Raw genomic sequence first — 230686 nt, 5'->3', positions numbered from 1 at the left:
CTGGTGGACCTGCCATCGGCCGGTGGCAGCAGTCGGCTTACGGTAGGTACCACTGGCGATCACTGCAGTGCGTCGGGGTGGTTCCGGGTGCCCCAGATGAACCCAGGCCGCCGACTCCCCACAGATTACCCCGCGGGCACGCAGGGTCTGGTTCAGCAGGGCAGTGGCGGCCAGGGCACGGTGGGCCGCTGTATCTCTCAGCCCCGCCTCGGCGTAGACATCTGCCAACATATGCCGCAGCAGACCTTCATTGGTCATGACCTGCAGCTCCTCGGCGGTGAAGGGGTAGCCGGCGCGGTAGATGCCGGCAGGGGCCGGCACACTGAGACGGGCTGGACTATGGGCTGCCATAGAGGACAGCATCTCCCCAGCCGCGGTATCCGGCAACCGGGGTCGGCACAACCTGTTGAAAACCCTAACTGCTGGGGAAAACCGGCTGGCCCGGTTCAGTGCCCAGTGCGGCCCGGGTCTCCAGGGCATGATTGAGGATCTCCACGGCAGCGGCCTGATCAATGGCCTCCCGCTGGTCTTTCGCCTTGCGACCTGATGCACGCATCTTCTCTGAGGCGCTGACAGTGGTCAGCCGCTCGTCCACGAGCCGAATCTCCGCCTCAAGCTCAGCCTCAGCCAGGGCCCTGACCAGATCTTCAGCGTATTCCCGGGCCGCCTGGGTCGAGGCGGTCTCAGCACCCGACAGGGAGAGCGGAAGACCCACATAGATGACTTTGGCGGCGCGGTCAACGGCGATTTTGATCAACATCCGCTGATCTGATCCCGAGGCGGAGCGCCGCAGAGTCATCACCGGGGTGGCAACCAGGGCATCGGGGTCCGTGGCAGCCAGCCCAACTCGGGCTTCACCGACATCAACGGCCAGACGCACCCCGGCACGAGCGCTCATCTCAGCGGCTCCGTACTGCGGTCACCACAGCCTCAAGGGCCTCATCGATCTTGCTGGCATCCTGACCGCCGCCCTGGGCGAGATCTGGCTTGCCGCCGCCACCACCACCGAGGACACCGGTGGCGACCTTGACGAGGTCACCGGCCTTCAGGCCTTCAGTACGGGCTTCCTCAGTGGTGCCGATGACGATTACCGGGCGGCCCTTGGCCTCGCCGGCCACGGCGACCACAGCGGCCCGGGAGCCGAAGCGGCCGCGGAGGTCCATAACCAGCTGACGCAGATCGTCACCACCGGCGGATCCAGCGTTATGAGCCAGTACGGAGACCCCATCGGCGTCGACTGCGGAGTCCAGCAGCTGTCCGGCCTGGGCGCGGAGCTGCTCAGCTTTCAGCCGCTCCAATTCGCGTTCGGTCTCCTTGAGTTTGGCCAGGGTGGATTCAATCCGGTTGGGCACCTGGTCAGCAGGGACCTTCAGCATTTCGGTGAGCTGATTGACCAGGGTGCGCTCAGCGGCGAAGTGCTTGAAGGCATCAAGGCCCACCAGGGCCTCCACACGCCGATTGCCCGAGCCCACCGAGGCCTCGGAGAGCAGGGCCAGCGTGCCGATCTCAGCGGTGGACTCCACATGGGTTCCGCCGCAGAGCTCACGGGACCAGGGGCCGTTCATCTCCACGACCCGGACGGTATCGCTGTACTTCTCTCCGAAGAGCATCATCGCGCCCAGGGCCTTGGCCTCTTCCAGGGGCATGGTCTGGGTCTGCACCTGGTGGTTATCCCGAATCGCGAGATTGGAGCGCTCTTCGAGTTCCTGCCGGGCGTTGGGGGAGAGGGCGTCGTCGTGGGTGAAGTCGAAGCGCAGGTAGCCCTCCTTATTGAAGGAGCCGGCCTGTACCGCATCGGGCCCCAGCACATCATGCAGTGCGGCGTGGATGATGTGGGTTGCCGAATGCGCCTTCTGTGCATCGAGGCGACGGCGCACATCAATGGTGCCCAGGGCGGCTGCGCCCAGGCTGACCTCACCCTCCAGCACCCGGGCCTGGTGCACGGAGAGACCGCCGATGGGGGACTGGACATCGTTGACCTGCAGGATGAAGCCGTCTCCGGTGATCTGTCCGATATCTGCTGCCTGGCCACCGGCTTCGGCGTAGAAGGGAGTGGCATCCAGCACGATCTCCACGTTCTCGCCAGCTGAGGCGCTGTTGCGGTATTCGCCGTTGACCAGAATGCCCCGGATAGTGGATTCGGTGCTGTGCTCGGTGTAGCCGGTGAAGTGGGTGGGGGTGTCACCGAGCAGCTTGCGGTAGACCTCGGTATCGGCATGCCCGGACTTCTTGGCGCGGGCATCGGCCTGGGCGCGTTCGCGCTGCTCAGCCATAAGGGTTCGGAAGGTGCCCTCATCAACGCTGACACCGGCTTCCTCAGCCATCTCCAGGGTGAGGTCGATGGGGAAGCCGTAGGTGTCATGCAGGGCGAAGGCTTCATCTCCGGCCAGCGGGGCACCGGAGGATTTCGCGGTGGCCACGGCACTCTCCAGGCGGGCGGTGCCGGCGGTGATGGTGCGCAGGAAGGCCTGTTCCTCCTTCACTGCCACAGATTTGATGGTCTCGAAGCGCTGTTCCACCTCGGGGTAGACGCCCTTCATGGCGTCTTTGGAGACGGTGATGAGTTCACCGAAGGCGGGCTTCTCCAAGCCCAGCAGGCGCATCCCCAGGATGACTCGGCGGATGAGCCGGCGCAGAATATAGCCGCCGCCCTCATTGGAGGGGCGAACCCCATCGGCGATGAGCATCAGGGCGCTGCGGGTGTGATCGCCGATCATCCGCAGCCGGACATCGGTGGCGTGATTGGGATCGGCGGGATCCTCAGTGGAGGTGTACTTCACCCCGGCCAGCTCTGCGGCCCGGTCGAGCACCGGGCGCACCTGGTCGGTTTCGTACATATTCTCAACGCCCTGCAGGATCATGGCGAGGCGTTCGAGACCCAGGCCGGTGTCGATGTTCTTATTCTGCAGGGGGCCTGCGATATCGAAGTCTGTCTTGGAGCGGACCGCTGAGAGCCGGTCCTGCATGAAGACTAGGTTCCAGATCTCCACATAGCGGTCCTCATCGACTGCGGGGCCGCCCTCTTTGCCGTAGGCGGGGCCACGGTCGTAGTAGATCTCTGAGCAGGGGCCGCCGGGGCCGGGCTGACCGGTGGACCAGTAGTTATCCGATTTGCCGGTGCCTACCACGCGTTCGGAGGGGATCCCGACGACGTTCTCCCAGATCTCGCGGGCCTCGTCATCGCGCTCATCACCGTCCTGGTAGACGGTGATCCAGAGCCGTTCGGGGTCGAGGCCGAAGCCGCGAACACCGGTTTCGGGGTCACCGTCCACCGGTGCGGTGAGCAGTTCCCAGGCCATGGGGATGGCCTTCTCCTTGAAGTAATCGCCGAAGGAGAAATTGCCGCACATTTGGAAGAAGGTGCCGTGTCGGGCAGTTTTGCCGACCTCTTCGATGTCCTCGGTGCGGATGCATTTCTGCACGGAGACCGCCCGGGGGTAGGGCGGGGTCTCGACACCGGTGAAGTAGGGGATGAAGGGCACCATTCCCGCGACTGTGAACAGCAGTGAGGGCTCCGGGGAGACCAACGACGCCGATGGCACTTTGGTGTGGCCCTTGGCCTCGAAGTAGTCGTACCAGGTGCGGGTGATGTCCTGAGACTTCAAGCTCTTCTCCTGCGGTTCAGTTCAGCCGGTAGATGGTGTTCCCCACTGCGGGGAGCACCCGGTCAAGTCTATGCGAAAGCACAGTGCCCGCCGGACCCCAGATGGGATTCGGCGGGCACTGTGAAGGATCTGCTGTGGATCAGCGAGCGTAGTACTCAACCACGAGCTGCTCTTCGCAGGTCACGGGGACCTCGGAGCGCTCGGGGCGACGGGTCAGAGTAGCCTGCAGCTTGTCCAGCTCCACGTTGAGGTAACCGGGAACATCCGGCAGGACCTCCTGGTGGGCGCCGGCTGCGGCGATCTGGAAGGGCTCGAACTTCTCGCTGCGCTCGTGCACGTGGATCATCTGGCCCGGCTTCACGCGGAAGGAGGGACGGTCCACTCGCTTGCCGTTGACCAGGATGTGGCGGTGCACCACGAACTGGCGGGCCTGGGCGATGGTGCGGGCGAAGCCAGCACGCAGGACCAGGGCGTCCAGACGGGATTCCAGCAGCTCGATGAGGTTCTCACCGGTCAGACCGGTGCTCATCCGCTTGGCTTCCTCGTAGTAGCGCAGCATCTGGGACTCGCGGATGCCGTACTGTGCGCGCAGCTTCTGCTTCTCGCGCAGCCGGACGGCGTAGTCGGAGTCGGTGCGGCGCCGGGTGCGGCCGTGCTGGCCGGGGCCGTAGGGGCGGCGGTCCAGGTACTTCTGGGCCTTGGGAGTCAGCGCGACGCCGAGGGCACGTGAGGCCTTCACGGTGCGGCGTGCACGCAATGGAGTCTTAGGCATTCTCTTCTCTTTCTGCTTGCGGCATGATGTTTATCCGCTGCCCATGGCAGTGACATGGGCAGCACCTGGCCTCCGTGTGTTTCTCAATAGGGAGAGCTCGAGCTGCCGTTTGCTCGGTGACTACGGCAGAAGGCGCACTTCTGCCTGCCAGACAGCTATCCAGTCTATCAGAACCAAGGGAGTTCTGTGCGTGATGAGCTGCAAGGGACGGGAGGGAAGCGGTACGAACCGCTAGGTACCGCGACCGAGCGGAGCGAAGCGGATCGCTCGCAGAGGGCTCCCTTAGCCGCGCAGAGCCTTGCGGTCGGGCCTAGCCCGCCAGGGGTCAACACCCTTGGGGATCGGCGGCTTGCCGATGGGCAGGGTGGAGAGTCGGCGTTCGACTTCCTGGATTTCGTGCTTATTGAGCGACTTATCCAGCTTCTTGATGTGCTTGGTCAGCTTGGGCAGGGGCACCTGGCCCTCACCGCGTCCGGACTGGACGATGTGGATGGGAACCTCATTGCGCAGCACAGGGCGCAGCTGCTTCTGTGTTTTGCCGACCAGCTTCTTGACTCGGCCCTTGGGGCCCTCAGTGACGAGGACGACACCGGGTTTGCCGGTGACGCGGAAGACTGCGTCCTGGGTCTTGGGGTCCATGGCCACCGGTTCCTCAGTGACGGCCCAACCACGGCGAAGGGTGCCCAGGGCCGCGGCAGCTGCACCGGGTCGGCCTTCGATGCGTGCGAAGGCCGCTTTTTCGGCGCGCCGGTTCATAGTGATCATCGCACCCAGCAGCGCGAAGGGCAGGGCGAGGATCAGTGCGACGATCCAGTGGATGATGAAGTTGAGCAGGACGAAGATAACCGTGAAGACGAGGACCGCGACCAGAAGCATCCACCAGAGGATCTTGGGGTCATATGAGCGGGTCATATTGAAGACCTGCTTGATCCGGGAGAAGACGCCTTCGCCTGAGGCCTTCTTGGCCTTGCGGGCGGCCTTGGCCTGCTGTTTCTGGGCCTTCTGCTGTTCGCGGAGCTTCTTCAGCTCAGCTTTGGCCTGTGCTTTGCTGCGAGTGGAGGACTGTGATGCCATGATGAGGCTCAGTCTAGCTCAGAACCCTGCAGCTACGAGAGTGGCGGCTTCCTGCTTGGTCTGTCCGCTGGGCTCGATATGTGCCAGTTCTGCCGGGATCTCCCGGCCCTTCTGCTGCATGGCTTTGGCCCAGAGGGATCCAGCTCGGTAGCTGGAGCGCACCAGGGGTCCAGACATCACGCCCAGGAAGCCGATCTCCTCGGCCTCCTGCTGGATCTCGAGGAACTCCTGGGGTTTGACCCAACGGTCCACCGGCAGATGCCGGGGAGTCGGGCGCAGGTACTGGGTGATGGTCAGCAGATCGCAGCCGGCGTCGTGAAGGTCGTGAAGAGCCTCGGAGATCTCCTCGCGGGTCTCACCCATACCCAGGATGAGGTTCGATTTGGTGATCATTCCGTGGTCGCGACCCTGGGTGAGCACATCCAGGGAACGCTCATAGCGGAAGGCGGGCCGAATGCGGCGGAAGATGCGGGGAACAGTTTCGACGTTATGGGCGAAGACCTCTGGTTTGGCCTCGCAGATGCCGGCGATGTTCTCCGGCTTGCCGGAGAAGTCAGGGATCAGGATCTCGACCCCGGTTCCGGGGTTGAGCTCGTGGATCTTGCGGATGGTCTCGGCGTAGAGCCAGACACCTTCATCGGGGAGATCGTCACGGGCCACACCGGTGACGGTGGCGTAGCGCAGCTGCATCTCGGCCACCGACTGGGCGACCTGCAGGGGCTCGGCCTCATCCAGAGCGGCGGGCCGGCCGGTGTCGATCTCGCAGAAGTCACAGCGCCGAGTGCAGGCTGAACCGCCGATCAGGAAGGTGGCCTCGCGGTCCTCCCAGCATTCGAAGATATTAGGGCAGCCAGCCTCCTCGCAGACAGTGTGGAGGCCCTTGGAACCCACTCGCTTCTTCATCTCGGCGAATTCGGAGCCCATTTTGACCTTGGTGCGCATCCACTCGGGTTTACGCTCCACGGGCACCGCCGCGTTCTTGGCCTCGACCCGGAGCATCCGGCGTCCCTCTGGCGCGATCGTTCCGGTTCCTGCAGCCGCGGGGGCGCATCCACTCATCAAACAGCCTCTTTCATCTGCGGTGACACTGTGCTCTGGATGTAACGTGGCAGTACAGCCTGCAATTCCTCATCCAGACGGGGGGCAAGTTCTTCGGGGGTGACAGTTCTGCCGAGCTCGGCAGAGATGCTGGTGGTATCGGCATCGGAGATCCCACAGGGGATGATGCTGCCGAAGGGGGAGAGATCATTGGAGCAGTTCAGGGCGAAACCGTGCATGGTCACCGAGTGGTGGACACGGATGCCGATGGCTGCGATTTTGCGGTCTGCCCGACCGGCCTCGAGCAGCCAGACTCCGGAGCGTCCATCGACGCGCTGACCGTGGATACCGAAGTCCTCAGCCAGCACTTTGATGATCGCTGACTCCAGGGCGCAGACGTAGTCCTTGACCAGAGATCGGTCACGCAGGTGCAGCAGGGGATAGCCCACCAGCTGACCCCTGCCGTGCCAGGTGATCTTCCCACCGCGGTCCACATTGACCACAGGGGTGCCGTCCTGGGGAAGGTCCTGCTCCTCAGTGCGTTTCCCAGCGGTATAGACATCCGTATGCTCCAGCAGCAGCAGGGTGGATTCAGCGGTGCCCTCAACGATCTGCTGATGCAGATGGCGCTGGAGATCCCAGGCTTCGGTGTAGTCGACCAGATCGGGGTCGAAGCCGAGGTAGCGAGTGTGCAAAACCATGGGGACCAGCCTACTCCTGATCGGCACCCGATGAGTGAATTCTGCCTGTGGATAACCTCAGCGGGTTTTCGGAATCGACGGCATCCTTGGGAGGTATGGACCTTCGAAGCCTCTCACTGCCGAGCTCACCGGTGAAGATCCCCGGGCTGACGCCCCTGCGACCGCTGGGGGTAGGCGGCCGCTGTGCGGTGTGGCTGGCCCGTCGCACCTGCGGGGCAGACTCCGCTGTCGACTGGATATTACCGAGTAAGAAGCTGCCGGAGACGGTGGCACTGAAGATTCCTCTGCAGTCCGCCCGCGGGAGTGTCCCCACCCGGACACTTCGGGCCGAACTGGAGGCCATGGTGCCGCTGCTGCATGAGCATCTGGTCAAACCCCTGGGCATCGCCTCCACTGCTGGGGCTCCGGTATTGATCCTCCAGGCCTATACCGGCGGTTCTCTGGCCCGATTCCTGCGGACCAGCCGGATGCTGACCCCTGGTCAGGCGGTGACCGTCTTCTCCCCGGTGGCCCAGGCCCTGGCGCATCTACATGACTGCGGGGCCGCCCATGGTGATGTCTCGGCTGCCAATATTCTGCTGACCCCTGAAGGTAGGCCCGGGCTGGCTGATCTCGGGGACTCCACGCTGCTGGGCATGGAGCACACAGCGGGAACGGCTGCTGGGGATATCCGGCAGCTGGCGATTGCCACCTGGTATGCCTTGACCGGTCAGCTGCCTGATGGGGATCAGCGCAGGGCGCCCTTGGCAGCATTGCTGCCGCGGGCCCGCCGCGAGCTGGGGGTACTGCTGGAGGATGCTCTGGAGGCAGATCCCGGAAGTCGTCCCAGTGCCTGGGAGTTCGCCTCGGAGATCTACCGCTGTGCCGAGCCTGAGGCCCTGGATATGACCGCCCATGCCGATGACGCCACCCTGCAGGAGCTGCCCACAGTCCTTCCGGCAACGCAGAAACCCGGCCCCCACCGAAGGGGAACCGGGTTTCTGCGATTCTGGGGTCTTGTGCCCCGAATGAGGCGGTGGATCAGACCTGGAAGTTCCCGTCCTCAAGACGCTGCTTGAGGGTCTGGAGGAAACGACCGGCGTCTGCGCCGTCGACGATGCGGTGATCGTAGGTCAGCGAGAGGTACATCATATGGCGGATGCCGATGCTCTCATTGCCGTCCTCATCGGTGACGACCATAGGCCGCTTGACGATGGCACCCGGACCGAGGATGGCCACCTGGGGCTGGTTGATGATCGGAGTGTCGAACAGAGCCCCGAAGGAACCGAGGTTGGTGATGGTGAAGGTTCCACCGGAGAGCTCCTCGGGACTGATCTTATTGGAGCGGGTCCGTTCGGCGACATCGGCGATCTTCTTGGCCATACCGGCCAGGGAGAGGTCCCCGGCATCCGAGATCACCGGGACCATGAGGCCCTTCTCGGTGTCCACAGCGAAGCTGAGGTGCTCGGCATCGTGGTAGGTGATCTGCTGGGAGTCCTGATCGTACTGGGCGTTGAGCACCGGGTGCTGCTTCAGCGCCTCAGTGGTGGCCACTGCGATGAAGGCGAGGTAGGTGAGGTTGGCGCCATTCTGCTCCTTGAACGCGTTCTTCGCCTTGGCCCGCAGGTTCACGATCCGGGTCATATCGATCTCGTGGACCTGGGTCAGCTGGGCGGAGATGTCCAGGGACTCGTTCATCCGCTGGGCGATGACCTGGCGGATCCGCGGAGCCTTCTCCGTGGTGCCGCGCTTGGTGGTGTCCACCTCAACCTTGGGGGCAGCCTTGGTCTCGCCACCGGAGGCGGGAGCGGAGTCAGCTGCAGGCTTCTTGGACTCTGCGGCCTCAAGAACATCCTGCTTGCGGATCCGACCGCCAACTCCGGTGCCCTTGATGCTGGAGAGATCCACGCCCTCCTGCTTGGCCAGTTTCCGGACCAGAGGAGTGACATAGCCCTCGGCAGAGGTGTCGGAGGACTCGGAGCCGCTGGACTTGGGCTCAGCCTCCTTCTCCTGCTTCAGCTCAGGCTTTGGCTCATCCTTCGCCGGTTCCGGCTGGGGCTCCTCAGCCTTGGGCTCCTCTGCAGGTGCCGACTCAGCAGCCTCATCGGTGGGCTCCTGGGACTTCGCAGCCGGTGCGCCGGAACCGATCAGGGCCAGCACAGCGCCGACCTCGACCGTCTCATCCTCACCGACCTTGAGCTCCTGGACCTTACCGGCCACAGGGGAGGGCACCTCAGTGTCGACCTTATCGGTGGAGACCTCGAGGATCGGCTGGTCGACCTCGACATCATCGCCGACCTCTACCAGCCAGCGGGTGACAGTGCCTTCGGTGACCGACTCACCGAGAGCGGGGAGGGTGACCTCCTGGACATCGCCGCCGGTGTCCTCGGCGGGGCTGTCCTCCTCGGGGGTGGCCTCACCGCCGCCGGACTCACCGGCAGCCGGGGTGGGGGCCTCCTCTTCAGCGGCCTCCTGGGTCTCTTCGGGGGACTCAGCTTCGGCGGCGGCCTCCTCCTGCTCCTGGGCGGAGCCGGCGTCGTCGCCGCTGTCAGATCCACCGGAGCCCTCGCCGATCTTCACCAGCGGGGCACCGACCTCAACAGTTTCGTCCTCACCGGCCAGCAGCTCCTGGACGGTACCGGCAACAGGGGAGGGCACCTCAGTGTCGACCTTATCCGTGGAGACCTCCACGATGGGCTGGTCGACCTCGACCTCCTCTCCGACCTCAACGAGCCAGCGGGTGACAGTGCCTTCGGTGACAGATTCACCGAGTGCGGGAAGGGTGACAGTCTCAGACATTTGGTCCGGCTCCTACTCGTGAATTCTCTTGGGTGCTTCTCAGCCGTGGAGGGGGTGGCCGAAGAGAGCCATGGCGGCTTCTCCAAGCGCTTCGTTCTGGGTGGGGTGGGCGTGGACGAGGGTGGCGACATCCTCCGGGTACGCCTCCCAGTTGACGATCAGCTGGGCCTCACCGATCTGCTCACCGATGCGGGAGCCGATGCCGTGGACGCCGACAATGGGACCGCCCTTGACGCCGACCATCTTGATGATGCCGCCGGTGCCGAGGATCGAGGACTTGCCGTTGCCGGCGAGGTTGTACTCGGTGACCTCGATCTGATCCTTGCCGAACTGCTCCTCAGCCTTGGGCTGGGTGTAGCCCACGGACATAATCTCGGGCTCGGTGAAGGTCACCTTGGGGATGTTGATGTCCTCGACGATGACCGGGTTGTTGCCGGCGATCTCCTCAGCGACGAAGATTCCCTGCTGGTAACCGCGGTGGGCCAGCTGCAGGCCGGGAACAATATCCCCGACGGCGTAGATATTGCCCACGCCAGTGTGCAGGCGCTCATCGGTGATCACGAAGCCGCGGTCCAGGGTGACGCCCTGGTCCTCGAAGCCCAGACCCTCGGTGACCGGGCCGCGTCCGACGGCGACCAGGCAGATCTCGGCCTCAAAGGACTTGCCGTCCTCCAGGGTGACCTTCACGCCATCGGAGGTCTCCTCGACCTCCTTGAAGAAGGTGCCGGTGTTGAACTTGATGCCACGCTTCTTGAAGGAGCGCTCCAGCTGCTTGATGATCGCGGGATCCTCATTGGGCACCAGGTTGGGCAGGCCCTCGATGATAGTGACGTCGACACCGTAGGAGTTCCAGGCGGAGGCGAACTCGGAGCCGATCACACCGCCGCCGAGCACAATGGCGGACTTCGGGGTGTAGTCCAGTTCCAGTGCCTCGGTGGAGGTGATGATCTTATTGCTCAGCGGCAAGCCGAAGGTCTTGGAGGTGGAACCGGTTGCCAGAACTATGTTCTTAGCCTTGTAAGTGGTTCCAGCGACCTCGACCTCGTTTTGCGAGACCAGCTTGCCCTCGCCCTCGATGACCTGGACCTTGCGCATCTTCAGCAGGCCGGAAAGACCCTTGTGCTTTCCGGCGACGATGCCGTCCTTGTACTCCTTGACCTTGGCCATATCGATGCCCTTGAAGTCGACGTTGACGCCGTACTTCTCGGACTCCCTGGCCTCATCAGCCAGTTCTGCAGCGTGCAGATATGCCTTAGTGGGGATGCATCCGGTGTGCAGGCAGGTGCCGCCGAGTTTGGACTTCTCCACCAGAGCGACGGAAAAGCCGTGCTGGACACTGCGCAGTGCCGCAGCATAACCGGCGGATCCGCCACCAAGGACCAGTACGTCGAATTCTTCGGCCACGAGTCAGGCTCCTTCGAGGGGGTGAGACGTTTTCACTTATTATTCTTGCCGGTCAGACTATCAGCGGGTCAGGCCCTCGAGATAGGTGATCAGCGTGCGGACGGTGACCCCTGTTCCGCCCTTGGGGACATAGCCGTAGGCACCCTTGTCGTTGAAGGAGGGACCGGCAATGTCCAGGTGGGCCCAGGGGATGCGTGTGCTCTCCGGGTCCAGGGCCTTGGTATCGCTGCCGGGCTTCTGGGGGACGAACTCCCGCAGGAACGCCGCGGCGTTGAGCATACCGCCTTCGCGGGCTCCGAGGTTGGAGAGATCGGCGACGGCGGATTCGAATCCGGCCAGGGCCTCCTCCGGGATGGGCATGCCCCAGTGGGATTCCCCGGCGTCGTCGGAGGCTTCGACCAGATCCTCCCGCAGATCCGGGTTGCCCATGACACCGACAGTGCGGGTGCCCAGGGCGATCATCTGAGCACCGGTGAGGGTGGCGACGTCGATGATGGCATCGGGGTTCTCCTCACCGGCGGCGACGATGCCGTCGGCCAGGACCAGCCGGCCCTCGGCGTCGGTGTTGAGCACCTCAACGGTCTTACCGCCGTAGATGGTGATGACATCCTCGGGCCGCTGAGCAGTTGCCGAGGGCATGTTCTCAGCCAGGCACAGCCAGCCGGTGACCTTCACGGGCAGGTCCAGATCGGCAGCGGCCTTGACCACTGCTGCCACCGTGGCGGCACCGGCCATATCCAGCTTCATGGTGGTCATCGCATTGGCTGGCTTCAGCGACAGTCCGCCGGAGTCGAAGGTGATGCCCTTACCGACCAGTGCGACATGTCCGGCTGCCCGCGAGGGGGAGTGCTCCAGGCGAACCAGGCGCGGTCCGCGGGAGGAGCCGCCGCCGACACCCAGAAGACCACCGAAGCCTTCCTTCTCGAGGTCCTTCTCATCCCAGACCTTGACCTTGAGCTTGGAGCCCTTGGTCTGGTCCTTGACCACCTCGGCGAAGCTCTCGGGGTAGAGGTGGCTGGGGGGAGTGTTGACCAGATCGCGGACTGCGCGCACGGCAGCGCCCACGGCCTCGGCCCGGGCAACAGCCGGCTTAGTGTGCTTATCCTTCAGCTCGGTCAGCACGGCGATCTCTGCCACCGGGGTCTTGGACTTAGCCTCCTCAGACCCCTTGAAATGCGGGAAGTTATACGCACCCAGGGCAGCACCCTCAGCGACAGCGGAGACCTGCTCCACAGTGGCTGCCGGCAGCGCCAGGGCCACCGACTTCGCCGAGGGCAGCTGGCGGATGGCCGAACCGGCGGCACGGCGCAGGGCCTCGGTGGAGACGCCGCCGTCGGGCTCGCCGGTGAGCTTGCCGACACCGATCAGCACCAGGGTCTCGGATTTGAATCCGTCCACCCCGGGCAGACGCAGCAGCTGATCAGCTGCCCCGGAGGCGCCCAGGGCGCTCAGCGAATCGGCCACCCCCTTGGCGGCCTTCTCGGCCAGCGGATTGGGCAGCAGCACCGGGCCGTCAGGGCCCTTGGCCACACCGAGAACCAGGGCGTCGGCGTCGACCTTGTGCACAGCAGAGGAAACAGCGGTCACTTTGGGCGAAAATTCATTGATCACGGTTCTGATCCTATCCACATTCGGGCTTCGAAGGGTGTCATGGGTCTCGGGAATGTGAAGCTGGGGCAAACTGTTGTTGATACGACAGTCTTTCCACGAGAGGAGCGTGCCCGGTGTCAGACCGCCAACCGTTCGACCTGCTCCATATCCACGCTGATGACTCGCAGTCCTCCGACTGGAGCGTGCAGTCACCGAATGCCGAGCTGGTCCTACACGGTGAACCTCTGACCGGTCCGCCGATGCCTATGGTCATCTCCGTTGCCGGGCATACCGATGCCGGAACTCTCAGCGAGCAGCTGAGCACTGCCCTGCTGGGCGCGCTGCCGCATAAGACGGTGGCTAGCTTCGATGTTGATGCCCTCTTCGACTACCGGTCCCGGCGCCCGCATGTGACCTTCACCGAGAACCGGTTCTCCAACTATGACGGTCCCCGCCTGGAGCTCTTCGAAGTCCGCGACGCCGCCGACCGCCCCTTCCTGCTGCTGACCGGGGATGAGCCCGACTTCCGTTGGGAGCGGGTGGCCGATACGGTGCTGGATCTCATCGAACGTCTCGATGTCAGCCTCGTGGTCACAGTCGACTCCCTGGGGCTGCCGACCCCGCATACCCGCCCGATCGGGGTCACCGCCCATGGCAACCGGCAGGACCTCATCGAGGGGATCTCCACCTGGTCGCCCAACGCCCAGATTGAGGCGGGACTGAGCCAGATGCTGGAACTGCGTATCGATGCCGCAGGCCGGGATGTGGTCGGCTACACCCTGCATGTGCCGCATTATCTGGCCGGCGGCCGTTACCCCCAGGTGGCTGTCGCCGCCCTGGAGTACACCGGTGCCGCCTGTGAACTGATGCTGCCCACTGATGAGCTGCGCGAGGCCGCAAGAATGGTGGATGCCGATATCTCCCGGCAGGTCAGCCAGGCCCCGGAGGTTGCCCAGCTGGTTCAGCAGCTGGAGTCGAACTTCGACCAGTACGCCACCACCAATCAGCGCTCTCTGCTGGTCAAACAGGACGACGTCGTCCCCGACGCCGAGGAATTGGGTGCCGCAGTGGAAGAGTTCCTGCGTTCCCAGCCCGGTGATGTCATCTTCGGCAGCACTGAGGATGAGGACTCCACCGATGAGGAGGACACCGGTACCGCAGAGGACGAGGACCGGGACTAGAGGTTTCCCCAGCGGGAGAAGTCCCGGGCGAGCCACGCCGCAGCCTCCACAGAATGTGGGGTGACCCCTTCGGTCTGGTCGGGGTGAACCGATGCTGGGGATATGACGACATCCCCAGAAACCACTCCCGATACTGCCCGAACTCTCAACAGTGATGCCCCACTGAATCTGGACAACCCCGGTGACGTGCTGGCTGTGGTCCAACATGTCTTTGGCAGACTGCCCGATAACTCCCTGGTGATCATCGGGCTGCGCGATGGCAGCACTGGCGGTCACCTCCGCGTGGACCTGGACCCCGCCTACTCTCAGCCGGTTGAGATGGCCCGGAAATGCACTGAGTGGATCGCCGGTTATCAGGCCGAACCGAGCCCGGAGGCCGCCATCGCGCTGATTTTCGCCGACCAGAACACAGAGGAGCACCTTCCGGCCATCGGAAGCCTGGTCGAGGAGTTGGCCGAGGGAATCAATGTGGCCACCGATCTGGGTCTGCTGGGCATGTGGTGGGTCCAAGCCGGTGGGATCCGAGTCTTCGGAGAATCCGAGGCAGCAGCCCAGGGGACCGAAGAGCTGATCGAGGAAACCCTGAGACGGGTCCCGCAGCTGCGACCGGTGCGGGCGATGAGCCCCCAGGAGCTCACGGCAGCATTCTGCGCACCCAGCCCCCTGATTGACGAGCAGCTGGTCAGCCAGATGCGCAGTTACCGGCCTTGGCAGGCGCCATCGCCGCAGGAGGCCATGGAATATTGGCTGAATCTCTGGATGGAGGTCATCGAACACTGTCAGGAATCGGCCAGCGCAGAGTTCCTGCACCAGCACCGAGAGGCAACTGCCGGTCTGCTGGCCTCCCTGGAGGACCTCAATACGCTCTCGGCCCTGCTGGTCGCAGCAGCCCAGGATCCCGTGACCGGTGATCTTCCCCACTGGGCGGGTATCGAAGCCCTGGATGCGGTCATCTACGAGCTTTACCCCTATACCCAGGCAGTGGCCAGAGAAAACCTCCTGGGGCTCAAAGCCTGGGTGGAATGGACCAAGGGCAATGGCTCGGCATCCGGGGCCTTCTGCGAGGCCGCAGCGGCCATCTGTACTGACATCTGTGCGGAGGAGGAGGAAGACGAAGAGCCCCAGAGCATCGCAGCGATTGTCGAACATCTGCAGTCAGCCCTCGGGGTCTGCCCATGGGCCAAGGTCAAGCGGTTGAGCTACGGGTGGTGGAAGAGTCAGAAAATTCACTGAAAAAATCTCCGCGGTTCGGGAATGGACCGAGAAGCAGTGGTGTTAGCATCCCGTAAGACCCTGCGCAGCCCGGGAAGAATTCTGTTCAGAACCGGGACTTGACAGGGTCATAGGCGTGTTGAGCGCCTGCACCTCAAGTAAACGAGACGGAAGGTCATCGTGCCCACTACTGCGTCGAAGTCCGCTGAAGAGACTGCCGCCGCTGAGGAGGCCGAGAAACCCGCAGCGAAGGCCAAGCGCGGGAGCTCGAAATCCTCAACAGCCAAGAAGAGCAGCTCGACGGCGGCTAAGAAGTCCGCCCCTGCCAAAAAGAGCACCGCCAAGAAGACCGGAGGCCGCAAGAAGGCCGCCGATCCGGTTGACGAAATCCTGGCAGAGGAAGAGGAGACCTCGCCCACCGAGGCCCTGGAGTCCGCCGTGGCTAAGGCCGAGGACGAAGGAGAAGATGCCGAGGAGCTCATGGGCGGGGCGAAGTCCGGCGATAACGAAGAGGACGAGTCCGGCACCGGCCGCGGCTTCGTCATCTCCAACGCCGATGACGATGACGCCCCTGCCGTTCAGGTCGTCTCCGCCGGTGCCACAGCCGACCCCGTCAAGGACTACCTCAAACAGATCGGTAAGGTCGCGCTGCTCAACGCCGAGCAGGAGGTGGACCTCGCACTGCGTATCGAGGCCGGTCTCTACGCCGAGCACAAGCTGAAGAACGAGGAGATCAAGGACAAGCGTCAAAGGCGCGACCTTGAACTCGTCATCGCCGACGGCAAGAAGGCCAAGAACCACCTCCTGGAGGCCAACCTCCGCCTGGTGGTCTCCCTGGCCAAGCGCTACACCGGCCGCGGAATGCTGTTCCTAGACCTCATCCAGGAGGGCAACCTCGGTCTGATCCGCGCGGTGGAGAAGTTCGACTACACCAAGGGCTTCAAGTTCTCCACCTACGCCACTTGGTGGATCCGTCAGGCCATCACCCGTGCGATGGCTGATCAAGCCCGCACCATTCGTATCCCGGTGCATATGGTCGAGGTCATCAATAAGCTGGCTCGCGTCCAGCGCCAGATGCTGCAGGACCTCGGCCGTGAACCGGCACCGGAGGAACTGGCAGCAGAGCTGGATATGACCCCCGAGAAGGTCGTCGAGGTCCAGAAATACGGCCGCGAGCCCATCTCCCTGCACACCCCCCTGGGTGAGGACGGTGACTCCGAATTCGGTGACCTCATCGAGGACTCCGAAGCAGTTGTGCCCTCCGATGCAGTCAGCTTCACCCTGCTGCAGGAACAGCTGCACTCAGTCCTGGACACCCTCGCAGAGCGCGAGGCAGGGGTTGTGGCCATGCGCTTCGGCCTCACCGACGGCCAGCCGAAGACTTTAGACGAAATCGGCAAAGTCTATGGGGTGACTCGTGAGCGGATAAGGCAGATCGAGTCTAAGACCATGTCCAAGCTGCGGCACCCGTCCCGCAGCCAGGTCCTGCGCGACTACCTGGACTGAGGCACGCCCCATGGTCGTGGTGAGCATGTCGGCTGGCAACTGACAACTCTCACCGGCTTAGTAGGCCCGTATAACTGAATAGACATAAGAAATGCCCCGGAGAACCTCCGGGGCATTTCTTATGTGGTCTTTTAGGTGGACCTAGCTAATCCGGTCCGACTCATCCACCCACTCGGCGGTCTTCGGACGCAGGGTCGGCTCAACTTCCCGGCCGTGGTGGTTGCAGAACAACAGTGCACCACCTGAGGCGAGTACGGCCCGAATGTAGGCCTGAGCCCCACAGCGGTCGCAGCGGTCCAGGGCAGTCAGCGTGGCAGTGGCTTCAATGGTCCCGGTCGTAGCTGTCATGCTCTCGCCTCCTAGCGTTGCGTTTGATGTCCCCCATACAACCACGGACTGGCCGCTTTCATTCGCGAATTCGGCCCCACAGGCGCGCCTTTCGCCACCGGCGAAGCGCTGGCGATAGTCTCTTCAGCATGGCAAAGCGTGACGAGTACAGCGCCCGACACCTCTCCGTCCTCGAAGGACTCGAGGCGGTCCGGAAACGACCGGGTATGTACATCGGCTCCACAGACTCCCGGGGGCTGATGCACTGCCTCTGGGAAATCATCGACAACTCCGTTGACGAGGCCCTGGCCGGCTACGCCTCCCGGATCGACATCACCCTGCATCCCGATGACTCCGTGGAGGTCTCCGACGACGGGCGAGGCATCCCCGTGGACGTAGAGCCCCGCACCGGGCTCTCCGGCCTCGAGGTGGTCTTCACCAAACTGCATGCCGGCGGCAAATTCGGCGGCGGCTCCTATAACGCAGTCGGTGGTCTGCACGGTGTGGGCGCCTCCGTGGTCAACGCGCTCTCCTCCCGCCTGGACGCCAAAGTGACCCGCGGCGGCAAAGTCCACCAGCTCTCCTTCCGCCGAGGCGAGCCCGGAACCTTCTCCGGAACCAAACCCGATGCCAGCTTCACCCCCGCCGAGGCAGGATCCCCCCTGCAGGTGGCTGGAAAAGCCAAACGCGGGGTCACCGGAACCACCATCCGGTACTGGGCAGACCGAGAGATCTTCACCCCCGATGCCACCTTCCTCGAGGAGGAGCTGGTCAACCGGGCCCGGCAGACCGCCTTCCTGGTGCCCGGACTGCGGATCACCATCCGGGATGAGCGCGGCGCCGACCCGGCAGAAGAGGTCTTCCAATACGATGGCGGCATCTCAGAATTCGTCGAACACCTCTCACCCGATAACTCGGTGACCGATATCTGGCGGATTCAGGGCCACGGAAACTTCACCGAGCGTATCCCCGTCGACGGGAAGATGACCGATGTCGAACGCGACTGCGAGGTCGATATCGCCATGCGCTGGGGGACCGGTTATGACACCACAGTGAAGTCCTTCGTCAACATCATCGCCACCCCCAAGGGCGGCAGCCACCTCACCGGTTTCGAACAGGCGCTGACCAAGATCTTCCGCAAGGTCGTCGAGGCCAATGCCCGCCGGCTCAAAGCCGGCAACGACAAGCTCGAGAAGGACGATATCCTCGCCGGACTCACCGCCGTGGTCACCGTCCGTATCGCCGAACCCCAGTTCGAAGGCCAGACCAAAGAGGTGCTGGGCACACCGGCGGCCAAACAGATCGTCAACCGAGTGGTCAGCAAACAGCTGGAGGACCGGCTGACCTCCACCAAACGTGCTGAGAAACAGGAAGCGACCTCCGTGATGGAGAAGGTCGTCTCCGAGATGAAGGCCCGTATCGCGGCCCGCCAGCAGAAGGAGACCCAGCGGCGTAAGAACGCCCTGGAGAACTCCACAATGCCGGCCAAACTGGTCGAATGTCGCAATAAGGATGTCGAATCCAGTGAGCTGTTCATCGTCGAGGGTGACTCCGCACTGGGTACCGCCAAACTGGCCCGCTCCTCGGATTTCCAGGCCCTGCTGCCCATCCGCGGCAAGATCCTCAACGTCCAGAAGGCCTCAGTGGCCGATATGCTCTCCAATGCCGAATGCGCCGCCCTGCTTCAGGTCATCGGTGCAGGTTCTGGGCGCAGCTTCGATCTGGAAGCCGCCCGCTACGGCAAGGTCGTGCTGATGACCGACGCCGACGTCGACGGCGCCCATATCCGAACCCTGCTGCTGACCCTCTTCTTCCGGTATATGCGCCCGATGATCGAGGCCGGACGGGTCTTCGCGGCGGTGCCCCCGCTGCACCGGGTGGAGATCATCCATTCCGGGAAGAAGGCCAATGAGGTCCGCTATACATACTCCGAGGCTGAGCTGGTGACCCTGCTGGCCGAACTGGAGAAACAGGGCCTGCGCTATAAAGAGCCCATCCAGCGATATAAGGGCCTGGGCGAAATGGACGCCGATCAGCTCTCCGAGACCACTATGGACCCCGAGCACCGCTCGCTGCGCCGAATCCGCGTCGAAGATGCCGAGGCGGCAGAGCGGGTCTTCGACCTCCTAATGGGCTCCGTGGTGGCTCCGCGTAAAGAGTTCATCATCGAAGGTGCTGCCGCACTGGATAAGGACAAGATCGATGCCTGACACGGTCACGTCACAGAACTTCTACCGGCTGTAGAAGTTAGCCGTGGGCAGGTACACTGATCTGGTGACCGATCTGAGCACTCGCACCTCCCCGGACTCCGCCGCAACGGAGGCTCGTCGGATCAGCTTTAAGCGGAAAATGGCCGCCTATGTCTCGCTGACCAAGCCGCGGGTCATGGAGCTGCTGATCGTCACCGCATTCCCCACGATGTTCTTCGCGCAGGGTGGCCTGCCCAATGTCTGGGTCGCCCTGGCCACTGTCATCGGCGGTGCCGCCGCTGCAGGCTCGGCCAGCGCCTTCAACTGCTATATCGACCGCGATATGGACAAGTTGATGAACCGGACCAAGAAGCGGCCCCTGGTCACCGGTGAGCTCAGCCCCCGCGAAGCACTGATCTTCGCCTGGGCATTGGGTGTGGTTTCGATGTTGGTGCTCTGGTTCGGTACCAACCCCTTGGCTACAGCCTTGGGCGCGGCGGCCATCTTCTTCTATGTGGTGGTCTACACCCTCATCCTGAAGCGGCGTACTGAGCAGAACATCATCTGGGGCGGCATTGCCGGATGTTTCCCCGTGCTTATCGCCTGGGCTGCAGTCCGCGAGGCAGTGGAATGGCCAGCCCTTGTGCTGTTCTTCATCATATTCCTCTGGACACCGCCGCACTACTGGCCGCTGTCGATGAAATACCGTACCGACTACCAGGCCGCTGATGTGCCCATGCTCGGTGCGGTGGCAACTGCCAAGACCGTCTCCGTGCAGGTGGTCCTTTACGCATGGGCCACTGTGGTCTGCTCCCTGCTGCTGATCCCGCTGGGCTGGGCTGGTATCACCTACACCGCCTTCGCCGTGGTGGCCGGTGCCTGGTTCGTCTACGAATCCCATGTGCTCTACCGCCGGGCCCAGAATGAGACCCTGACGGATAAGCGGGCGATGAAGGTCTTCCACCTCTCGATCCTCTACCTCACACTGCTGTTCATCGGGCTCTGGATTGACCCGTTCATCGGCAGCCCCCTGATGAGCTGATCCGACAGCCGTGCCCTTGAGTCTGCACTGCCAGGACCTCACGGTCACCATCGGTGAGACGACCCTTCTGACAGAGACCAGTTTCGAGGTCACCGACCCAGGGATCATCGCCCTGACCGGAGCCAATGGTGCGGGCAAGACAACCCTTCTGAAGACCCTCGCCGGTCGGCAGCTGCCCAGCGGGGGAGAGGTGCTGATCAATGATCGGACACCCTATGAGTTCGATCCCACCTTCCGCGCCGAGGTGGCCTCGCTTATCGACACCCCGCCGATGGCCCGGGATATGACCCTGCTCGAACAGCTTGCCCTGGTGCGGGCCTCCTGGGGACAGTCCCCGCAGGCAAGCTTCCAGTCCGCGGAGCAGACCCTTCAACGTCTGACCATCCGCGGACTCGCAGAACGGTTCCCCTATGAGCTCTCGGCAGGTCAGCTGCAGCTCTTCGCCATCGGCCTGACCATCTCACGGCCCTATCGGATCCTCCTGCTGGATGAACCCGAGCGGCACCTGGACACCGAGCGGGTCCAGACCCTGCTGCAGATCCTTCGGGCAGAGGCCCAGGCAGGATCGATTATTCTCACCGCCACCCACCGGCAGGAGATCGTCGAAGGGGCCGGAGACCAGATCCATCTCAGTGCAGCCTGATGGATATGACCGAAGTCAGCCGACTCCACGCCGCAAGGGCCATCTACCTCAATCGTGAGGGGGCTCCGACCGCCGGCGATCGCTGGTTCTCGCTCTATCTGATTGCCTTCGTCACCGCCTTCTACATCACCCCGGTGGCCTATCTCATCGGCGACTTCCTGGACCCCACACTCGCCGAAGGGATCACCAGCAGTGAGGCTGTGGGCGCCACCAGCAGCACCCTCACCACGCTGGGCCTGGCAGCACTGCTGAGCGGTAGGTGGGTTCAGGGCCCGGCATTCCTTACGCCCTTCCTGGCTCACACCCTCTTAGGATCTGATCTCAGCCGGCACCAGGTCCTCCGCCGGCCCACTCTGAGCAGCCTGCTGGCAATCGCGACAGCAGTAACCGCAGTGGCTGCCATCGGTGTCTTCGCCCTGACCCATGCCGGAGCCTGGCCCTGGCAGCATTACGGCTGGCTGCTGGCAGCAGCATTTCTGCTTGGCATCCTTTGGGGGCTGCTGAGCTTCCTGGGGCAGCGGCTGAGCGATCGCGGTCTCCTATTCACCGCGGGCATACTCCTGCTCCTGGCAGTTCTCGGCGTGCTGCTACCGGGAACTGTGAAGGCCAGTCCCTTCGGCTGGGCCGCAATGATCTGGGCCGGTGAGGCCTCCTGGGGGCCCGTGTCTGGACTTGCGGCAGTTGCGATGGCGGGAGCGGTCCTGGTCTTCGCCAACCCCTCAGCCCTGGAAAAGCTGCCGGCCGCACGGATTCTGGCCCAGAGCCGGCGTCTCAGTGACGCCAGACTCTTCACCTCCACCGGAAATATCAACGACGCCGTAGAACTTTTCCGGGCCAAGCCCCGGCGCCGGCTCTCCCGGATGACACTGGGCTCTGGGCTGCGCCAGGATGCTGTCACCGCGCTGCGGGCGCCCCTGTCACTGCTCACCGCAGCCTTGTTCATCCCCACAGGAGCAGCACTTCTGGGTCTTACCGTCTCGTCAGTCGGCGTGCATTTCGAGGAGTCCCGGCTAGTAGTCACAGTGCCCCTGGGAGTGCTCGGTGCTCTCTTGATCTTCTTCGGCACCGGAAGCCTCACCGAAGGCTGGCGTCAGGTGAAGAACGAATTCGATGCCGCAGCCCTATTCGGCTGGTCAGCGCGGCGGGCCATCGGACGCCGCATGCTCTGGCCGCTGATGACCACCACGGCGCTGACAGGTATCGGGGTGGGTCTGATCCTTGCCCTGGACCTGCAGGGTCCACATATGCCAGCGGTCCAGGTAGTCGCCTGGACCCTAGGCATGACGGCGCTAGCCCTGGCCGCCCGCTTCTTCCAGTCCATGCGTGACCGGGATATCCCGGTGGAGTTCCTTGCCCCGACGGTGATCCCCGGCGGCATCGACCTCTCAGCGGTCAAGATTCTGGTCTGGCTCGGCGATGGCATCATCCTCACCGTGACCGGGGTATTGGCGATGATCATACTGCCCTGGGAAACTCCGACACTGGCTGTGACCCTCGGGGTTCTGGTGCTGATTGGATTCGCCTGGGGATGGGCCCGAACCGGTGGGAATCTCTTGACCCGGGCACCGAAGAAGTCAACAGTCGGCAGCCTGGGGGCGTAAACTGGACCGGAACAGGAAAGGAATCACCTTATGAACATCTCCGGCTGGCAGTGGCTTATTCTGCTGCTGATCATTCTGCTGCTCTTTGGTGCCACCAAACTGCCGCGGCTTGCCCGCTCCCTGGGGGAGTCTGCCCGTATCTTCAAATCCGAAGTCAAGACCATGCGGGATGAGGACTCCGAGAAGCCCGAGGAGGAAGAGGGCGAGGATACCCGTGCCGTAGAGGGTAAGGTAATCGACCCCACTGCGGATGTGCACCGGGGTAAAAACCGCAAGGACCAGCCCTGATTCAGCTGAACTGACCTGTGAAGAGGAAAAAGAACCGTGACCCCGAGGGGCGGATGTCGCTTCGGGAGCACCTCAGGGAGCTGCGCCGTCGACTGCTGATCGCTGCTGCCGGTATCGTCCTGGGCTCCGTGGCGGGATTCTTCCTCTATGACTGGCTCTTCGCCACACTTTCGGAACCCATCCTCGAATACGGCAGTGGTGGCGAGGACGATCGCCTGACTGCCGTGGCCTTCAATGCCGTGGGCCAGCCCCTGGACCTGCTGATCAGGCTCTCCCTGTTCGTGGGCTTCGTGATCTCCTCACCTATCTGGCTCTACCAGATCTGGGCGTTCATCATGCCCGGGCTGAAGAAGAAGGAGAAACGCTACGCCCTGGCCTTCATCGCCGCCAGCGTCCCCCTGTTCCTGGCGGGTATCGGCATGGCCTACACCCTGCTGCCCCGGGCAGTGCAGTTCTTCTTCGGTCTGAACCCCGAGGGCACATCGAATGTGATCGCCCCGGATATCTACTTCACCTTCGTGCTGCACCTCTTCTTAGCCTGCGGCATCGCCATGGTCATCCCCGTGGTCCTGGTGGGGGTGAACATGATGGGCATCGTCACCGGCAAACAGATCCTGAAATCCTGGCGCGGTGTGGTGATGCTCATCGCCGTGATGTCTGCCCTGGCCGCACCAGGAGGCGAGGCGATCACCATGTTCTTCATCATGATCCCGCTGACCCTGCTCTTCGGGTTGGCGATCGGCCTCTGCCTCCTGAACGACAAGCGTCGGCTCAAACGTGAGCGGCAGCTTGTGCCCGCAGGCTCCTGAGCAGCCCGTCCTGGGCCTCCAGCAGCTCCCGGCGAAGACCGGCCGGGGCATCACTGTTCTGCTCTAACCACTCAGCAGTCGCCGCAGCAACTGGATGTTCCTCGGGCTGCTGCCCCGGGGAGAGATGCTGAACGGCTGGGAAGAGCCCTCCGACAATCCGACCAGCCTGGCCCAGTGTCATCGAGGACCAGACCGAACGCAGGGACTCAAAGTAGCGCTGCTCATAACCGGCAGTCAGATTCGACGGATCGGCACTGAAGCCATCAATCGTGGCGGTGAGCAGATCATTGGAGAGCACACTGCCCTCAGCATCGGTGGCGTTGAGCGACTCATCCAGGGCCTGGTCCTTCACAGACTTCTCCGGCCGGGCAGCCAGAGCCAAACGATGAGCGATCCGCCCGCGGGCAGTACTGCGCGCAGCAAGCTCGGAATCGATCTGCTCACGATCAGCCCTGCCATGGGCAGTCAGAGCCTGCAGGAAAGCCCATCGCAGCTCCTCATCGACTTCAAGTCCTTCGATGCCGAGTTCGGTGGCCTTGCCGTCCAGCAGATCAGCCAGCAGATCCAGCTGTCCCGGGTGACGCAGGCTCAGCGCTGCCAGGGTTCGGGCAGCCGCCCGCTGAGCATCCTGGATGTTCTGCTCCCCGGCGGTGGAGATCTCAGCCGCATTGGCCAGGAATTCTACCAGTCCCGAACCCAAGCGGGCAGTGAGCTCTTCGGCCAGTTCCGCCGGCGCATAGCGCTCCGCTGCGGTATTGGCCTGCCGCAGCAGAACAGTGACCATTGCTGCCTCCGGGATCTTCAGCCCCAGGCGCAGAACTGCATCGACATACCGCTGGGCGGAGAGCTCACCATCGCGGACCATGGACCACAGTGCGGCCCATACAGTCGCCCGAGCCAGGGGATCCTCAATGGGGTAGCTCAGAGCCGCTGAGACCGACTCCGGATCCAGGCTCAGCTTGGCATAGGTGAGATCCCGCTCATTGGGCAGAACCAGGCGCGGAGTTTCGTCATCGGGCAGCTGCAGCCGTACCGGGGTGACCCCACCAGGTGCATCGGCTGCGAGATCGGCCGGGATCACCTGGCCGAGCTTCAGCTCCCCGTCACGGAGGGTATGCAGCCCGACGTCGACCACATGGGGCCTGGCGATCGGGGCACCGCTGACCGGATCGGTCCCTGATTGGCGGACTAGGACAGTGTCCTCATCCTCAGGATTCGGCTCCACCGAGAGAACCGGGATACCAGCAGTCTGCAGCCAAGCCTCGGCCCAGGCATGCATATCCTTACCGGTGGCCTCCTCCAAGACACTCAGGAAATCACTGAGGGTTGTGTTGGAGAAGGCATGCCGGTGGAAATAGGTGCCGGCAGCCTTGGCGAAGGCTTCACGGCCGGCATAGGCCGCCAGCTGCTTGAGCACACTGGCACCCTTGGCGTAGGTGATCCCATCGAAGTTCTGATGAGCCGCCTCCAGATCTGGAATATCGGCAACAATGGGGTGAGTCGTCGGCAGCTGATCCTGCACATAGGCCCAGGCCTTACGGCCATTGGCGAAAGCCACCCAGGCCGTTTCGAAATCAGTGGCCTCATCGACGGCGAAGGAACCCATGTAATCGGCGAAGGACTCCTTCAGCCAGAGGTCATCCCACCACTTCATGGTGACCAGATCGCCGAACCACATATGGGCCATCTCATGCATAACCACATTGGCCCGCAGCTCATGCTGGGCCTCAGTGGCGGCGGTATCGAAGATCAGCTTCTCGGTGAAGACGACCAGACCGGGGTTCTCCATCGCACCGGCGTTGTACTCGGGTACGAAGACCTGGTCGTATTTGCCCCAGGGGTAGTCGTAGCCGAACTCGCTGTGGAAGAAGTCCAGACCCTGTTTGGTGATGGTGAACAGTTCCTCGGCATCGAGGTGCTCGGCCATGGCCTTACGCACCAGCAGCGAGAGCGGAACCTCCAGATCGCCCTGTCCGGACCAGCTGTCGGTGACCTCGTAGTAAGGCCCGGCTAGCAGGGCGATGAGATAACTGGACATCAGCGGGGTATCAGCGAAACTGACCGTCACCAGAGCCTGGCCCTGCTGGTTCTCTCCGGCGGCCACACGGGAGACCTCGGCCCCATTTGAGCGCAGCTGCCAGTTCTCCGGCCCAGTGACCTCGAAGCGCCAACGTGCCTTGAGATCAGGCTGGTCGAAGACCGGCACGATCCGGCGGGCATCAGCTGACTCGCACTGGCTGTAGAGGTAGACACTGCCATCGGGATCCACGAACCGGTGCAGACCCTCACCAGAACGCGAGTAGCGGGATACCGATTCAATCTCGACAACGTTCTCACCGGCGACCAGGCCCGGCAGGGGCAGGCGAGCTGCGCCGTCGTCGTACTCCACTGCAGCCTGCTGTCCGTTGATCTTTAGTGACTCAACGGTAATACCGATGTAATCGAGGAATGGGACAGTATCCTCACCGGCCGCCGGGGTGAAGGATAACTCCACCCGGGTGGTAACCGGAAAGGTGGTGGCACCTTCCTCGGCGGCCGCTGAGAGATCGACGTGGACGTCATAGGAGGAAACGCTGAGCAGCGAGGAGCGCCAGGCGGCCTCATCACGAGTGAGATTTTCAGTATCAGACATAGTTGTATTCAAACACGGCTAGCGTTTCCGGCTGCGCTCTTGCAGAACCTTCTCATCCACCGGTGCCGCCGATGACGCCCGAAGTGTCCGGTAGTACTCGATAGCCTCCTGCTGGCGGCGTTCCTCAGCCCCGGATGCCACCTCCATGCGCACATGTTCAGGCGCGTATCCGAAGGAGTCGACAATCTCCTGGGCATGCGGGCGGACCCGGGCCAGCAGCCGGTTAATATAGGGGCTCAGGGTCCGTGCCCGCTGGCTGGAGATCCGGCCGTTGCCGAGGTACCAGTCCAGGGTCTCCTCGATCGTGGTTAGCGCGTAGATGTCCCGCAGCCAGGTCAGCACCTGTTTGGTACCGGAGTGCTCCACCTTCTCCAGAGCATCGGTGAAAGATTCCCAGAGCAGAAGATCGGCATGGGCCTTGGCTGCGTTGATGATCTCGTACTGGTGCTCATTGAAGACCTTGGCCTGCTTCTCCGGGGGAAGTTTGGCGACACTGCGCAGCTCACCGGCGACGTCGACCACCATCTGACGAACCCGACCGGCCAGCAGGTTCCGCTGGACTTCGGTCTGCTTGAACCAGTTGGCGCTGCGGCGTTCATCACCGGTATCCCGAACCTCCTGCAGGGCCCGGCGCAGTCCGAAGCGGTGCATGACCCGGTCACCAGCCTGGTTGGCCACATAGCTGGCCAGGGCGCCGGCATCGGCGTTCTTGAACTCGGCGGCGTAGTCAGCCAGCAGGCGCTTGGCCACCAGCTGCAGGAGGACGTTGTTATCCCCTTCAAAGGTGACATAGACGTCGAGATCGGCCCGCAGCGAGGTGAATCGGTTCTCTGAGATGAAGCCGGCACCGCCACAGGCCTCCCGGGCTTCCTGGAGAGTGTCGAGACCATGCCAGGTGGCAATCGGTTTGATCGCCGCGGCCAGAGTTTCCAGTTCCTGGCGGTTCTCATCGGAGCCGTCACGGCCGGAGAAGACATCATCGAGTTTGGCCAGCAGCTTCTCATGGGCGAATCCGGCTGCCACAGTCTTGGCCAGACGGGGGATAAGGCGGCGCTGGTGCAGCTGGTAGTCCAGCAGCACCTCTTCCTCAGTGGTGGAGGCCGCATGGAACTGACGCCGCTGATTGCCGTAGGTGATCGCACCGATCAGGGCCAGTTTGCTGGCCGCCAGGGCGGAACCGGTCAGCGAGACCCGGCCCTGGACGAGAGTTCCCAGCATGGTGAAGAACCGACGGCCGGGGGACTCAATGGAGGAGGTGTAGCTGCCATCGGCTGCGACATCGCCGTAGCGGTTGAGCAGATAGGTCCGGGGGACACGGACACTCTCGAAGCGGATCTGGCCGTTGTCCACACCGTTGAGACCGCCCTTATGGCCGTCGTCGGCGATGTGGATCCCGGGCAGGACCTCACCGTTGTCGTCACGCAGATGCATGTAGAAGCAGTGCACCCCATGGTTGACCCCATTGGTGATCAGCTGAGCGAAGACCACCGCATCCTTAGCGTGCAGGGCAGCGTTGCCGAGGAACCGCTTAGTGGCAGCCTCGAAGGGTGTGTGGATGACGAACTCTTCGGTCTGCGGATCATAGGTCGCAGTGGTGCCCAAGGCAGCGACATCGGAGCCGTGTCCGATCTCAGTCATCGCATAGGCACCGGGGATGGAGAGGTCCATAATTCCGGGCAGCCACTTCCTATGGTGCTCGGCCGAGCCCAGATGCAGCACGGCGGCACCGAAGAGTCCCCACTGAACACCAGCCTTGATCTGCATGGAGGGGTCCCCGGTGACGAGCTCCTCGAAGGCGGCGATATTGGCCCCATGGTCATCCTCGCCGCCGAACTCCTCGGGAAAGGCACGGTGGACCGCACCTTCGGCCACCAGCTGGTGCAGCTGCTTCAGAGCCTGCTCGCGGTGATCCTCCTTGGTCAGACCCTCGGTCTTGTGGAACCGGGAATCCTTCAGCAGCTCCCGGGCCACCCGTCGGGTGGGGGCCCAATCGCCCAGGAAGAGCTCTTCAAGTACCTCTGTGTTGACAGTGGCAGTGTCCACCGGACCGGTGGCGGTGTCGTTGGTGCCCATAAGGACCTCCAGTGAAATCGTAGGGAGTGGGACTCAGTGTGCTAGTGATGCCCAACACCGGTAGTCTAAGATACTGACGAGTAATAAAGGCAAGTCCTAAGGAGCGTGCCATGCCAGCAGATTCCATCCGCGACGCCGTCATCATCGGCGGAAACCGCATCCCCTTCGCCCGTGCCCACGGTGCCTACGCAGGTGCCTCCAATCAGGACATGGTGACCTCCGCCCTCAATGGGCTCATCGCCCGCTTCGGCCTGCAGGGTCAGCAGTTGGGTGCAGTAGCCGGTGGTGCGGTGCTGAAGCACTCCAAGAACTTCAACCTCATGCGCGAATCAGTGCTGGGCACTCCGCTGGACCCCAACACCCCGGCATATGACGTGCAGATGGCCTGCGCAACAGGTATGGAGGCCATCGGTTCGCTGGCCAATAAGATCAAGCTTGGTCAGATCGACTCCGCCATCGGTGGGGGAGTGGACACCGTCTCCGATGCTCCGATCGTGGTTACCGATGAGCTGCGCGGGATCCTCATGGAGGCCAATCGCGCCAAGACTATGGGCCAGCGGCTGAAGGCCTTGGCGAAGATCCGGCCCGGCCACCTCGCCCCGCAGGCACCTGGCACCAATGAGCCCCGTACCGGACTGTCGATGGGTGAGCATATGGCCATCACGGCGGATAAATGGGGCATCACCCGCCAGGAGCAGGATGAACTGGCCCTGGCCTCGCATAAGAACCTCGCCGCTGCCTACGACCGGGGCTTCTTCGACGATCTGGTCACCCCCTTCAAGGGCGTGAGCCGAGATAACAACCTCCGCGGAGACTCCACCATCGAGAAGCTGGGCAAGCTCTCCCCGGTCTTTGGCAAGGAACTTGAGAACCCCACGATGACGGCTGCGAACTCCACGGCCCTGACCGATGGTGCCGCAACTGTGCTGCTGGGTTCCGAGGAGTGGGCCGATGCCCACGATCTGCCCAAACTGGCCAATTTCATCGACTACGAAGAGGGCGCGGTGGACTTCGTCGACGGCGAGGAGGGGCTGCTGATGGCTCCCGCCTATGCCGCGGCCCGGATGCTCAAGCGCAATAACCTCAGCTTCGAGGACTTCGAGTTCTTCGAGATCCACGAGGCCTTCGCCTCGACGGTGCTGGCCCAGATCAAAGCCTGGGAATCTGAGGAGTTCTGCCGGGAGAAGCTCGGACTGGAGGCCCCCCTGGGCTCCATCGACCGCAGCAAGCTCAACACCACAGGCTCCTCCCTGGCAGCGGGCCATCCCTTCGCCGCCACAGGTGGACGGATTGTGGCCACCCTGGCCAAGCTTCTGCACGGCAAGCCCGGAAAGCTCGGCTTCATCTCCGTCTGCGCCGCCGGCGGTCAGGGCATCACAGCGATTATCGAAGGACGGTGAGGACCAGCTCCATGGTCAAAGACACGTACACCGAATTCGCCAACTCCTCGCTGGGCGAGAAGATCACCAAGACTCTGGGTCTGCCCCAACCTGCCAAACTCCGGCGGTATCGCCCCGAGGCTCCGCTGATCGAGGGGCCCACTGTGGTGCTGGGCAGCTCAGAGGCCTCGGATATCCTGGCAGACCAGCTGGTCAGCTGGGATCTTGACGTCCGGCGCCATGTGGGCCGGAGAGAGAAGGTCGCGGCCGTCGTCGCCGTTTTCGACACCGCACAGACCCCAGCTGATCTCAGTGAGACTGTCCTGGCACTGGGCGGACTGCTCAAACAGCTCAAGTCCTCGGCCCGGGTGATCACGGTCTTCCGGGACCCACAGGGCAATGAGGATCCCGCGGTGACCGCAGCACGTAAGGGTGTGGAGGGACTGACTCGCTCCCTGGCCCATGAGATGCGCGCCGGGGGAACAGCCAATGGGCTCATCCTCTCCGAGGAGCTCGACGCCGCAGCCCCCAGTGTCTCCGGAGCCCTGCGGTTCCTGCTCTCCGGGCGTTCGGCCTTTGTCTCGGGTCAGTTCATCACCGTGCAGAACACTAATGGCGTGCTGCCGGATGAGTGGACTCAGCCGCTGGCTGGACAGGTGGCAGTGGTCACCGGCGCTGCCCGCGGCATCGGTGCTGCGATCGCGAAGATCCTGCGCCGTGACGGGGCGGAGATCATCGCCGTGGACATCCCCGCAGCCGGTGAATCCCTGGCTGGGGTGGCTAATGAGGTCTCCGGTACTGCACTGCAGCTGGATATCACTGCCGAGGATGCAGGAGACCGCATTCTGGCTCATGCCGAACAGCACTACGGCCGGCTGGACATCGTGGTGCACAATGCCGGAATCACCCGGGATAAACTCCTGGCGAATATGGACCCCTCGCGGTGGGACTCGGTGATCGCGGTGAATATCGAATCCCAGCTGCGGATGAACCGGACCTTCCTGGAGTCGGAGCTGTTCAACCGGCCTGAGGCCGGGGTGGGCCCGAGGATCGTCTCCCTGGCCTCAACCTCCGGTATTGCCGGCAACCGCGGCCAGACCAACTATGCAGCATCGAAGTCAGGTGTGATCGGCATGGTCTCGGCAACCTCCGCTCAGTTGGAGGCTCGCCATGGGACCATCAACGCTGTGGCCCCCGGATTCATCGAGACTGAGATGACCGCCAAGATGCCCTTCGCCACTCGTGAGGTCGCCCGCCGGCTGAACTCCCTGAACCAGGGCGGTCTTCCGGAGGATGTCGCTGAGACCATCGCCTATCTGGTCTCTCCGGCAGCAGGCGGAACCAGCGGTCTCACGCTGAGGGTCTGCGGACAGAACCTGGTAGGAGCGTGATTGCCCATGGCACAGAAGATTGAACTGCCAACCCTCGGCTCGGTCTATCGCCAGGCGGCAGCTGACGCTGTGAAATCCAAGCTCAGCTCCAATGGCAGTCTCAAAGCTCTGCCGAAGGAGGCTGTGGTCACCGAACACCCCGGGATCTCTGCGGAGCAGGTTGAGCAGTACCGCGAGCTCTTCGGCGGGGAGGCCTTCGACGGCGTCCACCGTCAGTCCCTGCCTTCAGTTCTGGTACACATCGCCGCCTTCCCGGTACAGATGGCGCTGATGAGCCGAAAGGACTTCCCGCTGCCGCTGCTGGGCATGGTGCATCTGACCAATTCGGTGGAACACCACAAGCCGGTCTACGCCGAGCAGCCCCTGGAGATTCTTGCTCGGGCCGAGAATCTGCGGCCGCATCGCAAGGGCACACAGGCCGACATCATTGTTGAGATCAGTGCAGAGGGTCAGCTTCTGTGGTCGAGTGTCTCGACTTACCTGGGTCGGGGCGCGTATATGTTCAGCCGCTCCGAGCATGAAGAGGTGGCATCCGGTTCTCGCGAGTTCAGCGCACCGTCAAAGACGGCGCTGTGGACCCTCGGTGCTGATACTGGCCGGAAGTACGCGGCTGTCTCGGGTGACTACAACCCCATCCATGTCTCAGGGCTCAGCGCGAAGCTGCTCGGGCAGCCCCGGGCAATTGTGCACGGGATGTATTCGGCAGCCCGAATGCTGGAGGGGCGCGAACCTGAGTCGGCCGGGCATTCCTGGAGCATCAGTTTTGAAGCCCCGGTGGCCCTGCCGGGACGGGTGGCCTTCGCCGCAGAGGAGAAGGACGAGCGGACGCTGGCCTTCACCGGCTGGCATCCGAAGAAACAGCGCCGGCACTTCACCGGCGAGCTCAAACTGCCGCAGTCCTGAGATCTACTCGGTCTCCCAGACGGCGATCCGCACCCAGTAGGGGTGCCGACCGTCCTCATCGGGGTTGTAGCCCTCATTCTCACCGACCTCCAGGACCATGGCCTCAAGCCCGCCTGCTTGAGCTGTGGTCCCTGGAGGTCCGGTGACGCTATCGCGCTCATCGGCGTCGGTGTCGATGATGTTGATCTCTCCCTCGCCGTCGCTGGACCCACCGCCGGTAAGACAGAAGTTCTGCCGGCAGTCCTGATAAGGGCCAGAGAGCACGGAGATCTCCGCGTCCTCCGGGTAGTCGAGGTCGACCTCCTCGGCCGTGGGCTCATTCCCGGGATCATCCGCGGACCCCGAGCAGGCACTGAGCCCACCGATACTGAAAGCCAGTGCTGCAGTTGCTGTTATCTTCCCCAGTGCATCCGTTCCCATGCAGCAATACATTAATCGGCGCTGCCGCAATGTTCCACGGGCAATTGATGGACTATTCCTGTGAGTTGGCGGAATTCCTCTGCGGTGGTTTCCAGATGAGCAGAAGGACCGCTCCGATGAGGAGAACGCCAGCGGCGATGGCAGCAGCGACCGCCCATTCCTCACCGGCCAGATCATCGAGGAATCCTCGAATCTGGGACTCCTGATCGATCAGGGCGACGATGACGAATGAGATCACCACTACACCAGCTATGACCGGACCCAGGTATCTGATCCACGGTGACATCGTGGTGCTCTCAGTCGATGCCCGCATGGCGGATGACTCCTGTGGGGCCGAGCGCACCTCGGATTCTGAGGATTACTGGGAGGGACTGCGGATCTTCGACGTTTCTGACCCAGCCAATCCGGAGTATGTCTCCGCTGTGGAGACCAAATGCGGTTCGCATACCCACTCCCTGGCCCCCAGTGCTGATGGCGAGGACCTCTACGTCTACGTATCCTCCTATTTCCCCAGTGATGATATCCGCAACTGCCAGCCCCCACATGATCTGATCTCAGTGGTTCATGTTCCAGTCGATGACCCCTCCGGAGCGGAGGTCGTCTCGACACCGGTGCTGTTCCCCGATGGCGGTTATGAAGGTGATGACCGCGGCTCCTATACCGAAACCTCGGGTTGCCATGACATCACCACCTATGTTGAGCATGATCTGGCTGCCGGAGCATGTATGGGTGACGGAATCCTGATGGATATCTCCGACCGTGAGAATCCTGAAGTGATCTCCAATGTCCGCGATGTTGAGAACTTCGCGTTCTGGCACTCCGCAACCTTCAACAATGACGCCACCAAGGTCGTCTTCACTGACGAGCTCGGCGGTGGCGGCATGGCCACCTGCACCAATGAATTCCCCGACACCTTCGGTGCCAATGCCATCTACGACATTGTCGACGGCGAGCTGGTGCATGCCTCCTACTACAAGATCCCTCGCATCAACTCCGAAGAGGAGAACTGCGTGGCCCATAACGGTTCGCTGATCCCGGTGGAAGGCCGCGATCTGATGGTGCAGTCGTGGTACCAGGGCGGCACATCGGTCTTCGACTTCACCGATTCTGAGAACCCCGAGGAGATCGCTTGGTTCGACCGCGGTGAAGGTATCTCCGGTGGTGGCACCTGGTCCTCCTACTGGTACAACGGCTACGTCTACTCCTCAGACCTCTCCATCGGTTTCGACACCTTCAAGCTGGACGACAGCATTGATGGTGACGCGATGATGCTTGAGGATCTCAACCCCCAGGGACAGACACCGTTCCCGGTTGGTGACGAGGAGCCGCGGGTTCCCCCGAGATGGGCAGCATCCACTGTATACGACACTGGAGATCTGGTCGCCCTTGAGGACGCCATCTTCGAGGCCCTGTGGTGGACTCGTAACCAGGAACCGGGTGACCCCAATGGTCCCTGGTCGGAGATCGGTGAACCCACCGTCTGTGGTGAGGAGGAGTACCCGGCCTGGGCAGCTTCGACTCGCTTCGACGGCGGGGAGAGCGTTGTCCATGAGGATGTGCTCTATGAGGCCCAGTGGTATTCCCGAAACCAGGAGCCTGGGGATCCAAACGGTCCCTGGACTGAAGTTTCCAGCTGCTAGACCGGGCTAACCAAAGGGCTGGTGGGTGATCCCAAATTCTGGGTCTCATCCACCAGCCCTTTGTCTATGGTGCGTCGAGAGGGACTCGAACCCCCGACACCTGCGGTGTAAACGCAGTGCTCTAACCAACTGAGCTATCGACGCCTGTGTGCCTTTGGCACGAGAAGACACTATACCAAAACCACGAAGCGCCGAGACGAAAAGCCCCAAAGGGCCTCGTCTCGGCGCAGTGTTTACGCCCCGATGTCAGCGGTTGAAGCCGGGGTACATGCCGAAGTTCGGCTGGGAAGCGGTGATTCGCATAATGTCTGCATTTGCAGTGCGGTCCGCGGCCTCCAGTGCAGCCAGGACCCGGTTGCTCTTCTTGGTCTTATTCTTCTTGAAGATTCGCTCCTTGAGGGTGCGCATGTTTTCACGTCCTTTCATCTTGTGTTCTAGAGCTGAACGCAAGATGCTCCAAGAAACATTCCTGTAACCTGGCGTTAACGTGCTATTTGTGACCAAGCTCTCTCAGGAGGACTGGGAATCGGCCAATCTCGCCTGCTCCGCGGCGAATAGGGCAGCACCGGAGATACCTGCATTATTGACCAGCTGTGCGATGACGACCTCTGCTCGAAGTCCGGTCACATAGGGCATAAACAGTTCCGGATTCTGCGAAATCCCGCCACCGATGATGAAGCGGTTAACCGGCTGAATCCGCTCCAGATAGACCAGGTAGCGGCGCAGCACCTCGCCGTATTCGGGCCAGTCCATTCCCAGACGCTCGCGGCTGGCTGCTGAGACCTTATTCTCCGCTTTGACCTCACCTTCGAACTGGGCGTGACCGAGTTCGTTATTGGGGATCAGCACACCATCGTGAATAAGCGCGGTGCCCACACCGGTTCCCAGGGTCACCGTCATCATCGTTCCGGCCAAATTATTGCCGGCTCCGTAGCGGGCCTCGGCCAGACCGGCGGCGTCGGCGTCGTTGAGGGTGAAGGTCCGTCCCGGAAGGTCGCTGAGCAGCTGGCTGGTATCGCAGTTGATCCAGGCGGGGTCAATATTGGAGGCGGTCAGAACCACGTTATCGATCACAATGGCGGGGAAGGTCACCCCCACGCTGAGGTCCTCGGCTGCCGGTGCCTCAGGGCGGGCCAGCAGCTCCTGGAGGATCTGGCCGATCACCTCGGCAACTGCATCTGGGGTGGCAGGTTTGGGGGTGGGGATGCGGAAACGCTCTCCGCGCAGTTCACCACTGGCGAGGTCAACGATTCCGCCCTTGATGCCGGTGCCCCCGACATCAATGCCGATCGCGGATTCAGGCAGTTTGGGCAGACTCTGGCTGGCCGGGCCAAGCGCCTGGGCGGCGGGGACTGTGGCTTCCGGAGAGGTCATCAGGCTCCTTCTTTACCGGAGGGCAGGGTCAGGATCTCGGCCCCGTCATCGGTGACCAGAATGGTGTGCTCGAACTGCGCAGTGCGCTTCTTATCCCGGGTGACGGCCGTCCAGCCGTCCTCCCAGAGGTGCCAGTTCCTGGTGCCGAGGGTGATCATCGGCTCCACGGTGAATACCATGCCCGGTTCCATGGGCTGGGAGTATTCGGGGGCGGCGTCGTAATGGGGGATGACCAGGCCGGTGTGGAAGGCCGGCCCCACCCCATGGCCGATGAACTCATGGACCGTGCCGTAGCCGAATCGGCGGGCATAGACCTCGATCGCGCGGCCGATCACATTGATCGGACGGCCGGGTTTGACCGCTTTGATCCCGCGCATCATCGCCTCATGGGCGCGTTCGACCAGCTGTTTGGACTCATCATCGACCTCGCCGACGTAGAAGGTGACATTGTGGTCACCGTGGGCGCCGTCGAGATAGGCGGTGATGTCCAGGTTCACAATGTCGCCGTCCTGCAAGACCGTGGAGTCCGGAATCCCGTGGCAGACGACCTCATTGATGGAGGTGCAGATGGATTTCGGGAAGCCCCGGTAGCTCAGGCAGGAGGGGTAGGCACCCCGATCGATGAGGTACTGATGGGCGAAGGCATCGAGTTCATCTGTAGTCACACCGGGTTTGATGAGTTTGCCGGTGGCCACCATGGCATCTGCGGCCAGCTGACCGGCTCGCCGAATGCGCGCAATCATCTCGGCGTCGAAGACATCCGGACCGTTGTACTTCGGCGGCTCCGAAAGCCCCACATAGGGTGGCTTTTCAATACTGTCCGGAACCGGACGTTGCGGGGATACCGTGCCGGGAACCAAAGTGCCCAGCGGTGCCGTGGATAGTGCAGAAGCCATGGGAGCATCCTATTCCACTGTGGCCGCCTTCGGCGTAGGGTACTGGTTGTGAGTGACTACTGGTTCAACGTTAATACCAAGCAGGTCGAACAGGGCGCGCAGTCCTCCTGGAAGCACCTGCTGGGCCCCTATAAGACCTATGAAGAGGCGGCTCGGGCCTTGGAGAAGGTCCAGCAGCGTAATGAGGATTGGGAGAACGACGACGACGCCTGAGCGCTCAGCCCACCGCTGAGGGCAGCACCCAGGCGTGATCGTTCTCTCAGAATGTATGCTCCTCAGCAGGGAAAATGCCCTGGGCGACATCCTCGCGATAGTTCCGCACAGCCTCGGTGATGATCCCGCGGAGGTCGGCGTATTTCTTCACGAACCGGGGGAGCCGTCCGTTGTTCAGGCCCAGCATGTCCTGCCAGACCAGCACCTGACCCGTTGAGCCAGTTCCGGCTCCGATACCGATAGTCGGCACCTGTACTGCAGCCTCGACCTCCTCCATGAGTGTGGCCGGAATCATCTCCACCAGAATGCAAAAGGCGCCGGCCTCCTCCAGAGCGCGGGCGTCGTCGATGACTTTGCGGGCCTGTTCGCCGCGGCCCTGAACTCGGAAGCCGCCAAGTTGATGCTCAGCCTGCGGGGTGAAGCCGGCATGGGCCATCACCGGGATTCCGGCATCGACTACGGCGCGGACATGATGGGCGTTGCCGGCATGGGCCTCCATCTTCACCGCATGCACCCCGGCCTCCTTCATATAGCGCACTGCAGTATGGACAGCCTGCTCGGGGGAGGCCTGGTAACTGCCGAAGGGGAGATCCGCCACCACCAGGGCCCGCTTGGCTCCGGCGACAACCGATTTCGCGTAGACCAGATGCTCATCCACGGTGATCGAAAGGGTCGAATCACTGCCCTGCATCACATTGGCTGCGGAGTCTCCGCAGAGCAGCAGTTCCACACCCGCCTCGTCCAGAACATTGGCGATCATCGCGTCATAGGCGGTGATCATGGTGAATTTGCGGCCTTCACCTTTGAAGCGCTGCAGATGGTGAGTACGGATTCGCTTGGGCTCTGTTGAGCCGCTGCCGGTTGCCGCGGAACTGTATGGCGCAGACTGTTCGTCCTGGGCAGAGGGTTCATCATTGGACATGGTTCCAAGCGTACTCCGGTGTGGGGTACAGGTTGGGTAGAGTAGTCGAGGCTGGACCAGGACCTATGTCAGGAGGCGGAAGAGCAGCTATGGACCGTCAGCAGGAATTTGTACTGCGCACTATCGAAGAGCGCGATGTCCGCTTTGTCCGTCTGTGGTTTTCCGATGTGGTCGGCGCCCTGAAGTCGGTGGCACTCGCCCCGGCCGAGGTTGAGGGCGCCTTCGCTGAGGGCCTGGGCTTCGACGGTTCCTCCATTGAGGGACTCTCCCGAGTCTTCGAATCGGACATGCTGCTGAAGCCGGATCCCTCCAGCTTCCAGATTCTGCCCTGGCGAGGTGAGGAGGAACCCACCGCCCGGATGTTCTGCGACATCCTCACCCCGGATCAGGAACCGGCAGCCGGTGACCCGCGGTTCGTTCTGCGTCGCCAGCTCGATGCCGCCGCATCCATGGGCTTCACCTGCTACACCCACCCAGAGATCGAGTTCTATCTGCTGAACTCCGAGGAGCTCGACGACGAAGGCTCACCAATCCCCGCCGACCGGGCCGGCTACTTCGACCACAGCACCGGCTCGGTGGCTCAGGATCTGCGCCGACACACCGTCAATATGCTCGAAGCAGTGGGCATCTCAGTGGAGTTCAGCCATAACGAGGTCGGCCCCGGTCAGAACGAGATCGACCTGCGCTATGCCGATGCGCTGACCACTGCGGATAACATCATCACCTTCCGCACTATCGTCAAAGAGGTGGCCCTGAGCCACGGCAAATACGCCACCTTCATGCCGAAGCCCTTCAGCGAGCACCCCGGCTCCGGTATGCACACCCACTTCAGCCTCTTCGAAGGCGATACCAACGCTTTCTACGCGCCGAATGCGGAGTTCAACCTCTCCACCACTGCCCGGCAGTTCATCGCCGGTGTGCTCACCCACGCCCCGGAGTTCAGCGCGATCACCAACCAGTTCGTCAACTCCTATAAGCGCCTATGGGGCGGGGGAGAGGCCCCCAGCCATCTCTCCTGGGGCCATAACAACCGCTCCGCGCTCATACGGGTGCCGCTGTATAAGCCCACCAAGGGCGGCTCTGCCCGGGTCGAATTCCGCGGTATCGACTCCGCGGCCAACCCCTATCTGGCATACGCCATGGTTATCGGTGCCGGATTGAAGGGCATTCAGGAAGGCTACGAGCTGCAGGAGCATGTCACCGAGGACGTCTGGGGTCTGACCACTGCCGAGCGGAAGGCCCTGGGCCTGAAGCCCCTGCCAGGCACCCTGCATGATGCCATCCGCCAGATGGAGGACTCCGAACTGGTCGCCGAGGTCCTCGGTGAGCAGGTCTACGAGAACTTCCTGCGCAATAAGCGGCAGGAATGGGATGAGTACCGCGTCAATGTCTCGCCCTTCGAGATCAATAAGTACCTGGGGATGATCTAGCGAGTGTGCCTACCCGCAAGCTGATTGCCGCCGGTTTCCAGGAGCTGGACCGGGCTAAGAGTTTTCTGCAGGATCCGCAGCTGAAGGGCATCGATGAAGATGCCCTGGTCAGCTGTATGCATGATGCCCCGAACCCGGATCAGGCACTTCTGCTGCTGATCCGCCTGCTGGAGCGCGCCCCTTCGGTCACCGAACTCTTCACCACCGAGGATGGCAGCTGCCACCGCGCGGTACCGCTGATGCGTCTGCTGGGGGGCTCCCAGGCTCTGGGGGAGTTCCTGATCCGTCATCCAGAACAGACCGATGTTCTCTTCCAGGAGCAGCCGGCCGCCGAACCAGCTGAGACCAGCGCAGAGGAACTGCGCCAGAGGCTGATGGGCGCCGTGGTCGCTGATCCCAGTGCGGCCTTCCCCGTAGCCGGACTGGACGAGAATTTCTCCGCCAAAGATGCCGGGCGCGCTCTGCGCATCGCCTACCGCAGGGAGATCACCCGGCTGGCGCTTCGGGATCTCACTGCGGCAGATCCCGCGGGTTACCTTCCAGCGGCTGCGCGTCAGCTCGCCGATGCTGCAGCGGCAGCCATCGACAGCGCATTGGCCGTGAGTCGGGCAGAGCTCAGTGAACGCCGGCCAGAGGTCGCTGAGATCGAGCTGGCCGTGATCGGTATGGGCAAATGCGGGGCCCGGGAGCTGAACTATATCTCCGATGTCGACGTCGTCTTTGTCCACCGGGCACCTGAGGAGATGGACCCCGCCCAGGCGCGTGAGGCGGCGATCAGTCTGGCCTCAGGCATCTCTAAAGTGCTGGGGGCCTCCGATGGCGAATCGGCCCTGTGGGAAGTAGATGCGAACCTTCGGCCCGAGGGTAAGGACGGCCCACTGTCTCGGACACTGGAGTCCCACCGTGAGTACTACCACCGATGGGCCTCGGGCTGGGAGTTCCAGGCCCTGCTGAAAGCCCGCCCGGTGGCCGGCAGTATGGCTCTGGGTGCTGAATATATGGAGGCCATTGAGCCTCTGGTCTGGCAGGCGGCCTCTCGGGAGGGATTCGTCGAGGACGTCCAGGCCATGCGTCGTCGGGTCTTCGCCAATATCCCGCTTCGGGAGGCCGACCGGGAGCTGAAGCTGGGCCGCGGCGGGCTGCGCGATATTGAGTTCACCGTTCAGCTGCTGCAACTGGTCCATGGCCGGGTGGATGAGCAGATCCGTGTCCGGGATACCCTCAGCGCCATTGAAGCCCTGGGTACCGGGGAATACATCTCCAGTCGCGACCAGGAGGCGATGAGCCGCTGCTATAAACAGCTGCGACTCTACGAACACCGAATCCAGATGGCCGATATGCGCCGGACGCACCTGATGCCCAAGAAGGAGGAGGCGCTGCGGGCTCTTGCCTCAGCGGTTCAGGCTCCGGGGGCTCGTCGGCGGCCGAGTCCCGATGATGTTCTCCAACAGCGCCAGCAGGTGGTCCGCGAGGTCTCTCAGTTCCACGAGACAATCTTCTACCGCCCACTGCTGTCGACTACTGCTGTGCTCTCCGAGGACGAGGTGCGGCTTTCGGCTGAGGCTGTGGGCGACCGCTTGGCAGCACTGGGCTTCAGCGACCCCAGGAGTGCCCTGCGGCATATCGAGGCGCTGACTTCTGGAGTCTCTCGGAAGGCGACCCTTCAGAAGCGCATTCTGCCGATGATGTTGGGCTGGTTCGCCGAAGGTGTGGACCCGGATAACGGTCTGTTGGCCTTCCGGAGGCTCAGCGAGTCCCTGGGCACCAGTCCCTGGTACCTCACGATGCTTCGGGACTCCTCGGTGGCTGCCGAGCGGCTGTGTCAGCTGTTGACCAGCTCCCGGTTCATCTCCGATATGCTCGAACACCGCCCGGAGTCCGCCCAGTGGTTGGGTGAGGATGAGTCCCTGCTCCCACGCGGCTTCGAGGCCCTGTGGACTGAGGTGCAGAACGCCCTACAGCGTCACGAGGGGGCTGGTCAGACTGCGGTTCGCCTGGCGCGGTTGGTGCGCCAGCGGGAGATGCTGCGCACCGCGATCGCTGAGGCCTGTGGGCTGATCACCCAGCATGAGGCGGGGCTGGCTCTGGCTGAAGCTGATCGGGTGGCAGTGCTGGGTGCCCTGCGGGTGGCTGAGGAGGAGCTTGCCGAGACCGAGGGGCGTCACGCCGAGCTGCTGGTGGTGGCCATGGGTCGGCAGGGTGGCCGCGAGATCAGCTACGGCTCAGATATGGATGCCATGTTTGTCCACCGGGCAGTCCCTGGGGCGGAGAAATCTGCCGCTGATGCTCAGGCTCAGAAGCTCGCACTGCGGCTGACCCAACTGTTGTCCAAACCGGTCAAACCGGCGATTCGTGGTGAGATCCCGCTCCAGGTGGATGCCGATCTGCGCCCTGAGGGGAAAAGGGGGCCGCTTTCGCGGTCCCTGGAGTCCTTTCAGGAGTACTACCGGCGGTGGATGGATATCTGGGAGCGGCAGGCACTGCTCCGGGCTAGACCGATCGCCGGCTCGGATTGGCTGTCAGTAGATTTCATGGAGCTGGTCGATGACATTCGCTACAGTCAGGCCCCAACTGCCCAGCAGCTGCGCGAGATCCGGCGGATCAAGGCACGTGTGGAGTCCGAACGCCTGCCCCGTGGTGCAGATCCGGCCCGTCATGTGAAGCTCGGGCGTGGGGGACTCTCCGATGTCGAGTGGCTGATTCAGCTCTTCCAGCTGCAGTACGCCCACCAGCATCCTGAGCTGCGCGGCACGGCGACCCTTCAGGTGCTGCAGGGCCTGGTGGATGCCCAACTGCTGCCGGGAGAGGATGCGGAGACCCTGAAGGAGGCCTGGCAGCTGTGCACCCGGGTTCGCTCAGGGATTATGGTCTGGTCCGCGAAGCCGGCCGATGTGCTGCCCAGCTCCCGCCGGGATCTCGAGGCAGTCTCACGGTGGTGCGGTTTCGACTCTGGCCAGGCCGCAGCCTTCGAGGAGCATTACCTGCGCACCACTAGGCATGCCCGCCAGGTCTACGAAGAGCATTTCTACCAGGACTGAAACTCCAGCTCTGGTGCCCCGGATTGGAAAGGCAAGCACACCGAGGATGACCGCGAAGACTGTGACCGTCCACCTGCGTTGGGGTGACCAGGACGCCTACGGGCATATCAATAATGTGGCCATCCTGCGGATCCTGGAGGAGGCCCGCGCCAGAGCTTTCTGGAGCGCCCCGGAGGAGGGTGAAGAGGGTATTTTCCCGCCCCTGGAGCCGGATCAGCCGGTCTGGGCACTGGTTGCCGATTTCCAGCTGAAGTACCGCAGGCAGCTGCCCTATCAGCGCCAACCGGTGCGTGTGGAGCTGAGTATCCCGAAGGTTGGGGGCGCGAATTTCGTCATCGACTACGCACTATTCGCAAATGACGACGACGCCAGCCCACGCGTCACAGCCCAATCAACCCTGGTGATGGTAGATAAGGACACCGGTAAGCCCCAGCGCCTGGACGCCCAGATGCGCGCCCGACTCCAGGAGTTCAGCGCCTAGCTGTAGTTCCCCGTGAGGTTGTGAACACGCTCTGAGGGCACAGCGCCTCCGATGGCGGTGTGGGTTCGGTGATGATTGTAGTGGTGGAGGAAGGCTTCGTAGGAGGCTTCTCGGGCTGATTCGCTGGTGTAGGGGCGGGCGTAGGCCCATTCCTTCATCAGGGTCCGGTTGAAGCGTTCGACTTTGCCGTTGGTCTGGGGCCTATAGGGCTTAGTGCGTTTGTGCTTAATCCCGTCACCCAGGGCCTGTTTGAACTCGCCTGAGCGGTAGCAGGAACCGTTATCTGTCATTACTGCGGTGACTTCGACGCCGATGGTGTGGAAGAAGGCACGTGCTCGTTTCCAGAACTCGGCGGCGGTGTGCTTGCGCTCATCATCGAGGATCTCGGAGTAGACCACCCGGGAGTAGTCATCGACAGCGTGATGCAGGTACCGGTATCCCCGGCCCGGCGCAGCGCCCTGGGCGGCGGCCTTCTGCGTCTTGGCCAGTGCTTTCAACGCTTGGGATGAGCCTCTGCCGTGGACTCGCCAGCCGCCACCATCAGGGATCTTGCCCAGCTTCTTGATATCTACATGCACCAGTTCACCTGGGGCGCTGGCTTCGTACCTGTTCGTAGCCGGGCGGCGTACTGGCAGCCCGGTGGCCTGATCGATGCACTCCAGGGACGGCATCCGGTACCGGGTGAGCACCCGTCCCACCGTGGAGCGGGGGATGCCCAGGTGCGCGCCGATCCGGTGAGGGCCCCACTGCCTGGTGAACCGCAGTGCGATGATGCGCCGCTCAGCACGCTGAGGCAGACGCCGGGGGCTGCAGTGAGGGCGGCTAGAGCGGTCGTTAAGCCCGCGGCCCTCCCGGTGGCGTTGGACCCATTTGCTGACTGTGGCTGGGGAGACCTGGAAGCGTTCAGCGACCCGACGCTGGGACCACCCATCCTCGATGACCAGGGCTACGATGCGTCGCCTTCCCTCAGGGGTCAGCGGTGACCTACGGTGAACCATAGGAGACCTCCGTTTATCGATTCGTGAGTGTGGTTACCCACATCGATATCGGAGGTCTCCGCTTAGGTCACGGACCGTTCACAACGTGTCGAGGAACTACACCTAGCTAGCTGGGTTCCGGTGCGAGCAGCTCGAGGGTGCGGTGCTGGACATCTTCATCGGTGGCGAGGTTGACCAGGATGAGCTCATCGGCTGCGACCTGATCGGCGAAGTTCTCCAGCCAATCGACTACTTCCTTCTGGTCACCGGCGATGGTCCGGGAGAGCATGCTCAGAACCTGCTGCCCCGCGGGGTGGTCGCGCAGCAGTTCAACATCCTCATCCGAGAGATCCTTATTGCGGCCCAGCATCGCCTTGATCCAGCCATCCTCCGCTTTGCGGCGCTGCTGACGGGCGGTATCCGCGTCATCGTGGGCGATCACATTCGCTGCAGCAATGAAATGTGGCTTCGCATCAGGGCCCAGAAGTGAACCCTGGGCGTTGAAGTTCTCCCGATAGGTATAGGCAGCCTGCTCCAGCATCTGGGGTGCGAAATGGCTCGCAAAGGAATACGGCAGGCCCAATTGGGCCGCCAGCTGGGCCCCATACAGCGAGGAGCCCAGAATGTAGAGGGGAACGTCAGTGCGATAGCCCGGGTAGGCATGAACACCGGGAATCCGGCTGTGTCCAGTCAGATAACCGGAGAGCTCCATAATGTCGGCCTGGAAGCGGTCAGCCTCAGTGCCATCGCGGCGCAACGCGCGCATAGTCGCCCCATCGGTACCCGGTGCACGCCCCAGTCCGAGGTCGATCCGCCCGGGGTAGAGGGTCTCCAAAGTGCCGAACTGCTCGGCGATCACCAAGGGGGAGTGGTTGGGCAGCATGATGCCCCCAGAGCCGACCCGGATCCGCTCTGTATTGGCCGCAATATGTTGGATCAGCAGGGATGTGGCGGAGCTGGCCACATGCGGCATGTTGTGGTGCTCAGCGAACCAGACGCGGCTGTAACCCAGCCGGTCAGCAGTCTGGGACAGGCGCAGCGAACGGGCAATTCCTTCTGCAATGGTCTCCTGCTGGCGGACACGGGCCAGATCCAACAGGGACAGCGGGCGCGAGACGGTTGAGGTCATATCCGGTACAACTTCCAGACCCTGGCCGAATCATCCGGGCGCTCCTCCGCTGAGAGCGGAATCGCCAAAACCCCCACTGTGCAGATATTTGCAATCGCAACTTTGCTTTAGTTAAGTTCTGAATGTTTCACGATACACAGCACCGATCAACCAGAAGGGGCTTGAAAATGACTGAACCAATGACCTGGACACAGCGCAATACTGGAAGCCTGAGCCGCCGGTTCATTCCACTGGGGCTTATTGGCCTGCTTGCTCTCAGCGCCTGCGCACCCGAGGAGGGCACAGAGGATGCCCCCGAGGAGACAGAAGCTGTATCGGATACCGAACCGGTTGAAGATGAAGAGGTCGATGAGAACTCGGCCGGAGGGGATGAGGATGCTCCGGCTGAGGAGGAAGCAGAGAACAACGACGGCGCCCCGACAGACACCTCTGATATCTCTCACGAGGATGCCCTGGATACCGTCAGCTATGAGTTCACCAGCCCGGAAGCCGATGGCGAGATCGAAATAGGGCTGCACGGTCTGGATGTCGGTGAAGAGGGCATGCTGCTGACAGTCTCCTTCGTCCCCGAATATGACGACTCCACTGGGCCACGTGAAGGGGTGAGCAGCAGCCGGTGACCTCCGACTCCGAAGACTCCGAGACTGACGATGACGATGAGGACTCCGATGAGCCTGTCGAGATCGAGGCCGATGAGGAGGAAGACGCCGATGAGTAAGCTCAACCGCCCAGCGTTGAAGTCTCATCGTCCTCTTGCTGCTGCGGCATTGGCTGGAGCCCTGGTAATGGGTGGTGCCACAGTGGCTGCTGCAGATGAGGAGGAGACTGCGCCGCCAGTACCGAGGACGAGGAAGACCCCTCGACCTTTGCCGCCAACCGCCGCGTAGAAATCCGCTACGGGGACTGATCGCTGAGCTCAGGCCGACTGCTGGGTCTTCCAGGTGTTCCACATCTGTTTGAGGTCCCAGGCTTCCTCCGCCTGGATGGAGACCCCGCGGTCGCCGGTGCGGCGGGTCCGGCCCCGAATGACCATCAGCTGAGTGCCGAAGAGCAAGGGGCCGGCCTGCTGCTGGGCCTCCTCAAAGAAAGCAGTATCCGCACAGCCGGTGCCGTCGTCGAGGCTGATGAAAACCGTCCGCTTACCTGAACGCATCGGCGGGGTCTGGGTGGCAACCCGCATCCCCGCCACCAGAACCTCGGAATTGCTCCGCAGGTTCAGCAGCTCTGAGGCAGGGGTGACCCCAAGATGCTCGAAGAGCGGACGGTAAACCTCCACCACATGCCGATCCACCTCAGAGGAGAGCCCATCCAGCTCGGCTGCGGTCTGCTCCTCAGCAGTGGGGTCAGCGGCTGTGGGATCCATCAGCTCATGATCACCGAAGAGGCGCGGTTGGGCTGGGTCCTCCCGCTGTGCAGCCGAGGCCTTCTGCTTCCGCGGTGCGGCAGTGAGCTGTTTGACGAAACTGATGATGCTGCCCCGCCGGGCCGAGGTCACACTGTCCTCGCTCAAGGTGTCGAAGGCCCCCAATTGGGCCAACCGGACCATCAGCGGACGGGAGGGCCGGGCCCGGTGATAAACATCGGTGATCGAGGAAAACGGCTGGGTAGTAAGAATCCGCTCCATCTCCGCCTCGGTAATCCCTTTGACATCCCGGAAGGAGAGCCGGATTCCCTTCTCCTCAGCACTGACCCGCTCCACCCGGTACTGATTGCTGGAGACATTGATATCCACCGGCAGCAGCGGGATCTGCATCCGTCGAGCCTCAGACATCAGCAGCCGGCGGGGGTACATCCCCGGATCGTGCTCCAGAATCCCGGTCAGAAACTCCACTGGGAAATGGGTCTTCAGCCAGGCGCTCTGATAAGTCGGCAGAGCAAAAGCCGCCCCATGAGCCTTGGCGAAACCGAAACTACCGAAACCACGCAGAGTCTCCCAGATCCGGTCGATGTCCTTCTTGCTGAACCGGTCCCCATTGCGCTCAGCGGTCTGCCGGCGGAACCGATCCTCGATGGAGTCGACATCCTTCTCCATGGCCCGGCGCAGCTGATCGGCCTCAGTGAGGCTGATTCCCATCGTCCGCTGCAGGATCCGCAGCACATGCTCGTGATAGATCACCACCCCATAGGAATCCTGCAGAAAATCCTCGAACTCCGGGTGAAGGTACTCGATCTTCTCGTAGCCATGTTTGCGGTTGATGAAGGGAGTGACCATATTCCCCTTCATCGGACCCGGTCGGAACAGTGAGATATCCGCAATGAGATCCGCATAGCAGTCAGGCTGCATCTTCCCCAACAGCTCCCGCTGACCCGGGGACTCAATCTGGAAACACCCCAGAGTGTTGGTGGTGCGGATCATCTCGAAAGTGTCCTCATCATCCTTCGGCAGCGCATCCAGATCCACTACGCCATCCTCGGAGATGTAGTCCACATCCTCGGGCAGGCCACCCTCGGCTGCGGCATCGGCCCCATTGACCCGGGCGATCTCTTGGACCGCATAGGCCATAGTCGACTGCATCCGGACCCCCAGGACATCCAGCTTCAGCAGCCCCATATCGTCGATATCGTCCTTATCGAACTGAGACATCGGCAGTCCCATCCCCGAAGGCTGAGTGGGAGTCACCGAAAGCAGACTGCTGTCACCGAGAATCACCCCACAGGGGTGCATCGAGATATGCCGCGGCAGCCTATCCAGGCGCTCGGTGAGATCGATCAGAGTATCCAGCTGCGGCTGATCCTGGATCTGGGCAGCAATATCGCGCAGCTCCGGTTTGGTGTGCAGAACCTCGCGGAACTCCCGGGCGTTGAACCGCCAGATGCTCTCAGCAACCCGGTCCACCTGCTCCTCACTGAGTCCCAGCGCCAGACCGGCATCCCGTGCCGCACCCCGGGCCCGGTAGGTGTTCTGCATCGAGAGCAGGGTCACCCGGTGGTGGCCATAACGTTTGAAGATCGCCTCATAGACCCGGTGCCGTTGGGCAGATTCGATATCGATATCGATATCCGGCAGGGTGGACCGCTCCGCACCCAGGAACCGTTCGAAGAGCAGGTCATGCTCAATGGGATCCACATTGGAGATCCGCAGCAGATAGTTGACCAGGCTGCCGGCCCCCGAACCGCGGGCCTGGACTCGGACATTCATCTGCCGGATCAGCCCCACGGTCTCGGCCACGGCCAGAAAATAGGTCTCAAAACCGAAACCGGCAATGGTCTCCAACTCCATATTCAGCCGATCCCGGACCCTGGTCATCTCCGATTCCGGAAGATCCGGGTAGCGCTGGGCAAGCCCCTGCTCACACTGCTGACGCAGCACATAGGAGGGTTCATCATGGACTCCGATAACCTCCAGCTCCGGGACCTTCGGCTTACGCCAACGCAGATCCCCGACCAGGTCCAACTGACACCGGCGCCCCAGCTGCTCAGTGGTCTCCAACAGTCGGGCGGCACTCTCCTCACCTAGGCCCGCGTATTCGGTGATCCGGGCAGCCAGCTGATGCATCTGCTCCGGGGGCTTCAGCCAGGCCTGAGCATTCGGCTGGGCCTGAAAGGCTCCCAGGGGGAGCAGATGGGCAGCGGAGTCGAGCACATCACCGGTGACCGCGTCATCGGGCTCCAAATACCGCACCCCATTGGTCAGCACTGCAGGGGTGTTGGTGGAGCGGGCCAGATGCAGCATATTGGCAGCATGTTTGAGACTTCCTGCGCTGCCCGGTTGAGTGTGGTGGCACAGGATCTCCAGTACGACGCCGCCGGGGAGCCTGCTGTGCCAATCGGCCAGGAGACTGCGGGCTCGGCTGCGATCCCCGGCCAGAACTGCCTGCCCCACATCTGACTGCGGGCCCAGCAGCACCGCAGCGGTGGGAGCGCTCTCCTCAGTGTTGAGGAAGAGGCTCAGCTGCTTGGGGTCCACCCAGGCTTTGCGGTGGGCAGTCCCATGGGGGGACCGGCGTGGCTTCCGGCGGGCGGAGTGGGCAGAGGAAATCAGCCGGACCAGCCCCGCCCAGCCGGCCCCGCCGTTATGGCCATAGGCCAGGATAGTGATCTCAGCAGCCGAATCCTGGGTGCGCACCGGGAGATTGACCCCAATGATCGGGGCGATACCGGCCTCTCGGCAGGCGCGGATATGCCGGACAGCACCATAGATGCCGTCCCGGTCGGTCAGGGCAGCAGCTGAGGCGCCGGCCGCCTTGGCTGCCTCGACCAGGGCCTCTGGCCGAGCAGTGCCGTAATGGGCGGAGAAGGCGCTGGCAACGTGGAGATGGGTGAACTCAGGCATCGCTGGCGACTAGTCGTAGATCCCGGTCACTGCCCAATGTGGGCCTGGGCTGGTGGCCAGGTCTAGAATCAGCAGCTCCCCGTTGTCCAGGGCTTTGGCAGTGACCTGCCACATCGGCCGCTCAACACTCTGTGACCCCGCACCCACCGGCACTCTGGTGGGGGCCTCCCACCAGGAGCAGCGCCCCATCCAGGCGATCGGCTTATCCACCACCTGGAACCGTCGGCCAGCCCAGATGAGCCGTTGAGGTGTCCCATCCGGGGCAGTCCACACCGTGGCAGTGTCCTGCTGCACTGCAGCCTCAATACTCATGACTACACTCCCAGTGAATCGAACATGTTTTCGATTAACCGAGTGTAAGGCCACCCCCGGACACAGCCAAGAGCCCCTGTCCCGAAAAGCTGTTCTGTAGAGCTGTGTCATCTGGCGGGAGCACCCTACTGCAGTGACGATATGGTGAGGTCATGGAGATGGAGAACAATGTTGTTGAATTCTGCCGGGACCTGATTCGCATCGACACCCAGAACTGGGGTGACGGCAAGGCCAAGGGCGAGCGCGAAGCTGCCGAGTACTGCGCCGAGATCATGCGGAAGGCCGGGCTGGAACCAACGATCTACGAATCCGAACCGGGCCGAGCCAGTGTGGTGGCCCGGATGAAGGGTTCGAATCCCGAACTTGGAGCCCTGGTCGTGCACGGGCATCTGGATGTGGTCCCCGCCCAGGCGGAGGACTGGAGCGTGGACCCCTTCGCCGCCGAGATCATCGATGGGCTCATCTGGGGCCGCGGTGCGGTGGACATGAAGAATATGGACGCCATGATCCTTTCGGTGATGCTGCAGATGGCCCAGGACGGCCACCAGCCTCAGCGGGATATCATCTTCGCCTTCTTCGCCGATGAGGAGGACGGCTCCACCTTCGGCGCCGAATGGATGGTGGACAACCACCCCGAGGAGTTCGCCGGGGCCACCGAGGCCATCAGCGAGGTCGGCGGGTTCTCCACCGATGTGGCCGGCCAGCGGGCATATCTCATCCAGACCGGGGAGAAGGGCATCTTCTGGACCAAGATGACCGCCCAGGGGACTGCCGGGCACGGCTCCGCAGTCCAGCATGACAATCCGGTGGTGCATCTGGCCGAGGCGGTCTCCGCCATCGGCAACTATAAATGGCCCATCGAATACACCAAGACGACCCGGGCACTGTTCGAACAGCTCTCAGAGATCACCGGGATCCCCTTCAACGAGGAGGACCCCCAGGAACTGCTGGATGCCATGGGCTCGACCGCAAAGTTCATCGGCGCGACCCTGCAGAACACCTCTAACCCGACCCTGCTGGAAGCCGGCTATAAGCACAATGTGGTCCCCGGCGAGGCCTCTGCGCTGATCGACTCCCGGGTGCTGCCCGAGCAGGAGGAGAAAGTCGCTGCGATCCTGCGCGAACTGGCAGGGGAGAAGGTCGACTTCGAGGTCAAGAAGCGTGGTGTCTCCCTGGAGCTGCCCTTCTCGGGGGCGCTGGTGGAGCAGATGGTGGAATCACTGCTGAACGAGGACCCGGAGGCGAAGGTTCTGCCCTATATGCTCGGCGGCGGCACCGATAACAAGGCACTGAGCCGGCTGGGTGTGGCAGGTTATGGCTTCGCTCCGCTGAAGCTGCCCGCTGAGCTGGACTTCACCGGTATGTTCCACGGGGTCGATGAGCGGGTCCCAGTGGATTCCCTGAAGTTCGGCGTCCGGGTCCTGCACAGCCTGCTCACCCAGCAGTAACCGGGTGGATGAGCTGCGAGCATAGCGCTGCAGCGACTTTAGGCGTGAAGCTCGGCAAGGCTTTGCCGAGCGAGAGGCGAGCGGGGTTTCCCCGCCGCCGGGACAAGCTCAGAACGTACGCTGGACCCGCATTGCCCGGCGGCGCAGCCAGTATTTGCGCACCCCACCGGTGAGGATGGCCGAGCGCCGCAGCTCCCAGCGGCCGTACTCGGCGTGATCGGTCACCTGCCGGCGGACCTCTGCCAGCGACTGGCGCGGCTGACAGGTGAGCACCATGTACTCCCACCCGCGGCCGTCATCGCCGGTTGTGGTGTACCTGGTGAGCGCTGGAGTCTCCGGGCTTCGATCTGACATTGCGACTACTGTAAAACACCGGTCAAGCAACCCCGGAAATTGGGGGTACCGCGGGACTGCAGGCATTGATACTGTGAGCCTATGAACATCGATCCTCGCATCGCGCTCAACGCGCTCACCAATGCTCTGGAGGAGCATCTCTCCGCTTCGGTGAATCGCCGCGGTGAGGATGACCCCGCGGTGGAGACCGCCTTCTACAACGTAGCGGATGCCTTCGCAGCCTATGAGGATGCGCTCTTCGCCGTCACCGGGGAGGTCACGCCCCTGGATCTCTACGATGAGGACGCAGAGGACGCCGATGAGCTGGTCGAGGATGATGACCTCGAGGACGAGCTGGTTGAGGACTGAACGTAACACCCAGCGCGCCGCGTGATGAATTGGGGTTCGGTCTGAAAGGATCTATTGCGTGAAATCTTGGAGTGCCCCACGCGTGCCCGAACTGCCCCCGGCAGATACCCCCCTTCAGCTGCATGACACTCCAAGCAGAACCACCCGGCCGGTGAACCTTGAGGCCGCCGGCGCTTCGCTCTATGTCTGCGGGATCACCCCCTATGACGCCACCCATCTGGGCCATGCCAATACCTATGTGAACTTCGACCTGCTGGTCCGTTACTGGCGGGCCTGCGGCCACGAGGTCAGCTACGTGCAGAACGTCACCGATATTGATGACCCCCTGCTGGAGCGCGCTGAGGCCACCGGGGTGGATTGGCAGGAGCTGGCGGAGTCCCAGACCGAGCTCTTCCGTGAAGATATGCGCGCCCTGGATGTCATCCCGCCCACCCATTACCTGGGGGCGGTGGAGATGATCCCGGCCATAGTTGAGGATGTCGAACGTCTCCTGCAGGCCGGAATCGCCTATCCCGTGGAGGCCGAGGACGCCGAGGGCGTTGACTATTACTTCGATATCGCCGCTGCTGAGGCCGCCACTGACTGGCAGTTGGGCAGTATCGGCGGTTATGACCGCTCCACTATGGAGGAACTCTTCCCTGAGCGCGGCGGTGACCCCGAACGCAGCGGAAAACGCGATCCGCTGGATCCCCTGCTGTGGCGGGCAGCCCGTGATGGTGAACCCCAGTGGGAGGGCGGAACACTCGGCCGTGGCCGGCCCGGCTGGCATATCGAATGCTCGGTGATCGCCCGCCGTCGGCTTCCCGCACCCTTCGCCGTCCAGGGCGGCGGTTCTGATCTGCGGTTCCCGCATCATGAGTTCTCCGCTGCCCATGCCACTGCCGCTGATGGCATCTCACTGGCCGGTCACTATATGCACACCGGCATGGTGGGCCTCGACGGCGAGAAGATGTCCAAATCCAAGGGGAACCTCGTGCTGGTCTCCCAGCTGCGCAGCAGGGGAGTGGACCCCCAGGCGATCCGGGTGCTGCTGCTGTCGAATCACTGGCGCTCGGAGTGGTCCTATACCGATGAGGCACTCGAGGCCGCAGCCCAGCGTCTGGCCCGGTGGAAGGCTGCCCTGACAGAGGCGGAAAAGGCCGACGACGACGCCGGGGTCCCCAGTGAACTGCAGTATGCGCTGATGAGCGCTCTGGCCAATGACCTCAATGCACCGGCTGCCCTGGACACTCTGGACCTCTGGGCTGCCGGCAAGATGGCCCAGGGTACCTCAGCAGCGGCGGCTCAGGACGCAGTTCAGGCCCTTTTGGGTATCGATCTCAGCCGATAGATTCCAGGGTGCCGCTACTTCTCGGGAGGGCGGCGTCGGCGCTTGAGGTAGCGCTCGAACTCCTGGGCGATGGCCTCACCGGAGGCCTCCGGAAGGTTCGTGGTGTCAGTGGCTTCCTCTAGGCGTTTGACGTAGTCGGCGATCTCAGCATCCTCCTCGGCGAGATCATCCACACCACGTTCCCAGGCCGCAGCATCCTCGGCGATCTCCTCGGCCTCCTGCGGGTCCAGGGTCACCCCCAGGATCTCCTCCAGCTTGCGCATCAGAGCCAGCTGAGCCTTCGGTGAGGGTGCCTGACCCACATAATGCGGCACCGCCGCCCACAGGGAGATCGCCGGGATCCCAGCCTGATAGGCGGTATGGGCCAAAACTCCGACAATTCCCACCGGCCCCTCATAGGTGGGTTCCTCAATATCGATCAACTCCCGCAGCTGATCATCCTCAGTGGAGAACGAAGCGGGGATCGGCCGGGTATGCGGAACATCAGCAAGCAGCGCACCGACCAGCACCACCGCAGCCACATCATGTTCAGCGGCAGTGGTCAGCAGATCCGCCGTATAGGCCCGCCAGCGGAAGCTGGGCTCAACCCCATGGACGAACAGCAGGTTGAACTCACCCTGAGCTCCAGCTGCGCGCAGCATGGTGGTCGATGGCCAGATGATCTCCCGACCGCCGGAACCGTTGACCACCCGGGGCCTGGAGAACTGAAAGTCGTAGTACTGCTCATCGGTGAGCTTCTCCACCAGCTCCGCGTCCAGGGCCTGGGCGACGGTACGCACTGCAGAGGTGGCCGCCCCACCGGCGTCATTCCACCCTTCGAAGGCCAAGACCATCACTGTGGGGCGCTGGTCCCCGGAGCTGTCCTCGTCCTGATTGGCGCGCAGGTGAGCGGCCAGCAGCTCGGCTCGGTCGATGCTCTCGGCAGGGGCATCGGAGTCTCCGGCGCTGTCTGGGCAGTAATCCTCACTCACATTTCTCACAGTAGTCCGAGTAACTGGTGATCGGAAGCGTACGATGGTGGGCATGTCAGATTTGCAGGCCGTCTTCTGGGATATGGACGGCACCCTTGTGGATACCGAGCCCTATTGGATCGATGCCGAATATGAACTCGTCCAAGCCCATGGCGGCACCTGGAGCGAGGAGAAAGCCCATCAGTTAGTCGGTCAGGCCCTGACCTATTCGGCCGGGATTCTGCAGGAGGCCGGGGTGGATCTGACCAAGGAGCAGATCATCACTCACCTCAGCGCCCAAGTAGCCGCCCGGTGTGCCGAGGCTCCGCCCTGGCGCCCCGGTGCCCTGGAGCTGCTGACCGAGCTGAAGTTTGCCGGGATCCGCTGCGCATTGGTGACCATGTCCTGGAAACTGCTGGCCGATCCCATCATGGCCGCCCTGCCGGAGGGCACCTTCGAATTCGCCGTCACCGGAGATATGGTCAGCGCCGGCAAGCCCGACCCCGAGGCCTATGAGCTTGCCTTCGAGAAGATGGCTGGCGACCACACTGAACGCACCGGAGAGGCACTGGTGAAGGACCGCAGCATCGCCATCGAGGATTCGGTGCCCGGAACTGCCGCAGCAGCAGCCTCCGGGCTGGTCACCCTGGCCGTGCCGCACTACTCGACTCTGCCGGCCAGCCAGCAGTGGCACCAGTGGAAGACTCTGGACGGGGCTACTGTGGCCGATCTGCAGACCCTGCTGAAGACCTCGGCAGCCGCAGCCGTATGAGCACAACCAACCAGCCAGTCGGAAAACACCTGCGCACCGGAGTGCTGCAGGCCGGTGAACGTGTCCAGCTCACCGACTACAAGGGCCGCAAATCCACGATCACCCTCGCCGAGGGCGGCCAATGGCATACCCACCAGGGCGTGCTGGAACATGATGCGATCCTCGGTGGTCCTGAAGGGGTAGTGGTCGAGAATGAGGCCGGATACCGCTACCAGGTGCTGCGCCCGCTGCTGAACGACTTCGTGCTCTCCATGCCCCGCGGTGCCACCGTGGTCTACCCCAAGGACTCCGCCCAGATCGTGCAGCTGGCCGATATCTTCCCCGGGGCCCATGTGGTCGAGGCCGGGGTCGGCTCAGGGGCCCTGTCCATCTCCCTACTGCGTGCAGTCGGGGACCAGGGCAGTGTCCACTCCTATGAGTTGCGCGAGGAGTTCGCCCAGATCGCCAAGGGCAATGTGGAGGCATTCTTCGGCCAGGAGCACCCCGGCTGGGATGTGCGCATCGGCGACGCCGCCACCGCACCTGTTGAGCAGGAGGAACCCGGCAGTGTGGACCGGGTGGTGCTGGATATGCTCGCCCCCTGGGACTGCCTGCCGGCAGTACGCACAATCCTGGCCCCCGGTGGAGTCTGGGTCTCCTATGTGGCCAGTGTGACCCAGCTGTCCCGGCTGGCCGAGGAGATCCGAGCCTCCGGCGGGTTCACCGAGCCCCAGGCCGAGGAGATCATGCAGCGCACCTGGCATCTGGACGGTCTGGCTGTCCGGCCCGATCACCGGATGGTCGCCCATACCGGGTTCCTGCTCAGCACCCGTCGGCTGGCCGATGACCAGCTGCCGTTGGAGCTGAAGAAACGCGAGAAGGTCTCCGAGCCCTCTCCGGAGGACAAAGCGGCCTGGGCCGGTACCAACGAGCAGACTCAGTGGGATCAAGAGAGTCTCAAGACTCGCGTGGTATCGAAGAAGAAGGCCCGAAAAGCCGTCGGCCGTGCCGAACAGATCGCTGCGAAAGCCAAGGAGGTACCAGTCGAGGATGACTGAGACGGAGCAGGAGACCGCCCAGCTGCAGAACCGGCTGGACCAGGCCCACCGACAGATCGACAACCTCCGGGCCCGCCACCGCGACCTGGAGCAGAAGCTGCAGGCCGCCGGCCGCCATAACGACCGGATGAAAGGGCTTCTGGAAGCCACCCGGGGGCAGATCGAACAGCTCAAAGAGGCACTGGAGGCCGATGGCCAGCCGCCATTCACCTTCGCCTCGGTGATCGGCTACCGGCCGGGGCACGAACCTGCCGAGGGCAGGGAGATTGAAGCTGCCACCGCCGCCGGCTGCGATGTGCTGCATTCGGGCCGAAAGATGCGGGTCTCCGTCTCCCCACTGATCGAACCCGATGAGCTGGCCGCCGGCTCCGAGGTTCTGCTCAATGAGAACTACACCATCATCGCGGTACTGCCCCCAGAGGGGACCGGGGAGATCGCCCGGGTCAAAGAGGTCCTCCCTGATGGCCGTCTGGTCATCATCGCCCGCGGTGAGGAAGAACGCGTGGTCAAACTCACCGCCACCGAGGAGGACGCAGTCCGCGTAGGCGATGCCGTCGTCGTGGATCTGCGCACCGGTACCGCCACTGAGGTCGTCCCACTCTCCGAGGTCGAGGACGTGGTCCTGGAAGAGACCCCCGATGTCTCCTACTCCGATATCGGCGGGCTCGACGGGCAGATCGAACAGATCCGAGACGCTGTGGAACTGCCCTTCCTGCACGCGGGCCTCTACCGCGAGCACGGCCTGGCTGCGCCTAAGGGCATCCTGCTCTACGGTCCGCCCGGCTGCGGTAAGACCATGATCGCCAAGGCCGTGGCCTCCTCGCTCTCCGACGACGCGGGGTCCGGGGCTTTCTTCTTGAACATCAAGGGCCCGGAGCTGCTGAACAAATACGTCGGCGAGACCGAACGTCATATCCGGGTGATCTTCTCCCGTGCCCGTGAGCGGGCTTCCGAGGGCTCACCGGTCGTGGTGTTCTTCGATGAGATGGAGGCCCTCTTCCGCACCCGCGGCACCGGTGTCTCCTCCGATGTGGAGACCACTATCGTGCCTCAGCTGCTGGCCGAGATCGACGGTGTGGAGTCCCTGGACAATGTGATCGTCATCGGTGCCTCCAACCGTGAGGACATGATCGATCCTGCGATCCTGCGGCCCGGCCGGCTGGATGTGAAGATCCGGGTCCAGCGCCCCTCCGCCGAGGGCGCCCGTGAGATTCTGCGAATCCATCTCTCAGAATCGGTGCCCCTGCGCCCGGCAACTGTCGAGGCCCATGGCAGCCGCGAGGCCGCCCGTGAGGCACTGATCGACCAGGTCGTCGCTCAGCTCTACCCCGAGCATGCCGGATTCATGTCCGGTGCGGTGCTCAGCAATATCATCGACCGGGCGAAGAAGACTGCGATCAAGGACTTCCTCGCTGCAGATCAGGACGATGAGGCCAAGGGCATCACCGCTGAGCAGTTGGAAGCCGCCATCGCCGATGAACTGGCAGAACAGCGGGCCATGGTGGCCGGACTGGGACTGCGAGAGTTCACCGGGGCCGGCGCTCCCAATCCGGGAGGAAGTGGTCAGCCGTGAGCGTTCGTCGGCTGATCGGGTTGGAAACCGAATACGGAATCCATGCCCCCGCCAATCCGCGGGCCAGCCATGTGGCCCTGAGCATCGAACTGATCAACGCCTATGCCGCCCAGGTCACCGAGGCCGGGGGAGCGGTGGCCGGCACCGAATGGGACTACCAGTCGGAATCACCCCTGGTGGACGCCCGCGGCTGGGTCCTGCCCCGCTCGGCAGCCCACCCCAGCCAGCTCACCGACACCCCCGAAGCCCTGGTCGATGCCCTGGGCAATGTCTCCGGAGGCGATCCCACCCCTGCCGACTCCGCAGAGCGGGAATTCACCCCACCGGGCTCAGCGCATTGGCGCGGTGACTTCTTCGAGCTCCAAGAGGGGCAGCCGCAGCTGCTGATGAACCTGGTGCTCGGCAATGGGGCACGGTTCTATGTGGATCACGCCCACCCCGAATACTCCGCACCGGAGACCATCGGAGCCAAACGGGCTGTGCTCTACGATGTGGCCGGCGACGTCGTCGCCCGTACTGCAGCAAGCCGGCTATCGGCCGAACCCGGCTCCCCGGAGATCCTGCTGTATAAGAACAACACAGACAATAAATCGGTCTCCTATGGCGCCCATGAGAACTACCTCGTTCCACGGCGGATTCCCTTCGACAACCTCATCAATGGGCTGATCCCATTCTTCGTCACTCGGCAGATCACCAGTGGAGCGGGCCGGGTCGGCATTGGGCAGCAGGCCCAGACCCCCGGTTACCAGATCTCCCAGCGGGCGGATTTCTTCGAGGAACAGGTCGGACTCGAGACCACAGTTCGCCGGCCGATCATCAACACCCGAGATGAACCCCACGCCCACTATGACTCCTGGCGCCGTCTGCATGTGATCATCGGCGATGCCAATATGAGCGAGTACTCCGCCTGGATCCGGGTGGGCACCACTGCTCTGGTGCTTGATCTCATCGAGCATGGCAAAGCCCCCGATATCCGCCTGATCGACCCCGTGCAGGCGCTCAAGGTGATCTCCCATGACCCCAGTCTCACCGTGAAGGTCCCCACCAACCGGGGCCCTATGTCCGCTGTGGAGATCCAGCGCGAGTACCTCATCGCCGCTCTGGAACATGCCCGCAGCGCCAGCACACCGGGGCTGCCGGATACCGCCCCGGACACTGAGACCGCCGAGGTGCTCGAAGCCTGGGAGGAACTGCTCACCGACCTCGCAGAGGAGCCCTCCCGAGCAGCCGATCGCGTGGATTGGCTGGCCAAGCTTCAGCTGCTGGAGTCCTATCGGCGCCGTGACGGGTTGGACTGGGACTCAGCAACCCTGGGGATGATCGACCTTCAGTACCATGACCTGCGCCCGGAGAAGGGTCTCTACTACAAGCTGGCCCGGGCCGGACGGATGCGCCGGCTGTTCACCGATGAACAGATCAACTGGGCCGCCCAGCATCCGCCTGAGGAGACCCGGGCCTGGCTGCGCGGGACGCTGATCACCGAGCACAGTCAGGCTATCGCTGGGGCATCCTGGGACCAGATTCTGCTGCGTCCGGATCCTGCGGCCGCTCCTGTTCGGCTGCAGCTGTCGAATCCCTTCACCGGAGCGCGCACGGAGACCGAACCCGTACTGCGCACGGCCGCAGATACCCCGGCGATGGTCCAGGGTCTGCAGCAGCTGTTGGAGCAGAACCCCGCAGGTCACCAGTAGGCTCTACCTGTATACCGATAAAGGAGACGATATGGCAGCCCAGCCGCAGAAGCAGCCCCAGCGGCCCGGTGGGGAAGAGGAGACCGGCACTGAGTCCGCCGCACAGCTGAAGGCCAATCCCCAGGCCACCGAGCGTGCCGAGGAGCTGGACAGCATCCTGGACGAGATCGACACCGTCCTGGAGGCCAATGCCGAGGAGTTCGTCAAAGGGTTCGTGCAGAAGGGCGGCCAGTAGAGCGTGGACCGCCGCGTCTTCGGCGTCGAGACTGAATTCGCCGCCCTGCACCGCCCGGCCAGCGGCCGCGGCCTACCACCGGATGAACTGGCCCGCTATCTCTTCCGGCCCGTGGTCGACTTCGGGCGAAGCTCCAATATCTTCATCCCCAATGGGGCACGCCTCTACCTGGATGTGGGCTCTCACCCGGAGTACGCAACCTCCGAATGCGCTGACCTCATGGATCTCATCGCCGCCGACCGCGCCGGTGAGGTCATCATGCACGATCTCGCAGTATGGACCGAGAAGCGTATCGCCGAGGATGGCTTCGACGGGCAGGTCTACCTCCTGAAGAATAATGTCGACTCTGCCGGCAACTCCTATGGCAGCCACGAGAACTACCTCATCCCACGCACCACTCATTTCCGCAGGCTCTCCGGGATTCTGCTGCCTTTCCTGATCACCCGTCAGATCATCGCCGGGGCCGGTCGGGTTGTGCCTGCCGATGAGAAGCAGCCGGCCCATTTCGCCTTCTCACAACGGGCGGACCATATGTGGGAGGGCATCTCCTCAGCCACCACCCGCTCACGGCCGATCATCAACACCCGCGATGAACCCCATGCCGATGCGGCCAGCCACCGCCGCCTGCATGTGATCGTCGGGGACTCCAATATGTCCTCGACCACCTCACTGCTGCGCTACGGCTCCACCGATCTAGTGCTGCGGATGATCGAAGCAGGAGTTCCCATCGGAGACTTCGAGCTGGAGAACCCCATCGGGGCTATTCGGCATATCAGCCACGACCTCACCGGCACCGCGGCCGTGCGCATCCGCGGCGGTGAGGAATCCACTGCGGTGGAGATCCAGCAGGGCCTTCTGGACCGGGCCAAACGGTTCGTGGCTGAACACGGCGCCCACCATGAGCATGTCGAGAGGATCCTTCAGCTCTGGGAACGCACTTTGGAGGCTGTGCGCACCGGCGACCACAGTCTTATCGACACTGAGATCGACTGGGCCATCAAGAAACGCCTCATCGAGGAGATCGCAGATCAGCGCGGCATCGGACTGGACCATCCCCGGATGGAGCAGATCGATATGGCGTATCACGATGTCCACCCTGAGCGTGGGCTCTTCTATCTGCTGCGCCGCCGCGGCCGGGCCCAGGAGATCCTCACTGAAGATCAGGTCACCGAGGCCATGATCACCCCACCGCAGACCCGGGCAGCCATCCGCGGAGAGTTCCTCTCCACCGCCCGAGCTTTCGGTGCGGAGTACACCGTGGACTGGGTGCACCATAAGCTCACTGACCGGCCCCTGGAGGCCCTGATGCTCAAAGATCCCTTCGCCACCACCGACGAGCGGGTGGAGTCACTGCTGGAGAAACTGGGGGATCGCAACCAGCTGCGTGAACGCAGTCTTCAGCAGCGTCAGGCCGATAGCGTATCCCTGGCGCTGACAGACCGGTTCGAAGCTGACGAATCAACTCAGGACCTAGTACAGTTCCCATGATGCATAAGATTCGCAAAACACCCCTGGTTCTGACTGCGGCCCTGGCTCTGGTCCTCACCTCCTGCGGAGAGGACGATGCCGCAGCCTTCGAGAACGAGGATGTTCTCTCTGATGTGGAGATCAATCGCCTCGAGGAGGGCGAACCGCCCGAGGTGCGTTTCCGCAACGAAATCGACTCCGATGAGAATGCGGCGCGGCTGGTCAACACCGGAGACGGTGAAGAGATCAACAATGAGTGGATGGTCGACTACCACCTCACTGCGGTCAGCCCCGAGGACGGCAACCTCCAGAGCAGCAGCTACGAGGAGCCGGTAATCCCCATGCTGGCCCTTCCTGCCCTGGCCGAGGCTGAGTCCGAGGCCGACCGGTTCATCGGTGATGCACTCTCCTCCAATGGCGTGACTGTCGGATCCGACGTCGTCGTCTATCTTGCCCCTGATGAGGAACAGGGCATTCAGGCCCCCCAGCTTTTCAATATTGAGGTGGTAGACCAGCGGCCCTCCTACGCCGACGGCGAGGAGCAGGAGCAGTCCGGTGACCTGCCGGCCATCGACTCCACTATCGGTGAACGCCCCGAGCTGAGCGATCACGACACTGAATCCGAGGCACCTGAGGAGCTCAGCACCGAGGTGCTGATCTCCGGTGACGGTGAGGAGATCGGTGAGGGCGACCAGGTCTTCGCCCAGTACCGCGGTTGGCGCTGGGAGGACGGCGAGGAGTTCGACGGCTCCTGGACCGAGGAGGGTGAACCCGGGGAACCTTTCGGATTCAACACCTCCGAGGGTGTGATCGAAGGATGGCTCGAGGGCATTCCCGGCCATCACGTTGGCGACCGTGTTCTGCTGGTGATCCCCGCCGATATGGCCTATGGGGAGACAACCGATGAGGAGGAGGGCACCTCCGATCAGGGACCCGGCGGAACACTGATCTTCGTGATCGACATCGTCCACGCCATCGACGCCGACACCGTTGCCTCCGCCCAGCCTGAGCAGCCGGAACAGCCTGAGATGCCGGAGCTGGAGCTCACCGAGGAAGAGCGTGAACGCTTCGAGGAGATCGCCGAAGAGTTGGGCATGGATCCAGCAGAGCTGGAGATGTTCGCCCCGCAGATGGGCATCACCTCCATCGAGGACCTGGAAGCCATGCTCGAGGACATGCAATCCGCTGAGGGCGAGGCTGAGCCCGAGGATGATGAGGCAGCCGAAGAGGACGAGGAAGACAGCGAGGACAACTGATCATGTCATTCGGACAGCGCAGCTACGACCGCAACCGCCCAGAGATCGACTTCCCCGGTGAGACCCCACCGGAGGAGCTGGTCATTGAGGAACTGATCCCCGGTTCCGGCCCTGAGGTGGCACCCGGCGATCAGATCTCCTGCCACTATGTCGGCGTCTCCTGGTCCACAGGTGAGGAGTTCGACGCTTCCTGGAACCGTGGCCAGACACTGGACTTCACCGCCGGTATCGGCCAGGTCATCCAAGGCTGGGACCAGGGTCTGATCGGGATGAAGGAAGGCGCCCGCCGGCGCTTCGAGATCCCGCCGCATCTGGCCTATGGGGAGCGGGGTGCCGGTGCCGCCATCGGTCCCAATGAGACCCTGATCTTCGTGGTCGACCTCGTCAAGGTCATCAAGAACTAGGAGCCATGGACCAGGACGTCACCGCCGATGAGGGTGTAGTCCGCTCCCTCTCCCTGGCACAGACCCTGCTTCACCAGTGGCCTCGCGGGCTGACCCGGAAACAGCTGTTCAATCGAGTTGAGCAGTATGTGACCCTACAGCGCGAGCTCGAACAGCTCAGCGGGGCCGCCTTGGAGCGGAAGAAGGAGGCCCGGGATAAGAGTTTCACCCGCGATAAGCGGATGCTCATCGATATCGGCATTCCCGTGGAGGAGACCGGCGAGGGTGAGGAGATTCGGTACCGAATCTCCCCGCAGAACTACGGGCTTGCGCCCCTGGAGCTGACCCCGGCTGAGCAGCTGGCCCTGCAGCGGGCGGAGCTCTTCTCCAGCGATCGGAGTCTCGGCGGTCTGGGCCACGCTCTCTGGGCGCTGGCAGCCTCTGATTCTGCGCAGGACGCAGGGCAGGGGACTGGTGGCTCGCTCACTGGAGCGACGCTGCATTCGGCTATCGGCACCGATACTGAGGTTCAACGGCTGATCAGTCTCAGCAGTCTCGGGATGGGCCGCCCGGTCAGCTTTGAGTACACCAGTCGTGGGCGTTCCCAACCCCGTCGTCGTCGGGTCGTCCCCTTGGGGATGGGAATCCGTCAGCACTGGTATCTCTTCGCCCATGATCTTGACGCCGCGGGCCAGCGAATCTTCCGCCTGGACCGGATCAGATACTCCCCGGAGAAGATCGCTGCCCGCCGGCTGAATCCCGAGGAAGCCGAGGTTGTTGAGGCCATCTCGTCGGGGCAGATGTATGCCGATTTCGACGCCGAGGCACAGCTGAACTCACTGGATGCTCACTATCGGGAGCAGGCGGTGGCAGAGGGTGCGCTGCGGGCCCATACCGGCCAGCCCACAGAACACGGCAAATTGGTCACAGCCACGCCTCAGAACAGTCGCCTGGATAATCAAGCCGCCCGCACCGAGCGGGTGATCAATATGATCTCGCTGCTGCTGGCTCGGCCCGAAGGTGTGGAACCGAGCCGCCTCATGGCTCAGTACGGCATCAGTGCCGACCAGCTTCACCGTGACCTGCTGAGCATTCACCAGCTCTCCACCGCTGGCTTCGGTCTGGGGCCCTCGGTTGATGTTCAGCCGGCCCCGCCGCTGACCAGCCAGGAGTTTGAACAGCAGTATCTGCCCACCGACGAGCCGATCACCCTCTGGATGGGCGATGACCGCGCCCAAACGAGCCTTCAGCGACCGGTCTCGCTGACCAAGCCCGGTGCGCTGAGTCTTCTGATCACCCTGCAGGCACTGATCGAGTATGAGCTTGCTGCCGAGGATCATCTTCGGGAAGCCGCCGAGAGTCTGCGCCATAAAGTTCTGGAGATCGCGCCTGCCAGTATCGCCGAGGCAGCCGCGTCCCTGGTCATCACGAGGCCCGCCGATCAGCGTGCGGTGGCCGATCAGTTGCAGGGCGCTATTGAAGGTCGATACGCGGTGGAGTTGAACTATGCCGATGCCGCAGGGACTGAATCGCAACGCGTCGTCGACCCCGTCCACCTGGTCTTCCATGGGCCCTTCAGCTATCTGCGGGCATGGTGTCACCGGGCAGTGGGGGAGAGGTACTTCCGGCTGGACCGCATCGGCGGGCTGACCTCGCTCACTCAGCAGCATCAGAGCGAGCAGGCCGCGGAGCTGAGTAGGCAGCACGGCAATCACACCCCCGAAGTGCCACGAACCGAGGATTCAATCGAGGTGGTTCTGCGGTTCTCACCCAGTGCGGCCGCTGAGGCGGAGCTGTACCGCCCGGAGAAGTCCACCACCGATCCAGACACCGGTGCCCGCACTATTCAAACCCACTTCAGCAGTCAACAGGCAGTGGTTGAAGTCTGCCTGCGGGCTGGTGGCGATATCGAACTGCTGCGGCCTGAATCGTTGCGCGCCGAAATTCGCCGCCGGGCCGCTGAGGCACTCTGAACTCTTCCCACCGGCAGACTGGCGAAGGATCCAGCTCCCATTCGGCCAGAATTCAGCTAAGCATGATGCCCTGACAAGGACTGATAGGAATCTCGTACAACGAAAGTCTGGGTAAGTGGGAGTAGTGGTGCAGCATGCGAGTTGTCATAGTCGGAGCAACAGGAAATACCGGAACCGCAGTGCTGGAGGAACTGGCCTCACGCGCTGAGATCAGTTCAGTGCTGGGGATCGCCCGCCGACTGCCGGAGGCGGAGGCCGCCCCTTATAACCAGGCGGAGTGGAACACTGCTGATGTTCAATTCCCGGAGTCGGTTCAGCGGCTGACAGAGCTTTTCACCGGAGCCGATGCCGTTATCCACCTGGCCTGGTTGATTCAGCCCAACAGCAAACGCGAGCTGCTGCGCCGAGTCAATGTCAACGGGACAGACCATGTCCTACAGGCGGCAGCAGCAGCTGGCGTCAAGAGGATCGCGGTGGCCTCCTCTGTGGGCGCCTACTCGGCTGTCTCTGATGATGAACCCCGAGACGAGAGCTGGGGCACTGAGGGCATTGCGGACTCCCACTACAGCGAGGACAAAGCGGCCCAGGAACGGGTGACGAATGAGTTCGAGGCCCTGCACCCTGAGATCGCACTGGCCAGGATTCGCCCCGGGCTGATCTTCCAGAGCGGGGCAGGATCAGAGATCCAACGCTATTTCGCGGGCCAGTTGGCACCCGTGCAACTGCTGCAGAAATTCAGGCCCCCTATGCTGCCGATGCCGCAGGGAATCCGCGCTCAGGCAGTCCATGCACGCGATGTGGCCAATGCCTATGCCGAGGCAATCCTGCGGGGAGCCCGGGGCGGATTCAACATAGCCGCCGATGACGTGTTGACCGGCGAGAAGATCGCCGCCGTCGTCGCCGGTCGCCAGCACGGCCGAGCCAGCCTGCCGATCCCATTCTCGCCGCTGAAACCCCTGGTCAAAGCCGCTAACCGTGCTCATCTTCTGCCGATGGACGAGGGATGGCTGGCGATGGCCAAACATGTTCCGATCATGGACACCACCCGGGCGCGGACCGAACTTGCTTGGGAGCCGACCAGCACTGGGGCCGAGGCATTGGCCGAGCTGATCGACGGTATGGCTGAGGGCTCCGGACGCTCCTCCATACCCATGCGAGTCCGTGGAAAAGCTCCCTATGACCGACATCCCCTTCCACCCGAGGACCACAGTCTTCCCGAAGATGTCGATGCCGCGCTGCTGCGCAACTATATGGCCGACCATCTCTCCGGTGCCACTGCCGGAGTGGCTCGGATTATCGCCATGGCAGAAGCCTTTATTGACACCCCGGTCTTCCCAGAGCTGGCTCAGGTTTCGGAGAGCATCAGTGCCGAACACGCCTGGCTGGCCGAACTGATGAAACGTCAGGGATTCCCGCGTCCGGGGGTCACCGCACCGGCTCTCTGGATGGGGGAGAAGGTCGCACGGCTGAAACCCTATGCCCGACCACCGCTGAAGCGTTCTCCCTCGGCGCTGGTACTGGAATGTGAACTGATGATCGGAGCGATCACCGCCAAACGTCAGGGCTGGGAGGTCATGGCCGACTACGCAGATGCCCTGGGCCTGGAGCAGTCGGTCTTCGATGGCCTTATCGAGAGCGCTGATACCCAGCGTGAGATCCTCCACAGTGTCCACACCTATGCCCGCCAGAGGGCCTTCGATAAGGACCGAGAAACGCTGACACCGCAACTGTAGGAGAAGCTGTGGCAGAGAGATTCACCAATTGGTCCGGCTCGGTCAGTTTCACGCCCCGGAGCCGCGAGACCCCGAAGAACTCCGAGCAGGTTGCCGATATCGTCCAGAAGGCCCGGGGTAAGAAATCCCGGGGCGCTGTCCGTCCAGTGGGCTCAGGTCATTCCTCGGTGCCGCTGTTCAATACTGACCAGAGTCTGGTGTCCCTGGAGAAACTTTCCGGCGTGGTCTCAGCCGATCCCATCAAGCAGCGGGCCACAGTGCTGCCCGGCACCGGGCTGCGTGATCTCGGAGCCCAGTTGGCCGAATATGGGGTGGCCATGGAGAATCTCGGCGATGTGGACTATCAGGCAATTGCCGGGGCTATCAGCACCGGCACCCATGGCTCCGGAATCACTCTCGGTAACCTCTCCTCGACCATGATCGGCGGAAAGCTCATCAATGGCCTGGGGGAGGAGGTGGCCTTCGGCGTCGATGCTGGTGATGAGCCCACCGATGGGGCAGGCTCTGACCTGCTGCGAGCCGCCCAGGTCTCACTGGGTGCCTTGGGCATCCTGACCTCCCTGACACTGCGGGTGGAGGAGGCTCATCAGCTGCATCGCCAAAATTGGATCACCCATATCGACTGGGTGTTGGAGAACTACCGGGAACTGGTCGATACCAATCGCAGTATGGACTTCTACTGGTACCCCCGCAGCGATCTGGCCCAAGTGCGGATGCTCAATAAACCCGGTGAGGAACCCAACCTCACGCCTGAAGGGGAGCCCTACAGCTACCTCAAGAAGGACGAGACCGGGCCGAACTACCAGGTCATCCCCAATGACCGCATGCTTCATTTTGAGGAGATGGAGTACATGCTGAGCTTCGACGATCAGCTGGCTGCCTTCCGGGAGGTTCGCGAACGTGTGAAGACCAAACACCGTTCTGAGGTCGGGTGGCGAGTGCTGGTGCGGACCATCGCTGCCGATCATGCTCTGATTTCCAATGCCGAGGCCGGCTACCGGGGTGGGGTACCGACTATGACTATCGCTCTGCTGCAGAACAACACCCTGCCGTTCAAGAGGTACTTCGACGATATCGAGCCGATTTTCCGCAGTTTCGACGGCAGACCCCATTGGGGCAAGAAACACACCTGTGAGGGCAAAGAGCTGGCAGAGCTGTACCCCGAGTGGGAGACCTTCCGGAAGATCCGACGGCAGATGGATCCCGAGGGAATCTTCCTCAACGACTACCTGCGTGAACTCTTCGGCGAGGAGGAGAGCTGATGGCACTGTTCAAGGACAATACCGCTCTGGGAAAGACCAGCTGGGTCTTCTCAGCGGGGTTCGCCCCCAGTCAGAGCACCGGTCATGAGCCGGAGTTCACCTCACGGAACACCCTGTGCCTGCTCAACACCTCCCAGAAGGATGCCTGTGTGCAGCTGATGGTCTATTACGACGACGCCGACCCAGTTGGCCCCTACGAAATACTGGTGGAGGCCAACCGGGTCAAACATCAGCGGATCAATGACCTCATCGAGCCGCAGGCGGTCTATCTCGATAAGCCCTATGGGCTTGTTTTGGAGTCCGATCAGCCAGTGGTTGCCCAGCTGTACTATCTCGACTCTCGTGAAGGTCAGCTGACGGTCTCCCACCTCAACCCAGCCCCGCTGGGGGACTGAGGACGTGCAGCTAGCGTCCCCTCAGTGGTTGCGGAGCTGGTCGATGAGCTCGTCCTTATTCATATCCGAGTAGCCGGAGATATCCAGCTCTTTGGCTCGGTCCTTGAGCTCATCGCCGGTCCAATCCTCATACTGAGGTTGATTGCCACCCTTTTTGCCCTGGGCCTTACGGCCCTCGTTATTCGCCGAATTGGCGATCCGGGCAGCTTTCTCCTTCGAATAGCCCTGTTCTTCACGGAGCTTTTCGTAAAGCTCCTCGTCCTTAACACTTGATCGCTGGTTCTCAGCCATGATTGATCAACTCCTCAGAAGGGTTTGCCACCGGTAACCGGCAGAATGGCACCGGATGTGTAGGAAGCGTCCTCAGAGGCTAGGTACACATAGGCGCCGGCGAGTTCTGCCGGCTGACCTGCCCGCTGCAGGGGAGTGTCAGTGCCGAACTCCTGGACTTTGTCCTCGGGAAAGCCAGTGGCGGGAATCAGTGGAGTCCAGATCGGTCCGGGTGCGACCGCATTGACCCGGATGCCCTTTGGCCCCAGTTCCAGGGCCAGCGCCTCGGTGAAAGCCTTCTGGGCGGATTTGGTCATCGCGTAGTCCAACAGGGGAGGAGCGGGGTTCTCCGCTTGGACCGATGTTGTGGTGATGATCGATGAGCCGGCCTTCAGATGCGGCACGGCCTCACGGGCCACCGCGATATGGGCCACGAGGTTAGTGTCGAAGACCTTCTTGACCTCGTCGATGGAGATCTGGTCGATACCTTCGCGGGCTTTCTGGTAGGCGGCATTGAGCACCAGGATGTCGATCCCGCCGAGGTCTTTGAGTGCATTGCCGATGACACCTTCGGCGGCATTGGTCTCGCGGAGATCGGTGGCGTAGGCATGTCCACGCTGGCCTGCCTCCTGAACATATTTCAGGGTGGCCTCGGCATCCTCTTGCTCCTCGGGCAGGTGCACAATGGCCACATCAGCGCCCTCACGGGCGTATGCGATGGCCACTGCGCGGCCGATACCGGAGTCTCCGCCGGTGATCAGGGCTTTGTTGCCCTCCAGTTTGCCGCTGCCTCGGTAGCTGGATTCCCCGTGGTCGGGATCCGGTGTTGTCTCACGGTTGAGTCCTGGCTGGCCGATATCGCCGTGGGCGGGGAATTCATCGCTTTTATGTTTGTCTCGGGGATCTTGCTGGGTCTGCTCGGTCATGCTCGTGCTCATTTCGGCTCCAGGACGACCTTGATACAGCCGTCCTCCTTCTTCTGGAACATTTCGTAAGCTCCGGGTGCCTCGTCCAGGGGCAGCCGGTGGGTGACGAAGTCATCGACACCGAGGGGGTCTGCAGGATCCTCGACCAGGGGCAGGATCTTATCGACCCAATTGCGCACATTCGCCTGGCCCATAGTCAGCTGAATCTGCTTATCGAAGAGGGTCAGCATGGGCAGGGGGGAGGCCTGGCCTCCATAGACTCCGGAGAGACTGATGGTCCCGCCGCGTCGGACCAGATCCACTGCGGTGTAAAGCGCGGCCAACCGGTCCATACCGAATTTGTCCATCACCGGCTGGCTTAGCTTATCGGGCAGGAACTGTGCTGAGCGTTGGGCAAATTTCGCCACGGCTGACTGCATATCGCCATGGGCTTCCATGCCGACGGCATCGATAACTGCATCGGGACCGCGGCCTGCGGTGGCATCTTTGATGGCTGCCACTGAGTCATCAGTGTTGTCGAAGACCAGAATCCCGTGCCGGGCCGCCATATCGCGGCGCTCTGCTTCGGGCTCAATGGCGTAGACAGTCATTCCCTGGTGTTTAGCGATGCGTGCGGCGAACTGGCCGATGGGTCCCAGACCGATCACGGCGATGGAATCGCCCTGTTTCCGCTGGGCGTAGGCCACTGCCTGCCATGCGGTGGGCAGTACATCGGAGAGGAAGAGATACCGGTGGTCGGGGAGTTCATCACCGACTTTGATGGGCCCATAGTCGGCGTGGGGGACCCGCAGGTATTCAGCCTGTCCGCCCGGAACAGCCCCATAGACCTCGGAATAGCCGAAGAGTTTGGCGCCAGAGCCCTGTTCGGTGACCTGGGTGGTCTCGCATTGGGTCTGAAGCCCCTGGTTGCAGTAGAAGCAGTCCCCACAGGCGATCTGGAAGGGGACCACGACCCGGTCGCCGACTTTGAGATCTGTGTCTGGGCCGGCTTCCACAACTCGGCCCATCGGCTCATGGCCGACGATATCGCCCGGGCGCATAAACGGCCCCAGGACTTCATAGAGGTGCAGGTCAGAGCCGCAGATCGCGGTTGAGGTGATTTCGACGACGGCGTCGTTGGGCTTTTCGATCACGGGGTCGGGAACGGTCTCCACAGAGACTTTCCGCGGACCCTGCCATGTCACTGCCTTCATGTGTGTCCTCCTTTAGTGGTACGGACACCACTACGGTAACGACACGCAGCTTGGATTCTCCTGGACGTGAACCGGAGGGAAGGTCAAAGAAAAATTGACAGTTTCCCCAGGTCAGACGGAGATGATAAAGTTATGTCAGGTTACTTTCGGGTCAACAGGAGGCCGATGAGACGCCTGCCGAGAAGGAAGGTGGCCAGGGTCGCGGTTGCCACCAGTACAAAGGACAGCTGAACTCCGCCCGGGGTGAAGAAATAGCGCAGCACCATGCCCGCCGCAAGCGTCACAACCACGATGAGTAGTCCCGCAGGCCAGATCTGATGCGGTCGCGACCATGATGCAGTGACCAACCAGCCCAGTAGAAGGCCAACTAGGAACGGCCAGGCGGTGGCAAAAATGTCCAGAGGGGCCAAGCCGGAATCATGTGCACGGTTACCCAAAGCGGCGAACACAACAACCAGCAGAGCGTCACAGAGAAGAGAGACAGCGCGATGCATCACAAGCCTGAGAGTATCGCCAGCGAAGAATCACAGGCAAAGCACGCACGGGGAAATGGCTACCGTGAAAACGGCTCAGGCAGATTATCGGCCACTACCAGGTAATAGCTCTCTAGATTATCGGCCGCTGTGGCGCAGGATGTGCTCCCTAGATGGCTCCACGTCCACCATCCACCACAAGGCCGATAATCTATATTATGTCAGGTTGAAGATTTGGGGCTCTGACCCATCGCGCAGCGCTGCATGGCGTGACCCACTTGCCCCTTCCCTATAGGCTGGGTAGGCAGAACTTATTGCAGGTCACATACGTCTTCAGGAGGTCGCCATGATCGAGTGGTTCGGCGAAAACCTCTGGGCTGCCTGGCTGGGTCTGGCTTTTGTGCTGGCCGTCATCGAAACCTTCCTTTTGGATCTGATGTTCCTGATGCTGGCGGTGGGTGCATTAGCGGCGATGACTGTTGCTCTTGCCGGCGGTGAGATGTGGTTGCAGGTTGTCACCGGCTCCGCCACTGCCCTGCTGATGCTCGGCGCCATCCGTCCGGTTGCCCTGAAGCACCTCAAGAAGGGCCCTGAGGATCAGTTGACCAATGTGGATCGGATGCAGGGCATGGAGGCCCAAACCATTGAGACAGTGACCACCATTGCGGGTCTGGCTGAGGTTGACGGTGATACCTGGACTGCCCGGGCAGCCGGAGAGTTCACCATTGAGCCAGGCTCCCCCGCGGTGGTGGATTCCGTCGATGGTGCAACGGTCTATCTCAAACCTGCGCCAAGTATTGAGTGGAATGATCCACATACCCGTCCAGCTTAGAAACACTGAGAAACCGAACGACAAGAACGGATTGCCGATATGCCGAATGTAGTCGTCATCGTTGTACTTCTGGCCCTAGTGCTATTCGTGGTGGTGGTCCTCGCCCAGAGCGTTCGGATCATCCCGCAGGCACGCGCGGGCATTATTGAGCGCCTCGGAAAGTACCAGCGGACCCAGGGTCCAGGCCTGACCCTGTTGGTGCCTTTCTTAGACCGCCTGCTGCCGATGCTGGATATGCGTGAACAAGTGGTCTCCTTCCCGCCCCAGCCGGTGATCACCGAGGATAACCTCGTGGTCTCCATCGACACTGTGGTCTATTTTCAGATCACCGACCCCAAGGCGGCTACCTATGAGATCCAGAACTATATTGTCGCTGTGGAGCAGCTGACCACCACTACCCTGCGTAACGTGGTCGGCGGTATGAATCTCGAGGAGGCACTGACCTCACGTGACCAGATCAACTCCATGCTGCGCGGTGAACTCGATAAAGTCACTGGCCGCTGGGGCATCCGGGTGGCACGTGTTGAGCTGAAGGCTATTGATCCCCCACACAGCATCCAGGACTCCATGGAGCAGCAGATGCGCGCTGAGCGCAACCGGCGTGCAGCCATCCTGACCGCTGAGGGTAATAAGCAGTCGGCCATCCTCAACGCTGAGGGTGAGCGGCAGGCAGCGATCCTGCAGGCCGAGGGTGAGGCTCAGTCGAGGATCCTGGCCGCCAATGCTGAGGCCCAGGCCATCGAGACTGTGTTCAACGCCGTCCACGCCTCTGAGCCCTCCCCGGAGCTGCTGTCCTACCAGTACCTGCAGACCCTGCCGGAGATGGCGAAGTCTGAGTCCAACACCATGTTCGTCATCCCCGGTGAGTTCGGTGAGGCTCTGAAGTCATTCTCGGGTGCCTTCGGCGGAAACGACGACGGCGGCTCGGGACAGTCCTTCGAGGAGCGGGAGAAAGCCCTTGAGGCCCGTGCCGAGCGGTTGAAGAAACGCCGTGAGCAGGAGGCCGCCGAGCAGGGTGTGAAGGGCAAGCCGGGTATCTCCAGCGCGATCGCCGATCTGGCGGAATCAGCCCGTTCGACTTCGGTCACCGATGAAAACACCCATTACCTCAGCTCCAAGGAGCTCGAGGAAGAGGCTCGTCGGGCCGAGCACGGCAATGCAAACTCCCCCGGCGCTCGTGGGAAGACTCCCCCGGCCCTGGAGGAAGACAGCACTGCCGCGCTGCAGCGCGTTGCCGATACCGCTCCCCCAGAGGCTGAGACTAATATTGATCCGGCTGAATTCGACGAGGGCGAGCCCAAGCAGTAGCCCCGCTGAGGAATAACTCGGGGCTGCTGTGAGTTGAAGCCCTGAAGAGTAATCCGTCTGTTGTTGTACTAAGGAGCATCGATGAGTGATCGTAGCCTGCGCGGAATGCGTCTTGGCGCCCAGTCCATGGAGACCGAGCAAGGTGTGGAGCCGGCTCCCCGTCAGGACGTGGAGTACGTCTGCGAGGATGGCGAGAAGATCACCGTGACTTTTGCTGCTGACGCAGAGGTCCCCGCCACCTGGACCTCCCCCTCCGGGAAGGTTGGCGTACTGGCTGAGGGTGAGGCTCCCGAGGAGGAGCCGGAGAAGCCGGCCCGTACTCACTGGGACATGCTTCTGGAGCGTCGTTCTGAGGAGGAGCTCGAGGAGATCCTCAACGACCGGCTGAAGATTCTGCGCGAGAAGCGCGGCGAGAAGGTCTCCTGAGCGGAGGTTTCTCCCCTATCTAGACCCCGCTGAGAGCGGCGTACCATCTCTGGTGCGCCGCTCTTTGCGCCTCAGCAGGAGAGTCCCTTGGCCTTCTTCGCCAGCGTCTGCGCGCGGGCGGAGAGACCCCATTTGGTCACATTGGCCACAGCCTCGAGCACAATGCCGCCGCTCATCTTGGACTCACCCAGAGTGCGCTCCACAAAAGTGATCGGAACTTCCTGGATGGTCTTGCCCTGCCGTGCCACACGGAAGGTCATATCCACCTGGAAGCCGTAGCCCACGGATTCAATGGAGTCGAGGTCGATGTCCTCCAGTGTGCTGCGGCGGAAGACCCGGAAGCCAGCGGTGATATCCCGGACCTTCAGGCCCAGCATGGTGCGGGAGTAGAGGCTGCCGGCCCGGGAGATGATTTCCCGGTGTAGCGGCCAGTTGACCACCGATCCCCCAGGGACCCACCGTGAGCCGATCACGAGGTCGGCTGAGTCAATGGCAGCCAGGAGATCGGGCAGCTGCTCAGGCTGATGCGAGCCGTCAGCGTCCAGTTCGACAAAGGCATCGTAATCACGCTGAAGACCCCAGTTGAATCCAGCGATATAGGCGCCGCCGAGCCCATTCTTCTGAGTCCGGTGGAGAACGTGGATGTAGTCGTCCTCGGCGCTAAGCTGGTCAGCGAGATCCCCTGTGCCGTCGGGGCTGTTGTCGTCGACGATCAGAACCTCGGACTCAGGAACAGCCGCCCGCAGCCTGCCGATTGTCGTAGGCAGAGCGTCGATCTCGTTATACGTCGGGATGACGGTCAGGGTCTTCATGGAATCCAACTTACCTTCCCTTGATGACAGTGCTGACCAGTTTCGGAAGTGTTTCTCCGTCGAGGAACGGCAGCAGCGGAGTTCTGGCACGGGTGTCGGTGCTCCATGCCGAAACTGTGGAATTCGGCGTCTGAACTGCCAGGGAGTCGACCTCCCAGATCACATATGTCGCCTCAGATCCGGGGTTGAGCTGTCCCGCACCGGCCGGGGCATCAGGAAGCGACCGGTAGGCGCCGCGGCACTGGGCGTTGAAGCCTGCCCGAACCGAAACCGGCGCCTGCGGATGATGGACATGATCGCTGATCAGCTGCCAGGGATTCTGCCCCTGTTCCGGTGCGGCTGAGACCGGAACTCCCACACTCAGTGCGGTCACCAGGTGACCGGGGCCAGTGAGCAGAACGTGGACGCCGGTGTTGAGCAGCTCCTCCCAGTGAGACCGCTCCGTGGAGTCGAAGCCGACCAGCACAGTGGGGGTTGCCGGCGATGGGGTCTGCTTAAGCTCCCGCAGGTGCTTCTGGGTGGTGACAACAGCCTCGACGACGACCTCGGGGTCTGCCCCTGTGGTGTTCAGCAGAAGCTGTCGGCCTGCTTCGGCGCACCAGGAGCGCACGCCCAAGAGATTCTCCGCTACGGCCGTGAGGTCCAGGGCCACTGCCACTTGGCGCCCTGGGATTTCGACAGTCTCCAGGAGGTCCAGCAGCTCATTGACCGGCTGAATTGAGGGGGCTCCTCCATCGGCGGTGACCCCAGAGAGTTCAACTACCGGCCATACCTCGATACGATGTTCGGCGGCTGCGGTGAGCACCTCGCGCAGCTTCTGCCCGGTGGCTTCCTGATCGTTCTGCAGCTGGTGCACATTCAGACCCAACACCAGTCGCAGGGCCGCATAGCCGTGGGTCTGGGCGGCGTCGTCGAGGGTCTGCTCAACGGTCGCCGGTGAGGTGGAGTCCAGTTCCAGAGATACGAGACCGACGAATGCTGGGGCCACCAGTCCCCGGTCGAGATCGGTGACCGTCAGCTCAGCGGTGTCCATCCGCTCAGCAGTCTCATCGGAACCCAGCCAGGAAATCTGACCGTTTTCGACGACCATGGCCTCCGCATAGGGTTGGGCCGTGGAATGCACGGTCCCGTTGTGCAGAAGTTCACTCATCTGTCTCGAAGTCCTCCTCCATTGAGGTATAAGCCACCGAGGAGTAGGAGACCACTCCCCTGGCGATGAGGTCCACTGCATCTTGACACCGGGTGGCGAATTTGGCGGTGGCCGTGGGCACGGCCGACAGTTGGTCCAGGGCGTCGATGCACTGTTTGGCCCACCGGACGAAGTCACCGGCAGCCAGCGGAGATTCCTCCAATGCGGCCCGCAGGCTCGCCCCGGAGGCCCAATAGTACATGGGCACAGCCAGGCCCAGCTCGGGTGTGTCGGTGGGTTCGAGGTGGTGGCGTTTCTCTCGGGCTTCAAGTTCACCGTGAACCTCAAGGGCTGTGCGCACTGCCTGGGAGAGTTTCTTGCTCGGCATCTGCGGCATCGCCCCTTCATCCTCACGTTTGGCCTGGTAGACCAGCAGTGTGGAGAAGGCTGCCAACTCTTCTGGGCCCAGCTGGGAGAGCACTCCGCGTTCCATGAGCAGCTCGGTGAAGAGGTCTCGTTCCCCGTAGATTCTGCGCAGCCGCTGACCGCGTTCGGTGACCAGGAATTCCTCGGCGTCGAACTCTTCGGCCACCGGCTCAGCGGTGGGCAGCTGTTCCTTCTCGGCGGCCTGAAGATGACCGAGTTCGAACAGGACACCGCAGACCCGGTCGAAACGTTTGGCGATGGACCCGGTCCGACGGTCGATCCGAGCCTTGAGCTGATCGGTCTCCCGTTTCAGCTTCCAGTACCGCTCGGCCCAGCGGGCGTGGTCTTCCCGGTCGGAGCAGGAATGGCAGGGGTGCTTGCGCAGCTGAGACTCCAACTCAGCGACTGTGGTGCCGTTCTCAGCGTCGGGGTCTGTGAACCCGAAACCGGGCGCCGGGGCGCTCTTGCGCGGAGGGGTCCGTTCGGTCAGCGCATTGCGCATGGTCGAGGCCAGATCACGGCGGATTTTAGGCACTTTGACCTGCGGTTTGCGGGGTAGACGAATACTGGAGATCACCTCAGGGGGCTGGGGGAAGTCATCGACGGTGACATTGCGCAGCTTCCCATCCTCAGTGACAACCCCCGGGCGTGGGTCATGCTCCGGTGCGGAATGAACCACCAGGCAATTGCCCAAGCGACGCTTACCGGGCACCTCAATGACATCACCGGGTTCCAGGGCCGCCAGCACACGGATGATCTCCCGTTTGCGCTGGCGGTTCCGGGCTTTGGCCGATTCCTTCTGCTTGTCATTGAGCTCACGGCGCAGTTGGGCGTATTCGAAGAAGTCCCCCAGATGACATTCCATGGACTCCCGGTAACCGGCCAGGGAGGACTCGCGCTTGGCGACATCCCGGGCCAGTCCCACCACGGCCTTATCCGCCTGGAACTGCGCGAAGGAGGACTCCAGAATGGTCCGGGCCCGTCGTCGTCCGAACTGGGCAGTGAGGTTCACGGCCATGTTGTAGCTGGGGCTGAAGCTGGAGTTCAGGGGGTAGGTCCGTTTTGAGGCCAGCCCTGCCACCTGGCGGGGGTCCATACCGGGCTGCCAGACAACTACGGCATGGCCTTCGATATCGATGCCACGCCGTCCTGCCCGGCCGGTCAGCTGGGTGTACTCCCCCGGGGTGATGTCCTCATGGGATTCGCCGTTGAATTTGTCCAGCTTCTCCAGCACCACGGTGCGGGCCGGCATATTGATCCCCAGGGCAAGGGTCTCGGTGGCGAAGACCACCTTCAGCAGCCCCTCGGCGTAGAGGTTCTCCACCAGTTCCTTGAACGGCGGCAGCATTCCGGCGTGGTGGGCGGCAACCCCGTTGATCAGGGCCTCACGGAAGCTGTCGAATCCCAGCACGGAGAGGTCTTCTGCCGGAAGCTCCCAGCCCATGGCCTCAACGCGGGAGGCGATCTCTGCGGCTTCCTGCTTATCGGTCAGCTGCAGCCCGTGATGCAGGCACTGTTCGACTGCGGCCTCGCATCCGGCCCGAGAGAAGATGAAGGTGATACAGGGCAGTAGGCCCTCCCGGTCCAGAGCCCGGATCATCCGGGGCCGGCTCAGACGCGGGGCACCTCTGGGAGATCCTGAGAGACGGGAGACCTCTGCCCCACCACCTCGGTAGTTTGAGCGGCCAGAGTCCCGGCGTCGTCCCCGTCCGCGTCCACGGTGTCCGCCGGATCGGCGCGAGGGTGGCGCCTGGGAGAGATGAGCTATCCGCTGCAGCTCGGGGTTGACCAGCTGGTTGGTCTCGTTCTCGTCGTCGTTCTCCTCGGTGATGACGAAAAGATCATGCAGCCGGTAGTCGATCATCATGTGCTGCCACAGCGGCACCGGTCGGTGCTCGGAGACCACCACAGCCGTCTCGCCGCGGACAGTGTCCAGCCAGGCGCCGAATTCCTCAGCATTGGAGACAGTTGCAGACAGCGCTGCCAGCTGCACCGATTCGGGCAGGTGGATGATGACTTCCTCCCAGACCGCTCCGCGGAACCGGTCGGCGAGATAATGCACCTCATCCATGACCACAAAGCCGAGGTCCTCCAAGGTCGAGGAGTCCTGGTAGAGCATATTGCGCAGCACCTCAGTGGTCATGACGACGACGTCGGCCTCTGAGTTGATACTGGTGTCCCCGGTGAGCAAACCCACCCGGTCTGCACCGTATTCGGCACGCAGCTCCTGGAACTTCTGGTTGCTCAGCGCCTTGATGGGGGTGGTGTAGAAAGCCTTCTTCCCCTGGGCCAGCGCGAGATGGACGGCGAACTCACCGACGATGGTTTTTCCCGCACCGGTGGGTGCGGCGACCAAGACTGCCTTGCCTGCCTCCAGGTGCCGGCAGGCCTCGAGTTGGAATTCGTCCAGGTCAAAGGACTGTTGGGAGGTGAAGGCGCCAAGCTGAGTCTTGGCGTCCGCAGCGCGGCGGCGGAACTCTGCGTAGCGCTGAGCAGGTGAAACCATGCCTCAACCCTACCGCCGAAGAGTAGAGTGTTGAGCCGTGACGGTCTCATCCTCCCCTCCCCCGGTCTTCGGTCGGGATGTGGTGGTCGGCGCACTGATCCCGGCTTTCATCTTCAGTACCGGTATTGGGGCGATGATTCCGGTGGTGGCCCCCTATGCGGTGGAGCAGGGCGCCGGCCTTGCGGCGGCAGGCGTTATTGCTGCCATGCTGCCGGTAGGCCAGATCATTGCTGATCTTCCGGCCGGGCAGTTGGCGGCCAAGATCGGTGACCGGGCGGCGATGATCGTTGCCGGCTCAGTGGCCGTTTTGGGTTTCGTCCTTGCCGCGCTCTCTCCCTCCTGGCTGACCCTGGGGGCGGCCGTGCTGCTGGTCGGTGCGGCCAATGCGGTTTTCCACTTAGCCAGACATTCCTATCTGACAGAGATCACCCCGCAGTTCAATCGGGCAAGGGTGCTGTCCACTTTGGGTGGGGTCCACCGGATCGGACAGTTCGTGGGACCTTTCCTGGGAGCCGGTGTCATCTACCTCACCGGCACTGCGGCGGTCTTCTTCCTCGCGGCGGTAACAGCCGCGGCCGCCACAGTCACCGTCTGGTTGGCCCGGCCCACCACTAAGAAGAAGCCGGCGCCTGCTGCTGAGGTGACAAAGCCGAGGTTCTGGCAGGTGATGCGGGCTCATCGGGGCATGTTGGCCAGGCTGGGGGCGGTGGGCATGCTGGTCGGCGCCATCCGCGGAGCCCGCCAGCAGGTGATCCCACTCTGGGGCCAGTACCTCGAGTTGGACCCCACTACGATCTCACTGCTCTTCGGCCTGGCCGGGGGCATCGATATGCTGCTGTTCTATCCGGCTGGGAAGGTGATGGACAAACTGGGCCGGCTCTGGGTCGGCGTGCCGGCAATGACTCTGCTGGGCTTGGCGATGGCGGCTTTCCCCTTCACCTCCACAGCCGCCGGCCTGGCCGTGGTAGCGATGCTGCTGGGATTCGCCAATGGCTGCGGCTCCGGGATCATGATGACTATCTCCTCAGATATCTCCCCGCCAGAGGGCCGTCCGCAGTTCCTGGGTGCTTGGCGGCTGCTTACCGATATCGGCCTGGGCTCAGGGCCTTTGATCCTCTCGGCCGGCGCGGCCCTGGGCTCCCTGGCCCTGGGCATCTGGGCGGCCTCAGTGATCGGCCCCCTGGGTGCCGCCGGGATGCAGCGCTGGCTGCCCCGGTACTCTGACCATGCCAACCGCACCACGCGGCGTCGTGCCGGTCTGACCGATTAGCGCTATCTCACCATCTGACACAGCGCAACCCCAGGGCCATCCCAGCAGATAACATGTTTGCACATTATGGAAGCAGACTGGAGAGGAAATGCGTGAGTCCCAGCACCCAACGGATCGAGCAGGTCTACGAGCAGGTTGTCAGCAGAAACCCCGGTGAGCACGAATTCCACCAGGCGGTCCGTGAGGTCTTCGACTCTCTGACCCGTGTGCTCTCCCGGCACCCCGAGTACGTAGAGGCTTCGATCCTGGAACGGATCTGCGAGCCGGAGCGGCAGATCATCTTCCGGATCCCCTGGATTGACGACGAAGGAACTGTCCACATCAACAGGGGATTCCGCGTACAGTACAACTCTGCCTTGGGTCCCTATAAGGGCGGACTGCGCTTCCACCCCAGTGTGCTGCTGGGCACCGTGAAGTTCCTCGGCTTCGAGCAGATCTTCAAGAATGCGCTGACCGGGCTGCCCATCGGCGGCGGCAAGGGCGGCAGCGACTTCGATCCCAAGGGGCGCAGCGACGCCGAGATCATGCGGTTCTGCCAATCCTTCATGACCGAGGCGTACCGGCACCTGGGTGACCGGGTGGACGTGCCTGCCGGTGACATTGGCGTGGGCCGCCGGGCGATCGGCTACTTGTTCGGCCAGTACAAGCGGATCAGCAACCGTTATGAGGCCGGGGTGCTGACCGGTAAGGGAATCACCTGGGGCGGCTCACTGGTACGCACTGAGGCCACCGGATACGGCACGGTGTACTTCACCGAGCATATGCTCTCTACCCGCGGCAGCTCCTTCGACGGCGCCAAGGTCCTGGTCTCGGGCTCCGGCAATGTGGCGATCTATGCCATTGAGAAGGTTACTGAGCTCGGCGGCACCGTGGTAGGTGCTTCAGATTCCGGCGGCAGTGTCTACGATCCCGACGGTATTGACCTGGAGCTGCTCCGTGAGGTCAAGGAAGTCCGCCGCGCCAGGATCAGTGAGTATGCAGACCAGCGCCCCAGCGCTCAGTACCTGGACGCCCGGCAGGTTTGGGCCGTGGCCGAGAAGACGCCGGTTGACGTTGCTCTGCCCTGCGCGACCCAGAATGAACTTGACGAGCACGACGCCGCGACCCTGATCGCCTCAGGAGTCAAAGCAGTGGCAGAGGGTGCCAATATGCCCACCACCCCAGAGGCTATCCGCGCGCTGCGGGAATCCGGGGTGCTCTTCGGACCTGGAAAGGCGGCCAACGCCGGCGGGGTTGCCACCTCGGCTCTGGAGATGCAGCAGAACGCGATCCGCGATTCTTGGAGCTTCGAATACACCGAACAGCGGCTCTCGGAGATCATGGAGAACATCCATACCCGCTGCGCTGACACCGCTGATGAGTACGGCATTCCCGGCGACTACGTGGCAGGAGCCAATATTGCTGGCTTCACCCAGGTCGCTGATGCCATGATCGCCCAGGGCGTCATCTGATCGGGCGCCCGCGCTCAACCAGCAAGTCGCGCCCGCCGTTCCAGAACATTAGTGGACGGGACGCGCCTCAGCTGCTGCACCTGTGGACTGATTGAAGCCCCCAGCACACTGTCCGCCGATCCTGGTGCGTCACAACCGCATCTTGTCGGCGGACATTCGGCATGTCCGAGGTGGGTAGTAGATTGAAAATATGACGCAGAGCACAGGGCCGGGATCGGGTGGTCCGGACCGGCAGAGCCCAGAAGCTGGGGCCAGCCCTGCGCACGCTGATCGACAGAGGGCTATGCCCGGGCCTCACCAGTGCTTGCCGGTGATGGATGATCCCGGTGCTGCGAAGCTGCGGGGCCGGGTGATCGCAGCTCGCCGTGCTGAGGCCGAGACCGTCTTGGCGTTGATGGACTATGTGGAAGGGTTCCATGAGTCCTACCGGTGGCGCACCGGTGAGCTGAGCGCGCCGGTGAATAGATCCCACCAGTACCCAGACCCTGGCTCGGCTGCCCGGGAAGCAGCGATCACCTATGCTGCCCAAGCATTGGGCTGGTCCCAGTACCGGACCCAGAGGGCCTATAACGACGCCGCCCTGACCCAGCAGATGCTGCCTAGCGTATGGGAGTGGTTCACCCACCTGCGGATCACAACATTGGCAGTCTCAAAGATCGCCCAGGCAGCAAGAAGACTCCGCAACGATGAGGACCGGCTAGCTCGCCTCGATACTCAGGTGCCGGCACGGGCGGCTGAGCTGCGGCCTACAGAATTGGATGATTGGCTGCGCCGGTTCACCGCCATCGCTGACCCCGAACAGCATGCAGAACAGTGCGCCCGCAACGCTGAGGGACGGTATGGCTATATCCGTCCCTGCGAAGACATTGAGGGCATGAGCCTGCTCATTGCGCAGCTGCCCACCCTGGTCGCAGAGACCATGGGCCGCCGGCTCGGCGCAGTCGCCCGCTCCCATAGCCAGAAGATTCCGCATAATCCGGTCACCGCAGGACTCGCAGCACACCTGCCCCCGCGCACAGACTCCACCACGGCACAGGGTCTCGGGCAGAATCAGCGTCCGGTCCCACCCGGACCAGTGCGCGGAAGCTTCGGCCACATCCTCTACAACACCTCTGAACCGGTACCCAGTGATCAGACTGAACCAGCCCAGCCAACCGCGGCGTCTGTAGACCGGCGAGGCGGTCCCCGCCGGAGTCATCCGGTACCTGGCGCGAAGTCCCAGCATCCGAAAACGCTGGCACTGCCTGTACATCACCGATGACCCACTACCAGCAGAACACGCCCCAAGAGAGTACTTATACGGGCCCACCGGAGTGGAGTTCAACATCGCTGCCCACACCTATCAGGGTTACCAAGTGCCCAAACTCCTGCGCGAACACATCGTGCTGCGCGATGGCCAATGCACCGTACCCGGCTGCACCCGCCCGGCCGAACGCGGCGACATCAACCACCACGCACCCTGGCCCATCGGTGACACCACCGCAGCAAACCTCCGCGCTCTCTGCCGCACCCACCACAACATCAAAACCACCGGACTCCCTCTCACCACCACGGAAGCCCCACAACAGTCCCTCCCCGAACTAGCACTCTGGCCATTGCCGCAGGAGTCCTATACGGACGTTGAACGGGCAGCCTAGCCTGAGGGCTCGGAGATGCTGCGCCCGCTCTCTGCCGGGGCGGCGGTGCTGGAGCGGACAACCAGTTCGAAGGGCAAATCGCTCTCCTCGCCGCCCTCCCCCACCACACGGGCCAAAATGTGCTCGGCGGCGATACGGCCCTGTCCCACTGGGTGCTGGTCGACTGTGGTGAGGCCAAAGAGCGTGCCCAGCTCATGACCGTCCACACCGACCACTGAGACCTGCTGGGGAATCTGAATCCCTAGATCCTTGGCAGCAATCATCGCGCCGATAGCCATCTCATCGGAGGCCGCCACCAGGCCGGTGAGCGAGGAGCCGGGGGCACCGAAGAGCTGTTTGGCGGCGTCGTACCCGCCTTCAATGGTGAAGTCAGCAGCCCGTGCCGCAGCTGCGGCGGGATCAATCCCCTGGGCCTGCAGCGCCTGGTTGAAGCCTTCACGGCGCTGAGTGGGGACGTGATAATCCATGTCAAAGGCCTGGTCCCCGCCTATATAGCCGATCTCATGGTGTCCTAGAGTCAGCAGATGCTCGGCCGCCAGCCGGGTGACACCCTGGTCATCAATGGCCATCCCGGGCAGTTGCCGAGGCCTGCCACCAAGCACCGCCACCGGCATGCCCAGCCCCTGCAGCTGCTCAGTCTCCCAATCATCCAGCTCCAGGGCCACCACAATGACCCCGTCCACCCGGCGCCGGCGCAGGAAGGCGCGGAAGATCTCTCGGCGCAGCTGCGGATCGCTGGTGACGTTGTAGAGCGTCAGATCATAGCCGGCACGGGTCAGGGTGTCGGAGATGCCGGTGAGCACAGAGTTGAAGAACCACCGGTGCAGGTCCGGGGTGATCACCCCAATGCTCCTGCTGCGCCCGGAGGCCAGCGAGGAAGCTGCCGAGGAGACCACATAGCCCAGGGCCTTAGCAGCCTCACTGACCTTCTGCCGGGTAGCCGGGGACACGTGCCCCCGGCCGCTCAGCGCGCGGGAAGCAGTGGCTGAGGAGACGCCCGCGGCACGGGCGACTTCATCAAGACTGACCACAGCTCCCCTACTCATACAACGGATGGACCTACTGCTCTAACCATACTGTGGTGTCAGCACCGATCCGCCCGTCCTCCAGGGGGGCACTGGCCACCAGGACCTCAGCACCCTCTGGAAGCTCCACCGGGGAGCCGCTGATATTGGCGATGACCAATGTGCCGGCGCTGCGGAAGGCAAGCACCCCTGGACCGTAGTCCTGAACCCACTCGAGTGCTCCAGAGCCCAGATCACGCTGCTTACGCAGGCTCAGCAGCTGCCGGTACAGATTCAGTGTGGACTGCGGATCAGCGCGCTGGGCATCCCGGGCCAGGGCAGTCCAGCGCTGCGGCTGCGGGAGCCAGGCCTCCCCTGTGGTGTTGAAGCCGAAAGCAGGTGCCTCGGCTTCCCAGGGAATCGGCACCCGGCATCCGTCGCGTCCGTACTTCTCCCCTTCGGTGCGGAACCAGGTAGGGTCCTGACGAGTATCAGCAGGCAGGTCGTGGACCTCATCCAGACCCAGCTCCTCCCCTTGGTAGACATAGGCCGAGCCGGGCAGAGCCAACATCAGTGCTGTGGCGGCCTGTGCCCGCTGTACGGCATCCTGGTGGGCAGGGATACCTGGTGAGTCTGGACCGATGCCGGTGCCCTGCGGGTTCTCCTCGGTGAGCGAGAGCCGAGTGGCATGGCGGACCACATCGTGGTTGGACAGCACCCAGGTGCTGGGCGCCCCCACTGCGCCGAAGGCATTGATGGAACGGTCGATGATGTCCTTGAGCTCCTCAGCCTCCCAGGGAGCCAGCAGGTACTCGAAGTTGAAGGTCTGGTGCATCTCATCGGGGCGCACCCACTGTGCCATTGCGTCCACAGAGGAGACCCAGGCTTCCCCGCACAGGGCACGATCACCGTCATACTCCTCCAGCACCTCCCGCCAATCCCGGTAGATCTGGTGGACTCCGGGCTGCTCGAAGTACGGTGCCGGGGTCTGTTCCCCACCCATCGAGGCCGCCTCCGGATCGGGGGTGTAGTCCGGGAAGTCCTGGTCTTTGACCAGCCCGTGCGCCACATCCACCCGAAAGCCGTCCACTCCCCGGTCCAGCCAAAAGCGCAGAATCCGGCGGAACTCCTCGTGAACCTCCTGATTGGACCAGTCGAAGTCAGGCTGGGATGAGTCGAAGAGGTGCAGGTACCACTGGCCGAGGTTGCCGTCCGGCTCGGTGACCCGGGTCCAGGCCGGCCCGCCAAAGATCGACTGCCAGTTGTTCGGCGGCAGCTCACCGTTCTCTCCGGTGCCCTCCCTGAAGATATAGCGCTTCCGCTCCTGGCTTCCGGGGGCAGCGGTCAGCGCCTGCTGGAACCAAGCGTGCTGGTCCGAGGAGTGATTGGGCACCAGATCCACAATTACCCGGATACCTCGGGCATGAGCGGCTTGCAGCATCTGATCGAAGTCGGCCAGGGTCCCGAAGATCGGGTCTACATCGCAGTAGTCGGCCACATCGTAGCCGGCGTCCTTCTGCGGGGAGGTCATGAAGGGGCTGAGCCAGATCGCATCAATGCCCAGTTCCTGCAGCTCCTCGAGCCGGGAAGTGATACCGGGCAAATCGCCCAGGCCGTCACCATTATGGTCCGCAAAGGAGCGGGGGTAGATCTGGTAGATCACTGCGCTGCGCCACCATTCGCGGCCCGGCGCAGAGTCTGTGGCGTGATGCAGGTCATGCTGAGAAGTCATAGGCACACCCTAACTGCAAGCGCTTCCATATGCCAGCGCAGCAATTCCTGAGGCATGCGGACTGATAGGCAGTGGATTGGGTACAGAATAACTCGGCTGACAGGAGTTGCGTGCGTCACATTCTCCCGTCATACTGGAAGCGCTTGCATGCCATCACTCGTCCTGCAAGCGTTCCGACTCAATAGAGAGAGGCACACCATGAGAGCGAAGCCCGAAGGACTTCTCCGGCTCACCGCCCTGCTCGGGGTCTCCGCACTGGCGTTGACTGCATGCGGTGGCAACGGCGAGAACGGCACCACGGATGAAGAGACTGACGCCACAGAAAATGGCGGCGCTGAGCAGACCGCAGATGACAACGGTGAGGAGCTTGACGCCTCCGGTGAGCTGACCGTGTGGGTCGACGCCGACCGCGCCGAGGTGCTGGCCGATGCTGCTAGCGACTTCGAGGCCGATACCGGCATTGCGGTTAACCTGGTCCAGCAGGACTTCGGCGAGATTCGTGACCAGTTCGTCTCCCAGGTTCCCACCGGGGAGGGCCCAGACATCGCTGTCGGCGCCCATGACTGGCTGGGTGTGTTGGTCACCAACGGTGTAGTGGCCCCGGTGGAGCTGGGCGACGCTGCCGGCGACTTCGAGGATGTGGCGGTGGCAGCCTGGTCCTACGACGACCAGGTCTACGGAGTGCCCTACTCCATCGAGAACATCGCCCTGCTTCGTAACGCGGATCTGGTCGATGAGGCACCGGAGAGCTTCGAAGAAATGATCCAGCTCGGCGAAGAGTCCGGGGCCACCTATCCATTCGTGGTCGGTCTGGACCCGAATGAGGCCGACCCCTACCACCTCTACCCCTTCCAGATGTCCTTCGGATCGCCGGTCTTCGGGCAGAACGAGGACGGCACCTACAACCCCGAAGACCTCCAGCTGGGCAACGAGGGCGGTATAGAGTTTGCAGACTGGTTGGCAGAGCAAGGCCAGGCAGGAGTGCTGAACACCAATATCGACAGTGATCTGGCCGAGGAGAACTTCAACGATGGCTCCGCCGCCTTCCAGCTGACCGGCCCCTGGAATGTGCCCAGCGCATTAGAGGCCGGAATCAATGTGGAGGTCGACTTCATCCCATCGGCCGGGGACCAGGACGCCCAGCCCTTCGCCGGTGTCCAGGGCTTTTTCCTCTCCGCCCAAAGCGATAACACTCTGGCCGCCACCACCTTCCTGGTGGACTACATCGGCTCCCCCGAGGTGCAGACCGCCCTCTACGAGGTCGGCGGCCGCGCCCCGGCACTGAGCGAATCCTTCGAGGCAGCCCTGGCTGATGATGAGATCGTTGCCGGCTTCGGCGAGGTCGGCGCCGAGGCCGTGCCGATGCCCTCCGTCCCGGAGATGGGTGCCGTCTGGGACTTCTGGGGCGCAACTCAGGCCGCCATCATCAACGGCGACGGCGACCCGGCACAGTTGTGGGAGCAGATGGCTGAGGATGTCGAAGGAGCCATCGAGTAGCCCATGGTCGAAAACACCACCAGCGGGCCGAAGCAGCCGCACAGCATGAAACAGACCCGGAGCCAGCGCCAGGCAGCCAAGATTATCGACGCCACATCCATGGGATGGAAACTCATCCTGTTCAAGATTGTGGTCCTAGGGCTGCTCTGCGCCACCGCCGTATACGCGGCGCTGGTCTTGTTCATGAACGATCGGTGGCTGATCGGTTCGCTGGTGGTGCTCGGTGCAGTGGCCCTGACCTGGATCTATCTGCAGCGCGGCGCGCTGCCGGCCAAGTACCTCGCCCCCGGTCTGGTGTTCCTGCTGATTTTCCAGATCTTTGTGGTGCTCTACTCCGGATATGTGGCCTTCACCAACTATGGGACCGGGCACAACTCCACCAAGGAGCATGCGGTGCACGCCATCATGCTCCAGACCCAGGACCGGGTCCCGGACTCCCCCACCTACCAGCTCTCGGTGTTTGAGGAGGCCGGGGAGCTGCTCACCTCGGATGAGCTCTACTTCGCGGTGACCACCGCAGATGGTACCGCCATGATCGGCGCCGATGAGCAGCCATTGGAGCCACTTGAGGGCGCGGTACTGGATGAGGGCCGAGTGGTGGCGGCAGAGGGCTATGAGCTGCTTTCCTTCGCTGAGCTGCTGAACCGGCAGCAAGAGGTCACCAACCTAGTGGTCCCGATCAGCGAGGACCCCAATGACGGTTATCTGCGCACCCAGGACGGCCAGCGGGCTTACCAGTACACCTCGCGCTATGAGTACGACGAGTCCGCCGACACTATGACCAATACCGAGACAGGTGAGGTCTACCGGGACACTGGAGAGGGCGCCTTCGCCAATGAGTCCGGCGAGCAGCTGATGCCCGGTTGGCAGATCAACGTGGGCATGGACAACTTTGTCCGCGCCGTCACCGAGGACTCCATCCGTGGCCCGCTGATCTATGTCACCCTGTGGACCTTTGCCTTTGCCTTCCTTTCGGTGGCCACCACCTTCATCCTGGGACTGTTCCTGGCCGTAGTGTTCAACGACCGGCGGATGAAGTCCCGAAAGTACTACCGGCTGGTGATGATCCTGCCCTATGCCTTCCCCGGATTCCTCTCCGCCCTGGTCTGGGCCGGGATGATGAACCAGGAGTTCGGGTTCATCAATAATGTGCTCTTCGGCGGAGCCGCCATCCCCTGGCTCACCGACCCCTGGCTGGCCAAGCTGAGCATCCTGATCGTCAACCTCTGGCTGGGCTTCCCCTATATGTTCCTGGTCTGCACCGGCGCCCTGCAGGCCATCCCGGAGGAGCTCTCCGAGGCAGCCCAGATGGACGGAGCCAAACCGTTCCAGGCCTTCCGAAGCATCAAACTGCCACTGCTGCTGACTGCAATCGCCCCACTGCTGATCAGCTCCTTCGCCTTCAACTTCAACAACTTCAACCTGGTGTACATGCTAACCGGGGGCGGGCCACGGGATGTCTCCGCAGGGGTGAACGTGGGCTCTACCGACATTCTGATCTCCATGGTCTACAAGGTGGCGTTCGTGGGTTCCCAGGCCGACTACGGGCTGGCCAGCGCCTTCTCCATCCTTATCTTCATCATTGTCGGAACCATCTCTGTGATCGCGTTCCGGAAGACCAAATCCTTCGAGGAGCTGAACTGATATGCAGGACTCACAGGTCAGCCTGCGCCGCCCCTTCAGACGCTGGTGGCGGGAGACCGGCTGGCGCCACCTGGTGGGCGCCGCCGTTGTACTTTTCTGCGTATTCCCCCTGGTCTATGTCTTCTCCGCCTCGCTGAACCCCGGCGGAACATTGATCACCGCGAACAGTCTGTTCAGCAATTTCAGCCTGGACAGCTACATCGAACTGTTCAACCGGCCCCAGCAGCCCTATGCCGCCTGGTTCCTCAACACACTGTTCATCGGGCTCTCCGCCTCGGCCGGATCAGTGCTGCTGGGTGCTCTGGCCGCCTATGCATTCTCCCGCATGCGGTTCACCGGCCGCCGGTTCGGCCTGATCACCCTGGTGCTGGTGCAGATGTTCCCCCAGCTGCTGGCCATGGTGGCGATCTTCCTCCTAATGCTGGGCATCGGGGAGGTCTTTCCGGCAATCGGTCTGAACAGCCAGATCGGGTTGATCATGGTCTACCTGGGCGGAGCGCTGGGGGTGAACACCTATCTGATGTACGGGTTCTTCAACACGGTGCCCACCTCCATCGATGAGGCCGCCCGGATCGACGGCGCCGGCCATGCCCGGATCTTTTTCACCATCATCCTGCCGCTGGTCTCTCCGATCCTCGCGGTGGTGGCCCTGCTCTCCCTGGTGGGAACACTCAGTGAGTTCGTGATCGCCTCAGTGCTGCTGCGCGACCCTGAACGGCAAACCCTGGCAGTGGGCCTCTACCAGTTCATCTCCCAGGAGACCTCGCAGAACTGGTCCATCTTTGCCGCAGGGGCGGTGCTGGCGGCCATCATTCCGGTGGCCCTGTTCCTGCTGCTGCAGCGCTATATCGTCTCTGGACTCGTGGCAGGGAGTGTGAAGTGACCGGCCACCCCCTCCCCCACCATGATGGCTCCCCGCTGTATGTCTCCACCCAGACACCGCAGCTCGGCGAGCGGGTCAGCCTCCGGCTCCGCGTGCCGGCAGGGTACCCCGCGCTGCGGGAGGTGATCATCCGCTCAAACCCCGATCACGAGCCCCACTGGAACACTGCCAGGCGGCTGGGCCGTACGGCGGGCTGGGACTGGTGGCAGGCAGAGATCACCGTGGCCAACCCCGGCCATGGCTACCGGTGGATGCTGATCCACGACGACGCCCCCGGACCGGGCTCTGCCCCCACCATCGAGTGGGTCAATCAGGCTGGTACCCACCGGGGTGAAGTCCTCGACTCCTATGACTTCCGGCTGCTGAGCCATCCCGCACCGCCACAGTGGCTGACCGACTCGGTGATGTACCAGATTTTCCCGGACCGCTTTGCCCGCTCTGCAGAGGCTGCCTCGCGCAGCCTTCCTGAGTGGGCGCAGCCGGCCAGCTGGGCGGACCCGGTAGATCCGGTCATGCCGGCCCGGGTCTGTCAGTTCTACGGCGGGGACCTGGACGGGATCACAGACCGGTTGGATCACCTGGACTGGCTCGGGGTGCAGATCCTGTACCTCACCCCCTTCTTTCCGGGCGCCTCAAACCACCGCTACGATGCTTCAAGCTTCACCGCCGTAGACCCGCTGCTGGGTGGTGAGGAGGCCCTGATCCGGCTGGTGGAGGCCGCCCACGCTCGGGGCATGAAGGTGATAGGTGATCTGACCACCAATCACTCCGGTGACCGGCATGAGTGGTTCCAGCGGGCACTGGCCGATCCAGACTCACCGGAGCGCAGCTACTACTACTTCGATGCACAGGGCAGCTACGAATCCTGGTTGGGTACGGCCACCCTGCCGAAGTTCAACTGGGCCTCCCAGGAGCTTCGCGAGGCGTTCATCGAGGGGCCCGACTCGGTGGTGGCGCATTGGCTGAAGCCGCCGTTCAACTTGGATGGCTGGCGGATTGATGTGGCCAATATGACCGGCCGGCTCGGCGAGGTCGACCTCAATGCTGAGGTGCGCCAGATCCTGCGCCGGACCATGGAGCAGGTTAAGCCTGACTCCATCCTGCTTGCCGAGTCCACCAATGATGCCACCAGTGATCTCACCGGCGACGCTTGGCATGGGGCGATGACCTACCCCTCTTTCACCCGGCCGCTGTGGAGCTGGCTCTCCGCGCCCGAGGGCGCCCCGTACCTAAACGCCCAGGGGAACCAGGAGACTGTTCCTTGGTTCTTCGGCCAACCTGCCGGGGGCATTCCCCAGGGCTCGGCCCGGGACTTTGCCGCTGCGGTGGACCGGTTCAACGCGCCGATCCCCTGGCGCATCCGGCTGGGAAATATGCTTCCGCTGGACACCCATGACACCGCCCGGTTCGCGCATAATGCCGGAGCCGGGACGGTGCCTATCGCAGTGGGCCTGCAGATGACCCTGCCGGGGCTGCCCACTCTGTTCGCCGGGGACGAGTTTGGCCTCACCGGCGCAGACGGAGAGATCAGCCGCACCCCTATTCCCTGGGACAGCCGGGAGGAACCGGTGACTGTGCAGCGGCTGGGCCTGTACCAGGAATTGATCGCCCTGCGGCGGCAGCATGCGGTTCTGCGCACCGGGGGCATGCGCTGGTTGTATGTCGACGAACAGGCTGTGGTGTTCCTGCGCGAATCGACCCAGGAGACGTTGCTGGTGCTGGCCGCAGCGCCAGCAGCGGACCAGCAGTGGCGGGCGGAACTTCCCTCAGCGCTGCTCAGCGGCGGAGCCCAGGATGCTCGGCCGCTCTTCGGCAACGCAGAGCTCGGTCTCGGCGCCGATGTACTGACCTTGGGCAGCCAAGGGCCGGGATTCGCGGTCTGGCGGCTGCCCGGCGTCGTCGTTCCCTGAATCCCACAGACCAGTTGGGTCAGACTGCTGAGCCGTAGCTGACCGGTTCCAGCTGTGCGGTCTCCTGTTCGGTGAAGAGACGGGATCGTACGATGAACCGGTTCCCGGTGGGGCCCTCAATGCTGAATCCCGAGCCTCGGCCGGGCGTGACATCAATGGTGATGTGGGTATGCGACCAGTATTCGAACTGGGGTTTGGATATCCACACTGGAACCGGCTCCGGTGTGCCCGGCTGCAGCTGACCCAGCAGCACATCTTGGGGCCCGGTCATGAAAGTCCCTTGGGTATAGCACATGGGTGCCGAGCCGTCGCAGCATCCTCCTGACTGGTGGAACATCAGCGGCTGTCCGTGCTCGTCACGGAGCTGACGCAGCAGAGCGGCAGCATCATCTGTTACTGCAACGCGCTCAGCACCCATGGCTTGGCTCCTTTCGCCGGAACTAACTCAGAAGAATCCCAGCTTGTCTTCGCTGTAGCTGACCAGCAGGTTCTTGGTCTGCTGGTAGTGGGCCAGCATCATCAGGTGATTCTCCCGCCCAATGCCGGACTGCTTGTACCCACCGAATGCAGCGTGTGCCGGGTACTGGTGGTAGCAGTTGGTCCAGACTCGGCCGGCCTGAATATCGCGCCCCGCCTGATAGGCGGTGTTGCCGCTGCGCGCCCAGACTCCGGCCCCCAGTCCGTAGAGAGTGTCATTGGCGATGGAGATGGCATCCTGGTAATCGGTGAACTCGGTCACCGAGACCACCGGTCCGAAGATCTCCTCTTGGAAGACACGCATCTTGTTATTGCCGCGGAAGATGGTCGGCTCCACGTAGTAGCCCTCGGCGAGATCACCCTCCAGCTGCAACCGCGAACCGCCAGTGAGCACCTCTGCGCCCTCTTTCTGGCCGATGTCCAGGTAGCTGAGGATCTTCTCCAGCTGGTCATTGGAGGCCTGGGCGCCCACCTGGGTCTCGGTGTCCAGCGGGTTGCCCTGCTTCACCGCCTTGGTGCGGGCCACTGCCTTGTCCAGGAACTCATCAATGATGGTGGACTGGATCAGCGCCCGGGAGGGGCAGGTGCAGACCTCTCCCTGGTTCAGGGCGAACATGGTGAAGCCCTCCAGAGCCTTGTCGTAGAAGGCGTCATCTGCGGCGGCCACATCCTCGAAGAAGATGTTCGGGGACTTCCCGCCCAGCTCCAGAGTGACCGGGATCAGGTTCTGGCTGGCGTACTGCATGATCAGCCGGCCGGTGGTGGTCTCTCCGGTAAAGGCGATCTTCTTGATCCGCGGGTTGGAGGCCAGCGGCGCTCCGGCCTCGGTGCCGAACCCGTTGACCACGTTGACCACGCCGGCAGGCAGGATGTCCTGGATCAGCTCCATGAGCACCAGGATGGAGCTGGGCGTCTGCTCGGCAGGTTTGAGCACCACAGCGTTGCCCGCGGCCAGGGCCGGCGCCAACTTCCAGACTGCCATCAGGATGGGGAAGTTCCAGGGGATGATCTGACCGACCACGCCCAGCGGCTCGTGGTAGTGATAGGCCACAGTGCTGGAGTCAATCTCACTGATCCCGCCCTCCTGGGCACGGATCACCCCGGCGAAGTAGCGGAAGTGGTCTACAGCCAGCGGCAGGTCCGCGGCCAGAGTCTCGCGCACCGGCTTGCCGTTCTCCCAGGTTTCTGCCACGGCCAGAGCTTCGAGGTTCTCCTCGATCCGATCAGCGATTCTGTTCAGCAGTACGCCACGTTCAGCCACTGAGGTCTTCCCCCAGGCCGGGGCTGCCTTGTGGGCGGCGTCCAGGGCCAGCTCAATGTCCTCGGCAGTGGAGCGCGCCACCTCAGTAAAGGTCTTTCCGGTCACCGGCGAGGGGTTCTCAAAGTATTGGCCCTTGACCGGGGCCACCCATTCGCCGCCGATGAAGTTCTCGTACCGAGACTTAAAGCTGACGGTGCTTCCCTCAGTGCCGGGCTGTGCATATACGGTCATGGTGACTCCTTTGTCGTCAGGTCAAGGATAGTGATGAAGATCACTACAATTCAAGAACCTACGCCATGCACCGTTGCACCAACGTTGCATGACCCAGCATGCCGGCGGCACAGTAGACTGTGATACATAGCACGTTTCTCTTCCACGAAGGAGGGAGATGAAGGCAGTCCCTGACGACCCTCAGACCTGGAGCGCACTCAGGCCGGCGCTGCGCGAGTCCTGGCACCGTTCAGCGCAGTTTTTGCGGGATCCTGGTTCCGCGTTGGCTCCGGTGGAAATGGATGACAGCGATCTCGGCGCCTACCGCAGGGAACATCCCCTCCGCCAGGTGCTTCCCATCTTTGAGAAGCTTCTGGTGCAACCTGCTGCCGACGCCGGGCTGGTCGTGGCAATCGGAGATGCGGAGGGCAGGCTGCTCTGGGTGGATGGGGACCGGCGGGCCCTGCGCCTAGCTGAGGGCTCAGCGTTTCAGCCAGGGGCCACGTGGTCCGAGGAGGCTATCGGCACGTCAGCGCCTGGCGTGGCGCTGATCACCGGGCAGGGTGTCCAGGTTCATCAGGAGGAGCATTTCGCTTCCTCGGCACACCAGTTCTCCTGCTCTGCGGCACCGATCTGCAATCCCCACACCGGCGGCCTGCTGGGCGTGGTGGACCTCACGGGGGGCGAGATGGCAGTGGCCACCCATTCGCTGCCGCTTATTCAAGCAGCCATCTCGGCAGCGGAGGCAGAGCTCAAGGTTCTGCCGGCGGACACCGGCCTTGCCCAGCTGACCACGCTGGGAACCCGCCGGCCACAGATCGGTATTGCCGCAGCCCGGGAGTCGCTGAGCCTGCGCCATGCAGAGATTCTCACCCTGCTCGCCTGGGACGGCTCCACCTCCGGCAGGGGGCATAGTGCTGGGGAACTGGCGGAGCTCATCTTCGGCGAGCCCGGCCATGAAGTCACGCTCCGTGCTGAGATTGTTCGACTCCGCAGAATCCTCAGGTCTACCCCAGCCGCTGCTGGCATGGACCTGGAATCACGACCCTACCGGCTCTCCTCCCCTCTGGATCTGGATGCGCTGACAGTGGTCACGGCACTGACCGCCGGCGATCGCAGCACCGCACTGGACATCTACGGAGGGGCGCTGCTGCCGAATTCTGAGGCTCCCGGCATTATGGAGCTGCGCCAACACATCTCGGCGGCGCTGCGTGAAGCATTGCTCTCAGACGGTACGCCTGAGGAGTTGTTGAGGTACCTCCAACTGTCTGAGGCTGCCCGCGATGAGCAGGTGGTCTACACCGCACTGCGGCTGCTGCCCCCGGATTCCCCGCAGCGTGCAGCACTGGTGGCACGTATGCAACCTTGACGCAACCTCAGTGTGGCTAACGTCACAAGTGCACCTGAAAACCACTTGTGACAAAAGGAGCCGACATGTCAGTTATGACTGCAGCAGTAGTGGAAGATTTCGGCAAGGAGCTTGCCGTCACAGACCAGCCCGTGCCGGAACCCGGCCCCGGTCAGGTCTTGGTGAAACTGATCGCCTCGGGAGTCTGCCATACCGATCTGCACGCTGCCGAAGGAGACTGGCCGGTAAAGCCCACACTGCCCCTCATTCCCGGACACGAGGGAGTAGGCATTGTGGAAAAGCTCGGCGAGGGGGTGACGAACATACAGGTTGGCCAGACCGTAGGCAATGCCTGGTTGTGGAGGGCCTGCGGTCACTGCCAGTACTGCCGGACCGGGTGGGAGACCCTGTGCGAAGATCAGCTCAACGGCGGCTACTCCTCAGACGGATCCTTCGGCGAATACATGCTGGTCGAGGCCAGCCATGCTGCGGCCATCCCGGAAGGTGCCGACCCCCATGAAATCGCCCCAGTGCTCTGTGCTGGCGTGACCGTGTACAAGGGGTTGAAGATGACTGACGTCCGCCCCGGCCAGTGGGTCGTGATCTCAGGCATCGGTGGTCTGGGGCATATTGCTGTTCAGTACGCGGTGGCCATGGGCATGCGCGTTGTTGCAGTAGACATTGCCGATGACAAGCTCGCCTTGGCCAAGAAGCACGGGGCTGAGCTCACCCTCAACGCCATGGGAACCGATCCTGCCCATGAGATCCAGGAGCAGATCGGCGGTGCTCATGGAGTATTGGTCACCGCTGTACACCCGAGCGCCTTTGGGCAAGCGATCAGTATGACCCGTCGCGGCGGGACCATCGTGTTCAACGGACTGCCCCCAGGGGACTTCCCGGCCCCGATCTTCGACATTGTGCTCAAAGGCCTGACCATCCGCGGATCCATCGTCGGAACCCGGCAGGACATGGTCGAAGCCCTGGACTTCTACGCACGGGGGCTGATCCACCCCACGTATTCCAAGCGGCCACTGGACGATATCAACGCGATTCTGGACGAAATGCGACACGGCAAGATCGACGGTCGCGTGGTCATCGACTACACCAGATGAGGACTCACACGGGTCTGCTGAAGGTTCGGTTGACTTCAAGACTGCTTAGAAAGCAGGAAGGATGGAAGTCATGCCGAAAGTCGTCTACACCGAGGAGTTCCGTCGCACCGCCGTGGAGCTGGTTGCTGGCGAGATGAGCCAGAAGCAGGTCTGCGCGGATATGGGCTGCTCGAAATCTGCGCTGCAGTCCTGGGTCCGGGCCGCGAAGCTCGAAGAGCACGGGATCGAGCCGGCTAAGGACGCTGAGGAGTCTCGGGAACAGGCGAAGATGCTGCGCCGGATCCGTGAGCTGGAGCAGGAGAACAAGGTCCTGCGCGAAGCTGCGGCGTATCTCTCCCAGGCGAATTTGAAGCTGGGTGGGGCCTCCCCAAAATGACGCTTCTATGCCTTCTGTCAAGCCATGCGAGTCTTCAGCTCTCGGTAGAGGGCTCGGCAGATGTAGCGTTTTAGGCATCTACGGATCTCTCGTTTGCTCAGCCCTTCAGCTTGTCTTCTGGCCACGTAGTCCTGAGTCGTGGGGTCACAGCTGATGCGGGTGCGGGTGATCACTTCGATAGCCCTGTTGAGTTGGCGATCGCCAGATCGTGAGAGGCGGTGCCTAGTGGTGTTCCCAGAGGACTCGGGCAGTGGTGATATGCCACCGAGTGCCGCGAAGGCAGCTTCTGAGCTGATCCGCCCGTGGTGGGAGTAGACGGTGACGAGGATCGCTCCGGTGACTGGGCCGACTCCTTGAATCTCTTGGAGTCCAGGGGCCAAATGCTCGGTGAACTTGGCGAGCTTTTGGTGGTTTTCCTCCAGTAGCCGAGTCTGCTCGATCACGGTCGCTGCCAGCCGTTTCGCTTCACTTCGTAGAGGCTCAATGGCAGGGTCGGTGACAACTCGCCATCTAGCAATAGCAGCAATTTGGGTGTCTTTTAGTGGGCGGCGGGCATCGACGCCCAGCTCGAAGCTGCGCAGCAGAGCGGTAAGAGAGTTGCGGTTGGCTGTGCGCTGTTGATCGATTAATGATCGAGAAGAGAGAAGTACGCGCAGAGTGGCTCGTTCACCGGAAGCGCGGGGTTGGGCAAGAGATTCCACATTGCTACGCAGTACTCGTCGTGCGGCGGACTCGGCATCGATTGTGTCAGATTTTCCGGTGTGTGCGTGTTCTCGCTTAGGGCCAGGGCGGACTTCGGTGACTTCGATATCGGCTGCTCTGAGAGACATGGTGATGCTGGCGCCGTAGGATGCGGTACCTTCGACTGCAGCCAGAATGTTGCCGTTCTTGCTGCGCCGTTGGGTCCAAGTGATCGCCCGCGCGTTGCCGGGCTTTGAGGTCGGAAACTGGGCGCTGTCAATGATCGCGCCGGTACGGGAGTCGATCAGGCAATAGGTATGGGTTCGGGCATGGGTGTCGATGCCCACGATGTAGTCGAAAACTTCAGGGACTGGAATCATGATCATCCTCTAAGGACATAGAGCGGATAAGGTCTGCCCGGCTCGTGTGGTCGCTCAGAGTCCACATCTGTAATGAGTCACGGCCACCGTTTCATTGGCGGTCGGACAGGCTTCTAATTAAGGCATCTGTGCGCAGAAGCCGAGCCGGTCCCAGCGCGGACACGTCATTTTAAAGACACCTCTTGAATCGGAGGGTCGGAAATACCCGGGGTCACGCACTAGGACTGAACTCAGCATCTCAGCCAGCCACAGGTCGGCCACTACCCATTACAGATGTTCCCGCTGGTCCGTGACCTTGCCGCCGCCGGGGTGCCGGTGGCGGTGACCTGCCGGGTTCTGGGTTTCACGAAACAAGCGTTCTACAAATGGGCAGCAGCCCCGATATCTCAGCGGGATTGGGAGGAGGCCCACCTGCTCAACGCCGCAATCGATGTTCATGCTGATGACCCGGAGTTCGGGCACCGGTTCATCGCTGATGAGCTCGCCGCCGCCGGGAGAGCGATATGAGTGACACCGAAGAGATCCTCACGCTCGCACTGGACCTCGCCGAGGACATGGGCCGCACCTATCGCACAGCCCCTGATTCACTGAAGCGGCAGTTGAACCTGGTGTTCTTCGACCGAGTCTGGCTCCACATCGACGACCTCGACCCTGCCACCCGCCAGATGATTACTGAAATCGAGGACCAACCCCGAAACGCGGACAGCAACGAGACGTCCGGAGAAAACAAGAAACCCGCCTCATCGGGCGGGTTATCTTGCTGGTTATCTACTTCTGGTCCTGTTTCTAGTAAGAAACCTTTGGTGGCCTTAGGCGGCCCGTGGACAGCGAAACTCCAGGAGGCTCACGACCTCTGGGGACGGTTCCAGGCAGGGAAGGCTAAGAAGCCTAAACGGAAGACCCCTGCGGCGGAGTATCAGCCTTGGCCGCGTCTGTCCGAGGAACAGAAGGGGCTGATCTGCCAGGAGTACCTGGCAGGCGCTCCAGTGAAGCAGATCGCAGCGCAGGTGGGTTGTGCTCGGCAGACTGTCTCGCAGATAGTGGCGCAACGAGGGCTGAAGCGGTCACGATCGCTGAAGGGCGACTCTCTGCAAGCACAGATGATCGAGCTTCATGAACAGGGCTTGACGTTGGCAGCTATTGCGGCACAGCTGAACTGTTCAGCCGATCTGGTACGCCGGCGACTCATAAAGCTTGGACTCCGAGAGCCGTTGCAGTCTAGAGGGGCGAACTCTTAACGCGTTGTGACCTGAGCGGCCAAGCAGGATACTTCGGCCAATCTTCACAAAGTTGCAAATAACAAGATAGATTGACTCTGACAATAACATTTTACTGTTGTCTTTCTATTGTGCCTGAGTTATAAACGTAAGTAGCATGAAGATAACTGAATATCTGTCAGGCACTTCTAGCCGCCTCCGCCAAGCTCAGCGCGGGGATGAGCGCCGCGAAGCGGCGCGAGCCACACACATCTTTGCGCGCCCGCGCAGGAGTGGCGCTATGAGGAAACTCCAGAGAGATGGTTTTACCATTGTGGAGTTGATGATTGTGATCGTGGTCATTGCCATCTTGGCAGCGATTAGCATCGTGGCGTACACGGGCGTGCGAGAACGGGCCGTGATAAGCAGTGCCCAGACGGATCTGCGCCAGCTAGCAACTATTTTCGAGATGTACCGGCTTGACCGAGGACAGTTCCCGCACAATAACGAGGCTATTGGTAACGCATTAGACAACTATGCAGATGTCGGAGTGCTGGGTCGACAGTCACTGGCTATAGATGGCAAGCGGCATCTGTATTGCACCAAAGACGATGGCAGTGACATTTGGATAAACGCCGAGACATCATCTGTACAGATGGAACAGAGTGAGTTTGGTGCTCATCAATTTTGGCAAGGGACTACGGGGCGAATAAGCACAGCTGAACCTACTGGGAGCGCAAGTGACTTTCCTTCGGGTGCAGAGTGGGTGTGCACGTCTATAACCGGTGGCGAGCATGACGTAACGCGCTGGTCATCGGCTGGGGTCTTTCAGCGACAACTTGGCAGACAATAATCTACCGGAGCCATGGCAGCTGATTCCGCAGTTCTTCTTCCTCCGCCAGCAGTCGGGCTTGCTCATCCTGGAGCCGCTGATGATCGGCCTCGAGTTCCTCTGGATTCTCGGCGTAGAACTCGCTGAGCCAATTGTTCAGCGTCGCTGGGGCGATGCCAAACCTCTGAGCTATATGGGATCGCGGCTCGTGGCTCTGCCGCGCAGCGGCGATGACCTCGCGCCGGAAGTCGTCGGAGTAACGCGCCATGGGGTTATTGTCTCTCTTGTGCGACCCCGATGCATATGCTGACTATGTGGAAGGTGTCGATACAGCGGAGGCCCTGGAGTGGCTCTATCGCGTTCTGGCTGCCTTAGCTGCGCTTCTGGGGGCTCTCCTCACTCTCAACCAGCTAACGCGATCAGCAATCCTCCGGAGGCGTGAGGAGTGGCTTCGTTCTGCGCTCTCGGCCGAGGGGAACCCCAACCGTCAACAACTTCTCCGCGAGCTGCTCGACCGAACAACCGCCTACCTGGTGGCGGGGATCCTATTCCCGAGGCGCTATTACTTCATCGCGATAGCTTGGCTTGTGGCTGCACCTGCCCAGGCCGTCATGTGGACACATAACGATAGAGAGGGCTGGTCCCTGCTCTGGAGTGCCTTACTTGCCATGCTGTGTATCAGTATGCCCATCAGGCAGGTGATTCGTGTGCTTTCGGAACGAGAGCGGTTTTTGCATGACTATTTGCAGGCCGCAGGAGAAATCAGGAAGCCAAGAACTGACATCCTGGCAGCCATGGAGGGCGGCACAAGGAAGGAATTTCTGCTGGCATACTTGGCGGGAGCATCCGTAGCAGTCGCTGCTGTTGGACTCTCGCTATTTCTCAGTGGGAGTTCGTCCCTTGGTTTCTGGATGGTTGTTATCGGGATTGGCGGTGCGATCGTCTTAGTTGCCATGATTCGGGGCTACGTGAGATCTCGGGCAACTATCTCTGGACCATATCCGCCCGATCACGAAGGCCTGTAAAGACCAGAGGGGCCAGACGATGTCCTCCAGGAAATGGCCTTTTACTGACTCCTGCGATATGCGATAATAAGAACAGTTCGCAAGTAGCGGTTCTGAGCTCCTCTGCTCCCGCTCTGCGAGGATCCAACTCCAGGCCAGTTCGGTGTGCGGAACATCTGCATGTCCGACCTCCCCGGTAGGCTGGATTGTGAATCACTTAACATACCTGCGGGTGAGGGAGAACCACAACCATATGAGCACGTCATCACTGGAGTCGTCGCTGCACATCTGCCTGTTGCCATCGTTTACTGTGCCCGCTGTTGCGGAGGTGACCCGATGAGGCTGAACCTGAAGTCAGTCGAGGAGCGCGTCCGTCCTCTCGGTGGCCGTGAGAGCTACGACCGGGAGTTTATCTTCGACCTGATGGCCGCCTATGGGCGGTCCAAGGGCAACATCACCCGGCTGCGCAACGGTTCGTTGAACGTCGCGGATGACCCAGAGACTGAGGTTGCGCAGAAGAACGTCGTCTACTTCAAGCCGACCAGTGGTGATCTCTACGCCACGATTGACGAGCTGCGCACCTCGCCGACGGTTGTCCGGTTCGCGACCCGGTTCGTGATCGTCACCGATTATGTGGATCTGCTGGCGGTTGATACCAAGACCAACGAGACGCTGGCGATCCCGATCGCTGAGATCGACGAGCACTTCACGTTCTTCCTGCCATGGGCAGGCATGGAGAAGGCCCAGTACGTTGCCGAGGCTCACGCAGACGTCAAAGCTGCCGAGCGCATGGCGAAGCTCTTCGACGAGTTGCTGGCGATCAACCCGGATCTCAACGCTACCGAGACCAGCCGTCACGCCCTGAACGTCTTCTTCACCCGGCTGTTGTTCTGCTATTTCGCAGAAGACACGGGGGTCTTCAAAGACGGCCAGTTCACCAGCGCAGTCGAGGCCTACACGCAGCTTGACGGCTCCGATGTTGACCAGTTCCTGAACGACCTCTTCCTCGCCCTCGATACCGAGGACAAGGCGCAGAAGCCGAGCTACCTGGCTGACTTCGGCTACGTCAACGGACGGCTCTTCGCTGCAGACCAGCGCCACACGGTGCCGAAGTTCAACAAGAAGTCCCGCGACGCCCTGATCGAGCTCGGGAAACTCCGGTGGGAAGAGATCAACCCTGACATCTTTGGTTCGATGTTCCAGGCAGTGGTGGCCCCGGGCCAGCGCTCTGACCTCGGGCAGCATTACACCTCTGTGCCGAACATCCTAAAGACCATTGACCCGCTGTTCATGGACGAACTTAAAGAGCAGTTCAATAAGCACTTCAACAGCATCCCGAAACTCAAGGAGCTGCGCCGTCGGATCAGCGAGATCAAGATCTTCGACCCAGCCTGCGGCTCCGGGAACTTCCTAGTCATCGCGTACAAGGAACTGCGCAAGCTCGAACACGCCATCCTTGAGCGCATCGGTGAGCTCAGCGGTAGTGGCACACAGCAAGAGCTGCTGGGTTCATGGATCAATATCGAGAACTTCTACGGCATCGAGATTGACCCGTTCGCCACCGAGGTCGCGATCCTGTCGATGTGGATCGCCAAGCACCAGATGAACGTCGAGTTCCGCGAGAAGTTCGGAATCGAACTTTCCCTGATCCCGCTGAAAGAAGCCGGTCAGGTCCATCAGGGCAATGCCACGCGAGTGGACTGGAACTCTATCTGCGCCAACAACGGCACCGACGAGATCTACCTGATCAGTAATCCACCCTATCTCGGCAGCAAACGCCAGACAGCTGAGCAGAAAGCTGACTTCCCGCATGTGTTCGGAAGCCGCACCTACTCAAAGAACCTGGACTACATTGCCCTGTGGTTCGTGAAGGGTGCTGATTACATTTCCGGGACAAAGGCGCAGCTGTCATTCGTGACGACCAACTCCGTATCGCAAGGCGAGCATGTCGGGCTTATGTTTCCGATGATCTTCGAGATGGGACTGGAGGTCGGCTATGCCTACACATCGTTCAAGTGGGAGAACAATGCCAAGGGTGGTGCTGGAGTAACTGTGGCAGTTATAAATCTTCGGAACATCGTCCCATCTCCGAAGTATCTCTATACGGATGACATGCGTATTGAAGTCAAGAATATCAACGGCTACTTGGCAGACGGCAACGATATATCAGTCTCAAAGCGAACCCGCCCGTTAGCTGGTCTCCCAAAGATGGAGTTTGGAAACATGCCGCTTGATGGTGGGAATTTAATCATGAGTCCCGATGAACGAGAAGCTCTAATATCCGAACACCCGTCAGCTACTGCATATACGCGTCGATTAACTGGAAGCACGGAGTTAATCAAAGGAGTGGAGAGGTGGTGCCTGTGGATAGGTGACTCTGAGGTAGAGGGCGCTCTAGAATTCGCCTCTATCAAGGAACGTGTCGCACAGGTTGAAGAATTTCGCCTCAGCAGCAAAGACGCTGGCACTCGCAAGAAAGCAGGACGCCCCTATAGCTTCCGTGAACAGAAGGAACCTCGCAATATTGCCATTCTTGTGCCTAATCATTCATCTGAAAGGCGGGAGTACATTCCGATCGATGTCGTTGGAAGAGGAGTAGTTGCGACCAATGCTTTGAATGTTGTATACGATCCAGAGCTCTGGCTCTTTGGGCTTCTAACGTCAAAAATACATATGGCGTGGATGCGAGCGGTTGGCGGAAAGCTGAAGAAAGACTACCGGTACTCCAATTCAATCGTCTACAACAACTTCCCAGTCCCTCCCCTTAGCGACCCGACCAAGGAACGGCTGACAGAAGCGGCATACCGCGTGCTGGATGTTCGGGAGTATCACTCAGAGAAGACCCTGGCTGAGCTCTACGACCCGGAGAAGATGCCGGGGGATCTGCGTGAGGCGCATCAGGAGCTGGATGATCTGGTGGATCGGATCTATAAGAAGAGTGGCTTCGAGCTGGATGAGGATCGGCTGTCGTACCTCTTCCGTCTGTATGAGGAGATGACAGCGAAGGAGGAGGCCAAGTGAGTGCAGCGAAGAAGCCAGTGAATGTCGTCAACGTTGAGTACGCGCAGACCGGTAACAGCGTCAATACTGATGCGTTGGGGATGCGGGAGATGCAGCAGCGGGTCTATGCCCAGCGGGCTGCGCAGTATCTGTTGGTGAAGGCTCCGCCTGCTTCTGGTAAGTCCCGCGCTCTGATGTTCGTGGGGCTGGACAAGCTGTATAACCAGGGGCGGCAGAAGGTCATCGTGGCGGTGCCGGAACGCTCTATCGGTGGCTCGTTTGCTAACACGCAGCTGACGCGTCACGGGTTCTTCGCTGATTGGGAGATCAAGGACGAACACAACCTATGCACCCCGGGTTCATCTGCGGGCAAGGTGGATCAGTTCATCGACTTTCTCAACGGCCCCGATGCAACGCTGGTCTGTACGCACGCGACGCTGCGGTTCGCCTACGAGAAGCTGCCCGCTGGCGCGTTCAACGGCACAGTGCTGGCCATTGACGAGTTCCACCACGTCTCCTCGGATACTGGCAGCAATCGGCTGGGTGAGTTGCTCAAGGGCGTGATGGCCAACTCGGATGCTCACATCGTGGCGATGACTGGTTCATACTTCCGTGGAGACTCGGTGCCGGTGCTCTCTCCTGCGGATGAGGCGAAGTTCACGCCGGTGACGTTCAACTACTACGACCAGCTCAACGGGTACGAGCACCTAAAGTCTCTCGGGATTGGACATCACTTCTACCAGGGGCGCTACACCAGCGCGATCCACGAGATCCTGGACCTGGATAAGAAGACCATCCTGCATATCCCGAACGTCAACAGTGGTGAGTCCACCAAGGACAAGATCGAAGAGGTCGGGTTCATTCTGGATGCCATCGGTGAGGTGGTCAGCCAGGAAGAAGACACCGGCATCTTGCAGGTCCGCCGCAAAGATAACGGCGAGATGCTGCGCGTGGCAGACCTGGTCGATGACATGGACCAGCTGGCCCGCGCCGAAACACTGCACTACTTGAGCACCGTGGCCTCTAAGGACCGGGATGCGGTGGATGTCATTATCGCCCTGGGGATGGCGAAAGAGGGCTTTGACTGGCCCTTCGCCGAGCACGCACTGACTGTGGGCTACCGCGCGTCACTGACAGAAGTGATTCAGATTATCGGGCGGGTGACACGCGATAGTCCGGGTAAGCAGCATGCACAGTTCACCAATCTAATTGCGCAGCCGGATGCGACCTCGGATGAGGTCAAGATCTCGGTGAACAACATGCTCAAAGCCATCACCGCCTCCCTGTTGATGGAGCAGGTGCTGGCACCGAACTTCACGTTCAAGGCTAAGACCGGCAATGACGATGCGCCGAAGCCTGGTGAGTTGCAGATCAAGGGGTTCAAGGAGCCGTCCTCGGATCGGGTCAAGCAGATCGTCGCTACGGACCTCAACGACCTGAAGGCCACGGTGCTGCAGGATGAGACCTTCGTGAAGCAGGCCGCAGCTAACGCTGACCCGGAGACCACCAACAAGGTGCTGATTCCGAAGATCATCCGCGACCGCTACCCAGACCTCGATGAGTCCCAGGTCGAGGAGCTCCGCCAGCAAGTGGTGGTGGACTCGGTGGTAAAGAACGGTGAGGTCAAGAATGTTGGCGATAAGCGGTTTATCAAGATGCAGGACAAGTTCGTCAACATCGAAGAGCTCAACATCAACCTCATCGACTCGGTCAACCCGTTCCAGCGTGCCTTCGAGGTGATGTCGAAGTCGGTGACCCCCGGGGTGTTGCGGATTATTCAGGACACCATTTCCTCGAATCGGATTCAGATGACCGAGGAAGAAGCCGTGGCACTGTGGCCGAAGATCCAGCAGTTCCACAAGGTCAACAGGCGCCGTCCGGATTTGCGCAGCGAGGACCAGACAGAGCGTCGCCTGGCTGAGGCATTGTTGTTCCTGCAGAAGCTGAAGCGGGAACGCGAAGCCCAAGGAGGTGCACAGTAGCTATGAGCGAGAAACTCGATCTCGACAGCATCCTTGCCTCCGACGACGCCGGACTGCTGGACGCTCCGAAGAAACCAGCCAAGGTCACCTCCAGCGACCGGCTTGAACGCTCGTTCCTGGAGATCGTGGAGTTCTACCGCGAGCACCAGCGCATCCCGAGCTCAACCACCCGCGAGATCGCCGAACGTAAGCTCGGAGCCAGGCTGGACGGCATCCTGGCCAATGACGAGAAGATCCAGGCGCTCAAACACCTAGACGAGTTCGGGCTGCTCGAGGTGCCAGAAGCACCAGAATCTCTCGATGAGCTACTGGACTCCGATGGTGCCGACCTACTGGAAGATACTTCCGGGATCCTCGACACCAGCAGCCTGCCAACCCCGCCACGGGCGCAACGGACTGACCCTGAAGAGGTAGCCCAGCGGATCAAGAGCGAGGACTTCAAGGAGTTCGAGCCACTGTTCGCGCAGAAACACGAAGAACTGCGCAACGGACAGGCCAAGCTCGTGCCATTCGGTGGAGAATCCAGCATCGAACCAGGGGCGTTCTTCGTGCTCTCGGGCCTGATGCTCTTCGTCGCCGAGGTAGGTGAGAAACAGCCGGTACCAGGTAAGCGAGTTCGGTATAAGCAGCGCACCCGCACCATCTTCGAGAACGGCACAGAATCCAGCCTCTACCGCCGCTCACTAGCGGGACGCCTTTATGAGCAAGAAGGCTTCGCGGTGGTCGACGCCAATCACGGGGAGATCCTGCCTGATGACCAGGCCACAGGTTTCATCTACGTACTGCGCTCCCTCAGCGATGACCCGCAGATCAGCGGCATCGAGAACCTCTACAAGATCGGGTTTTCCCGCGGCCCTGTGGAAAAGCGCATCGCTGGTGCCGAGAAGGAACCCACCTACCTGATGGCCCCGGTAGAGATCGTGGCCAGCTACCGCACCTACAACCTGAAAACCTCCGCACTGGAGCACCTACTGCACCGGGTGTTCGCGGATGTGAAACTCAACGTCAGTCAGGTCGGCAAAGACGGCCGTCGCTACGAACCCTCTGAGTGGTACGCAGTCCCTCTGCCCGTGATCGACCGTGCCATCGAGCTGATTACCTCTGGCGGCATCGTCGACTTCGAATATGACGCGGCTCGCGGGGAGTTAGTGCAGAGGAAAGTCGACTAAGCATGAGAATTCGCCGACTCGAGATAGAGAACTTTCGGGGAATCACTTCAGGTGAGGTGGTTTTCCAAGAGCACACCTTGCTGGTAGGTGGAAACAATATCGGTAAATCGACTGTCTGCGAAGCCCTAGAGCTCGTACTTGGACCGGAGCGTCTCTATCGCCGACCAGTCATCGACGAGCACGACTTTTCTCATGGGAGGTATCTGGATAGTGACGGGCAGCCTCAAGAGATCTGCATTCGTGCTGTGCTCACAGACCTTTCAGATGAGCAGCGGCGCCGCTTCATGCAGCATTTACGCCGCTGGGATGACAAATCCCTTGAGTTTATTGACACAGAGCCGGATAGTCTCCAGTCCGCAGACAATGACCATGTAATTTGGGCGCTCCCTGTCGTCTTCATAGGTCGATACGACAAGGAGGAAGACGACTTCGTTGGGGACACATTCTTTGATCATCCACTACCTGAACTCGATGAGCTGGATGACGAGGACCGCGCATCCCTGGGATCCGGTCGCGCTCGATTCAGTAGTAAGCACAAGAGAGTCTGCGGATTCATCTTCCTGCGAGCGTTGCGTACCGGGTCTCGTGCGCTTAGCCTGCAACGCGGTTCGCTGCTCGACACCATCCTTCGGCTCGGTGGCGAGGGCGCAGCAGAAATGTGGCGGAATGCACTTGGGGCGCTGCAAGACCTAGATCCGGCGATCGGAGAGATCGAACAGCTGAAGGTTATCCGAGACAACATTCGCGCACGCCTAGGCCAGTTCGTCAACCTGGCTCCGGGTGAAGACTCTGCGGCGTTCTTCGCCTCAGATCTGACGCGCGAGCATCTGCGCGAGGTCGTACGTCTCTTTGTTGCGACGCAACCAAGTAGCCATTCGGTGCCGTTCGCCAAGCAGGGCACCGGGTCAGTCAACATGCTGGTTTTCGCGTTGCTAACGATCATCGCGGATCTGAAAGGAGACCAATCGGTCATCTTCGTGATGGAAGAGCCTGAGATCGCACTTCCTCCCCACACTCAGCGACGCGTGACCAAGTATGTGGTGCAGCAAATGGGACAGTCGATCGTCACGTCCCACTCACCTTATGTCATCGAGCAGTTTGCTCCGGATAACGTTGTGATCCTCTCGCGGGACGGTGAGACTTTGTCGGGCGCACCGATTGACACCACAAGCGTTAAGCCAAAGACCTACCGAACCCAGCGCCGCCAGTTTTCTGAGGCGATCCTTAGTCGCGCTGTTTTCGTCCTCGAGGGCCAGACGGAAATGGTTGCCGTTCACGCGGTCTCATCAGCACTCGAACAGTTCAGGAATGACTACTCACACATCGACCTCGCTGGCGTCTCTCTCTTCAACGCGGGCAACGACCGTGCAGTGCCAGGCTTCGCTCCGATGTTCAAAGCTCTCGGCAAGCGCGTCTATGGCATGCGCGACAAGCTAAATGCCCCCGATGCAGCAGATGCGATTGAGAACATCAAGTTGTTCGACGGTTTCTGGGAGTCACCGGAGACGGGTATAGAGGAGATTCTCGTCAAGGAGGTTCCGACTTATGTACTGAGGAACTTCCTCGACGAGGTCGTTCAGCGAGACGATTATCCGACGAGTCACCCCTACGTGGCGGAGAAAGTCACAGACCATGATCTGCCCGCGCTGGCAATAAAGGTGTTGAAAGCCCGCAAGGGGGATGCTTTCGGTTTCGGGTACACCGACATATTTGTCGGACAGTGTCAGACTGAGGCTGATCTGCCCGACTTCATCCGTGATGCGCTTCTCGCCATCAACGAACAGCTCCAGGACGAGCCTGAACTGATACTGGACGACGCTGTTACGCCGGGGGCCAGCACTGCAGAGCCCGGGGAGTAAGTGCTGTGGAGGTGCAACTCTCCAAAATCGCCCAGGGTGCCCTGAATTATGACTGCCCCGTTTTGGTGCTCGGCGGGCCAGGGTCTGGTAAGACCACCCTGTCTCTCCTGAAAGCCCAGGCGATGCTACCCGACCTTAAGCCAGGCCAGGAGGTCCTTTTCCTCAGCTTCTCTCGTGCGGCCGTTCGGCAGGTAGAGATCCGTTGCCGCGACATCCTTCGTTCTGACGAGCGTCAGCAGATCGCTGTGCGCACCTACCATGCGTTTGCGATGGAGATTCTCCGGACTCATGGCAAGCTGCTCACTGGGCGCTCTCCACGCATTATCTATCCCGGCCAGGAGAATCTCGCTAAAGCAGCTTTCGAAGGGGACTGGGAGTCCGAGACAGAACGCCTTGCCCATGAGGAGGGGCGCTACGTATTCAGCCAGTTCGCTGCAGCCGCTGCCCAACTTGTCGCAGGCAGCACGTCAATAGGGTCTCTGCTCGCCAATAAATACCCCGTGGTAATCCTCGATGAGTTCCAGGATACCGACGACTCGCAATGGAACCTCGTCAAGGCGCTGTCTACACGGTCGAAGACTGTCTTTATGGCCGATCCAGACCAGCGCATATTTGACTATGACTCGCGAGTGGATCCGGAGCGCCTCAATCACCTGCGTGCTCATCTCCACCCAGCGGAGTTTGACCTCAGCGGTGAAAATCACCGGAGCCCGGGAGGGGGAATCCTGCGCTACGCCGATGCGGTTCTAGCGAATCGTCCCCTCCCGGACACGCAGGATGTAACTACACGCTCGTACTGGCCTAATGGGTTCGACAGTACCGTTCACGCCGGCGTCGTCTGGATGTTTAGTTCGCTTCGTAAGAAGGGCATCACCCACCCCTCGGTCGTCGTGCTTGCAAGAACAAACTCGCTGGTCGGCAAGCTGTCATCGATCCTCAGTAATGAGCACAGCTTCAATGGTCGGACTCTGAACCCGGTGGACCATGATGTCCTCTGGGATGCAGACCTGACGGCTGCTGCTGCACTGGCCGTTGCCTCGATTTTGGAGTGGCCAAGCCATTCGCCAGAGGTCGCGCTCGGCCAAACTCTTGATTGCATCGCTGACTATTTCGAGGCGAAGAACGCCACTAACGCGAGCAAGAGTGCAAGGCAAACCACCGAACGCTACAGAATAGCGGCAGAGCGAGCACGGAAGGGTGAGTCGCAGCGACTAACCAGTGCCAGAGCTCTTGGTGCCGCCTGCGAACGCAGCTTTATACCTCAAGGTGACCCATCGAGCGACTGGCGTAGTGCACGAGATTTGCTCGGTACGGGAAATGATTTGGCAGACCTGGTGACGAACGCGAAGTTCGTCCGACTCTTTCGAGCGACGGACGAGATCGGGAGTCGACTCGCTGAAGCGTGGGACCTTGATGGGAGCTACGGCAATGCCATCACCCCCGTACGCCGGGCGCTCGAAGCAGGAAGACTTCAGTCTGATCAACGCAACCCACAGGGCTGTGTACTAATGACCATTCATAAGGCGAAGGGGAAAGAATTTGACGGCGTGCTGCTCGTTGAAGGGCAGTACCAGGGAAGTTTCTTCCGCGAGACGGACACATCGGCACAGCGCACCTCAGCGCGTCGTTTGTTGCGCGTAGGAATCACCCGTGCTCGGCATCAGGTAGTGATTCTGCGTCCTCAACAAGGGGCGATTCCGCTGGTTGACTAGAGAACCCTCTAATCAAGAAAGCTGGAACCTTCGCTAGAGACGCCCATCCTTGAGCTATTTCGCGTTACTGATGCACTGGTGCAGGAGTCGGGTTAGCCGGTCGCCAATCCTGAAGACACATACTTCAGAGGAGATGAGGCCACGGCGGTACCCGGAGTTTATAACATTCAGGCACTGTTCCATCGGGGTTTCCACAAGTGTCACCTGCGGCTGCTGGCCTGGAACCACTGGCCCTTCACGAACGGGGAGAACCCTGATTGTCTGAGCCGTCTCCGAAACCGAAGAAGCGCGGACGTCCGCCCAATAACGACCCGATCTATATCACCAGCCTGCACCCCAGGAATCCGGACCCGGACCTGCTGGCTAAGGCTCTGCTGGCGCACTACCGGAACATCACGGCCACCCCAGAGATGCGGGAACGCCATAAAGACCTGCTGGAGCGCCACAAGCGCGAGGACGGGGCAGACGAGTAAGTTCTGCTGCTACGCTTCGCCTATTTCTTCTGCGATAGCTTCGAAGTAGCCGGTGGGCATCGTGGCCCCATGTTCGGCGTGGATGAGCACATCTAGCGAGGCATGCTTGGTCCCGTTCTGGGTGGCAATCGACGCGAACTTCTCCATGTTGACCCAGTGAGTTCCTTGCCGATAAAAGAAGCTGTCGTCAGCGTTGTCGGCGACTTTCAGATAGAAGAGCATGGTCAGCACCTCGCTGGGGTGCGTCTGGTCGAGCTTGATGCGCCGGTCCACCTTCAGTGAATCATCCGAATTGATGGTTGTATCGGGGTCGGAGGATCTCGTGATCCGCACTTTGCTGGGGTAGGCGCGCAAGGGCAGGGGCAGCTCGTTCAGGATCAATTCCACGCCGTTCTGCTTAACGCTGCCGGTGTTGGTGTAGGTAACCTCTACTTCCATGATCTGCCCGGGGCGGATCTTGATGAACTCACGGAACTCATCATCTGTGCCGGGTTCTGATATCCGTGCCCTGGCTTTAACCTCAAAGTTTGGGTAGTCAGCCTGTATGTCAAAGGTCAAGGCGTATGTCGGGCGCGTGCCGTCTCGTGTCGATTCCGCTGCCGGTATCTGAATCCCTTCACGGAAGACGGCGCGGATGTTCTCGACGGGGATCTCACGCTTGGTCGTGAGGTTGTATAGCTTCAGGCTCTTCTGGCAGAGCCTCGCCCAAGCTCTCCCCTCGGGTTTGGTCATCGTGATCACGACCGAATCCCAAACTCTTGGATGCTCGGTATTGCTGGCGCTGAGCGTCGCTCTTAGCTGTTTCGAGCCTGCAATTACTTTCGGTGCGTCGATCCGGAGTACGACGTCCTTGGCGCCCTCTTCCGCGTCTACAGCGGTGTCATCGCAGATGTAGACCACGCACCGGCAGGAATCACCGGGGCGGAGAATAACCTCGCTGCTGGCTGGGCGTATTACCTCACCATTCTCCAGTCGCTTCACTCGGAAGAAGCTGCTCGTATTACTTTGCCGAGGGTGGTCTCGGATACTGTTCAGCACCGGCTCTTCTGGTGGCAGATGGTAACTATAGAGATCGCGCTGTGGACCATGTTTCGGCGCCACCGCAGGGACGAACCCGTCGCCCCATGTCGTGTAGAAGTCCCAGGTGTAGCGCTTCCACAGGACCACCATGCGCGCTCGGCTTTCTAGCGTCAGGCGTAGATATCTCGTCACCTGAGCTGCAACCAGACGCCCCCTGGGATCACGCGCGGGCCGGAGCGCATGCTTACCTACGTCGTACCCTGCGTGATGAGCACCGAAGTTCCGGCGAAAGACCACAGAATTAGCCAGGAGCTCCGTGTAGGCGCGACCATCATCGACGCTGGGCGGGGCAATGTCCGGCGCGCTGATCATTGCCTCATAGGTAGAGCGCGCCAGCTCTTCGAGGGATGACTCCTCGGTCTCTTCGGGCGCGAGTGCCAGGTGCTGGGCCGCAAGAAGAGCTTGACGGTAGTCGTCATCGGCCTCTTCCTCGACGGCATGGATGATCACCTGCTGGAGGAAATAGATAGCGAAGTGGTTTCGTACTGCGACCCCGCCAACGAGTTGCTCGCACCGGGTGGCCACCAGGTCGGCGAATTCTTGCAAAATGGCAAACGACGCATCCGCCTTAGAGGGGTCGCGATCGACATGTTCTTTGCCGGGGCAGGGTGGGAATTGCTGCGCGTTCAGCAACAGATGCTCAACATGCCCACGAAGCTGCTCTCGCTCGTCGCCGCTCAGCTCCCGTGCCATGTCGCCCCTCTCGTCGCTGATCCTGATCCTATGCCAGCCCGTCTGTCGAGAGGGTAGGGCAAGCGCATAAACATTGACGAAATAGCATAAATATGCTATTATTTGCACAATAACTGAACCTCATTCGGTTACGTTCTTTTGGTGCTGATCGACGCGGACATCACGGTGTTTGCCTCGGTCAGCATCAGTCAGTTGTTGGCCCCGCTCGCGTGCGGAACACGCTTGAGCCCAAGGAGGCCACCACATGTACAGCACTTGCAACGACGAAGATCGTCACGTTCCCGAGGATGCGCAGCCAGCACCGATGCCTGAGGGGATACTCCCTGATCCTGAAGTGGATCTCGAGGAGGACCGGCCAGAGGCCGAAACCTACGAAGAGATGATCGAGACTCTTTACTCAGAGGATGAGGCGTATGACCCCTACAATCCGGAACACCAGGCTGGAGGTCCATTACCGCCTGGCTTCCGCGCCCCTGGCACAGTGTGGACACTTGACCTTGGGCTTGAGACGCTCACGATCTGCCAGCAGACGTTCCGGTTTGCAGAACCAGAGCGGCGTCCCTCCGATAGGGATCGCATCCGCTCTCGGATTCTTCTGCTAAAAGAACGAGGCCTCGAAGGTCGTGCTCTTCTCCAAGGCGCACTACAGGTTTGCGCTGATGCCATTGACGACGTGCACCTGTCGGAGAAGGACCGCCACGAAGCAGCCAAGAGCGCCGAAGAGCTTCTTAGTGAACTCCGGCGCCTCGGATAGCTGACCACCCGCCCATCAACAGAGAAAAGCTCACCGCTATGCGGTTCGACGCCCTCTGCTTGGTGGGCTTTTCTCTTGCCTTAAACCTGCCGAATCCGACCTCCTTCGACCTCTAAGCCCACGACACGCGTCTTCCGAGACACGCCGAGTGCCTGCTTCTGACCTGGATGTACTCCGATGTCCCCGCCGCAATCTTGTGGGACATCTACGGACCAAGGCCCACTGGCGGGGTAATTGCAGTCGACAGGCGAAGGAGGTGAATCCCCATGAACCACTCCAAGCTCAAGCAGTCCCATATGCTCACCAGCCGTATTGGGCAGTACCAGCTCGATATCCACGCTGCTGCGCAGAACGCGCTGCGCTACACCCGCGAGGACCTGGACCGGCATCAGGGCGTGCATCTGAATGTCAGCCCGGTGCGGACCATGCTCGATGACATTCGCGCGGTTCTCGATCTGATCGAGAAGACCATCACCAACCACTGACCACCCAGCCCCCTCACCCTCGAAGGACCACGAACCATGGAACGCAGACCACAGACCAAAGCCCCTGAGTGGGCCATCCAAGGGATGCACGATACGGCCACGCTGCTGGAGTGCATCTCCGACTTCGAAGAGGCCTACCAGCGCCTGGTGGCCAGGCTGACCGATTACGACGCAGATCTGGCAGCCAAGACCGCCAAGGACACCAAGACCGCCCGCGACCGCCTAGAGCAGCAGTACAGGAACATCATCGCTCCGCTCTACCGCGACTGCGCCCGGGTGGTCCGTCACTACACCCGCCATCACCAGCACACCAACAACACCACAGGGAAGTGATCACCATGAGTGAGCTTGAGAAGTGGAGCAGCAGCGGACGAGCGCTCTCCCGGAACCAGGAATCGCGTAAGTACGACCAGGCCGTTGACAGGGTCAAGCAGGAAGCCCGGTTGGCGAAGCTGGAGCAGGATGCCACTGCCGCCTTAGCGGTCAATGGCATGGATCTTATGGCTGATATCGATCAGACCAGGCAGCACCACACCCAGCAGCACCCGGACCTGGCTCCGGTGCTGGTGCAGATCGAGCTGGCCGCTGCGGAGAAGTTCCGCCGCAGCGTGATCAGCTTCGGGGAGTGACCCGGTGATGACTGCCGCTGACCTGTTCATCATCGCCGTGCTGGTCACGGTGCTGGTGATCGGTGCCGTCTCCGGGCTGAGGATGCTGGCGGACCGCCTTCGTCAGCACTTCAGCCCGGAGGCCCCGGCCTCCACCACGGAGCCTGCGATGGTGGTGGAGGATTCACTGGATTGGATCCAGCACCGTCGCCCACGCCCGGAGATCCCGGCTATGACTTCCGAGCAGCGTCTGGTGGCCGAGTATTTGGCCGCGAAGGCCAAGCAGGAGGCCATCCACCGTGAGACTCGGATGGCGATGCACGAGGCTGCCGGGCAGGGCTGGCGCAACATCGCCGAATGAGCCACTTACCCCCCGGGAGCATCTCGGAGCACGAAAACCGCAGAATCGTTGTACATCCCGCAACACGTGCCAACCGGTGCCATAACCGGATTTCTGGCCTCTGTTGGCACCTGTCGCATCGCTCGGTGCGTCGGGCGTCCTTTGAGCGAAGAGACACTTTACAGCCGCGAATTTTTTGTTTATAACCAAGCCTGCCGCACCCCGCAGGGCATGTTCACCACACCAGACCCTGCCGGTTGCGGCTCCGAAACCCGTGAGGAGTCACCATGTCCTCATCCAGCCCCGCAGGTCTGACTGACCGGCTGCTCGGCATCGTGCTGAAGCTTCTGGTGGTGGCCATCGCCCTGGTGCTCATCGTTGAGCTCCTCTCCAGTATCTGGTGGGCGCTGCTAATCGGCCTGATCCTCACCGCCGCTGTCATCACCGGGATCTGGTGGTGGAAGCTGCGCCGGACCTGGTGACCCACCCCTCGGGTACCCCGATATCAACCCTTATGACCTGATGAAAGGAGGTCGCCCATGCACACCAACAACTCATCTCACCATCGCCGAGGTCGTGGTGGGCGACCCCCTCGGCAGGGCAACTACCCGCACAAACTGGCCCCGGTCTTCCACCGAGACATGGATCGCCAGCAGTTCGCCAAAGCCATGCTGCTGATCGCCTTCTACCACCACACCCAAGAGGACAGGGGCCAGGTCATCACCTTGGAGGAAGGAGGCTGCGATGCCGCTGCTGAAACCTAAAACCCACACCTGGGTGTGGCGCCAGCTGGTCTTCACCGGACCCGTCACACCCCAAGCAACTCGCGCGGTACTGGCTCAGATCGCAGCGGCTGTTCATCTCGGCGAAATCATCCTCGAGCTGCGGGCCACGAGTAATCACACCTGCTGGCTGTTGGCCACAACACCAGAAGCCAGCGCCGAGGTCTCCCGGATGCTCACCGGCCAGCTGGGCGTGCGCGTTGTCGAACAGCGTCAACCCCGCACTGCACCTGTTCTGAGCACGAAGTCGGTGATCTCCGGGAAGCGCCCGGTGCTGAATCAGGAGAAGGTTACTGCTGCTATCACCGCGCTGCACGCCGCCGTCGGCGGCCTGTCTGACGGTCAGCAGGCGGTACTGCAGCTGATGTTCGGGCGCCGTTACCCGGCCTATTCACCGTCTTCTGAGGCGCTGAGCCCGTGGCACAAGGCCCGTACCGGCCAACACGGGTTCGCAGTCCATCTGCGCCTAGCAGCCACCGCAGAAAGCCCCGAGCAGGCTCGTAGCGTCATTCGGCGGCTACGCTCGGCCTTGAAACTGCTGGAGACCCCGGGGGTGCAGATCGTGCTGACTGACGAGAACCCCCGGCTGATCCAACAAGGGATTCTGCCGCCACGGTGGTTGAACCGTCTCACCGCAGCCGAGGCCGCAGGGCTGACCGGCTGGCCGATCAGCGAGAACGACCAGATGCCCGGGGCAGGATCGATTCATCCTCGGCACCTGCCGCCACCAGCACACATCATCGACACCGACCGCATCATCGGGACCTCCTCGGCTGCTGGGTTCGAAGAGACCCGGGTCGGCATCCCGATCAAAGACGCTGCTCATGCCTGGCTGCTGGGCAAGACAGGCAGCGGCAAATCCACCACACTGCTGGGACTCATCGATGCCGATATCCGCGCCCAACGCTCCGTGCTGCTGCTGGACCCCAAGGGCGACATCGTCCAAGGAGCCGCAGGCCTACACCCCGAGGATACTGACCGGCAGATCATCGTCATCGACCCCTCCAGCGACCGCCCGGTCGGCCTGAACCCACTGGCTGGCCCCACGGGGTTGGCGGCGGTGCGGGCCGATAACCTGCTGGCGATCTTCGAAGGCCTCGATGAACGACCCTGGGGGGCCTCCACCCGGCAGGTATTTTCGGCAGCACTGCACACCCTGACGCGGGTTACAGATTCTCAAGGGCGTTCGGCGACGCTGCTGTGGCTGGTGCCGCTGCTGACCGACACAGGCTTCCGGACCCGAGTGCTCAAGCGTGTGGATGACCTGACGGGCCTGGAGGACTTCTGGAGCCAGTACGAAGCCAAGACTCCTGCCGCCCAGCAGTACGACATCGCCCCGGTGCTGCGGCGGATCCATCCGCTGCTGCTGCGCCGTGGCCTGCGGGCCATGCTCGGCCAGCCAGAGCCGCGCTGGAGCCTGAACACCTTCTTTACTCAGCCCACCACCATCCTGTGCTCCCTGAACAAAGGACTGCTGGGAGCTGAGACCGCCCGGCTAATCGGCAACCTGCTGGTCTCGATGATCTGGCAGCAAACTTTGGCACGGCAGAGCGTTCCCGCCGAACATCGTCGGCCGGTCTCGGTGGTGATCGATGAAGCCCACGACTTCCTCTCCAGCTTCTCCGGCGACATGGCCGAAGCTCTGGCGATGGCCCGCAGCCTGCGAACAAATTTTGTACTCGCCACCCAGCAGATCGACGGTCAGCTCAGCCCGCAGATGTATTCAGCGATCTCCTCGAACTGCCGCAACCAGATCATCTGGGGTACCTCGCCCAAAGATGCTGCAACCCTGGCCAAGTACGCCGATGGCCTAGATGCCCAGGACTTCATTCAACTGCCGAAGTATCACGCCCAGGCCAATCTGCTCCACAACGGACAAAGCACCGGCTGGATGACCCTGAAACTAAACCCCGGCCCATCACAGGTCACCGATCCGGCGAACGTAATTGCGACTGCTGCCCAGCTGTACGGGCAGCCCATCACCGAGGTGGAGAAGGACATCGCCGCGCTGAGTGCTCCGGCTGCTGCTGTGCCTTCTGGTGGGGCGGGGTCGGTGGAGGAACCCGCTAGGGCTTCCGACGACGATCCCGAATCTCAGCCGCCAGTTTTTGGCAGGAGGCACCCATGAGCAACATATTCAGCCGCAGATGCAGAGGACGCCTCGGCAGACATATCGGTGCACGCTTCGCGTTGCTGACACGGTGTCTGCATCGCCGGTGTGGTGCCGAAGATGCCCCAGAGGTGCATATGACTAACCCCCTTTACAGGGGTCACCATGTCCCGCACCCACCGCCGGGGATGAGCCCGAGGTCGCAACCATCCGCGCAGTGGAAGGAGGGGATGAGATGAGCCGCCGCATGCCCGCAGAACTTGACCACCCCATCCATGCTGAACTGCTCGAACTGGTGGTCAGGTTCCGGTTCTGCACGACCAAACAGCTATCCCGGATCACTGGGCATCACTACGGCAGTTCCCGCTCGGCAGCACGCCAGACCGCCCGGCACCTGAAGTCCCTGCAGCACCACGAGCTGCTCCAGTCTGTAGGACGCCGGGTCGGAGGTTGGCAGCGTGGCTCCACTCCGGCCATCTGGTCACCGACCACCCGGGGTCACCGGATCATCACCGGCAGCAGCACCCGGCAGCGTCCCGATGCGCTCTCTACCGACTTCATCGACCACACCCTGGCCGTGACCGAAGTCCACACCCTCGCCGCCGAAACCCTCCGGCAAACCCCGGAACTGCAACAGCTGGAGGTCACCGGAGAACCAGACTGCTGGCGCAAGCACCTCATCGGCCTCGGTGCCGTCCAGACACTGAAGCCCGATCTGGAAGTCCGCGGCCTGACCAACACCGACGAGTTCGCCTACTTCATCGAGGTCGACATGGCCACCGAGAACCCCGGCCGCGTGGTGAAGAAGTCCCAGGCCTACCAGGCTTATTGGCGCAGCGGAGAAGAGGACAAGCGTCACGGCTTCTTCCCGCTGGTGCTCTGGCTGGTCCCCGACACCAAGCGCGCCGACTCCCTGAGGCGCCACATCGGTGCCGAGAAGAGCCTGGCCAAAGAGATGTTCCGCGTCATCACCTGGGACCAGCTGACGCCACTGCTGCGGGACGGGCTCACCGGACTAGACCCATCAACATCACCCAAAGGAGAAACCACCCCATGAGCAATCAACGAGAAAACCACAACACCGCCGCACCTCAAGAGACTGTGGAAAACCGCAGTCTGCCTGGTGCGAACCCTATGGACTTAAACGCCCAAAAGAGCGTTAATGGAACCATGGACAGTACTCTAAACAATTTAGCCCATGACGGTGAAGAGACGCAGGGATTCGACGCGCTCCGCACCAATAACACCGCTTCACCAGCCGGTCAGGTCAGCTTCAATCTGGCCCCGGCGAAGGCGGTGTCCTATGTGCGCGTCTCCACCCAGGAACAGGCAGCTGGGGGTCGCACCGGCGATGGCTTCAGCATCCCGGCGCAGAAGGAATACAACCAGGCCAAGGCCCACACGCTCGGGGCACTGGTCGCTAAGGAATTCGTCGACCGCGGGGTCTCTGGCACCACGCTGAACCGCCCGGCCCTGAAGAAGATGCTCCAGTACCTCGAAGAGGAGCAGGGCAAGGTCGACTACGTCATCGTGCACAAACTGGACCGTCTGGCCCGCAACCGTGAGAACGAAGTTACGCTGATGAAAATGTTTAATCAGTACGGGGTCAAGCTGGTCTCGGCCACCGAAACCCTGGACTCCTCACCCTCAGGGCAGATGCTGCAGGGCATCCTCTCCAGTGTGAACCAGTGGTACTCACAGAACCTCGCCAACGAGGTTCAGAAGGGGATGAGCACTAAAGCCAAACAAGGCGGCACCCACCACCGGGCGCCCCTGGGCTATCTGAATCACCGGGAGTTCCACGACGGGCACGAGACTCGCACCATCATCATCGACCCCGAGCGCCGCCACCTGATCACCTGGGCTTTCAAGCAGTACGCCACCGGAGAATGGACCACCGAATCCCTGGCAGAAGAACTCACCCGCCGAGGCCTGCGCACCCGTGCCACACCTAAGCGACCCTCACGGGAACTGGACCGCAAATCCGTGCAGAACATCCTGCGCAACCCCTACTACATCGGCAAGGTCTCCTATAAAGGAGTCATCCATGACGGCCAGCACCCACCCCTGATCGATGCCAGTACCTTCCAGCAGGTCCAAGACATCATGGGCAGCAAACTCACCGGCGAACGCAGCATCAAGCACGAGAACTACCTGAAATCCACACTGTGGTGCCAGTGCGGAGGCCGCATGATGCTCAGCATCTCCACCGGCAGCAAAGGCACCCGGTACCCATACTTCAGCTGCGGCAACCGGGCCAGCAAGAAGCGGGGCAACTGCCGAGCACGCTCCATCCCCGTCTGGTACGCCGAGCAGCTGATTCAGCAGATCTATGACCAGCTGTCCCTGACCACCGAGTTCCGCCAGAACCTCGAAGCCCTCGTCCGTGAAGCATTAGCCCTGATCAAGGCCTCCACCTTTGAGGAGCGCAGTCTGCTGGAGAACCAGCTCAAAGACACCGAGGACAAGCAGCGCAAACTCCTCGAGGCTCACTACAGCAACGCCATCCCCATGAAGCTGCTCACCGAGCAACAAGCAAAACTCGAACGACACCACGCCGACATCACCCGGCAACTGAGTACCATCACCGCAGATCTCGATCACGCAGAAGCCCAGGTCATCAAAGCACTCGACCTCGCCGAGAACTGCGGAACCACCTACCAGCAGGCCCCCGAACCGCTGCGCCGCATGCTCAACCAAGCCATCTTCGAAAAGATCATCGTCTACACCGACGAAACCGACGGCACTCACACCCTCGAAGCCCACCAGCACCAGGCCTACGACCTGCTCCTCGGGGCACAAACCCGCCAAACCGTCGCCCAGGCGGAACAGGCCAAGGAGGCCGCTCAAACGCCCGCAAACGGCGGACAGCAGCCCGACACGGCGGCAAAAAATAAAGAGCCCGCTCTCTCGAACGGGCTCCTCACCTCGGTACTAAACCAAAACCAACTTGAACACGTCTTGGGTGTGTCCAAAGGTCTAATGGTGGAGGTAACGGGACTCGAACCCGTGACCTTCTGCATGCCATGCAGACGCGCTACCAGCTGCGCCATACCCCCATATTTACTTGTTCGTTGCCTTGAGTTTCCCCCGTTGGCAACCCCTATACATTACACCTGATTTTCCTCTTCAGGCAAATCGAGCTCCAGCTTCGGGACATCTGCGTAGAGACGGTCCAGTCCGTAGACGGCACGTTCCTGCTCATGCTGAATATGGATGACCATATGCCCGTAGTCCAGCAGAACCCAGGTGCCTGAGTCACGGCCCTCACGGCGCAGCGGTGCGCTGCCGTGAATCTCCTTAAGCTTCAGTTCCACCTCGTCACAGATTGCCGCAATCTGACGTTCCGAGGGCGCAGAGCAGACCAGGAACGCATCAGTGATGCCCAGCCTCTCCCCCACGTCATAGCTGAGGATATTGGTGGCCAATTTATCGGCTGCAGCTGCCGCGGCAGTCTTCAGCTCGGAAAGTACAGTCTCAGGAACAGTCATAGGGCCAATCAGTCTAGAGCACCACAAAGAAAATGACCGCCGCAATGGCTGCCACCAGCAGGATTGCCAGGATAACCACCAGCCAGACCAGGACATTCTGCCGGTCGGCCTGACGAGATGTGGCATCGATCATCTTATTCAGATCCAAGCCATGCGCGCCCTGGGCGTGCACCGGTTCAATCTGTCCGGTGAAGTAGTCCATTTCCTCCGGATCGATCTCCAGGGAGTCGCGGACCATCTTCTCGGTCAGGACCTGAGATTCGGGACGTTCAAGACGACGACGCCGCGCCTCCTTCTCTTCCTCGGCCCTCTGCTTGCGGAACCGCTCCTGATTGGCCTGCATGGCCTTGGCTGCCAATGCCTGCTGTTTCTTCAGCAGTTCGGGGTCAACCTTATTGGGATCCTCGATCTTGGCGATCTCCGCCTGGGTGGCGTCAATCTCAGCCAGCAGCTCAGGGCTCATCGGCGGGATGGATTGGGTTTCGCGCAGCAGGCGACGTTCCCGACGGGAGGAGGGTTCATCCTCGGACTCCTCTTCATCGGAGTCCTGGGCGGGATCAGTTTCGGGCAGCCCAGTGTCTTCAGATGACTCAGGCTCTTCAGATGGCTCAGTGTCTTCAGACGACTCAGTGCCGAAGGAGTCGAAGTCGAAGTCGTCGTCATCCTCAACATCTGCCTGGTCTTCGGGCGCGCTCTCAATCTCTACTGCTGAGAACTCCTCGGCCTCGGGGTCTACTGCCTGGAGGTCATCGACATCGGGTTCTTCACCGTCTGCAACCTCTTCTTCGGGCCGAGCTGGCTCATCCTCGGGCTCGGGAGGTTTCGGCAGGCTCAGCGCCGGAACTTCCTCGGGCTCCTCATCGGTGATGGCGGTGATGACCTGGGTGGCGTCATCGTCCGGGTAGGCAATCTCCTCATCGGCATGCTCACCGGGCTGTTTCGCCTCAGTCTCATCTGCCTCCGGCTCTTCTAGGTCTTCTGGCTCATCGGCGCTCTCCGGCTCAACAGGGGCGTCATCGCCCTCTGCTGCGGTGGTGTGCTCTACGGCCTGGGCGAGCTCCTGCTCCGCGGCGTGATCCTCGGGTGATTCTTCTTCGGAGGACTGCGCCTCCTCGGCACCCGGGTCTTCCTCGGGCTGCTGAGCGGCTAGTTCCAGCTCACGACGACGGCGAAGCTCCTTGCGCGAGACAGGCAGGTACCGCGCACGGAGATCATCTCCGCCCGCTGCATGCTGCTCCGTAGTGTCTGCACTCATGAGGAAGCCTCCTGGTTGTTGTCCTCCATGGTATGCCCAGGTGAGGTGCTCAGTGTGTTAACCCCGGTGGGTGTGCCTGAATCTGGCTGGTAGAGCCGATGCTTGGTGATGTACTGGACCACTCCATCAGGGACGAGATACCAGACGGGTTTGCCGGCACGGCCCCGGGCTCGCAGATCCGTGGAACTGATCGCCATCGCCGGGATCTCCATCAGCGAGATGTTTTCGGTGAGTCCGAAGTCCTCGCTGCGGTAGCCGGGGCGGGTCACCGAGACGAAATGGGCCAGTTCCCACAGTTCACTGACGTTCTTCCACGACATGATCTGCGCCATCGCATCTGCCCCGGTGATGAAGAAGAGATCTGCATCTGGGTACATCCTGTGGAAGTCCCGCAGGGTGTCGATGGTGTAGGTCTTGCCGCCACGGTCGATATCCACCCGGGAGACTGAGAACCTCGGATTGGATGCCGTGGCGATCACCGTCAGGAGGTAGCGGTGCTCAGCCTCGGTGACGTCCCGGCCCGCTTTCTGCCAGGGCTCGCCGGTGGGGACGAACACCACTTCATCCAAACTGAATTCGGCAGCCACCTCGGAGGCTGCCACCAGGTGACCATGATGGATGGGATCGAAGGTCCCGCCCATGATGCCGATTCGACGGCGGTGCCCGGTGGGTGCAGTGGTGGTGAGCGGTGGGGTCAAACTGATGAGTTTCGTCAGTGGTGGGCCTGAGGGTCAGCAGGCAGTTCCTTACCCTTGCTGGCGAAGCCGAGGGTGATCAGCAGGCTGAGCATCAGGATGGCGAAGATGCCGACGCCGTAGATCCAGGCGGCCATAGGCAGCTCGTAACCGTTGTACTCATCAGCCAGCAGTGCGAGAACGGGCAGGTTCATACCTCTCCCTTAGGACGTTGTGACAATATCTCGGTTCAGTCTACAAGGTTACGGCCCTGTTCTGGCCGCTCCCCGCCGGACTGCCGCCGATATTGCCATCAGCTGGTTCCCTCGCCGCTGGGCGTCGGAGTCTCGGCGGTGCGCTCCCACTTCTTCAGCTGACGGGCTGCGGCATCTCGTCCGCCGAGGCCGAAGTCCAGGGCCGCGGCCAGGGAACCGCCGACCACCAGGGCACCGAAGGCGAGGTTGATGATGGAGTCGGCGATTCCCATGAACTGCAGGCCCATGGCGATGAACAGGACCAGGGTTCCGTACCGGATGATTTGGCTGGCTGTGCCGGATCCGACTGTGCGTGCCAGCAGATTGGCGATGAAGAAGCCGACGCCGATGATCGCTGCGCCGAAGAGCACCCGACCACCGAGGGCCAGGACTTCGTTGAGAATGGCTGTGACCTCTGGGAAGTTCAGCGCTCGGGCAGCCATGATGGCGAAGAAGAGCACGATGGCGACATGACCCACCTTCGCCAGGATGGCCGAGACGCTGGAGCGCTGCGGCTCAATGCCCAGTTCAGCGGCCAACCGGTCGGCACCGATGATCGCTGGAATGGTGTTCAGGATGATGTTGAGCATCTCAGTCGCCGGATCAGAGATCGCGGAGATTCCCATCACCTGCAGTGCGGCGATGGCCACTACGATCACGATGATCGCAAAGACCAGATTGGCGATTGTCGAGGTGATCCGACGGTTGGTCTCGGCAGCTCCGGGAGAATGTCCACCCTGCTCAGCCTCTGTGGGCTGGGGCGGGGCTGAGGCGCTGTGCGCACCGGTACCCTGTGGGGTTCGCTGGGCTGCCGCCTGAGCGCGGCTGATGAGGCCTGCGAAGTTCACCCGGCCCACAGTGGCCTCGATCATCTGTTTGACGATTCGTGCGATCACGAAGCCGATGAAGAAGATGACTCCGGCGGCAATGATGTTCGGCAGGAAGCCCAGGGAGATACGCAGCAGCTCCTGGACGGGGTGGAGAATTTGCTCCAGGGCGAAGACTTGGAGGATCGCGACCAGGCCCAAAAGCCAGATCAGCAATCCGGCGATCTGCCCGAGAGCGTCACCGAGGGATTCTCCCCTGTCTTCTCCGCGCTGCAGGATCGGGACTTTGGTGACCAGTTTTGCTACTGCCCATTTCACGAGTCTGGCTGCCAACCAGGTGACCGCCAGAATCACCAGGGCGATGACGATCTTCTCCAGCAGGCCAAGCCAGTCCTAGTCGCCGAAATCCATGGTTGCTCCTTCTGTCGCCAGCACCAAATATCAGCAGACACGTGATAGCCGATATCGTACACGCAGTGAGCAACCTCACACCAGGGTTAATGGATCAGCGGATTTGCCCCTCCCCGCGCACAATCCATTTGGTGGTGGTCAGTTCTGCCATCCCCATGGGGCCGCGGGCATGCATCTTCTGAGTGGATATCCCCACCTCAGCGCCGAGTCCGAACTGGCCGCCGTCGGTGAACCGGGTGGATGCGTTGACGATGACGGCTGCGGCGTCGATCTCTGCGATGAATTTCTCCGCATTGGCCACTGAATCAGTCACGATGGCCTCAGTATGTCCGGTGGTGTGCCGGCCGATATGGCTGATGGCCTCCTCAATGGAGTCCACCACACCCACTGCAACCTCAAGTTCGTTGAACTCGGTGCCGTAGTGAACTTCGGTGACCTCATCGGCGCCGTTGTGTTCGGCGGGAAGCCATTGACGGGCCCGGGGATCGAGGTGAAGCAGGACGTCGTCCTTGGCCAGGGCAGCCAGGACTTCCCGCCCGGCTTCGGCGGCCTCAGCGTGGAAGAGAACTGTCTCGGCGGCATTGCAGACACTGGGTCGGGAGACTTTTGCGTTATGCACAATGTTTCGGGCCAGCTGGGGGTCGGCGGAGGCATCCACGTAGATATGGACATTGCCCTCGCCTGTCTCGATGACCGGGACTTTGGCATTGGTGACCACATGTTGGATGAGTTCCCCGCCGCCGCGCGGGATCAGCACATCCACACTGCCGCGGGTGGTCATCAGCTCGGTGGCGCCCTCGCGACCATAGGGATCGATGGTCTGGACTGAATCCACCGGCAGTCCCGCCTCGCGCAGGGCTTCGCGGATGACGCTGATGAGCAGCTCATTGGTGGATTGGGCGGCGGAGCCGCCACGGAGAATGGCAGCATTACCTGATTTCAGGGCCAGGGCCGCGATATCCACGGTGACATTGGGGCGGGCCTCGTAGATCGCGCCGATCACCCCTAGGGGCACAGTGGTCTGGCTCAGCCGAAGACCGTTGGGAAGGGTGCGGCCCTGAACCACTCGGCCGATGGGATCCTCCAGGCCGATGATCTCCTCGACGGCGGCGGCTAGGGATTCGACCCGGCTGCTGTCCAAACGCAGACGGTCCTGCAGGGACTTGGAGAGCCCGTTCTCCCTGCCCCGGACCAGGTCCTGCTCATTGGCTGTGATCAGTGCGCTGGTGGATTCGCGCAGGGCCCCGGCGATCAGCTGCAGTGCGTGGTCCTTATGCCGGCGGGTGGCCCGCCCCAGGGGTCCTGCCGCACTGCGGGCACGGCTGCTGGTCTCTGCAATACTCATCGGTGAACCTCCACTCGGGCCATGTCATCAGTATGAATCACGGGGCGCTGATAGTCCTCGCCGAGCTCCTCGCCCAGTTGCGCAGTCTTCTTCCCCTGCATCTGCCGAGTCTCCGAGGCGGAAAAGGAGGTCAGCCCACGGGCCCGGACCTCCCCTGCGGGGTCCCGGATTTCGACGACGTCACCTGCTTCGAATTCCCCGCCGACGGAGGTGATTCCGGCCGCCAGCAGTGAACGGCGGTCCCCGATGACGGCTTCGACGGCGCCGTCGTCGATGGTGATGCTGCCCTGGCTGTTGGCCAGATGTGCCAACCAGGCAGAGCGTGCTCCGCGGCGTTTACCTCGGGGCAGGAACAGGGTGCCGATCTCCTCGCCGTCGAAGAGCGCCGGTGCCTGTGCGGCTGAGGTCAGCCGGGCAGGGATGCCATTGGCGGTGACCAGCTGGGCGGCCTCCACTTTGGTGGTCATACCACCGGTGCCGATACCGGCCCGTCCACGTGGGCCGAGGGTCACCCCTTCGAGGTCCTCGGGGCTGCTGATTCGGCTGATCCGTTTGCCACCCTCTGACGGGGGTCCGGAGTAGAGGGCATCCACATCAGAGAGGAGGATGATCCCATCGGCGTGGATGAGGTTCGCGGTCAGGGCCGCGAGCCGGTCATTGTCGCCGAAGCGGATTTCGGCTGTGGCCACCGCGTCGTTCTCATTGATGATGGGTACCACGCCTAGGGCAAGGAGTTTCTCCAGGGCCCGGAGGGCGTTCACGTAGGTTGAGCGGCGGATAAGGTCTTCCACCGTCAGCAGCAGCTGGCCGGTTTGGGCCCCGTGATGGGCGAAGGCCCGGGAGTAGTGGGCCATGAGTTCGCCCTGACCGACTGCCGCTGCGGCCTGCTGGGCGGCCAGATCATGCGGGCGGCGCTCCATCCGCAGTGGGGCCAGGCCCGCGGCGATGGCTCCGGAGGAGACGAGTACGACTTCGGTTCCGCGGTCGCGCAGTTTCTGGCAGGCATCTACCAGTCGGTTCAGGGATTGGACACTGATTCCGCCGTCGAGGGTGGTCAGGCTTGAGGAGCCGACTTTGATGACCAGCCGTTTGGCGGAGGTGATGTCGAAGTTCACTCCTGGTCCTCCGCGTAGAACACTTCCATCTCCTCACGCATCTGCCGTTTGGCGGCCCTGCGGTCGGCCTGTTCCTGTTTCTTCTCAGCGCGGGTGGGCCGGTGGCTGTCCTCGAATCGGAGGTCGCTGCCACGGGCGCCGAGATGTTCGGCCCCACCCATCATGGTCGGCTCCCAGTCGAAGACAACACCATCGGCTTCGGTGCCGATGACCACGGCATCCCCTGGGGTTGCTCCCTGGCCGAAGAGTTCCTCTTCGATGCCGATGGCGGCCAGGCGGTCGGCCAAGTATCCGACAGCTTCATCGTTGTTGAAGTCGGTCTGCTGGATCCAGCGTTCGGGTTTGGCTCCACGGACTCGCCACAGTGGTTGGGTGCCTTCTCCGGGGATGCCCTTCTCCTCGCGGGAGATGGTGAAGCCCTTGTCGTTGATGGCTGCGGGGCGAATGGTGACCGGAACCGGGGCTTCGGTGACTTCCTGGGCCTCGCGGGACTCTTCGACCAGTTGGGCCATGGCGAAGCTGAGCTCTCGGAGACCCTTGCGGGAAACAGCTGAGACTTCGAAGACTCGGAAACCCCGTTCCTCCAGGCTGCTGCGCACCATCTCCGCCATTGCTTCCCCGTCGGGGAGATCTGTCTTGTTCAGGGCCACCAGCCGGGGACGTTCGGTCAGCGGTGGGCCGTCATCGGCGGTATATGCGGCAAGTTCGGTTTCGATGGCCTCGAGGTCTCCGACGGGGTCACGGTCGGTCTCCAGGGTTCCGCAGTCCAGGACATGGACCAGGGCGGCACAGCGTTCGACATGCCGGAGGAACTCATGGCCCAGACCTTTGCCCTCGGCTGCTCCGGGGATCAGACCGGGCACATCGGCCACTGTGAATCGGGTATCGCCGGCTTCGACCACTCCGAGGTTGGGCACCAGGGTCGTGAAGGGGTAGTCGGCGATCTTAGGTCGGGCCGCTGAGAGGGAGGCGATGAGGCTAGATTTGCCGGCTGAGGGGAAGCCCACCAATGCGATATCGGCTACCGATTTCACCTCGAGGACGATTTCGGCTTCTTCACCGGGGGTCCCGAGCAGGGCAAATCCGGGGGCTTTGCGCTTCTTGGAGGCCAGTGCGGCATTTCCGAGACCGCCCTGACCACCGGTGGCGATCCGGGCGCGGGCTCCTTCTCCGACGAGGTCAGCCAGCACATTGCCTTTGGCGTCTTTGACCACAGTGCCTTCGGGGACCGGCAGCTCCAGAGTTTCGCCCTTATGGCCGTGGCGGAGTCCGCCCTGGCCCACTCCCCCGTTTTCGGCTCGGCGGTGAGGCCTGTGGTGGTAGTCCAGAAGGGTTGTGGTGTTGCGGTCCACGACGAGTTCGACATGCCCGCCGTCCCCGCCGTTGCCGCCGTCGGGGCCGCCCAGGGGCTTGAACTTCTCTCGGTGCACAGAGACACACCCGTTGCCGCCATTGCCGCCTGTTGCGTGCAGCACTACCCGGTCGACGAAATGTGCCATGCCTGGGCCTCCTGAAGTCAGTGTTTCTTGGATACTAAAAGACCCCGTCAGCTCATCGCTGCGGGGCCTTCTAGATGAATGCTTATCGCAGCTTAGGCTGCGACTGGCACAATGTTGACGACCTTGCGGCCGCGCTTTGCGCCGAATTCAACAGCGCCATCGGCCAGGGCGAACAGTGTGTCGTCGCCGCCGCGGCCAACGTTGGTGCCGGGGTGGAACTTGGTGCCACGCTGGCGGATCAGGATCTCACCGGCGCTGACAGTCTGGCCGCCGAAACGCTTCACGCCGAGGCGCTTGGCGTTCGAGTCGCGACCGTTCTTAGTTGAGCTGGCGCCCTTTTTACTTGCCATAGGTCTGCCTACCTCTCAGGGAATAATGGAATCTTGTCTTAGTTTACCGCGCGGTCAGGCGATCGAGGCGATCTTCACACGGCTGAGTTCAGAACGGTGACCCTGGCGCTTGTGGTAGCCGGTCTTGTTCTTGAACTTGTGAATGACGATCTTCTTGCCGCGGAGGTGCTCCTGCACCTCTGCGGTGACCTTGACGTTGGACAGCTCATCAGCGGAGGTTGTGACCTTCTCCCCGTCTACCAGCATCACCGCCGGCAGCTCGATGGTGCTGCCTGCCTCGGCGTCGACGCGGTCAAGGGTCACGAGGTCTCCGACGGAAACCTTCTCCTGGCGGCCGCCTGCGCGGACAATCGCGTACACCACTTGGGACTCACTTCTCTCGTTGAATGACTTGCATGAAAAAGATTTTGGGCACAAATTGCCCCAGCGATCTATGCTACTCCGTTGACTTGCTTTGAGCAAGTTCATCGGCGCTGACACCGACGCCGAGCATCACCGGTTCAGCCGCAGGCTCGGTGGAGTCCTGTTTAGCCTTTCCGGAGGTGCCCGAGGATGAGGCGAAGGTCTTCTCTCCGCCCTGCACCTCGGTATTCACCTGGGTGACCTCTCCTGAGGACCCCTGGGCTGATCCCGCAGCCCGGCGACCACGCCGCTTGCTGCGAGTCGCCAGGGCGGTCTCCAGCTGGTCGAGGGAGGCGGGCTTACCGCCTTCCTCCTTCTCCGGCGCGGAGCCGGAATCCTTCTTCTCGGGCAGTTCAACTGGCTCCCCACCGATGGTGAGGGTGGCCGATTTCTGCTGCTTCGACTGCTGCTTCTGCTGCCGTGCCGGCTTCTGCTCAGCAGGGGCCTGATCCTGATCGGACTCCTCGCCCTTATGCTGACCATTGGTGGCGGCAGCCACCTTGGCCATCCCCTTGGAAGCCTTCTCCAGCTTCTTGAGCTCTTTGGGGTCGGGCTGGTTGTTACTGCCGGCGTCGTCGTTCTTCCGGTTTTTCTTCTTCCGCTTCTTGGCGTTCTTACCGGAGGCGACATCCCCCTCGGAGGTGTAGGAGGGCCGGTGCTCAACAGGTTCGGGGTGGGTCATGATCCCGCGGCCTGCGCAGTGTTCACATTCGGTGGAGAAGACCTCCAGCAGTCCGGTGCCCATGCGCTTACGGGTCATCTGCACCAGACCGAGGCTGGTGACTTCAGCGACCTGGTGTTTAGTGCGGTCACGGCCCAGGCATTCGACCATGCGGCGCAGCACCAGGTCCCGGTTGGACTCCAGGACCATATCGATGAAGTCGATGACGATGATCCCGCCGATGTCCCGCAGTCGCAGCTGCCGGACGATCTCCTCGGCGGCCTCGAGGTTGTTCTTGGTGACGGTCTCCTCGAGGTTGCCGCCGGAGCCGGTGAATTTACCGGTGTTGACATCGACCACGGTCATCGCTTCGGTGCGGTCGAAGACCAGGGAACCACCTGAGGGCAGTTTCACGTTCCGGTCCAGCGCCTTGTTCAGCTGCTCGTCGATCCGGTGGTGGGCGAAGATATCCTCTGCCTGGTTCTCCTGGGGCTCCCACTTCTTGCAGCGGTCCAGCAGGTGGGGGGCCACATAGGTGACATAGGCCTCGATGTCGTCCCAGGTCTCCTCGCCCTGAACCTCCATGGCCGAGAAGTCCTCGTTGAAGACATCGCGGACAACCTTAATGGTCAAATCCGGCTCCGCGTAGAGGAGCTCAGGGGCCAAGACCTTGCGGTCATTGGCCTGGGACTGGATGGTCTCCCAGAGGGCCCGCAGCCGGTTGATGTCATTGGTCAGCTCCTCCTCGGAGGCGCCTTCGGCGGCGGTGCGCACGATGACACCGGCGTTCTCCGGCATCTGCTCCTTGAGGATCTTCTTCAGCCGAGAGCGTTCGGTATCCGGCAGTTTCCGGGAGATACCGGTCATCGACCCGCCGGGGACGAACACCAGGTAACGCCCGGGCAGCGAGACCTGGCTAGTCAGCCGGGCACCCTTATGCCCCACGGGATCCTTGGTGACCTGGACCAGCACGGAGTCCCCGGATTTCAGGGCGTTTTCGATCTTGCGGGGGGCGTTGCCGATATTGGCACCCTCCCAGTCGACCTCGCCGGCGTAGAGCACAGCATTGCGGCCGCGGCCGATGTCCACGAAGGCGGCCTCCATAGAGGGCAGCACATTCTGGACTTTGCCGAGGTAGACATTGCCGATCAGCGAATCCTGGGTGGTGTGGCTGACGTAGTGCTCAGCCAGGACCCCGTCTTCGAGGACGCCGATCTGGATGCGTTCGCCACGCTGGCGGACGATCATCTTCCGGTCCACCGACTCGCGGCGGGCCAGGAACTCGGCCTCTGTGATCACACCACGACGACGACCACCGTCCCGGGATGCCCGACGGCGCTGCCGTTTGGCCTCCAGACGGGTGGAGCCTTTGACTCCGGTGACCTTGGCCGGGGCATCGGAGCCGGCTTCTCGTCCGGAGCGGATCCGAGTAACGGTGTGACCGTCCTCGGAATCCTCCTCGATCTCCATATCGGCAGTTCCACGACGACGACGCCGCTTCTTGCGAATGACCTGACCGTCGTCTGTCTTCTCCGCGGCAGAGGATTTGTCCTTGTCCTCGGCCTGGTCGGCATCCTCGGAGTCATTGGACTTCTCGGAATCGGCCGAACCCTCGTTCTCCTTCTGGGAGTTCTCCTGGTTCTGGCCGTTGTCCTGGTTGTCCTGGGACTTATTGCGGCTGCGGCCGCCGCGGCGGCGCTTGCGGCGGTTCCGACGGTTGCCGCTGGAGTCACCGTCGTCGTCGTTTCCGCTGCCCTGCCCGGAGTCGTCCTCTCCGTCCTGGTCAGCGTCATCGCTGGTGTCCTGGGACTCAGACTGCTGGGGGCGCTGGGACCTTGCCGGCAGTTTGGAGAGATCGGGGGCCTGGAAAGTGACATCCAGGGGGTCGGCATCCACCGGTGCAGTGTCGGCGGGCTTGTCAATAGTGGCCTCTGCACCGGGCTGGCCGGGCTCAGGGGCTGAGAAGGGATTGAAAATCTCTTCGGGTTCGTTTGTGGATGCGGTTGTATCGGTCATGGAATTACGGGTCTGCTCCCACCGGAGGCGACGCTGCCACACTCGGCGTGCCCACGGCTTGTCTCGCTTATCGGGTCACCGGCTTGCGATTCTGCCGGGCGCTGCCTGCATTCTTCGTCGAGGCGCGCTCTGCTCAGCGGATTCGCGGGCCGGTCACGCACGGGAAGAGGGCGGCGGCATCTTGTTCGATTCGGTAGCCGTGCGGACTGTTGATCCATCTCATTCGTCCACGACGGGTGCCAGCCTCGCCGTTCTGTAGCGTGTTAAAGCCTGCTCAAAAATGCAGGTGTGGTCTGCACTTTCGATGCACTCAGTATGGCACACCGGATGTATCAGTCAGGTTGCCGGAGGTAGAATTGGGCTATGTCCGCAACCCTGACTGCCCCGGATCACGGGGATATCGCTGAGGAAACCCCCGGGCGTGTCCCGGCATTCGCCCGTCCGGCAGGTTTTTCTCTGTGGCTGCTGATCACCGGTGCAGTCGGTGCCCTGGCCAGTTTCCTGCTGCTCTATGAACGCGTTCAGCTGTGGAACGACCCGGAGCACATCACCGCCTGTGATGTGAATCCGTGGGTCTCCTGTGGTGAGGTGATGCAGTCCTGGCAGGCCTCAACCTTCGGTTTCCCCAATATCTTCGTCGGGGTGGTCGCCTTCCCGGTTCTGATCTTCGCCGCGGTGGCCCTCTGGGCCGTTCGTGGTCAGATGCCACGCTGGTACTACGCGGGATTGCAGGCTGGTGCGCTTTTCGCCTTCGGTTTCATCACCTGGCTCTGGTATTCGGCGGTGTACAGCATTGGGGTGCTCTGCCCCTACTGCATGATCGTCTGGGCGGCGGTGATCCCGTTCTTTGTGGTGACCACTGCGCGGAACGTGATCCACGGGGTGATTCCTTCCTCGGAGGGTATGAAGAAGGTGGCCCGCGACTGGTGGTGGGTTGCCGTCATCGTGCTTTATCTCCTGGTCTTCGCCAGTATTTTGCTGAACTTCACTGAGGCCTTCACCTACGCGTTCTGAAGCTCCCAGTACTGGGCATAGGTGCCCAGAATGGCATTCTCAACGTCACAAACCGTCACCTGCGGATAGAGGTCGGTCACTGCCCCGGCTGTCAGTGGGTCCCATTCCAGTTCCATGGCTGCATAGGCGTCGGTCAGTACCCGGCGGATGCTGGGGCCCTGCTCGACGATGATGGAACTGGAGAACAGCCATCCGGTGGCTATCTGGCGTTGGGCTGTGCCGATGAGTTTGATCCGCCGGTCGGGCTGTTCTGGGTGAATGCCGTGGACTGAGTGTTCGCCGTAGCAGTATTCGCCGGGGATGGGGCCCACCTGAGCCTGGATCCCGAGGCTCATCAGGGCTTCGGCAAAGAGTTCGGCGAAGGCGCTGAACCTGGTCTGGGACTCCCTGATGGGATCGGGGTCAGGCTCGATGTGGTCCACCACCAGAGATCCCAGGTCATAGGCAGCGGCCCGTCCCCCTGCCCGGCGGACCAGAGGCTCATAACCCTGCCGGTGGGCTGCCTCCTGGGCTGCACCGAATCCAGGCAGTCGACTGTCTCGTTGCCCGAAGGCCAGTGTCGGCTGCGGCCGGTAGATCCTCAGCGTGGCGGCAGTGGCCTCGGGGTCGTTGGGGTCGACTGCATAGCGCCGGGTGCCTTCCAGCAGCTGCAGACCATAGTGGAGGTCTCCTGCAGCTCCCAGCGATTCACGCTGTCGGTATACACGTAGCTCGCCGGCGGAGGACATAGCTCCACAGTCTAGCCTTGCACCCGCTCTCCGGCTCGGAACGCTGAATGAGTCAAAGGCATGCCGGGCCGATACGCCAGGTGGATGGCTGCCGGTGCATCCAAGACATGGAGATCAGCTCGTTTGCCCACTTCGATGGACCCGACCTCCTCCTGGGCGCGTAGTGCCAGTGCGCCTCCATAGGTGGCGGCCCGGATCGCTTCGGCCAGGCTCAGGCCCATCTGCAGAACGGCGGTGCCGATGCAGAAGTTCATCGAGCTGGTGTAGCTGGTGCCGGGATTGCAGTTTGAGGCCAGGGCAATCTCGATCCCGGCATCGATCAGCCGGCGGCCCGGGGCCAGAGGCTGGCGGGTCGAGAGATCGCAGGCGGGCAGACATGTGGCAACTGTGCCGGGAGTCCAGGTCCGCTCTGATGGGTCCCAACTCTTCCAGGTTTCGGCCAGGGCGTCGACGTCCTCGTCATCGAGGTAGTTGACATGGTCGACACTGGCTGCGCCCAGCTCGGCGGCCAACTTGACCCCAGGTCCGGTCCCCAGTTGGTTGCCGTGGACTCGCAGGCCGAGGCCAGCCTCAGCTGCGGCCGTGAGAACCTGTCGGGACTGATCTGCCGTAAACGCCCCTTCCTCGCAGAAGACATCGGCCCACTGGACGTTGTCCTTCACGTCCTGGAGCATGGGGCCGGCTGCCAGCTCGGTATAGGTCTGGGCGTCCTCTCCCGGCGGAACCAGATGGGCGCCCAGATAGGTCACAGCGTCAATCTCGCCTGCCTCACGCAGTTCAGCTAACAGCCTGGCGTGCCGGGCCTCCTCAACCTGAGAGAGTCCGTAGCCCGTTTTGGTTTCCAGATAGGTTGTGCCCCCGCGCACTGCCTCAGCAACACGTTGGCGCACCAGGGCTTTCAACTGGTCATCAGAGGCACCTCGGGTGGCCTCCATGGTGACGCTGATACCCCCTGCTGCATAGGCCTCACCGGCCATCCGCGCTTCGAATTCCGCGCTGCGGTCTCCGGCGAAGACCAGATGCGTATGGGAGTCCACCCAGCCGGGCAGCACGGCGCGACCTTCAACATCCACTGTCTCGTCCGCGCTGGGAGCCTCTGTGGCTGCACCGATCCATACGATCTTTGAGTTCTCGATGACCACAGCCGCGTTGTGCAGAACCCGGTTCTCGGGGTCCACTGTGGTCAGTTCAGAAATATTGGTAATCAGCGTGGTGCTCATAGGTACTCCGGGTGGTCAGAGAAGAATCGGCTGTACAGCGCACTGGGATCCCCCAGCTTGGCATGGATGCCTCTGTGGGCGATCTCGCTCCCGTTGACCCTCACGGTCTCGACATCGGCGCTGGTGGCAGTCAGCGGAATCTGTGCTCCGCGGCTGCCGATGGTGCGGACTGAATCTGTGCGCACTGAAATCTGGTCATTATTCTCAGCCAGCCCCAGGCTTCGCAGTCCACCAGCGCGGGCTGCCTGGTTGATCTCTTCGGGGCTGAATCGTCCACGAGTTCCCGTTTCCAGGCGCTCTCCATGTTCCAGTGCCCGCATCTCGAGATAGGGGTCGATGACGACATGCTGGTCGCTTCCCAGGGCGATAACTGCTCCGGCATCCGCCAGCTGCCGGGCTGGTCCTATCCCATCGGCGAGGTCCGCCTCTGTGGTGGGGCACATGACGATATTGACCCCTGCCTCTCCGAGGAGCCCGATATCCGAGCTGCTCAGATGTGTTGCATGCACCGCGGAGAGCTGAGGGCTCAGCAGTTCAGCCTTAGCCAGAACTTCAGTGGGGGTCTTTCCATAGGCTGCGGCGATGGCTGTGTTCTCAGCCGGCTGTTCCGATACATGGATATGCAGGGGTGCTGATGGATGCCTCTTCATCAGGGCAGTGACCACCGGCAGTTGGTCCTTGGCCACCGCTCGCAGGGAGTGGACTGCCGCCCCGAGGGTGACCAGCCCGCCGGTGTCTTCTTCGGCGACCACCCAGTGGAGTTCCTCCCACCGGATGGCCCACTGTTCGGCATCACCATCGCTGAATCTGCCTTGGATACTGTTGAGCTCGATCCGGCTGCCCTCGGCGGTGAGCCCACCCTGGAGATAGAGGGTGTCGAGGAGAACCAGTCGGATACCCGCAGCCTGGGCGGCACGTATCAGCGCCCGCTCCATCTCGTGATCGGCATAGGGTGTGCCGTCGGGTTGGTGGTGTAGGTAATGGAACTCCCCGACGGCGCTGTAGCCGGCACAGACCATCTCCGCATACACCGCAGTGGCCAGCTGCTCATATGCTTCAGGACTTAGTTGAGCGGCTGCTTGGTACATCTGTTCTCGCCAGACCCAGAAGTCTCCGCCCTGATCATGTGTCCGCCCGCGCAGCAGGCGGTGAAAGGCATGCGAGTGGGCGTTGATCGGTGCCGCTAGGGATAGGGTTTCCATCAGCGCTCAGCCTCCAGGAGGCCTGACAGTGCGTCTGCGAGGGCCTGAACGCCCTGGTCGGCGTCGTCATTCTCTACCGATTCCTCAGGGGCATGGCTGATACCGGTGGGGTTGCGCACGTAGATCATTCCCGAGGGCACATGCGCTGCCAGGACGCCGGCGTCGTGCCCTGCTCCGGTGGGCAGGATGGGGGCATCAGGAACTGTTCGGCGCACAGCCGCTTCAAGCTGGGAGGACAGTTCCGGGCTGAAGTGCACGGTGCCAGAATACGATTCCTCCACCATCTCCACCTGGCAACCGTGGGCCAGCGCGCAGTCCTTGGCCCGGGAGTAGATCTTCTCGACAACAGTGGCTGTCACTTCGTCCTGCGGGTGGCGGACATCGAGCCATAGATCGACTCGTGAGGCGATGACATTGGTGCCACCGGGGATCGGCTGGAGCCTGCCGACGGTGGCCCGGGCTCCGGGGTGCTCGCGGGCTGTGTTCCGTGTGGCCAGGGTGATCTCTGCTGCGGCAACCATCGGGTCTGCTCGATCATCCATGAGGGTGGTACCAGCGTGGTTGCCCTGACCGGTCACCGACAGCCGCCATCGCCCGTGCCCCAGGATTGTGTTGCCCACTGCGACCGCAGGCTGTTTTCCGTCGGCTGCGGTGTATTCGGGGGTATTGATTCCGCGGCCCTGTTCCACATGGAGCTCTACGAAGGCGCCGATAGTGCTGAGTCTGGCTGGGTCTTCCCCGATGAGATCCGGAGTGAGTCCGTGATCTGCGGCAACTTCACCGAAGCTTAGGCCTTCAGAATCACGGAGGTTCAGGGCCTTCTCCCGGGTTATGGCCCCGGTCATCAGGCGTGAGCCCAGGCAGGCCACGCCAAATCTGGATCCCTCCTCCTCTGGGAAGACAGTGATGGCCAGACAACGACGACGCTTCAGAGCCCCGCTCTGCTCCCGTGCCTTGAGCTCATCAAGGGCCGCCAGTGCAGATGCGACACCTAATGGACCGTCGAAGGCTCCGCCTCCTGGCACCGAGTCCAGATGCGATCCGGTGACCACGGAGTTTCTGCGGGTTGCCTCCACCGATTCGCCGGCTGAGGCCTGTCGGTCCCACCAGGCCCAGATAATGCCGTTGTGGTCGGTCTCCACATCGAGTCCACGGGTTTGGGCCTCGGAGATGAACCATTCGCGCAATGTCAGGTCCGCATCGGAATACACCGGCCGTGAGTATCCGCCACGGATGGGGTCAGCGCCGATATCCGCTATCGCCTGCATGAGGCTGTTGACTGTCATGACTGCTCACGCATAGGAATGCGCACTCCGCGGGTTGTGGCTGCCTCGACGGCCTCTTCATATCCTGCATCTACATGGCGGAAGATGCCCATGGCTGGATCGTTGGTCAGTAGGGCTTCAAGCTTGGCTGCTGCCAGCTCGGTGCCGTCTGCCACCCCAACCTGCCCTGCGTGGATGGAACGTCCCATCCCGACACCTCCACCGTGGTGGATGGATACCCAGGTGGCCCCTGAGCTGGTGGCGGTCAGAGCGTTGAGCAGCGGCCAGTCCGCGATGGCGTCTGATCCATCCAGCATGGCCTCGGTCTCTCGGTAGGGCGACGCCACGGATCCGGAGTCGAGGTGGTCGCGGCCGATGACGATGGGGGCTTTGACCTTGCCCTCGGCGACCAGCTGGTTGAACAGCAGGCCTGCCTTCTGGCGTTCCCCATAGCCCAGCCAGCAGATGCGGGCGGGCAGTCCTTCGAATTCCACGTACTCCCCGGCTGCATCAATCCAGGTATGCAGGTGCTCATTGTCAGGGAAGAGGTTCTTGATGGCCTCATCGGTCACCGCGATGTCCTCGGAGTCGCCGGAGAGTGCAACCCAGCGGAAGGGTCCCATTCCCTCACAGAACAGCGGTCGGATATACGCGGGGACGAATCCCGGGAATTCAAAGGCCCGGTCATAGCCGCCGGCACGGGCTTCATCGCGGATGGAATTGCCGTAGTCGAAGACCTCGGCCCCGGCATCCTGGAATCCGACCATGGCTTCGACCTGCCTGCTCATCGCCGCCCGTGCTTTCTTGGTGAAGCCTTCGGGGTCCCGGCTGGCTGCTGCCTCCCATTCCTCAATGGTGTACTCGAGGGGCAGGTAGCTCAGGGGATCGTGGGCTGAGGTCTGATCGGTGACGATATCGATCTCGACTTCCCCGTTAGTGTGTCGCTTCAGCAGTTCGGGGAAGACTTCGGCAGCGTTTCCGACATAACCCACCGACAGTGCCCTCTTTTCGGCTTTGGCCTTCTGCAGTTTCTGCAGCGCAGCATCGATATCGGTTTCGACCTCATCGAGGTAGCGTTTACCGGCACGACGCCGCAGTCGCGCCTCGGAGACATCCACCACCAGTACTGCACCGCCGTTGAGGGTCACAGCAAGGGGCTGAGCGCCGCCCATGCCGCCGCAGCCGCCGGTCAGGGTCAGGGTTCCGGCCAGGGAGCCGTTGAATTTCTTCTTACCGATGGCTGCAAAGGTTTCGTAGGTGCCCTGCAGAATGCCTTGGGTGGCTATGTAGATCCAGGAGCCGGCCGTCATCTGGCCGTACATCATCAGGCCTTCGGCTTCGAGTTTCCGGAATTCCGGCCAGGAGGCCCAGTCCCCCACCAGATTGGAGTTGGCCAGCAGCACCCGTGGCGCCCATTTATTGGTCCGGATGACACCAACTGGTTTCCCGGACTGGACCAGGAGTGTCTCGTCCTCTTCCAGATCCTTCAGACTTGAGACGATCGCGTCATAGGCCTCCCAGCTACGGGCGGCACGGCCAGTTCCGCCGTAGACCACGAGGTCCTCGGGGCGCTCGGCAACCTCCGGATCCAGGTTATTCATCAGCATGCGCAGGGGCGCTTCGGTCTGCCATGACTTCGCCGAGATCTCACCGCCTCGGGGAGCTCTGATCTCTCGGGAGGGGTCATGAGTGGTGAATCCGGTGGCCATAACTGTGTCCTATTCACTGAACGATTCGAGGGTTTCACTCATTGAAACGTCTTTTTCGCTAGTTAGCAACCCTGTAGTGAGGCCGCGTTTCGACCTCAACGCCAATCAGGCAGCTCGCCTAGACCATAAGATTGCGAGGTGCTGCGCTCTAGGCTAGCCTCGAAACAACGTTTTCATTAGGCAGTTCACAGGTTTTACTGAATGGAAACAATTGAGACTCGCCGAAGAAACACGCTGTCCTCAGACTGTAGGTTCGTGCAACTTATGATCTGTGATTCGCTTCCGCAGCACAGTCACGGCCCACCCCCACATCACGAGTAAGGACGCCCTTGATGGATGACAGAGTGACGATCGGCATAATCATCGTTTCCTACCTGCTATTGGTGACGGCAGTCGGTCTGCTGTCAGCCCGAATGATCAAGGGTTCCGATGATTTCCTTGTGGCCGGGCGTAAATTCGGCCCTCTGCTCGTCGTCGCGGGTCTGACTGCCACGCACCTAGGTGGCGGAGCAGTCATGGGTGTCAGTGAGGACAGTTTTGTCTACGGCTACAGCGGTATTGCCTACAGCGCAGGTACTGCAGTGGGACTGACCCTGCTCGGCCTGCTCTCCGCTAAACGGTTGCGCAACCTCTCGCTGTACACCATCACTGACTTTCTGGCGCTGCGCTACAACTCCAAGGTCGTCCGTGGTCTGGCCGCCCTATTGTCCATAGTGGCCGTCACCGGGATTGTCGCAGCTCAGGTCAGTGCCGCCGGTGGCGCCTTCCAGATCCTGGGCATCGATCCCACTATTGGGGCCGCCATCGCGGTTTCCCTGTTCATCGGGTACACCTTCTTCGCGGGGATGTGGGGTGTGGCTATCACCGATGCCATGCAGCTGATCATCATTGTCATTGGCGTGCCGATTGCCTGCGTCATCGGACTCCAAACTGTGGGTGGATTCTCCGGACTCCAGGAGTTCGCTGCCGCCAGTGACGCTGTCTCTGCTGAGACCTACTTCTCTCCGGTGGGCATGGGTGTCATGGCCATGCTCGGTGTGATGACCCCGGTCATTATGTACGACCTCATCGGCCAGGACTTCTACCAGCGACTCTTCTCCGCCCGGAGCGGTAAGGTCGCCAGCGCCTCGGCAATTATGGCCGGTGTTCTGCTGGTTCTCTTCGGCACATTCCCCGTGATCGGCGGTATGAGCGCTCGAGCAATGTTTGGCGAAGATCTCGAGGACAGCTCCTCGGCCCTGCCTATGCTGATTGTGGAGGTCCTGCCGGTCTGGCTTGCTGCAATCCTGGTAGCTGCGATTCTTGCTGCGGTGATGTCCACCGCGGATTCGCTGCTGATTGCGGGCAGTACTCACATCACCAATGACTTCTATCGCAAGATTATGGGGCGCGATCAGAACGGTGACAGTACAACGACCCTGCGGATCGCCCGCATTTCCACGCTGGTTCTCGGTGTAGGGGCCCTGACCTTCGCGCTTCTGGTGCCGGGGATCATTCAGGTCCTGGTGCTGGCCTACACGATGTACGCCTCCGGTGTCTTCATTCCGCTGATTCTGGGTCTGTTCTGGAAGCGCGGCACCAAGGAGGGTGCTATTGCGGCTATTCTCCTCGGCGGGCTTGCCGGTACCTCCGGTGCGGTGGGACTGGTGGACTATCAGGTGCCCGACATCATGATCGGTGGCGCAGTGTCATTGGTGGCCTTCGTGGTGGTCTCCCTGCTGACCAAGGCTCCCACCGAGGCCGAGCTGGCATTGACCCGACCCGTTGCTGCGAAGGAAGGCAGTGATATTGGCTGAAGCATCCACGCGCACTGTTGAACGTGCCTTAGACCTTCTCGGCGCAGTATGCGAACGTGGCCATGCCAGCCTCGCGGAGACTGCTCGTGAGGCTGACCTACCGGCCAGTACCGCCCTGCGGCTGCTGCGGACTTTGGAGGCCAATAGTTTCCTCACACGTGACGAATCGGGGGACTATCGGCCCGGCAGCAGGTTGATCCAGTTAGGTGCCCAGGCTTTTACGAAGAACACCCTGACTGAGGTCGCCCGGCAACCTATGCAGAACATCGTGGACGCCATTGGGGAATCTGCCTATCTCAGTGTGGAAGGCCCCAATGACAGTGCCCTCTATATCAGCATCATCGAGGGCACTCATTCGGTGCGTCACACGAATTGGGTGGGCCGCACTGTGCCTCTGGAGGGGTCTGCCGCGGGTCAGGTACTCCGCGGTGAGGCTCCTGATGAGGGTTTCGTCGTCGTGCAGAACAGTGTTGAGGATGACGTCACAGCAATTTCTGCACCCATCGAAGTTGCCGGGCGACCCCGTGCAGTATTGAGTGTCCTGGTGCCCACCTATCGCATCGATAAGACGAAGGCCACTCGGTATGGTCAGCTGCTGGTTCAGGCGGCAGCTGATATTTCCGGGCAGCTCATTGGCAACTGATCCGCTGGCGCATCGGAGAAGGACAGCATTTATGACCACACAGCACGTCCCTGAGGGCCAAGAGGGCACTCCCCTTCCCTCGGTAACCCCCAGTATTGAGGAGATACCGGTCTACTCCAAGGCCAAGGGTCTCGGTGATGTCACCTGGGTTGCCTCCTCCAATGAGTGCCCTGTGGCCCCAGCTCCTGGGGTCGTGGAGGCTATTTCTCGAGCCGCGGCCGAGGGCAATAGATATCCTTCGATGTTCGGTGATGAACTCACCGAAGCTCTGGCCTCCCGGTACAAACTGACCACCGACCACATCGCCGTGGGCGCCGGATCGCTGAGTCTGTTGCAGCAGGCCCTGAGCGCCTTCACCGGTGCTGGCAGCGAGGTGGTCTACGCCTGGCGGAGCTATGAGGCCTATCCCATTGCCATCCGGGTTGCCGAGGCTGAACCAGTGCCGGTATCGCTGAACGCGGACTTCGAACACGATCTGTCCGCGATGCGAGATGCCATCACTGAGCGCACCCGCGCGGTGATCATCTGCAATCCGAATAATCCGACCGGAACGGTGCTGCCCTTCGAGGAGATTACTGCCTTTCTCGATTCCGTTCCCGGCCACATTCTGGTGATCCTGGATGAGGCCTACCGGGAGTTTCACCAGACTGATGGTGATGGTTTTGATCTCATCGGAGGCTATCCCAATGTCATGACTATGCGGACCTTCTCGAAGGCTTATGGGCTGGCCGGGATACGCGCCGGATATGTTGCCGCCGATCCGCGCCTGGTTGCCGGACTTCGCAAGGCCCAGCCACCCTTTGGTCTGAGCCGGTTGGCCCAGGCGGCTGCATTGGCAGCCCTGGAGGATTCCTCCCATATGGAGCACATCATCTCAACCATCACAACAGATCGTGATGCCTTGATCACCGCCCTGCGGGAACGCGGTCTGCATATCCCGGACAGCTCCTCGAATTTCGTCTGGATCCCCACCCAACTGCATGCCGAATCTCTGGTGGCAGCCTGCCTGCGCCAGGGCGTGGCTGTCCGTGCTTTCTCCGGTGAGGGAGTACGAATCACCGCTGGTGAGGAGGATGCCAGTAAGGCGGCGATCACCGCTGTTGAGGAAGTCCTCCCCGATCTCCTGGCCGAGCGCCGTTAACCGTACAACCCCTGAAAGGTCCATTGATGCCTACACCAGTCACCCTGACTCCCGGCCCCCTCACCGGCGAAGATGTAGTGGATATTGCCCGGCGCGATGCCGAAGTGGTCATTGATCCCAGCGCCGTGGAGGCGATGACTGCATCCCGTGAGGTCATCGATGGACTGGCTGAGGATACGACGCCTCATTATGGGGTCTCGACCGGTATCGGTGCCCTGGCGACCAAGCAGATCCCCCATGACCTTCGCAGCCAGCTGCAGCGATCGCTGATCCGGTCCCATGCAGCCTCATCCGGGACCCATGTGGACCGTGAGGTGGTGCGGGCGTTGATGGTCAATCGACTGGCGACAATGTGCACCGGGCGTACGGGGGTACGGCCGGTTGTGGCTGAGACCTATGCCGCCATCCTGAATGCCGGCATCACTCCTGCCATCGGTGAGTATGGCTCCCTTGGCTGCTCAGGTGATCTCGCTCCGCTCTCGCACTGCGCCATGGTGCTGATGGGTGAGGGTGATGTCCTTGATGGGAACTCAACCGCCCCCGCCGCTGAAGCACTTGCCGCAGCTGGGATCGAACCGGTTGAGCTGCGCGAGAAGGAGGGGCTGGCTCTGATCAATGGCACCGATGGCATGTTGGGCATGCTGTTGATGGCCATTGAAGATCTTCGCCGCCTGTATGCATGCGCCGACATAGCGGCGGCCCTGACTATTGAGGCCCTCATCGGCACGGATGCTGTCTTTGCCGAGGATCTGCATGCTCTTCGGCCTCAGCCGGGTCAGGTGGATTCCGCCACGAATATGCGCATACTGCTGGCTGATTCTCCTCTCATCGAGGAGAAGAAGGCCGGTGAGCATCGTTTCACCCGCGTTCAGGATGCTTATTCGATGAGGTGCGCGCCTCAGGTTCATGGTGCAGGACGGTCCACGATCAGCCATGCCGCCAGCGTGGCTGAGTTCGAACTAGCCTCGGCTATTGATAACCCCGTGGTCACCAGCGATGGACGGGTGGAGTCCAATGGCAATTTCCACGGTGCACCGGTGGGGTATGTCCTGGACTTCTTGGCTGTGGCAGCCGCCGATGCCGCCTCCATCTCTGAGCGGCGTACTGACCGCATGCTGGATAAAGCCCGTTCCCATGGCCTGAACCCCTTCCTAGCTGATGATCCAGGTGTTGATTCCGGGCACATGATCGCCCAGTACACTCAGGCCGGGATTGTCTCGGAGATGAAGCGTTTCGCCGTTCCTGCCTCGGCTGATTCCATTCCCAGTTCGGCGATGCAGGAGGATCACGTCTCGATGGGCTGGTCCGCTGGGCTGAAGCTGCGTCGGGCGGTGGACGGTCTCCAGCGCGTCATCGCCATCGAAATTCTCACTGCCGGCCGGGCATTGGATATGCGTGATGGGGGAATCGCCAGCTCCAAGTCCTCTGCCCCTCTGACAGCTGTTCGCCGGAAGATTCGCGAGAGTGTTGAGGGCCCTGGCACTGACCGGTATCTGGCACCTGAAATTGAGGCGCTACGTCTGCTTGTGGCCTCAGGGGATCTCGTTGAGGCCGCTGGCGCGGAGCTGGGTTTCCCCTTGAAGTAGGGTCTTCATCAATGCCCACTCTGCTGCTGCTCAATGGTGCCCCTGCCAGTGGAAAGTCCACCTTGGCGCAACTCCTTGCTGAACAGCAGAGATTCACCCTGGTGGTGGATATCGACACTATCCGCGGTTCCATCTCAGGCTCAGGGTGGGAGGCGGAACCAGTTGAGGCCGGCCTCATGGCCCGGCGGCTGGCACTGGGTATGTGCAGCACGCACCTCTCCGCCGGCCATGATGTGGTTGTTCCTCAGTTTCTGCAGCGCGAGGAGTTCATCACGGAGTTGGCCTCGGCTGCCGAGGCTGTGGGGGCTGAGTTCCTAGAGGTCTGTCTGGTCAACTCCCCCGAGACTGCCGCTGCACAATTCGCGGCTCGCGCGTCCTCTGAGGACCCCAATCACCGTGCCGCCGAGTTACTGCAGTTGGCCGCAGGAGCTTCCCCTATCGAGGATCTCTACGCAACAATGCTGGCTATGGTCTCAAACCGCCCTGGAACAGTCCTCGTCGAATCGATTCCCGGGGATATAGAGCTGAGCCTCAAGAACTTACAAGCAGCGCTCGATACAGGCAGTACTGGCAGATGAGACTCGCTATCTTCGCCGCCACCGGCGGAGTAGGACGCCATCTGGTTGATCAGGCTCTGGAAGCAGGGCATGAGGTCAGGGCGGTGGTGCGCAGACCTCAGGCGCTGCACCGAGAATTGCCAGTGGTCACAGTCGACCTAAGCGACCCCGATCCGGAGATGTTAGTCAGGGCTATATCCGGCGTTGATGTTGTCTGCTCTTGCCTTGGACCACGTGGCAGATCGGAAATTGGCGTCCTATCCCCTGGCACCCGGGTCATTATTGATGCGATGAACAAAGCAGGGGCACAGCGAATTGTGGCGGTCAGTGGTGCGAGTGTCTCAACCGTTCCCAGGCCGGGGCGTCCTAATCCGCCAGGTCGAGAGCCAGGAGATGTAGCGATGATGGAGGATGCCCTGCGTTCCAGTGACCTCGATTGGACTGCCGTCCGTGCGCCCCTGCTGACCAAAGGCCCCCTCCCTGGCAACTATCGGATGGCCGAGGGACATAATGTCCCACGGGGTTTCCGCCTTTCGCGGGCAGATACTGCGCATTTCATGCTCAGCACCCTAGATAACCCGGACACTGTTAAACGCGCCCTGGCCGTTGCTTACTAGGACCTAGGGTCAGTCCTCGTCCAAGGCTGCCAGGAGGTACTCATTTCGCGTGCGGATGAGTCTGCGCACATACGGAACGAGGATCAGGCGTTCGGCCAGTCTCCCACCGATGGGTGAGGCGAGAGTGATGGTATAGACCATCACCGTCTCCTGCCCTTGTTCGTAGAACTCATGCAGATGGTGGAAGGTCTTGAATTGCCTTTTGACCTGCTGGTCTACGAACCGGCTCGGGGCTTCCAGTTCGGTGATCCGTGAGGTCATAGTGAACCAGATTCCGAAGTGCCGAGCCCGCCAGGTCACGGTCTCCCCGAGGCCTACATGGAGCCGGCATGAGCATCGATGTTCAAGGACATCTCAAACAGCTCTTCGGCGCCATGATGCGTGCGTGTGTGCACGGAGAAGCTGCTGCTCATCGTGTCCCTCAGGACATCTGCCTCAGAAGTCCCAGTCCTCGTCTTCGGTTTCTACGGCCTTGCCGATGACGTAGCTGGAGCCGGAGCCGGAGAAGAAGTCGTGGTTCTCATCGGCGTTGGGGCTCAGGGCTGAGAGGATCGCGGGGTTCACATCGGTGACATCCGAAGGGAACATCGCCTCATAGCCCAAATTCATCAGTGCCTTATTGGCGTTGTAGTGCAGGAACTTCTTGACGTCCTCAGTCAGACCGACACCGTCATAGAGGTCCGCGGTGTACTGAACCTCATTGTCATAGAGCTCGAAGAGCAGATCGTAGGTGTAGTCCTTGAGCTCCTGGCGGCGTTCCTCGGTCTCCTGCTCCAGGGCACGCTGGTACTTATAGCCGATGTAGTAGCCGTGCACGGCCTCATCGCGGATGATCAGCCGGATGATATCGGCAGTGTTGGTCAGCTTGGCCCGGGAGGACCAGTGCATCGGCAGGTAGAACCCGGAGTAGAACAGGAAGGACTCCAGAATGGTGGAGGCCACCCGCTTCTTCAGGCCGTCATCACCGTGGTAGTAGTCCATGACGATCTGCGCCTTGCGCTGCAGGTTGGGGTTCTCCCGGGACCAGCGGAAGGCGTCGTCGATCTCCTTGGTGGAGCACAGGGTGGAGAAGATCTGCGAATAGGACTTCGCATGAACTGATTCCATAAAGGCGATGTTGGTCAGCACCGCCTCCTCATGCTGAGTCAGCGAATGCGGAATCAACGCCACGGCACCGACGGTCCCCTGGATGGTGTCCAGCAGGGTCAGACCGGTGAAGACCCGCATGGTCAGGGTCTTCTCCTCCTCGGTCAGGGTCGCCCAGGACTGGACGTCATTGGATACCGGAACCTTCTCCGGCAGCCAGAAGTTGTTGACCAGACGGTTCCAGACCTCGCCGTCCTTCTCATCGGGCAGGCGGTTCCAGTTGATCGCCTCAACGTGGTCCAGCAGGCTGGTCCGGGTCTGGGTGGTGACTGAAGTCGTCAAAAGATTTCCCTTCCTAAAGCATGCAGGAGACGCAGCCCTCGACCTCGGTACCTTCCAAGGCCAGCTGACGCAGACGGATGTAGTAAAGGGTCTTGATGCCCTTCTTCCAGGCGTAGATCTGCGCCTTGTTGATATCGCGAGTAGTGGCGGTGTCCTTGAAGAACAGGGTCAGGCTCAGGCCCTGGTCCACATGCTGGGTAGCCGCGGCGTAGGTGTCGATGATCTTCTCGTACCCGATCTCATAGGCATCCTGGTAGTACTCCAGGTTGTCGTTGGTGAGGTACGGCGCCGGGTAGTAGACCCGGCCGATCTTGCCCTCCTTGCGGATCTCGATGGGCGAGGCCACCGGGTGGATCGAGGAGGTGGAGTTGTTGATGTAGCTGATCGAACCGGTCGGCGGCACAGCCTGCAGGTTCTGGTTGTAGATACCGTGGGCCTGCACCTCACCCTTCAGCTCACGCCAGTCAGCCTGGGTGGGGATATGCACATGGCTGAACAGCTCCCGGACCTTTGCGGTCTGCGGCTCCCACACCTGGTCGGTGTACTTCTCGAAGAACTCGCCGGAGGCGTAGGTGGAGTTCTCGAAACCGTCGAAGGTCTCCCCGGTCTCCTTGGCGATCTTATTGGAGGCCCGCAGGCAGTGGTACAGGACCGTGTAGAAGTAGATATTGGTGAAGTCCAGGCCCTCTTCGGATCCGTAGTGGACCCGTTCGCGGGCGAGGTAGCCATGCAGGTTCATCTGGCCGAGTCCGATGGCATGGCTGCGCTTATTGCCCTCGGCGATGGAGGGCACGGACTCGATATAGGACATATCGCTGACTGCGGTCAGGGAGCGGATGGCGGTCTCGATGGTCTGCCCGAAGTCCGGGGAGTCCATGGTCTTGGCGATGTTCAGCGACCCGAGGTTGCAGGAGATGTCCTTACCGATCTGGGCGTAGCCCAGATCGGGCTGGAACTCGCTAGCCTCGGAGACCTGAAGGATCTCGGAGCAGAGGTTGGACATGGTGATCCGGCCGGCGATGGGGTTGGCCCGGTTCACCGTGTCCTCAAACATGATGTAGGGGTAACCGGACTCGAACTGGATCTCAGCCAGAGTGGTGAAGAACTCCCGGGCGTTGATCTTGGTCTTGCGGATCCGGGCGTCGTCGACCATCTCGTAGTACTTCTCGGTCACCGAGATCTCGCTGAACGGCTTCCCGTAGACGCGCTCAACGTCATAGGGGCTGAAGAGGTACATATCCTCGTTCTTCTTGGCCAGTTCGAAGGTGATATCTGGGATCACCACACCGAGGGAGAGGGTCTTGATACGGATCTTCTCATCCGCGTTCTCCCGTTTGGTGTCCAGGAAGCGGTGGATATCCGGATGGTGTGCGTTGAGGTAGACAGCGCCTGCACCCTGGCGGGCACCCAGCTGGTTGGCGTAGGAGAAGGAGTCTTCCAGCAGCTTCATCACCGGGATGACGCCGGAGGACTGGTTCTCGATCTGCTTGATGGGTGCCCCGTGCTCACGGAGGTTGGTCAGCGACAGGGCGACCCCTCCCCCGCGCTTGGACAGCTGCAGGGCGGAGTTGATGCCGCGGGCGATGGACTCCATATTGTCCTCGATGCGCAGCAGGAAGCAGGAGACGAGCTCGCCGCGCTGCTTCTTACCGGCGTTGAGGAAGGTGGGGGTCGCAGGCTGGAAACGTCCGGCGATGATCTCCTCCATCAGTGCCATGGCCTGCTCCTCGTCGCCGCGGGCGAGGTAGAGAGCGGCCATGCAGACCCGGTCCTCGAAACGCTCCAGGTAGCGCTTGCCGTCGAATGTCTTCAGCGCATAGGAGGTGTAGAACTTGAAGGCACCCAGGAAGGTCGGGAAGCGGAACTTCCGTGCATAGGCGGTATCCCAGAGTTTATGGATGAACTCATTGGAGTACTGCTCCAGCGTGGCCGGCTCGTAGTAGTCGTTCTCTACGAGGTACTTCAGCTTCTCATCGAGGTCGTGGAAGAAGACGGTGTTGACGTTGACGTGATCCAGGAAGTACTTCCGGGCTGCCAGCTGATCGGCCTCGAACTGGATTTCTCCATTGGGACCGTAGAGGTTCAGCATGGCGTTGAGCTCGTGGTAGCTCAGGCCCTCCCACTGCGGGGGAACCTCCTTGGCCAGTGCGGGCTCGGCTACGCGGCTGAGAGGCTTGACTGCTGTTTCCAAAACTCTTCCAATCCCTTTTTGACTTTGGACACGTCGTCGGTGGTGCCCATCAGCTCGAACCTATAGAGGTGCGGCACATTGCATTTGCTGGCGACGATATCCCCGGCGATGCAGTAGCTGTCGTGAAAATTCGTGTTGCCCGCTCCGATCACGCCCCGCAGCAGTCTCCGGTTGGATTCCACGTTGAGGAACTTGATGACCTGTTTGGGAACGGATCCCTTACCGCCGTTGGCCCCATATGTCGGAAGGATCAGCACATAGGGTTCGGTGGCCTGCAGGGTCTCCTGCTGGGTGTGGAGTGGGAGGCGGGCTGTCTCTGACTCAGGAAGCTGCAGCTTCTCCACGAACCGGTGGGTGTTATTCGACACCGAGGAGAAATAGATCAGCTTGGCTGAGGTGAGCATTCGCTTTCCCTCCTCCGCAGGGCAGGTGATCAGGCCACAGCCTGGACCTGGTCGACTGATGCCAGTTCGGAGATCTTGTCCGGACGGAAGCCTGACCAGTGGTCGGAGTCGGTGATCACCACAGGGGCCTGCATGTAGCCCAGTGCGCGCACCCGCTCCAGGGCCTCTGCATCCTGGGAGATGTCTACGGTCTTGTAGGTCACGCCGTTCTTGTCCAGGGCGCGGTAAGTCGCGTTGCACTGCACGCAGGCGGGCTTGGTGTAGACGGTGACGCTCATGGGGAAGGTCCCTTTCGGTGTAGTTCCGCTTCTCGACTAAGACTTGCCGGTTGAGGCATCCCCTTCAGTGGTGGGGGTTCCTCCTCGACTGCCCTTCAATACTACATGTTGTGTTGGCTGAAGTCAGCAGACACTAGATGCTGTACTCACATCAGTGTAGTTATCCACGGGCTGTGCACAAGGACTGTGGATGGTGTGTCCGGCTCAAACAGCGGCGAAACTCGCCACATGGGGGTTTTGAGGCAGAGATTTCCACAAGGGAGACCACACAAAAATTCATCTGCGTGTTCACTGGCCCGGGCGTGTCGGAGAGTTGCAAGCGCCTCTCAATCGACCCAGTCGAAGCTGCGGGTGACTGCTTTCTTCCATTCGGCAAGGCGCTGCTGGCGGTCCTCAGGATCCATTGCCGGGCTCCAGCGGGCACCTTCCCGCCAGTTCTGGCTCAGCTCCTCTGTGGAGGCCCAGTACTCAGTGGCCAGTCCCGCGGCATAGGCGGCTCCCAGCGCCGTGGTCTCAAAAACCTCAGGACGCACGACGTCGACGCCGAGGATATCGGCCTGGAACTGCATCAGGAGGTCGTTGACGACCATGCCGCCGTCGACTTTGAGCTCGGTGAGTTCCTCCGAGGCTGAGGCGTTCATCGCCTCCACCACCTCAGCGGATTGGAAGGCCACCGATTCCAGGGCTGCCCGGCAGATATGGTCGGCGTTGACGTATCGGGTCAGCCCCACGAGCACCCCCCTAGCCTCGGGTCGCCAATAGGGGGCGAAGAGACCGGAGAAGGCTGGCACTACATATGCCCCGCCGTGGTCCCTGACCCGTTTGGCCCGGGTTTCGGATTCCGATGCGTCCTCGATCAGTCCGAGGTTATCCCGCAGCCACTGGATCAGGGAGCCGGTGACCGCAATCGAGCCTTCCAGGGCATAGACCGGTTTCTGCTCCCCGAACTGATACGCAATAGTGGTCAGCAGTCCCTGGTCATTGTGCACCAGTTCCTCACCGGTGTTCATCAACATGAAATTGCCGGTGCCATAGGTGTTCTTGCCCTGGCCGGGGCTGAAACAGGCCTGCCCCACTGTCGCGGCCTGCTGATCACCCAGAATCCCCGCAAGTGGGACTCCCTCGATTCCGCTGCGCTCATGAGCGGTGGCATAGACCTCTGAGGAGCTGCGGATCTCGGGCAGCATCGCAGGGGGCACTCCGATGGCTTCGCAGATCTCGTGGTTCCAGTCCAGGGTGTCAATGTTCATCAGCAGAGTGCGTGAGGCATTGGTGACATCGGTGATGTGAATACCGCCGTTGCGTCCACCAGTCAGCTGCCAGATCAGCCAGCTGTCCATAGTGCCGAAGGCCAGTTCCCCTGCCTCGGCCCTCTCCCGGGAGCCTTCGACATGATCCAGAATCCAACGGATCTTCGGTCCGGCGAAATAGGTGGCCAACGGCAGACCCGTGCGCTCCTTGAACCGTTCGACCCCGTCTGACTCGGCCAGTTCATCGATGATCGACTGGGTGCGGGTGTCCTGCCAGACAATCGCCCGGTGAATGGGCTCCCCGGTTTCCCGGTCCCAGACAACGGTGGTCTCCCGCTGGTTGGTGATTCCGAGGGCGGTAAGTTGACTGCGGCTGATATCAGCCTCGGTGACCGCTTTGCTGATCACCTCACGGGTGTTGCGCCAGATCTCCGCGGCATCATGTTCGACCCAACCGGCCTCGGGGAAATACTGGCGGTGTTCCTTCTGCGCGGAGGCGATGATGGCACCGCTGCGGTCGAAGACCACAGCACGGGTGGAAGTGGTCCCCTGGTCGATGGACAGCACGTAGTCGTTCATCGTGGGCTGCTCCCCTGCTGGCTGGATGTTTCGGTCTCAGTAGAGGTGACCAGATCCGGGACTGGATAGTTCTCCGCAATCAGGGCTGCGGCCCCGGCGTCGTCCTCTGTGGTCTCAGCCTGCCGGACGGCAGTGATGTAGTCGGTATAGGCCTGCAGTTCTGCCTGCCTGCGGCACTCATCCCAGCCCAGCAGCGGGGAGGCAAGCTGAAGGATCTCCTCCGCTGCGGCCAGGCCCCGGTCAGCGGTTTCGTGGACCAGACGGCTGCGTCGGGCGAGGATATCGTCCAGATGCAGGGCACCTTCGGCTTCTACCGAATAGACGATCTCCGCCCGGAGGTACGACGGCGCCTGCTCCAGGGGCCTGCCCAAACTTGGGTCCTCATCGATGAGCTCCAGCAGTTCGCCCAACAGGGATCCGTAGCGGTTGAGCAGCCGGTCCACACGGTGATGGTCCCAGCCGTATTCGGCGACCAGATCCTCAGCCCGGTCCACCCATTCCCCGTAGCCCTGACCACCGGCCAGGGGTAGCACCGAGGTGATGGAGTGCCGGTCCTTGAAGCTTCCCTCGGCGGCGAAGTCGACAACATCCTCGGCCATCACCCGGTAAGTGGTCAGTTTTCCGCCGGCGATGCCGCTCAGCCCCGGTGCCAGCTGCATCACCGTGTGCTCCCGGGAGACTTTGGCCGATGCGGCCTCAGTGCCGTCCTCGGCCACCGGCTGGACCAAGGGTCGCAGTCCGGCCCAGGTGGCCAGCACATCGTCGCGGGTGAGGTCTTCACCCAGGACTTCATTGGCGTGTTCCAGCACATAGTCGATATCTGCGCTGGTGGCTGCCGGGGCGTCCACTGCTTCATGCCAGGCGGTGTCGGTGGTGCCAATCGCCCAGACATCTGGCAGCGGAATGACGAAGAGCACCGATTTTTCAGTCTGGGTGATGATTCCGACCGTTCCCTCGGCCTGGATTCGGCTGCGCGGGACGGTGATGTGGATGCCTTTGGAGGCCAGCACTCGCAGGGCTGGTTCGCCGGCTTCATCCTCCTGGGCCAGGGCCTGTTTCTGGGCGTCGCCGGTCCAGACTCCGGCAGCCAGGATGACCTCTCGGGCGTAGACCGGGAACTGCTCACCGGTGAGACGGTCTCGGACCATGACCCCGTTGATCCGTTCGGGTTCGGCCGGATCCTCCCGGAGGTAACTGACCGCCTCGGCCCGGGAGGCAACAGCCGCCCCGAGGCTGTGGGCTGAGCGGGCCAGGGTCATCACCAGGCGAGCGTCGTCGACCTGGGCGTCGTAGTACTCCAGGCCGCCGTGGTACTTCTCGGTGTCCAGACCGGGGAAGCGCTCCCGCAGCCGACCCCGGCGCAGATGCCGGTGGAAGGGCACTGCTCGTGCTCGGTAACCGCGCAGCAGCGAGGACCCCGATGCCAGAGTGTCATAGAGGGTCACACCGGAGCCGATGAACGCCCGGTCGACCACATGTTTGTCGAAGGGGAAGATGAACGGCAGCGGCCGCACCAGATGCGGTGCCAGCCGGCGCAGCAGCAGATCGCGTTCGCGCAGTGCCTCGGCCACCAGTTTGAAGTCCAGCATCTGCAAATAGCGCAGACCCCCGTGGACCAGTTTGGAGGACCGCGATGAGGTGCCTTCGCCGAAATCCCGGGCCTCAATCAGTCCGGTGCGCAGTCCCCGACCGGCGGCATCGAAGGCTGTTGCGGCCCCGACCACGCCCCCTCCGATCACCAGCACATCAAGGGGTTCGGGCTCCGGGGCGCTGGTGTTTCGCATCCGGTTAAGGGCGGTTTCTCGGGTGGCTGCGTTCAGCGGCTGAGGCTTCACCCCTCCAGCCTAAGCCATCAGATCATTGGCCGAATTGTGACCTCCAAGGCTCTTCACAGATAACCCACCTAGGGTCGAGAATCGAGAGCGAGACCGAAGGTCAACGTTGCACCGTTGATGACCCTTTACCTTTCAGGAGAGACCATGTCCTCTGGCCTCACGCCAACTGATGAGATCCCCACTGATCAGCTGGTCAAAAAGACCGATCAGGATCTCTACCGGCAGTTGTTGAACCAGCTCAACGCCTCGGCCGATGCCGATGGCCAGGCTGGGGCGGTCAACCGCATGGTCGATATCCGCCGGCAGCTCACCGAGTTCCAGCTGCACTATAAATTCGGCATGGATGAGGTGCTGACCAAGATCAATGTGCTGCGTGAGGAGTTCGAGCACACCCGGGACTACTCCCCCATCGAACACGTCAACTATCGGCTGAAGTCCTTGGAGCGGATCCTGGATAAGGTCCAGCGCTATGGCTGCGAGCCCTCCCTGGATGGGATCCGGCACTCCATTCGGGACATCGCCGGGATCCGGATCACCACAAGCTTCGTCTCAGACTCCTATTGGGTGGCCGAGATGCTCTGCTCCCAGCCGGATCTGCGGGTCGTGGAGGTCAAGGACTACATCCGGTCGCCTAAGCCCAATGGGTATCAGTCCCTGCATGTGATCCTCCAGGTCCCGGTCTTCCTGTCCAACCGCACGGAGTTCGTCTACGTGGAGGTCCAGATCCGGACGGTGGCCATGGATTTCTGGGCCTCCCTGGAGCATAAGATCTACTACACCTACGACGGTGAGGTCCCCGGTCATATCCTCGATGAGCTCCGCGATGCCGCCACCAAGGCCGCGGCCCTTGATACCCAGATGGCTGAGATCCGCGATAAGGTCACCGCCCTGCGTGAGCAGGCCCCCTCATCCGGTCAGGGTGCCACAGGTCCTACTCCTGCCGACCGGCCGGATCCGGCCCAGTGGTTCAAAGGAAGCGACGACGCCGGCTCCCCACCTTTCACCTGGCAGGACATCCAGCGACACACTGACAACTAGTCGGGGAAGTGATTGATCGGCCCATTGCCCTGCCCGACATCGAGCTGATCCGAGGTGGCCAGGGCCCGCTGCATCCAGTCCTTAGTGGTCGCAAGCGCTTCCTGCCAGCTGGCTCCCTGGGCCCGCAGGGTCGCGAAGGCTGCCGAGACGGAGCAGCCGGTGCCATGTGTATTGCGGGTCTCGATCCGTTGGCTGCTGCGACTATAGGCCTCCGGACGCGTTCCTGACTCGGCGGGGAAGACCAGGGTGTCGGTGACCTCATCGCTGTTCATATGCCCGCCTTTGGCCAGGATCACGGCCTGGTGGGCATCTGCCACCTTCTCTGCCTGGGCCAGCAGTTCCTCCGCAGAGGAGGCCAGGGCCTCACCGGCGAGAATGGCCAGTTCGGGAACATTGGGAGTGATGAGATCAGCTCGGTGGAGGAACTCTTTGAGGGATTCCTCGGCCTCTTCATCCAGCAGTCGGTCCCCGCTGGTGGCGACCATGACGGGGTCAACCACCAGTGCTGGCCGGGGCCGGTTATCTGAGTAGGTCTCATCCCACCAGGCGGCAACGGTTTCGATGATCTCCACCGTGCCCAACATGCCGGTTTTTGCCCCGTGGATTGTCACGTCATCGCTGACAGAGTCCAACTGGGCTCGCAGGAATGATGTGGGTGGGGCGTGGATCTCGCGTACGCCCTGGGTGTTCTGGGCGACCAGGGCGGTGACCGCGCACATCCCGTATCCCCCATGGGCGGCAAATGACTTCAGATCCGCCTGTATCCCGGCTCCCCCAGTCGGGTCGGTGCCGGCGATGGAGAGGATATTGGGGATTCCCATGCGCATTCCCTTCGATGGTGTTAGCCAACAGGTTCTACGGGTGTGTTCTCAGCTCCGTGATTCGGAGCACCCCGTGCCGAAGGACCAGGCTATCAATACTGTTGAGGTCAGTTACTTATTCGGTGCGCGCCGTCGCGCCGTGGGTCATCAGCCGAGGTCAACCGCGATCCTGAGGGGCTCTGAGTGATCTCCACCGATTGGATGGATCCGAAGCTGGTGCTGGGCCACTGGGTGACTTCCCAGCCGAGCCTCTCGAGCTGCTGCCCAATCACCTCCGGATGACCGGCCTCGAGATAGATACGTCCCCGATGTGGGCGGAACCGCGGTTCCGTGATGGCCTCCTGGAGACTCCTGCTCTGGAGTCCCCACTGGGTGAGAACACTGGCCAGGCTCGGAATGATCTGGGTACCGCCAGGGGTTCCGATGGGCAGTATGGGCTTGCCCGCGGCGTCGAGGACGATACTGGGGCAGGACCAGCTCACGCTGCGTTTGCCCGGTTCTGGCCTATTCGCCGGGGAGCCGAACTCGGGGAACCGGATGAAGGCGTTATTGATGAAATAGCCGTCCACACACTGTCCCGAGCCCCAGAAATCGGTGATGGTATTGGTCATCGAGACCACCATCCCCTGTTCGTCCACTACCGAAATATGGGTGGTGTTGGGATGGGTGCCGCTGTCCGGAAGTTCGACGACGGCGTTGCGCTGGGGGTCGATGATCTCCTCCACGGGCACCGTGACGAATCGGGGATCACCCATCTGCTCGTGGAGCACCTTCTCCGCCTGGGCCTGCGCCCGGCAGAGGAGATCGATCCAATCAGCTGAACCGGGCTCGAGTGTGCCTACCCCATGCGCCTGAGCGATCTGCAGCAGTTGGATGAGCATTGCCCCGGGCAGTGGGGCAGCTGCCGAGAGCAGCTGCAGATCCGCGAAGCTGCCGCGGACCGGCGGCGCTGAATGCACCCGATAGGCAGCCAGGGAGTCGGCGTCGATCCCTTCTACCGCATTGGCCAGGGATGCTGCCAGTTCACCGGTGTAGATCTCCTGCCAGCCATGGTGAGCCAGTCGTTCCAGGGTCTCCCCCAGTTCTGGCTGCTGGAGCCTTTCCCCGGCACCCAGGCCCCATGCGGGAGCCTTGGGGTGCTGCAGCCGCGCCTGAAGGTAATCGGTGATGATGAATCCCGTATGGGCAAGCCGGATACCCGGGGCCAGGACCTGCTCCCAATCCAAGCCACCGTAGCGGCGGTGCAGTTCGGACATCCCCGCAGTGAAACCAGGGATGCCTGTGCGGTTGGCCGGCAGCTCCCCCTGGTTATTGACCACTTCCCGGTAGTCGAAGAAGGTAGGCGCCCCATCTGCGGGGTGTACCAGCGCCGCACCTCCCCCGCCGATTCCGGAGGCGACTGGTTCGACCACGCTGATGGCGAAGGCGGTGGCAACTGCTGCATCGACCGCATTGCCGCCACGGGTGAAGATCTCCTCGGCAGCAGCGACTGCTTCGGGGTGACCTGCGCTGACTGCCTGCATGGTGAGACAGGCTACCCCAGTCGGTGTTTCCGTTTAGAGAATGACCGCGCCCAGGAGTCCGGCGCCGATCACCACTGCCCAGGCTGGTACCTTCCAGTGGACCAGGGCGATGAAACAGGCGATGGCCACTGCCAGGGCCTCGATGCCGACGTCGATGACTCCTGCGGTGAAGACCGGATCGTAGAAGGCTGCAGCGAGAATTCCGACTACGCCTGCGTTGAAGCCCAGCAGCGCCTTGCGTGCGGTGAAGTTGCTGCGCAGCTGCTCCCAGAAGCTGATGCAGCCGATGACCAGCAGCGCACCGGGCAGGAAGATCGCCAGGATCGCAATACCGGCGGCGACCAGTCCCATGGGGCCCTCGAAGGCGGCTGCGCCGAGGAATCCGGAGAAGGTGAACAGCGGACCGGGGACCGCCTGGGCTGCGCCGTAGCCGGCTAAGAAGGCGTTGGAGTCGACCATGCCGGTCTGGACGGTCTCAGCCTCCAGCAGCGGCAGAACCACATGACCGCCGCCGAAGACCAGGGCCCCTGAGCGGTAGAAGGTATCGGCGAGGCTGGTGGCCTCGGTATTGACCAGTGTGGCCAGCAGCGGAAGGCCCGCCAGCAGTGCGAAGAAGGCCGCAATGCAGCCGAAGGCAACGGCTTTGGGGATCCGTACCGGGTAGGCATCGGCGGGATCTTGTTCCTGGGATTCAGGTTTCAGCCAGATCAGCCCGATAACACCGGAGACAGCGATGGCGGCCACCAGGATCAGCGGTTCGGGGACCAGCAGGACGATAATCGCTGCCATCGCCGCGATCGTGGCCCGGGGTGCGTCCGGGGTCATGGACTTCGCCATACCCAGAACTGCGTGGGCGACCACTGCTACCGCCGCTGCCTTGAGGCCGTGGATCCAGCCGGCATCGGCGAGATCTCCGGCAGTGGCCACACCATAGGCGAAGGCCACCAGCAGGATCACCGAGGGCATGGTGAAGGCGAACCACGCGGCGAAGAGCCCTCCCCAGCCGGCACGCTGCAGTCCCAAGGCCATTCCCACCTGGGAGGATGCCGGGCCCGGCAGGAACTGACAGAGTGCGACCAGATCGGCATAGGCCTTCTCGGTCAGCCACTTCCGCCGTTGGACGAAGGCCTCCCGGAAATAGGCCAGATGTGCGACAGGACCACCGAAGCTGGTCAGGCCCAGCCTCAGGAAGATCCAGAAGACTTCCCAGACTGATCCTTTTTGACTCTTCTCAGACACAGTTCACCAGCACATCCAATTCAGGTTAACGACAGGCAAACTCGCTGCCTTCACCACTCGTCACAGCAGCAGTTCGGCCACCAGCGGCAGGGTCAGCAGGGAGAGAGCTGTACTGGCGACCAGGATAGCGGCAGCCAGCCGGCCGTCGCCGTCGTACTCAGAACTGAAGAGGAAAACAGTGGTTGAAGAGGGAGTGGCGGCCAGGATGATCAGCACTCCGGCCCAGTCCGGTCCCAGCTGATCGTAGAAGGGCAGAACGGCCGCCCAGGTCAGCACCGGCAGCACCAGCAGTTTGGCCGCGGTGCCCAGGGCGATGGGGGTCAGCGGCACACCCCCGGAGCGAATGCCCTCCAGGGCAGGGTGCAGGGCCAGCCCCACGCAGAAAAGCGCCAGCGGAACCGCTGTCCCACCCAGCAGGCCCACCGGTTCTTCAATCAGCGCCGGGAGGCTGAAATCGGTGAAGACCACGATCAGTGCCACAGCGATGGCCGAGAACATGGGGTTCATCAGGATCCCGCGGCGGATGACCGGCCAGAGTTTGGTCCGCCAGAGTTTGCCGAAGCCCCCAGAGGATCCCCCGGCGCTGCGGGCGTCCACGACAGTGCGCACTATGGGGTAGGTGTTGAGATAGAAGACGTTGTGGATGACATGCACCAGTCCGGCCACCAGGCCGGCCTCCACCCCGATAACCCCAATGGAGATCGGAATGCCGAAGTAGCCGACATTGCCGAAGGTTCCGGCCAGGGATGTCGGCGCAGCTCCGGCGGCGGTGGCACCGCCCAGCAGCCGGCATAGGTAGTAGAGACCGATGGAGACCGCGGGAGTCACGATCAGCACGATCAGTGGCATCGCCCAGGGGAAGGATTCCGTCGGCGGAGCCTCTGTCATCGCGGTGAACAGAAAGGTCGGCAGGGCGAAGTAGAAGACGAATCCATTGAGATACGGGGCGGCATCCCGGAACCTCGTGGCGAATCCGGCGCCGAAGCCCAGCAGGATCAGCAGGAACAGCGGGGCGATGACCGTGAGCATCTCAAACATGGCTGTCCTGCCTTCGGATATCGCGGACCACCAGTGACATCACCCAGATCAGCGAGATCATATGGGCGGCGATACCGAGCCCATAGAGGGTTTCGAAGACGTAATGGCCCTGGCCGAAGTCCCCGCCGCTCTGCTCGGAGGTGATTTTGGCGCTGATCAGCCAGACCGAGACCCAGTGGAAGACCTCTGCGGCCTGCCAGGCGAAGAAGACCCGGACCTGCGGCAGGGCCAGCACCACCAGCGGGATCAGCCACATCACGAACTGGGGCGAGTACACCTTCCCCAGGAGCACAAAGCAGCCCACGATCAGCAGGCACAGCTGAGGTGCTGTTGGGGTCCGCGGTGCGGTGAGACCCAGCCAGAGGATGCCGAGGCAGCAGAGCAGGAACAGCCCATTGGACAGCAGGGAGAAGGTCTCCCCGGAGGCACCGGTCCAGGCGAAGGCCAGCCACATGGAGGAGAAGCCGGCCTCGCGTTCAGAGGAGAAGCGGTAGAAGGTCGCCCATTGGTCGAATTGGGTGAGCATAAACGGCAGGTTCACTGCCAGCCAGGTCACCGCTGCCGGGAGGATCGTAGTGAGCATCCGGTCCCACTGCCGGGTACGCAGGCAGATGACGATGACGGCCCCCAGGAACAGCAGGGGGTAGAGCTTCATAGCCGCCCCGAGGCCGATAAGGGCTCCGGCTGCGATATTGCGGTTCTTCATCCAAGCCAGCAGGGCCGCGGCCCCGAGCAGCACCGCCCACATATCCCAGTTGATCGAGATGGTCAGGATGATCCCGGGTGCCAATGCGACCAGCAGGGCTTGGCGGCGTCGGTGTTCTGGCAGGGTCGCAGCGGTGATGATCACCAGCGCGATCCAGCAGAGGATGACGGCTGCGTGGTTGATGTCGTGAAAGGCCAGCACACGCTCCGGGGTGACCCCGTGGCCGGGAATCACTGCGGCCACCAACCCCGCGACGACGCCGATGAGCACCGGGTACTCCATGACCTCTTCGCTGTGCACGGGGTCGATGAAGGGCAAGGCGCCGTCGGCCAGGCCGCGTTCGACGAACAGCAGCGGGAAGTCTGAATAGCACATGGCTAGATGCTGCTGGGGGTCGATCCAGCCGTTGACCCGGCACCACTGCACGGCCAATACGGAGAGAAAGGCACCGAGGACAGTGGCGGTGGTCAGGGTGAGCACCAGTTTGCGGGACATCATCGGCGGACCTCCTGGTAGACCTGATCAGCCGACCAGGATCTGTCCGGGGTGGACAGCTCCCCGATATGCAGCCACCCATCGGCGGCGTTCCAACGTTGGGATTTCTCCGGATACCGGAAGAGGCCGGTGGTATTGGGATCGCAGAAGATCAGATAGCCCAGATAGGCCGCCGCCACAGCCGCGGCGATGATCTGGATCAGCAGGGTGTCCAGCCATTGGGCCACCGAAAGCTGGCCGACCATAGCGGCCAGGGTCATCACGGTGATCAGCAGGATGACCAGCATCAGCACTCGACCCCGGTAGATATGCACCACGGCGAAAAGCGGCAGGATCCACAGCAGGTACCAGGGCTGGATAACCGAGGAGGTCAGCACCACCGCCGTGAGCCCATAGGCCGACCACAGGAGGGGGTTGCCCATCCGGGGGCGCAGCAGCATCACCGTCAGCACCACGGCTGAGGCGATACGGGCTGCCCCGTAGACCCAGGTCGCCACCAGCGAGGAGTCCACTCCGGTGGTGGTCTCCACCAACCAGCCCACACCAATGCCCAGCAGTCCCACCGGTGCACCCTGGAGCACCTCTGCCCCTGCACCGAGGGCGGCTGTGAACCATCCGATGCCGACTCCCAGCAGCCAGCCCCCGCCGAAGAGCAGGACCCCGGCCAGGACTCCGGCCACTGCCCATTCCCGGATGCGGTACATGTAATGTGCGGTGGACTGTGGGGTCAGCAGAACGGCGAAGGGCAGGACCACCATGGCGATGGGTTTGATCGCAATCGCCGCGATGAGCAGCAGTACCGCAACCAGTCTGCGCCGCTGCAGGGCATACCAGGCGCCGGCGAGCATCAGTCCAATCATCAGGGAGTCGTTATGGGCTGCGGGGATGAAGACCATGAGACTCAGGGGATTCAGTAGACACAGCCACAGCGCCCAGGCCGGCTGAGAGCCGAAGGCACGGGCCAGCCGTGGGATCACCACTGCCATCAGCACCACACCGAAGACCGCCAGAATCCGGAACAGCGGGATGGCCATATCCGGCATATCGATGGAGACATGCCAGACCCCCTGGGCGATCAGCAGAAACAGGGGGCCATAGGGTGAGGGGGATTCCGCCCAGAGGTCATCGGCACCTGCGGCGAACCAACCGGGAAGTTCCGAGACACCGGCCTCATAGGGGTTATGACCTATATATAGGAGACCGCCCTGTGCCAGATAGGAGAAGATATCCCGGGAGAAGATCGGGAAGCAGAGAAACAGCGGGGTTCCCCACATCAGCAGCGCTCGGTACATCACCTTGACCCCGTTGGGGTCGTTCCAGCCGTTGATCCGCTGAGAGAGCCGCAGCCAGGAGCGCAGCAGCAACAGCGCGCCCAGCATCAGCAGGACCGTGCAGGTGATGGTCCCGGCTGCTGTGGCGCGCAGGGGTTGCAGGGCGGGGTGGTACTCCAGCCAATAGCCCGGGGCCATAATCAGCCAGCCGACACCCCAGGAGCCGATCATGATCATCAGGGCCGCGAGGAGACCCTGACGCAGGGTATGGGAGACCCCTCCATCGCGACCGCCGATCAGCCAGGAGGTAACCCGGGACTTGCTCATCGTCTCCCGGGCAGAGTCAGCGGCCCGGGTAATGGGGTTATAAACGGTCACCTGGGGCACCCCTCAACACTACCGAGCGAGCCCACCGGTCGGCGATCAGGATCACCGTGATGGCAGCCAAAGAGACTCCGGCTGAAGCCAGCTGCATATACCGTTCGTCGAGGAACTGCTGGATGAACAGCTGGTCAAAGGCCCCGTAGCCTAAGAAGAAACCGGTGACGATCACTGTCAGCTGCAGCGGCCAGCGGCACCCGGGATCGGTGAGATAGCCGGCAGCGGCGAAAAGCGGCAGGATCCACAGCAGATACCAGGGTTGGATCAGCGGGGAGAGCAGCACGATGGCGGCAAAGGCCCACATCATGCGCCGGTAGATATCCCCATTGGTGAACATCAGCCAGAGAACGATCAGGACACTGGCCGCCCGGCCCACAGTGCCGATGATGTCGAAAGCCGGATCCGGGGACTGGCCCAGCAGCAGCAGAACGCCAGCAATGGGCCCGGCAAGCATGGCTAGTGGCGCCCAGAATGTCGCGCCTGAGCCGGCTGAGATCATCACTGAGATCCAGCCGAGGCCAAAGCCGTCGATAAGACCGATCACCACCAGCAGTCCCCCGGACAGGCCGGCGGTGATGAACCAATAGCTGAATCGGCGTGCCCAGCTGGCCCCGGCCCCGGCCAGCACAAGACCGATGAAGGGCAGCAGCACCAGCGTGATGAGTTTGACTCCGATGGACAGGGTCATCAGCACAATGGCCAGCAGCGCTCGCTCATGCATGGCCGCGTAGATGCTCATCAGGGCCAGCCCGATCATCAGCGCATCGTTATGGGCACTGGAGATGAAGCTGATGATCAGCAGCGGGTTGGCTGAGGCCACCCACTGTGCCCGGCTGGGGCTCTTCCCCAGTGCCGCAGCGAGTTTGGGCACATACAGGATGATCAGCACGACTCCAGCAACACACAGCAGCCGGAACAGGATGATGGCAAGGTCGGCGTTGTCTCCGGTGAGCCGCATAATGCCGGCAGCTGCCCAGAGGAACAGAGGCCCGTAGGGGGTCGCATCCTCTGCCCAGACGTCATCAGTTCCCAGCTGGAACCAGTTGTCCAGGCTGGAAACACCGGTCTGATAGGGGTCCTCCCCTGCCAGGACAAGCCGTCCCTGGTTGAGATAGGCGAAGAGGTCCCGGGAGAAGATCGGTATTGCCAGCAGTTGTGGAGCCGACCAGATCAGCGCAGCCTGGGTCGTGGTGCGCAGGCCGAGGTCGTCGTCGTGGTCTGCTGTTCGTTTCAGCCGAAGCCAGGCGTGGAAGAGCATCCAACAGCCGGCGGTCAGCAGAGTGACTGAGAGGATGACGCCGGGCAGTTCGGCGCGCAGCCAGATCACCGGTCGCAGAGGTGTCAGTGGGGAGGTTGTGACGAGCCAGCCGACGCCTACGGAACCGAAGAGGATGAGTAGGGAGCCGGCGAAGCCATATCCGATCACCCCGCGTGCTGTCACCCGGCCGATTCTAGTGGGTTATGAGTCGGTACAGTGGTATCCCGTGAGCAATGGAAATGACTGGTCCGGCCGAATGGTCTGGATCGACTGTGAGATGACCGGGCTGAATCCTGACCAGGATGTGCTGATTGAGGTGGCCGCATTGGTCACCGATTCTGAGCTGAATATCCTCGGTGAGGGTGTGGATGCTGTGATCCGTCCCGAACCAGAGGCTCTGGCGGGAATGCAGAAGATTGTGCGTCAGATGCACACCGATTCCGGCCTGCTGGATGAGCTGGAGGACGGTATGAGCCTCGAGGCTGCGGAGAAGAAGGTCCTGGACTATGTCCAGCAGTGGGTTCCTGAGGCCGGCCGGGCACCCTTGGCGGGTAATTCTGTGCACGCTGATAAGGCATTTCTGCGCCTGGGCATGCCCAAGCTGACCGAGTACCTGCATTACCGGATCATTGATGTCTCCACGCTGAAGGAATTGGCTCGCCGCTGGTACCCGGAAGTCCTGGAGGCTGCCCCGAAGAAGACCGGTAATCATCGGGCCCTGGGCGATATTCAGGATTCCATCGCTGAGCTGCGCTACTACCGGGAACATATTTTCAGCTGAGACCTTTCTCAACTGCCGGTAGTCTGTGCTTATGACCACCATTGAGCTCAATTCCGGTTTCCATATCCCGCAGATCGGGTTCGGGACGTCGAAGTCCCGCACACCGGTGGAGTCTGTGCCCACTGCACTGCAAATCGGCTACCGGCATGTCGACACAGCCCAGATGTACGGCAATGAGGCTGAGGTCGGTGAAGGGGTTCGGGCCTCAGGGGTTGCCCGCGAGGAGGTCTTTGTGACCACCAAGCTGCATAACCCGAATCATGACCCAGCCGATGTGCACCGCAGCTTCGAGCAGTCCCTGCAGGCATTGGGCTTCGACTATGTGGATCTCTTCCTGATCCACTGGCCGCTTCCGTTCCTGGAGATCGATTATGTCGATACGTGGAAGACGATGATTGAGCTGCGCGATTCTGGGCGTGCAAAGTCAATCGGTGTCTCCAATTTCATGCCTGATCATCTGGACCGGCTGATCGAGGCCACCGGAGTGACTCCGGCAGTGAACCAGATCGAGGTCCACCCCTATTTCGCCAATGACCAGCTGCGTGAGTACTCCAAGTCACTGGGCCTGGCGGTGGAAGCCTGGAGCCCCCTGGGCAAGGGCGATGAGCTTGGCGATCCCCTGATCGTGGAGCTGGCACAGAAGTACGCGGTGACTCCGGCGCAGCTGATTCTGCGGTGGCATATTCAGCGTGGGGATGTGGTGATCCCCAAGTCTGATCACCGGCAGCGGGCGGAGCAGAACTTCGATGTGCTGGGCTTCGAGCTCGATGAGTCCGATATGGCCGCCATCGGTGGTCTGGACAAGGGCGAGGAAGGCCGGCGCAGCCCACATCCCAATGAGTTTGGGAAATAGGCCGAAGGACTCCCTATGCCTCAGCATCTCGTTCCCAATTCCGTCATCGAAGCCAGTCTGCTCTTCGCCGTCGGCTATGACTCCCCGGCAGGGGATCCCGCCGTTCTACCGGAGGCGATGACGGCTGAGCTTCATGAGGCCCTGGCTGCCCAGGACTGCGCTCATCTAGCAGAGGAGGTCTTCGGCACAGTCGCCGCCGGCTGGCAGTTGCGTGCAGGAACTCAGGGAACCACGATCGCGGTGAACCGGTACAGCACCCTCCGGCGGAGGTTCCTGGATAGTCATGGCCTGAAGCCGATCAAGGGTAAGAACGTCTGGCCGGTGGGCAGCACGACGATTCTGAAGCGGTACGGCGGATCCTGGTCTCAGGCCCTGCAGGCCTTCGGTTTCCAGGCCTCGGATAATTTCCGCCCCGCAGGGTTCGGAGCTCCTCGGTTCAGTGAGGAGAAGTTCCTCCAAGCCCTGCGAGATTTCGTCAAGGATGCCTATGACAAGGGGTATCTGACCAGTTATCAGAACTATGTCAGCTGGCGGAAGGAACAGGTGGCCCAGGGCCGTAAGGACCTACCGTCAGGACCGACGATGCGGAATACATACGGCACCTGGGCCAAAGCCCTGATCAACGTCCAGTAGGAACGGTTCAGGAACGACGCCGGGCGTATCGCAGGCTCACTGCACCAGCTGCCAGGGCCAGCAGTGCCAGTGCTCCCAGCGCCAGCAGTCCCGGTGTCGCACCGGTGGCCGCCAGCGGCCCGGAGTCTTCTTCAGAGGCCTCCTGTGTGGGCGCCTCAGCGGGTTCCGAACTCGGAGTCTCTGCTGCCTCTTCAGTGGGCTCCGGCTGGGCTGCCAGGAGGTCTGCCTCATAGGGCACCAGCGGGTTGGGCACGGTGATCTCTCGAATCTGCTCCCCGCCCTGGTGGAAGTCATAGGACCGGATCACGACTCGGTCACCATAGGAGTCAAGGGTCAGTCCCTGATTGATATCGCCGGTGACGATCTCGGTGACGTCCTCAGTGTTCTCTCCTTCTGCATCCCAGCCGTTATGCATCGACAGGGTGCTCACTGCCCAGAAGCCATCTGGGTGACCGGTCTCGGTCCTGCGCTGGACTGCCCAGTCACCTAGTTCCGGCGGGTAGTGGACATGGCCTGCCAAGAGAATTGCATTGGGATAGTTGGCCAGCGCTTCGGTCAGCAGCTCGTTGTGCTGGTGCTGACCGGGGTACCAGGGCAACCAGGAGCCCGAGATGGTGTCCCCAAGGGGGTAGTGATTCATCAGGATGACCTGGCTGTCCTGTTCGGTCCAGTACTGCAGCCGGTCCAGGATGAACTGCACCTGCTCGGTGCTCATCGGAACTTCAGTCGGTCCTGCTGCGTCCTGACCGAAGACGATCACGGGCAGGTCGCCTCCGGGGCCTTCTAGGACATATTCGCCCCAGACCTCGTCCCGTTCGGCGAAGGTCAGGAAACGGTCACGGTTGGCTTCGAACCCACCGGGTGCATAGCGTTCATGGTTGCCGATGGCGGCCACCAGTTGCGGCGGCAGAATCTCGGCATGCTCCTCCATGACTTCGTAGATCTCGTACCATTCCCACTGGGCGCCGGTGTCCACGATATCCCCAGCCATCAGGAGCCCATCGGCGTGGGGTGCCATCTCGCGGTAGATGGGCAGCGCCTCGGAGAGGTCCTCGGGGTCGCCCTGAATATCGGAGAAGGCATCCAGGAGTGCGCCATAGCTCGCCCAGTCCTCGTAGAGACCCATGGCGTTGAAAGTGCCCTCGGCCTGGGCATCCTCAATGCGCTGCTCCATTCCGCCGCCGTCTTCGACACTGGTGGCATCCCGCCAGTGCTCGGTGTCACCACCGTTTCCGCCGTCACCACCACCGCAGGCGGTGAGGCCCAGGGCGAGAGTCAGAGAGGATCCCAACATGATGCGAGTGCGAGTACTTGTCACGTGAATCTAGTCCTTACGAGTTTCGATGTCGGCGCTCCAGCGCCCCTCAAAGCGGCCGCGCTCGGCCTCTACCTCACTATCTTCACTAGTGACCTATAGAATTAGAAGCGAAAGTTCACTAGTAAACGTGACAATACGGTGAACTTTGGATGACTGTTTAGCAGCCGTTCTAGCCCAGCCGACGTACGTGTCGTAGCCTTGGCGAGGTCACTCAGTTATCCCGGAGCCTTAGACTTTCTAGAACAGTGAAATCACATTAACGACGACGCCGGATCGGGGCAGAGTCGCCGAAGATCAGGAGGAATCCAGGTGGGCACATTCGCCTTCGCGGAGATCGCTCAGGCGCTGGTTGAGGAGATTCAGGCCGGCAAGTACCCCCCGGGCAGTTCCCTGCCCTCTGAACGGGAGCTGTCTGAGCGTTTCAGGGTCTCCCCTGGAACGGTCCGCATGGCGTTGCGGGAACTGGTGGCTGACGGGACAGTCGACGGTAGTCGGGGACGGCCCAAGCGGGTTGTCCGAATCCCTCGCCGTCAGGCCCCATTTGATGAGTTTCGGAGCTTCGCCCAGTGGGCTCGACGCCAGGGACATGAACCCGGTGGCGATGTTGTGCGGGCCGAATGGCGGATCGCCGATGCTCAGGACGAGCTTATGCTCGGGGTCCAGCGTGGCCGTAGAGTCTTCAGGGTCCAGCGAGTTCGAACCTTGGACGGTGAGAAGGTCATGCTGGAGCACACGCATTACCCCGAATGGCTGGGTGAGATTGTTGAGACCATCGACGACGACGCCCCCTCGGTCACCGCGCTGCTTGCGGATGAACACAATATTCACTTCACCCATGCTGAGCATGCGTTCGGGGCAGAACGCGCGCGTGCTGCGGATGCGGATCTCCTCGGGATCACCCGTAGTTCAGCACTTTTGGTGCACCGCCGGGTGTCCAGGGATTCCACCGGCCGGGCCTTGGAGTGGTCAAGTGACCGCTATATCGCCGGCAAGATCATGTTGTCGGTGGGCAACTCCTGGCATTCGAATCCGCTGCAGTGGATCACCCCAGAGGCCTTCGGCGGCGAGTAGAGCTGCTTCTGCACCCAGCCCTCACCACCACCTGACACAGTGAGCGCAGGCTAGTCACACGCGCACGGCCGAACCGGCATAACCTAGGCGGCTTTGCGGTGAGTTTCTTTCGCAGTGTCAGACTGGGGTGGGTCACTGCTCGGTGGGGGTAGGTAGCCGTGGGATTTGAGCCGGTGATGTCTCCGGCAGAGTGCCCAGAGGTTGGAACCAGACGTGGGGCCGGCTCGTTCGTAGGGAATCTGATGGTCCAGATCGGAGCGTTCGGCAGGGATGGTGCAGCCAGTGGCCTGGCAGATCCCGTCGCGGAAGATCACAGCGTCCCGTAGTCGATCGGGTGCGAAGCGCCCGTTGTAGATCACCGTGAGGATGTCCCGGTCGGCACGCCGCTGGTTTTTGCGGGTGGCGGCGGTGTACCACTCGTGATCCGCCTCGGGGTCAGTGGCCATCTTCCGGATGTCTGCTGCGGGGATGATGCTGGCCCGGTCGGTGGTGATGGCGGGTTCCTCTGATTCTCCGGTGAGGGTTTCTTCGGGGACCATCACGCAGATCTTGGCGGAGATGGGTGTGCTGTAGCAGTGACCGTCACGCAGCCAGGCGCTGAGCAGATCGGCCTCCCGCTGGCGGATGGTCCGGTCGTCAACGGCGTCGGTGGCCCTCTCGTTACCGGGGCATTCGGAGTCCTGGTCATGGGCGTGGTGATCCTGATACCGGGCATCATGATCCACCGGCGGGTTTTCGTCCATTCCCACTGCGGCTGGATGAGGTCCCTCGGCGACCTGGTGAGGCCTCAGTCGGTCAGTAGGCACTCCTGCTGCGGCGAAGGCCGGCGGCTGGTCAGTGTCCCTCGGCTGTGCCCGGTTCATGCCTCGCGCTGCGGCGTTGACCTTCTTCTCGATGGCCTTGGCTTCAATCGTGGGGATGGTGAGCTCGACGAGGCTCATGCCTTCTCCGAAGTGGGTAAAGGTCACCGACCGACGGTCTTTAGCGCCCTCGGCTGCCTCGTTGAAGAGTTCCACATCCAGTTCGGGGATCCTGCGGATAATCCAAGACCGCAGCTCGGTGGGAGTTTTCCCCGGGGCTATGTCGATGAGTTCTTCGTCGATGATTTCTAGGAGGTCGTCTCGGTGGATGAGCGGGAGGGTCTCCACAGCGGCCTTGCGCAGATTGGTCAGGGCAATGGCACCACAGCGGAAGGTTTTCCAGAACTTCGGCAGATGTTCACGGACGTATTCGGCGGCATTGAGTACTGCGGTGGCCTGCTGGTCACTCATCCCCAGCAGGAGTCCGGCATGCCGGTTGGCCTGGCGATTATTTGCAGCTCGTACATGGGGGTTCTCGCCCATGGTCTCTTTCCACCGGGTCCCACGGTGGGTGAGGAAGTGCTCAATAGAGGCAGCGGTTGCACGGTTGGCGTCGACGATGGATTCCCAGGCAGCTTCCAGTTCCTCATCACCGATGAGGTAAGAGGCACGCTCCGGTATCTCCGGGCGGGGAAACTGCTGGTCATTCTTCATAAAAGCCACGCTACCCCTGGGGGTGGACATGCCCAGATACCCGGCACGTCACCCTTCCTAAACCACTGATCGTCTTCATATTTCCACTGTAGAGGCAGGCGTGGACATGCCCATGTACCGGGCCAATCCCCGGGCGATGTCTTCCGTTGAAACTGATCTCTTTCTCCATAACCCCACGCTACTTTGGGTCCGGACACGGCGATGTTCCGACCGTGAATATAGGTATCTCAGGGGGCGCAGTGATCGGTTTCAGCTCTATGTATTAACGGTACGCGGGCGGCCCGACATGACCTCATTCCTGCTGTCCATTCCGGAACCTGCCCGGAGATCCGTGATTCGCTCCCCTAGCCGCTCCACCACTTCAGCACGCGCAGGGCTTTCAGGGTTATCCATTGAGAGGGCTCCCACTCCCCGGGGGCCATGGGGAACCAGCTGCGTCCTCGATAGGTCTTGCCCACATGCCAGCTTCCATCCGGCTGGCGGCTGCCCTGGAGCCTTCCAATGCCATCAGCGAGCCTCGAGTCCGGCAGCTCATGGGTGAATGCGCCGGCGTCCCGAAAGTAGTCCAGGGCGCGTAGGAGGTCGTAGCGCCCGCGGGAGGGAAAGCTGAACTTGAGATAGTCCTCATCGACTATCTCTCCGGTGCTTGCACGGTAGAGCAGGCGACGCTGCAAGAGGTACTCCTCCCCCGCCTGGCGGGCGGTACGCGACTCTTCAGTCCCACCAGTGGCGCGCTCATACTCGAGCAGCCCCTCGAGAACATTGAGGGTGGAGTCGAATGAGGATCGCTCAGAGCCCATCTCACTCTCACAGTTCCAACCACCATCTGCCATCTGTTGGGTCAGAAGCAGCTCGAGGATCGGTGTGATGTCCACTCCGAGGTACGCCCCCTGGGCCACAGTGCGACCGTTGATGCACTCCTCCACTTCACCCTGCCAATACGGCTGTCCATCGTGGTCCCAGCGTGAGTTCTCCCCCACAAGTTCCACTGTCCGCTGCACACATGGGGAATCCGCTGGGAGGCCGAGCGCCTGGAGGTCGGTCAGCACCCAGCAGGTAGCCGTCCAGGGCTGTCCCTCGTCCTGCATCTGTTCCCAGGCGAACCCCTTCGGCAGGAACGCTCCACCAGCCCATTGTCCGTCATCGTCCTGCAGTTGGAGCAGCTCGGCGCCCCACCCTTCGGTTTCCACCAGGGCACGCTCATACCGCCACTGTTCCTCGGGCGCATCCAAGAGATCACGTAGGGTCTGCCACCTGATAGCGGGGTCACCGGCCAACAGCCAGTCGAGAACTGCTGCATCGGACATCGAGGGCCTCCTGGCTGGACAGTGCCGCTCAGTGTAATGAGCCCACCCACTCGGGTAAACAGTCACAGTCCCGACGGCGGGGGCGTCATCTCTGTGCGGCGTATCCCATGTCCATCGCGTAACGCACTTCGTCCAGGGTCGTCTCAGCTATGGCGTTTGCTCGGCGGTTTCCTTCCTCCACGATGTGTGTGACGAGCCCCGGGTCCTTCGCTAGCACAGCCCGCCTCCGCCGGTGGTCTGCCAGGAATGTGTTCACGGCATCGGTGGTGAACTGTTTGAGGCTTCCACTGCCGCCCGTCGCCAATCTGTTCGGCTATCTCCTCGGGTGTGGTGTCCGTGCAGAGCGCCGCAGTGGACAGCAGCCCTGCCACGCCGGGTCTGTTCACAGGGTCATACGTGATAACCCGATCACTATCGGTTCTGGTCCGCCGAATCATCTCAACTGTCTCATCTGCCGTCATGGACAGTGAGATCGCATTGCCATAGGACTTCGACATCTTCCTGCCATCAAGACCAGGGAGCTCGGAGGTTTCAGTCAGCAGCGCCTCCGGTTCCGGAAAGACCTGTCCATATCTCTCATTGAACCGGCGAGCGATGACGCGAGTGAGCTCCACATGGGGCAGATTGTCCTTCCCCACCGGCACGAGGTTTCCCTTGCAGAAGAGAATATCGGCTGCCTGATGCACTGGATAGGTCAGCAAGAGCCCACTCAGTGCCCGGCCGGAGACGGCATGCTCCGCTTTCACCGTGGGGTTCCGGTGCAGCTCTGCCTCGGTGACAAGGCTCAGAAACGGCAGCATCAATTGGTTCAGCGCTGGCACCGCGGAGTGGGTGAATATCGTGGTCCGCGAGGGGTCCAGCCCAGCGGCGAGGTAGTCCAGCACTGCATTGCGGACATGCTCGGCCACCTCAGAGGATGCCTCACGATCTGTGATCACCTGATAGTCGGCGAGAATCACGAATGCGTCCACGCCCAGGTTCTGCAATCGGACCCGCTCTCTGACTGTGCCGAAGTAATGTCCCAGATGAAGCGCCCCGGTAGGCCTCTCACCGGTGAGCATCCGGAATCCGTTCGGGTGATCAGCGATGCGCTGTTCGAGGCCTGCCATCCGGTTCACGGTGGCTGTGAATGAGTCGGTCATGTGAATCCCTCTCCAAAGAATTGGTACAAAGAGGGCCACATGGCGTGATCGACCGGGGTTCTTCCGCGGGCTGCCATGCAGCCCACGGACATGCGTCAGTTGGCTGCTACTGCAGCCACCACCAGGAAGATGCCGGGTTCAAACGCATGCAGGAAAGTTATCAACGAACTCATCCTTTCGGCCAGATGCAGAAAACCCGGCCTGGCCTAGGAGATTTCCTAGTCAGACCGGGTTTTCCCGTTCGTGCGCGGAGGGGGACTTGAACCCCCACCCTCACTATTGGAGGACAAGCACCTCAAGCTTGCGCGTCTACCTATTCCGCCACCCGCGCAGGTGGGCCGCTCCCGCCGCTTCGTTCTTGCTTTTGAGAGCCAAGAAACTTTAGCACGGCAACGGCCGCGACGACGAATCGTCGTCGCAAAGTCTTTACTTCTTGCCGCCGAAGCCAGCGAAGCGCTTGTTGAACTTGTCCACACGACCGGCGGAGTCCATGATGCGCTGCTTACCGGTGTAGAACGGGTGGGAGGCAGCGGAGATCTCAACGTCGATCACGGGGTAGGTGTTGCCGTCTTCCCATTCCATGGTCTTGTCAGAGGTGACCGTGGAGCGGGTCAGAACCTTCTCACCGGAGGAGAGGTCGTTGAAAATAACCGGGTGGTAATCCGGGTGGATGTCAGTCTTCATAACGTCAATGTCCTTTTCTTGCGCCGCTGGTCCCCGGATCCCCGGGGCAGCCAGAAGCTGGGAGACAGATAAAAGTGTTCAGGCCGCAGTACGACCAACGCTCTATGCTACAGCACAGGCGCATAACCAGTCATCTCCGCCACCTCAGGCAGCTGCGCAAGCACCCTGCACCGGTTCCTGGTCACTATTGCCATCGAGCAAACAGGGGCCTAGATTAGTGCTCACTCGCGAAACTCACTATGGAGCTGACTACCAACGATGAGCACAACACCTCCGGATCCGGAAGAGACCAACGACGACGACGCCGGCCGTGACGATACCCCGTCAAAGACTTTAGAAAGTGGGAAGCGGAAAGGTTTCTTCCAGCGCTTCCTGGATTTCGTCGAATGGCTCGGTAATAAACTCCCTCATCCCGTCACCCTCTTCGGGCTCCTGGCCATCCTGGTCGTCTTCCTCTCCTGGGCCCTTTCCCAAGCAGGCATCAGCGTGGAGAACCCCCTCCCCGAGCCCGAGGATGAGGAGGACTATGAGGAGACCATCGAGGTCTTCAACCTCCTCTCCGCCGATGGCGTGGAGTGGATGTTCACCTCCGCAGTGGACAACTTCATTGGCTTCGCACCCCTGGGTGTGGTGCTGGCGACCATGATCGGTATCGGTATGGCGGAGTCCACCGGACTGATCGGCACCGCACTGCGCAGCTTCATCCTGGCGATCCCACGGACCCTGGTGACCTTCGCCATCGTCTTCGCCGGCATTATGTCCTCAGTGGCCTCCGATGCCGGCTATGTGGTCCTGCCTCCCCTGGCAGCCATCCTGTTCGTGGCCCTGGGCCGGCACCCACTGGCCGGTATCGCGGCCGCCTTCGCAGGTGTCTCGGCCGGATTCAGCGCGAACCTCCTGCTCTCTGGAACCGATGTGATGCTCGGTGAGCTCACCATCGAGGCCGCCGAGACCATCGATCCCGAATATGCCGATCAGATGAACCTTGCGATGAACTACTGGTTTATCATCGTCTCCACCTTCGTGCTGGCCATCGTCGGCACCCTGGTCAGCCAGTACATCGTTGAGCCCCGGCTGGGCAAATGGTCCGGAGAGGGCGTGATCGAAGGTGAGGATGAGAACCAGCTGAAGATCACTCCCACCGAGAAGAAGGGCCTCATCTGGGCCGGTATCTCCCTGGTGATCACCGCCGGGCTGCTCCTGCTGCTGATCGTCCCGCCCAATGCTCCGATGCGCGGCGAGGACGGCGCGGTGGTGGAGTCGCCGTTTATGAGTTCACTGGCGATCATTCTCGTCATCGTCTTCTTCATTCCGGGTCTGGTCTACGGAATCGTGACCAATGTGGTGAAGAACGACACCGATGCGGTCAACCACATCTCCAAGTATCTGGCCGGGATGGCAATGTTCCTGGTTCTGGCCTTCACCGCTGGTCAGTTCATCGCCTACTTCGAGCAGACCAACCTCGGTCTGATCCTCGCGGTGATCGGTGCAGACACCCTCGAGACGATCAACCTCACCGGTATCCCGCTGGTGATCGTATTCATGCTCTTCGTCGGCCTGGTGAACCTGTTCATCGGCTCGGCTTCGGCGAAGTGGGCCATGCTCGCACCGATTATGGTGCCGATCATGATGCAGCTGGGCATCTCCCCCGAGTTCACCCAGGCCGCCTACCGTGTCTCGGACTCGGCCACGAATATTCTCAGCCCGCTGATGACCTACTTCGCCCTGATCATCGTGGTGGCCCAGCGTTACGACAAACGGATCGGCATCGGCTCGCTGGTCTCAGTGATGCTGCCCTACTCCTTGGCGTTCTGGGCAGTCTGGACTGCGATGACCATCGGCTGGATGGGACTGGATCTGCCGCTGGGACCCAACGCCCCGATCTACTACGAGGCGCCCTAGTCCCTGGGGTGGGCCCCTTCTTATACGAAGAGGTTGCGCAGCATCACCGCTAGGGCGATCAGCCCCAAGATGATGATCACGCTGCGTAGGACTACTGGGGAGAGTCGGCGTCCGACCCAGGCGCCGATGAGTCCGCCGAAGGTTGAGCCCGCCGCGATGATGGCTACAAAGCCCCAGAGGATGACCCGGTCATCGGGTTCGCGCATGAGGTAGTCGACCACGATATAGCTGATCGCAGCGGTGAGGTTCACAAAGGCCACCAGGAGGTTTTTGACCCCATTGGCCTGCTGGATCGATGCGGCCAAAAAGATCCCCAGCACTGCCATCAGCAGGATCCCCTGGGCAGCGACGAAGTAGCCACCATAGATCCCGGCCAGGAACACCAGCAGGATCAGCGGCCAGCCCACTGAATCTGCGGCCTTGCGAGCCACCGTGGCCTCATCATCACCAGGCTGCGGGGTCGCTGGGTCCGGATCGGCGGTGTTCTCCGCGGCCCGGCGTTTGACCCAGGCTGAGAGTCTCGGCTGGACCAGGACCATGATCAACGAGATCACAATCAGCACCGGGGCTACCTTGCCGAAGACTTCCTCGGGCAGGGTGATCAGCAAGGTCGCCCCGATGACCCCACCGAGGAATGAGGCCGGGACCAGTTTGGCCAAGACAGGTTTGACCTGGACGATCTCGCGTCGGTACCCCCAGGCGCCGGTGAAGTTCCCGGCAATCAGACCCATCGCATTCGACACTGTGGCAGAAACCGGGGGAACCCCCATGGCCACCAGTACCGGGAACGTCACCAGAGTCCCGGAACCGACCACAGTGTTGATCGCACCGGCCCAGACCGCAGCCAGCAGAATCAGCAGCAGAAAACCAATACCGAGCCCATGAAGCTCGAAGTCCAGAACCGCCTCCATCAGGACTGCTTCATGAAGGCGGAGTACCGCCCGCTGCGTTCTGTCAGTTCCAAGGGCATATCGAAGGTGGTGCTCAGATTCTCTGAGGTCAGAGTCTGCTCAATGGGACCGGCCTCGACGACTTTGCCATCGCGCAGCAGAAGCACATGGGTGAACCCGGGCGGGATCTCCTCCAGATGGTGGGTGACCAGAACAGTGGCAGGTGCGCCCTCCCATTCGGCCAGTTCTGAGATCGAAGAGACCAGGGACTCCCGGCCTGCCAGATCGAGGCCGGCGCCGGGCTCATCGAGCAGCAGCAGCTCGGGATCAGTCATCAGCGACCGGGCAATCTGGACGCGCTTGCGCTCCCCCTCACTGAGGGTCGCGAAGGGCCGGTCGAAGACTGTGCCCACACCCCAGGCGTTGAGCAGATCGAAGGCTCGGCGCTCATCCAGCCGCTCATACTCCTCACGCCACCGGCCAGAGACTCCGTAGGCTGCGGTGACCACAACGTTCAGCGCGGTCTCATGGGCCGGCATCGTATTGGCCACCGCATTCGAGCAGAGACCGATCCGAGGCCGCAGTTCGAATACGTCGACCCGACCCAGAGTCTCGTCCAAAACCTCCGCACTGCCCACTGTGGGGAACAGCCGGGCCGCGGCGATCTGCAGCAGAGTGGTCTTACCAGCCCCATTGGGCCCTAAGATCACCCAGCGCTCATCCTCCCGAACTTGGAAGCTCACATCGTCCAGCAGCATTTTCCGGCCGCGGCGCACACTGACGCCGCTGAGATTCAGCACGGTGGGTGGGTTAGTCATAGATGCCACACTATCGAACACCCCCGGGCCATATAGGCTTAGGACTCGCTATGTCTGACCTGCCTCCTGGAACCTGTGCCATGATCGCCGCCGAGAGACTCGACGGCGCTGTGATCCGCTCCCTGACCGCTGAGTTCTCCCGCCGCGGAACCGTCCACCACACCGAAACTCGGCAGTTCAGCACTGCCACCGGAGAGGTCACGGCAGTGCGCTGGTCGGTCTCTATGGCCGATTATGACGACCCCAGCGGGACCGACTGGCTGGATTCCCTCTTGGAGACCGCCGCCGAGCAGATGCCCGAGGCCGGCGATGAAGGCCCGACGACGACGATCCTGGCCGCCGATCAGCGTCCGGAGACCTCCTCGATGCTGATCATGGATGTGGACTCCACGCTGATCGACCAGGAGGTCATCGATCTTCTGGCAGCCCATGCCGGACGGGCCGAAGAGGTCGCAGCCGTGACCGAACGCGCTATGCGCGGGGAGCTGGACTTCACGGGGTCACTGCATGCCCGGGTCGCTGCCCTGGGCGGGCTGCCGGAGGCAGTATTGGAAGAGACCTTCGAGCAGGTGACCCCCACAGCTGGTGCCGAGGAGCTGATTGAGGCGTTCCGGCGTCGTCGTTGGCCTGTCTATGCAGTATCTGGAGGCTTCCGTCAGATCCTGCAGCCGCTGGCCGAGAAGTTGGGCCTCACCGACTATGACGCCAACACACTGGAGCTCAAGGACGGAACCCTCACCGGTTCAGTCACCGGAGAAGTGGTGGACCGTGCGGTCAAAGAGCAGCGGCTGAGGCAGTGGGCAGCCGAGCATGGGATCACTGCTGATCAGGTAGTCGCAGTCGGTGACGGGGCCAATGACCTCGATATGGTCACCGCAGCCGGGATCGGCGTGGCCTTCTGTGCCAAACCAGCCCTGGCTCAGAAAGCTGATCTGGTCATCAAACACCGGAGCATGGAACTGATCAGCTATGCCCTGGGCGTCTCACCCACCGCCGCCTAGCCTGTGAGTTTTTAGTAATGACGTGGCAAGCACAAGATGAATAGACTCACCCCGGGTAGGCTTGAGCGAGAGGGTTCACTGCGCTGGGCTCTTACGGCACAAGGGCGTGCCTCACGCAATAAGCCCCTTTGTTGAATCAAATCACCTCTTGGAGGACACAGACTGTGACCGAAATCTTCACCGATCTCGATAAGAAGGCAGTGGACACACTGCGTGTGCTGGCTGCTGACGCGGTTGAGAAATGCGGCTCCGGCCACCCGGGTACCGCCATGTCGCTGGCACCGGCGGCCTATCTGCTGTTCCAGAAGGTCATGCGGCACGATCCCTCTGATCCGACCTGGATCGGCCGGGACCGGTTCATCCTCTCCCCCGGTCACACCTCGCTGACCCTCTATCTGCAGCTGTACTTCTCCGGCTACGGTCTGGAGATCGACGATATCGCCGCGCTGCGAACCTGGGACTCCAAGACTCCCGGCCACCCCGAATACGGTCATACCGATGGTGTGGAGATCACCACCGGCCCCCTGGGCCAGGGCCTGGCCTCCTCGGTGGGCTTCGCCTATGGTCAGCGCCGACTGCGCGGACTGCTCGACCCCGAGGCCAGCACCGGGGACTCCCCCTTCGACCACAATGTGTGGGTCATCGCCTCCGACGGCGACCTCCAGGAGGGCGTGACCTCCGAGGCCTCCTCGCTGGCCGGCCATCAGGGCCTGGGCAACCTCAATGTGATCTGGGACGACAATAAGATCTCCATCGAAGACGACACCGATATCGCCTTCACCGAAGACGTTCTGGCCCGCTACGAGTCCTATGGCTGGCATGTCCAGCGGGTGGACTGGCTGAAGACCGGTGACTACGTCGAGGACATCGAGGAGCTGGACCGGGCGCTGACTGCCGCCAAGGCCGAGACCACCAAGCCCTCGCTGATCGCGCTGCGCACCGTCATCGGTTGGCCTGCACCCGGTAAGCAGAACACCGGTGGTATTCACGGATCCAAACTCGGTGAAGAAGAGCTCGTTGCCACCAAGAAGATCCTGGGCTTCGATCCGGAGCAGCATTTCCACGTTGACGAGGACGTCATCGCCCATGCCCGGGCCATCAAGGAACGCAGCCAGCAGACCCGCGCCGAATGGGAGAAGAGCTACCAGTCCTGGCGGAAGGAAAATCCCGAGCAGGCAGCTCTCTACGACCGGCTGATTGCCGGTGAACTGCCCGCCGGCTGGGAGGATGCCCTTCCTGAGTTCCCCGCCGGTGAGGCTGTTGCCACCCGTGCGGCCTCGGGCAAGGTGATCAACGCTGTGGCGCCGGTGCTGCCTGAGCTCTGGGGTGGTTCTGCGGATCTCGCCGGGTCCAATAACACCCTGATCAGCGGTGAGGACTCCTTCGGTCCCGAGGGCAAGTCCACTAAGAAGTTCCCGGCCAGCTCCTTCGGCCGGAACCTGCACTTCGGTATCCGTGAGCATGCCGCGGCGGCGATCACCAATGGTGTCCAGCTTTCGGTTCCACTGCGGACCTATAACGGCACTTTCCTGATCTTCTCCGACTACCAGCGTCCGGCGGTGCGACTGGCTGCGCTGATGGGTGTGGGCTCGATCTTCGTATGGACCCATGACTCCATCGGCCTGGGTGAGGATGGTCCGACCCACCAGCCGGTGGAGCAGTTGGCCAGCCTGCGGGCCATCCCCGGCCTGGATGTGACCCGTCCGGCCGATGCCAATGAGACTGCCCTGGTGTGGCGGGAGATCCTCAAGCGCCGGGACCGTCCGGCCGGTATCGCCCTGACCCGTCAGGGTGTGCCGACCTTCGCCCGCGGCGCAGGCGCTGCTGATGCCGAGAACTTCGCCTCCGCTGAGGGTGTGGCCCGTGGTGCCTATGTGCTTGCCGAGGCGGTCAAGGACGGTGCAGTGGTCACCCCTGATGTGATTCTTATCGGCACCGGTTCCGAGGTTTCGCTGGCCGTTGAGGCCCGTGAGTCCCTGGCTGCCAAGGGCATTGCTGCCCGGGTGGTCTCTGCCCCCTGCCTGGAGTGGTTCGCCGAACAGGACGCCGAGTACCGGGAATCGGTGCTGCCGGCCGAGGTCAAGGCACGGGTCGCCGTCGAGGCTGCCCACCCGATGACCTGGTACCCCTATGTCGGAGATGCCGGCCGGATTATCGGCCTCGACCACTTCGGTGCCTCCGCCGACTACAAGACGCTTTACGAACAGTTCGGCATCACTGCTGAGGCTGTGGCTGCTGCCGCCGAAGAAATCCTCTAAGGAGCTTGATATGAGTAACCCCAATACACAGGCCCTCTCCGATGTGGGTGTCTCCATCTGGCTGGACGATCTCTCCCGGGAGCGGCTGAACTCCGGCTCCCTGGCCAAGCTGATTGAGTCGCACAATGTGGTGGGTGTGACCACCAATCCGACGATCTTCGAATCGGCCGTGCAGGACGGCGAGGCCTATGAGCAGCAGCTCAGTGAGCTGGCTGCCAAGGGCGCCGACGCCGAACAGGCGGTCTTCGAGATCACCACCAGTGATGTGCGCGAAGCCTGCGATGTCTTCTCCGGGGTCTACGCCGCCACCGACGGTGTCGACGGCCGGGTCTCCATCGAGGTTGATCCCCGGATGGCCCGTGACGCCGATTCCACGATTGCCGAGGCCAAGCGACTCCACGAGGCAGTCGGCCGGGAGAACGTCATGATCAAGATCCCGGCCACTGTGGAGGGTATCGAAGCCATTGCGGCCACTCTGGCCCAGGGAATCAGCGTCAATGTGACCCTCATCTTCTCCCTGGAGCGCTACCGCGCGGTGATCAACGCGTTCATGCTGGGCCTGGAGAAGGCACATGCCGATGGTCTGGACATCTCCAAGATCCACTCCGTGGCCAGCTTCTTCGTCTCCCGCGTGGACTCCGAGGTGGATAAGCGCCTGGAGCTCGCCGCCGAGGAGGGTAAGCCCGGAACCGAGAAGCTGCGCTCGAAGGCAGCGATCGCCAATGCCCGGTTGGCCCACCAGATCGCCTCGGAGTCCTTCAGCTCCGAGCGCTGGCTGCTGCTGGCTGAGCGCGGCGGGCGGCCCCAACGACTCCTGCTGGCCTCCACCGGCACCAAGGATCCCAGCCTCTCCGACACCCTTTATGTCACTGAGCTGGCTGCCGCCGGTGTGGTGAACACGATGCCGGAGAAAACTCTGGAATCCCTGGCCGACCACGGTGAGGTCGACGGCGACACGATGACCGACACCTATGTGGAGTCCAACCGCGTGCTCGACGGCGTCTCCGCCGCCGGGATGCGTTACCGCGAAGTGGTCGACACTCTGGAGGCCGAGGGTCTGGAGAAGTTCGAAAAGTCCTGGGAAGGACTGCTGTCCACTATCGATGAAGGTCTGCGGAGGAACGCATGAGCTCACTGTCTCTGACCCTGCGTGGGGCTGCCCGCGAAGCCGCCGATGCTCAGGTTCCGGGTCTGCTGGACCACGAGTTCGCCTCCCGGCTGGCTGCCAAGGATCACACCCTTTGGGGAACTGCAGCTGAGGAGGAGTCGGCCAAGCGACTGGGCTGGGTCTCCCCCTTTGCGGCCTCTCAGCCTCTGGTGGAGAAGATCTCAGGACTGCGTGCCGAACTGGCCGCCGAGGGCGTCGACCGGGTGGTCCTCGCCGGTATGGGCGGATCCTCCCTGGCCCCGGAGGTCATCTGCGCCACCGCAGGTGCTCCCCTGGTGGTGCTGGACTCCACTGATCCCCAGCAGGTTGGGGCTGCCCTGACCGAGTTGGACCGCACTGTCCTGGTGGTGGCCTCGAAATCGGGCTCTACCGTGGAGACTGATTCCCAGCGTCGGATCGTCTTCGAGGCTTTTGAGAAGGCCGGTATCGACCCCCATGAGCGCACGGTCATCGTCACCGACCCCGGCTCTCCCCTGGCAGAGTCAGCTCAGAAATACGGTGCGCGGGCCATCTTCGAGGCTGATCCCACAGTCGGTGGCCGCTACTCTGCACTGACTGCGTTCGGCCTGGTGCCCTCGGGGCTGGCCGGAGTGGATATTCAGAATCTGCTCGACGACGCCGAATCCGCACATGAGATCCTCACCGAGGACGATGCCGCGAATCCGGGCCTGCAGCTTGGTGCCGCCCTGGGCGGGACCTCTCCCCTGCGGGACAAACTGGTCATCACTGATGCAGGTTCACCGCTGATCGGTCTGGGTGCCTGGATCGAACAGCTGGTCGCCGAATCCACCGGTAAAGAGGGCACCGGTGTGCTGCCGGTAATCGTCGCCGATGGTGAGCCTGAACTGACCCGCGACGCCGAGGATGTGCTCGTCGTCGAAATCGTTGACCCCGACGCGGAGGATGGTTCCTCTGTGGACGGGGACCCCGCTGAGACTGTGGTCAGCCCCCATGTGGTGCGCACCGGAGGAAGCCTCGGCGCCCAGTTCCTGCTCTGGGAGTTCGCCACTGCGGTGGCCGGCTCGCTGCTGGGCATCAACCCCTTCGACCAGCCCGATGTGGAATCCGCCAAGGCAGCCGCCCGTGGTCTCCTCGAGGCCCCGGCCCCGGAGTCCGGCACTGCCATCGCCGATGGTGCAGTGGAGATCCGGGTCTCTGGCGATGAGTCTCTGCTGTCCTCCGGACAGGCCTCGGTGCCGGAAGCACTGCAGGCGCTGCTGACCCGGCTGCCGGATAACGGATACCTCGCTGTGATGGCGTATCTGGACCGGCTGGGTGAGTCCCAGTTGGAGGATATTCGCCCCCAGCTGGCCGCAGTCTCGGGCCGGCCTGTGACCTTCGGCTGGGGACCGAGGTTCCTGCATTCCACCGGGCAGCTGCATAAGGGCGGCCCCGCCACCGGTGTCTTCCTGCAGATCACCGCCGAGGCAGCCGAGGATATCCAGGTTCCAGACCGTCCCTTCAGCCTCAGCCAGCTGATCAGCGCCCAGGCCCACGGCGATGCCCAAGTGCTGGCCGGACATGGGCGTCCTGTGTTGCAGCTGCACCTGAAGGACCGCCAGGCGGGTCTGCAGCAGGTTCTCGATGCGGTGGCTGCACTGAGCTGATGGGAACTTCAGCTCACGGAGACCCCTTAGCCGCTGCGCTGACCGGTGACCGCAATGGCGCCGGGGGCCGACCCGCCGGTCCCTGCGCCATGGTCATGTTCGGTGTGACCGGGGACCTTGCCCGGAAGAAGCTGCTGCCTGCCCTCTATGACCTGGCCAACCGGGGACGGCTGCCGGAGAGTTTCTCCCTGATCGGTTTCGGCCGTCGGGAGTGGAGTGATGAGCAGTTTGCCCAGGAGGTCCGCAGCCACGTCCAAGAACGTGCCCGCACCGGGTTCAATGAGCGGGTCTGGCAGAAGCTGGCCGAGGGGCTGCGGTTCGTCGAGGCCACCGGCTTCGAGGATGACTCCGCCTATGAGCGCCTGGGCCAACTGCTGGTGGAGCTGCAGGATGAGCGCGGCACTGGCGGCAATCACGCCTTCTATCTCTCGATCCCGCCGAACTCCTTCGAGGCAGTCTGCCAGAAGCTCTCCAGCCACGGTCTGGCCCGGCGGTCCAGGAATCCTGAGGACCCCTGGTCCAGGGTGATCATCGAGAAGCCCTTCGGCCATGATGAGGCCTCCGCCCATGAGCTGAACCAGGCGGTGGAAAGGGTCTTCCACTCTGACTGTGTCTTCCGGATCGATCACTATCTGGGCAAGGAGACTGTCCAGAATCTGCTGGCGCTGCGCTTTGCCAATCGGCTCTTCGAGCCCCTGTGGAACAACCAGCATATTGACCACGTCCAGATCACGATGGCCGAGGATATCGGCATCGAGGGCCGGGCCAGCTACTACGACGGCGTCGGCGCGGCCCGGGACGTGATCCAGAACCACCTGCTGCAGCTGTTAGCCCTGACAGCCATGGAAGAGCCGATCAGCTTCGATGCTGATCATCTGCGCCGGGAGAAGGAGAAGGTGCTGGAGGCTGTTCAGGTGCCGGAGGATTTGGCTGCCGCCAGTGCCCGCGGCCAATACGCCTCCGGGGTTCAGAACGGTCAGGACGTCGTCGGGTTCCTCGAGGAGGAGGGTTTCGACCCCCATTCCACCACTGAGACCTATGCGGCTTTCAAGCTCGATATCCGGACCAGACGCTGGGCCGGGGTGCCCTTCTATCTGCGCTCCGGCAAACGCTTGGGCAAACGGGTGACCGAGATTGTGGTGATGTTCAAGCGGGCTCCGAATCTTCTGTTCACCGAGGCCGATGAGGACCAGTTCGGCCAGAACGCGCTGATCATTCGGATTCAGCCCAATGAGGGTGCCACCCTTCGTCTGGCCTCCAAAGTGCCAGGCACGGGAATGCAGATCCGAGATGTGGATATGGACTTCAGCTATGGACGGGCATTCACCGAGGAGTCCCCGGAGGCCTATGAGCGACTGATCCTGGATGTGCTGCTGGGCGAGCCCCCGCTGTTCCCCCGTCACCGGGAGGTGGAGCTGTCCTGGCAGATCCTGGACCCCTTCATCAAACGCTGGGAATCGCTGTCCGAGCAGCCTGAGCCCTACTCCCCTGGATCCTGGGGTCCGGATTCTGCTCAGCAGCTGTTGGCACGCGATGGCCGGGCGTGGAGGATTCCTTGAGCCGGCGTTCCTAAGCTGACCTGGGAAGATAGTTTTTTCACCGACGACGACGCCGCTAAGGATGAGTGCCATGGGACTTCAGATCAACACTGCCACTGCCGACCCGAAGATCGAGGTTCTGGCTGACCGACCGGCGGTGACCCGGGGCATTGCCGAGAAGCTGCTGGGCGTACTGGCTGAGGCCGTGGAGCAGCGGGGTGCAGCTCATGTCTCCTTGACCGGCGGTGGGGCGGGCATCGCCACCTTGGAGGCTGTTGCCGAGCTGCTGCGTGCTGGGAGCCCAGCGCTGGACTGGTCAAAGGTCTTCATCTGGTGGGGCGATGAGCGGCTGCTGCCGGAGGGGGATGCCGAACGGAACGTCACCCAGGCTCGTGGGGCCCTGCTGGACTATCTGGTGGCTGAGCACGGGCTGCCGGCGGAGAATATTTGCCCGATGCCGACCTCAGAGGAGGCAGCCCATCCGGAGGCCGGGGCCCAGATCTACGCCCAGAAGCTGGAGACCCATTCCCCGGAGCACGGGATCGAGGGGCCGAATGGGAAGCTGATGATGCCGCAGTTCGATGTCATGCTGCTCGGTGTTGGCCCAGATGGCCATATCAACAGTCTCTTTCCGGACAAGGATGCACTGGCTGTGACAGGTCAGGCCACCACTGGTGAATCAGATGCCCCCGCGGAGCTCGGCCCGCCGATGCGCGTGACCCTCACTTTTGATGCCGTGCATACTGCTCGGCGGGTATGGACTGCCGTAACGGGTAAGGATAAGGCCGAGGCTGCTGCCTCGGCCCTGGCTGATGGTGCTGATGTCAGTGCCTACCCCGCAGCCAATGCCCGGGGTGCGGAGGAGACCATCTGGCACCTGGATGAAGCTGCTGCCGCTGAGCTGCCCCGCTAAGGGGCTTCACCGGCCACCGGCTCTACCAGGAGCCGGTGGTCTGGATGATCAGGGCCAGGGCCACAATGATCAGGCCCCAGACGATGCCCAGCACGATGGTGAGTCGGGTGAGGTTCCGCTCAGCCACACCTGAGGAACCCAGGGAGCTGGTGACCCCCCCGCCGAACATATCCGACATACCGCCGCCGCGACCCTTATGCAGCAGGATCAGCAGAATCAGCAGGAGGCTGATCACCAGCAGGATGATCTGAAGCCCGACAGTCAGAGCAGTCACGGACAGCCTTTCGTCACAGAGTTGGTCGGCGTAAATTGCGCAGCCACCAGCCTAGCAGGTAGCTGCAGAGGTACTTCTCAGGCGGTGATGTGCTTTTCGAACTGGGCGATCTTGGCGAACTCCTCGGCATCCAGTGATGCGCCGCCTACCAGGGCGCCGTCGACATCGGCCCCGGAGAGGATGGCGGCGACGTTGGCGGACTTCACCGATCCCCCGTAGAGGATCCGGATGGAGTCGGCGAACTCCTGGGAGTACAGTTCGGCAAGCTTCTCACGGATAGCCGCCGACATCTCCTGGGCGTCTTCAGGACCGGCAGTCTTGCCGGTGCCGATGGCCCAGACCGGTTCATAGGCGATGACCAGTTCGGCCAGCTGCTCGGCAGAGAAGCCGCTCAGCGCTGCCTCCACCTGTGCCAGGGTATGGTTGACGTGGTTGCCGGCCTCGCGGATCTCCAGGCCTTCACCCACACAGAGCACCGGGGCCAGTTCGTGGCGCAGTGCGGCATCAATCTTGGTGTTGAGCAGTTCATCGGTCTCACCGTGGATTTCGCGTCGTTCCGAATGTCCGATGAGTACCTGGGTGCAGCCGAGTTTGGCCAGGAAGCCCCCGGGGATATCACCGGTGTAGGCACCGGAGTCCTGGGGTGAGAGGTCCTGGGCGCCGTAGTCCAGGGAGAGCTTATCGCCTACTACCAGGGTCTGAACCCCGCGCAGGTCGGTGAAGGGCGGGAAGACCGAGACCTGGACACGCTCGTAGTCGTGGGAGGCGTCGTCGAGGGTCCATGCCAGCTTCTGGACCAGGGCGATGGCCTGCATATGGTCCATATTCATCTTCCAGTTGCCGGCAATCAGCGGCCGGCGCACGAACTGGCCGTTCTTCTGGGTAGTCATATCAGGCTCCTAGGGCTGTGATTCCGGGAAGTTCTTTGCCCTCGAGGTACTCGAGGCTGGCACCGCCTCCGGTGGAGATGTGGCCGAAGCGGGATTCGTCGAATCCGAGAGTGCGCACTGCTGCGGCGGAGTCGCCGCCGCCGACGACGCTGAAGCCGCCTGTCTCGGTCAGCGCCTGGGCCACGGCCTTGGTGCCGGAGGCGAATGCTTCCATTTCGAAGACGCCCATGGGGCCATTCCAGAAGATGGTGTTGGAGGCGGCGATCTCGGCGGCGAAGGCCTCTGCCGATTCGGGTCCGATGTCCAGGCCCAGTGCCTGGTCACCGTGCTTACCGTTCTCCAGCTCATCGACTGGGAGCACCTCGTGCTCGGCATCGGCTGCGAAGGATGCGGCCATGACGATATCGGTGGGGAAGATCAGCCGGCATCCGTGCTGCTGGGCCAGTTCCACGAATCCCTTGACCGTTTCGAGCTTGTCCTCTTCGACCAGGGACTTACCGATGCCGTAGCCCATGGCTTTGGCGAAGGTGAAGACCATGCCGCCGCCGATCACCAGGGCATCGGCCTTGGGAATGAGGTTCTCGATGACGGCGAGCTTATCGGAGACCTTCGAGCCGCCCAGCACCACGGTGTAGGGCCGGGAGGGGGCTTCGGTGAGCCGTTGCAGGACCTCCAGCTCGGTGGCGACGAGGTCGCCCTGGTATGCCGGCAGCCGGCTGGCCAGGTCGTAGACCGAGGCGTGTTTGCGGTGCACGGCCCCGAAGGCGTCGTTGACATAGGCCCCGTTCTCTCCAGTGAGCTCGGCCAGCTCCTGGGCGAATGCGCTGCGCTCGGCATCCTCCTTGGAGGTCTCCCGGGGGTCGAACCGGATGTTCTCCAGCATGAAGATATCGCCGTCAGCAAGTTCAGCCACTGCCGCTTTGGCTGCCTCACCGGCCAGAGGCTCCTGGGAGTCGATGCCTTTGACAGGGGCATCAGTGAGCTGACTGAGCCGGTGAGCCACCGGTTCCAAGGAGAACTGGGGGTCAAACTGTCCTTTGGGCCTGCCGAGGTGGGCAGCCACGATAACCCGCGCACCGGCGGAGGTGAGTTTCTCCAGTACCGGCAGCGAGGCGCGGATGCGGCCGTCGTCGGTGACTTCACCGTCCTTGAGGGGAACGTTGAGGTCCGAGCGGACGAATACGGTGCGGCCGGAGACTCCCTCGGCCAGGAGGTCATCGACTGTCTTAGCGCTCATGGATCCAAGCCTATCTAATCGGACGGTGACCCTGCCGCCGGGACCAACTCAGAGTTTGCTGCCGACGTAGGCGGCCATCTCCACCAGGCGGGAGGAGTAGCCGTATTCGTTGTCGTACCAGGCGAAGACTTTGACGGTGTTGCCGATGACCTTAGTCAGCGGTGCGTCGAAGATGGATGCATGCGGGTCACCCACGATATCGCTGGAGACGATGGGGTCCTCGTTATAGGCCAGTGCGCCTGCCAGGGGCCCCTCGGCGGCCTTTTTGAAGGCTGCATTGACCTCATCGACGGTCACACCGTCCTTCTCCACGGTGACGGTGAGGTCAGTTCCGGAGCCGGTGATGGTGGGCACGCGGACAGCGAATCCATCCAGTTTGCCGTCCACCTCGGGCACGACCAGGCCGATGGCGGCGGCAGCACCGGTGGAGGTCGGGACCATATTGACTCCGGCGGCCCGGGCACGGCGGAGGTCGTTATGCGGGGCGTCATGGAGCCGCTGATCACCGGTGTAGGCGTGAATGGTGGTCATCAGACCTTCGACAATGCCGAACTCCTCGTGGAGCACCTTGGCCAGCGGGGCGAGGCAGTTGGTGGTGCAGGATGCGTTGGAGATCACCGAATGGTTGGCCGGATCGTAGGTGTCCTCGTTGATGCCGAGCACGAAGGTGCCGTCGATGCCTTTGGCCGGTGCGGTGACGATGACTTTCTTGGCCCCGGCGTCGATGTGCTTACCTGCGGTCTCCCGGGTGGTGAAGAGTCCGGTGGCCTCCAGGACGATATCGACGTCGAGGTCTCCCCAGGGGAGGTTTGCGGGGTCTTTCTCTGAGAACAGTTTGATCCGCCGGTCGCCGACCTTCAGGTCGTCGCCGTCGAGGGAGACCTCTGCGGGGAACCGACCCATCACGGAGTCGTATTTGGTGAGGTTGACCAAGGCTTCGGCTGGGGTGAGGTCATTGATCGCCACCAGTTCCAGGTCCTGCCCCTGGTCCTCCAATACGCGCAGGACATTGCGCCCGATCCGTCCGAATCCGTTGATACCAATCTTGGTCGCCATGGGGTGGGGTTCCTTCCGACTGTAGAAATGACGCGGGGACCGGCCGCGCAATGCGCTGCCGATCCCCGATAACGTCGTTGTTCTCAGGAGAACAATATGTTCAGTTGTTAAGTTGGTTCCATTCTTCCACACCCAATGAGCTGCCAGCGAAGCGTGGCAGCGACTTTAGGTGTGAAGTTCGGCAAAGCCTTGCCGAACGAGAGGCGTGCGCGACATGTGCGCGCCGCCGGGGACTACACTACCCTGTTACCAGCTTGGCAGCGCCGGCGCGGGCTGCCTCCAGGCGGGATGCCACATCGTCCCAGTTCACGATGTTCCAGAAGGCCTTGACGTAGTCAGGCTTCACGTTCTGGTAGTCGAGGTAGAAGGCATGCTCCCACATGTCCAGCATCAGCAGCGGGGTGGTTGCCACCGGGATGCCGTTCTGCTGGTCGTAGAACTGCTCGATGACCAGATTGCCGCCGATGGGTTCGTAGGCCAGGATGGCCCAGCCGGAGCCCTGGATGGTCAGAGCGGCCTGAGTGAACTGCTCCTGGAACTTCTCGAAGGAGCCGAAGTACTCGTCGATGGCTGCGGCCAGCTCACCTTCGGGGCGCTCCTGACCGTTGGGGGTCAGGTTCTTCCAGAAGATGGAGTGGTTGGTGTGGCCACCCAGGTTGAACTGGAGGTCCTTGAGCAGCTTGGGGGTAGTGGCGTAGTCGCCCTTTTCGCGGGCCTCGGCCAGCTTCTCCAGGGCGGTGTTGGCACCACCGACGTAGGTGTTGTGGTGCTTGGAGTGGTGAAGCTCCATGATCCGGCCCGAGATATGCGGCTCGAGGGCGCCGTAGTCGTAGTCAAGCTCAGGAAGGGTGTATTCAGCCATGCTTTCCTCCTTATGACGGGATGTCCGAGGTCAGTGCCTCGCTCCCCTCAATCCTATGCCGGGAGGGGTCCCCGCAGAAGGGGGTGACGTTCCATGACACCCAGTGTTCACCAATGGATGAACAAGTGGTCAGTGAGCCGCAAGCGGAGCGAGCGGCGACTTCAGGCGTGAAGCTCGGCGTAAGCCGAGCGAGAGGCGAGCGGGGTCTCCCCGCCGCCGGGACTAGCTCAGTCGAGCATTTCTTCGGTGACGTTGTGCTCGGTGCCGGGGATGCCCTGTTCCTCTGCGCGCTTATCGGCCATGGCCAGCAGTCGCCGGATGCGCCCTGCCACCGCGTCCTTGGTCATAGGCGGTTCGGCCAGCCGGCCGAGCTCATCCAAGGAGGCCTGTTTATGCTGCAGGCGGAGTTTGCCGGCGTATTCGAGATGCTCTGGCACCTCATCGCCGAGGATTTCCAGAGCACGCTCGACGCGGGCACCTGCGGCCACAGCGGCCTGGGCCGAGCGCCGAAGATTGGCATCGTCGAAGTTTGCCAGTCGGTTTGCCGAGGCACGGTGTTCGCGGCGCTTGCGCCGTTCCTCCCAGACCTCCTTGGTCTGGGCAGCACCCATTTTGGTCAGCAGGGTCGCGATGGAGTCGGCGTCGCGGATCACCACACGGTCGGCATTGCGCACCTCGCGGGCCTTGGCGATGAGATCGAGCCTGCGGGCGGCACCGACCAAGGCCAGGGCGGCTTCGGGACCGGGGCAGGTGACTTCCAGGGAGCAGGAGCGGCCAGGTTCGGTCAGGGATCCATGGGCCAGGAAGGCTCCGCGCCAGGCGGCAACTGCATCCTGGGTGGAGCCGTTGACGATGACGGCAGGAAGTCCGCGGACAGGACGGCCCCGGCCGTCGAGGAGACCGGTCTGGCGGGCCAGTGCATCGCCTTCGCGGACGACCCGGACCACATAGCGGGAGCCGCGTTTGAGCCCATTGCCAGCGACGACGATGACCTCACAGGGGTGGCCGTAGACCTCCTGCAGGGCAGTGCGCAGTCTGCGAGCAGTTGCGGCGTGGTCCAATTCGGCCTCGATGACGATCCGCCCGGAGATGACGTGCAGGCCGCCGGCGAAGCGCAGCATGGCAGAGACCTCGGCCTTGCGTTCTGAGGTCGTGGTGACCTCTGTCCGGGAGAGTTCGTCTTTGACCGATTCGGTCAGCGCCATGTGTATCTGGTCCTCGTTCGATGGTCGTCATTGCGGTCAGGGGCTCTAAGAGCGTGCGTCATCGTACCTCAGCCGTGGAACACCTCGCTGAATGCGATGGCCAGCCGCAATGGATTATGGACATCGGCGCGGTCCTGTTTGCGTACCCGCGCATAGGTGATCTCCGCACCCAGTCGCTCGCAGGCGGCGTCGAAATCTGCGCGTTCGGCCTCAGGAACTGAACGGGGGTCGGCTATGACGGCGTCAATATGCAGACCCGGGGCGTATTTGGCCAGGACATCGAGGTGGTCTGCTGCTGACATGCCCAAAGTTTCCTCGGTTTCAGGCTTCAAGTTCATGACCACACAGCGTTTTGCCTCTGTCTCAAAGAGGGCGTTGCGGAGGTCGTGAAGCAGCAGATGCGGCAATACCGAGGTGTACCAGGAGCCGGGCCCGAAGACCACCCAGTCAGAGAGTTCGATGGCGTTGACCGCCTCAGAGCAGGCCTCGGCGGCTGCCGGATGGATCTGCACGTCAGTGAGCTTGCCGCGCATACCAGCCTTGGCCAGCTCCGCCTGGGAGTACATCCGGATCGGCTCCCCCTCCCCCTCTTCTGTGGGGTGGACGAGGCCGGACATGGTCAGCGGGGTCCGGGACATCGGCAGCACCTGTCCACGGGCACCGAGCAGGGCACCGGCCCAGCGCAGACCCTCCACGGGGTCACCGAGCAGCTCCCAGAGCGCGACGATCAGCAGGTTGCCCAGCGCGTGGTCGTCGAGGCTGCCGCTGATACCGGCCTTGGAGCGGAACCGGTGCTGCATGACATCGGCCCAGGTTCTCCCCCAGTCGGTGTCATCGCACAGGGCCGTCAGCGCCATCCGGAGATCCCCGGGGGGCAGAACGTCCATATCCTGGCGCAGCCTGCCGGAGGAGCCGCCGTCGTCGGCGACCGTGCAGACTGCGGTGAGGTGTTCGGCGGCGATGATGCGCAGCGCAGACAGGGTGGCGGAGAGCCCATGGCCGCCGCCGAGGGCGGTGACCCTGACTCCCCCGCGGCTGGGCGGGGGCACAGGTTGGGAGGGTAAGCCGGGCAGTGGGCCGGTGACTTGGCTCATCAGTGCTGTCCTACTCCCGGCCGAGGTCTCGGTGGGTGGTGTTGACCTTCACATTCGGCAGCTGGTCCAGACGCCTGGCCAGTTCCTCACTGATCGCCACGGATCGGTGCTTACCGCCGGTGCAGCCCACCGCGAGGGTGGCGTAATGCTTATTCTCCCGCCGATAGCCCTCCAGCACTGGCATCAGGGCCTCGACATAACGGTCCACGAACTCCCCTGCCCCTTCATTGACCAGCACAAAGTCGCGGACTTTGCTGTCCTGACCGGTGAGCGGGCGCAGTTCGGGGACCCAATGCGGGTTGGGGATGAAGCGGACATCGGCCAGGAAATTGGCATCAGTGGGGACCCCGTACTTGAAGCCGAAGCTCATCACGTTCAAGCGCAGGGTGATGGGGCCGTCGTCGTTGAAGAGTTCGTTGATGGCATTGGCCAGGCCATGCACATTGAGGTCGGTGGTGTCGACGATGATATCGGCCTGGTCCTTCACCGGGGCCAGCAGGTCGCGTTCTGCCTGGATACCGTCGAGGATGCGCCCGTCGTTCTGCAGGGGATGCGGGCGGCGGCCCTGTTCGAATCGGCGCACCAGCAGCTCGTCGCTGGCTTCGAGGAAGAGCACCCGGTAGGTGATGCCGGCGGCGGCGATCTGGGCCAGGCCCTCCTGCATATTGGTGTAGAAACCGCGGCTGCGGGCATCGAGGACCACGGCGAGCTTCTCCACTGAGCCCGGGTGCCGGGCGACGAGGTCCATCATGGTGGAGATCAGTTCCGGGGGCAGGCCCTCAACCACATACCAGCCCATATCCTCCAGGGCGTGGGAGGCAGTGGTGCGTCCGGCCCCGGACATGCCGGTGATGACCAGGAGTTCATTCTCGGGTGGTTTGACCGGTGCCAGTTCCTCTGCAGCTGTGCCCATAGTCATGACTCTACCCGGTTATGTGGTCTCCTTCTTCAGGGTTTCCAGGATCTTCTGAGCTGTCTGTAGGCCAATGCCGGGGACTTCGGCGATCTGCTCGGGTGTCGCCTTGGTGAGGTTGGCCACAGAGCCGAAATGAGCGACGACGGCGGCCCGTCGGCTGGGGCCCAAGCCGGGAACCTCGTCCAGGGCGGAGTGGGTCATCTGTTTGGACCGCGCCGTGCGGTGGTACTGGATGGCGAAGCGGTGGGCTTCATCGCGGATCCGTTGGAGCATGTAGAGCGCCTCGGAGGTCCGTGGCAGCACTAAAGGAAACTCGTCATCGGGAAGCCAGATCTCTTCGAGGCGTTTGGCCAGGCCGACCACTGGCATATCAGTCAGTCCCAATTCGTCCAGTGCCCGGCGTGCGGCGTTGACCTGCGGCTGGCCACCGTCGACGACGACGAGGCTGGGCGGGTAGGCAAATTTCCCGGGGTCGTCCACATCGAGGTTGGCGGATTCCTCCAAGTACTTCCGGAACCGGCGCGTGATGACATCGAACATCGAGGCGGTGTCATCCCGGGCCGCCTCACCGCGGATGCTGAACCGCCGGTAGTCCTTCTTCTTGGGCAACCCATCCTCGAGCACCACCATAGAGGCGACCACATTCCGGCCGCCGGTATGTGAGACGTCGAAGCATTCGATGCGCATCAGCGGCTCTGCCAGATCCAGGTGTTCCTGAAGTTCCCGCAGGGCCGCTGAGCGGGTGGTGATATCTGAGGATCGGCGTGCTTTGTGCAGGGTCAGAGCCTGGTCAGCATTCTCCTTCACAGTACCCAGCAGGGAGGCTTTATCGCCGCGCTGAGGTACCCGGAGGTTGACCTTCGCCCCTCGGCGTTCGCTCAACCAGGTGGTCAGCTCCTGGGGGTTCTCCGGCATTACCGGGACCAGTACCTCCCGCGGGATGCGTTCGGCATCGGGCATCGCACCGTAGACCTGCAGCAGCAGCTGTTCGATGAGGCCGGCCTCGTCGATCTCTTCGACCTTTTCGGAGATCCAGCCGCGCTGTCCGCGGATGCGGCCCTGCCGAACGTGGAATACCTGAGCGGAGACTTCCAGCTCATCCTGGGCGAAGGCGAAGATATCGGCCTCGGTCTCCTCAGCCAGGACAACCGCATTGCGTTCGAAGACCCGGCGCAGCGCCTCCAGATCATCGCGATGGCGGGCAGCATCCTCATAGCGCAGTTCCGCCACGGCGTCTTTCATCTGCTGTTCGATCCGGCGCATATGCGGCCCAGGCCGGCCAGCCATGACATCGACGAACTCCTCGGCCAGTTTGCGATGGTCCTCGATGGAGATATTGCCCACGCAGGGTGCAGCACATTTGTCGATATAACCCAGCAGGCAGGGCCGACCCGAGGCTTCGGCCCGTTTATACACTCCCGGGGAGCAGGAACGGACCGGGAAGACCCGCAGCATCGTGTCCACGGTCTCGCGAATGGCCTTGGCGGGATGGAAGGGACCGAAGTATTTGACCCCGGGTTTCTTATCCCCGCGCATGACCTGGACCCGAGGGACCTTCTCGTTCATGGTCACCGCAAGGTAGGGGTAGGACTTATCGTCCCGGTACATGATGTTGAACCTGGGCGTGTGCTGCTTGATCCAGGTGTACTCCAGCTGGATGGCCTCCAGCTCGGAGCCGACCACCGTCCACTCCACACTGGCTGCCGAGTGCACCATGGCGTGGGTTTTGGGGTGCAGTTGGTGAACCGAGGTGAAGTAGGAGTTCAGCCGCGCCCGAAGGTTCTTAGCCTTGCCCACATAGACGACCCGCCCATGGGGGTCGATGAAACGGTAGACCCCGGGGTTTGTGGGGATCTCCCCCGGTTTGGGTCGGTAGCTGGCGGGATCAGCCATCGGCTTTCGGCTTCAGACCGGGGTCCGCCGGCCGCGCGTTATAGGAGTCCACCCGCTCCTGACCGGAGAGTTCAGCGATGGCGTCCATGATCTGAGCGGTGGCCTCCTTCCGCGGTTTCATGGAGTGCTTCTCCCCCAGTTTCTCGAACTGCAGGGGTTCTCCGACATGCATGGCGAATTTGGCCGGACGCATCATGTTCTTATCCGGTGGCTGCAGCTTCTGGGTGCCGCGCAGACCCACCGGAACCACCGGCACACCGGTGGCCAGGGCAAGCCAGCCCACCCCGTTCTTGCCCCGGTAGAGCCGCCCGTCGCGGCTGCGGGTGCCCTCGGGATAGATTCCGACGCCGTGGCCGCCGTTGATGATGTCGGTCAGACCGTAGAGCGCCTCGACTGCACCGGACTGCTTGTCCCGGTCCACCGGCACCGAGCCGAAGGATTCGAAGAAGAACCGCATACCTCGTCCACGCAGACCCGGCTGGGTGAAGTATTCAGCCTTGGCGAAGAAGCTGACCGGCCGGGGAAAGATGCCCTGAATGAGCACCGAGTCCAGGAAGCTCAGATGGTTGGATGCGACTATGAATCCGCCGGTCTCGGGGACGTTCTTGAGTCCGGTCACAGTGGGCCGGCAGAGCATCCGAGCCACGCGTCCGCCGATGCGGCGCATACGCTCTTGGCCCCGAGTGCGGCCCTCGACCACTGCAGTGGTATCTGGGGTGTCTGGTGCGGAGTTCATCGCCAATGAGCTTAGCAACGCCTCTACTGAATCTGCAGGATGGGCTCGAGGAACTGGCCTGTGTGGGAGCCGGTCTTCTGATGCTCGGCGGCGAGATCCTCGGGAGTGCCCTCGGCGATGATCCGACCACCGCCGGAGCCGCCCTCGGGGCCGAGATCGATCAGCCAGTCGGCAGATTTGATGACATCGAGGTTGTGCTCGATGGTCAGGACCGTATTGCCCTTCTCCACCAGTCCCTGCAGCACGCCCAGCAGTTTCCGGATGTCCTCGAAGTGCAGGCCGGTGGTGGGCTCATCCAGCACGTAGATGGAGCGCCCATTGGACCGTTTCTGCAGTTCCGAGGCCAGCTTCACACGCTGAGCCTCACCTCCGGAGAGTGTGGTGGCTGCCTGCCCCAGCCGCACATAGCCAAGACCGACTTCCACTAGTGTGTTCAGGTGGCGAGCAATCGGGGCGAAGGCGGAGAAGAATTCCGCGGCGTCCTCGATCGGCATATCCAGCACATCGGCAATGGACTTGCCCTTGTAGAGGATCTCCAGGGTCTCCCGGTTGTACCGGGCACCCTGACAGACCTCACATGGGACGTAGACATCGGGCAGGAAGTTCATCTCGATCTTCAATGTCCCGTCACCGGAGCAGGCCTCACAGCGGCCGCCCTTGATGTTGAAGCTGAAGCGTCCGGGCTGGTAGCCGCGGGCCTTTGCCTCCGGTGTGGCTGCGAAAAGTTTGCGGATATGGTCGAAGACCCCGGTGTAGGTGGCTGGGTTCGACCGCGGGGTCCTTCCGATGGGGCTCTGGTCGACCTGGATGATCTTATCCAGGTGCTCATCGACACCGTCGATCCGGCGGTGCCTTCCGGGCACCTGTCGGGCGTTATTGAGCTTATTGGCCAGCGCTTTGGACAGGATCTCGTTGATCAGGGTGGATTTACCCGATCCAGAGACACCGGTGACGGCCAGGAAGACGCCCAGGGGGATATCCACGCTGACTTTGTCGAGGTTGTTCTCCTCGGCTTCGACGATCCGCAGCTTCCGTTTGTTATCCACCGGGCGGCGCTTCTCGGGGATGGCAATACTGCGCCGGCCGGAGAGATAGTCACCGGTGATCGAGTTCTCATTGGCCCGCAGGTCCTCCACTGAACCGGAGTGGACGATCTCCCCGCCGCGTTCACCGGCTCCGGGGCCGATATCGACGGTCCAGTCGGCCTCAGCGATGGTGTCCTCATCGTGTTCGACCACAATGAGGGTGTTGCCGAGATCCCGCAGTCGGGTCAACGTCTGGATCAGCCGGGTGTTATCCCGCTGGTGGAGTCCGATACTGGGTTCATCCAGGACATAGAGCACCCCGACCAGCCCGGAGCCGATCTGGGTTGCCAGTCGGATGCGCTGGGCCTCACCGCCGGAGAGTGTGCCGGCGGCCCGTTCCAGGGTGAGGTAGGTCAGACCGACATCCAGTAGGAACTGCAGTCGGGCGTGGATCTCCTTGAGCACCTGGTCGGCGATCTTTGCATCCCGGGCCGAGAGTTCCGGACCGTTGAAGAATTCGGCACAGTCCTCAAGGGAGAGGCGGGCGACCTCTGCGATGGACTTCCCGTTGACCAGTACTGAGAGCACTGCCGGGTTCAGTCGCTGACCGTCACAGGCCGGGCAGGGAATCTGCCGCATGTACTGCTCGAAGCGGTCCCGGGCGTTATCGGACTCCACCTCAGCGTGTTTGCGTTCGATATAGGCGATCACGCCTTCGAACCCGCTGGTGTAGCGGCGTTCACGTCCCCATCGGTTGCGGTAGGAGACTTTGACCTTGAAGTTCCGCCCGTGCAGCAGAGCCTTTTTGACCTTGGCGGAGAGCTTCTTCCACGGGGTGTCCAGGCTGAAGTCGAGTTCATCGGCCAGCCCCTGGATGATCCGCAGCCAGTACTTCTTGGTCTCAGTGCCCATGGCCCAGGGTGCGATCGCACCTTCGTTGAGGCTCAGGGAGTCATCTGGGACCACCAGATCGGGGTCGACCTCCAGTCGGGAGCCGATACCGGAGCAGGTCTCACAGGCGCCGTAGGGCGAGTTGAAGCTGAAGGTTCGCGGTTCGATCTCGTCGATCGGCAGCGGATGCTCATTGGGGCAGGCCAGATTCTCGCTGAAGGCCCGGTATTTGCCGGGATCCTCGGCCTCGAGGTCCACAAGATCGATGACCACGCGACCATCGGCCTGTTTCAGCGCGGTCTCCACGGAGTCGGTGAGACGCTGGCGGATTCCGTCACGGATCACCAGCCGGTCGATGACCACATCGATGGTGTGTTTGTACTGCTTCTCCAGGGTCGGTGGGTCATTGAGCTGGATAACCTCACCGTCGACGACGGCGCGGGAGAAGCCTGCACCGGCCAATTCCCGGAAGAGATCTTTGAACTCTCCCTTACGGCCGCGGACCACCGGCGCCAGGACCTGGAAGCGGGTCTTCTCATCGAAGGCAAGGACCTGGTCGACGATCTGCTGCGGGGTCTGACGGTCGATCTTGGATCCGCACTCCGGGCAGTGGGGAACTCCGATCCGCGCCCAGAGCAGACGCAGATAGTCATGGATCTCGGTGACCGTGCCGACCGTGGAGCGCGGGTTGCGCGAGGTGGACTTCTGGTCGATGGAGACCGCAGGTGAGAGCCCCTCGATGAAGTCGATATCTGGTTTGTCCACCCGCCCCAGGAACTGCCGGGCGTAGGCGGAGAGTGACTCCACATACCGGCGCTGCCCTTCGGCGAAGATGGTGTCGAAGGCCAGGGATGATTTCCCGGAGCCGGAGAGCCCGGTGAAGACGATGAATGCGTTGCGCGGCAGCTCAACCCCGACGTTTTTCAGGTTGTGCTCCCGGGCCCCCTGGACCACGATGCGGGTGGCTTCAGCTCTGGTATCAGACACGCACCCTAGTCTAAGCGCTAGGCTAGTAGAACACATATTCGAAGTGCGGCGTGTCCGGCCGAGACCATACACTGGACGGCATGGCCCCGGAAAGTTCCCTGATCTACGACCTGCCCGCTATCACGGTTCGGCAGATTGCCGTGAGTGATATGAGCAATAACGTCTACCTGCTCACCGCCAAGAAATCGGGGGTTCAGGTGCTCATCGACGCCGCCGATGATCCCGAGGCGATCCGCGGCATGCTCAGTGATTCCGCTCAGGACACCCCCTGCTCCCCCGGGCTGCGCGCAGTGCTGACCACTCATCAGCACTGGGACCATATCCGCGCCCTGCCTCAGCTGGCCGAGACCCCTGGTGTTGAGCTGGCCGCCGGCGTCGAGGATGCCGAGGCGATTGAAGCGGAGAAGTCGGTGACCATCGACCGGAAGCTCCACCACGGTGAGTCAGTGCAGTACGACGGAATCGCTCTGGATGTCATCCATCTGCGTGGCCACACACCGGGTTCTGTTGCCTTCGTCTACCCCGTGGAGGACGGCCCCACCCATATCTTCACCGGTGACTCCCTCTTCCCGGGCGGGGTCGGCAAGACCTGGAGCGATGAGGATTTCCGGCAGCTGATCGACGACGTCGAATCTCGCCTCTTTGCCGAATATGACGATGACACCATCATTCACCCCGGCCATGGGGACCCCACAACCCTCGGCGAGGAGCGGCCCAAACTGGCCGAGTGGCGTGAGCGCGGCTGGTGAGGCTCGAAGTCCCAGGCAGCTGGGGAACCCCTGATCCGGAACAGCTTTTCGAGGCGTTCAACTCCTGGGTAGAGGCCCGGGGCATCACCCTCTACCCCGCCCAGGAGGACGCCATCCTGGAGCTTGCCGCGGGCAACCATGTCATCATGGCCACTCCCACCGGCTCCGGGAAGTCCATGGTGGCCCTGGCGGCGCATTTCTTTGCCCTGGCCCGCGGGGAGCGGACCGTCTACACCGCTCCGATCAAAGCCCTGGTCTCGGAGAAGTTCTTCTCTCTGGTGGAAGTCTTCGGCCCCGAGAAGGTCGGGATGGTCACCGGAGACTCCGCGGTCAATGCGCAAGCACCGATCATCTGCTGCACCGCCGAGATCCTGGCCAATGAGGCACTTCGCGATGGCGCTGATGCCGATCTGGGGCCAGTGGTGATGGATGAGTTCCACTTCTATGCCGACCCCCACCGCGGCTGGGCCTGGCAGGTGCCGCTGATCGAGCTGCGCGGCCGATCCGGGGCCCAGTCCCCTGTCCAGTTCCTGCTGATGTCGGCCACACTGGGTGACACCAGCAAATTTGAGCGCAATATCGCTGAGCGCACCGGGCGCGACGTCGTCGTCGTCTCCTCCGCCCAACGTCCGGTCCCGCTGGACTTCGAGTACTCCACCACGGCCCTGGTGGATAAGCTCGAGGAGCTTGCTGGAAAACAGCTGGCCCCGGTCTATGTGGTGCATTTCTCCCAGCGGGCGGCCGCTGAGCAGGCCAGTGGGCTGATGAGTCTGAACCTACTGACCAAGGCCGAGCGGGAACTGCTGGGTGAACGGCTGAAGAACTTCCGGTTCGCCAAGGGGTACGGCCAGACGCTGTCCCGGCTGCTGAAATCCGGTGTGGGTGTCCACCACGCCGGTATGCTGCCGAAGTACCGGCGGCTGGTGGAGCAGCTGGCCCAGGAGGGTCTGCTGAAGGTCATCTCCGGCACCGACACCCTTGGAGTGGGGATCAACGTGCCGATCCGCACCGTGCTGATGACCGGCCTGTCGAAATTCGACGGCAGCCGGGTTCGTCAGCTCAATGCCCGCGAGTTCCATCAGATCGCAGGTAGGGCGGGCCGCGCCGGTTTCGACACCGAGGGCACAGTGGTGGTCCAGGCCCCGGAGCATGTGATCGAGAATGAGGCCGCGGCCAGGAAGCTTGCCGCCAAGCACTCCGGGGATGAGACGAAGCTGGCTCAGGCGCTGAAGTCCAAGCCGAAGAAGAAGCCCCCGGAGGGCTTTGTCTCCTGGAGTGAGAAGACTTTTGAGAAGCTCATCGGTGCGGAGCCTGAGCCGATGGTCTCAAGGATGCGGGTCACCTATGCCATGGTGCTGCATCTGTTGAACCGGCCTGAGGATCCCGTGCGAGCTATGCGCCGGTTGATCACCTCCTCGGATGAGACCCCGGCACGGCAGGCCCAGCTGCAGCGCCGGGCCCTGGAGATTCTGCGGGAGCTGTTGGCCGCCGGGGTTCTGGAGAAGCTGGATGAACCCGATGAAGACGGCCGCACCGTGGATCTGAAACTGGATCTGCAGGATGACTTTGCGCTGAACCAGCCGTTGGCCCCATTCGCGGTGGCCGCCCTGGAGCTTCTGGATCCGGAGTCGGAGACCTATGCCCTGGATGTGATAAGCGTGATCGAGTCCATTCTCGACACCCCGTATCAGGTCACCGGCGCCCAGGTGAAGAAGCTGAAGTCTGAGCGGCTGGCCGAGTTGAAGGCCGATGGCGTCGACTACACCGAGCGGATGCGGATTCTGGATGAGCTGACCCACCCGCAGCCGCTGGCTGAGCTCTTGGAGCAGCAGTTCGAGGTCTACCGCACCGCTGCCCCCTGGGTCGGGGACTATGAGCTGGAGCCGAAATCGGTGGTCCGAGACATGGTGGAGCGGGCCTTCACCTTCATCGATGCGGTGAACTTCTATGGGCTGGCCCGCAGCGAGGGCGTGCTGCTGAGGTACCTCACTGATGCCTACCGGACTCTGCGCCAGACAGTTCCTACCGGCAAGGTCAGTGATGAATTGGAGGACCTCACTGAGTGGTTGGGTGAGGTCATCCGCCAGACTGACTCCTCACTGCTGGAGGAATGGGAGCGGCTGGCCGCCGGGGATGATCCCGAGAAGCTGGCCGAGCTCGCGCAGAAACATGACAACGACGACGCCGCGGCCCCACCGACGGGGATCACCGGGAATGAGCGGGCCTTCTCCGTCCTGGTGCGCAATGGCATGTTCCGCCGGGCCGAGCTGTTCCAGCAGGAGAAGGAGGAGGCTCTGGCTGCTCTGGAGCGGGAGCATAATCCGGATTCAGTCTGGGCCAGTGCCGATCAGTGGGGCGATGCCCTGGATGCCTTCTTCGATGAGTATGAGGATGTCTACGTGGATGCGAAGGCCCGCTCCGCCGAGCTCTTCCGGGTGAATAAGAACCCCGCGGATAAACCGGGTTTCTGGCATGTGGTGCAGGTTTTCGATGATGATCAGGCAAACCACGACTGGGGTATCCATGCCTGGGTGGACTTAGCGGCCAGTGATGAGGCCGAGGCCGCTGTGATCAGCGTCCACCATGTGGGTGAGCTTCGCCCCTAGGCTGATCAGCTGCGGACCAGCTCGAGAGCGCGCTGGGCCACATCTGTGTCGCGTTGGCTGAGCATGCGGACCAACCGGTCGAGGTTCTCCACCCGGGAGACCCATTCGGGGCGGCGCTGCTGGGCCCGCGGCGCTGAATCGAGCACCTGGACCTGACGCCATGCGGTGACCAGTGCTGCTTCATAGAGGCGCTGATCGGCCTCGGCAGCCTGACTGCTGGTCCCCCGGTCCCCACCGAGAACCGCCACCATATCGATCCTTGAGAGATCCAGGCCCAGGGCCAGCTGGTTGAGGCGGTCTTGGATGGCGCCCAGTTTTCCCCGGGCTGCTGCAGATGTTGAGCGGTGAATCAGAGCCTGCGCCAAGGCGACGATTATCACCAGCACGGCCAGGGTGGCCGTCGATATCGTGATGGTCACTGCCCAGAACAGCGCTTCGATTTCACCAGTCATCGGCATGCCCACGGCATACATCCCTGAGTCGAAGAGCCATACCGGAAGAATCGCCTGGCCTAGGCGGACCTCTCCAGTGCTGGGGTCGAAGATCTCGGGGTCTTCCTCAGCAACGTCCTGGCGAATCTGGGCATAGGCTTCCGCAATTTCGAAATAGTCGACCTCTGCCCGGTTATCACTTCCCGGCGGGGGCACATTGTCCACATAGTCTTCAATGGGCAGCAGGGCTACGGTGAGCTCCAGATGATCGGGCATCAGAGCTCGATTCCGCTCCTCCGCCTCGGCGGCCCTGGCCATATGCTCCCGCACAGCTTCCAGAGTCAGGGGGTCTCTATTGTCCGGGGCATCCTGGCTGATGGGTTCCACCGCGTAATCAGGAATCTGCTCGGGATCCCCGTAGATTCTCAGATCAGCAAGTGGCTGATCACCGGTGAGTGTCCGGCCGAAGGCGGTGGTCGGCTGTTCCTGAGTGGCCACCACTGCCCAACCGGTCAGCAGGCCAATAATGATCGAAACGGCAACTAACCCGGCACCCATGGCCCCGGCTTTCCCCGCTCCAGACTGGTTGCCCCTGTACATGCGGAGGGACTCCCCCGTGGTGATTCTTACGGGGACCTCATTACGGGGCAGCTTGAGCAGTTTCAGCAGACGTTCGGCGTGGTGCTGGGCAGGCAGCTTTCGGGACTCGCCCAGACCCACTGCCCGGCGCAGGGCATTCCAACTCTCGTGGCTGTCCCCCGTGACGGCTTCGACCCGGTGTTGGATCTGCTGGTGAACGGCAGCCTGACTGACGGCGAGATCTGTGTCCTCGGTTCGGAGTTTGTTGCAGAGGCTGCCGAGGGTCTTGGCTATGCGCTCCTCGGCGTCAGTCCAGCGCTTGATGAACTCGCTCTGCTGGGCTATGTTCTCAGCCCCGGGGTCAGCCCCCAATGCACTGGTGCCCTCCTGAACTAGGGCCAGCAGATGGGTCCGCTGAGCTTCAATCTGCTCATAGCTGCGTTCATCCAGGGACTCACTGTGCCGCAGGATTTTCTCCAGGGCCTGGGTCAGGGGATGTGCCAAACGTTCCAGTACAGATCTGGACTCGGCGAAGCCCACCTGCAGATTCGCTGCGGCTACCAAGGCATCTGCTTGGTGCCGGAGTGCATCAGCTCGGTCTTCGAAACTCTCCAGCGTCACTTTTCCCAGTCGCCCCGGAGTTTCTCGGCAGCCTCAACATGCTCAGCTGTTGCAGACTCTGCAAGTTGTGACTCTGGGATCCGGAAGGGAACCTCTACCGTGTCCAATTCCAGGACAACCCGTGCCAGCTGCAGCCGCGCTTCGGCGAAGCGGCGTCGTCGTTGTCGCTCATCACCCAGAAATTTCACCCAGAGGACTGTGAAGAGCACTGCCCCTGCCATCGGCAGTGCGGCCAGGGCGCCCCAGAACAGTGGAGTCCGGGCAGCTGCACCGTTGAACTCAAGCTGTGCCGCAGTCTGGGCGGCCCCGACTACGGCACAGGGACCATGGCCCATGCTCCGGTTGTTGTTGAAGACGTCGCGGATTTCGGTGGCCACAGACCACCGGTGGCTGCTGTCCTCCTGACTCCCGAGATGCGCCAGACCCACGCGGTTGCCATCAGGAAGGACCAGGTCATTATCCTCCGGGTCATGACCGACTGAGAGAAGGACATCTACTCCTTCGGGAAGTTCGCCGAAGTTGCTCTCCTCCCATTCCAGCTCCCGTTCCACCACCATCATGGTGAACGGTTCCCTACTGATAGCCCGTCCCTCGGCTGCGGCCTCTACAGATTCCTGAGTGATCCCGTAGGGCAGACCGTCCTCGATGATGAAGCTGATGGGCTGATCGGGCTCCTCGGTCAGCCGGTTCTGTCCATGAAGACCGATCAACACTGAGAGTCCAGCCAATGGCAGAACAACCACCGGCACCCACCAGCGGTATCTATAAAGCAGGGTTCGGAAGCCGAAAACCGAACTGTCCGGGTTATAAGGTCCTTCCGATCCTTTGTCACTGTCGAAGTCTAACCGGCAGAAGATGGGAACAGCCGCATTTGCCTGCCTCGCCGTGACATTGGTCATCACCGCAGGTGAGACCCGCTGAACATGAGAAGCTGTTGCTATGCCTGAATCTCAACTTCTACTGGACGGCACGCGCATCACCGACCACTGGGTCACAGTCCCCTTGGACTGGGAGAACCCCAGCGGGGAGAAGATCCAGGTTTATGCACGGGAATTCGTCGGTCCCGAGGCTGCGGCCAAAGGTGAGGTCCACACTGCAGGCCTGCCCTGGCTGCTGTTCCTGCAGGGTGGCCCCGGAGGTAAGGGCAACCGTCCGGCTAAGCTCGGCGGTTGGATGGCCGAGGTGGCCAAGGACTTCCGGATCCTGATGTTGGATCAGCGCGGCACCGGCCTCTCCACCCGGCTGGACCGGCATCACCTCGCCCAGCGGGGAACCCCTGAGGAGCAGGCCCAGTATCTGAGGAACTTCCGTGCCGATTCCATCGTCCAGGATGCAGAGGCTCTACGAAGGCAGTTGGGAATCAAATCTTGGACCGTCTTCGGGCAGAGCTACGGCGGCTTCTGCACTCTCACCTATCTCTCACTGGCACCGGAGCATATGGACCGGGCCCTGTTCACCGGCGGGTTGGCTCCGCTGACCGGACCTGCTGACCGGGTGTATCAGCAGACCTATGCGCGGATGCGTGCCCGCAATGAGGAGCATTTCGAACGTTTCCCGCAGGATCGGGAAGCCCTGGACCGTGTTGTGGAGCATCTGCGGGCACGGGTTGACGCGGGCGATCCGGTGCATCTTCTGGATGGCTCGGAGCTGACCGTGTCGCGGTTGCAGATGTTGGGCATGACCCTGGGTGGGAACACCCGCGTGGACTCCTTGCACTACCTCTTGGAGGAGGCCTTCGCGCATGTGGGCGGTCGGGCACAGCTTTCCGACACGTTCTTGGCGGAGGTGGGGAACCGGATCAGCTTTGCCGGCAATCCGATGTACGCGGTGATGCATGAGTCCATCTATGGGCTTCCCGGTGAGCCGGCCACCGCTTGGGCCGCTGAGCGAGTCGCCGCCCAGTTCCCGGAGTTCTCAGCTGAGGCGGAGTCACCCCTGCTTACCGGGGAGATGATCTTCCGTGAGCATGTGCAGCTGGATCCGGTGCTGGCTCCGTTGTTTGAAACGGCTGATGCTCTTGCCGCAGTGGAGGATTGGGACCCGCTGTATGACCTCGTTCAGTTGGCCCGCAATGAGGTGCCGGCAGCTGCCTGTGTCTACTCCGAGGATGTTTTCGTTGACCGGGATCTCTCTTTGGAGACTGCTGGCCGGGTCGCGGGGCTTTCTGTCTATGAGACCGATGAGTTCCACCATGATGGGATCCACGACGACGGCGCCTCAATCCTCCGTGAGCTGTTGCGCCGCACGGAGGACTGAGGCCCGGGGTTTCCGTTCCTCCCCAACTGCTGGCCCGCGGCCGCGTCGCGCTGGTCCCGGCGGATCATCAGCAGGAGGATGCCCAGGAGCAGGAAGCTGCCTGCCAGCAGCGAGAGTGCGGTGAGGCCGGAACCGGTGGTGGCGAGGCCGCCACGGTCCTGATCTTCGCTTTCCTCTGGGGCTACCAGTTGGGCACCGTCATCGGAGGGTGAGGGGCTCGGCTCGGAGGTATCCGTCGTCTCCGTGGGTTCCGGGGGCGTACCGGTATCCGTTGGAGATTCAGTGTCCGTTGCCGTGGGCTCATCTGTTGGCGTCGGAGTTTCGGTGCCCGTGGGAGTCGGATCCTCAGTGGGTGTCTCTGTGGGGTCGGGGTCCCCGGGGTCTGCTTCTTCGATGGTCACCGTGATGCTGGGTGAGGTGTATTCGTTGCCGTCCTCGTCGATGACGACGGCGACGAGCTCGACTGCCAATACTCGCAAGGCCCGGCGCAGGGGCCCTTCAGCCCCAACTGAGGCGGCCAGGCTCAGCTGGAAACTATGCGATTCATCGTCATCGAGGACCTCATCGATGGCGCGGTCGATGCCCCGCTGACCCACTGGGTGGTTCTGCAGCCAGCGGGCCACAGCGCATACGTACCTCGGGAAGCCGTCTGTACGGGCCAGCACCCGCTGGGCAACTGACTGGCTGACGGGCAGTTCGGTGATGCCGCTGATCACCTCTTGGATTTCTCTGACCGACAGTGGTGCCAGTGGAAGATAAAGCCCCTTGGGGTGAACCTGGGCCAGTTGGATGATTCGGTTGATCTCCGGCCGATCAGTGGGGCACACCGAGAGCAGGAAGATCATCGGGCCACGGTCCATCACGCTCAGGGCCTGCCAGAAGGTATCGGCGGAGACCTCATCCATGTGGTGCATATCAGCCACACTGGTGATCACCGGTTCGCTGACTTCGGCGGTATGACCGAGGAACAGTGAGACCACACTATTGTGTGCTGAACCAGTGATCCCCTCAACGACGACGAAGCGCGTCTCACCATTGCGGACTGCCTCAACTGCCTCTTCAATACGGGAGAGCTCTTCATCACGACCGATGAAGGGGCTTCGCTGAGACATAATCACTTAGCGTAGCCCCAAATGATTAAATTCAGCTGGGTATCAGCTGACCCCCAGTCCATCCTGAATAGGACCGGAAATGAAATACAGCATGAACAGTGCTGCGGTGAGATACATCAGAGGATGGACCTCGCGGACTTTCCCGCGAAGAACTTTGATCAGCACAAAGGTGATGAATCCGGCACCGATTCCATTAGTGATGGAGTAGCTGAACGGCATCATGACCACAGTCATAAACGCCGGAATCGCGATTTCCATATCTTTCCAGTCGATCCGGGTGATCTGCTGCATCATCAGGAATCCCACCAGCACCAGAGTTGCCGAAGCCGCCTCGGTGGGGATCAGCTCGGCCAGCGGAGCCAGCACAATCGTGACCAGGAAGAGCAGGCCGGTGACCACATTGGCCAGGCCCGTCCGGGCACCGTCGCCGACACCCACTGTGGACTCGATGAAGCCGGAGTTCACTGAGGTGCCGCCGGCACCGCCGCCGATAGTGCCCAGGGCATCGGAGACCATGATTCGCTTCGAGTACGGAATATCGCCGTTCTCGTCCTTGATATTGCCGGTGTTGGAGACACCCACCATAGTGCCCAGAAGGTCGAAGAAATTGGCCAGCAGCAGGGTGAACACCAGAAGGGTCGCCGCCACCAGGCCCACTGACTCCCAGGAGCCCAGCAGATTGAACTCGCCCAGCAGAGAGAGATCCGGTGCCTGCAGCCAGTCCTTATCGAGGCTGGGGACATTCAGATCCCAGCCGTATTCGTTGATGACATCACCATCGGCATTGGTGCGCGGACCGATCCGCATCACCGACTCCACGGTCATTGCCACCACAGTGGCGCCGACAATGGAGTACAGGATGGCGCCACGGACATTGGCTGTCCACATCACGAATAGAGCGAAGAGAGCGATCAGGAAGATCAGCAGCGGCCAGCCGAAGACGAAGCCGCCCACACCCAGCTCCAGGCCGGCGCCACCGGAGTTCTGGATGAACCCAGCGTTCATCATGCCGATCAGTGCAATGAACAGGCCGATGCCCACACTGATCGCGACTTTCAGCGGTGCTGGCACAGCGTTGAAGATGGCTGAGCGGAATCCGGTCAGCACCAGGATCAGCAGAATGACACCCTCAATGACCACCAGGCCCATAGCATCGGCCCAGGTCATTCCGGGCAGCATCACGATGCCGTATGTGATGAAGGCGCTGAGACCCAGGGAGGAGGAGACCGCCATCGGGAACTTGCCGATAATTCCCATCAGGATGGTCAGAACACCGGAGATCAGCGAGGTGGCTGCCGCGATCATCGCGAAGTTCGGTTCCGTGCCGCCACCGAGAAAATGGCCGGTGGAGTCCGCATTGGCACCGATGATCAATGGGTTGAGCACAATGATGTAGCTCATCGCCAAGAATGTGGCGAGTCCACCGCGAACTTCGCGGCCCATAGTGGAGCCGCGCTCGGTGATGTGGAAATAACGGTCAAGGAACCCGGAGCCGGGCCCGGGGGTGCTCTTCTGATTCTGCTCAGTCACGAAGAAGCACTCTATCGCTTCTGGGCGCCCAGTGTATTTATTCGGCGGCTTTCATAGCCCGCAGTTCCTTCTTGAGGTCACCCAGTTCATCGCGCAGTCGGGCAGCGAGTTCAAAGTTGAGATCCTCGGCAGCCTTATGCATCTGCTCGGTGAGCTGGGCAATGAGATCTGCTGTGTCCTTGGCCGGGGTCTGCGCTGCGAGGCTGGTTTCGGACTCAGGTGTGGAGTCGGCGTCGTCGTCCTTCTGGAAACCGGTCCAGCCGCGTTGTCCCTTGCCGTATTGGAAACCAGTGGCCAGTCCACCCATCCCCTGGAGGAGATCGGCAGTATCGGCGTCCTCCCGGGCGAGCTGGTCGGTGATATCAGCGATCTTCTTCACCAGCGGGGTGGGGTCGATGCCGTGTTCCTCGTTATAGGCGATCTGCTTGGCCCGGCGTCGCTCCGTCTCATCAATGGCTCGGCGCATGGAGTCAGTGATCTTATCGGCATACATATGCACTTCCCCGTGGACGTTACGGGCAGCACGGCCGATGGTCTGGATCAGCGAGGTGGTCGAGCGCAGGAAGCCTTCCTTATCCGCATCCAGGATCGCGACCAGGGAGACCTCTGGCAGGTCCAGTCCCTCGCGCAGCAGGTTGATACCGACGACGACGTCGAAGGTCCCCTTCCGCAGCTCACGCAGAATCTCGATGCGCTTGAGGGTGTCCACATCGGAGTGCAGATACTCCACCTTGACCCCATGCTCCAAGAGGTATTCGGTGAGGTCCTCGGCCATCCGCTTGGTCAGAGTGGTCACCAGGGTCCGCTCATTGCGTTCGGTGCGGCTGCGGATCTCGCCCAGGAGATCATCAATCTGACCCTTAGTGGGTTTGACCTCCACTTTGGGGTCTACCAGTCCGGTGGGACGGATGATCTGTTCGACCACACCATCGGACTGGCCGAGCTCGTAATTGCCCGGAGTGGCCGAGAGATACACGGTCTGGCCGATTCGCTCGAGGAACTCGTCCCATTTCAGCGGCCGGTTGTCCATGGCTGAGGGCAGCCGGAAGCCGTGCTCGACCAACGTGCGCTTTCGGGACATATCCCCTTCATACATTCCGCCGATCTGCGGGATGGTCACATGGGACTCGTCCACGATCAGCAGGAAGTCATCCGGGAAGTAGTCCAGCAGGCAGTGCGGGGCGGTTCCGGGGCCACGGCCATCGATATGCCGGGAGTAGTTCTCGATGCCGTTGCAGAAGCCCATCTGCTGCATCATCTCGAGGTCATAGGTTGTGCGCATCCGCAGCCGCTGAGCCTCCAGGAGCTTATTCTGCGACTCCAGTTCGGCCAGACGATCACGCAGCTCGTCCTCGATGTCTCGGATAGCCCGGGCCATCCGGTCATCGCCTGCCACATAGTGTGAGGCCGGGAAGATGTACATCTCCTCTTCCTCCCGCACCACTGTGCCGGTCAGGGGGTGGAGGGTGTGGATAGCCTCGATCTCGTCACCGAAGAACTCGATGCGTACTGCCAGTTCCTCGTACATCGGGATGATCTCCACCGTATCCCCGCGGACCCGGAAAGTGCCGCGGTGGAAATCGGTGTCATTGCGCTGGTACTGCATCGAGACGAACCGCCGCAGCAGCTCATCGCGGTCGATCTCCTCACCCCGGCGGACCGGAACCATCTGCTCGATGTACTCCTCGGGGGTTCCCAGACCGTAGATACAGGAGACTGTGGCCACCACAACGGTGTCTCGCCTGGTCAGCAGCGCGTTAGTGGCCGAGTGCCGGAGACGTTCGACCTCCTCATTGATCGAGGAGTCCTTCTCGATGAAGGTATCGGTCTGCGGGACATAGGCCTCGGGCTGGTAGTAGTCGTAATAGGAGACGAAATACTCCACCGCGTTATGGGGCAGCAGCTCACGGAACTCATTGGCCAGCTGAGCAGCCAGGGTCTTGTTCTGGACCATGATGAGTGTGGGCCGCTGAAGGCGTTCGATGAGCCAGGCCGCTGTGGCTGATTTACCGGTACCGGTGGCGCCCATTAGCACCACGTCCTTCTCCCCACCTTCGACCCGTTCGGCTAGTTCCGCGATTGCGGTGGGCTGGTCCCCAGAGGGCTGGTAGGGGCTTTCGACCTTGAACGGGGCAACAGTGCGGGAGATCTTCGGCGCAAGGCTCATTATCGACTCACTTCCCGTCTGGTCTGGGGACTGGCTGCGGCTGGGAGACCGGGACTCGCCACCACTCTACTCCACCATCGAACCTTTATTCGAGAGCTTCTCCCAGAGCTGATCCACCTGCTCGCGCAGTTCCTCGAGCGTTCCGCTGTTGTCGAGCACCACATCCGCAGCTGCTGCCCGCTGCTCATCGGTGGCCTGGGCCCGGATCCGGGATTCGGCCTCATCGGGGCTCATCCCCCGGTCCTCGACCATGCGTCGGATGCGCTCCTCGTGGGGAGCTTGGACGACGACGACGGCGTCGAACCTCTCCTGCTGACCGGTTTCGACCAGCAGGGGAATATCCTCAACCACCACACTCCCCTCGGCGGCAGACTCCCGCAGGCGGGTCGACTCCTGGCGCACCCGGGGGTGGATGATGCTGTTGAGCCGGGAGCGGGCCTCGTCATCGTTGAAGACGATCCGCCCCAGGGCCGGGCGATCGAGTCCGCCCTCGACGTCGAGGATCTCATCTCCGAATGCGGTCCTGATCTCGGCCAGGCCGTCTGTACCGGGGGCAACTACCTCGCGGGCGAGGAGGTCGGCGTCGATGATCAGCGCGCCATGTTCTGCCAGGCGCTGAGCAACCGCCGACTTCCCCGAGGCGATGCCCCCGGTCAGACCAACATTGAGGATTCGACTCATGGGTCGATTCTATCGGCAGCAGCCGAGGTCAGCTGCGGGATTGATCCCCGTCCTCGGGTGAGGCAGGGTCCACAACGGGCTGCTCGCCGGTGCGGATCCGGTATTCGGTGACAACCTCGGACTGTTCGACATGCTCGACTTCTGGAGCGTTCTCCGGCTGGGTGCCCTCGGCGAAGTCCGGGGCCACCACGGCATTGGCCAGAGAGTCGTCGTCCTCCTCCATCCGGCGTTTGTACTCCTCCTCCGGCAGGGTCTGCAGCCAGCGGCGGGTACGCAGGAAGCTGATCTCCCCCGCGTCTTCACGCATGGCTCGGGAGAGGTTGTACATGATGAAGTAGCCCAGGATGAAGAACGGCAGGCCGAAGACCAGGGCCACATTGCGCAGCGCATCCAGCCCGCCCTCACCGGTTGCAGTGAGCAGCACTGCGGCGATGCCACCGATGGCGATGGTCCAGAATGCCCGCTGGTGCAGCGGCGCCTTGCCCTCGAAGCCGTTGCACATGTCATCGAGGACCAGGGAGCAGGAGTCCATGGAGGTGATGAAGAAGACGCCTACCAGCATCACCGCGATGGATGAGGTGAGTGTCGCCAGCGGGAATTCGGCGAGGAAGGCGAACAGTGCCATCTCCTCGCCCTCGGCAACAACGGTATCTACGAGGCCACCTTCTCCGTTGAGCTCGATGTCGAAGACTCCGGTTCCCCAGACGCCGAACCAGATGATTGTGAAGACAGTGGGAAGTCCCAACACACCGGCGACGAACTGACGCACGGTGCGCCCACGGGAGATCCGGGCGATGAAGATACCGACGAAGGGTGCCCAGGCAATAGTCCAGGCCCAGTAGAAGATGGTCCAGCTCTCCTGCCAGCCGGTATCGGCCATGGTGTCATTCCACCAGGAGACTTCAGGCAGCACGCCCAGATAGACACCGGTCCACTCGAACATGCCGCGCAGCAGATAGACCGTCGGCCCGGTGGCCAGAATGAACAGCAGCAGCCCGATGGCGGTCCAGATGTTGAAGTTTGAGAGGCGCTTGATTCCCTTTTCGACACCTGCCACCGATGAAATGGTCGCCACTAGGGTGACAACGCCGATGATCACAAGGAATGACCAGGCCTCATCTGGCAGTCCGACCAGCTCGGCGAGGCCGGCGTGGATCTGCATGGTCCCCAGACCGATGGAGACGGCGACACCGAAGATGGTGCCCACGATGGCGAAAACGTCGATGCCCTTGCCGATGGGGCCGTGGATGCGGTCACCGAGCAGGGGTTGGAAGAGGGAAGAGACGCGCGGAGGAAGCTTGCGCTTGTAGATGAAGTAGGCGAAGGCCAGACCCGGGAGGGTGAAGATGGTCCAGGTGTGCAGCCCGAAGTGGAAGAGGGTGAAGCCCATGGCCTCGGATGCGGCAGCATTGGTACCCCCGACTACGGAGTTGTCCATAATGCCCTGGACACCGAAGTAGGTGTCACTGGCCTCTGCGATGGCGTCCTCGTCACCAGAGGCTTCAGCCGCTGAAAGATTGGATTCGGCGTCTGCGTAGGCGGCATCGACATCACCGTCGGCGCCTGCAATGGCAGCAGAGCCAGCTTCTTCCTGACCTGCAGTGATTCCACGGGGCGGATTGTCAAAGTGGAAAGCAGGCTCCGCAACAGCCCAGAACATCAGAATGGTGCCGATACCGGCAGCGAAGAGCATTCCGAACCAGGAGATATCGGAATGCTCGGGTTTCGCATCGTCATCACCCAGCCGCATTCGCCCGAAGCGGCCGACTGCCATCCAGATGAGGAAGATGAGGAATATGGTCACGCCTGAGGTGTAGAACCAGCCCATGTTTTCATAGAGCCATCCGGAGCCCACGCCCCAGAATTCACCCATTTCATCGGGAATGATCAGAGTGACGATCACAAAGGCGGCAACTATTGCCACCGATACAAAAAAGATCACCGGACTGGTCCGGAGTCTGAACAGGTCGTGCACTTTCTCCAGCATGTATACCTCTCGGGCTCGGCACAGGCCTTGCTGAGGCCCTTCAACGGTGCCCTACCGTATGCAGGCTTTCTGGACAAAAGCAACAAACGCCGCCCAGCCCCAAGGGACTAGACGGCGTTTGTTAAGCCGGCGTTCAGCGAAGAATTAGTTACCGGTGAGCTTCTCGCGGAGAGCAGCCAGGGCCTCGTCGGAGGCCAGGGTGCCGGCATCCTCAACCTCGGTCTGTGCCGAGGAGTAGTTGGCCGGACCGGACTCAGCGGGCTTCCGCTGGGAGGAGGAACCGCCGGAGACGGATGCCTCAGCTGCGGCCTCAGCGTCAGCGTCAATCGCTGCGCGGACCTGCTCCTTGTGAGCTTCCCAGCGCTCCTGAGCGGCGGCGTACTGGGCCTCCCAAGCAGCGCGCTGCTCGTCGAAGCCTTCCATCCACTCGTTGGTCTCGGGGTCGAAGCCCTCGGGGTACTTGTAGTTGCCCTCTTCGTCGTACTCGGCGTCCATACCGTAGAGAGCGGGATCGAAGTCCTCTGCGTCGGGGTCGACGCCCTCGTTGGCCTGCTTCAGGGACAGGCTGATCCGGCGGCGCTCGAGGTCGATGTCGATGACCTTGACGAAGACCTCGTCGTTGACGGAGACAACCTGCTCAGCGAGGTCCACGTGGCGCACTGCCAGCTCGGAGATGTGCACCAGACCCTCGATGCCGTCCTCGACGCGGACGAATGCACCGAAGGGCACCAGCTTGGTGACCTTGCCGGGCACAATCTGGCCCAGAGCGTGGGTGCGGGCGAAGGTCTGCCACGGATCTTCCTGGGTGGCCTTCAGGGACAGGGAGACACGCTCGCGGTCCATATCCACCTCGAGGACCTCCACAGTGACCTCGTCGCCGACGGCAACGACTTCCTGCGGATGGTCGATGTGCTTCCAGGACAGCTCGGAGACGTGAACCAGTCCGTCCACACCGCCGAGGTCGACGAAGGCACCGAAGTTGACGATGGAGGAGACAACACCGTTGCGGACCTGGCCGCGCTCCAGCTTGTTGAGGAAGGTGGAGCGAACCTCGGACTGGGTCTGCTCCAGCCATGCACGGCGGGACAGGACCACGTTGTTGCGGTTCTTGTCCAGCTCGATGATCTTGGCTTCGATCTCCTGGCCGATGTAGGGGGCCAGATCGCGCACGCGGCGCATCTCCACCAGGGATGCGGGGAGGAAGCCGCGCAGGCCGATGTCCAGGATAAGACCGCCCTTGACCACCTCGATGACGGTACCGGTGACGACACCGTCCTCGTCCTTGATGCGCTCGATGTCGCCCCAGGCACGCTCGTACTGTGCGCGCTTCTTGGAGAGAATCAGCCGGCCTTCCTTATCCTCCTTCTGGAGGACCAGGGCCTCGACCTTATCGCCGACGGCGACGACTTCCTCGGGAGCCACATCGTGCTTGATGGACAGCTCGCGGGAGGGGATGACGCCTTCGGTCTTGTACCCGATGTCGAGGAGAACCTCATCGCGGTCAACCTTGACGATGGTTCCTTCGACCATGTCACCATCGGTGAAGTACTTCATCGTCTCATCGATGGCGGCGAGGAACTCTTCTTCGGTTCCGATGTCGTTGACGGCGACCTGAGGGGCACCGGGGGCGGTTGCAGTGGTGGTCATGTAGTAGGGATTCCTATAGGGATTGTTGGGTTGGGTCAGTGCACTGTTCTTCTGGTGCACTGAGCGGCGGACAAATGCAGGGCGCCCGATGGCACAGGGCAAAACGCCATATGCTTATCGAGCGGGATCTGTCAGAAGTCAGACACGACTCTGTGCGCAGAACGCGCCCAATCAGTCTATACTCCCGCGGCAACCTCATTCAAGCGCGCATCGAGTATGACTCCACTGCGATGACAACTCCTCAGTGACCCACTGCTGACGTGGGATGCTTCACACTCACCTCATCTTCGGGGTAGCGTGTCGGCAGACTTATGATGGATTCTGCGCTGCTCTATGCGCCAGAGGGCGAGATCCTGTGGGAGAGCTCTTATTACGAGGTTTTCGGTGATGACTTCACTCCTGATCAGGGGTGGAGTTTCCGGGATGTCGACACTGCACCAGATGTTGTCCTGGGGTGGGCTCGCCATCATCCAACGCAGGAACGGGGTCCCGCTCAGATGGCCATCGATGAGGGTGAAGAACCTGAACCCATCACCCAACTCACATCAGAGACGACTCATTATGTCGCCCTGGATAAGGCCACTGGCGAGACCGTCTGGGAAAAACGGGGGTTGAGCTCCTGCCCGAATCTGCCACCAGTTAATGGGGACCTGATGACCTTATGTCACTGGACATCGGGAGAGTTCGGCTGGACTGTCGATGAAGACGGCTGGGAGCTGAACCTAGACGAGCCCTTGGAAGAAGAGAGTGTGGAGCTGCTGGGCATCGACCCCGCAAGCGGCGATGTCATCTGGGACCTGCCGGTGGATGTTGAGTCCTTCGGAAGTCACTTCATCAGCACTGAACGCTCTATCCGGCAAAACCAGGACCGGACTGTGGTCAGTATCGACGGTGATCAGGTCATCGTCGATATGGAGACCGGAGATACCGCAGACCTCGCTGAGGGTGAGCTATTCCTCTGCTGGGAGGCCCGCGATCCGGTTACGGGCCAGTTCAACGAGGACACCAGAGATGTCGACTCCGGGCACGAGTACATGATCTGCGATGCTGATCGAGAATCCGTTGAGGGTGACTCCATCCCCGTAGATCTTCTGAACCTCACCACATGGGAATCCGATGATGAGGATGTGGCCTTCATCAGTCTTGAGGGTCGATTAGTCGCCTATGACATCAGCGGTATCGACGGTGAGGATGCCTGACCCGGGCTCGCCCCCGGATCAGCCGGGCCCTCAGAAATGAGTGGCGCAGAACGGGCGGGTCGGCAGGTCGAATGTTGCCGAGAACCCGGTCCAGTCGGCGTCCTCGTCTGCGGTGATCCGCCCGGCATCAGCCATGGTCAGCACTGAGATATCCCCCAGGTAGAGCGCTCCGAGGGTTTCGACGTCCATCGTGAAATGCTGAGGTGTGGTTGCACTCTCGGTACTGCTGACCTGGGCTACGCCGCCGGAGACCGAGACGGTGAATACTCCCTGGGCGATCCCTAAGGGGTCGGTGAGGGTGAGGCTGAACTCCCCATCGGCACCCCAGGCCCGCCCCTCGAGGGCGGTGACGGGGTTGAGGATCCTGACCCAGAGCACATCTGAGATTCCGGTGACCCGGCATGCTCGCGGGTTCTGCAGAGCCTGGGGCAGTGGATCATCCACCGGGAAGCTGCGATTGAAGACCAGCTGGTCCACCAGGTCCATCTCACCGAGGTGGCGCAGCAGTTCGCGCCGGGATTCGGCATCGACGGTGATCATGTCCCGCACGGTCATGGTCAGGGGCTTCGATCCCCAGCCCTCGAAGGTGAAGATGGCCCAGCCGCCTGCGCTGCCATCGGCTTTGATATGCACGATTGCCCGTGCTTTGCGCCAGGTGGAGGTAATGTTCTCCGGATCCCACTGGGCGGTGCCGATCTTCCAGTAGGTTGCCTGCCGTTCCACCGAGCCGCGGGTGCTGCGGTGGTGGGCTGCGAATACCTCTCGCTGGAACTCCTCGAGCCGAGAGGGGTCTACCGGCAGGACCCGCCCGGTCTCCGGTGCTCGGAAGCGCAGTCCGCTGCGGCCGGAGGCGGTGGTGTTGATCTCGACCTTCTGCTCACGGGTGGCGGCACCGAAGCCGAAGCGGCCGTAGATGGAGCCCTCTGAGACGGTCAGCGCGGCCAGGGGCAGCCCCTCCTGAACCGCATCGGCCAGCCTGGCGGTGATCATGTGTTTGAGGATGCCGCGGCGGCGGAATCCGGGGTTGACGGTCACCCCAGTGATCAGGCGGACCGGCAGGGGTTCTGCTCCCCCGGCGTTGAGCGTCTTGTCGTAGTCGACAAAGGTGCCTACGGGGTAGTCCGGACCGAAGCCGAACTGTTCATAGGCTTCACCCCACTGCTCGAGCCCGATGAAGCCGGGATCGGCATACACACCGGTGGCAGTCTGCTGGTCCTGGGCGAGAGCGGCCAGTTCCCGCTGGACATGCTCATCGGAGTTCCACTGTTCGTAGAACCCCTGCTCGATCGCACGGGAGAAGGCGACACTGGCGGGATTGGGCTTGCTCTCGGCCTCGAAGGTGTCGGTGAAGCTGCGCGCCACCAGCCCTTCGGCCAGCGGGGAGATTTCGGGCATCTGGGGCGAGAAGTCAGTGCTCACAGTCTCAGCCTATCGTTCGACAGTGTGGTTCGAGGGAGTGTGCCACAGCTGATGAAGGTGAACAATGGGCAAACACCTCAGTGAGCAGCAGCGCCTGCGGCCTCAATGTGCAGCGCTGTGCCAAGAGTTGCCGAGGCCGACATGGACATCCAGCGGAACATCCAGTTCGGCAGCAGCGCCCATCTTCTCGATAAGCAGCTTCTCCACTTCCTCCTGCTCACCCGCGGCGACCTCCACGACCAATTCGTCATGGACCTGGAGCAGCACCCGGGAGTTCAGCTGAGCCTGGCTGATGGCGGCGTCGACGTCGATCATCGCGCGTTTGATGATGTCTGCCGCGGAGCCCTGAATGGGCGCGTTCAGTGCGGCTCGTTCAGCCATCTGACGCAGCTGCCGGTTATCGCTGGTGAGATCGGGAAGATAACGACGACGCCCATAGATGGTGGAGGTGAAACCGTCCTTCTTGGCCTGGGCGACGACATCGCGGAGGTAATCCCGGACTGCGCCGAAGCGTTCGAAGTACTCATTCATCAGTTCCCGGGCCTCATCAACCCCGATGCCCAGCTGTTTGGAGAGCCCAAAGCTGGAGAGCCCGTAGACCAGCCCGTAGCTCATAGCCTTGACCTTAGAGCGCTGTTCGGGGGTGACCTCATCGGTGCCGACGCCGAAGACCCGTGCGCCGACGAAGTTGTGCAGATCCTCCCCCGCCTTGAATGCCTCGATCAGCGCGGCATCACCGGAGAGATGGGCCATGATGCGCATTTCGATCTGTGAGTAGTCGGCGGTCAGCAGGGTCTCGTAGCCCTCACCGACCACGAAGGCATCACGGATCTTACGGCCGGATTCGGTGCGTACCGGGATGTTCTGCAGGTTCGGGTGCAGGGAGCTGAGCCGGCCGGTGGCAGCCACAGTCTGGGCATAGGTGGTGTGGATCCGTCCGTCGTCGCCCTCTGCTTCGATCAGTCCGGTCACGGTCTGGCGCAGCTTGGATGCATCCCGGTGGTTCATCAGATGCACCAGGAACTCGTTCTGCGTCTTAGCCAGGAGATCCTGGAGGGTCTCCACATCGGTGGAGTAGCCAGTTTTGTTCTTCTTCACACCCTGGGTGGGCAGTTCCAGTTCCTCGAAGAGGACTTTCTGCAGCTGCTTGGGACTGCCGAGGTTGACCTCGTGGCCGACCACGGCATAGGCGGCCTGGGCGGATTCGGCGATAGTCTTCTCAAATTCGGCGTCCAGGGACTCGAGCCGTTCGCGGCTGACCGCGATACCGGTCAGTTCCATCTGCAGCAGAATCTCGGCCAGGGGAAGCTCCAGTTCGTAGAGCAGGTTCTCGGCCTTGCGCTCAGTGAGTTCGGCATGCAGTTTCGCCGAGAGGGGGTGCAGCAGCATCCCGTGCAGTCCCGCCCGGGCGAGATCCTCCTGGGTGACTCCGGGGATCACGTCCTCATCAAAGAGGGAGAGTTGGCCGCCGTCGTCGTTGTTCTTCTTGAAGTCCTCTCCCCCGATGTAGTCCGAGGGTTCGGTGGAACCGCCCAGGTGCTGGGTGACCAGATCGGCGAAGGCGAAATTCCGGCGGTCTGGCTGGACCAGGTAGCCGGAGAGGACCGTGTCCTCCACTGCCCCGTGCAGCCGCAGCCCGCGCCAGGCCAGACGCTTACCGGCGTCTTTGAAGTCGTGGACCAGTTTGGGCGCGCCGGTATCGGCCAGCCATTCGGCCAGGGCGGTCTCCAGTTCGGTGCCTGCCTCGGTCAGGGAGACGGCAAGTGCCGTAGTGGGCTGCGGGGTGTTCTCGGTGGATTCCTCGGCCGCTGGAACCAGCACGACGGCCAGTACCTCCGCGCTGCGAGCTGCCTCATCCCGTTTGGCTTTGGTGGACAGTGATTCCCCGGAGCGGTCCAGGCACAGGGCCAGAGCCACTGGTGCCTCGGCATGTTCCTGCAGGAAGCTCCGCAGTCTCTCGGCGGAGTCCGCGATGGTGATCTCCGGCAGGGTCTCGGTGGGTTCTGCCTCGAGATCCGCCTCGGGGAAACGGGCGGCAAAGGTCTCGAAGAGCCGGTCCCGGATCTGGTTGAACTGCAGGGCGTCAAAGAGCGGTTCCACTGCCTCGCGGTCCGGTGGGGTCAGCACGCATTCCTCGAGGTCCACCGGGAGGTCGAGGTCGGTGACCAGGCGGTTGAGTTTGAGGTTGCGTTCGACATCCTCGACTGCGGCCCGGAGGTTCTCCCCCGCCTTGCCCTTGATGGCATCGGCATTCTCAAGGATTCCGCGGGTGGAGCCGTATTCGGCAATCCACTTGGCTGCGGTTTTGGGCCCGACCTTGGGCACACCGGGGAGATTATCGGCTGATTCGCCGACCAGCGCGGCGAGGTCCGGGTATTTCTGCGGTGGCACGAGGTATTTGGCCTCTACCCCTTCGGGGTCCAGCCGCAGGGTTTTGGAGACCCCGGAGGTGGGATAGTCGAGGTGGGTGTTCTCGGTGACCAGCTGCAGGGCATCCCGGTCCCCGGAGACGATCAGGGTCTGCCAGCCCGCCGCCTCGGCGCGGGTGACATAGGTGGCCACAATGTCATCGGCCTCATATCCCTCGACGGTGACCGCGGGGATATTCAGGGCTGCGGCCACCTCTTTGATGAGGTCAATCTGACCGCGGAACTCCTCGGGGGTCTTATCGCGTCCACCTTTGTACTCGTCATAGGATTCGTGGCGGAAGGTGGGGGTGTCGAGGTCGAAGGCCAGGGCTATATGGGTCGGCTGCTCCTCGCGGATGAGTTTGAGCAGCATATTGGTGAAGCCGTGGACCGCATTGGTGTACTGACCGGAGGAGGTCTGGAAACTCTCGGTGGGCAGGGCGTAGAACGCCCGGAACGCCATCGAATGACCGTCAACAACCAGCAGTTTATTGCCCTGAGTACTCACAGGCTCCAGCCTACCGCGGCCGGCGGACCTCGAGTCCTGCGGCGGTCCGATGCGCCGGCGGTTGGGTCAGTAAGCTTGCCATCATGAGTCTTGACTACGTGACCCCCGGCACACCAACCCCCCTTCCCACTGAGGCTGAACGCATTGAGCGGATGAAGGCCGCCGGCATTCCGGAGAAGTATTGGGATTGGATGGGGCCGCATGGTTTCACCCCGATGGGGGCCCGGCTGGGTCTGCAGATGGTGGAGATGAGCCCGGAGAAGATGGTGGCCACAATGCCGGTGGCCGGAAATGAGCAGCCGGTGGGGATCTTCCACGGCGGCGGGCATTTCGTCTTGGCCGAGACCTTGGGGTCCATCGGGGCTTCGCTACATGTCCGGGAGAATCTGGGGCTGATCCGTCAGGTGGTGGGCACCGAGCTGTCGGCCACACACCACCGCCCTGGGGTCAAAGGTCTGGTGACCGGCACCTGCACCCCGATCAATCTGGGCCGACAGCTGACGGTGCATGAGATCGTGATGACCGACGACGACGGCCGCCGCCTCTCCACCGCCCGAATGACCAATATGATCTTGCCTCCGCGGGATTAGGGCCAACCTAAGCACACAGCCTCGGGTGGCCTCACCCCACTTGCCGCGTGGCTATTGGTTTATCGCGGGCATATAGGCACGCGGCAGCCCAATAACTACGCGGGATTCTGCTGCAGGAAGTGCTCCAAGGCGTTCTCAATCGCCTCGGCATGTGCCTCGGCGGTGTAGCGGCGCCGGATGAGCTGCAGCCCCCGGGCACCCATCTGCTGGAGTTCCTCGGGGCTGGCCAGTAGCTCCAGCAGAACCTCCCGCAGCGAGGTCGCACTGCCGGCCTCGTAGTATCTGCCGGTCTCGGATTCCACCACGGCTTCGATCTCCGGACTGGAGTCGCGGTGACCGGCCTCGGCCAGCACTGGCACACCGAAGCCCAGGGCCTGGATGACATTGAGTCCGGCTCCACCGATGGACAGTGCGAGGTCCGCTCCGGAGTAGAGCGCCTTGAGGCGATCGAAGTCGTAGACGGCACCGAGGAATTCGGCATCCACCCCGGCCTGGTCGAAGACACCCTCAAGCCGCGGCCGCTCCGAGCCTTCCCCGACGACGACGACCAGGGGTTTCTGAGCCTCCGGCCAGTCCCTCAGTGCCTCGGCCAAGAGATCCAGGCGGTGCCGACTGGTCAGCCGGGAGGAGTAGATCAGCACCGGCCGCTCCCCCGGTTTGGATCCTCGCACGGAAGTCTCCGGCAGCTGCTTGCCGGAATAGAGACTGTTATAGACGACCCGGATCTTCTCCTGAGGCACCCCATAGGAGATCCCGAGTTCCCGGGCCTGGTCCCCGTAGACCATCAGCCCGTCCACCAGACGGTAGAACCCTAGGCGCAGTTTGCGCTTCAGTCCGCCCTCGGGGCGTTTCCAGCCGTGGCCCCACAGCAGCACTCTGCGGCCGCGCAGTTTGCCCACTGCACCGGCGACCCAGGCGGAGACTGTATAGACCCGCCCTTCGAGGACGTAGGCCTCGTGGTCGCCGCACCAGACTGCTGCCACTTGACCCTTCTCCCACCACAGCAGGCCGGCCGTGGCGGTGCCCGTCGGCTCCACTGCCTGCAGCGTGTCCTCCGAGGCGGAGAGGATGGCATCGGCGGCCTGGGCCTCAGAGTTCTTGAAACGGCCCACGAGGTCATAGGCGAAACGGGAGGATTCCCGCAGACGACGCACTAATGGCTCCCGGTAATGGGAGACGGTGGGCTGGATCTGGAAGCGGATTCGTGGCTTACGGCGAGTCACAACTCGACTGTACAGCCCAGACCCTGCTAAAGTGACTAGGCGCTCATCAACGAGTGGTGGGGGTGTAGCTTAATGGCTAAAGCCCCAGCCTTCCAAGCTGGTTATGCGGGTTCGATTCCCGTCACCCCCTCTCTATGGCTGACTCCGACCGCTCCAATCTCAGTCCTTCGGAGTTTTCCACTGTTCAACAGCAGGCCCATGCGGCCGTGCAGGCCCATGGACTGAAGCTCAGCGTCATCATCCCGGTCTTCAATAACGGCGAACATCTGCGCACCCGCGCATTCCCGTCTCTGGTGAAGTCCCCGCATTTTCAGCAGATGCATATTCTGCTCATCGATGACGGCTCCACCTATCGCCAGACCCAGGAGGCGGTCACCGAGCTGGCCTCCTCCCATCCCAATGTCACCGCTTTCCTGCACGCCCCCGGCGGCTCGGGTTCTGCCTCCCGGCCGCGGAACACAGGACTGCAGCTGAGCTTCACCGACTACGTGGGCTATTTGGATCCCGATGACGAGATTCACGGCTCGGGCCCCTGGCTCTTGGCGCAACGCCTTGAGGAGACTGCGGCTGCACAGTTCGCCATCGGTGAGGAGCTGCGCATTACCGACGAGGGCAGTAAGCAGATCAGTCAGGCCAAGAAATACGCTCCACTGCTGGGTGAGGATGGGCTGCACCATATCGACGCCACTGCTCTGCGCCGGATCGGCTTTCTGCCGGCTTCTATTGAGGCCACTGTCTACCGCACCCAGTGGTTGAAGGCCCAGCAGCTTGAGCAGGTTCCCGGGGCAGCCGGCCAGGACTCCCTGTTCTTCCTGCAGGCGATGCATGCCGCTGATACCTTTCTGATGGTCGATCAGCCGGTGTACACCTATTACGCGAATGTGCCAGGCTCAATGGTCAACGCCATCGACGCCGGCTATTTCCGCAAGGCCCTGATCCGGGAGAAGGCTCAGGTGCAGTGGCTGCAGGAGGCTGGGCTCTTTGAGGATTTCATGGAGTACCGCTTCGAGCACTTCTTTGTGACCTGGTATTTGAAGAAGCTCAAGCTGGTACCTAAACAGCAGCGTCGGGAGTCAGCTCAGCTGCTGCGGGAGATCGCTGCGGTCTATGTGGGCTCCCCGCCCTCCAGACACAGCTGGGGTCATCCGCCCGCGATGGCTTTCTTCCGCAGCCCGGGGGTTCCCTCGGAGGAGGGTTTCGAGCTGTGGACGCGTCCGCTGCGACAGAAGCTACACCGGGCTAAGCACGCGGCGAAGAATCGCGCCGGGCGTACTCTTCGTAAGTGAGGCCGACTGTGGCCTTGACCATCCCAATGCCCTGCCTGAGATAGCCGCGATCGCTGTAGCTGACTCGCTGACGGGTCAACCAGCGGCGCGGCCAGAGGGTGAGGCCGAAACCGATGCGGGCAGTGCCTTCCAGAAAGAGACTGGCTCTCCCCCGGCCTCGTTTGGACTTCTGCATCACGCGCATATGGCCAAGGCGCTGCTGGCGCTGACGCAGCCAGGCTTTGGTCACCCGGGATGGTGGCACATCCTCTTCAACGACGGCCTCAGCACACCACCAGATAACGGCACCGGCATCAATCATGGTCTGGAAGAGGTCGCTGTCGGAACCACCGGTGAAGTTGAAGGCCTCATCGAAGCGCAGTCCCCGTTCGGTAAACCATTCGGCACGCACCAGGGAGTTATTGGTTGCCGGCCGCCGATCCCAGGGGCCGGTCTCGAAGTCCACGCGTCGGATATAACCGGGACCGTCAAGCTCCCACCGTTTGAGCCACTCGGGGGGATCCTCTGGCAGAACGGAGAGCACCGGCCCGTAGACGACATCAGCACCTGAACTATCGGCACAGCCCAAGAGGGCCGTGAGCCAGCCGGGGTGGACGCGTTCGTCGTCATCGACGAAGATCACCGCCTGGGCGTCCTCCGGCAGGGCATCCAGGGCTGCATTGCGCGCTGTGGCAATGCCCGGTTGGGGCTGATGGATATAGGTACTGCCCGGGAAGCCGTTGGTCACTGTCTCCTCGGCCAGCGGCTCAGGATTATTGTCCACCACGATCACCTGCGGAGCGTCAGAATCCAGCTCGCGCAGGGAGGCCAGCAGTGCCGCCAGCTGATCATTGCGGTTATAGGTGGCCACGCAGACGTAGACGGCTGCCGGATCCAGCATGGGTCTCAGTACTCCTCGGTGAGTCGCCGGCCGATTTCGCCGCCGAGCTGTCCGCCGGTCTGGTGGCCGGATTCGGGGTCCTGCGGCATTCCGGGATCCGTGCCGTCCTCTGGAAGGGTGCCATCCTGCAGCGCTTCATCCTCCGGCGTGGGATGCGGTGGAGGTTCCTCACCGTTCTCGACACGCTCCAGGTACTCCATGAAGTCGCCCATCTGCTCATCGTGGAGGTGTTCGCGCAGAACTTCCATCATGGCGTCATCGGGCATGATGACCTGGGCTCCGCCGGCGGTGACAGTCTGCTCACCGGTGGGCATGGTGAACATATGGACGTCATTGCTGCGGAAATTGGTCATATCCAGGGCATAGGAGATGATCCGGTCCTGATCGAGGCCCTCATCCATCTCCATATACGGCAGGATCGCCTCGAGAACTGCAATGATCCGGTTGGGATTGGTCAGGGTGTCTCCGGAGAGGAACCGTTCCACGATCCCGCGAAGCACCAGCTGCTGGTTCTCCACACGGACGTAGTCACCCATCAGGAAGGACTGCCGTTCCCGGACGAAGCGCAGGGCATTGGAGCCCTCCAGCCGGATAGTTCCCTCTGGGTAGAAGGCCGGGTTGTGCTGGCCAGCCATAAACGACCGGGGATTGTCCACATAGACACCGCCGAGGGCCTCAGTGAGGTCTGCGAAACCTTCGAAATCGATGGTCACCACGTGGTCGATATGGGTATAGAGCAGCTCTTCGACAGTGTCCACGGCCAGTTCGAGGCCGCCTTCATGCAGGGCAGAGTTCACTCGGTTGGGCCCGTGGCCGGGCACATCGACCCAGAGGTCTCGCATAATCGACATCACATAGATGCCGGAGCGGTCCTCGGGGATATGCACCAGCATCATCGCATCGGAGCGTTCGCCCTCTTCATCAAGTTGGGAGCGGTATTCCTCCTCGGAGGAACCTCGTGAGTCCGAGCCCAGCAGGAGGACATTGATGGTTCCCTCGGAGGTGCGGTAGGCGGTCTCATCGTCGAGATCGTCCAACTCCTCGATGACGTTGCGGTTCTCCTCGAAGGTCTGCTGAACCCGGTTGAGGTAGTAATAGGCCACGCCGGCTGCGCCGACAACGAGGACCAGCAGTACAGAGATGGCGATGATGGCCGCACGGGTCTTGGGGCCGCGCTTCTTCCGCTCCTTGGGGGCCGGCGTCTCTGCCGGCGGAACTACGCCTCCCCGGGCCCGCCGGGGACGGTGCTGCTCAGGATTGTTCACACGCCTCCCTTCAGACCTTTCCCGGTTCATAGCGATCCAGGACCAGCGTTAGGATATCCGCTTCACCGTCACCTCCGGTAAGCTGCTCCACCGTAGTGCGTGCTGCCTCCCGTTCGGCCTCCTTCTTGGAGGATCCGCTGCCGGTGCCGTAGGTGGCACCATCGATGGTGAGGGTGGCGGTGAATGACTTCTTGTGATCGGGTCCGGAGTCTGCGATCACATAGCTGATCTCGCCGAGCTCCTGGGCCGCTGCCAGCTCCTGGATGGTGGTCTTCCAGTCCTTGCCCGCTGTCATCGCCTCTTTGTCGGAGAGCAGGGGTGTGACCAGCCGCAGCACCAACTGCCGGGCTGTTTCGATGTTGGTGGAGAGGTAGGCGGCCCCGATCAGTGCCTCCATTGTGTCGGCGAGGATGGAATCTTTATCCGCTCCCCCGGTGCGCAGTTCCCCTTCTCCGAGCCGGATATGCGGCCCCAGTTCGAGGGTGCGAGCAATTCGGGCCAGGGCACGGGTTGAGACCAGTGCCGCCCGCAGCTTCGCGAGATCGCCCTCGGAGAGGTCGGTGAACGTGCGGTAGAGGTGGTCGGTCACCGACAGCCCCAGCACCGAATCGCCCAGGAACTCCAGTCGCTCATTGGTGGCGATACCGTCGTTCTCATAGGCATATGAGCGGTGCGTCAGGGCAAGACGAAGAGCCTCGGGGTCGATATGCACCCCAAGGCTCTTCAGAAGCGTGGTGGATTCAGCCAATCCTTGCCGGACCGGTGGATCAGGCGTCGGCGACTTTACGACCCTTGTACTCGTAGAACAGGGGTGTGTCGGCCGAGTCGGTCACCAGCTTGGCCTGGTGAGGACGGCTGTACACCACACGGCCGTTCTCCACAGTCTTGACCAGGGTCGGGACCTGAGCCTTCCACTGGGACCGGCGGTGACGGGTGTTGGCACGGGACTTTTTCCGCTTCGGGACAGCCACGGTGTCTCTCTTCTCTCTCGTTGACGGACAGGTTTAGGTTTTAGCGTTCCGCTAAGTCTCTCACGACGGCGACGACGAACTGTTGTTTTCGTCGCTGTCGTCATTCAGTTCTTGGGCGAGGCCGGATAGTGCGGCCCACCGGGGGTCGAGCTGCTCGTGGGCGTGTCCGGGATCCTCCTCCATGCGGAATCCGCATTGGGAGCACAGGCCCGGGCAGTCCTCGCGGCAGACCGGCTGGAAGGGCAGTGCGGAGACCATGAGGTCCCGCAGCACCGGTTCGAGGTCTATCGTCAGATCCTCAGAGACCTGACGAGTGTCCTCGTCGTCGCCCTCCTCGGGTCCTTCTGCCTTTTCGGGCCACGTGAACAGCTGCATGACATCCACGGTCAGCGGGTAGCTGATCGGGTCCAGGCAGCGTCCACACTCACCGGTAACACGACCATGGGCCGTCCCCGAAAGCAGCGTGCCCTCATGCACAGACTCGATCCGAAGATCCAGCTCCAGATCACTGTGCTCGGCGACGCCGACCAGAACAGCGGCGAACCCCTCAGGGGTTGGTACCGTGCGGGAGAGGGTTTGCTGGGCTCCAGGGTTACCTTTGAGCTCCTTGACGTCCACGTGCAGCAGATTGTCCTGCTGTGGATGTTTCACAGCGCACCAGTCTACAGGACTTAGAGTCCGCTAGCGAACTCCTTGAGCCAGGTGCGCAGATCAGGCCCGAGATCCTCACGATCCACAGCCAATGTCACCACAGCCTTGATATAGCTGAGCTTATCCCCGGTGTCATACCGCCGACCCCGGAAAACCACCGCATGCACACCACCACCGTCCTCCACCGGCTTAGCAGCCATCGCCTGCAGAGCATCCGTCAGCTGAATCTCGCCACCCTTACCCGGAGGAGTCCGCTCCAACTCATCAAAAATCGCCGGATGCAGCACATACCGACCAATAATCGCCAAATTACTCGGGGCCTCCTCCACCGGAGGCTTCTCCACCAACCGATGAACCGGAACAACCTCAGCACCAGGTTCCTTATCCTGACCCCCGGCATCGACCACACCATAGGCCGAGACGTTCTCCTCAGGAACCTCCATCACCGCGATCACAGACCCACCCAGACGCTGCTGAGTCTCCAACATCGTGGTCAACAAAGTATCCCGGGCATCAATGAGGTCATCACCCAACAGCACAGCAAAAGGCTCATTACCCACATGCTGCTTCCCGCACAGCACAGCATGACCCAATCCAAGGGCCTGACCCTGGCGGACATAATGGATATCCCCCAGACCAGTGGCATACTGCACCGCATCCAGCTTCTTGGTATCCCCCTTATCCCGCAGGGTCGCCTCCAAAGCCGGAGCACGATCGAAATGATCCTCCATGGCCCGCTTATTCTGACCAGTGATCATCAAAATATCGTCCAACCCAGCATCAGCAGCCTCAGCCACTACATACTGAATCGCCGGCTCATCAACAACGGGCAACATCTCCTTGGGCATAGCCTTCGTCGCCGGCAGAAACCGGGTGCCCATACCTGCTGCGGGAATCACTGCTTTAGTGATCGGGGTAGTAGAACTCATGGCCACACTTTACCCTTTTGTGTCAGCCTGCTGTTTCGCGAAGCCGCTTGTGAACCGAACGTGGGATGAATTCAGCGACATCGCCGCCGAGGCTTCGGACCTCTTTGACCAGTGTGGAGGAGAGGTGACTGTATCGTCCGTCACCGGGAAGAAAGACAGTTTCCAGTCCGCTGAGGTGACGATTCATCGTGGCCATAGACATCTCATAGGGCAGATCCTGGGTGCCGCGGAGGCCCTTGACCACGGCGGAGGCGCCGACCTCTTTGCAGAAGTCTGTGAGCAGAATGCCCGGCTGCAGCGGCCGTACTGTGATCCCGCGCAGATAGGAGAAAGTCTCCTGGGCCATCTCGATCCGGTCCTCGAGGCTGAACAGCGGCTTCTTATGCATATTCGCCGAAACAGCCACGATCACTTCGTCGAAGAGATTGGCGGCCCGGGCGATGACCTCGACATGCCCGTTATGAAGCGGATCGAAGGAACCGGGGCAGACTGCTGATTGCATATTCATCCCATCTCTGACGTCATCGTCGGGGTCTTCTTCCTGCTGGCGGGCAGGCCTGCACTGTTTTCGAGCACAGTGAGGAAACGGTCGAAGAGCCGATCACGATCGAACTCCTCCCGGGCCAGTTCCAGGGCTGCCTCACCGGCTGCAGCGGTGTCGATCTCCCCGCTCTCCAGTGCCCTGATCAGCTGATCGGTGGCCGTGGCCGGATCCCGGGAGAGCTGCCAGCCAGCTCCTGCCTCACTGAGCACCTCAGGCAGCCAGCCGGCGTGGTTGAACAGTACCGGCCGGGCTGCGGCCAGGGCGTCGAAGACCTTGTTCAGGGAGTTGATCTCCAGGGCCGGATTGTCCACCAGGGTCGAGACGGCGAAGTCGGCTGCCGGCAGCATCCGCTCGATCTCAGTGCGCGGGATCTTGCCCGGAAGCACATCAAGGGGATTGAGTCCGTATTCGCGGGCCACCGCGCGGCAGTGCTCGGTGTCTTTGCCCTCCCCATAGGCGACGACGCGGAACTTCTGGCCACGCTTCTTCAACTCCCCGGCGAGACGGATCAGCCAGGGAACGTCATAGGTGACACCGAAGCTGCCTGCGTAGAAGAGCACCGTCTCATCCGGCGCCCAACCCAGGTCGGCACGGATGCTCTCACGGTCCTGTCGGGCCGCGGCGAAGTTCTCGACATCGGAGGCATTGGGCACCACTGTCGTCTCAGCCTGGGGCCAGACGCGTTTGATCCCGGCTTCCATACCGGGTGAGAGGGCGATGACGTGTTTGGCCGAGCGGTAGGCGAATTTCTCCAGGGCTTCGGCTGCTTTGATCACATGCCGGTTCTTCAGGAATCCAAGGGCCACCGGCGCCTCGGGCCAGAGGTCGCGGACCTCGAAGACGAAAGGTGCCCGGCGAATCCGCGAGGCGATGATGCCGGGGACCGCTGTGGTCAGCGGTGTGGAGGAGGCGAAGACGACATCGGCTTTGACCTGGGCTGCGTAGTAGCAGGCCCGGGCCATAAACGAGACGAAGGATCGCACGCGCTGTTGGAAGACCATAGCGTTCTCATAGGGAACAGCCAGTCGGTGCACTTCCACACCCTCGAGTGTCTCCCGCTGCCGCTCCCGGCCGCCGCAGATGACGGTGACCTCATGGCCGGCGCGGGCTAGCCGCCGGGCGAACTGCCAGGGCCGCTGCCAGCCGGGCTCCCAGGGGAAGTTGAAGTGCTGATGGATGTAGACGATGCGCACGCCCACCAGTCTATGCGGTGTTGACACCACCAAAGGTGCACATTGCGGGCGTTGTCCCCGCAGCAGCGATCACACCGGCTCTGCTAACCAGATGGTGGTGGTGCCGTAGGTTTTGTGGTGGAACGGCTCCATGCCTGCCGGCCAGCTGGGCTCCGGGGACCGGGAGCCGCGTTCGATGACCACAGTGGCGGCTTCATGAAGCTGAGGCAGCGCTTCGGCCAGGATCGTATGCAGTTCATCCTCGCCCAGACTGTAGGGCGGATCGCAGAAGAGCAGCTCGATCGGCGGGCCCGTGTGGGCTCGTAGGTACCGAAGGGCCTGCCCCTTATGGATCGTGGCCTGGTCCCCGAACATCTCAGCGTTCTTCACCAGAGTGCGGTAGGCCTGCTCTGCGGTGTCCACCGCCTCCAATGCGGCCGCACCGCGGCTGAGCGCTTCGAAGCCCAATGCTCCGGATCCGGCGAAGAGATCGACGACGACGGCGTCGTCGATGGCGTTATAGCCCTCCAGGCGGGAGAACAGTGATTCTTTGACCCGATCACTGGTGGGCCGGGTCCCCTCCCCCGGTACGGCGGCCAGCCTTCGCCCCTTATGCGTTCCGGCAATAATCCGTGCGATGGTCGCTCACCCCTGGTCTGCGTAGCCGCTGGCATCGTGGTGGTCCTCATCCCAGGCCAGAACGGCCTGGTGGAGTTCCCGGGCGTATTTCCACTCTGGGTCCTGCTGATTGAGTGTGTCGATATGGGCTGCTGCGAGGCTGATGAGGTCCTCATGCTCAATCACCCGCAGCAGTTTCAGCCGTTGAGAGCTGCCCGACTGGGAGGCACCCAGCACATCTCCCTCGCGTCGACGCTGAAGATCCAATCGGGCCAGGTGCATCCCGTCGGTATGTCTTGCGACATCGTAGAGCCGCTGCACGGAGCTGTGATCCTCGGGCATACGCGTGACCAGGAAACAGAGGTTGGTCTCGGTGTATCCCCGGCCGATCCGCCCGCGCAGCTGGTGCAGGGTGGAGATGCCGAAGGATTCGGCGTCGAGGATGACCATAGTGGTGGCATTGGGAACATCGACGCCGACTTCGATGATGGTGGTGGCCACGAGGATATCGAGGTCCCCCGCCTCGAAAGCGCGCATGGTGGCTGCGATATCCTCTGCCGGCTGTTGACCATGGGCGGAGCCGATGCGCATATCGGCCAGCAGCTCGTTGCTGCGCAGACGCTCGGTGATCAGCTCCACGGAAGCGTCCATGGAGGTCTCATCTCGAGATATTTCGGGACAGGCCACATAGACCTGATGGCCGGCCTTCACCTGTTCTGCCACCCGCTGCCAGACCCGGCCGATCCATTCGGGGCCGCGCAGCATCGGCACCACATGGGTCTGGATGGGGCTGCGACCTCCGGGCAGTCCCTGCAGCACGGTCAGTTCGAGGTCACCAAAGACGGTCATCGCCACCGAGCGTGGAATCGGGGTCGCAGACATCACCAGCATATGCGGGGTGGGATCATAGCGTTCCCGCAGGGCATTGCGCTGATCCACACCGAAGCGGTGCTGCTCATCGACCACGACCAGGCCCAGCTGGGCGAAGCTGACCTTCTCCCCCAGCAGGGCATGGGTTCCGACCACGATACCGGCGTCTCCGCTGACAATGTCCAGCAGCGCCTGTTTGCGAGCTGCGGTTTTCATCGAACCGGTCAGCAGGGTGATCTTGATCCGGGGGCCGTCCTCGCGAGTGGCGAAGAGATCATCCTGCGCGAGATCGCCGAGCATTCTTCTCAGCGAGTGGAAATGCTGAACGGCCAGCACCTCAGTGGGAGCGATCAGTGCAGCCTGAGCCCCGGAGTCTGCAACCTGCAGCATTGCCCGCAGTGCCACCAGGGTTTTGCCTGAACCCACCTCACCCTGCAGCAGTCGGTTCATCGGCTGTTCCCGCTGGAGGTCTGCCGAGATCCATTCCCCGCAGCGAACCTGCCCCTCGGTGAGGGTGAAGGGCAGGGATTGGTCGAATTCCGCCAGTACCCCATCCTCACGGGGTGGGGTGGGAATGCCCTGGGCTGCGGCGGTCTGCTGCCGTCTGCGGCTGATCGCCCCCTGCAGAATTAGTGCTTCTTCGAAGCGGAAGCGCCGCCATCCGCTTTCCTGATCATCTAGGTCCACAGGCCGGTGGACCCGCAGATAGGCGTCATGGAGACCGGGCATCGACTCAACATCCCGAATATGTTGCGGGATGACGTCTGTCCAGGCCGAGAAGTCGATCTTCTGGAACACAGACTGGATATAGTCGCGGATCTTCCCCCCGGAGAGCTTGGCCGTACCGGGGTAGAGCGGGATGGGCAGCGATGTGGCGACCATAATGTCATCAGTCCAGGGGTTGATCATTTTGCCGTCAGCCCGAACGAGGAGATCGAAAATGGGATTGGTGATGGTCAGTCTGTCCCGGTACCGGCTGACTTTGCCGTGGAAGAAGGCCATCGCACCGGGCCGGAGATCCTTCTCAGCCTGCCAACCGTAGAAGAAGGAGAGTTCGAGGTGCTCACCGTCGTCGTCGGCGACTGTGACATCGATGACGAAGCCTTT

Annotated in this window: 199 protein-coding genes, 4 tRNA genes, 3 pseudogenes and 1 riboswitch (2 of these 207 cut by a window edge); of the genes and pseudogenes, 94 read left to right on the top strand and 112 right to left on the bottom strand. The window is 62.1% G+C overall.

Going from position 1 to position 230686, the window contains the following annotated elements; translation table 11 throughout:
- From HGQ17_RS01660 to lipB, 7 genes are all read right to left on the bottom strand, one after another.
- A protein-coding gene (locus HGQ17_RS01660; protein ID WP_168886219.1) for a hypothetical protein crosses the window boundary here: on the bottom strand, positions 1–351 show its 5' portion. Its footprint begins 387 nt before the window's first position; the window shows 351 of its 738 coding nt (coding positions 1–351); the start codon lies at positions 349–351; its stop codon lies beyond the left edge, outside the window.
- Between the two features lie 64 nt (positions 352–415).
- The gene (gene ruvX / locus HGQ17_RS01655) at positions 416–898 is read right to left on the bottom strand and encodes a Holliday junction resolvase RuvX (RefSeq protein ID WP_168886218.1); all 483 of its coding nucleotides are present in this window, start codon (positions 896–898) and stop codon (positions 416–418) included.
- Between the two features lies 1 nt (position 899).
- A complete protein-coding gene (gene alaS, locus HGQ17_RS01650) occupies positions 900–3605 on the bottom strand; it encodes an alanine--tRNA ligase (RefSeq protein WP_168886217.1) in 2706 nt (901 codons plus the stop codon).
- 139 nt (positions 3606–3744) lie between these two features.
- Positions 3745–4377, bottom strand: coding sequence for a 30S ribosomal protein S4 (rpsD, locus tag HGQ17_RS01645; RefSeq protein ID WP_168886216.1), 633 nt, complete (start codon positions 4375–4377; stop codon positions 3745–3747).
- A 282-nt stretch (positions 4378–4659) separates the two neighbouring features.
- Positions 4660–5451 (bottom strand): DUF4191 domain-containing protein, encoded by a 792-nt coding sequence (locus tag HGQ17_RS01640; RefSeq protein ID WP_168886215.1) that lies wholly within the window; start codon positions 5449–5451, stop codon positions 4660–4662.
- An 18-nt stretch (positions 5452–5469) separates the two neighbouring features.
- Positions 5470–6510, bottom strand: coding sequence for a lipoyl synthase (gene lipA, locus HGQ17_RS01635; protein WP_168886214.1), 1041 nt, complete (start codon positions 6508–6510; stop codon positions 5470–5472).
- Positions 6510–7190, bottom strand: a complete 681-nt coding sequence (gene lipB / locus HGQ17_RS01630) for a lipoyl(octanoyl) transferase LipB (protein ID WP_168886213.1) — start codon at positions 7188–7190, stop codon at positions 6510–6512. The genes lipA and lipB overlap by 1 nt, the downstream gene beginning before the upstream one ends.
- A 95-nt stretch (positions 7191–7285) precedes the next feature.
- On the opposite strand from lipB, the gene HGQ17_RS01625 reads away from it, so the two are divergent.
- Positions 7286–8248 carry a protein kinase domain-containing protein gene (locus tag HGQ17_RS01625; protein WP_168886212.1) on the top strand — a complete coding sequence of 321 codons (963 nt, stop codon included), beginning with the start codon at positions 7286–7288 and terminating at the stop codon, positions 8246–8248.
- On the opposite strand, the gene sucB is transcribed toward HGQ17_RS01625, so the two are convergent.
- The 3 genes from sucB to HGQ17_RS01610 are packed head-to-tail and all read right to left on the bottom strand — an operon-like array spanning position 8211 to position 12983.
- Positions 8211–9968 (bottom strand): 2-oxoglutarate dehydrogenase, E2 component, dihydrolipoamide succinyltransferase, encoded by a 1758-nt coding sequence (gene sucB / locus HGQ17_RS01620; protein WP_168886211.1) that lies wholly within the window; start codon positions 9966–9968, stop codon positions 8211–8213. The genes HGQ17_RS01625 and sucB overlap by 38 nt on opposite strands.
- A gap of 39 nt (positions 9969–10007) precedes the next feature.
- Positions 10008–11372 (bottom strand): dihydrolipoyl dehydrogenase, encoded by a 1365-nt coding sequence (gene lpdA / locus HGQ17_RS01615; RefSeq protein WP_168886210.1) that lies wholly within the window; start codon positions 11370–11372, stop codon positions 10008–10010.
- A gap of 60 nt (positions 11373–11432) precedes the next feature.
- On the bottom strand, positions 11433–12983 hold the full coding sequence (locus tag HGQ17_RS01610) for a leucyl aminopeptidase (RefSeq protein WP_168886209.1): 1551 nt from the start codon (positions 12981–12983) through the stop codon (positions 11433–11435).
- 113 nt (positions 12984–13096) lie between these two features.
- On the opposite strand from HGQ17_RS01610, the gene HGQ17_RS01605 reads away from it, so the two are divergent.
- The 3 genes from HGQ17_RS01605 to HGQ17_RS01595 all read left to right on the top strand — a co-directional run bounded on the left by HGQ17_RS01605 (position 13097) and on the right by HGQ17_RS01595 (position 16861).
- Positions 13097–14143, top strand: a complete 1047-nt coding sequence (locus HGQ17_RS01605; protein ID WP_168886208.1) for a PAC2 family protein — start codon at positions 13097–13099, stop codon at positions 14141–14143.
- Positions 14144–14245: 102 nt separating this feature from the next.
- Positions 14246–15376: a DUF4192 family protein gene (locus HGQ17_RS01600; RefSeq protein ID WP_168886207.1), complete on the top strand. Its 1131-nt coding sequence runs from the start codon at positions 14246–14248 to the stop codon at positions 15374–15376.
- 156 nt (positions 15377–15532) lie between these two features.
- Positions 15533–16861 carry an RNA polymerase sigma factor gene (locus HGQ17_RS01595; protein ID WP_407670734.1) on the top strand — a complete coding sequence of 443 codons (1329 nt, stop codon included), beginning with the start codon at positions 15533–15535 and terminating at the stop codon, positions 16859–16861.
- A gap of 141 nt (positions 16862–17002) precedes the next feature.
- Here the strand turns inward: HGQ17_RS01595 and HGQ17_RS01590 are convergent, their stop codons facing one another.
- A complete protein-coding gene (locus HGQ17_RS01590; protein ID WP_168886205.1) occupies positions 17003–17209 on the bottom strand; it encodes a DUF7455 domain-containing protein in 207 nt (68 codons plus the stop codon).
- A gap of 128 nt (positions 17210–17337) precedes the next feature.
- On the opposite strand from HGQ17_RS01590, the gene HGQ17_RS01585 reads away from it, so the two are divergent.
- From HGQ17_RS01585 to tatC, 6 genes are all read left to right on the top strand, one after another.
- The gene (locus tag HGQ17_RS01585; RefSeq protein WP_168886204.1) at positions 17338–19398 is read left to right on the top strand and encodes a DNA gyrase/topoisomerase IV subunit B; all 2061 of its coding nucleotides are present in this window, start codon (positions 17338–17340) and stop codon (positions 19396–19398) included.
- A gap of 73 nt (positions 19399–19471) precedes the next feature.
- Positions 19472–20419 (top strand): heme o synthase, encoded by a 948-nt coding sequence (locus HGQ17_RS01580; RefSeq protein ID WP_267873125.1) that lies wholly within the window; start codon positions 19472–19474, stop codon positions 20417–20419.
- Positions 20420–20435: 16 nt separating this feature from the next.
- Positions 20436–21062, top strand: coding sequence for an ABC transporter ATP-binding protein (locus tag HGQ17_RS01575; RefSeq protein ID WP_168886203.1), 627 nt, complete (start codon positions 20436–20438; stop codon positions 21060–21062).
- Between the two features lie 5 nt (positions 21063–21067).
- On the top strand, positions 21068–22663 hold the full coding sequence (locus tag HGQ17_RS01570) for a hypothetical protein (RefSeq protein WP_168886202.1): 1596 nt from the start codon (positions 21068–21070) through the stop codon (positions 22661–22663).
- Positions 22664–22693: 30 nt separating this feature from the next.
- Positions 22694–22951, top strand: coding sequence for a Sec-independent protein translocase subunit TatA (tatA, locus tag HGQ17_RS01565; protein ID WP_168886201.1), 258 nt, complete (start codon positions 22694–22696; stop codon positions 22949–22951).
- 17 nt (positions 22952–22968) lie between these two features.
- A complete protein-coding gene (gene tatC / locus HGQ17_RS01560; RefSeq protein WP_324615139.1) occupies positions 22969–23760 on the top strand; it encodes a twin-arginine translocase subunit TatC in 792 nt (263 codons plus the stop codon).
- Here the strand turns inward: tatC and pepN are convergent.
- Together pepN and HGQ17_RS01550 are read right to left on the bottom strand one after the other, a co-directional pair.
- A complete protein-coding gene (pepN, locus tag HGQ17_RS01555) occupies positions 23723–26392 on the bottom strand; it encodes an aminopeptidase N (RefSeq protein WP_168886200.1) in 2670 nt (889 codons plus the stop codon). The two genes, tatC and pepN, sit on opposite strands and share 38 nt — an antisense overlap.
- Before the next feature lie 18 nt (positions 26393–26410).
- Positions 26411–28465 carry an acyl-CoA dehydrogenase family protein gene (locus HGQ17_RS01550; protein ID WP_168886199.1) on the bottom strand — a complete coding sequence of 685 codons (2055 nt, stop codon included), beginning with the start codon at positions 28463–28465 and terminating at the stop codon, positions 26411–26413.
- Between the two features lie 110 nt (positions 28466–28575).
- Between HGQ17_RS01550 and HGQ17_RS01545 the strand changes: the two genes are divergently transcribed.
- From HGQ17_RS01545 to HGQ17_RS01535, 3 genes are read left to right on the top strand one after another with little or no spacing between them, the layout of a single operon-like run.
- Positions 28576–29865, top strand: a complete 1290-nt coding sequence (locus HGQ17_RS01545) for an acetyl-CoA C-acetyltransferase (RefSeq protein WP_168886198.1) — start codon at positions 28576–28578, stop codon at positions 29863–29865.
- Between the two features lie 11 nt (positions 29866–29876).
- Positions 29877–31235: a 3-oxoacyl-ACP reductase gene (locus HGQ17_RS01540; RefSeq protein ID WP_168886197.1), complete on the top strand. Its 1359-nt coding sequence runs from the start codon at positions 29877–29879 to the stop codon at positions 31233–31235.
- 6 nt (positions 31236–31241) lie between these two features.
- Positions 31242–32138, top strand: coding sequence for a MaoC/PaaZ C-terminal domain-containing protein (locus HGQ17_RS01535; protein ID WP_168886196.1), 897 nt, complete (start codon positions 31242–31244; stop codon positions 32136–32138).
- A 3-nt stretch (positions 32139–32141) separates the two neighbouring features.
- Here the strand turns inward: HGQ17_RS01535 and HGQ17_RS01530 are convergent, their stop codons facing one another.
- Together HGQ17_RS01530 and HGQ17_RS01525 are read right to left on the bottom strand one after the other, a co-directional pair.
- Positions 32142–32558, bottom strand: coding sequence for a hypothetical protein (locus HGQ17_RS01530; protein WP_168886195.1), 417 nt, complete (start codon positions 32556–32558; stop codon positions 32142–32144).
- A gap of 52 nt (positions 32559–32610) precedes the next feature.
- Positions 32611–32799, bottom strand: a complete 189-nt coding sequence (locus HGQ17_RS01525; protein ID WP_168886194.1) for a hypothetical protein — start codon at positions 32797–32799, stop codon at positions 32611–32613.
- Between the two features lie 10 nt (positions 32800–32809).
- On the opposite strand from HGQ17_RS01525, the gene HGQ17_RS01520 reads away from it, so the two are divergent.
- A complete protein-coding gene (locus HGQ17_RS01520) occupies positions 32810–34198 on the top strand; it encodes a hypothetical protein (protein WP_229503208.1) in 1389 nt (462 codons plus the stop codon).
- A gap of 67 nt (positions 34199–34265) precedes the next feature.
- Here HGQ17_RS01520 and HGQ17_RS01515 read toward each other — a convergent pair.
- The 4 genes from HGQ17_RS01515 to map form a co-directional block, all read right to left on the bottom strand.
- Positions 34266–34342: transfer RNA gene (locus HGQ17_RS01515), tRNA-Val, on the bottom strand.
- 102 nt (positions 34343–34444) lie between these two features.
- Entirely contained in the window at positions 34445–34606 is a 162-nt protein-coding gene (locus tag HGQ17_RS01510) for a hypothetical protein (protein WP_168886193.1), read from the bottom strand.
- 102 nt (positions 34607–34708) lie between these two features.
- The gene (ppgK, locus tag HGQ17_RS01505) at positions 34709–35572 is read right to left on the bottom strand and encodes a polyphosphate--glucose phosphotransferase (protein WP_168886192.1); all 864 of its coding nucleotides are present in this window, start codon (positions 35570–35572) and stop codon (positions 34709–34711) included.
- The gene (gene map / locus HGQ17_RS01500) at positions 35572–36468 is read right to left on the bottom strand and encodes a type I methionyl aminopeptidase (RefSeq protein WP_168886191.1); all 897 of its coding nucleotides are present in this window, start codon (positions 36466–36468) and stop codon (positions 35572–35574) included. The genes ppgK and map overlap by 1 nt, the downstream gene beginning before the upstream one ends.
- Positions 36469–36516: 48 nt before the next feature.
- Here map and HGQ17_RS01495 point away from each other — a divergent pair, with 48 nt between their 5' ends.
- A complete protein-coding gene (locus tag HGQ17_RS01495) occupies positions 36517–36681 on the top strand; it encodes an SPOR domain-containing protein (RefSeq protein WP_168886190.1) in 165 nt (54 codons plus the stop codon).
- Positions 36682–36727: 46 nt separating this feature from the next.
- Here the strand turns inward: HGQ17_RS01495 and panB are convergent, their stop codons facing one another.
- Complete coding sequence (gene panB / locus HGQ17_RS01490; protein WP_168886189.1) at positions 36728–37603, bottom strand: 3-methyl-2-oxobutanoate hydroxymethyltransferase; 876 nt, start codon at positions 37601–37603, stop codon at positions 36728–36730.
- Positions 37604–37692: 89 nt separating this feature from the next.
- On the opposite strand from panB, the gene glnA reads away from it, so the two are divergent.
- Genes glnA through HGQ17_RS01475 form a run of 3 tightly spaced genes read left to right on the top strand, consistent with a single transcriptional unit; the run spans position 37693 to position 42552 of the window.
- Positions 37693–39033, top strand: a complete 1341-nt coding sequence (glnA, locus tag HGQ17_RS01485; protein WP_168886188.1) for a type I glutamate--ammonia ligase — start codon at positions 37693–37695, stop codon at positions 39031–39033.
- A gap of 5 nt (positions 39034–39038) precedes the next feature.
- Positions 39039–42071 (top strand): bifunctional [glutamine synthetase] adenylyltransferase/[glutamine synthetase]-adenylyl-L-tyrosine phosphorylase, encoded by a 3033-nt coding sequence (locus HGQ17_RS01480; RefSeq protein ID WP_168886187.1) that lies wholly within the window; start codon positions 39039–39041, stop codon positions 42069–42071.
- Between the two features lie 46 nt (positions 42072–42117).
- The gene (locus HGQ17_RS01475; protein ID WP_168886186.1) at positions 42118–42552 is read left to right on the top strand and encodes an acyl-CoA thioesterase; all 435 of its coding nucleotides are present in this window, start codon (positions 42118–42120) and stop codon (positions 42550–42552) included.
- Here HGQ17_RS01475 and HGQ17_RS01470 read toward each other — a convergent pair.
- The gene (locus HGQ17_RS01470) at positions 42549–43550 is read right to left on the bottom strand and encodes an IS481 family transposase (RefSeq protein ID WP_168886185.1); all 1002 of its coding nucleotides are present in this window, start codon (positions 43548–43550) and stop codon (positions 42549–42551) included. The genes HGQ17_RS01475 and HGQ17_RS01470 overlap by 4 nt on opposite strands.
- Positions 43551–43656: 106 nt before the next feature.
- Positions 43657–44658 (bottom strand): LLM class flavin-dependent oxidoreductase, encoded by a 1002-nt coding sequence (locus HGQ17_RS01465; protein WP_168886184.1) that lies wholly within the window; start codon positions 44656–44658, stop codon positions 43657–43659.
- Between the two features lie 167 nt (positions 44659–44825).
- On the opposite strand from HGQ17_RS01465, the gene HGQ17_RS01460 reads away from it, so the two are divergent.
- Positions 44826–45278, top strand: coding sequence for a hypothetical protein (locus tag HGQ17_RS01460; protein ID WP_168886183.1), 453 nt, complete (start codon positions 44826–44828; stop codon positions 45276–45278).
- Positions 45279–45574: 296 nt separating this feature from the next.
- Here the strand turns inward: HGQ17_RS01460 and HGQ17_RS01455 are convergent, their stop codons facing one another.
- Together HGQ17_RS01455 and HGQ17_RS01450 are read right to left on the bottom strand one after the other, a co-directional pair.
- A complete protein-coding gene (locus HGQ17_RS01455) occupies positions 45575–48931 on the bottom strand; it encodes a DNA polymerase III subunit alpha (protein WP_168886182.1) in 3357 nt (1118 codons plus the stop codon).
- A 9-nt stretch (positions 48932–48940) separates the two neighbouring features.
- Positions 48941–49243 (bottom strand): DUF6504 family protein, encoded by a 303-nt coding sequence (locus HGQ17_RS01450; protein WP_168886181.1) that lies wholly within the window; start codon positions 49241–49243, stop codon positions 48941–48943.
- A 152-nt stretch (positions 49244–49395) separates the two neighbouring features.
- Between HGQ17_RS01450 and HGQ17_RS01445 the strand changes: the two genes are divergently transcribed.
- On the top strand, positions 49396–50691 hold the full coding sequence (locus tag HGQ17_RS01445; protein WP_168886180.1) for a M20/M25/M40 family metallo-hydrolase: 1296 nt from the start codon (positions 49396–49398) through the stop codon (positions 50689–50691).
- Between the two features lie 108 nt (positions 50692–50799).
- Here HGQ17_RS01445 and HGQ17_RS01440 read toward each other — a convergent pair whose 3' ends face one another.
- Positions 50800–51045 (bottom strand): DUF5703 family protein, encoded by a 246-nt coding sequence (locus tag HGQ17_RS01440; RefSeq protein WP_168886179.1) that lies wholly within the window; start codon positions 51043–51045, stop codon positions 50800–50802.
- A gap of 81 nt (positions 51046–51126) precedes the next feature.
- Here HGQ17_RS01440 and HGQ17_RS01435 point away from each other — a divergent pair, with 81 nt between their 5' ends.
- Both HGQ17_RS01435 and mshC read left to right on the top strand, forming a co-directional pair.
- A complete protein-coding gene (locus tag HGQ17_RS01435; protein WP_168886178.1) occupies positions 51127–51393 on the top strand; it encodes a hypothetical protein in 267 nt (88 codons plus the stop codon).
- Between the two features lie 58 nt (positions 51394–51451).
- Positions 51452–52723 carry a cysteine--1-D-myo-inosityl 2-amino-2-deoxy-alpha-D-glucopyranoside ligase gene (gene mshC / locus HGQ17_RS01430; protein ID WP_168886177.1) on the top strand — a complete coding sequence of 424 codons (1272 nt, stop codon included), beginning with the start codon at positions 51452–51454 and terminating at the stop codon, positions 52721–52723.
- 14 nt (positions 52724–52737) lie between these two features.
- Here mshC and HGQ17_RS01425 read toward each other — a convergent pair whose 3' ends face one another.
- The gene (locus HGQ17_RS01425) at positions 52738–53694 is read right to left on the bottom strand and encodes a PAC2 family protein (RefSeq protein ID WP_324615138.1); all 957 of its coding nucleotides are present in this window, start codon (positions 53692–53694) and stop codon (positions 52738–52740) included.
- A gap of 52 nt (positions 53695–53746) precedes the next feature.
- Here HGQ17_RS01425 and HGQ17_RS01420 point away from each other — a divergent pair, with 52 nt between their 5' ends.
- The 12 genes from HGQ17_RS01420 (at position 53747) to HGQ17_RS01365 (ending at position 67450) form a co-directional block, all read left to right on the top strand.
- Positions 53747–54445 carry an HAD family hydrolase gene (locus HGQ17_RS01420; protein WP_229503207.1) on the top strand — a complete coding sequence of 233 codons (699 nt, stop codon included), beginning with the start codon at positions 53747–53749 and terminating at the stop codon, positions 54443–54445.
- Positions 54442–55482 carry a tRNA (adenine-N1)-methyltransferase gene (locus tag HGQ17_RS01415; protein ID WP_168886174.1) on the top strand — a complete coding sequence of 347 codons (1041 nt, stop codon included), beginning with the start codon at positions 54442–54444 and terminating at the stop codon, positions 55480–55482. The genes HGQ17_RS01420 and HGQ17_RS01415 overlap by 4 nt, the downstream gene beginning before the upstream one ends.
- The gene (gene arc, locus HGQ17_RS01410; RefSeq protein WP_168886173.1) at positions 55475–57055 is read left to right on the top strand and encodes a proteasome ATPase; all 1581 of its coding nucleotides are present in this window, start codon (positions 55475–55477) and stop codon (positions 57053–57055) included. The genes HGQ17_RS01415 and arc overlap by 8 nt, the downstream gene beginning before the upstream one ends.
- Positions 57052–58746, top strand: coding sequence for a depupylase/deamidase Dop (gene dop, locus HGQ17_RS01405; RefSeq protein WP_168886172.1), 1695 nt, complete (start codon positions 57052–57054; stop codon positions 58744–58746). The genes arc and dop overlap by 4 nt, the downstream gene beginning before the upstream one ends.
- A gap of 31 nt (positions 58747–58777) precedes the next feature.
- Positions 58778–58981 (top strand): ubiquitin-like protein Pup, encoded by a 204-nt coding sequence (locus HGQ17_RS01400; RefSeq protein ID WP_168886171.1) that lies wholly within the window; start codon positions 58778–58780, stop codon positions 58979–58981.
- Positions 58982–58984: 3 nt separating this feature from the next.
- Entirely contained in the window at positions 58985–60469 is a 1485-nt protein-coding gene (pafA, locus tag HGQ17_RS01395) for a Pup--protein ligase (protein WP_168886170.1), read from the top strand.
- Entirely contained in the window at positions 60466–61704 is a 1239-nt protein-coding gene (locus HGQ17_RS01390; RefSeq protein ID WP_168886169.1) for an FKBP-type peptidyl-prolyl cis-trans isomerase, read from the top strand. Before pafA ends, HGQ17_RS01390 begins: the two co-directional genes overlap by 4 nt.
- Before the next feature lie 2 nt (positions 61705–61706).
- Positions 61707–62108 (top strand): FKBP-type peptidyl-prolyl cis-trans isomerase, encoded by a 402-nt coding sequence (locus HGQ17_RS01385; RefSeq protein ID WP_168886168.1) that lies wholly within the window; start codon positions 61707–61709, stop codon positions 62106–62108.
- 5 nt (positions 62109–62113) lie between these two features.
- A complete protein-coding gene (locus HGQ17_RS01380) occupies positions 62114–64060 on the top strand; it encodes a helix-turn-helix transcriptional regulator (protein WP_168886167.1) in 1947 nt (648 codons plus the stop codon).
- Between the two features lie 134 nt (positions 64061–64194).
- Positions 64195–65793 (top strand): NAD-dependent epimerase/dehydratase family protein, encoded by a 1599-nt coding sequence (locus HGQ17_RS01375; RefSeq protein ID WP_168886166.1) that lies wholly within the window; start codon positions 64195–64197, stop codon positions 65791–65793.
- An 8-nt stretch (positions 65794–65801) separates the two neighbouring features.
- Entirely contained in the window at positions 65802–67055 is a 1254-nt protein-coding gene (locus HGQ17_RS15640; RefSeq protein WP_168886165.1) for a D-arabinono-1,4-lactone oxidase, read from the top strand.
- Entirely contained in the window at positions 67055–67450 is a 396-nt protein-coding gene (locus tag HGQ17_RS01365) for a sensory rhodopsin transducer (protein ID WP_168886164.1), read from the top strand. Before HGQ17_RS15640 ends, HGQ17_RS01365 begins: the two co-directional genes overlap by 1 nt.
- Positions 67451–67471: 21 nt before the next feature.
- Here HGQ17_RS01365 and HGQ17_RS01360 read toward each other — a convergent pair whose 3' ends face one another.
- The 4 genes from HGQ17_RS01360 to HGQ17_RS01345 all read right to left on the bottom strand — a co-directional run bounded on the left by HGQ17_RS01360 (position 67472) and on the right by HGQ17_RS01345 (position 70333).
- Positions 67472–67741, bottom strand: coding sequence for a DUF7218 family protein (locus HGQ17_RS01360; protein WP_168886163.1), 270 nt, complete (start codon positions 67739–67741; stop codon positions 67472–67474).
- Between the two features lie 14 nt (positions 67742–67755).
- A complete protein-coding gene (locus HGQ17_RS01355) occupies positions 67756–68646 on the bottom strand; it encodes an SDR family oxidoreductase (RefSeq protein ID WP_168886162.1) in 891 nt (296 codons plus the stop codon).
- A gap of 8 nt (positions 68647–68654) precedes the next feature.
- Positions 68655–69839 (bottom strand): alcohol dehydrogenase catalytic domain-containing protein, encoded by a 1185-nt coding sequence (locus HGQ17_RS01350; RefSeq protein ID WP_168886161.1) that lies wholly within the window; start codon positions 69837–69839, stop codon positions 68655–68657.
- A gap of 140 nt (positions 69840–69979) precedes the next feature.
- Complete coding sequence (locus tag HGQ17_RS01345; RefSeq protein ID WP_211090360.1) at positions 69980–70333, bottom strand: DUF3054 domain-containing protein; 354 nt, start codon at positions 70331–70333, stop codon at positions 69980–69982.
- 325 nt (positions 70334–70658) lie between these two features.
- Between HGQ17_RS01345 and HGQ17_RS01340 the strand changes: the two genes are divergently transcribed.
- From HGQ17_RS01340 to HGQ17_RS01330, 3 genes are all read left to right on the top strand, one after another.
- The gene (locus HGQ17_RS01340; protein WP_168886159.1) at positions 70659–71144 is read left to right on the top strand and encodes an NfeD family protein; all 486 of its coding nucleotides are present in this window, start codon (positions 70659–70661) and stop codon (positions 71142–71144) included.
- A gap of 39 nt (positions 71145–71183) precedes the next feature.
- Positions 71184–72452, top strand: a complete 1269-nt coding sequence (locus tag HGQ17_RS01335) for an SPFH domain-containing protein (protein ID WP_168886158.1) — start codon at positions 71184–71186, stop codon at positions 72450–72452.
- Positions 72453–72533: 81 nt separating this feature from the next.
- Entirely contained in the window at positions 72534–72878 is a 345-nt protein-coding gene (locus HGQ17_RS01330) for an RNA polymerase-binding protein RbpA (RefSeq protein WP_168886157.1), read from the top strand.
- Between the two features lie 71 nt (positions 72879–72949).
- Here HGQ17_RS01330 and HGQ17_RS01325 read toward each other — a convergent pair whose 3' ends face one another.
- The 3 genes from HGQ17_RS01325 to HGQ17_RS01315 are packed head-to-tail and all read right to left on the bottom strand — an operon-like array spanning position 72950 to position 77751.
- Positions 72950–73690 (bottom strand): polyprenol monophosphomannose synthase, encoded by a 741-nt coding sequence (locus tag HGQ17_RS01325; protein WP_168886156.1) that lies wholly within the window; start codon positions 73688–73690, stop codon positions 72950–72952.
- Between the two features lie 10 nt (positions 73691–73700).
- On the bottom strand, positions 73701–74840 hold the full coding sequence (locus HGQ17_RS01320; protein ID WP_168886155.1) for an amidohydrolase family protein: 1140 nt from the start codon (positions 74838–74840) through the stop codon (positions 73701–73703).
- Complete coding sequence (locus tag HGQ17_RS01315) at positions 74833–77751, bottom strand: DEAD/DEAH box helicase (RefSeq protein ID WP_168886154.1); 2919 nt, start codon at positions 77749–77751, stop codon at positions 74833–74835. Before HGQ17_RS01315 ends, HGQ17_RS01320 begins: the two co-directional genes overlap by 8 nt.
- A 37-nt stretch (positions 77752–77788) precedes the next feature.
- Between HGQ17_RS01315 and HGQ17_RS01310 the strand changes: the two genes are divergently transcribed.
- From HGQ17_RS01310 to HGQ17_RS01295, 4 genes are all read left to right on the top strand, one after another.
- Positions 77789–79021: an MFS transporter gene (locus HGQ17_RS01310; protein WP_324615136.1), complete on the top strand. Its 1233-nt coding sequence runs from the start codon at positions 77789–77791 to the stop codon at positions 79019–79021.
- 92 nt (positions 79022–79113) lie between these two features.
- Positions 79114–80472, top strand: a complete 1359-nt coding sequence (gene gdhA, locus HGQ17_RS01305) for an NADP-specific glutamate dehydrogenase (protein WP_324615135.1) — start codon at positions 79114–79116, stop codon at positions 80470–80472.
- A gap of 310 nt (positions 80473–80782) precedes the next feature.
- On the top strand, positions 80783–81733 hold the full coding sequence (locus tag HGQ17_RS01300; protein WP_168886152.1) for a hypothetical protein: 951 nt from the start codon (positions 80783–80785) through the stop codon (positions 81731–81733).
- A gap of 52 nt (positions 81734–81785) precedes the next feature.
- The gene (locus HGQ17_RS01295) at positions 81786–82109 is read left to right on the top strand and encodes an HNH endonuclease signature motif containing protein (RefSeq protein WP_168886151.1); all 324 of its coding nucleotides are present in this window, start codon (positions 81786–81788) and stop codon (positions 82107–82109) included.
- Here HGQ17_RS01295 and HGQ17_RS01290 read toward each other — a convergent pair.
- Entirely contained in the window at positions 82106–83155 is a 1050-nt protein-coding gene (locus tag HGQ17_RS01290; protein ID WP_211090327.1) for a LacI family DNA-binding transcriptional regulator, read from the bottom strand. The genes HGQ17_RS01295 and HGQ17_RS01290 overlap by 4 nt on opposite strands.
- A gap of 13 nt (positions 83156–83168) precedes the next feature.
- Positions 83169–84845 carry a glycoside hydrolase family 13 protein gene (locus HGQ17_RS01285; RefSeq protein WP_168886150.1) on the bottom strand — a complete coding sequence of 559 codons (1677 nt, stop codon included), beginning with the start codon at positions 84843–84845 and terminating at the stop codon, positions 83169–83171.
- A 198-nt stretch (positions 84846–85043) separates the two neighbouring features.
- On the opposite strand from HGQ17_RS01285, the gene HGQ17_RS01280 reads away from it, so the two are divergent.
- Genes HGQ17_RS01280 through HGQ17_RS01265 form a run of 4 tightly spaced genes read left to right on the top strand, consistent with a single transcriptional unit; the run spans position 85044 to position 90779 of the window.
- Positions 85044–86342: a sugar ABC transporter substrate-binding protein gene (locus tag HGQ17_RS01280; protein WP_168886149.1), complete on the top strand. Its 1299-nt coding sequence runs from the start codon at positions 85044–85046 to the stop codon at positions 86340–86342.
- A gap of 45 nt (positions 86343–86387) precedes the next feature.
- Positions 86388–87986 (top strand): ABC transporter permease subunit, encoded by a 1599-nt coding sequence (locus HGQ17_RS01275; protein WP_168886148.1) that lies wholly within the window; start codon positions 86388–86390, stop codon positions 87984–87986.
- 1 nt (position 87987) lies between these two features.
- The gene (locus HGQ17_RS01270) at positions 87988–88869 is read left to right on the top strand and encodes a sugar ABC transporter permease (protein WP_168886147.1); all 882 of its coding nucleotides are present in this window, start codon (positions 87988–87990) and stop codon (positions 88867–88869) included.
- Positions 88866–90779, top strand: coding sequence for a glycoside hydrolase family 13 protein (locus tag HGQ17_RS01265; protein ID WP_168886146.1), 1914 nt, complete (start codon positions 88866–88868; stop codon positions 90777–90779). The genes HGQ17_RS01270 and HGQ17_RS01265 overlap by 4 nt, the downstream gene beginning before the upstream one ends.
- A gap of 19 nt (positions 90780–90798) precedes the next feature.
- Here the strand turns inward: HGQ17_RS01265 and HGQ17_RS01260 are convergent, their stop codons facing one another.
- Together HGQ17_RS01260 and exaC are read right to left on the bottom strand one after the other, a co-directional pair.
- A complete protein-coding gene (locus HGQ17_RS01260; RefSeq protein ID WP_168886145.1) occupies positions 90799–91197 on the bottom strand; it encodes a DUF779 domain-containing protein in 399 nt (132 codons plus the stop codon).
- Between the two features lie 27 nt (positions 91198–91224).
- A complete protein-coding gene (gene exaC / locus HGQ17_RS01255) occupies positions 91225–92748 on the bottom strand; it encodes an acetaldehyde dehydrogenase ExaC (RefSeq protein WP_168886144.1) in 1524 nt (507 codons plus the stop codon).
- A gap of 157 nt (positions 92749–92905) precedes the next feature.
- On the opposite strand from exaC, the gene HGQ17_RS01250 reads away from it, so the two are divergent.
- The 3 genes from HGQ17_RS01250 (at position 92906) to HGQ17_RS01240 (ending at position 95563) form a co-directional block, all read left to right on the top strand.
- Entirely contained in the window at positions 92906–94096 is a 1191-nt protein-coding gene (locus tag HGQ17_RS01250) for a sigma-54-dependent transcriptional regulator family protein (RefSeq protein WP_168886143.1), read from the top strand.
- Between the two features lie 65 nt (positions 94097–94161).
- Positions 94162–95187 (top strand): alcohol dehydrogenase AdhP, encoded by a 1026-nt coding sequence (gene adhP / locus HGQ17_RS01245; RefSeq protein ID WP_168886142.1) that lies wholly within the window; start codon positions 94162–94164, stop codon positions 95185–95187.
- A gap of 70 nt (positions 95188–95257) precedes the next feature.
- Positions 95258–95563 carry a transposase gene (locus tag HGQ17_RS01240; RefSeq protein WP_168886141.1) on the top strand — a complete coding sequence of 102 codons (306 nt, stop codon included), beginning with the start codon at positions 95258–95260 and terminating at the stop codon, positions 95561–95563.
- 17 nt (positions 95564–95580) lie between these two features.
- Here the strand turns inward: HGQ17_RS01240 and HGQ17_RS01235 are convergent, their stop codons facing one another.
- A complete protein-coding gene (locus HGQ17_RS01235; protein WP_168886140.1) occupies positions 95581–96624 on the bottom strand; it encodes an IS110 family RNA-guided transposase in 1044 nt (347 codons plus the stop codon).
- A 264-nt stretch (positions 96625–96888) separates the two neighbouring features.
- Between HGQ17_RS01235 and HGQ17_RS01230 the strand changes: the two are divergent.
- From HGQ17_RS01230 to HGQ17_RS14960, 3 genes and pseudogenes are all read left to right on the top strand, one after another.
- Positions 96889–97119, top strand: a pseudogene (locus HGQ17_RS01230) (IS3 family transposase); the annotation flags it as partial.
- 8 nt (positions 97120–97127) lie between these two features.
- Entirely contained in the window at positions 97128–97862 is a 735-nt protein-coding gene (locus HGQ17_RS01225) for a helix-turn-helix domain-containing protein (protein WP_168886139.1), read from the top strand.
- A 259-nt stretch (positions 97863–98121) separates the two neighbouring features.
- On the top strand, positions 98122–98673 hold the full coding sequence (locus HGQ17_RS14960; protein ID WP_211090358.1) for a type IV pilin protein: 552 nt from the start codon (positions 98122–98124) through the stop codon (positions 98671–98673).
- Between the two features lies 1 nt (position 98674).
- Here the strand turns inward: HGQ17_RS14960 and HGQ17_RS01215 are convergent, their stop codons facing one another.
- Positions 98675–98920, bottom strand: coding sequence for a transposase (locus HGQ17_RS01215; protein ID WP_168886138.1), 246 nt, complete (start codon positions 98918–98920; stop codon positions 98675–98677).
- Between the two features lie 46 nt (positions 98921–98966).
- Between HGQ17_RS01215 and HGQ17_RS01210 the strand changes: the two genes are divergently transcribed.
- From HGQ17_RS01210 to HGQ17_RS01180, 7 genes are all read left to right on the top strand, one after another.
- Entirely contained in the window at positions 98967–99677 is a 711-nt protein-coding gene (locus HGQ17_RS01210; RefSeq protein ID WP_168886137.1) for a hypothetical protein, read from the top strand.
- Positions 99678–99992: 315 nt separating this feature from the next.
- The gene (locus HGQ17_RS01205) at positions 99993–102677 is read left to right on the top strand and encodes a class I SAM-dependent DNA methyltransferase (RefSeq protein ID WP_168886136.1); all 2685 of its coding nucleotides are present in this window, start codon (positions 99993–99995) and stop codon (positions 102675–102677) included.
- The gene (locus tag HGQ17_RS01200) at positions 102674–104638 is read left to right on the top strand and encodes a DEAD/DEAH box helicase (RefSeq protein ID WP_168886135.1); all 1965 of its coding nucleotides are present in this window, start codon (positions 102674–102676) and stop codon (positions 104636–104638) included. Before HGQ17_RS01205 ends, HGQ17_RS01200 begins: the two co-directional genes overlap by 4 nt.
- Positions 104639–104640: 2 nt before the next feature.
- Positions 104641–105807 (top strand): GIY-YIG nuclease family protein, encoded by a 1167-nt coding sequence (locus HGQ17_RS01195; RefSeq protein WP_168886134.1) that lies wholly within the window; start codon positions 104641–104643, stop codon positions 105805–105807.
- Positions 105808–105809: 2 nt separating this feature from the next.
- Entirely contained in the window at positions 105810–107666 is a 1857-nt protein-coding gene (locus tag HGQ17_RS01190; RefSeq protein WP_168886133.1) for an ATP-dependent nuclease, read from the top strand.
- Between the two features lie 5 nt (positions 107667–107671).
- Entirely contained in the window at positions 107672–109378 is a 1707-nt protein-coding gene (locus tag HGQ17_RS01185) for a UvrD-helicase domain-containing protein (RefSeq protein ID WP_168886132.1), read from the top strand.
- A gap of 257 nt (positions 109379–109635) precedes the next feature.
- Positions 109636–109851, top strand: coding sequence for a hypothetical protein (locus tag HGQ17_RS01180; protein ID WP_168886131.1), 216 nt, complete (start codon positions 109636–109638; stop codon positions 109849–109851).
- Positions 109852–109860: 9 nt separating this feature from the next.
- Here HGQ17_RS01180 and HGQ17_RS01175 read toward each other — a convergent pair whose 3' ends face one another.
- Entirely contained in the window at positions 109861–111624 is a 1764-nt protein-coding gene (locus tag HGQ17_RS01175) for a hypothetical protein (protein ID WP_168886130.1), read from the bottom strand.
- Positions 111625–111868: 244 nt separating this feature from the next.
- Here HGQ17_RS01175 and HGQ17_RS01170 point away from each other — a divergent pair, with 244 nt between their 5' ends.
- The 10 genes and pseudogenes from HGQ17_RS01170 to HGQ17_RS15805 form a co-directional block, all read left to right on the top strand.
- Positions 111869–112378, top strand: a complete 510-nt coding sequence (locus HGQ17_RS01170) for a hypothetical protein (protein ID WP_168886129.1) — start codon at positions 111869–111871, stop codon at positions 112376–112378.
- Positions 112379–112644: 266 nt separating this feature from the next.
- Complete coding sequence (locus HGQ17_RS01165; protein ID WP_168886128.1) at positions 112645–112863, top strand: hypothetical protein; 219 nt, start codon at positions 112645–112647, stop codon at positions 112861–112863.
- A gap of 36 nt (positions 112864–112899) precedes the next feature.
- Positions 112900–113196, top strand: a complete 297-nt coding sequence (locus tag HGQ17_RS01160; protein ID WP_168886127.1) for a hypothetical protein — start codon at positions 112900–112902, stop codon at positions 113194–113196.
- 5 nt (positions 113197–113201) lie between these two features.
- Positions 113202–113492, top strand: coding sequence for a hypothetical protein (locus HGQ17_RS01155; RefSeq protein WP_168886126.1), 291 nt, complete (start codon positions 113202–113204; stop codon positions 113490–113492).
- 7 nt (positions 113493–113499) lie between these two features.
- Positions 113500–113832 (top strand): hypothetical protein, encoded by a 333-nt coding sequence (locus HGQ17_RS01150; RefSeq protein WP_168886125.1) that lies wholly within the window; start codon positions 113500–113502, stop codon positions 113830–113832.
- Between the two features lie 266 nt (positions 113833–114098).
- Positions 114099–114293, top strand: coding sequence for a hypothetical protein (locus tag HGQ17_RS01145; protein ID WP_168886124.1), 195 nt, complete (start codon positions 114099–114101; stop codon positions 114291–114293).
- 57 nt (positions 114294–114350) lie between these two features.
- Positions 114351–114575 carry a hypothetical protein gene (locus HGQ17_RS01140; RefSeq protein ID WP_168886123.1) on the top strand — a complete coding sequence of 75 codons (225 nt, stop codon included), beginning with the start codon at positions 114351–114353 and terminating at the stop codon, positions 114573–114575.
- Positions 114556–116721, top strand: a complete 2166-nt coding sequence (locus tag HGQ17_RS01135) for a type IV secretory system conjugative DNA transfer family protein (protein WP_168886122.1) — start codon at positions 114556–114558, stop codon at positions 116719–116721. Before HGQ17_RS01140 ends, HGQ17_RS01135 begins: the two co-directional genes overlap by 20 nt.
- A 217-nt stretch (positions 116722–116938) precedes the next feature.
- The gene (locus tag HGQ17_RS01130; RefSeq protein ID WP_168886121.1) at positions 116939–117760 is read left to right on the top strand and encodes a replication-relaxation family protein; all 822 of its coding nucleotides are present in this window, start codon (positions 116939–116941) and stop codon (positions 117758–117760) included.
- Positions 117757–119013, top strand: a pseudogene (locus HGQ17_RS15805) (recombinase family protein); the annotation flags it as partial. The gene HGQ17_RS01130 and the pseudogene HGQ17_RS15805, both read left to right, overlap by 4 nt.
- A gap of 84 nt (positions 119014–119097) precedes the next feature.
- Here the strand turns inward: HGQ17_RS15805 and HGQ17_RS01115 are convergent.
- From HGQ17_RS01115 to HGQ17_RS01055, 13 genes are all read right to left on the bottom strand, one after another.
- Positions 119098–119553, bottom strand: coding sequence for a hypothetical protein (locus HGQ17_RS01115; protein WP_168886119.1), 456 nt, complete (start codon positions 119551–119553; stop codon positions 119098–119100).
- A 133-nt stretch (positions 119554–119686) separates the two neighbouring features.
- A tRNA-Ala gene (locus HGQ17_RS01110) sits at positions 119687–119762 on the bottom strand.
- Between the two features lie 51 nt (positions 119763–119813).
- Complete coding sequence (rsfS, locus tag HGQ17_RS01105) at positions 119814–120194, bottom strand: ribosome silencing factor (protein ID WP_168886118.1); 381 nt, start codon at positions 120192–120194, stop codon at positions 119814–119816.
- A 13-nt stretch (positions 120195–120207) separates the two neighbouring features.
- Entirely contained in the window at positions 120208–121449 is a 1242-nt protein-coding gene (locus HGQ17_RS01100; RefSeq protein ID WP_168886117.1) for a hypothetical protein, read from the bottom strand.
- On the bottom strand, positions 121446–122153 hold the full coding sequence (nadD, locus tag HGQ17_RS01095; protein ID WP_407670733.1) for a nicotinate-nucleotide adenylyltransferase: 708 nt from the start codon (positions 122151–122153) through the stop codon (positions 121446–121448). Before nadD ends, HGQ17_RS01100 begins: the two co-directional genes overlap by 4 nt.
- Positions 122154–122161: 8 nt before the next feature.
- On the bottom strand, positions 122162–122338 hold the full coding sequence (locus tag HGQ17_RS01090) for a hypothetical protein (RefSeq protein WP_168886116.1): 177 nt from the start codon (positions 122336–122338) through the stop codon (positions 122162–122164).
- 98 nt (positions 122339–122436) lie between these two features.
- Positions 122437–123522 carry a mechanosensitive ion channel gene (locus HGQ17_RS01085; RefSeq protein WP_407670719.1) on the bottom strand — a complete coding sequence of 362 codons (1086 nt, stop codon included), beginning with the start codon at positions 123520–123522 and terminating at the stop codon, positions 122437–122439.
- A gap of 187 nt (positions 123523–123709) precedes the next feature.
- Entirely contained in the window at positions 123710–124960 is a 1251-nt protein-coding gene (locus HGQ17_RS01080; protein WP_168886115.1) for a glutamate-5-semialdehyde dehydrogenase, read from the bottom strand.
- Positions 124957–126075: a glutamate 5-kinase gene (gene proB, locus HGQ17_RS01075; RefSeq protein WP_168886114.1), complete on the bottom strand. Its 1119-nt coding sequence runs from the start codon at positions 126073–126075 to the stop codon at positions 124957–124959. The genes HGQ17_RS01080 and proB overlap by 4 nt, the downstream gene beginning before the upstream one ends.
- Positions 126072–127574, bottom strand: coding sequence for a GTPase ObgE (gene obgE, locus HGQ17_RS01070; protein ID WP_168886113.1), 1503 nt, complete (start codon positions 127572–127574; stop codon positions 126072–126074). Before obgE ends, proB begins: the two co-directional genes overlap by 4 nt.
- A gap of 92 nt (positions 127575–127666) precedes the next feature.
- Positions 127667–127924 carry a 50S ribosomal protein L27 gene (gene rpmA, locus HGQ17_RS01065; protein WP_168886112.1) on the bottom strand — a complete coding sequence of 86 codons (258 nt, stop codon included), beginning with the start codon at positions 127922–127924 and terminating at the stop codon, positions 127667–127669.
- Positions 127925–127978: 54 nt separating this feature from the next.
- Positions 127979–128287 (bottom strand): 50S ribosomal protein L21, encoded by a 309-nt coding sequence (gene rplU, locus HGQ17_RS01060; RefSeq protein ID WP_168886111.1) that lies wholly within the window; start codon positions 128285–128287, stop codon positions 127979–127981.
- Between the two features lie 73 nt (positions 128288–128360).
- On the bottom strand, positions 128361–131003 hold the full coding sequence (locus HGQ17_RS01055; protein WP_168886110.1) for an Rne/Rng family ribonuclease: 2643 nt from the start codon (positions 131001–131003) through the stop codon (positions 128361–128363).
- Positions 131004–131366: 363 nt separating this feature from the next.
- Between HGQ17_RS01055 and HGQ17_RS01050 the strand changes: the two genes are divergently transcribed.
- Positions 131367–132017: a vitamin K epoxide reductase family protein gene (locus tag HGQ17_RS01050; RefSeq protein WP_168886109.1), complete on the top strand. Its 651-nt coding sequence runs from the start codon at positions 131367–131369 to the stop codon at positions 132015–132017.
- Here the strand turns inward: HGQ17_RS01050 and HGQ17_RS01045 are convergent.
- Genes HGQ17_RS01045 through HGQ17_RS01025 form a run of 5 tightly spaced genes read right to left on the bottom strand, consistent with a single transcriptional unit; the run spans position 132005 to position 138141 of the window.
- Positions 132005–132745 (bottom strand): lipoate--protein ligase family protein, encoded by a 741-nt coding sequence (locus tag HGQ17_RS01045; RefSeq protein WP_168886108.1) that lies wholly within the window; start codon positions 132743–132745, stop codon positions 132005–132007. The genes HGQ17_RS01050 and HGQ17_RS01045 overlap by 13 nt on opposite strands.
- Positions 132746–132756: 11 nt before the next feature.
- A complete protein-coding gene (hutI, locus tag HGQ17_RS01040) occupies positions 132757–133965 on the bottom strand; it encodes an imidazolonepropionase (protein WP_168886107.1) in 1209 nt (402 codons plus the stop codon).
- Positions 133962–135167 carry a formimidoylglutamate deiminase gene (locus tag HGQ17_RS01035; protein ID WP_168886106.1) on the bottom strand — a complete coding sequence of 402 codons (1206 nt, stop codon included), beginning with the start codon at positions 135165–135167 and terminating at the stop codon, positions 133962–133964. The genes hutI and HGQ17_RS01035 overlap by 4 nt, the downstream gene beginning before the upstream one ends.
- Complete coding sequence (locus HGQ17_RS01030; protein ID WP_168886105.1) at positions 135167–136453, bottom strand: allantoate amidohydrolase; 1287 nt, start codon at positions 136451–136453, stop codon at positions 135167–135169. Before HGQ17_RS01030 ends, HGQ17_RS01035 begins: the two co-directional genes overlap by 1 nt.
- Positions 136450–138141, bottom strand: coding sequence for a urocanate hydratase (locus tag HGQ17_RS01025; RefSeq protein WP_168886104.1), 1692 nt, complete (start codon positions 138139–138141; stop codon positions 136450–136452). Before HGQ17_RS01025 ends, HGQ17_RS01030 begins: the two co-directional genes overlap by 4 nt.
- A gap of 344 nt (positions 138142–138485) precedes the next feature.
- On the opposite strand from HGQ17_RS01025, the gene HGQ17_RS01020 reads away from it, so the two are divergent.
- From HGQ17_RS01020 to HGQ17_RS00995, 6 genes are read left to right on the top strand one after another with little or no spacing between them, the layout of a single operon-like run.
- Complete coding sequence (locus tag HGQ17_RS01020) at positions 138486–139937, top strand: sodium:solute symporter family protein (RefSeq protein WP_324615134.1); 1452 nt, start codon at positions 138486–138488, stop codon at positions 139935–139937.
- Complete coding sequence (locus HGQ17_RS01015; RefSeq protein WP_324615133.1) at positions 139924–140580, top strand: IclR family transcriptional regulator; 657 nt, start codon at positions 139924–139926, stop codon at positions 140578–140580. Before HGQ17_RS01020 ends, HGQ17_RS01015 begins: the two co-directional genes overlap by 14 nt.
- Positions 140581–140611: 31 nt before the next feature.
- Positions 140612–141721 carry a histidinol-phosphate transaminase gene (locus tag HGQ17_RS01010; RefSeq protein WP_168886101.1) on the top strand — a complete coding sequence of 370 codons (1110 nt, stop codon included), beginning with the start codon at positions 140612–140614 and terminating at the stop codon, positions 141719–141721.
- A 26-nt stretch (positions 141722–141747) separates the two neighbouring features.
- Positions 141748–143307 carry a histidine ammonia-lyase gene (hutH, locus tag HGQ17_RS01005; RefSeq protein WP_168886100.1) on the top strand — a complete coding sequence of 520 codons (1560 nt, stop codon included), beginning with the start codon at positions 141748–141750 and terminating at the stop codon, positions 143305–143307.
- A gap of 11 nt (positions 143308–143318) precedes the next feature.
- Positions 143319–143885 (top strand): AAA family ATPase, encoded by a 567-nt coding sequence (locus HGQ17_RS01000; RefSeq protein WP_168886099.1) that lies wholly within the window; start codon positions 143319–143321, stop codon positions 143883–143885.
- A complete protein-coding gene (locus tag HGQ17_RS00995; RefSeq protein WP_168886098.1) occupies positions 143882–144481 on the top strand; it encodes an NAD(P)-dependent oxidoreductase in 600 nt (199 codons plus the stop codon). The genes HGQ17_RS01000 and HGQ17_RS00995 overlap by 4 nt, the downstream gene beginning before the upstream one ends.
- A gap of 9 nt (positions 144482–144490) precedes the next feature.
- On the opposite strand, the gene HGQ17_RS00990 is transcribed toward HGQ17_RS00995, so the two are convergent.
- From HGQ17_RS00990 to HGQ17_RS00960, 7 genes are all read right to left on the bottom strand, one after another.
- Entirely contained in the window at positions 144491–144781 is a 291-nt protein-coding gene (locus HGQ17_RS00990) for an SRPBCC family protein (RefSeq protein WP_324615132.1), read from the bottom strand.
- 135 nt (positions 144782–144916) lie between these two features.
- A complete protein-coding gene (gene nrdF / locus HGQ17_RS00985) occupies positions 144917–145909 on the bottom strand; it encodes a class 1b ribonucleoside-diphosphate reductase subunit beta (RefSeq protein WP_407670717.1) in 993 nt (330 codons plus the stop codon).
- 13 nt (positions 145910–145922) lie between these two features.
- Positions 145923–148055: a class 1b ribonucleoside-diphosphate reductase subunit alpha gene (gene nrdE / locus HGQ17_RS00980; RefSeq protein ID WP_229503236.1), complete on the bottom strand. Its 2133-nt coding sequence runs from the start codon at positions 148053–148055 to the stop codon at positions 145923–145925.
- Positions 148056–148066: 11 nt separating this feature from the next.
- Positions 148067–148504 (bottom strand): class Ib ribonucleoside-diphosphate reductase assembly flavoprotein NrdI, encoded by a 438-nt coding sequence (nrdI, locus tag HGQ17_RS00975; protein WP_168886096.1) that lies wholly within the window; start codon positions 148502–148504, stop codon positions 148067–148069.
- Positions 148505–148533: 29 nt separating this feature from the next.
- A complete protein-coding gene (gene nrdH / locus HGQ17_RS00970) occupies positions 148534–148782 on the bottom strand; it encodes a glutaredoxin-like protein NrdH (RefSeq protein WP_168886095.1) in 249 nt (82 codons plus the stop codon).
- 326 nt (positions 148783–149108) lie between these two features.
- The gene (gene glpK / locus HGQ17_RS00965; RefSeq protein WP_168886094.1) at positions 149109–150611 is read right to left on the bottom strand and encodes a glycerol kinase GlpK; all 1503 of its coding nucleotides are present in this window, start codon (positions 150609–150611) and stop codon (positions 149109–149111) included.
- The gene (locus HGQ17_RS00960; protein ID WP_168886450.1) at positions 150608–152395 is read right to left on the bottom strand and encodes a glycerol-3-phosphate dehydrogenase/oxidase; all 1788 of its coding nucleotides are present in this window, start codon (positions 152393–152395) and stop codon (positions 150608–150610) included. The genes glpK and HGQ17_RS00960 overlap by 4 nt, the downstream gene beginning before the upstream one ends.
- A 195-nt stretch (positions 152396–152590) precedes the next feature.
- On the opposite strand from HGQ17_RS00960, the gene HGQ17_RS00955 reads away from it, so the two are divergent.
- The gene (locus tag HGQ17_RS00955; RefSeq protein ID WP_168886093.1) at positions 152591–153484 is read left to right on the top strand and encodes a GTP pyrophosphokinase; all 894 of its coding nucleotides are present in this window, start codon (positions 152591–152593) and stop codon (positions 153482–153484) included.
- On the opposite strand, the gene thiD is transcribed toward HGQ17_RS00955, so the two are convergent.
- The 7 genes from thiD to mptB (HGQ17_RS00920) all read right to left on the bottom strand — a co-directional run bounded on the left by thiD (position 153481) and on the right by mptB (HGQ17_RS00920) (position 162399).
- Positions 153481–154305 (bottom strand): bifunctional hydroxymethylpyrimidine kinase/phosphomethylpyrimidine kinase, encoded by an 825-nt coding sequence (gene thiD, locus HGQ17_RS00950; protein ID WP_229503206.1) that lies wholly within the window; start codon positions 154303–154305, stop codon positions 153481–153483. The genes HGQ17_RS00955 and thiD overlap by 4 nt on opposite strands.
- Positions 154294–154389, bottom strand: a riboswitch (TPP riboswitch). (Overlaps the previous gene by 12 nt.)
- Before the next feature lie 23 nt (positions 154390–154412).
- On the bottom strand, positions 154413–155828 hold the full coding sequence (locus HGQ17_RS00945) for a gamma-glutamyltransferase (RefSeq protein WP_168886091.1): 1416 nt from the start codon (positions 155826–155828) through the stop codon (positions 154413–154415).
- Positions 155829–155861: 33 nt separating this feature from the next.
- Positions 155862–157067 carry a chromate efflux transporter gene (chrA, locus tag HGQ17_RS00940; RefSeq protein WP_168886090.1) on the bottom strand — a complete coding sequence of 402 codons (1206 nt, stop codon included), beginning with the start codon at positions 157065–157067 and terminating at the stop codon, positions 155862–155864.
- A 60-nt stretch (positions 157068–157127) separates the two neighbouring features.
- Positions 157128–158105: an AEC family transporter gene (locus HGQ17_RS00935; protein WP_168886089.1), complete on the bottom strand. Its 978-nt coding sequence runs from the start codon at positions 158103–158105 to the stop codon at positions 157128–157130.
- A complete protein-coding gene (locus HGQ17_RS00930; RefSeq protein WP_168886088.1) occupies positions 158098–159309 on the bottom strand; it encodes a glycosyltransferase family 87 protein in 1212 nt (403 codons plus the stop codon). The genes HGQ17_RS00935 and HGQ17_RS00930 overlap by 8 nt, the downstream gene beginning before the upstream one ends.
- Complete coding sequence (gene mptB, locus HGQ17_RS00925) at positions 159306–160955, bottom strand: polyprenol phosphomannose-dependent alpha 1,6 mannosyltransferase MptB (RefSeq protein ID WP_168886087.1); 1650 nt, start codon at positions 160953–160955, stop codon at positions 159306–159308. The genes HGQ17_RS00930 and mptB (HGQ17_RS00925) overlap by 4 nt, the downstream gene beginning before the upstream one ends.
- On the bottom strand, positions 160942–162399 hold the full coding sequence (gene mptB, locus HGQ17_RS00920) for a polyprenol phosphomannose-dependent alpha 1,6 mannosyltransferase MptB (RefSeq protein ID WP_168886086.1): 1458 nt from the start codon (positions 162397–162399) through the stop codon (positions 160942–160944). The genes mptB (HGQ17_RS00925) and mptB (HGQ17_RS00920) overlap by 14 nt, the downstream gene beginning before the upstream one ends.
- A 43-nt stretch (positions 162400–162442) precedes the next feature.
- On the opposite strand from mptB (HGQ17_RS00920), the gene orn reads away from it, so the two are divergent.
- The 3 genes from orn to HGQ17_RS00905 are packed head-to-tail and all read left to right on the top strand — an operon-like array spanning position 162443 to position 164483.
- A complete protein-coding gene (gene orn, locus HGQ17_RS00915; protein ID WP_324615130.1) occupies positions 162443–162997 on the top strand; it encodes an oligoribonuclease in 555 nt (184 codons plus the stop codon).
- Between the two features lie 31 nt (positions 162998–163028).
- The gene (locus HGQ17_RS00910) at positions 163029–163850 is read left to right on the top strand and encodes an aldo/keto reductase (RefSeq protein WP_168886084.1); all 822 of its coding nucleotides are present in this window, start codon (positions 163029–163031) and stop codon (positions 163848–163850) included.
- A 15-nt stretch (positions 163851–163865) separates the two neighbouring features.
- Positions 163866–164483 carry a hypothetical protein gene (locus tag HGQ17_RS00905; RefSeq protein WP_168886083.1) on the top strand — a complete coding sequence of 206 codons (618 nt, stop codon included), beginning with the start codon at positions 163866–163868 and terminating at the stop codon, positions 164481–164483.
- A 7-nt stretch (positions 164484–164490) separates the two neighbouring features.
- Here HGQ17_RS00905 and HGQ17_RS00900 read toward each other — a convergent pair whose 3' ends face one another.
- Positions 164491–165777, bottom strand: coding sequence for a DUF4073 domain-containing protein (locus tag HGQ17_RS00900; RefSeq protein ID WP_168886082.1), 1287 nt, complete (start codon positions 165775–165777; stop codon positions 164491–164493).
- Between the two features lie 333 nt (positions 165778–166110).
- Here HGQ17_RS00900 and HGQ17_RS00895 point away from each other — a divergent pair, with 333 nt between their 5' ends.
- Positions 166111–166872: a GntR family transcriptional regulator gene (locus HGQ17_RS00895; protein ID WP_168886081.1), complete on the top strand. Its 762-nt coding sequence runs from the start codon at positions 166111–166113 to the stop codon at positions 166870–166872.
- 83 nt (positions 166873–166955) lie between these two features.
- Here HGQ17_RS00895 and HGQ17_RS00890 read toward each other — a convergent pair whose 3' ends face one another.
- From HGQ17_RS00890 to HGQ17_RS00870, 5 genes and pseudogenes are all read right to left on the bottom strand, one after another.
- Positions 166956–168386 carry an HNH endonuclease gene (locus HGQ17_RS00890; protein WP_168886080.1) on the bottom strand — a complete coding sequence of 477 codons (1431 nt, stop codon included), beginning with the start codon at positions 168384–168386 and terminating at the stop codon, positions 166956–166958.
- A gap of 344 nt (positions 168387–168730) precedes the next feature.
- Positions 168731–169693, bottom strand: coding sequence for a squalene cyclase (locus tag HGQ17_RS00885; protein WP_168886079.1), 963 nt, complete (start codon positions 169691–169693; stop codon positions 168731–168733).
- A gap of 85 nt (positions 169694–169778) precedes the next feature.
- Positions 169779–170835: pseudogene (trpS, locus tag HGQ17_RS00880) on the bottom strand (tryptophan--tRNA ligase).
- Between the two features lie 244 nt (positions 170836–171079).
- Positions 171080–171166: transfer RNA gene (locus HGQ17_RS00875), tRNA-Leu, on the bottom strand.
- A gap of 95 nt (positions 171167–171261) precedes the next feature.
- Positions 171262–171519 carry a type B 50S ribosomal protein L31 gene (locus HGQ17_RS00870; RefSeq protein WP_168886078.1) on the bottom strand — a complete coding sequence of 86 codons (258 nt, stop codon included), beginning with the start codon at positions 171517–171519 and terminating at the stop codon, positions 171262–171264.
- A 258-nt stretch (positions 171520–171777) separates the two neighbouring features.
- On the opposite strand from HGQ17_RS00870, the gene HGQ17_RS00865 reads away from it, so the two are divergent.
- Complete coding sequence (locus HGQ17_RS00865; protein WP_168886077.1) at positions 171778–173421, top strand: AbgT family transporter; 1644 nt, start codon at positions 171778–171780, stop codon at positions 173419–173421.
- Between the two features lie 20 nt (positions 173422–173441).
- Here HGQ17_RS00865 and HGQ17_RS00860 read toward each other — a convergent pair whose 3' ends face one another.
- Positions 173442–174332 (bottom strand): sulfite exporter TauE/SafE family protein, encoded by an 891-nt coding sequence (locus HGQ17_RS00860; protein ID WP_168886076.1) that lies wholly within the window; start codon positions 174330–174332, stop codon positions 173442–173444.
- On the bottom strand, positions 174332–175129 hold the full coding sequence (locus tag HGQ17_RS00855) for an ABC transporter ATP-binding protein (RefSeq protein ID WP_168886075.1): 798 nt from the start codon (positions 175127–175129) through the stop codon (positions 174332–174334). The genes HGQ17_RS00860 and HGQ17_RS00855 overlap by 1 nt, the downstream gene beginning before the upstream one ends.
- 50 nt (positions 175130–175179) lie before the next feature.
- Here HGQ17_RS00855 and serB point away from each other — a divergent pair, with 50 nt between their 5' ends.
- The 6 genes from serB to pgl all read left to right on the top strand — a co-directional run bounded on the left by serB (position 175180) and on the right by pgl (position 183614).
- The gene (gene serB, locus HGQ17_RS00850; RefSeq protein WP_229503205.1) at positions 175180–176130 is read left to right on the top strand and encodes a phosphoserine phosphatase SerB; all 951 of its coding nucleotides are present in this window, start codon (positions 175180–175182) and stop codon (positions 176128–176130) included.
- Positions 176131–176294: 164 nt separating this feature from the next.
- Positions 176295–178388 (top strand): transketolase, encoded by a 2094-nt coding sequence (gene tkt, locus HGQ17_RS00845; RefSeq protein ID WP_168886074.1) that lies wholly within the window; start codon positions 176295–176297, stop codon positions 178386–178388.
- Between the two features lie 10 nt (positions 178389–178398).
- Positions 178399–179517: a transaldolase gene (gene tal / locus HGQ17_RS00840; protein WP_168886073.1), complete on the top strand. Its 1119-nt coding sequence runs from the start codon at positions 178399–178401 to the stop codon at positions 179515–179517.
- Positions 179514–181163, top strand: a complete 1650-nt coding sequence (locus HGQ17_RS00835) for a glucose-6-phosphate isomerase (RefSeq protein WP_168886072.1) — start codon at positions 179514–179516, stop codon at positions 181161–181163. Before tal ends, HGQ17_RS00835 begins: the two co-directional genes overlap by 4 nt.
- 89 nt (positions 181164–181252) lie before the next feature.
- On the top strand, positions 181253–182722 hold the full coding sequence (gene zwf / locus HGQ17_RS00830; RefSeq protein ID WP_229503233.1) for a glucose-6-phosphate dehydrogenase: 1470 nt from the start codon (positions 181253–181255) through the stop codon (positions 182720–182722).
- 70 nt (positions 182723–182792) lie between these two features.
- Positions 182793–183614 (top strand): 6-phosphogluconolactonase, encoded by an 822-nt coding sequence (pgl, locus tag HGQ17_RS00825; protein ID WP_168886070.1) that lies wholly within the window; start codon positions 182793–182795, stop codon positions 183612–183614.
- A gap of 22 nt (positions 183615–183636) precedes the next feature.
- On the opposite strand, the gene secG is transcribed toward pgl, so the two are convergent.
- The 11 genes from secG to uvrA all read right to left on the bottom strand — a co-directional run bounded on the left by secG (position 183637) and on the right by uvrA (position 196680).
- The gene (secG, locus tag HGQ17_RS00820) at positions 183637–183888 is read right to left on the bottom strand and encodes a preprotein translocase subunit SecG (RefSeq protein ID WP_168886069.1); all 252 of its coding nucleotides are present in this window, start codon (positions 183886–183888) and stop codon (positions 183637–183639) included.
- 77 nt (positions 183889–183965) lie between these two features.
- Positions 183966–184778 carry a triose-phosphate isomerase gene (tpiA, locus tag HGQ17_RS00815; protein WP_168886068.1) on the bottom strand — a complete coding sequence of 271 codons (813 nt, stop codon included), beginning with the start codon at positions 184776–184778 and terminating at the stop codon, positions 183966–183968.
- 1 nt (position 184779) lies between these two features.
- The gene (locus tag HGQ17_RS00810) at positions 184780–186015 is read right to left on the bottom strand and encodes a phosphoglycerate kinase (protein ID WP_168886067.1); all 1236 of its coding nucleotides are present in this window, start codon (positions 186013–186015) and stop codon (positions 184780–184782) included.
- A 48-nt stretch (positions 186016–186063) separates the two neighbouring features.
- On the bottom strand, positions 186064–187071 hold the full coding sequence (gap, locus tag HGQ17_RS00805) for a type I glyceraldehyde-3-phosphate dehydrogenase (protein WP_168886066.1): 1008 nt from the start codon (positions 187069–187071) through the stop codon (positions 186064–186066).
- A gap of 238 nt (positions 187072–187309) precedes the next feature.
- Complete coding sequence (locus HGQ17_RS00800) at positions 187310–187933, bottom strand: superoxide dismutase (protein WP_168886065.1); 624 nt, start codon at positions 187931–187933, stop codon at positions 187310–187312.
- A 227-nt stretch (positions 187934–188160) separates the two neighbouring features.
- A complete protein-coding gene (gene whiA, locus HGQ17_RS00795) occupies positions 188161–189138 on the bottom strand; it encodes a DNA-binding protein WhiA (RefSeq protein ID WP_168886064.1) in 978 nt (325 codons plus the stop codon).
- Positions 189139–189206: 68 nt separating this feature from the next.
- Positions 189207–190232, bottom strand: coding sequence for a gluconeogenesis factor YvcK family protein (locus tag HGQ17_RS00790; RefSeq protein WP_168886063.1), 1026 nt, complete (start codon positions 190230–190232; stop codon positions 189207–189209).
- Positions 190233–190242: 10 nt separating this feature from the next.
- The gene (rapZ, locus tag HGQ17_RS00785) at positions 190243–191145 is read right to left on the bottom strand and encodes an RNase adapter RapZ (protein ID WP_229503204.1); all 903 of its coding nucleotides are present in this window, start codon (positions 191143–191145) and stop codon (positions 190243–190245) included.
- Between the two features lie 18 nt (positions 191146–191163).
- Positions 191164–193041 carry an excinuclease ABC subunit UvrC gene (gene uvrC / locus HGQ17_RS00780; RefSeq protein ID WP_168886061.1) on the bottom strand — a complete coding sequence of 626 codons (1878 nt, stop codon included), beginning with the start codon at positions 193039–193041 and terminating at the stop codon, positions 191164–191166.
- Complete coding sequence (locus HGQ17_RS00775; protein ID WP_168886448.1) at positions 193034–193708, bottom strand: lysophospholipid acyltransferase family protein; 675 nt, start codon at positions 193706–193708, stop codon at positions 193034–193036. The genes uvrC and HGQ17_RS00775 overlap by 8 nt, the downstream gene beginning before the upstream one ends.
- A gap of 92 nt (positions 193709–193800) precedes the next feature.
- Entirely contained in the window at positions 193801–196680 is a 2880-nt protein-coding gene (uvrA, locus tag HGQ17_RS00770; protein WP_324615128.1) for an excinuclease ABC subunit UvrA, read from the bottom strand.
- A gap of 80 nt (positions 196681–196760) precedes the next feature.
- On the opposite strand from uvrA, the gene HGQ17_RS00765 reads away from it, so the two are divergent.
- On the top strand, positions 196761–197429 hold the full coding sequence (locus tag HGQ17_RS00765) for an MBL fold metallo-hydrolase (RefSeq protein WP_168886059.1): 669 nt from the start codon (positions 196761–196763) through the stop codon (positions 197427–197429).
- On the top strand, positions 197426–200035 hold the full coding sequence (locus HGQ17_RS00760; RefSeq protein WP_324615127.1) for a DEAD/DEAH box helicase: 2610 nt from the start codon (positions 197426–197428) through the stop codon (positions 200033–200035). The genes HGQ17_RS00765 and HGQ17_RS00760 overlap by 4 nt, the downstream gene beginning before the upstream one ends.
- 5 nt (positions 200036–200040) lie before the next feature.
- Here HGQ17_RS00760 and HGQ17_RS00755 read toward each other — a convergent pair whose 3' ends face one another.
- Together HGQ17_RS00755 and HGQ17_RS00750 are read right to left on the bottom strand one after the other, a co-directional pair.
- The gene (locus HGQ17_RS00755) at positions 200041–201666 is read right to left on the bottom strand and encodes a hypothetical protein (RefSeq protein ID WP_168886058.1); all 1626 of its coding nucleotides are present in this window, start codon (positions 201664–201666) and stop codon (positions 200041–200043) included.
- Entirely contained in the window at positions 201663–202376 is a 714-nt protein-coding gene (locus HGQ17_RS00750; RefSeq protein WP_168886057.1) for a hypothetical protein, read from the bottom strand. The genes HGQ17_RS00755 and HGQ17_RS00750 overlap by 4 nt, the downstream gene beginning before the upstream one ends.
- A gap of 229 nt (positions 202377–202605) precedes the next feature.
- Between HGQ17_RS00750 and HGQ17_RS00745 the strand changes: the two genes are divergently transcribed.
- A complete protein-coding gene (locus tag HGQ17_RS00745) occupies positions 202606–203922 on the top strand; it encodes an alpha/beta fold hydrolase (protein WP_168886056.1) in 1317 nt (438 codons plus the stop codon).
- Here HGQ17_RS00745 and HGQ17_RS00740 read toward each other — a convergent pair.
- From HGQ17_RS00740 to rpsA, 6 genes are all read right to left on the bottom strand, one after another.
- Positions 203835–205034 carry an ATP-binding protein gene (locus tag HGQ17_RS00740; RefSeq protein ID WP_168886055.1) on the bottom strand — a complete coding sequence of 400 codons (1200 nt, stop codon included), beginning with the start codon at positions 205032–205034 and terminating at the stop codon, positions 203835–203837. The genes HGQ17_RS00745 and HGQ17_RS00740 overlap by 88 nt on opposite strands.
- 42 nt (positions 205035–205076) lie before the next feature.
- Positions 205077–206477: an NCS2 family permease gene (locus tag HGQ17_RS00735; protein WP_168886446.1), complete on the bottom strand. Its 1401-nt coding sequence runs from the start codon at positions 206475–206477 to the stop codon at positions 205077–205079.
- A 124-nt stretch (positions 206478–206601) separates the two neighbouring features.
- Positions 206602–208731, bottom strand: a complete 2130-nt coding sequence (uvrB, locus tag HGQ17_RS00730; protein ID WP_168886054.1) for an excinuclease ABC subunit UvrB — start codon at positions 208729–208731, stop codon at positions 206602–206604.
- Positions 208732–208797: 66 nt separating this feature from the next.
- The gene (gene coaE / locus HGQ17_RS00725) at positions 208798–209403 is read right to left on the bottom strand and encodes a dephospho-CoA kinase (protein WP_324615160.1); all 606 of its coding nucleotides are present in this window, start codon (positions 209401–209403) and stop codon (positions 208798–208800) included.
- A 37-nt stretch (positions 209404–209440) separates the two neighbouring features.
- Positions 209441–211399, bottom strand: a complete 1959-nt coding sequence (locus HGQ17_RS00720; protein WP_229503203.1) for a BCCT family transporter — start codon at positions 211397–211399, stop codon at positions 209441–209443.
- Between the two features lie 144 nt (positions 211400–211543).
- The gene (gene rpsA / locus HGQ17_RS00715; RefSeq protein ID WP_168886052.1) at positions 211544–213046 is read right to left on the bottom strand and encodes a 30S ribosomal protein S1; all 1503 of its coding nucleotides are present in this window, start codon (positions 213044–213046) and stop codon (positions 211544–211546) included.
- A gap of 311 nt (positions 213047–213357) precedes the next feature.
- Between rpsA and HGQ17_RS00710 the strand changes: the two genes are divergently transcribed.
- A complete protein-coding gene (locus HGQ17_RS00710) occupies positions 213358–214245 on the top strand; it encodes an outer membrane protein assembly factor BamB family protein (RefSeq protein WP_168886051.1) in 888 nt (295 codons plus the stop codon).
- Positions 214246–214275: 30 nt separating this feature from the next.
- Here the strand turns inward: HGQ17_RS00710 and HGQ17_RS00705 are convergent, their stop codons facing one another.
- Both HGQ17_RS00705 and polA read right to left on the bottom strand, forming a co-directional pair.
- Positions 214276–215664: a GNAT family N-acetyltransferase gene (locus HGQ17_RS00705; RefSeq protein ID WP_168886050.1), complete on the bottom strand. Its 1389-nt coding sequence runs from the start codon at positions 215662–215664 to the stop codon at positions 214276–214278.
- Positions 215665–215766: 102 nt separating this feature from the next.
- On the bottom strand, positions 215767–218580 hold the full coding sequence (polA, locus tag HGQ17_RS00700) for a DNA polymerase I (protein ID WP_324615126.1): 2814 nt from the start codon (positions 218578–218580) through the stop codon (positions 215767–215769).
- An 83-nt stretch (positions 218581–218663) separates the two neighbouring features.
- Here polA and HGQ17_RS00695 point away from each other — a divergent pair, with 83 nt between their 5' ends.
- Complete coding sequence (locus HGQ17_RS00695) at positions 218664–219170, top strand: hotdog fold thioesterase (protein WP_168886049.1); 507 nt, start codon at positions 218664–218666, stop codon at positions 219168–219170.
- A 95-nt stretch (positions 219171–219265) separates the two neighbouring features.
- On the opposite strand, the gene HGQ17_RS15635 is transcribed toward HGQ17_RS00695, so the two are convergent.
- A complete protein-coding gene (locus HGQ17_RS15635; protein ID WP_168886048.1) occupies positions 219266–220393 on the bottom strand; it encodes a glycosyltransferase family 4 protein in 1128 nt (375 codons plus the stop codon).
- A 58-nt stretch (positions 220394–220451) separates the two neighbouring features.
- Between HGQ17_RS15635 and HGQ17_RS00685 the strand changes: the two genes are divergently transcribed.
- Together HGQ17_RS00685 and HGQ17_RS00680 are read left to right on the top strand one after the other, a co-directional pair.
- Positions 220452–220523: transfer RNA gene (locus HGQ17_RS00685), tRNA-Gly, on the top strand.
- A gap of 4 nt (positions 220524–220527) precedes the next feature.
- On the top strand, positions 220528–221679 hold the full coding sequence (locus tag HGQ17_RS00680) for a glycosyltransferase family 2 protein (protein ID WP_168886047.1): 1152 nt from the start codon (positions 220528–220530) through the stop codon (positions 221677–221679).
- Here the strand turns inward: HGQ17_RS00680 and HGQ17_RS00675 are convergent.
- The 10 genes from HGQ17_RS00675 to HGQ17_RS00630 form a co-directional block, all read right to left on the bottom strand.
- On the bottom strand, positions 221633–222559 hold the full coding sequence (locus HGQ17_RS00675; RefSeq protein ID WP_168886046.1) for a glycosyltransferase family 2 protein: 927 nt from the start codon (positions 222557–222559) through the stop codon (positions 221633–221635). The two genes, HGQ17_RS00680 and HGQ17_RS00675, sit on opposite strands and share 47 nt — an antisense overlap.
- A gap of 5 nt (positions 222560–222564) precedes the next feature.
- On the bottom strand, positions 222565–223824 hold the full coding sequence (locus HGQ17_RS00670; protein WP_168886045.1) for an LCP family protein: 1260 nt from the start codon (positions 223822–223824) through the stop codon (positions 222565–222567).
- Between the two features lie 10 nt (positions 223825–223834).
- Entirely contained in the window at positions 223835–224572 is a 738-nt protein-coding gene (gene rnc, locus HGQ17_RS00665) for a ribonuclease III (RefSeq protein WP_168886044.1), read from the bottom strand.
- A gap of 19 nt (positions 224573–224591) precedes the next feature.
- Positions 224592–224795, bottom strand: coding sequence for a 50S ribosomal protein L32 (gene rpmF, locus HGQ17_RS00660; RefSeq protein ID WP_168886043.1), 204 nt, complete (start codon positions 224793–224795; stop codon positions 224592–224594).
- Positions 224796–224855: 60 nt separating this feature from the next.
- Entirely contained in the window at positions 224856–225446 is a 591-nt protein-coding gene (locus HGQ17_RS00655) for a YceD family protein (RefSeq protein WP_407670715.1), read from the bottom strand.
- 20 nt (positions 225447–225466) lie between these two features.
- On the bottom strand, positions 225467–226375 hold the full coding sequence (gene galU / locus HGQ17_RS00650) for a UTP--glucose-1-phosphate uridylyltransferase GalU (RefSeq protein ID WP_168886042.1): 909 nt from the start codon (positions 226373–226375) through the stop codon (positions 225467–225469).
- Between the two features lie 22 nt (positions 226376–226397).
- Complete coding sequence (gene coaD, locus HGQ17_RS00645) at positions 226398–226877, bottom strand: pantetheine-phosphate adenylyltransferase (RefSeq protein ID WP_168886041.1); 480 nt, start codon at positions 226875–226877, stop codon at positions 226398–226400.
- A gap of 2 nt (positions 226878–226879) precedes the next feature.
- Positions 226880–228112, bottom strand: coding sequence for a glycosyltransferase family 4 protein (locus HGQ17_RS00640; protein ID WP_168886040.1), 1233 nt, complete (start codon positions 228110–228112; stop codon positions 226880–226882).
- Positions 228113–228181: 69 nt separating this feature from the next.
- A complete protein-coding gene (rsmD, locus tag HGQ17_RS00635) occupies positions 228182–228718 on the bottom strand; it encodes a 16S rRNA (guanine(966)-N(2))-methyltransferase RsmD (protein ID WP_324615159.1) in 537 nt (178 codons plus the stop codon).
- A gap of 18 nt (positions 228719–228736) precedes the next feature.
- Positions 228737–230686: the 3' portion of an ATP-dependent DNA helicase RecG gene (locus tag HGQ17_RS00630; RefSeq protein ID WP_168886039.1), read on the bottom strand. It continues 234 nt past the right edge of the window; the window shows 1950 of its 2184 coding nt (coding positions 235–2184); its start codon lies off the right edge, out of view; the stop codon is at positions 228737–228739.

The sequence above is a fragment of the Nesterenkonia sedimenti genome (genome assembly GCF_012641515.1).
Taxonomy (GTDB): Bacteria; Actinomycetota; Actinomycetes; order Actinomycetales; family Micrococcaceae; genus Nesterenkonia; species Nesterenkonia sedimenti.
This window is presented reverse-complemented; position numbering and strand designations above follow the sequence as displayed.

Excerpts from the sequence above, each read along its gene's own strand:
- ruvX (WP_168886218.1), bottom strand. The coding sequence starts at position 898 with ATGAGCGCTCGTGCCGGGGTGCGTCTGGCCGTTGATGTCGGTGAAGCC.
- rpsD (WP_168886216.1), bottom strand. The coding sequence starts at position 4,377 with ATGCCTAAGACTCCATTGCGTGCACGCCGCACCGTGAAGGCCTCACGT.
- HGQ17_RS01640 (WP_168886215.1), bottom strand. The coding sequence starts at position 5,451 with ATGGCATCACAGTCCTCCACTCGCAGCAAAGCACAGGCCAAAGCTGAG.
- lipA (WP_168886214.1), bottom strand. The coding sequence starts at position 6,510 with ATGAGTGGATGCGCCCCCGCGGCTGCAGGAACCGGAACGATCGCGCCA.
- lipB (WP_168886213.1), bottom strand. The coding sequence starts at position 7,190 with ATGGTTTTGCACACTCGCTACCTCGGCTTCGACCCCGATCTGGTCGAC.
- HGQ17_RS01625 (WP_168886212.1), top strand. The coding sequence starts at position 7,286 with ATGGACCTTCGAAGCCTCTCACTGCCGAGCTCACCGGTGAAGATCCCC.
- sucB (WP_168886211.1), bottom strand. The coding sequence starts at position 9,968 with ATGTCTGAGACTGTCACCCTTCCCGCACTCGGTGAATCTGTCACCGAA.
- HGQ17_RS01600 (WP_168886207.1), top strand. The coding sequence starts at position 14,246 with ATGACGACATCCCCAGAAACCACTCCCGATACTGCCCGAACTCTCAAC.
- HGQ17_RS01590 (WP_168886205.1), bottom strand. The coding sequence starts at position 17,209 with ATGACAGCTACGACCGGGACCATTGAAGCCACTGCCACGCTGACTGCC.
- HGQ17_RS01585 (WP_168886204.1), top strand. The coding sequence starts at position 17,338 with ATGGCAAAGCGTGACGAGTACAGCGCCCGACACCTCTCCGTCCTCGAA.
- HGQ17_RS01570 (WP_168886202.1), top strand. The coding sequence starts at position 21,068 with ATGACCGAAGTCAGCCGACTCCACGCCGCAAGGGCCATCTACCTCAAT.
- tatA (WP_168886201.1), top strand. The coding sequence starts at position 22,694 with ATGAACATCTCCGGCTGGCAGTGGCTTATTCTGCTGCTGATCATTCTG.
- pepN (WP_168886200.1), bottom strand. The coding sequence starts at position 26,392 with ATGTCTGATACTGAAAATCTCACTCGTGATGAGGCCGCCTGGCGCTCC.
- HGQ17_RS01550 (WP_168886199.1), bottom strand. The coding sequence starts at position 28,465 with ATGGGCACCAACGACACCGCCACCGGTCCGGTGGACACTGCCACTGTC.
- HGQ17_RS01545 (WP_168886198.1), top strand. The coding sequence starts at position 28,576 with ATGCCAGCAGATTCCATCCGCGACGCCGTCATCATCGGCGGAAACCGC.
- HGQ17_RS01540 (WP_168886197.1), top strand. The coding sequence starts at position 29,877 with ATGGTCAAAGACACGTACACCGAATTCGCCAACTCCTCGCTGGGCGAG.
- HGQ17_RS01535 (WP_168886196.1), top strand. The coding sequence starts at position 31,242 with ATGGCACAGAAGATTGAACTGCCAACCCTCGGCTCGGTCTATCGCCAG.
- HGQ17_RS01530 (WP_168886195.1), bottom strand. The coding sequence starts at position 32,558 with ATGGGAACGGATGCACTGGGGAAGATAACAGCAACTGCAGCACTGGCT.
- HGQ17_RS01520 (WP_229503208.1), top strand. The coding sequence starts at position 32,810 with ATGACCGGACCCAGGTATCTGATCCACGGTGACATCGTGGTGCTCTCA.
- HGQ17_RS01510 (WP_168886193.1), bottom strand. The coding sequence starts at position 34,606 with ATGCGCACCCTCAAGGAGCGAATCTTCAAGAAGAATAAGACCAAGAAG.
- ppgK (WP_168886192.1), bottom strand. The coding sequence starts at position 35,572 with ATGACCTCTCCGGAAGCCACAGTCCCCGCCGCCCAGGCGCTTGGCCCG.
- map (WP_168886191.1), bottom strand. The coding sequence starts at position 36,468 with ATGGCTTCTGCACTATCCACGGCACCGCTGGGCACTTTGGTTCCCGGC.
- panB (WP_168886189.1), bottom strand. The coding sequence starts at position 37,603 with ATGTCCAATGATGAACCCTCTGCCCAGGACGAACAGTCTGCGCCATAC.
- glnA (WP_168886188.1), top strand. The coding sequence starts at position 37,693 with ATGGACCGTCAGCAGGAATTTGTACTGCGCACTATCGAAGAGCGCGAT.
- HGQ17_RS01475 (WP_168886186.1), top strand. The coding sequence starts at position 42,118 with ATGACCGCGAAGACTGTGACCGTCCACCTGCGTTGGGGTGACCAGGAC.
- HGQ17_RS01470 (WP_168886185.1), bottom strand. The coding sequence starts at position 43,550 with ATGGTTCACCGTAGGTCACCGCTGACCCCTGAGGGAAGGCGACGCATC.
- HGQ17_RS01465 (WP_168886184.1), bottom strand. The coding sequence starts at position 44,658 with ATGACCTCAACCGTCTCGCGCCCGCTGTCCCTGTTGGATCTGGCCCGT.
- HGQ17_RS01460 (WP_168886183.1), top strand. The coding sequence starts at position 44,826 with ATGACTGAACCAATGACCTGGACACAGCGCAATACTGGAAGCCTGAGC.
- HGQ17_RS01455 (WP_168886182.1), bottom strand. The coding sequence starts at position 48,931 with ATGCCTGAGTTCACCCATCTCCACGTTGCCAGCGCCTTCTCCGCCCAT.
- HGQ17_RS01450 (WP_168886181.1), bottom strand. The coding sequence starts at position 49,243 with ATGAGTATTGAGGCTGCAGTGCAGCAGGACACTGCCACGGTGTGGACT.
- HGQ17_RS01445 (WP_168886180.1), top strand. The coding sequence starts at position 49,396 with ATGGAGATGGAGAACAATGTTGTTGAATTCTGCCGGGACCTGATTCGC.
- HGQ17_RS01440 (WP_168886179.1), bottom strand. The coding sequence starts at position 51,045 with ATGTCAGATCGAAGCCCGGAGACTCCAGCGCTCACCAGGTACACCACA.
- HGQ17_RS01435 (WP_168886178.1), top strand. The coding sequence starts at position 51,127 with ATGAACATCGATCCTCGCATCGCGCTCAACGCGCTCACCAATGCTCTG.
- HGQ17_RS01420 (WP_229503207.1), top strand. The coding sequence starts at position 53,747 with ATGTCAGATTTGCAGGCCGTCTTCTGGGATATGGACGGCACCCTTGTG.
- HGQ17_RS01415 (WP_168886174.1), top strand. The coding sequence starts at position 54,442 with ATGAGCACAACCAACCAGCCAGTCGGAAAACACCTGCGCACCGGAGTG.
- arc (WP_168886173.1), top strand. The coding sequence starts at position 55,475 with ATGACTGAGACGGAGCAGGAGACCGCCCAGCTGCAGAACCGGCTGGAC.
- HGQ17_RS01400 (WP_168886171.1), top strand. The coding sequence starts at position 58,778 with ATGGCAGCCCAGCCGCAGAAGCAGCCCCAGCGGCCCGGTGGGGAAGAG.
- HGQ17_RS01390 (WP_168886169.1), top strand. The coding sequence starts at position 60,466 with ATGATGCATAAGATTCGCAAAACACCCCTGGTTCTGACTGCGGCCCTG.
- HGQ17_RS01385 (WP_168886168.1), top strand. The coding sequence starts at position 61,707 with ATGTCATTCGGACAGCGCAGCTACGACCGCAACCGCCCAGAGATCGAC.
- HGQ17_RS01380 (WP_168886167.1), top strand. The coding sequence starts at position 62,114 with ATGGACCAGGACGTCACCGCCGATGAGGGTGTAGTCCGCTCCCTCTCC.
- HGQ17_RS01375 (WP_168886166.1), top strand. The coding sequence starts at position 64,195 with ATGCGAGTTGTCATAGTCGGAGCAACAGGAAATACCGGAACCGCAGTG.
- HGQ17_RS01365 (WP_168886164.1), top strand. The coding sequence starts at position 67,055 with ATGGCACTGTTCAAGGACAATACCGCTCTGGGAAAGACCAGCTGGGTC.
- HGQ17_RS01360 (WP_168886163.1), bottom strand. The coding sequence starts at position 67,741 with ATGGCTGAGAACCAGCGATCAAGTGTTAAGGACGAGGAGCTTTACGAA.
- HGQ17_RS01355 (WP_168886162.1), bottom strand. The coding sequence starts at position 68,646 with ATGACCGAGCAGACCCAGCAAGATCCCCGAGACAAACATAAAAGCGAT.
- HGQ17_RS01350 (WP_168886161.1), bottom strand. The coding sequence starts at position 69,839 with ATGAAGGCAGTGACATGGCAGGGTCCGCGGAAAGTCTCTGTGGAGACC.
- HGQ17_RS01345 (WP_211090360.1), bottom strand. The coding sequence starts at position 70,333 with ATGCATCGCGCTGTCTCTCTTCTCTGTGACGCTCTGCTGGTTGTTGTG.
- HGQ17_RS01340 (WP_168886159.1), top strand. The coding sequence starts at position 70,659 with ATGATCGAGTGGTTCGGCGAAAACCTCTGGGCTGCCTGGCTGGGTCTG.
- HGQ17_RS01335 (WP_168886158.1), top strand. The coding sequence starts at position 71,184 with ATGCCGAATGTAGTCGTCATCGTTGTACTTCTGGCCCTAGTGCTATTC.
- HGQ17_RS01330 (WP_168886157.1), top strand. The coding sequence starts at position 72,534 with ATGAGTGATCGTAGCCTGCGCGGAATGCGTCTTGGCGCCCAGTCCATG.
- HGQ17_RS01325 (WP_168886156.1), bottom strand. The coding sequence starts at position 73,690 with ATGAAGACCCTGACCGTCATCCCGACGTATAACGAGATCGACGCTCTG.
- HGQ17_RS01320 (WP_168886155.1), bottom strand. The coding sequence starts at position 74,840 with ATGAGTGAACTTCTGCACAACGGGACCGTGCATTCCACGGCCCAACCC.
- HGQ17_RS01315 (WP_168886154.1), bottom strand. The coding sequence starts at position 77,751 with ATGGTTTCACCTGCTCAGCGCTACGCAGAGTTCCGCCGCCGCGCTGCG.
- HGQ17_RS01290 (WP_211090327.1), bottom strand. The coding sequence starts at position 83,155 with ATGAGTAGGGGAGCTGTGGTCAGTCTTGATGAAGTCGCCCGTGCCGCG.
- HGQ17_RS01285 (WP_168886150.1), bottom strand. The coding sequence starts at position 84,845 with ATGACTTCTCAGCATGACCTGCATCACGCCACAGACTCTGCGCCGGGC.
- HGQ17_RS01280 (WP_168886149.1), top strand. The coding sequence starts at position 85,044 with ATGAGAGCGAAGCCCGAAGGACTTCTCCGGCTCACCGCCCTGCTCGGG.
- HGQ17_RS01275 (WP_168886148.1), top strand. The coding sequence starts at position 86,388 with ATGAAACAGACCCGGAGCCAGCGCCAGGCAGCCAAGATTATCGACGCC.
- HGQ17_RS01270 (WP_168886147.1), top strand. The coding sequence starts at position 87,988 with ATGCAGGACTCACAGGTCAGCCTGCGCCGCCCCTTCAGACGCTGGTGG.
- HGQ17_RS01260 (WP_168886145.1), bottom strand. The coding sequence starts at position 91,197 with ATGGGTGCTGAGCGCGTTGCAGTAACAGATGATGCTGCCGCTCTGCTG.
- exaC (WP_168886144.1), bottom strand. The coding sequence starts at position 92,748 with ATGACCGTATATGCACAGCCCGGCACTGAGGGAAGCACCGTCAGCTTT.
- HGQ17_RS01250 (WP_168886143.1), top strand. The coding sequence starts at position 92,906 with ATGAAGGCAGTCCCTGACGACCCTCAGACCTGGAGCGCACTCAGGCCG.
- adhP (WP_168886142.1), top strand. The coding sequence starts at position 94,162 with ATGTCAGTTATGACTGCAGCAGTAGTGGAAGATTTCGGCAAGGAGCTT.
- HGQ17_RS01240 (WP_168886141.1), top strand. The coding sequence starts at position 95,258 with ATGCCGAAAGTCGTCTACACCGAGGAGTTCCGTCGCACCGCCGTGGAG.
- HGQ17_RS01235 (WP_168886140.1), bottom strand. The coding sequence starts at position 96,624 with ATGATTCCAGTCCCTGAAGTTTTCGACTACATCGTGGGCATCGACACC.
- HGQ17_RS01225 (WP_168886139.1), top strand. The coding sequence starts at position 97,128 with ATGAGTGACACCGAAGAGATCCTCACGCTCGCACTGGACCTCGCCGAG.
- HGQ17_RS14960 (WP_211090358.1), top strand. The coding sequence starts at position 98,122 with ATGAGGAAACTCCAGAGAGATGGTTTTACCATTGTGGAGTTGATGATT.
- HGQ17_RS01215 (WP_168886138.1), bottom strand. The coding sequence starts at position 98,920 with ATGGCGCGTTACTCCGACGACTTCCGGCGCGAGGTCATCGCCGCTGCG.
- HGQ17_RS01205 (WP_168886136.1), top strand. The coding sequence starts at position 99,993 with ATGAGGCTGAACCTGAAGTCAGTCGAGGAGCGCGTCCGTCCTCTCGGT.
- HGQ17_RS01195 (WP_168886134.1), top strand. The coding sequence starts at position 104,641 with ATGAGCGAGAAACTCGATCTCGACAGCATCCTTGCCTCCGACGACGCC.
- HGQ17_RS01190 (WP_168886133.1), top strand. The coding sequence starts at position 105,810 with ATGAGAATTCGCCGACTCGAGATAGAGAACTTTCGGGGAATCACTTCA.
- HGQ17_RS01175 (WP_168886130.1), bottom strand. The coding sequence starts at position 111,624 with ATGGCACGGGAGCTGAGCGGCGACGAGCGAGAGCAGCTTCGTGGGCAT.
- HGQ17_RS01170 (WP_168886129.1), top strand. The coding sequence starts at position 111,869 with ATGTACAGCACTTGCAACGACGAAGATCGTCACGTTCCCGAGGATGCG.
- HGQ17_RS01165 (WP_168886128.1), top strand. The coding sequence starts at position 112,645 with ATGAACCACTCCAAGCTCAAGCAGTCCCATATGCTCACCAGCCGTATT.
- HGQ17_RS01160 (WP_168886127.1), top strand. The coding sequence starts at position 112,900 with ATGGAACGCAGACCACAGACCAAAGCCCCTGAGTGGGCCATCCAAGGG.
- HGQ17_RS01155 (WP_168886126.1), top strand. The coding sequence starts at position 113,202 with ATGAGTGAGCTTGAGAAGTGGAGCAGCAGCGGACGAGCGCTCTCCCGG.
- HGQ17_RS01150 (WP_168886125.1), top strand. The coding sequence starts at position 113,500 with ATGACTGCCGCTGACCTGTTCATCATCGCCGTGCTGGTCACGGTGCTG.
- HGQ17_RS01145 (WP_168886124.1), top strand. The coding sequence starts at position 114,099 with ATGTCCTCATCCAGCCCCGCAGGTCTGACTGACCGGCTGCTCGGCATC.
- HGQ17_RS01140 (WP_168886123.1), top strand. The coding sequence starts at position 114,351 with ATGCACACCAACAACTCATCTCACCATCGCCGAGGTCGTGGTGGGCGA.
- HGQ17_RS01135 (WP_168886122.1), top strand. The coding sequence starts at position 114,556 with ATGCCGCTGCTGAAACCTAAAACCCACACCTGGGTGTGGCGCCAGCTG.
- HGQ17_RS01130 (WP_168886121.1), top strand. The coding sequence starts at position 116,939 with ATGAGCCGCCGCATGCCCGCAGAACTTGACCACCCCATCCATGCTGAA.
- rsfS (WP_168886118.1), bottom strand. The coding sequence starts at position 120,194 with ATGACTGTTCCTGAGACTGTACTTTCCGAGCTGAAGACTGCCGCGGCA.
- HGQ17_RS01100 (WP_168886117.1), bottom strand. The coding sequence starts at position 121,449 with ATGAGTGCAGACACTACGGAGCAGCATGCAGCGGGCGGAGATGATCTC.
- HGQ17_RS01090 (WP_168886116.1), bottom strand. The coding sequence starts at position 122,338 with ATGAACCTGCCCGTTCTCGCACTGCTGGCTGATGAGTACAACGGTTAC.
- HGQ17_RS01080 (WP_168886115.1), bottom strand. The coding sequence starts at position 124,960 with ATGAGTATTGCAGAGACCAGCAGCCGTGCCCGCAGTGCGGCAGGACCC.
- obgE (WP_168886113.1), bottom strand. The coding sequence starts at position 127,574 with ATGGCACATTTCGTCGACCGGGTAGTGCTGCACGCAACAGGCGGCAAT.
- rpmA (WP_168886112.1), bottom strand. The coding sequence starts at position 127,924 with ATGGCAAGTAAAAAGGGCGCCAGCTCAACTAAGAACGGTCGCGACTCG.
- HGQ17_RS01055 (WP_168886110.1), bottom strand. The coding sequence starts at position 131,003 with ATGACCGATACAACCGCATCCACAAACGAACCCGAAGAGATTTTCAAT.
- HGQ17_RS01050 (WP_168886109.1), top strand. The coding sequence starts at position 131,367 with ATGTCCGCAACCCTGACTGCCCCGGATCACGGGGATATCGCTGAGGAA.
- HGQ17_RS01045 (WP_168886108.1), bottom strand. The coding sequence starts at position 132,745 with ATGTCCTCCGCCGGCGAGCTACGTGTATACCGACAGCGTGAATCGCTG.
- hutI (WP_168886107.1), bottom strand. The coding sequence starts at position 133,965 with ATGAGCACCACGCTGATTACCAATATTTCTGAACTGACCACAGTGGAC.
- HGQ17_RS01035 (WP_168886106.1), bottom strand. The coding sequence starts at position 135,167 with ATGGAAACCCTATCCCTAGCGGCACCGATCAACGCCCACTCGCATGCC.
- HGQ17_RS01030 (WP_168886105.1), bottom strand. The coding sequence starts at position 136,453 with ATGACAGTCAACAGCCTCATGCAGGCGATAGCGGATATCGGCGCTGAC.
- HGQ17_RS01025 (WP_168886104.1), bottom strand. The coding sequence starts at position 138,141 with ATGGCCACCGGATTCACCACTCATGACCCCTCCCGAGAGATCAGAGCT.
- HGQ17_RS01010 (WP_168886101.1), top strand. The coding sequence starts at position 140,612 with ATGACCACACAGCACGTCCCTGAGGGCCAAGAGGGCACTCCCCTTCCC.
- hutH (WP_168886100.1), top strand. The coding sequence starts at position 141,748 with ATGCCTACACCAGTCACCCTGACTCCCGGCCCCCTCACCGGCGAAGAT.
- HGQ17_RS01000 (WP_168886099.1), top strand. The coding sequence starts at position 143,319 with ATGCCCACTCTGCTGCTGCTCAATGGTGCCCCTGCCAGTGGAAAGTCC.
- HGQ17_RS00995 (WP_168886098.1), top strand. The coding sequence starts at position 143,882 with ATGAGACTCGCTATCTTCGCCGCCACCGGCGGAGTAGGACGCCATCTG.
- nrdI (WP_168886096.1), bottom strand. The coding sequence starts at position 148,504 with ATGCTCACCTCAGCCAAGCTGATCTATTTCTCCTCGGTGTCGAATAAC.
- nrdH (WP_168886095.1), bottom strand. The coding sequence starts at position 148,782 with ATGAGCGTCACCGTCTACACCAAGCCCGCCTGCGTGCAGTGCAACGCG.
- glpK (WP_168886094.1), bottom strand. The coding sequence starts at position 150,611 with ATGAACGACTACGTGCTGTCCATCGACCAGGGGACCACTTCCACCCGT.
- HGQ17_RS00960 (WP_168886450.1), bottom strand. The coding sequence starts at position 152,395 with ATGCGAAACACCAGCGCCCCGGAGCCCGAACCCCTTGATGTGCTGGTG.
- HGQ17_RS00955 (WP_168886093.1), top strand. The coding sequence starts at position 152,591 with ATGTCCTCTGGCCTCACGCCAACTGATGAGATCCCCACTGATCAGCTG.
- thiD (WP_229503206.1), bottom strand. The coding sequence starts at position 154,305 with ATGGGAATCCCCAATATCCTCTCCATCGCCGGCACCGACCCGACTGGG.
- HGQ17_RS00945 (WP_168886091.1), bottom strand. The coding sequence starts at position 155,828 with ATGCAGGCAGTCAGCGCAGGTCACCCCGAAGCAGTCGCTGCTGCCGAG.
- HGQ17_RS00935 (WP_168886089.1), bottom strand. The coding sequence starts at position 158,105 with ATGTTTGAGATGCTCACGGTCATCGCCCCGCTGTTCCTGCTGATCCTG.
- HGQ17_RS00930 (WP_168886088.1), bottom strand. The coding sequence starts at position 159,309 with ATGATGTCCCGCAAACTGGTGCTCACCCTGACCACCGCCACTGTCCTC.
- HGQ17_RS00910 (WP_168886084.1), top strand. The coding sequence starts at position 163,029 with ATGACCACCATTGAGCTCAATTCCGGTTTCCATATCCCGCAGATCGGG.
- HGQ17_RS00905 (WP_168886083.1), top strand. The coding sequence starts at position 163,866 with ATGCCTCAGCATCTCGTTCCCAATTCCGTCATCGAAGCCAGTCTGCTC.
- HGQ17_RS00900 (WP_168886082.1), bottom strand. The coding sequence starts at position 165,777 with ATGTTGGGATCCTCTCTGACTCTCGCCCTGGGCCTCACCGCCTGCGGT.
- HGQ17_RS00890 (WP_168886080.1), bottom strand. The coding sequence starts at position 168,386 with ATGAAGAATGACCAGCAGTTTCCCCGCCCGGAGATACCGGAGCGTGCC.
- HGQ17_RS00885 (WP_168886079.1), bottom strand. The coding sequence starts at position 169,693 with ATGTCCGATGCAGCAGTTCTCGACTGGCTGTTGGCCGGTGACCCCGCT.
- HGQ17_RS00870 (WP_168886078.1), bottom strand. The coding sequence starts at position 171,519 with ATGAAGACTGACATCCACCCGGATTACCACCCGGTTATTTTCAACGAC.
- HGQ17_RS00865 (WP_168886077.1), top strand. The coding sequence starts at position 171,778 with ATGAGCACAACACCTCCGGATCCGGAAGAGACCAACGACGACGACGCC.
- HGQ17_RS00860 (WP_168886076.1), bottom strand. The coding sequence starts at position 174,332 with ATGGAGGCGGTTCTGGACTTCGAGCTTCATGGGCTCGGTATTGGTTTT.
- HGQ17_RS00855 (WP_168886075.1), bottom strand. The coding sequence starts at position 175,129 with ATGACTAACCCACCCACCGTGCTGAATCTCAGCGGCGTCAGTGTGCGC.
- serB (WP_229503205.1), top strand. The coding sequence starts at position 175,180 with ATGTCTGACCTGCCTCCTGGAACCTGTGCCATGATCGCCGCCGAGAGA.
- tal (WP_168886073.1), top strand. The coding sequence starts at position 178,399 with ATGAGTAACCCCAATACACAGGCCCTCTCCGATGTGGGTGTCTCCATC.
- HGQ17_RS00835 (WP_168886072.1), top strand. The coding sequence starts at position 179,514 with ATGAGCTCACTGTCTCTGACCCTGCGTGGGGCTGCCCGCGAAGCCGCC.
- zwf (WP_229503233.1), top strand. The coding sequence starts at position 181,253 with ATGGTCATGTTCGGTGTGACCGGGGACCTTGCCCGGAAGAAGCTGCTG.
- pgl (WP_168886070.1), top strand. The coding sequence starts at position 182,793 with ATGGGACTTCAGATCAACACTGCCACTGCCGACCCGAAGATCGAGGTT.
- tpiA (WP_168886068.1), bottom strand. The coding sequence starts at position 184,778 with ATGACTACCCAGAAGAACGGCCAGTTCGTGCGCCGGCCGCTGATTGCC.
- HGQ17_RS00810 (WP_168886067.1), bottom strand. The coding sequence starts at position 186,015 with ATGAGCGCTAAGACAGTCGATGACCTCCTGGCCGAGGGAGTCTCCGGC.
- gap (WP_168886066.1), bottom strand. The coding sequence starts at position 187,071 with ATGGCGACCAAGATTGGTATCAACGGATTCGGACGGATCGGGCGCAAT.
- HGQ17_RS00800 (WP_168886065.1), bottom strand. The coding sequence starts at position 187,933 with ATGGCTGAATACACCCTTCCTGAGCTTGACTACGACTACGGCGCCCTC.
- whiA (WP_168886064.1), bottom strand. The coding sequence starts at position 189,138 with ATGGCGCTGACCGAATCGGTCAAAGACGAACTCTCCCGGACAGAGGTC.
- HGQ17_RS00790 (WP_168886063.1), bottom strand. The coding sequence starts at position 190,232 with ATGAGCCAAGTCACCGGCCCACTGCCCGGCTTACCCTCCCAACCTGTG.
- rapZ (WP_229503204.1), bottom strand. The coding sequence starts at position 191,145 with ATGGGCACAGCTGCAGAGGAACTGGCACCGGTCAAACCACCCGAGAAT.
- uvrC (WP_168886061.1), bottom strand. The coding sequence starts at position 193,041 with ATGGCTGATCCCGCCAGCTACCGACCCAAACCGGGGGAGATCCCCACA.
- HGQ17_RS00775 (WP_168886448.1), bottom strand. The coding sequence starts at position 193,708 with ATGCGCCGCATCGGCGGACGCGTGGCTCGGATGCTCTGCCGGCCCACT.
- HGQ17_RS00765 (WP_168886059.1), top strand. The coding sequence starts at position 196,761 with ATGGCCCCGGAAAGTTCCCTGATCTACGACCTGCCCGCTATCACGGTT.
- HGQ17_RS00745 (WP_168886056.1), top strand. The coding sequence starts at position 202,606 with ATGCCTGAATCTCAACTTCTACTGGACGGCACGCGCATCACCGACCAC.
- HGQ17_RS00740 (WP_168886055.1), bottom strand. The coding sequence starts at position 205,034 with ATGTCTCAGCGAAGCCCCTTCATCGGTCGTGATGAAGAGCTCTCCCGT.
- HGQ17_RS00735 (WP_168886446.1), bottom strand. The coding sequence starts at position 206,477 with ATGGGCCGCGAAGTTCGCGGTGGACTCGCCACATTCTTGGCGATGAGC.
- uvrB (WP_168886054.1), bottom strand. The coding sequence starts at position 208,731 with ATGAGCCTTGCGCCGAAGATCTCCCGCACTGTTGCCCCGTTCAAGGTC.
- HGQ17_RS00720 (WP_229503203.1), bottom strand. The coding sequence starts at position 211,399 with ATGCTGGAGAAAGTGCACGACCTGTTCAGACTCCGGACCAGTCCGGTG.
- rpsA (WP_168886052.1), bottom strand. The coding sequence starts at position 213,046 with ATGACCACCACTGCAACCGCCCCCGGTGCCCCTCAGGTCGCCGTCAAC.
- HGQ17_RS00710 (WP_168886051.1), top strand. The coding sequence starts at position 213,358 with ATGATGGATTCTGCGCTGCTCTATGCGCCAGAGGGCGAGATCCTGTGG.
- HGQ17_RS00695 (WP_168886049.1), top strand. The coding sequence starts at position 218,664 with ATGAGTCTTGACTACGTGACCCCCGGCACACCAACCCCCCTTCCCACT.
- HGQ17_RS00680 (WP_168886047.1), top strand. The coding sequence starts at position 220,528 with ATGGCTGACTCCGACCGCTCCAATCTCAGTCCTTCGGAGTTTTCCACT.
- HGQ17_RS00675 (WP_168886046.1), bottom strand. The coding sequence starts at position 222,559 with ATGCTGGATCCGGCAGCCGTCTACGTCTGCGTGGCCACCTATAACCGC.
- galU (WP_168886042.1), bottom strand. The coding sequence starts at position 226,375 with ATGAGTTCTACTACCCCGATCACTAAAGCAGTGATTCCCGCAGCAGGT.
- coaD (WP_168886041.1), bottom strand. The coding sequence starts at position 226,877 with ATGCAATCAGCAGTCTGCCCCGGTTCCTTCGATCCGCTTCATAACGGG.